Source organism: Methylobacterium sp. R2-1 (assembly GCF_014191355.1).
Lineage (GTDB): Bacteria > Pseudomonadota > Alphaproteobacteria > Rhizobiales > Beijerinckiaceae > Methylobacterium.
On the sequence record NZ_JACHWM010000006.1, the window covers coordinates 1 to 227,229 of the forward strand.

Annotated in this window: 204 protein-coding genes, 2 tRNA genes and 4 pseudogenes; 100 read left to right on the plus strand and 110 right to left on the minus strand. The window is 67.2% G+C overall.

Going from position 1 to position 227,229, the window contains the following annotated elements:
• Positions 1-401, minus strand: a pseudogene (locus FHU13_RS09980) (porin family protein); the annotation flags it as partial.
• 354 nt (positions 402-755) lie between these two features.
• Here FHU13_RS09980 and FHU13_RS09985 point away from each other — a divergent pair.
• The 3 genes from FHU13_RS09985 to FHU13_RS09995 all read left to right on the plus strand — a co-directional run bounded on the left by FHU13_RS09985 (position 756) and on the right by FHU13_RS09995 (position 4,036).
• Positions 756-983, plus strand: a complete 228-nt coding sequence (locus FHU13_RS09985) for a hypothetical protein (RefSeq protein ID WP_183435711.1) — start codon at positions 756-758, stop codon at positions 981-983.
• Between the two features lie 301 nt (positions 984-1,284).
• On the plus strand, positions 1,285-2,826 hold the full coding sequence (locus tag FHU13_RS09990) for a DEAD/DEAH box helicase (RefSeq protein ID WP_183435712.1): 1,542 nt from the start codon (positions 1,285-1,287) through the stop codon (positions 2,824-2,826).
• Between the two features lie 145 nt (positions 2,827-2,971).
• A complete protein-coding gene (locus FHU13_RS09995) occupies positions 2,972-4,036 on the plus strand; it encodes a GGDEF domain-containing protein (protein WP_183435713.1) in 1,065 nt (354 codons plus the stop codon).
• A gap of 70 nt (positions 4,037-4,106) precedes the next feature.
• On the opposite strand, the gene sufA is transcribed toward FHU13_RS09995, so the two are convergent.
• Positions 4,107-4,487 (minus strand): Fe-S cluster assembly scaffold SufA, encoded by a 381-nt coding sequence (gene sufA, locus FHU13_RS10000; RefSeq protein WP_183435714.1) that lies wholly within the window; start codon positions 4,485-4,487, stop codon positions 4,107-4,109.
• A gap of 175 nt (positions 4,488-4,662) precedes the next feature.
• On the opposite strand from sufA, the gene FHU13_RS10005 reads away from it, so the two are divergent.
• Positions 4,663-4,908 (plus strand): hypothetical protein, encoded by a 246-nt coding sequence (locus FHU13_RS10005; protein WP_246714594.1) that lies wholly within the window; start codon positions 4,663-4,665, stop codon positions 4,906-4,908.
• A gap of 49 nt (positions 4,909-4,957) precedes the next feature.
• Here FHU13_RS10005 and FHU13_RS10010 read toward each other — a convergent pair whose 3' ends face one another.
• From FHU13_RS10010 to FHU13_RS10040, 7 genes are all read right to left on the minus strand, one after another.
• Positions 4,958-5,341, minus strand: coding sequence for an SUF system Fe-S cluster assembly protein (locus FHU13_RS10010; RefSeq protein WP_183435715.1), 384 nt, complete (start codon positions 5,339-5,341; stop codon positions 4,958-4,960).
• A gap of 51 nt (positions 5,342-5,392) precedes the next feature.
• Positions 5,393-6,637, minus strand: coding sequence for a cysteine desulfurase (locus FHU13_RS10015; protein WP_183435716.1), 1,245 nt, complete (start codon positions 6,635-6,637; stop codon positions 5,393-5,395).
• Positions 6,638-6,743: 106 nt separating this feature from the next.
• Positions 6,744-8,066, minus strand: coding sequence for a SufD family Fe-S cluster assembly protein (locus FHU13_RS10020; protein WP_183435717.1), 1,323 nt, complete (start codon positions 8,064-8,066; stop codon positions 6,744-6,746).
• Complete coding sequence (gene sufC / locus FHU13_RS10025) at positions 8,066-8,818, minus strand: Fe-S cluster assembly ATPase SufC (protein ID WP_183435718.1); 753 nt, start codon at positions 8,816-8,818, stop codon at positions 8,066-8,068. The genes FHU13_RS10020 and sufC overlap by 1 nt, the downstream gene beginning before the upstream one ends.
• A 15-nt stretch (positions 8,819-8,833) precedes the next feature.
• Positions 8,834-9,028, minus strand: coding sequence for a cytoplasmic protein (locus tag FHU13_RS10030; protein ID WP_312889575.1), 195 nt, complete (start codon positions 9,026-9,028; stop codon positions 8,834-8,836).
• Between the two features lie 62 nt (positions 9,029-9,090).
• Positions 9,091-10,560, minus strand: coding sequence for a Fe-S cluster assembly protein SufB (sufB, locus tag FHU13_RS10035; RefSeq protein ID WP_183435719.1), 1,470 nt, complete (start codon positions 10,558-10,560; stop codon positions 9,091-9,093).
• 93 nt (positions 10,561-10,653) lie between these two features.
• A complete protein-coding gene (locus FHU13_RS10040) occupies positions 10,654-11,826 on the minus strand; it encodes a cysteine desulfurase family protein (RefSeq protein ID WP_183435720.1) in 1,173 nt (390 codons plus the stop codon).
• Between the two features lie 260 nt (positions 11,827-12,086).
• Here FHU13_RS10040 and FHU13_RS10045 point away from each other — a divergent pair, with 260 nt between their 5' ends.
• A complete protein-coding gene (locus FHU13_RS10045; protein WP_017484188.1) occupies positions 12,087-12,743 on the plus strand; it encodes an alpha/beta hydrolase in 657 nt (218 codons plus the stop codon).
• A gap of 117 nt (positions 12,744-12,860) precedes the next feature.
• Here FHU13_RS10045 and FHU13_RS10050 read toward each other — a convergent pair whose 3' ends face one another.
• The 4 genes from FHU13_RS10050 to FHU13_RS10065 all read right to left on the minus strand — a co-directional run bounded on the left by FHU13_RS10050 (position 12,861) and on the right by FHU13_RS10065 (position 19,866).
• The gene (locus tag FHU13_RS10050) at positions 12,861-16,922 is read right to left on the minus strand and encodes a Pls/PosA family non-ribosomal peptide synthetase (protein WP_183435721.1); all 4,062 of its coding nucleotides are present in this window, start codon (positions 16,920-16,922) and stop codon (positions 12,861-12,863) included.
• 256 nt (positions 16,923-17,178) lie between these two features.
• Positions 17,179-18,105, minus strand: a complete 927-nt coding sequence (locus tag FHU13_RS10055; RefSeq protein WP_183435722.1) for an NAD(+)/NADH kinase — start codon at positions 18,103-18,105, stop codon at positions 17,179-17,181.
• Between the two features lie 11 nt (positions 18,106-18,116).
• Positions 18,117-19,097, minus strand: coding sequence for an SPFH domain-containing protein (locus FHU13_RS10060; protein ID WP_183435723.1), 981 nt, complete (start codon positions 19,095-19,097; stop codon positions 18,117-18,119).
• A 1-nt stretch (position 19,098) separates the two neighbouring features.
• Entirely contained in the window at positions 19,099-19,866 is a 768-nt protein-coding gene (locus tag FHU13_RS10065; protein ID WP_183435724.1) for an NUDIX hydrolase, read from the minus strand.
• 232 nt (positions 19,867-20,098) lie between these two features.
• Here FHU13_RS10065 and FHU13_RS10070 point away from each other — a divergent pair, with 232 nt between their 5' ends.
• The gene (locus tag FHU13_RS10070) at positions 20,099-20,710 is read left to right on the plus strand and encodes a PepSY domain-containing protein (protein ID WP_183435725.1); all 612 of its coding nucleotides are present in this window, start codon (positions 20,099-20,101) and stop codon (positions 20,708-20,710) included.
• 303 nt (positions 20,711-21,013) lie between these two features.
• Here FHU13_RS10070 and FHU13_RS10075 read toward each other — a convergent pair whose 3' ends face one another.
• The 6 genes from FHU13_RS10075 to FHU13_RS10100 all read right to left on the minus strand — a co-directional run bounded on the left by FHU13_RS10075 (position 21,014) and on the right by FHU13_RS10100 (position 26,046).
• Positions 21,014-21,280 carry a hypothetical protein gene (locus FHU13_RS10075; protein ID WP_183435726.1) on the minus strand — a complete coding sequence of 89 codons (267 nt, stop codon included), beginning with the start codon at positions 21,278-21,280 and terminating at the stop codon, positions 21,014-21,016.
• Between the two features lie 1,123 nt (positions 21,281-22,403).
• A complete protein-coding gene (locus FHU13_RS10080) occupies positions 22,404-22,634 on the minus strand; it encodes a DUF6894 family protein (RefSeq protein WP_183435727.1) in 231 nt (76 codons plus the stop codon).
• 203 nt (positions 22,635-22,837) lie between these two features.
• Entirely contained in the window at positions 22,838-23,566 is a 729-nt protein-coding gene (locus FHU13_RS10085) for an amino acid ABC transporter ATP-binding protein (protein WP_183435951.1), read from the minus strand.
• A gap of 95 nt (positions 23,567-23,661) precedes the next feature.
• Entirely contained in the window at positions 23,662-24,354 is a 693-nt protein-coding gene (locus FHU13_RS10090) for an amino acid ABC transporter permease (protein WP_183435728.1), read from the minus strand.
• Positions 24,354-25,076: an amino acid ABC transporter permease gene (locus FHU13_RS10095; protein WP_183435729.1), complete on the minus strand. Its 723-nt coding sequence runs from the start codon at positions 25,074-25,076 to the stop codon at positions 24,354-24,356. The genes FHU13_RS10090 and FHU13_RS10095 overlap by 1 nt, the downstream gene beginning before the upstream one ends.
• A 61-nt stretch (positions 25,077-25,137) precedes the next feature.
• On the minus strand, positions 25,138-26,046 hold the full coding sequence (locus FHU13_RS10100) for an amino acid ABC transporter substrate-binding protein (RefSeq protein WP_183435730.1): 909 nt from the start codon (positions 26,044-26,046) through the stop codon (positions 25,138-25,140).
• Between the two features lie 451 nt (positions 26,047-26,497).
• On the opposite strand from FHU13_RS10100, the gene FHU13_RS10105 reads away from it, so the two are divergent.
• Positions 26,498-28,012: an alginate export family protein gene (locus tag FHU13_RS10105; RefSeq protein WP_183435731.1), complete on the plus strand. Its 1,515-nt coding sequence runs from the start codon at positions 26,498-26,500 to the stop codon at positions 28,010-28,012.
• 179 nt (positions 28,013-28,191) lie between these two features.
• Complete coding sequence (locus tag FHU13_RS10110; protein ID WP_183435732.1) at positions 28,192-29,901, plus strand: aspartate ammonia-lyase; 1,710 nt, start codon at positions 28,192-28,194, stop codon at positions 29,899-29,901.
• Positions 29,902-29,927: 26 nt separating this feature from the next.
• Here FHU13_RS10110 and FHU13_RS10115 read toward each other — a convergent pair whose 3' ends face one another.
• From FHU13_RS10115 to FHU13_RS10125, 3 genes are all read right to left on the minus strand, one after another.
• On the minus strand, positions 29,928-30,989 hold the full coding sequence (locus FHU13_RS10115; RefSeq protein ID WP_183435733.1) for an SDR family oxidoreductase: 1,062 nt from the start codon (positions 30,987-30,989) through the stop codon (positions 29,928-29,930).
• A gap of 144 nt (positions 30,990-31,133) precedes the next feature.
• A complete protein-coding gene (locus FHU13_RS10120; RefSeq protein ID WP_183435952.1) occupies positions 31,134-32,525 on the minus strand; it encodes a GntP family permease in 1,392 nt (463 codons plus the stop codon).
• Positions 32,526-32,611: 86 nt separating this feature from the next.
• Positions 32,612-33,103, minus strand: a complete 492-nt coding sequence (locus FHU13_RS10125; RefSeq protein WP_183435734.1) for a GNAT family N-acetyltransferase — start codon at positions 33,101-33,103, stop codon at positions 32,612-32,614.
• Positions 33,104-33,422: 319 nt separating this feature from the next.
• Between FHU13_RS10125 and FHU13_RS10130 the strand changes: the two genes are divergently transcribed.
• Positions 33,423-33,899, plus strand: coding sequence for a hypothetical protein (locus FHU13_RS10130; protein WP_183435735.1), 477 nt, complete (start codon positions 33,423-33,425; stop codon positions 33,897-33,899).
• Between the two features lie 23 nt (positions 33,900-33,922).
• Positions 33,923-34,321, plus strand: coding sequence for a hypothetical protein (locus FHU13_RS10135; protein ID WP_183435953.1), 399 nt, complete (start codon positions 33,923-33,925; stop codon positions 34,319-34,321).
• A gap of 19 nt (positions 34,322-34,340) precedes the next feature.
• Here the strand turns inward: FHU13_RS10135 and FHU13_RS10140 are convergent, their stop codons facing one another.
• The gene (locus FHU13_RS10140; RefSeq protein WP_183435736.1) at positions 34,341-35,186 is read right to left on the minus strand and encodes a DUF3750 domain-containing protein; all 846 of its coding nucleotides are present in this window, start codon (positions 35,184-35,186) and stop codon (positions 34,341-34,343) included.
• A 290-nt stretch (positions 35,187-35,476) separates the two neighbouring features.
• On the opposite strand from FHU13_RS10140, the gene FHU13_RS10145 reads away from it, so the two are divergent.
• Positions 35,477-37,624 carry a TonB-dependent receptor gene (locus tag FHU13_RS10145; RefSeq protein WP_183435954.1) on the plus strand — a complete coding sequence of 716 codons (2,148 nt, stop codon included), beginning with the start codon at positions 35,477-35,479 and terminating at the stop codon, positions 37,622-37,624.
• Positions 37,625-37,645: 21 nt separating this feature from the next.
• Here FHU13_RS10145 and FHU13_RS10150 read toward each other — a convergent pair whose 3' ends face one another.
• Positions 37,646-38,086 (minus strand): hypothetical protein, encoded by a 441-nt coding sequence (locus tag FHU13_RS10150; RefSeq protein ID WP_183435737.1) that lies wholly within the window; start codon positions 38,084-38,086, stop codon positions 37,646-37,648.
• A 75-nt stretch (positions 38,087-38,161) separates the two neighbouring features.
• Positions 38,162-38,677, minus strand: a complete 516-nt coding sequence (locus FHU13_RS10155) for a peptide deformylase (protein WP_183435738.1) — start codon at positions 38,675-38,677, stop codon at positions 38,162-38,164.
• A gap of 394 nt (positions 38,678-39,071) precedes the next feature.
• Here FHU13_RS10155 and FHU13_RS10160 point away from each other — a divergent pair, with 394 nt between their 5' ends.
• The 21 genes from FHU13_RS10160 to FHU13_RS10260 all read left to right on the plus strand — a co-directional run bounded on the left by FHU13_RS10160 (position 39,072) and on the right by FHU13_RS10260 (position 58,379).
• On the plus strand, positions 39,072-39,341 hold the full coding sequence (locus FHU13_RS10160) for a hypothetical protein (protein WP_183435955.1): 270 nt from the start codon (positions 39,072-39,074) through the stop codon (positions 39,339-39,341).
• Between the two features lie 640 nt (positions 39,342-39,981).
• Positions 39,982-40,191 carry a cold-shock protein gene (locus tag FHU13_RS10165; protein WP_108941692.1) on the plus strand — a complete coding sequence of 70 codons (210 nt, stop codon included), beginning with the start codon at positions 39,982-39,984 and terminating at the stop codon, positions 40,189-40,191.
• Between the two features lie 219 nt (positions 40,192-40,410).
• Complete coding sequence (locus FHU13_RS10170) at positions 40,411-40,791, plus strand: DUF6481 family protein (protein ID WP_183435739.1); 381 nt, start codon at positions 40,411-40,413, stop codon at positions 40,789-40,791.
• Positions 40,792-41,188: 397 nt separating this feature from the next.
• Positions 41,189-41,518 (plus strand): hypothetical protein, encoded by a 330-nt coding sequence (locus tag FHU13_RS10175; RefSeq protein WP_183435740.1) that lies wholly within the window; start codon positions 41,189-41,191, stop codon positions 41,516-41,518.
• A 69-nt stretch (positions 41,519-41,587) separates the two neighbouring features.
• A complete protein-coding gene (locus FHU13_RS10180) occupies positions 41,588-41,962 on the plus strand; it encodes a PH domain-containing protein (RefSeq protein WP_012456125.1) in 375 nt (124 codons plus the stop codon).
• 413 nt (positions 41,963-42,375) lie between these two features.
• Entirely contained in the window at positions 42,376-42,831 is a 456-nt protein-coding gene (rpsF, locus tag FHU13_RS10185; RefSeq protein WP_012255117.1) for a 30S ribosomal protein S6, read from the plus strand.
• 2 nt (positions 42,832-42,833) lie between these two features.
• The gene (rpsR, locus tag FHU13_RS10190; RefSeq protein WP_004446294.1) at positions 42,834-43,088 is read left to right on the plus strand and encodes a 30S ribosomal protein S18; all 255 of its coding nucleotides are present in this window, start codon (positions 42,834-42,836) and stop codon (positions 43,086-43,088) included.
• 136 nt (positions 43,089-43,224) lie between these two features.
• Entirely contained in the window at positions 43,225-44,319 is a 1,095-nt protein-coding gene (locus FHU13_RS10195; protein ID WP_183435741.1) for a DUF2232 domain-containing protein, read from the plus strand.
• A gap of 37 nt (positions 44,320-44,356) precedes the next feature.
• Positions 44,357-44,929, plus strand: coding sequence for a 50S ribosomal protein L9 (rplI, locus tag FHU13_RS10200; protein ID WP_004446280.1), 573 nt, complete (start codon positions 44,357-44,359; stop codon positions 44,927-44,929).
• 368 nt (positions 44,930-45,297) lie between these two features.
• Entirely contained in the window at positions 45,298-46,785 is a 1,488-nt protein-coding gene (locus tag FHU13_RS10205) for a replicative DNA helicase (RefSeq protein WP_183435742.1), read from the plus strand.
• 35 nt (positions 46,786-46,820) lie between these two features.
• Positions 46,821-47,633 (plus strand): DUF29 family protein, encoded by an 813-nt coding sequence (locus tag FHU13_RS10210; protein WP_210287573.1) that lies wholly within the window; start codon positions 46,821-46,823, stop codon positions 47,631-47,633.
• Positions 47,630-48,721 (plus strand): alanine racemase, encoded by a 1,092-nt coding sequence (gene alr / locus FHU13_RS10215; protein ID WP_210287574.1) that lies wholly within the window; start codon positions 47,630-47,632, stop codon positions 48,719-48,721. Before FHU13_RS10210 ends, alr begins: the two co-directional genes overlap by 4 nt.
• 47 nt (positions 48,722-48,768) lie before the next feature.
• Positions 48,769-50,214, plus strand: a complete 1,446-nt coding sequence (gene radA, locus FHU13_RS10220; RefSeq protein ID WP_183435743.1) for a DNA repair protein RadA — start codon at positions 48,769-48,771, stop codon at positions 50,212-50,214.
• A gap of 206 nt (positions 50,215-50,420) precedes the next feature.
• Entirely contained in the window at positions 50,421-51,014 is a 594-nt protein-coding gene (locus FHU13_RS10225) for a CvpA family protein (protein ID WP_183435744.1), read from the plus strand.
• Positions 51,015-51,254: 240 nt separating this feature from the next.
• The gene (gene purF, locus FHU13_RS10230) at positions 51,255-52,730 is read left to right on the plus strand and encodes an amidophosphoribosyltransferase (RefSeq protein ID WP_183435745.1); all 1,476 of its coding nucleotides are present in this window, start codon (positions 51,255-51,257) and stop codon (positions 52,728-52,730) included.
• A 5-nt stretch (positions 52,731-52,735) separates the two neighbouring features.
• The gene (locus FHU13_RS10235) at positions 52,736-53,479 is read left to right on the plus strand and encodes an SDR family NAD(P)-dependent oxidoreductase (protein ID WP_183435746.1); all 744 of its coding nucleotides are present in this window, start codon (positions 52,736-52,738) and stop codon (positions 53,477-53,479) included.
• 71 nt (positions 53,480-53,550) lie between these two features.
• Positions 53,551-53,958, plus strand: coding sequence for a dihydrofolate reductase (locus tag FHU13_RS10240; RefSeq protein WP_183435747.1), 408 nt, complete (start codon positions 53,551-53,553; stop codon positions 53,956-53,958).
• Between the two features lie 133 nt (positions 53,959-54,091).
• Positions 54,092-54,871 carry a bifunctional demethylmenaquinone methyltransferase/2-methoxy-6-polyprenyl-1,4-benzoquinol methylase UbiE gene (gene ubiE / locus FHU13_RS10245; RefSeq protein ID WP_183435748.1) on the plus strand — a complete coding sequence of 260 codons (780 nt, stop codon included), beginning with the start codon at positions 54,092-54,094 and terminating at the stop codon, positions 54,869-54,871.
• Positions 54,872-54,995: 124 nt separating this feature from the next.
• Complete coding sequence (ubiB, locus tag FHU13_RS10250; protein WP_183435749.1) at positions 54,996-56,558, plus strand: 2-polyprenylphenol 6-hydroxylase; 1,563 nt, start codon at positions 54,996-54,998, stop codon at positions 56,556-56,558.
• 52 nt (positions 56,559-56,610) lie between these two features.
• Positions 56,611-57,891: a bifunctional phosphopantothenoylcysteine decarboxylase/phosphopantothenate--cysteine ligase CoaBC gene (coaBC, locus tag FHU13_RS10255; RefSeq protein WP_183435750.1), complete on the plus strand. Its 1,281-nt coding sequence runs from the start codon at positions 56,611-56,613 to the stop codon at positions 57,889-57,891.
• 173 nt (positions 57,892-58,064) lie between these two features.
• Positions 58,065-58,379 carry a hypothetical protein gene (locus FHU13_RS10260; RefSeq protein ID WP_183435751.1) on the plus strand — a complete coding sequence of 105 codons (315 nt, stop codon included), beginning with the start codon at positions 58,065-58,067 and terminating at the stop codon, positions 58,377-58,379.
• Between the two features lie 52 nt (positions 58,380-58,431).
• Here FHU13_RS10260 and FHU13_RS10265 read toward each other — a convergent pair whose 3' ends face one another.
• Positions 58,432-59,436 (minus strand): lipid II:glycine glycyltransferase FemX, encoded by a 1,005-nt coding sequence (locus FHU13_RS10265; RefSeq protein ID WP_183435752.1) that lies wholly within the window; start codon positions 59,434-59,436, stop codon positions 58,432-58,434.
• Between the two features lie 305 nt (positions 59,437-59,741).
• Between FHU13_RS10265 and speB the strand changes: the two genes are divergently transcribed.
• The gene (speB, locus tag FHU13_RS10270) at positions 59,742-60,788 is read left to right on the plus strand and encodes an agmatinase (RefSeq protein ID WP_183435753.1); all 1,047 of its coding nucleotides are present in this window, start codon (positions 59,742-59,744) and stop codon (positions 60,786-60,788) included.
• 140 nt (positions 60,789-60,928) lie between these two features.
• Here speB and FHU13_RS10275 read toward each other — a convergent pair whose 3' ends face one another.
• From FHU13_RS10275 to FHU13_RS10285, 3 genes are all read right to left on the minus strand, one after another.
• On the minus strand, positions 60,929-62,116 hold the full coding sequence (locus FHU13_RS10275) for an HD-GYP domain-containing protein (RefSeq protein WP_183435754.1): 1,188 nt from the start codon (positions 62,114-62,116) through the stop codon (positions 60,929-60,931).
• 387 nt (positions 62,117-62,503) lie between these two features.
• A complete protein-coding gene (locus FHU13_RS10280; RefSeq protein ID WP_183435755.1) occupies positions 62,504-65,662 on the minus strand; it encodes an efflux RND transporter permease subunit in 3,159 nt (1,052 codons plus the stop codon).
• Positions 65,663-65,672: 10 nt separating this feature from the next.
• Entirely contained in the window at positions 65,673-66,890 is a 1,218-nt protein-coding gene (locus FHU13_RS10285; RefSeq protein WP_183435756.1) for an efflux RND transporter periplasmic adaptor subunit, read from the minus strand.
• A 292-nt stretch (positions 66,891-67,182) separates the two neighbouring features.
• On the opposite strand from FHU13_RS10285, the gene FHU13_RS10290 reads away from it, so the two are divergent.
• On the plus strand, positions 67,183-67,365 hold the full coding sequence (locus FHU13_RS10290; RefSeq protein ID WP_183435757.1) for a hypothetical protein: 183 nt from the start codon (positions 67,183-67,185) through the stop codon (positions 67,363-67,365).
• 118 nt (positions 67,366-67,483) lie between these two features.
• On the opposite strand, the gene FHU13_RS10295 is transcribed toward FHU13_RS10290, so the two are convergent.
• From FHU13_RS10295 to FHU13_RS10305, 3 genes are all read right to left on the minus strand, one after another.
• Positions 67,484-68,710 (minus strand): diguanylate cyclase, encoded by a 1,227-nt coding sequence (locus tag FHU13_RS10295; protein ID WP_183435758.1) that lies wholly within the window; start codon positions 68,708-68,710, stop codon positions 67,484-67,486.
• Between the two features lie 211 nt (positions 68,711-68,921).
• The gene (hspQ, locus tag FHU13_RS10300; protein ID WP_183435759.1) at positions 68,922-69,260 is read right to left on the minus strand and encodes a heat shock protein HspQ; all 339 of its coding nucleotides are present in this window, start codon (positions 69,258-69,260) and stop codon (positions 68,922-68,924) included.
• Positions 69,261-69,319: 59 nt separating this feature from the next.
• Positions 69,320-70,369 (minus strand): CoA ester lyase, encoded by a 1,050-nt coding sequence (locus FHU13_RS10305; RefSeq protein WP_183435760.1) that lies wholly within the window; start codon positions 70,367-70,369, stop codon positions 69,320-69,322.
• A 488-nt stretch (positions 70,370-70,857) separates the two neighbouring features.
• Between FHU13_RS10305 and FHU13_RS10310 the strand changes: the two genes are divergently transcribed.
• The gene (locus FHU13_RS10310; RefSeq protein ID WP_183435761.1) at positions 70,858-72,180 is read left to right on the plus strand and encodes a patatin-like phospholipase family protein; all 1,323 of its coding nucleotides are present in this window, start codon (positions 70,858-70,860) and stop codon (positions 72,178-72,180) included.
• Positions 72,181-72,281: 101 nt separating this feature from the next.
• Here FHU13_RS10310 and FHU13_RS10315 read toward each other — a convergent pair whose 3' ends face one another.
• Together FHU13_RS10315 and FHU13_RS10320 are read right to left on the minus strand one after the other, a co-directional pair.
• Positions 72,282-72,839 carry a winged helix-turn-helix domain-containing protein gene (locus tag FHU13_RS10315; RefSeq protein WP_183435762.1) on the minus strand — a complete coding sequence of 186 codons (558 nt, stop codon included), beginning with the start codon at positions 72,837-72,839 and terminating at the stop codon, positions 72,282-72,284.
• Positions 72,840-73,183: 344 nt separating this feature from the next.
• Positions 73,184-74,278: a replication protein RepA gene (locus FHU13_RS10320; RefSeq protein WP_183435763.1), complete on the minus strand. Its 1,095-nt coding sequence runs from the start codon at positions 74,276-74,278 to the stop codon at positions 73,184-73,186.
• A gap of 750 nt (positions 74,279-75,028) precedes the next feature.
• Between FHU13_RS10320 and mazG the strand changes: the two genes are divergently transcribed.
• Positions 75,029-75,871, plus strand: coding sequence for a nucleoside triphosphate pyrophosphohydrolase (mazG, locus tag FHU13_RS10325; protein ID WP_183435764.1), 843 nt, complete (start codon positions 75,029-75,031; stop codon positions 75,869-75,871).
• Between the two features lie 146 nt (positions 75,872-76,017).
• On the opposite strand, the gene FHU13_RS10330 is transcribed toward mazG, so the two are convergent.
• From FHU13_RS10330 to rimO, 4 genes are all read right to left on the minus strand, one after another.
• Positions 76,018-76,185: a hypothetical protein gene (locus FHU13_RS10330; protein WP_183435765.1), complete on the minus strand. Its 168-nt coding sequence runs from the start codon at positions 76,183-76,185 to the stop codon at positions 76,018-76,020.
• Between the two features lie 112 nt (positions 76,186-76,297).
• Positions 76,298-76,720 (minus strand): DoxX family protein, encoded by a 423-nt coding sequence (locus FHU13_RS10335; RefSeq protein WP_183435766.1) that lies wholly within the window; start codon positions 76,718-76,720, stop codon positions 76,298-76,300.
• A gap of 11 nt (positions 76,721-76,731) precedes the next feature.
• Positions 76,732-76,917 carry a hypothetical protein gene (locus tag FHU13_RS10340; protein WP_183435767.1) on the minus strand — a complete coding sequence of 62 codons (186 nt, stop codon included), beginning with the start codon at positions 76,915-76,917 and terminating at the stop codon, positions 76,732-76,734.
• 144 nt (positions 76,918-77,061) lie between these two features.
• Entirely contained in the window at positions 77,062-78,408 is a 1,347-nt protein-coding gene (gene rimO, locus FHU13_RS10345; protein WP_183435768.1) for a 30S ribosomal protein S12 methylthiotransferase RimO, read from the minus strand.
• 467 nt (positions 78,409-78,875) lie between these two features.
• Between rimO and pabB the strand changes: the two genes are divergently transcribed.
• Genes pabB through FHU13_RS10360 form a run of 3 tightly spaced genes read left to right on the plus strand, consistent with a single transcriptional unit; the run spans position 78,876 to position 81,734 of the window.
• Entirely contained in the window at positions 78,876-80,264 is a 1,389-nt protein-coding gene (gene pabB / locus FHU13_RS10350) for an aminodeoxychorismate synthase component I (RefSeq protein WP_183435769.1), read from the plus strand.
• Positions 80,261-80,890, plus strand: a complete 630-nt coding sequence (locus tag FHU13_RS10355) for an anthranilate synthase component II (protein ID WP_183435770.1) — start codon at positions 80,261-80,263, stop codon at positions 80,888-80,890. The genes pabB and FHU13_RS10355 overlap by 4 nt, the downstream gene beginning before the upstream one ends.
• Positions 80,877-81,734: an aminotransferase class IV gene (locus FHU13_RS10360; RefSeq protein WP_183435771.1), complete on the plus strand. Its 858-nt coding sequence runs from the start codon at positions 80,877-80,879 to the stop codon at positions 81,732-81,734. The genes FHU13_RS10355 and FHU13_RS10360 overlap by 14 nt, the downstream gene beginning before the upstream one ends.
• 10 nt (positions 81,735-81,744) lie before the next feature.
• On the opposite strand, the gene pncA is transcribed toward FHU13_RS10360, so the two are convergent.
• From pncA to FHU13_RS10380, 4 genes are all read right to left on the minus strand, one after another.
• Positions 81,745-82,371 carry a bifunctional nicotinamidase/pyrazinamidase gene (pncA, locus tag FHU13_RS10365; protein ID WP_183435772.1) on the minus strand — a complete coding sequence of 209 codons (627 nt, stop codon included), beginning with the start codon at positions 82,369-82,371 and terminating at the stop codon, positions 81,745-81,747.
• A gap of 82 nt (positions 82,372-82,453) precedes the next feature.
• Positions 82,454-83,425 carry a quinone oxidoreductase family protein gene (locus FHU13_RS10370; RefSeq protein ID WP_183435773.1) on the minus strand — a complete coding sequence of 324 codons (972 nt, stop codon included), beginning with the start codon at positions 83,423-83,425 and terminating at the stop codon, positions 82,454-82,456.
• A gap of 174 nt (positions 83,426-83,599) precedes the next feature.
• Entirely contained in the window at positions 83,600-83,827 is a 228-nt protein-coding gene (locus tag FHU13_RS10375) for a hypothetical protein (protein ID WP_183435774.1), read from the minus strand.
• Positions 83,824-84,027 (minus strand): hypothetical protein, encoded by a 204-nt coding sequence (locus FHU13_RS10380; RefSeq protein ID WP_183435775.1) that lies wholly within the window; start codon positions 84,025-84,027, stop codon positions 83,824-83,826. The genes FHU13_RS10375 and FHU13_RS10380 overlap by 4 nt, the downstream gene beginning before the upstream one ends.
• A gap of 261 nt (positions 84,028-84,288) precedes the next feature.
• Here FHU13_RS10380 and FHU13_RS10385 point away from each other — a divergent pair, with 261 nt between their 5' ends.
• Positions 84,289-85,542 (plus strand): FAD-dependent monooxygenase, encoded by a 1,254-nt coding sequence (locus tag FHU13_RS10385; protein ID WP_183435776.1) that lies wholly within the window; start codon positions 84,289-84,291, stop codon positions 85,540-85,542.
• A gap of 54 nt (positions 85,543-85,596) precedes the next feature.
• On the opposite strand, the gene FHU13_RS10390 is transcribed toward FHU13_RS10385, so the two are convergent.
• Complete coding sequence (locus FHU13_RS10390) at positions 85,597-86,049, minus strand: DUF488 family protein (protein ID WP_183435777.1); 453 nt, start codon at positions 86,047-86,049, stop codon at positions 85,597-85,599.
• A gap of 197 nt (positions 86,050-86,246) precedes the next feature.
• Here FHU13_RS10390 and FHU13_RS10395 point away from each other — a divergent pair, with 197 nt between their 5' ends.
• The 4 genes from FHU13_RS10395 to FHU13_RS10410 all read left to right on the plus strand — a co-directional run bounded on the left by FHU13_RS10395 (position 86,247) and on the right by FHU13_RS10410 (position 91,711).
• Positions 86,247-87,098 carry a GH25 family lysozyme gene (locus FHU13_RS10395; RefSeq protein ID WP_183435778.1) on the plus strand — a complete coding sequence of 284 codons (852 nt, stop codon included), beginning with the start codon at positions 86,247-86,249 and terminating at the stop codon, positions 87,096-87,098.
• 229 nt (positions 87,099-87,327) lie between these two features.
• Complete coding sequence (locus tag FHU13_RS10400) at positions 87,328-88,089, plus strand: Crp/Fnr family transcriptional regulator (protein WP_183435779.1); 762 nt, start codon at positions 87,328-87,330, stop codon at positions 88,087-88,089.
• Positions 88,090-88,382: 293 nt separating this feature from the next.
• Positions 88,383-91,226 (plus strand): PAS domain S-box protein, encoded by a 2,844-nt coding sequence (locus tag FHU13_RS10405; protein WP_183435780.1) that lies wholly within the window; start codon positions 88,383-88,385, stop codon positions 91,224-91,226.
• A 92-nt stretch (positions 91,227-91,318) separates the two neighbouring features.
• On the plus strand, positions 91,319-91,711 hold the full coding sequence (locus tag FHU13_RS10410) for a response regulator (protein ID WP_183435781.1): 393 nt from the start codon (positions 91,319-91,321) through the stop codon (positions 91,709-91,711).
• Here FHU13_RS10410 and FHU13_RS10415 read toward each other — a convergent pair.
• From FHU13_RS10415 to FHU13_RS10425, 3 genes are all read right to left on the minus strand, one after another.
• Positions 91,665-92,852, minus strand: coding sequence for an MFS transporter (locus FHU13_RS10415; RefSeq protein WP_183435782.1), 1,188 nt, complete (start codon positions 92,850-92,852; stop codon positions 91,665-91,667). The two genes, FHU13_RS10410 and FHU13_RS10415, sit on opposite strands and share 47 nt — an antisense overlap.
• Entirely contained in the window at positions 92,849-93,397 is a 549-nt protein-coding gene (locus FHU13_RS10420; RefSeq protein WP_183435783.1) for a TetR/AcrR family transcriptional regulator, read from the minus strand. Before FHU13_RS10420 ends, FHU13_RS10415 begins: the two co-directional genes overlap by 4 nt.
• A gap of 103 nt (positions 93,398-93,500) precedes the next feature.
• The gene (locus FHU13_RS10425) at positions 93,501-96,650 is read right to left on the minus strand and encodes an efflux RND transporter permease subunit (protein WP_183435784.1); all 3,150 of its coding nucleotides are present in this window, start codon (positions 96,648-96,650) and stop codon (positions 93,501-93,503) included.
• Positions 96,651-96,790: 140 nt separating this feature from the next.
• Here FHU13_RS10425 and FHU13_RS10430 point away from each other — a divergent pair, with 140 nt between their 5' ends.
• Positions 96,791-97,999, plus strand: a complete 1,209-nt coding sequence (locus FHU13_RS10430; protein ID WP_183435785.1) for an efflux RND transporter periplasmic adaptor subunit — start codon at positions 96,791-96,793, stop codon at positions 97,997-97,999.
• 120 nt (positions 98,000-98,119) lie between these two features.
• Here the strand turns inward: FHU13_RS10430 and FHU13_RS10435 are convergent, their stop codons facing one another.
• Together FHU13_RS10435 and FHU13_RS10440 are read right to left on the minus strand one after the other, a co-directional pair.
• On the minus strand, positions 98,120-100,171 hold the full coding sequence (locus tag FHU13_RS10435; RefSeq protein ID WP_183435786.1) for a methyl-accepting chemotaxis protein: 2,052 nt from the start codon (positions 100,169-100,171) through the stop codon (positions 98,120-98,122).
• A gap of 162 nt (positions 100,172-100,333) precedes the next feature.
• The gene (locus FHU13_RS10440) at positions 100,334-101,395 is read right to left on the minus strand and encodes a methyl-accepting chemotaxis protein (protein ID WP_183435787.1); all 1,062 of its coding nucleotides are present in this window, start codon (positions 101,393-101,395) and stop codon (positions 100,334-100,336) included.
• Positions 101,396-101,815: 420 nt separating this feature from the next.
• Here FHU13_RS10440 and uvrA point away from each other — a divergent pair, with 420 nt between their 5' ends.
• The 3 genes from uvrA (at position 101,816) to FHU13_RS10455 (ending at position 107,743) form a co-directional block, all read left to right on the plus strand.
• On the plus strand, positions 101,816-104,899 hold the full coding sequence (gene uvrA / locus FHU13_RS10445) for an excinuclease ABC subunit UvrA (protein ID WP_183435788.1): 3,084 nt from the start codon (positions 101,816-101,818) through the stop codon (positions 104,897-104,899).
• A 501-nt stretch (positions 104,900-105,400) separates the two neighbouring features.
• Positions 105,401-106,342, plus strand: coding sequence for a transporter (locus FHU13_RS10450; protein ID WP_183435789.1), 942 nt, complete (start codon positions 105,401-105,403; stop codon positions 106,340-106,342).
• Positions 106,343-106,768: 426 nt separating this feature from the next.
• The gene (locus tag FHU13_RS10455) at positions 106,769-107,743 is read left to right on the plus strand and encodes a S1C family serine protease (protein ID WP_183435790.1); all 975 of its coding nucleotides are present in this window, start codon (positions 106,769-106,771) and stop codon (positions 107,741-107,743) included.
• A gap of 111 nt (positions 107,744-107,854) precedes the next feature.
• Here FHU13_RS10455 and FHU13_RS10460 read toward each other — a convergent pair whose 3' ends face one another.
• Entirely contained in the window at positions 107,855-109,468 is a 1,614-nt protein-coding gene (locus FHU13_RS10460; RefSeq protein ID WP_183435791.1) for a calcium-binding protein, read from the minus strand.
• 576 nt (positions 109,469-110,044) lie between these two features.
• Between FHU13_RS10460 and FHU13_RS10465 the strand changes: the two genes are divergently transcribed.
• Positions 110,045-112,195, plus strand: coding sequence for a methyl-accepting chemotaxis protein (locus FHU13_RS10465; RefSeq protein WP_183435792.1), 2,151 nt, complete (start codon positions 110,045-110,047; stop codon positions 112,193-112,195).
• 265 nt (positions 112,196-112,460) lie between these two features.
• Entirely contained in the window at positions 112,461-113,888 is a 1,428-nt protein-coding gene (trmFO, locus tag FHU13_RS10470) for a methylenetetrahydrofolate--tRNA-(uracil(54)-C(5))-methyltransferase (FADH(2)-oxidizing) TrmFO (RefSeq protein ID WP_183435793.1), read from the plus strand.
• Positions 113,889-113,969: 81 nt separating this feature from the next.
• Here trmFO and wecB read toward each other — a convergent pair whose 3' ends face one another.
• The 4 genes from wecB to FHU13_RS10490 are packed head-to-tail and all read right to left on the minus strand — an operon-like array spanning position 113,970 to position 117,736.
• Positions 113,970-115,106, minus strand: a complete 1,137-nt coding sequence (gene wecB / locus FHU13_RS10475; protein WP_183435958.1) for a non-hydrolyzing UDP-N-acetylglucosamine 2-epimerase — start codon at positions 115,104-115,106, stop codon at positions 113,970-113,972.
• Positions 115,107-115,141: 35 nt separating this feature from the next.
• On the minus strand, positions 115,142-116,176 hold the full coding sequence (locus FHU13_RS10480) for a polysaccharide biosynthesis protein (protein ID WP_183435794.1): 1,035 nt from the start codon (positions 116,174-116,176) through the stop codon (positions 115,142-115,144).
• The gene (locus FHU13_RS10485; RefSeq protein ID WP_183435795.1) at positions 116,176-117,051 is read right to left on the minus strand and encodes an SDR family oxidoreductase; all 876 of its coding nucleotides are present in this window, start codon (positions 117,049-117,051) and stop codon (positions 116,176-116,178) included. The genes FHU13_RS10480 and FHU13_RS10485 overlap by 1 nt, the downstream gene beginning before the upstream one ends.
• A 4-nt stretch (positions 117,052-117,055) precedes the next feature.
• Positions 117,056-117,736 carry a glutathione S-transferase N-terminal domain-containing protein gene (locus FHU13_RS10490; RefSeq protein WP_183435796.1) on the minus strand — a complete coding sequence of 227 codons (681 nt, stop codon included), beginning with the start codon at positions 117,734-117,736 and terminating at the stop codon, positions 117,056-117,058.
• A 574-nt stretch (positions 117,737-118,310) separates the two neighbouring features.
• Between FHU13_RS10490 and FHU13_RS10495 the strand changes: the two genes are divergently transcribed.
• Positions 118,311-119,306 carry an SDR family NAD(P)-dependent oxidoreductase gene (locus FHU13_RS10495; RefSeq protein WP_183435797.1) on the plus strand — a complete coding sequence of 332 codons (996 nt, stop codon included), beginning with the start codon at positions 118,311-118,313 and terminating at the stop codon, positions 119,304-119,306.
• Positions 119,307-119,316: 10 nt separating this feature from the next.
• Positions 119,317-120,033, plus strand: coding sequence for a sugar phosphate nucleotidyltransferase (locus FHU13_RS10500; RefSeq protein WP_183435798.1), 717 nt, complete (start codon positions 119,317-119,319; stop codon positions 120,031-120,033).
• A gap of 74 nt (positions 120,034-120,107) precedes the next feature.
• Here the strand turns inward: FHU13_RS10500 and FHU13_RS10505 are convergent, their stop codons facing one another.
• The 7 genes from FHU13_RS10505 to FHU13_RS10535 all read right to left on the minus strand — a co-directional run bounded on the left by FHU13_RS10505 (position 120,108) and on the right by FHU13_RS10535 (position 128,539).
• Positions 120,108-121,076, minus strand: a complete 969-nt coding sequence (locus FHU13_RS10505) for an NAD(P)-dependent oxidoreductase (RefSeq protein WP_183435799.1) — start codon at positions 121,074-121,076, stop codon at positions 120,108-120,110.
• Between the two features lie 8 nt (positions 121,077-121,084).
• On the minus strand, positions 121,085-123,121 hold the full coding sequence (locus FHU13_RS10510; protein ID WP_183435800.1) for a glycosyltransferase: 2,037 nt from the start codon (positions 123,119-123,121) through the stop codon (positions 121,085-121,087).
• A complete protein-coding gene (locus FHU13_RS10515; RefSeq protein WP_183435801.1) occupies positions 123,103-124,710 on the minus strand; it encodes a hypothetical protein in 1,608 nt (535 codons plus the stop codon). The genes FHU13_RS10510 and FHU13_RS10515 overlap by 19 nt, the downstream gene beginning before the upstream one ends.
• Positions 124,694-126,016, minus strand: a complete 1,323-nt coding sequence (locus tag FHU13_RS10520; protein ID WP_183435802.1) for a glycosyltransferase — start codon at positions 126,014-126,016, stop codon at positions 124,694-124,696. The genes FHU13_RS10515 and FHU13_RS10520 overlap by 17 nt, the downstream gene beginning before the upstream one ends.
• Before the next feature lie 15 nt (positions 126,017-126,031).
• Positions 126,032-127,297 carry a glycosyltransferase gene (locus FHU13_RS10525; protein ID WP_183435803.1) on the minus strand — a complete coding sequence of 422 codons (1,266 nt, stop codon included), beginning with the start codon at positions 127,295-127,297 and terminating at the stop codon, positions 126,032-126,034.
• The gene (locus FHU13_RS10530) at positions 127,294-127,728 is read right to left on the minus strand and encodes a hypothetical protein (RefSeq protein ID WP_183435804.1); all 435 of its coding nucleotides are present in this window, start codon (positions 127,726-127,728) and stop codon (positions 127,294-127,296) included. The genes FHU13_RS10525 and FHU13_RS10530 overlap by 4 nt, the downstream gene beginning before the upstream one ends.
• Positions 127,729-128,347: 619 nt before the next feature.
• The gene (locus FHU13_RS10535) at positions 128,348-128,539 is read right to left on the minus strand and encodes a hypothetical protein (RefSeq protein WP_183435805.1); all 192 of its coding nucleotides are present in this window, start codon (positions 128,537-128,539) and stop codon (positions 128,348-128,350) included.
• A 485-nt stretch (positions 128,540-129,024) separates the two neighbouring features.
• Here FHU13_RS10535 and FHU13_RS10540 point away from each other — a divergent pair, with 485 nt between their 5' ends.
• Positions 129,025-130,998, plus strand: coding sequence for a hypothetical protein (locus FHU13_RS10540; RefSeq protein ID WP_183435806.1), 1,974 nt, complete (start codon positions 129,025-129,027; stop codon positions 130,996-130,998).
• 462 nt (positions 130,999-131,460) lie between these two features.
• Here the strand turns inward: FHU13_RS10540 and FHU13_RS10545 are convergent, their stop codons facing one another.
• Positions 131,461-132,378, minus strand: a complete 918-nt coding sequence (locus tag FHU13_RS10545; RefSeq protein ID WP_183435807.1) for a sulfotransferase family 2 domain-containing protein — start codon at positions 132,376-132,378, stop codon at positions 131,461-131,463.
• Between the two features lie 98 nt (positions 132,379-132,476).
• Here FHU13_RS10545 and FHU13_RS10550 point away from each other — a divergent pair, with 98 nt between their 5' ends.
• The 5 genes from FHU13_RS10550 (at position 132,477) to FHU13_RS10565 (ending at position 136,176) form a co-directional block, all read left to right on the plus strand.
• A complete protein-coding gene (locus tag FHU13_RS10550; RefSeq protein ID WP_183435808.1) occupies positions 132,477-133,226 on the plus strand; it encodes a bifunctional DNA primase/polymerase in 750 nt (249 codons plus the stop codon).
• A 401-nt stretch (positions 133,227-133,627) separates the two neighbouring features.
• Positions 133,628-134,173 (plus strand): hypothetical protein, encoded by a 546-nt coding sequence (locus tag FHU13_RS10555; RefSeq protein WP_183435809.1) that lies wholly within the window; start codon positions 133,628-133,630, stop codon positions 134,171-134,173.
• Between the two features lie 209 nt (positions 134,174-134,382).
• Positions 134,383-134,730 (plus strand): VOC family protein, encoded by a 348-nt coding sequence (locus tag FHU13_RS27365; RefSeq protein ID WP_210287575.1) that lies wholly within the window; start codon positions 134,383-134,385, stop codon positions 134,728-134,730.
• A 510-nt stretch (positions 134,731-135,240) separates the two neighbouring features.
• Positions 135,241-135,480: a hypothetical protein gene (locus FHU13_RS10560; RefSeq protein WP_183435810.1), complete on the plus strand. Its 240-nt coding sequence runs from the start codon at positions 135,241-135,243 to the stop codon at positions 135,478-135,480.
• 282 nt (positions 135,481-135,762) lie between these two features.
• A complete protein-coding gene (locus tag FHU13_RS10565) occupies positions 135,763-136,176 on the plus strand; it encodes a DUF1236 domain-containing protein (protein ID WP_183435811.1) in 414 nt (137 codons plus the stop codon).
• 243 nt (positions 136,177-136,419) lie between these two features.
• Here FHU13_RS10565 and FHU13_RS10570 read toward each other — a convergent pair whose 3' ends face one another.
• On the minus strand, positions 136,420-136,722 hold the full coding sequence (locus FHU13_RS10570; RefSeq protein WP_183435812.1) for a hypothetical protein: 303 nt from the start codon (positions 136,720-136,722) through the stop codon (positions 136,420-136,422).
• 95 nt (positions 136,723-136,817) lie between these two features.
• Between FHU13_RS10570 and FHU13_RS10575 the strand changes: the two genes are divergently transcribed.
• Positions 136,818-137,468 carry a phasin family protein gene (locus FHU13_RS10575; RefSeq protein ID WP_246714598.1) on the plus strand — a complete coding sequence of 217 codons (651 nt, stop codon included), beginning with the start codon at positions 136,818-136,820 and terminating at the stop codon, positions 137,466-137,468.
• Between the two features lie 101 nt (positions 137,469-137,569).
• Entirely contained in the window at positions 137,570-137,818 is a 249-nt protein-coding gene (locus FHU13_RS10580; RefSeq protein WP_183435813.1) for a hypothetical protein, read from the plus strand.
• Positions 137,819-138,148: 330 nt separating this feature from the next.
• On the opposite strand, the gene FHU13_RS10585 is transcribed toward FHU13_RS10580, so the two are convergent.
• Positions 138,149-138,577, minus strand: a complete 429-nt coding sequence (locus FHU13_RS10585) for a hypothetical protein (RefSeq protein WP_183435814.1) — start codon at positions 138,575-138,577, stop codon at positions 138,149-138,151.
• A gap of 634 nt (positions 138,578-139,211) precedes the next feature.
• On the opposite strand from FHU13_RS10585, the gene FHU13_RS10590 reads away from it, so the two are divergent.
• Entirely contained in the window at positions 139,212-139,460 is a 249-nt protein-coding gene (locus FHU13_RS10590) for a hypothetical protein (protein WP_183435815.1), read from the plus strand.
• A 51-nt stretch (positions 139,461-139,511) separates the two neighbouring features.
• Positions 139,512-139,640 (plus strand): hypothetical protein, encoded by a 129-nt coding sequence (locus FHU13_RS28220; RefSeq protein WP_281411602.1) that lies wholly within the window; start codon positions 139,512-139,514, stop codon positions 139,638-139,640.
• Positions 139,641-140,658: 1,018 nt separating this feature from the next.
• On the opposite strand, the gene FHU13_RS10595 is transcribed toward FHU13_RS28220, so the two are convergent.
• From FHU13_RS10595 to FHU13_RS28555, 3 genes are all read right to left on the minus strand, one after another.
• Positions 140,659-140,967, minus strand: a complete 309-nt coding sequence (locus FHU13_RS10595) for a hypothetical protein (RefSeq protein WP_183435816.1) — start codon at positions 140,965-140,967, stop codon at positions 140,659-140,661.
• A gap of 65 nt (positions 140,968-141,032) precedes the next feature.
• Complete coding sequence (locus FHU13_RS10600; RefSeq protein ID WP_183435817.1) at positions 141,033-141,401, minus strand: hypothetical protein; 369 nt, start codon at positions 141,399-141,401, stop codon at positions 141,033-141,035.
• Positions 141,402-141,474: 73 nt separating this feature from the next.
• On the minus strand, positions 141,475-141,675 hold the full coding sequence (locus tag FHU13_RS28555) for a DUF2735 domain-containing protein (RefSeq protein ID WP_409518495.1): 201 nt from the start codon (positions 141,673-141,675) through the stop codon (positions 141,475-141,477).
• A 1,064-nt stretch (positions 141,676-142,739) separates the two neighbouring features.
• On the opposite strand from FHU13_RS28555, the gene FHU13_RS27675 reads away from it, so the two are divergent.
• Both FHU13_RS27675 and FHU13_RS27680 read left to right on the plus strand, forming a co-directional pair.
• Positions 142,740-143,036: a sensor histidine kinase gene (locus FHU13_RS27675; RefSeq protein ID WP_246714599.1), complete on the plus strand. Its 297-nt coding sequence runs from the start codon at positions 142,740-142,742 to the stop codon at positions 143,034-143,036.
• 20 nt (positions 143,037-143,056) lie between these two features.
• A complete protein-coding gene (locus FHU13_RS27680; protein WP_246714600.1) occupies positions 143,057-143,206 on the plus strand; it encodes a hypothetical protein in 150 nt (49 codons plus the stop codon).
• A gap of 75 nt (positions 143,207-143,281) precedes the next feature.
• Here the strand turns inward: FHU13_RS27680 and FHU13_RS10615 are convergent, their stop codons facing one another.
• The 5 genes from FHU13_RS10615 to FHU13_RS10635 form a co-directional block, all read right to left on the minus strand.
• Positions 143,282-144,142 (minus strand): transglutaminase N-terminal domain-containing protein, encoded by an 861-nt coding sequence (locus FHU13_RS10615; RefSeq protein ID WP_183435819.1) that lies wholly within the window; start codon positions 144,140-144,142, stop codon positions 143,282-143,284.
• A 54-nt stretch (positions 144,143-144,196) separates the two neighbouring features.
• On the minus strand, positions 144,197-145,105 hold the full coding sequence (locus tag FHU13_RS10620; protein WP_183435820.1) for a PHB depolymerase family esterase: 909 nt from the start codon (positions 145,103-145,105) through the stop codon (positions 144,197-144,199).
• Between the two features lie 45 nt (positions 145,106-145,150).
• On the minus strand, positions 145,151-145,504 hold the full coding sequence (locus FHU13_RS10625) for a hypothetical protein (protein ID WP_183435821.1): 354 nt from the start codon (positions 145,502-145,504) through the stop codon (positions 145,151-145,153).
• Between the two features lie 783 nt (positions 145,505-146,287).
• Entirely contained in the window at positions 146,288-146,491 is a 204-nt protein-coding gene (locus FHU13_RS10630) for a hypothetical protein (RefSeq protein ID WP_183435822.1), read from the minus strand.
• A 64-nt stretch (positions 146,492-146,555) separates the two neighbouring features.
• Positions 146,556-146,873, minus strand: a complete 318-nt coding sequence (locus tag FHU13_RS10635) for a hypothetical protein (protein ID WP_183435823.1) — start codon at positions 146,871-146,873, stop codon at positions 146,556-146,558.
• 534 nt (positions 146,874-147,407) lie between these two features.
• On the opposite strand from FHU13_RS10635, the pseudogene FHU13_RS10640 reads away from it, so the two are divergent.
• Positions 147,408-147,515 (plus strand): annotated as a pseudogene (locus FHU13_RS10640) (DUF4113 domain-containing protein); the annotation flags it as partial.
• A 449-nt stretch (positions 147,516-147,964) separates the two neighbouring features.
• Here FHU13_RS10640 and FHU13_RS10645 read toward each other — a convergent pair.
• Positions 147,965-148,273 (minus strand): hypothetical protein, encoded by a 309-nt coding sequence (locus tag FHU13_RS10645; RefSeq protein WP_183435824.1) that lies wholly within the window; start codon positions 148,271-148,273, stop codon positions 147,965-147,967.
• Positions 148,270-148,488 (minus strand): hypothetical protein, encoded by a 219-nt coding sequence (locus FHU13_RS10650; protein ID WP_183435825.1) that lies wholly within the window; start codon positions 148,486-148,488, stop codon positions 148,270-148,272. The genes FHU13_RS10645 and FHU13_RS10650 overlap by 4 nt, the downstream gene beginning before the upstream one ends.
• A gap of 336 nt (positions 148,489-148,824) precedes the next feature.
• Here FHU13_RS10650 and FHU13_RS10655 point away from each other — a divergent pair, with 336 nt between their 5' ends.
• On the plus strand, positions 148,825-149,070 hold the full coding sequence (locus FHU13_RS10655) for a hypothetical protein (RefSeq protein WP_183435826.1): 246 nt from the start codon (positions 148,825-148,827) through the stop codon (positions 149,068-149,070).
• Here the strand turns inward: FHU13_RS10655 and FHU13_RS10660 are convergent.
• The 5 genes from FHU13_RS10660 to FHU13_RS10680 form a co-directional block, all read right to left on the minus strand.
• Complete coding sequence (locus tag FHU13_RS10660) at positions 149,067-151,709, minus strand: cell wall hydrolase (protein ID WP_183435827.1); 2,643 nt, start codon at positions 151,707-151,709, stop codon at positions 149,067-149,069. The two genes, FHU13_RS10655 and FHU13_RS10660, sit on opposite strands and share 4 nt — an antisense overlap.
• Complete coding sequence (locus tag FHU13_RS10665; RefSeq protein WP_183435828.1) at positions 151,696-152,994, minus strand: hypothetical protein; 1,299 nt, start codon at positions 152,992-152,994, stop codon at positions 151,696-151,698. The genes FHU13_RS10660 and FHU13_RS10665 overlap by 14 nt, the downstream gene beginning before the upstream one ends.
• Positions 152,995-153,147: 153 nt before the next feature.
• A complete protein-coding gene (locus FHU13_RS10670) occupies positions 153,148-153,492 on the minus strand; it encodes a hypothetical protein (protein ID WP_183435829.1) in 345 nt (114 codons plus the stop codon).
• Positions 153,493-153,501: 9 nt separating this feature from the next.
• The gene (locus tag FHU13_RS10675; RefSeq protein WP_183435830.1) at positions 153,502-155,118 is read right to left on the minus strand and encodes a hypothetical protein; all 1,617 of its coding nucleotides are present in this window, start codon (positions 155,116-155,118) and stop codon (positions 153,502-153,504) included.
• A gap of 14 nt (positions 155,119-155,132) precedes the next feature.
• Positions 155,133-155,315, minus strand: coding sequence for a hypothetical protein (locus FHU13_RS10680; protein ID WP_183435831.1), 183 nt, complete (start codon positions 155,313-155,315; stop codon positions 155,133-155,135).
• 665 nt (positions 155,316-155,980) lie between these two features.
• On the opposite strand from FHU13_RS10680, the gene FHU13_RS10685 reads away from it, so the two are divergent.
• Both FHU13_RS10685 and FHU13_RS10690 read left to right on the plus strand, forming a co-directional pair.
• Positions 155,981-157,327 (plus strand): tyrosine-type recombinase/integrase, encoded by a 1,347-nt coding sequence (locus FHU13_RS10685; protein ID WP_183435832.1) that lies wholly within the window; start codon positions 155,981-155,983, stop codon positions 157,325-157,327.
• A gap of 556 nt (positions 157,328-157,883) precedes the next feature.
• Positions 157,884-159,104 carry a phospholipase D family protein gene (locus FHU13_RS10690; RefSeq protein ID WP_183435833.1) on the plus strand — a complete coding sequence of 407 codons (1,221 nt, stop codon included), beginning with the start codon at positions 157,884-157,886 and terminating at the stop codon, positions 159,102-159,104.
• Between the two features lie 76 nt (positions 159,105-159,180).
• On the opposite strand, the gene FHU13_RS10695 is transcribed toward FHU13_RS10690, so the two are convergent.
• The 7 genes from FHU13_RS10695 to FHU13_RS10725 form a co-directional block, all read right to left on the minus strand.
• Entirely contained in the window at positions 159,181-160,779 is a 1,599-nt protein-coding gene (locus FHU13_RS10695; RefSeq protein WP_183435834.1) for a TRM11 family methyltransferase, read from the minus strand.
• Position 160,780: 1 nt separating this feature from the next.
• Positions 160,781-162,169, minus strand: coding sequence for a helix-turn-helix domain-containing protein (locus FHU13_RS10700; protein WP_183435835.1), 1,389 nt, complete (start codon positions 162,167-162,169; stop codon positions 160,781-160,783).
• Positions 162,170-162,938: 769 nt separating this feature from the next.
• Positions 162,939-165,695 (minus strand): bifunctional DNA primase/polymerase, encoded by a 2,757-nt coding sequence (locus FHU13_RS10705; RefSeq protein WP_246714601.1) that lies wholly within the window; start codon positions 165,693-165,695, stop codon positions 162,939-162,941.
• Positions 165,696-165,855: 160 nt separating this feature from the next.
• Positions 165,856-166,689 (minus strand): hypothetical protein, encoded by an 834-nt coding sequence (locus FHU13_RS10710; RefSeq protein WP_183435837.1) that lies wholly within the window; start codon positions 166,687-166,689, stop codon positions 165,856-165,858.
• A complete protein-coding gene (locus FHU13_RS10715; protein ID WP_183435838.1) occupies positions 166,682-166,942 on the minus strand; it encodes an AlpA family transcriptional regulator in 261 nt (86 codons plus the stop codon). Before FHU13_RS10715 ends, FHU13_RS10710 begins: the two co-directional genes overlap by 8 nt.
• 1,087 nt (positions 166,943-168,029) lie before the next feature.
• Positions 168,030-168,106 (minus strand) — tRNA-Arg (locus tag FHU13_RS10720).
• 46 nt (positions 168,107-168,152) lie between these two features.
• Positions 168,153-168,229, minus strand: a tRNA-Pro gene (locus FHU13_RS10725).
• A 583-nt stretch (positions 168,230-168,812) separates the two neighbouring features.
• On the opposite strand from FHU13_RS10725, the gene FHU13_RS10730 reads away from it, so the two are divergent.
• Positions 168,813-169,844, plus strand: a complete 1,032-nt coding sequence (locus FHU13_RS10730) for a LysR family transcriptional regulator (protein ID WP_312889580.1) — start codon at positions 168,813-168,815, stop codon at positions 169,842-169,844.
• Between the two features lie 64 nt (positions 169,845-169,908).
• On the opposite strand, the gene FHU13_RS10735 is transcribed toward FHU13_RS10730, so the two are convergent.
• The 3 genes from FHU13_RS10735 to fdxA all read right to left on the minus strand — a co-directional run bounded on the left by FHU13_RS10735 (position 169,909) and on the right by fdxA (position 172,499).
• Complete coding sequence (locus FHU13_RS10735; RefSeq protein ID WP_183435840.1) at positions 169,909-170,781, minus strand: RNA polymerase factor sigma-32; 873 nt, start codon at positions 170,779-170,781, stop codon at positions 169,909-169,911.
• Between the two features lie 283 nt (positions 170,782-171,064).
• A complete protein-coding gene (locus FHU13_RS10740) occupies positions 171,065-171,655 on the minus strand; it encodes a CarD family transcriptional regulator (RefSeq protein WP_183435841.1) in 591 nt (196 codons plus the stop codon).
• 505 nt (positions 171,656-172,160) lie between these two features.
• Positions 172,161-172,499: a ferredoxin FdxA gene (fdxA, locus tag FHU13_RS10745; RefSeq protein WP_017484287.1), complete on the minus strand. Its 339-nt coding sequence runs from the start codon at positions 172,497-172,499 to the stop codon at positions 172,161-172,163.
• Positions 172,500-172,979: 480 nt separating this feature from the next.
• Here fdxA and FHU13_RS10750 point away from each other — a divergent pair, with 480 nt between their 5' ends.
• The 3 genes from FHU13_RS10750 to greA all read left to right on the plus strand — a co-directional run bounded on the left by FHU13_RS10750 (position 172,980) and on the right by greA (position 175,187).
• Complete coding sequence (locus FHU13_RS10750; protein WP_183435842.1) at positions 172,980-173,591, plus strand: hypothetical protein; 612 nt, start codon at positions 172,980-172,982, stop codon at positions 173,589-173,591.
• Positions 173,592-173,682: 91 nt separating this feature from the next.
• Positions 173,683-174,669, plus strand: coding sequence for an MDR family oxidoreductase (locus FHU13_RS10755; protein WP_183435843.1), 987 nt, complete (start codon positions 173,683-173,685; stop codon positions 174,667-174,669).
• A gap of 53 nt (positions 174,670-174,722) precedes the next feature.
• Positions 174,723-175,187, plus strand: a complete 465-nt coding sequence (gene greA, locus FHU13_RS10760) for a transcription elongation factor GreA (RefSeq protein WP_183435844.1) — start codon at positions 174,723-174,725, stop codon at positions 175,185-175,187.
• A gap of 189 nt (positions 175,188-175,376) precedes the next feature.
• Here the strand turns inward: greA and FHU13_RS10765 are convergent, their stop codons facing one another.
• Entirely contained in the window at positions 175,377-177,176 is a 1,800-nt protein-coding gene (locus tag FHU13_RS10765; RefSeq protein WP_183435845.1) for a methanol/ethanol family PQQ-dependent dehydrogenase, read from the minus strand.
• Positions 177,177-177,401: 225 nt separating this feature from the next.
• On the opposite strand from FHU13_RS10765, the gene FHU13_RS10770 reads away from it, so the two are divergent.
• The gene (locus FHU13_RS10770) at positions 177,402-178,826 is read left to right on the plus strand and encodes a sensor histidine kinase (RefSeq protein ID WP_183435846.1); all 1,425 of its coding nucleotides are present in this window, start codon (positions 177,402-177,404) and stop codon (positions 178,824-178,826) included.
• Positions 178,823-179,479, plus strand: a complete 657-nt coding sequence (locus tag FHU13_RS10775; protein WP_183435847.1) for a response regulator transcription factor — start codon at positions 178,823-178,825, stop codon at positions 179,477-179,479. The genes FHU13_RS10770 and FHU13_RS10775 overlap by 4 nt, the downstream gene beginning before the upstream one ends.
• A 12-nt stretch (positions 179,480-179,491) precedes the next feature.
• Here the strand turns inward: FHU13_RS10775 and FHU13_RS10780 are convergent, their stop codons facing one another.
• The 3 genes from FHU13_RS10780 to xseA all read right to left on the minus strand — a co-directional run bounded on the left by FHU13_RS10780 (position 179,492) and on the right by xseA (position 182,542).
• On the minus strand, positions 179,492-180,436 hold the full coding sequence (locus FHU13_RS10780) for a ribose-phosphate pyrophosphokinase (protein ID WP_017484291.1): 945 nt from the start codon (positions 180,434-180,436) through the stop codon (positions 179,492-179,494).
• Between the two features lie 168 nt (positions 180,437-180,604).
• Positions 180,605-180,832: a DUF4170 domain-containing protein gene (locus FHU13_RS10785; RefSeq protein ID WP_183435848.1), complete on the minus strand. Its 228-nt coding sequence runs from the start codon at positions 180,830-180,832 to the stop codon at positions 180,605-180,607.
• 150 nt (positions 180,833-180,982) lie between these two features.
• Positions 180,983-182,542 (minus strand): exodeoxyribonuclease VII large subunit, encoded by a 1,560-nt coding sequence (xseA, locus tag FHU13_RS10790; RefSeq protein ID WP_183435849.1) that lies wholly within the window; start codon positions 182,540-182,542, stop codon positions 180,983-180,985.
• A 547-nt stretch (positions 182,543-183,089) separates the two neighbouring features.
• Between xseA and FHU13_RS10795 the strand changes: the two genes are divergently transcribed.
• Complete coding sequence (locus FHU13_RS10795) at positions 183,090-183,278, plus strand: hypothetical protein (RefSeq protein ID WP_183435850.1); 189 nt, start codon at positions 183,090-183,092, stop codon at positions 183,276-183,278.
• Positions 183,279-183,286: 8 nt separating this feature from the next.
• On the opposite strand, the gene FHU13_RS10800 is transcribed toward FHU13_RS10795, so the two are convergent.
• A complete protein-coding gene (locus FHU13_RS10800) occupies positions 183,287-183,502 on the minus strand; it encodes a hypothetical protein (RefSeq protein ID WP_246714603.1) in 216 nt (71 codons plus the stop codon).
• A 97-nt stretch (positions 183,503-183,599) separates the two neighbouring features.
• A complete protein-coding gene (locus FHU13_RS10805; RefSeq protein ID WP_183435852.1) occupies positions 183,600-184,346 on the minus strand; it encodes a hypothetical protein in 747 nt (248 codons plus the stop codon).
• A 106-nt stretch (positions 184,347-184,452) separates the two neighbouring features.
• Between FHU13_RS10805 and purD the strand changes: the two genes are divergently transcribed.
• The 3 genes from purD to FHU13_RS10820 all read left to right on the plus strand — a co-directional run bounded on the left by purD (position 184,453) and on the right by FHU13_RS10820 (position 187,016).
• Positions 184,453-185,763: a phosphoribosylamine--glycine ligase gene (gene purD / locus FHU13_RS10810; protein ID WP_183435853.1), complete on the plus strand. Its 1,311-nt coding sequence runs from the start codon at positions 184,453-184,455 to the stop codon at positions 185,761-185,763.
• Complete coding sequence (locus FHU13_RS10815; RefSeq protein WP_183435854.1) at positions 185,763-186,206, plus strand: nucleoside deaminase; 444 nt, start codon at positions 185,763-185,765, stop codon at positions 186,204-186,206. Before purD ends, FHU13_RS10815 begins: the two co-directional genes overlap by 1 nt.
• Positions 186,207-186,314: 108 nt before the next feature.
• Positions 186,315-187,016: an SDR family NAD(P)-dependent oxidoreductase gene (locus tag FHU13_RS10820; protein WP_183435855.1), complete on the plus strand. Its 702-nt coding sequence runs from the start codon at positions 186,315-186,317 to the stop codon at positions 187,014-187,016.
• A 4-nt stretch (positions 187,017-187,020) separates the two neighbouring features.
• Here FHU13_RS10820 and FHU13_RS10825 read toward each other — a convergent pair whose 3' ends face one another.
• A complete protein-coding gene (locus FHU13_RS10825; protein WP_183435856.1) occupies positions 187,021-187,938 on the minus strand; it encodes an alpha/beta fold hydrolase in 918 nt (305 codons plus the stop codon).
• Positions 187,939-188,247: 309 nt separating this feature from the next.
• Between FHU13_RS10825 and FHU13_RS10830 the strand changes: the two genes are divergently transcribed.
• The 10 genes from FHU13_RS10830 (at position 188,248) to FHU13_RS10875 (ending at position 202,163) form a co-directional block, all read left to right on the plus strand.
• Positions 188,248-190,347 (plus strand): putative bifunctional diguanylate cyclase/phosphodiesterase, encoded by a 2,100-nt coding sequence (locus FHU13_RS10830; RefSeq protein WP_183435857.1) that lies wholly within the window; start codon positions 188,248-188,250, stop codon positions 190,345-190,347.
• A 299-nt stretch (positions 190,348-190,646) separates the two neighbouring features.
• A complete protein-coding gene (locus tag FHU13_RS10835; protein ID WP_183435858.1) occupies positions 190,647-190,823 on the plus strand; it encodes a DUF1328 domain-containing protein in 177 nt (58 codons plus the stop codon).
• Positions 190,824-190,915: 92 nt separating this feature from the next.
• On the plus strand, positions 190,916-192,925 hold the full coding sequence (locus FHU13_RS10840; protein WP_183435859.1) for a pseudouridine synthase: 2,010 nt from the start codon (positions 190,916-190,918) through the stop codon (positions 192,923-192,925).
• A gap of 9 nt (positions 192,926-192,934) precedes the next feature.
• On the plus strand, positions 192,935-193,486 hold the full coding sequence (rsmD, locus tag FHU13_RS10845; RefSeq protein ID WP_183435860.1) for a 16S rRNA (guanine(966)-N(2))-methyltransferase RsmD: 552 nt from the start codon (positions 192,935-192,937) through the stop codon (positions 193,484-193,486).
• 72 nt (positions 193,487-193,558) lie between these two features.
• Entirely contained in the window at positions 193,559-194,512 is a 954-nt protein-coding gene (locus tag FHU13_RS10850; RefSeq protein ID WP_246714604.1) for an aldo/keto reductase, read from the plus strand.
• Positions 194,502-195,239, plus strand: a complete 738-nt coding sequence (locus FHU13_RS10855) for an NADPH-dependent F420 reductase (protein ID WP_183435861.1) — start codon at positions 194,502-194,504, stop codon at positions 195,237-195,239. The genes FHU13_RS10850 and FHU13_RS10855 overlap by 11 nt, the downstream gene beginning before the upstream one ends.
• Positions 195,236-196,603, plus strand: coding sequence for an NTP/NDP exchange transporter (locus FHU13_RS10860; protein ID WP_183435862.1), 1,368 nt, complete (start codon positions 195,236-195,238; stop codon positions 196,601-196,603). The genes FHU13_RS10855 and FHU13_RS10860 overlap by 4 nt, the downstream gene beginning before the upstream one ends.
• A gap of 219 nt (positions 196,604-196,822) precedes the next feature.
• Positions 196,823-200,056, plus strand: coding sequence for an efflux RND transporter permease subunit (locus FHU13_RS10865; protein WP_183435863.1), 3,234 nt, complete (start codon positions 196,823-196,825; stop codon positions 200,054-200,056).
• 31 nt (positions 200,057-200,087) lie between these two features.
• Positions 200,088-201,371: an efflux RND transporter periplasmic adaptor subunit gene (locus tag FHU13_RS10870; RefSeq protein ID WP_183435864.1), complete on the plus strand. Its 1,284-nt coding sequence runs from the start codon at positions 200,088-200,090 to the stop codon at positions 201,369-201,371.
• Between the two features lie 180 nt (positions 201,372-201,551).
• Entirely contained in the window at positions 201,552-202,163 is a 612-nt protein-coding gene (locus FHU13_RS10875) for a cysteine hydrolase family protein (protein WP_183435865.1), read from the plus strand.
• A gap of 107 nt (positions 202,164-202,270) precedes the next feature.
• Here the strand turns inward: FHU13_RS10875 and FHU13_RS10880 are convergent, their stop codons facing one another.
• The gene (locus FHU13_RS10880) at positions 202,271-202,498 is read right to left on the minus strand and encodes a hypothetical protein (RefSeq protein WP_183435866.1); all 228 of its coding nucleotides are present in this window, start codon (positions 202,496-202,498) and stop codon (positions 202,271-202,273) included.
• 315 nt (positions 202,499-202,813) lie between these two features.
• On the opposite strand from FHU13_RS10880, the gene FHU13_RS10885 reads away from it, so the two are divergent.
• Positions 202,814-203,848 (plus strand): aldo/keto reductase, encoded by a 1,035-nt coding sequence (locus FHU13_RS10885; RefSeq protein ID WP_183435867.1) that lies wholly within the window; start codon positions 202,814-202,816, stop codon positions 203,846-203,848.
• A gap of 84 nt (positions 203,849-203,932) precedes the next feature.
• Here FHU13_RS10885 and FHU13_RS10890 read toward each other — a convergent pair whose 3' ends face one another.
• Genes FHU13_RS10890 through FHU13_RS10900 form a run of 3 tightly spaced genes read right to left on the minus strand, consistent with a single transcriptional unit; the run spans position 203,933 to position 204,697 of the window.
• On the minus strand, positions 203,933-204,151 hold the full coding sequence (locus FHU13_RS10890) for a hypothetical protein (RefSeq protein WP_183435868.1): 219 nt from the start codon (positions 204,149-204,151) through the stop codon (positions 203,933-203,935).
• Positions 204,152-204,153: 2 nt separating this feature from the next.
• Positions 204,154-204,390 carry a hypothetical protein gene (locus FHU13_RS10895; protein WP_183435869.1) on the minus strand — a complete coding sequence of 79 codons (237 nt, stop codon included), beginning with the start codon at positions 204,388-204,390 and terminating at the stop codon, positions 204,154-204,156.
• Positions 204,391-204,409: 19 nt separating this feature from the next.
• Positions 204,410-204,697: a hypothetical protein gene (locus tag FHU13_RS10900; RefSeq protein WP_183435870.1), complete on the minus strand. Its 288-nt coding sequence runs from the start codon at positions 204,695-204,697 to the stop codon at positions 204,410-204,412.
• Positions 204,698-205,121: 424 nt separating this feature from the next.
• Between FHU13_RS10900 and FHU13_RS10905 the strand changes: the two are divergent.
• Positions 205,122-205,315 (plus strand): annotated as a pseudogene (locus FHU13_RS10905) (molybdopterin-dependent oxidoreductase); the annotation flags it as partial.
• A gap of 77 nt (positions 205,316-205,392) precedes the next feature.
• Here FHU13_RS10905 and FHU13_RS10910 read toward each other — a convergent pair.
• Genes FHU13_RS10910 through FHU13_RS10920 form a run of 3 tightly spaced genes read right to left on the minus strand, consistent with a single transcriptional unit; the run spans position 205,393 to position 208,261 of the window.
• Entirely contained in the window at positions 205,393-206,166 is a 774-nt protein-coding gene (locus tag FHU13_RS10910; protein WP_183435871.1) for an ABC transporter ATP-binding protein, read from the minus strand.
• Positions 206,163-207,215 carry an iron ABC transporter permease gene (locus FHU13_RS10915; RefSeq protein ID WP_183435872.1) on the minus strand — a complete coding sequence of 351 codons (1,053 nt, stop codon included), beginning with the start codon at positions 207,213-207,215 and terminating at the stop codon, positions 206,163-206,165. The genes FHU13_RS10910 and FHU13_RS10915 overlap by 4 nt, the downstream gene beginning before the upstream one ends.
• A complete protein-coding gene (locus tag FHU13_RS10920) occupies positions 207,212-208,261 on the minus strand; it encodes an iron ABC transporter substrate-binding protein (protein WP_183435873.1) in 1,050 nt (349 codons plus the stop codon). The genes FHU13_RS10915 and FHU13_RS10920 overlap by 4 nt, the downstream gene beginning before the upstream one ends.
• Before the next feature lie 195 nt (positions 208,262-208,456).
• On the opposite strand from FHU13_RS10920, the gene FHU13_RS10925 reads away from it, so the two are divergent.
• Positions 208,457-209,323: an alpha/beta fold hydrolase gene (locus FHU13_RS10925; protein WP_183435874.1), complete on the plus strand. Its 867-nt coding sequence runs from the start codon at positions 208,457-208,459 to the stop codon at positions 209,321-209,323.
• A 90-nt stretch (positions 209,324-209,413) separates the two neighbouring features.
• Here the strand turns inward: FHU13_RS10925 and FHU13_RS10930 are convergent, their stop codons facing one another.
• On the minus strand, positions 209,414-210,514 hold the full coding sequence (locus tag FHU13_RS10930; RefSeq protein ID WP_183435875.1) for a hypothetical protein: 1,101 nt from the start codon (positions 210,512-210,514) through the stop codon (positions 209,414-209,416).
• 621 nt (positions 210,515-211,135) lie between these two features.
• Between FHU13_RS10930 and FHU13_RS10935 the strand changes: the two genes are divergently transcribed.
• From FHU13_RS10935 to FHU13_RS27695, 4 genes and pseudogenes are all read left to right on the plus strand, one after another.
• On the plus strand, positions 211,136-212,548 hold the full coding sequence (locus tag FHU13_RS10935; RefSeq protein WP_183435876.1) for a tyrosine-type recombinase/integrase: 1,413 nt from the start codon (positions 211,136-211,138) through the stop codon (positions 212,546-212,548).
• A 410-nt stretch (positions 212,549-212,958) separates the two neighbouring features.
• Positions 212,959-213,246: a PAS domain-containing protein gene (locus FHU13_RS27685; protein WP_246714605.1), complete on the plus strand. Its 288-nt coding sequence runs from the start codon at positions 212,959-212,961 to the stop codon at positions 213,244-213,246.
• Between the two features lie 75 nt (positions 213,247-213,321).
• Positions 213,322-213,450: pseudogene (locus FHU13_RS28225) on the plus strand (PAS domain-containing protein); the annotation flags it as partial.
• 16 nt (positions 213,451-213,466) lie between these two features.
• Positions 213,467-213,850: a hypothetical protein gene (locus tag FHU13_RS27695; protein ID WP_246714620.1), complete on the plus strand. Its 384-nt coding sequence runs from the start codon at positions 213,467-213,469 to the stop codon at positions 213,848-213,850.
• Here the strand turns inward: FHU13_RS27695 and FHU13_RS10945 are convergent.
• The 3 genes from FHU13_RS10945 to FHU13_RS10955 form a co-directional block, all read right to left on the minus strand.
• On the minus strand, positions 213,802-214,020 hold the full coding sequence (locus tag FHU13_RS10945; protein WP_183435877.1) for a hypothetical protein: 219 nt from the start codon (positions 214,018-214,020) through the stop codon (positions 213,802-213,804). The two genes, FHU13_RS27695 and FHU13_RS10945, sit on opposite strands and share 49 nt — an antisense overlap.
• A gap of 21 nt (positions 214,021-214,041) precedes the next feature.
• On the minus strand, positions 214,042-214,788 hold the full coding sequence (locus FHU13_RS10950) for a toll/interleukin-1 receptor domain-containing protein (RefSeq protein ID WP_183435878.1): 747 nt from the start codon (positions 214,786-214,788) through the stop codon (positions 214,042-214,044).
• 177 nt (positions 214,789-214,965) lie between these two features.
• Complete coding sequence (locus FHU13_RS10955) at positions 214,966-215,202, minus strand: DUF2188 domain-containing protein (protein WP_183435879.1); 237 nt, start codon at positions 215,200-215,202, stop codon at positions 214,966-214,968.
• 743 nt (positions 215,203-215,945) lie between these two features.
• Between FHU13_RS10955 and FHU13_RS10960 the strand changes: the two genes are divergently transcribed.
• The gene (locus FHU13_RS10960) at positions 215,946-216,866 is read left to right on the plus strand and encodes a hypothetical protein (RefSeq protein ID WP_183435880.1); all 921 of its coding nucleotides are present in this window, start codon (positions 215,946-215,948) and stop codon (positions 216,864-216,866) included.
• Between the two features lie 142 nt (positions 216,867-217,008).
• Here the strand turns inward: FHU13_RS10960 and FHU13_RS10965 are convergent, their stop codons facing one another.
• Positions 217,009-219,024 (minus strand): ATP-binding protein, encoded by a 2,016-nt coding sequence (locus FHU13_RS10965; protein WP_183435881.1) that lies wholly within the window; start codon positions 219,022-219,024, stop codon positions 217,009-217,011.
• 758 nt (positions 219,025-219,782) lie between these two features.
• Complete coding sequence (locus FHU13_RS10970) at positions 219,783-221,588, minus strand: alpha-amylase family glycosyl hydrolase (protein ID WP_183435882.1); 1,806 nt, start codon at positions 221,586-221,588, stop codon at positions 219,783-219,785.
• A gap of 472 nt (positions 221,589-222,060) precedes the next feature.
• Here FHU13_RS10970 and FHU13_RS10975 point away from each other — a divergent pair, with 472 nt between their 5' ends.
• On the plus strand, positions 222,061-222,315 hold the full coding sequence (locus FHU13_RS10975; protein WP_183435883.1) for a hypothetical protein: 255 nt from the start codon (positions 222,061-222,063) through the stop codon (positions 222,313-222,315).
• 153 nt (positions 222,316-222,468) lie between these two features.
• Here FHU13_RS10975 and FHU13_RS10980 read toward each other — a convergent pair whose 3' ends face one another.
• On the minus strand, positions 222,469-223,230 hold the full coding sequence (locus tag FHU13_RS10980; protein ID WP_183435884.1) for a response regulator: 762 nt from the start codon (positions 223,228-223,230) through the stop codon (positions 222,469-222,471).
• Between the two features lie 134 nt (positions 223,231-223,364).
• Here FHU13_RS10980 and FHU13_RS10985 point away from each other — a divergent pair, with 134 nt between their 5' ends.
• The 3 genes from FHU13_RS10985 to FHU13_RS28560 all read left to right on the plus strand — a co-directional run bounded on the left by FHU13_RS10985 (position 223,365) and on the right by FHU13_RS28560 (position 226,290).
• Positions 223,365-223,979, plus strand: coding sequence for a hypothetical protein (locus FHU13_RS10985; protein ID WP_183435885.1), 615 nt, complete (start codon positions 223,365-223,367; stop codon positions 223,977-223,979).
• Positions 223,980-225,007: 1,028 nt separating this feature from the next.
• A protein-coding gene (locus FHU13_RS10990) for an IS3 family transposase (RefSeq protein WP_183435886.1) occupies positions 225,008-226,119 on the plus strand; the annotation gives its coding sequence in 2 pieces (ribosomal slippage) (positions 225,008-225,257 and positions 225,257-226,119; 1,113 coding nt in all).
• A gap of 36 nt (positions 226,120-226,155) precedes the next feature.
• On the plus strand, positions 226,156-226,290 hold the full coding sequence (locus tag FHU13_RS28560; RefSeq protein ID WP_183435961.1) for an HNH endonuclease: 135 nt from the start codon (positions 226,156-226,158) through the stop codon (positions 226,288-226,290).
• Positions 226,291-226,321: 31 nt separating this feature from the next.
• Here FHU13_RS28560 and FHU13_RS11000 read toward each other — a convergent pair whose 3' ends face one another.
• A complete protein-coding gene (locus FHU13_RS11000; protein ID WP_246714606.1) occupies positions 226,322-226,603 on the minus strand; it encodes a hypothetical protein in 282 nt (93 codons plus the stop codon).
• Between the last annotated feature and the right edge of the window lie 626 nt (positions 226,604-227,229).

Below are 227,229 nucleotides of genomic sequence, written 5' to 3' on the forward strand. Positions count from 1 at the left end.
ACCGAGAAGCGGTTCCGGTCACGGCCGAAGTCGACGTACTGGGCGTCGGCCTCGATACCGATCACGACGCCGGAGCCCGGGGTGAACTGGTAGTTGTAGCCGATCTGACCACCGCCGACGAAGCCTTCGTCGCTGCGACGGTTGTTAAAGGCGATGGCAGCGATGCCGCCCGGAGCGACGAGGCCGCTGGCGGGGCCGACGCCGATCACGGTCGCGGCGTTGTTGTCGTCACCGGTGCCGAAGCCGTAACCGGCGTTGAAACCGGCGTAGAAGCCCGTCCAGGTGAAGACCGGCACCGGCTGGAACACCGGCGGCGGCGCGGCGCGGCGCGGCAGGTCGGCGGCCGAGGCGGCCACGGTGGCGGCAACGAGCGCGCTCGAAGCGAGAAGCAGGCTTTTCATCGTATCGTGTCCTGGTTTGGCGGGAGCCGGTGTTGGTGTGAAGTGGTCCGGGGGTCCTCCCCGGTATCCGTCGCCCTCCTGCGATGAAGCGATGAATGCACCGGAACCCGTCAACGAAAGGTGAAGCTTACCTGGTGATGAGCACTCGATCAGGCTCGATGTGTCATTGCGCACATCGACGGCTCGTCTTGTCGAAAACCAGCAACAGTCAAATCCCCGAGAGAAATTGGCTGGCAATACGGTTAATAACCTGTTACGCCGTCCTCGTAAGCACCCATTAACCTTGTTCGGGCGATCCTCCGGCGTGCCGGCGTCCGATTCCGGAGCCGGCCGGCCCGATGGATTGCGCTGTTCATGTCCCTTGATTCCGGCTCGCCCAGACCGCGCGGTCCCCTTGGCTGGTCGATCAAGATGGCGCTGATCGCTGGGCTCGGCGCCACGGCCCTCGCCCACCACATCGCCAAACCGGGCCAGCCCATGATCGACCCCGAGGTCACCGGCTCGATCGGGATCAGGGCTCAGGCGACACGGCTCGATCCCTGCACGCTTCGCGGAAGCCTCGGTCAGACCGCGCGAAACTGACGCTCACGATCGCAGCCGGGCCGGCGCCCCGGACGGCATCCAGTCCATCCACGGGACGAAAACGGCGGTTCGGACGCGCTCGGGACGATCTCGGGATGCTTTGAGCGCAACCGTACCCGGCCCGTGCGGGAGGCGGATGCGCCAGCGCAGTCGATTGACAAGCAGGCAGAGCGGTCTAAGTGTCGCGCGCGTTCGGACGCGTGACGGCGTACCGCGCACGGCTCTCGCGATCATCCGCCGGGCGCGAGCTCTGAGCCCCTGATCGGCCCACTCCACGCGCGCAAATGGTTTCCCACACCCGATGTCTTTCGCCGATCTTGGACTGAGTGACAAGGTACTCCAAGCCGTCTCCGCGGCCGGCTACACCGAGCCGACGCCGATCCAGGCCCAGGCGATCCCGCATGTGCTCGCCCGCCGCGACGTGCTCGGCATCGCCCAGACCGGCACCGGCAAGACCGCCGCCTTCACCCTGCCGATGCTGACCATGCTGGAGACCGGCCGCGCCCGGGCTCGCATGCCGCGTACGCTGATCCTGGAGCCGACCCGCGAGCTCGCGGCGCAGGTCGAGGAGAATTTCGAGCGCTACGGCACCAACCACAAGCTCAACGTGGCGCTGATCATCGGCGGCGTCTCCTTCGCCGACCAGGACGCCAAGCTCACCCGCGGCACCGACGTGCTGATCGCGACGCCGGGACGGCTTCTCGACCATTTCGAGCGCGGCAAGCTGCTGCTCACCGGCGTCGAACTCCTCGTCATCGACGAGGCCGACCGGATGCTCGACATGGGCTTCATTCCCGATATCGAGCGCATCGTGAAGATGGTGCCCTTCACGCGCCAGACGCTGTTCTTCTCCGCCACCATGCCGCCGGAGATCGAGCGGCTGGCGGACATGTTCCTGCACAACCCGCAGCGGGTCGAGGTGGCACGGCCCGCCTCCACCGCCACGACCATCGAGCAGCGCCTGGTGGCGACGGGGCCGGAGGGGCATGAGAAGCGCAAGGTGCTGCGCCATCTCATCCGCTCGGCGAGCGAGCTGCAGAACGGCCTCATCTTCTGCAACCGCAAGCGCGACGTGGCGCTGCTGCAAAAGTCCCTGGCGAGTCACGGCTTCAACGTCGCCGCGCTCCACGGCGACATGGACCAGCGCGCCCGCACGGCCGCGCTCGACGGGTTCCGCAGTGGCGAGGTTCCTCTGCTCGTGGCCTCAGACGTCGCCGCCCGCGGCCTCGACATCCCCGCCGTCAGCCACGTCTTCAACTTCGACGTTCCGCATCATCCGGAGGACTACGTCCACCGGATCGGCCGCACCGGCCGCGCCGGGCGCTCCGGCCAAGCCTTCACCCTGGCGAGCCGCGCCGACGAGCGCTCGCTCGCGGCGATCGAGAGCCTGATCGGCCGGCCGATCGAGTGGCTCGACGGCAACCTCACCTCCGTGCCCGACGATGCGGAGAGCGATGAGCCCCGCCGCCGTCGCGGAACCCGCCGGGCCAAGGGAAGCGAGAGGGGAAGCGAGAGGGGAAGCGAGAGGGGAAGCGAGAGGGGAACCGAGAGGAGCCCCGAGAAGGGAAGCGAGCGGGTGGCGGAGCGGCCGAGCGAGAGCCGTTCGCGCGGTGGTCGCCGCGCGGTCTCCGACCGCGGGCGCGGCGAGGATGCCCGCCGCGAGCCGATCCGCGAGCCGGAGCCGGTTTCCCCGGCCCGCGAGCCCGCCCGGAGCGCCCCCGAGCGCTCACGTTCCGAGCGCCGTCCCCCGCGCCGCGACGAGGACGACGATACGCCGGTCGGTCTCGGCTCGCACGTGCCGGCCTTCCTGCTGAAGCCGACCGGCTTCGGGAAGAGCAAGTAGCCGTCCCCGAACGTCACCGGTGAGAACGGCAGCGGCGGGCGTATTCTGTGCTCGCCTTAACGTCCTGGCGAGGTTCTGAAGCGACACTCCGGTGAAGCGGGCGACACGGGCGGTGGGCCCCGTCCGCAGGAGCCTACGTCACCGGATGAGCCACGGCCCCGATCTCGACCGTGATCGCAGTTTCGTGCTCGCGCAGCGCAGCTTCGAGCTGATGCGCGACTACTGCGCCTGCGCCACCCCGCGGGCCTACGCCGTGTGGTACCTCTACGTGTCCGGCACCCAGCCGCTGATGAACGACGCAATCAAGCGGCTCACCACGCAGAACGGCACGCTGACGAGCGCTGACATCGAAGGATTGCACGACGCCTACATCGACGGGCGCCGCCTCGCCGTGGAGGTGGATCGGATGAATTCGAGCCTCATCGCCGAGGTCGAGGGCATCATGGAGATGATCGAAGTCTCGATCCGCTCCACGACCCAGTACGGCGAGTCGCTCCAGGCCCTGTCGCAGGATATCGCCAACACGGCGACGACGCGGGCGCGCCTGCGTGAGGTCGTCACCACGATCATCGCCAATACCCGCGACGTGACCGCCAATAACCGCACGCTCGAAGCGCGGATGCGCGAGAGCCGCAGCGAGATCGAATCGCTGCGCGAGACGCTGGAGGCGGCCCGCCTGGAGAGCCTGACCGACGCCCTGACCGGCCTGGGCAACCGCAAGAGCTTCGAGACGGCGCTGCACCGGGCCTGCGGTGCGCCGGATGCCGGACGCCGGCCGACGAGCCTGATCGTCCTCGACATCGACTATTTCAAGCGCTTCAACGACCTCTACGGCCACCTGACCGGGGATCAGGTGCTGCGCCTCGTCGCCGTCGTCATGCGCGAGCATGTGGGGCAGCCGGGTGCGACGCTCGCCCGCTTCGGCGGCGAGGAATTCGGCATCGTCCTTCCGGAGACGGACCTGCCGGAGGCGCGCGCCGTCGCGGAACGGGTGCGCACCAGCGTGACCGGCCGCGAACTCGTGAAGCGGTCGACGGGAGAGTCGCTCGGCAAGGTTACCGTCTCGCTCGGCGTCGCGACCCGGCTTGAGGATGACAATGCCGTCTCGCTCCTGGAGCGGGCGGATGCCTGCCTGTTTGCCGCCAAGCGCGCCGGCCGCAACCGCACCCTCGACGAGACAGAGGCAGCGGCCCTGCGCGACGTAGCCTGAGCCACAGGCAGGGACGGCGCCCGTCAACTGTGTCGCACCGATTGCCGCGACGGGCAGCCGCCCTCCCCGATTAAGCCGGGGCGCCGGCCGCCAGGCGCTCCGGATTCGCGGGGGTGATCGCCACCGACTCACCGCAGCCGCAGGCCGAGGTCTGGTTCGGATTGTTGAACACGAACTGCGACGACAGCTTGGTCGTCTGGAAGTCCATCTCGGTGCCAAGCAGGAACAGCACCGCCTTGGGGTCGATGAACACGGTCACGCCCCGATCCTCGATCACGTCCTCGCCGGCCTTGCGCTCCTCGGCATATTCCATCGTGTAGGACATGCCGGCACAGCCGCCGTTCTTCACACCGACGCGAAGCCCCGCGATGGGGCGATCGGCATCGGCCATGATCGCTTTGATCCGATCCGCCGCGCGGTCGGTCAGCGTGATCACCTTGAAACCTGACATCGTGGTCTCTCTCCTGCGGCCGGGTTCAAGGCCCGGGCGGGTGAGTCTTTCGTGGGTCTTCAAGAGATAAGCACTCCTCCACCGCTGGTCCACCGGGACCCTCGACGCACGGGTCGATTGCCGCGCGCTATGCTGAATCGGTGACGGAGGATGCGATGGCCGAGCAAGGCGGCGGATGACGCCGGAAGAGTTCTTCGCGTGGCAGCTTCATCAAGAGGAATGCTACGAACTCGTCGGCGGCGTGCCAGTCCTGCGCCGCCGTGATGCCCGGCAGCAGCACGACCCGGCCACCGTCAACATCATCGTTTCGCTGCACACGCAACTGCGCGGCTCGGGCTGCCGGCCGATGACGGCAGACATCTATGACGGATTGACGTTCGGACCGCGATGGGATCCTGCCGGCACCCCGCCGGAGGGCTGAAGCGCGCCGACCTTGCAGAGGCCGCAAGGCCGACCGATTGGACGGTCCCTTACCACATATCCAGCGCGACGCGGGCCTCGTCGGACATCCGGCTCTGGTCCCACGGCGGGTCGAACACCATCGTGACGGAGCAGGACTGCACGCCGGGTACGGCCGAGACCGCGTTCTCGACCCAGCCCGGCATCTCGCCGGCCACGGGACAGCCCGGAGCGGTCAGGGTCATGTCGATCAGAACGCGCCGGTCGTCCTCGATCTGCACCCGGTAGATCAGGCCGAGCTCGTAGATGTCGGCGGGAATCTCGGGATCGTAGACGGATTTCAGCGCGGCGACGATGTCGTCGGTGAGGCGGTCGATCTCTTCCGCGGGAATCGCGGAGGCCGCCGCGAGGGCGGGGGTGTTGGTGCCCCCGGTGATGGTGGCGTCGGTGCTCATCGGATCACTCCTTCCGGCCTCCGTCCACGGCGGCCGAAACTCCTAAAAGAATCAGGCGAACAGCATCTCGGCCTTGGCCAGCGCCTCGGCGAGGGCGTCAATCTCTGCGGTCGTATTATACAGACCGAACGAGGCGCGACAGGTCGAGGTCACGCCGAAGCGCGTGAGCAGGGGCATGGCGCAGTGGGTGCCCGCCCGCACCGCCACACCCTGGCGGTCGATCACGGTGGCGATGTCGTGGGCGTGCGCGCCCTTCACCTCGAAGGCGATGACGCCGCCCTTGTCGCGGGAATTGCCGATCTGGCGGATCGAATTCATCGCGCCGAGACGCTCCTGCGCGTAGGCGGTCAGCATCGCCTCGTGCGCGGCGATGTTTTCGCGGCCGAGATCCATCATGAATTCCAGCGCCGCGCCGAGGCCGACCGCCTCGATGATCGCCGGCGTGCCCGCCTCGAAGCGGTGCGGCGGGTCGTTGTAGCTGATCGCGTCCTGCGTCACCGTGCGGATCATCTCGCCGCCGCCCTGATAGGGCGGCAGCCGGTCCAACCACTCCTTCTTGCCGTAGAGCACGCCGATGCCGGTCGGCCCGTAGACCTTGTGGCCGGTGAAGACGAAGAAGTCGCAGTCGAGTGCGCGCACGTCGATCGGGCGATGCACCGCGCTCTGCGCGCCGTCGAGCAGCACCGGCACGCCGTGGGCATGGGCGATGCGCACGATCTCCTCCGCCGGCGTCACCGTGCCGAGCACGTTCGACATGTGGGTGATCGCCACCATCTTGGTGCGCGGCGTGAAGAGCTTCTCGTACTCCTCGACCAGGAAGTTGCCGTCGTCATCGACCGGCGCCCACTTGATGACGGCGCCGCGCCGCTCGCGCAGAAAATGCCAGGGCACGATGTTGGAGTGGTGCTCCATGATCGAGAGGATGATCTCGTCCCCCTCCCCGATCAGGCCCGCCCAGCCCATGGAGGAGGCCACGAGGTTGTAGGCCTCGGTGGCGTTGCGGGTGAAGATGATCTCGTCGGTCGAGGCGGCGTTGAGGAACTGGCGCGTGGTCTCGCGCGCACCCTCGAAACCCTCGGTCGCGGCATTGGCCATGTAGTGCAAGCCGCGATGGACGTTGGCGTAGCCGGTCTCCATGCAGGAAACCATCGCGTCGATGACCCGCTTGGGCTTTTGCGACGAGGCGGCGTTGTCGAGATAGACCAGCGGCTTACCGTAGACTTTTTCCGAGAGGATCGGGAATTGCCTCCGGATCGCCTCGACGTCGTAGGGAGTGGCGGGGACGGGTGCGTTCATGTTCGCGACCTTGGATCCTGTGCTGTCCGGGTCCATCGCCGCCCGCCGGAACAGGTTCGGCGCCAATGAGCTTGGCCGGTTCCTCGGGAGGAACCGGCCAGCAGGGTCAGCCGCGCGCCGCCAGCCAAGCCTCGATCCCACCGATCAGCGCGTCGCGCGCGCCCTCGTGCGTGACCGTCTCCACCGCCTCGCCGACGAAGGCCTGAACCAGCAGGCTCTCGGCGGTGGCGCGCGGCAAGCCGCGGGCCATGAGGTAGAACAGCAGGTCCTCGTCCGGCGCGCCGCAGGTGGCGCCGTGGCCGCAGGCGACGTCGTCGGCGAAGATCTCCAGCTCCGGCTTGTTCATCATCTGACCATCATCGGTCAGGAGCAGGCAGTCGGACTTCATCTTGCCGTCGGTCTGCTGCGCGACCTGACGGACGATGATCTTGCCCTGGAACACGCCGGTGGAATCGCCGTCGATCACCGTCTTGAACATCTCGCGGCCAACGCCGCCCGTCGCCGCGTGGTCGGCGAGCAGGGTCGAATCCGCGAGTTGGCCGTGGCCGAGCAGCGTCGCGCCGTTGACCACGGCGTTGGCGTCCTCGCCCGCGACGTGCAGGTAGATCTGGTGACGCGAGAGCTTGGCGCCGGTGACGAGATTGACGGTTTCGAGCTGCGCCCGAGCGTCGAGCCGCACCGACAGCGTCGAGAGAGCGATGGCCGCGTCGCCTTCCCGGTTGAGACGGGTGTGGCGGAAGGCGGCCTCGGCGCCGATATGCACGTCGAGCGCGTCGTTGGGCTGGTAGGTCAGCCCGGACGGTCCCTCGTGGCTCTCCAGCAGGAAGAACTCCGCGCCGGCGCCGATATCGACCAGCACGCGGGTCGCGGTCGAGAAGGCGGCCTCACCCATGCCGACGAAGCGCAGGTGCAGCGGCGTCGCCGGCTTGGCGCCGGGGACGACCGAGATCAGTGCGCCATCGGCCAGGAAGGCGGTGTTGAGCTGATAGATCGGGTTCTCGCGCACCTGCTCGACGGGGGCCAGAAGCTTGAGGCGCGCATCGCCCTTTCCCATCGCCTCGTTGAGCGGCGTGACCGTCACGCCCTCGGGCACCCGATCGAGATCCGACAGGGCGGCGACGAGGTGGCCGTTGACGAAGGTGAGGCGGACGGCCTCGACCCCGTTGAAGCCCGTGGCCCCGGCGACGGCGGCCCGGGCCGCGTCCTCGCTCGGCGCCTCGGCGGGCGGCGCGGCCTCGGTGATGGCGGCGCGCAGGTCGGTGTACTTGAACGCCTCGACCCGGCGGCTCGGCAGGCCGGTCGCCTCGAAGAAGCGGAACGCCTCCTCGCGGCTGATCGCCTGCTCGCTGGCGAAGCCTTTCCGCGCGGACTCGAAGAGTTTGGAGAGGCCGGCCTCGGCGGGGGAGCGGAGATTGGTGACGTCGGCCATCACGCAGCCTCGCTCGTGCGGTATTCGGCGTAGCCGGAGGCTTCGAGTTCCAGCGCCAGCTCCTTGCCGCCGGTCTTCACGATCTGGCCCTTCGACATGACGTGCACGGTGTCGGGCACGATGTGGTTGAGGAGCCGCTGATAGTGGGTGATGACGAGGAAGGAGCGTCCTTCGGCGCGCAGCGCGTTCACACCCTCGGAGACGATGCGCAGCGCGTCGATGTCGAGGCCGGAATCGGTCTCGTCGAGCACGCAGAACTTCGGCTGCAAGAGCGCCATCTGGAGGATCTCCATGCGCTTCTTCTCGCCGCCGGAGAAGCCGACGTTGAGTGCGCGCTTGAGCATCTCCTTGTTGATCTCGAGCTTGTCGGCCGCCGCGTTCACCGCGCGGATGAAGTCGGGAGTCGAGAGCTCGTCCTCGCCGCGGGCCTTGCGCTGCGCGTTGAGGCAGGCCTTGAGGAAGGTCATGGTGCCGACGCCGGGGATCTCCAACGGGTACTGGAAGGCCAGAAAGATGCCGGCGGCGGCGCGCTCGTCGGCCGCCATCTCCAGCACGTTCTGGCCGTCGAGCAGGATCTCGCCGTCGAGAACCTCGTAGTCCTCCTTACCGGCGATGACGTAGGAGAGCGTCGACTTGCCTGACCCGTTCGGGCCCATGATCGCGGCGACTTCGCCGTCGTTCACGGTGAGGTTCAGGCCGTTGAGGATGCGGTTGTCCTCGATCTGCACGACGAGGTTCTTGATCTCAAGCATGTTCGTCCAAGTCCTTCAAAACCATTCCTGATGCATCGCCCGCAGGAAGGTGACACTCCCGGCCGGATAGCCGGACAGGTCACCGATCACTGCGTCGATGCCGCACCGGGGGCACAGAGCGGTCGCGTCCTCGTCGATCCACTCCGCGATCTCATCCGGGGCGAAGACTTCCAGGCAGTAGAAGCAGCCGCACGCGGCGCTGCTTCTCACCTCTCCGGCGTGCCGCGCACTGTGCCGGTGGGCGGCACGCAGTACGTCCGTGTCGAAGCTCGTCAGCCCACCGAGCCTTCGAGGCTGATCGAGATCAGCTTCTGGGCTTCCACCGCGAACTCCATCGGCAGCTGCTGCAGCACGTCGCGGACGAAGCCGTTGACGATGAGCGCGGTCGCCTCCTCCTCGGAGAGGCCGCGCTGCTGGCAGTAGAACTTCTGGTCCTCGGAGATCTTCGAGGTGGTGGCCTCGTGCTCGAACACCGCACTCGCGTTCTTCGACTCGATGTAGGGCACGGTGTGCGCGCCGCACTGATCGCCGATCAGGAGCGAATCGCAGTTGGTGAAGTTGCGCGCGCCCTTGGCCTTCTTGTGGGCCGAGACGAGACCCCGGTAGGTGTTCTGCGAGCGGCCCGCGGAGATACCCTTCGAGATGATCCGGCTGGTGGTGTTCTTGCCGAGGTGAATCATCTTGGTGCCGGAATCGACCTGCTGCATGCCGTTCGACACCGCGATCGAGTAGAATTCGCCGCGCGAGTCATCGCCGCGGAGGATGCAGGACGGATACTTCCAGGTGATCGCCGAGCCGGTCTCGACCTGCGTCCATGAGATCTTCGAGCGGGCGCCGCGGCAATCGCCGCGCTTCGTCACGAAGTTGTAGATGCCGCCCTTGCCCTCGTTGTCGCCGGGGTACCAGTTCTGGACGGTCGAGTACTTGATCTCGGCATCCTCCAGGGCGACGAGCTCGACCACCGCGGCGTGGAGCTGGTTGTCGTCGCGCTTCGGGGCGGTGCAGCCCTCGAGATACGAGACGTAAGAGCCCTTGTCGGCGATGATGAGCGTGCGCTCGAACTGGCCGGTGTCGCGCTCGTTGATGCGGAAATAGGTCGACAGCTCCATCGGGCAGCGCACGCCCGGCGGGATGTAGACGAACGAGCCGTCGGAGAAGACCGCCGAGTTCAGCGTCGCGAAGAAGTTGTCGGTCACGGGCACGACCGAGCCGAGGTACTTCTTCACGAGATCCGGGTACTCGCGGATGGCCTCGGAGATCGGCATGAAGATCACGCCGGCCTTCTCGAGCTCCTTCTTGAAGGTGGTCGCCACCGAGACCGAGTCGAACACCGCATCGACCGCCACGCGACGCTCGGGTGCGATGCCTTCCAGCACCTCGACCTCGCGCAGCGGGATGCCGAGCTTCTCGTAGGTCTTCAGGATCTCGGGATCGATTTCGTCGAGCGATTCTGGGCCCTTACGCTTCGGCGCAGCGTAGTAGTAGATGTTGTTGTAATCGACCCGGTCGTACTCGACCCGGGCCCATTCCGGCTCCTTCATCGTGAGCCAACGCTTGTAGGCGTCGAGGCGCCATTCGAGCATCCATTCCGGCTCGTTCTTCTTGGCCGAGATGAAGCGAACGACGTCCTCGGAGAGGCCCTTCTCGGACTTCTCCATCTCGATCACGGTCTCGAAGCCGTACTTGTACTGGTCGAGGTCGATCGAACGAACCCGATCAATGGTCTCCTGCACTGCAGGCATTCAACGTCTCCTACCGACTCCGGCGTCAAGGACCGGGGGTTTCCAACGAACCGGCGGGTGTCCCACCGAAAAAATAGCTTGGGCGGGCGGCGCTCAGGCTGCCTGCCCTCGCCGCTGATATAGGGACGAAACGACCCGTTCGAACCCCGCAACGAAGCGTTCGAGGTCCGCAGCGCGCGAATTCCAACCGAAACTGACGCGCAGCGCCCCCGCGGCGAGCGCAGGGCTCACCCCCATCGCCGCGAGCACGGGGGAACGAGCCACCTTGCCCGAGGCGCAGGCCGAGCCCGACGAGACGGACAGGCCGGCGAGATCGAGGGCGATCAGCGCCGTGGAGGCCGCGAGCCCCGGCACGGCGAAGCTCAGCGTATTGGGCAGGCGCGGCGCGCCCTTTCCGAACACGACCGTATCCGGGGCGAGGACTCGCAGACGCGCTTCCAGGGCATCACGCAGGCCAGACAGCCGCGCTGCCTCGGTCTCCAGGGCGGCACGGGCGATCTCGGCCGCCTCACCCATCCCGGCGATGCCGGGAAGGTTCTCGGTGCCGCAGCGCTGGCGTGCCTCCTGGCCGCCGCCGCGCAGGAAGGCCGTCTCCAGGCTCACGCCCTCGGCCAGCATCATCGCGCCGGTACCTTTCGGCGCGGCGAACTTGTGGCCCGACAGGGTCAGGGCGTCGAGGCCGAGCGCGGCAAAGTCGAGCGGGATTTTTCCAACTGCCTGTACCGCGTCGCTGTGAACCAGGGCCTGCCCGTGGGCGCGGGCGAGCCGCACGATCTCGGTCAGCGGCTGCACAACCCCCGTCTCGTTGTTGGCCGCATGGACCGAGATCAGCACGGCCTCGTCCCGGCAGGCTTCGAGCCGGGCCGCGAGAGCATCGAGCCGCAGCAGGCCGGTTCCGTCCACCGGCAGCACCTCGACCACGTCCGGCGCGAAGCGGTGGCCCGCCGTGACGCAGGGATGCTCGGTGGCCGAGATCATCAGCCGGGTGGGCGCGGGAAGACCGGTTTTCCGAAGCGCGCCGGAGAGCACGGTGTTGGCGGCTTCCGTGCCACCGCTGGTGAAGGTGATGCGCTCAGGTGCCCCCCCGAGCAGGGCGGCGAGCCGCGCCCGCGCCGCCTGCAGCATCTGGCGCGCCGCGCGGCCCTCTTCATGGATCGAGGACGGATTGCCGGGCAGTGCCAGGGCGCGCGCGACCGCCACCGCAACCTCCGGACGCACCGGGGAGGTCGCATTGTGATCGAGATAGCTGCGCCCGCCTGACGTCATCCTGCCGATCCGCTCCGTATCGTCCTGCCAATCCTGATTTTCTTGATTTCGCCCCCCTCCCCCGTGCTAAGCCGCGCGAAACGCGCCTTATGCATCGCAGTTCGAGGCCCGACGAACAGTTTAGAATAGTTCTAATCGACTAGAATTATTCTAAGAGCGCTTGTAGGTGGCGCGCGCAACGAGTCAAGCCGTGACCGACTCGCCTCCCCCTGCCTTCGCGGGGGCATCAGGGGTGAGGGTCGGATCATCTCGAGGACACCATGCCCGAAGTCATTTTCTCCGGCCCCGCCGGCCGCCTGGAAGGCCGCTACCAAGCCCCCAAGAAGAAGGGGGCGCCGATCGCGATCGTGCTCCACCCGCACCCCCAGTTCGGGGGCACGATGAACAATCAAATTGTGTACAATCTTTTCTACACCTTCGCCAATCGCGGCTTCGCGGCCCTGCGCTTCAATTTCCGCGGGGTCGGTCGCAGCCAGGGTGCGTTCGATCACGGCTCGGGTGAACTCTCCGACGCCGCCGCTGCCCTCGACTGGGTGCAGTCGGTCAACCCGGAGGCGAAGTCCTGCTGGATCGCGGGCGTGTCGTTCGGCTCCTGGATCGGCATGCAACTCCTGATGCGCCGCCCGGAGATCGAGGGCTTCATCTCGATTGCCGCCATGGCCAACCGCTATGACTTCACCTTCCTGGCACCGTGCCCCTCCTCCGGCCTGTTCGTGCACGGCTCCGAAGACCGGGTGGCACCGGCCCGTGAGGTGATCCCGGTGATCGAGAAGGTGAAGACGCAGAAGGGCGTCATCATCGAGCACCAGATGGTCGAGGGCGCCAACCACTTCTTCGACGGCAAGGTCGACGAGCTGACGCAGACCGTGGACACCTACCTCGACAAGCGCCTCGGGGCGAAGACCGAGGCGGCCTGAGAGTTTTCCCTCTCCCTGAAGCGGGAGAGGGTGGGTCTCGCGTCAGCGGGGGTCGGGTGAGGGGAGCGCATTTCCGGAAGAACCTGAGCCGGCTCCTCTCCCGCAGAGGGGCGAGGGTTATCCCGCCCCATGCACCACCGGCACGGCGGGCGCCCCCTCCCATTCCGAGTGCGCCGGAATCGACTCGCCCTTCATCACGATGGTGAGCGGGCGCAGCCGCGCGTAATCGCCAACCCTCGTGTCGTAGAGGACGGTCGAGAAGGCTCCGACCGAGACGCCGCGCCCGACCATGACGCGGCCGACCTTCATGATGCGGTCCTCGTAGAGGTGGGTCTGGAGCGCGGCCGAGCGGTTGATCGCCGCGAAGTCGCCGATCTCCACGCAGTCGAACTCGGTGATGTCGGTCATCAGGAGGCAGGCGCCCTTCCCCACCTTCACACCGAAGAGCCGCAGCACCCAGGGCAGGAACGGCGTGCCCATCAGGTGCTCCAGCAGCACCTTGCCGGCCAAGCCCCAGTAGGCGACGGCGATGGCCTCGGTCCGCATCGCCCACCACGACCACATCGGCCGCATGCCGGGGCGGTAGACGCCCATCAGCAGCCATTTGAGGGCGATGACGCTGCTCGTCTGGATCAGAGCGATGACGACGCTCGCCGCGACGAAGGCCACCGCCAAGCCGACCCAGTCACCTTCGAGGATCTCGGGGTAGAACACCCAATCGATCGCGCAGATGGCGAGCGAGATGTAGAGCATCGGCGAGAACGAGGTGGCGAAGGCCTCGAACAGGCCGCGCCGGAGCTTGGCCCGGACGCTCGGCTCGAAGGTCTGTGCGCTTGATCCGAGATCGACCTTCTGCCGCACGGGCAGGCGGATCGGCGGCGAGCCGAACCACGTCTCGCCCGGACCCATCGCGGCATTGGCCGGAGGCTTCGACTTAATGCCGATCAGCACGTCGTCGGGCAGCCGCGTGCCCGGCGGCAACACGCCGTCATTGCCGACGAAGACGCGGGCGCCGGTTTCGACCGGATGGAGGTGCATCCAGCCGCGGCGGATCTCTTCTTCACCGACCACCACCTCGTCGGCGATGAAGTTGTTGGCGCCGACCGAGACGAGGTCGTGGCGCGAGCCGAGATTGGTCGAGATCTCGGCGCCCCGGCCCATCCGCGCGCCCATCAGACGGTACCACGCCCGCATGTAGACGGTGGCGAAGAGCGAGGAGAGCGTCTCCAGGGTCACCTCGGAGGCGAGCGCCACCAGCCACTTGCGCAAGTAGAAGCCCGACCAGATCGAGTAGGTGCCGCCTGTCACCCGCGGCAGCACCACCCAGCGGATGGCCGCGATGAGCAGCACCGTGCCCGCCGTCATCAGCATGGCCGTGGGCCAGGTCAGCAGCGGCAGGTAGAGGTGGTAGTCGAGATCGGTGACCTCCGAGAGATTGTCCGAGATCTGGTCGAAGATGTAGAAGGCCGGAAAGATCGGCAGCAGCCCGACCGCCGGCACCGCCGCGAGCAGGAAGGCGTAGACCGCGCCGAAGGCCGCCCGGCGGGCGGGCGAGGCCGTGGCGGGTTCGGGCAAGGCGGAAAAGTCGACCGTGCCGACCCGGCGTCCCGGCGAGCCGTCCCAGGCCTCGGCCGGGCCGATCTCGGTGCCGGCGGGCACGGTGGTGAGGTCGGCGACCTCGGCATGATCCCCGATCACCGTGCCGGGGCCGATGACGCAGGAGGTGCCGATGGCGACGTCCTCGCCGATCTCGACCCGGCCGATGACGAGTTCGTTGCCGACGACCTCGGCATTGGCGATGACGAGGCGCCCGCCGAGCGACGCGCCGCGGCCGATGGTGAGGAGGTCGGCGGCCCCGACATCGAGGTCGGAGATCAGCACGTCCTCGCCGATCCGCGCGCCGAGCAGACGCAGATAGGTGACGATGACGGGCGAGCCCTGAAGCCACTTGATGTGCACCAGCGGCGTCAGGCGTTGCGCCAGCCACCAGCGGTAATAGTAGACGCCCCAGAGCGGATAGCGGCCTGCCTTAGTCCGCCCGAGGATCAGCCACTTGGCGGCGATCGCGATCGTCGCGGTCACGGCGTTGATGCCGATATAGACGAGCAAGAGGACGCCGAGTTCGCCCCAGAAGCCGAGCCCGCCGCCGGTGAGCAGCAGGTAGGTGACGAAGATGCCGAGCCACTGCGCGGTGGCGAGCGCGATCACGAACGGGAGTGCAACGGCCTGCGCCAGCCCACACAAGGCCCGGCGCAGGAGCGAGGGCGGGGCGAAGCTCAGGTCCCGCACGGCCGTCTGCGCGCCGGCCCCGCCGGTTCGCTCGATCAGACTCGCGGCCATCGCCCGCAGCGTGCGGCCGGCATAGACGTCCTGCAGGGTGATGCCGGCGAGGGCCGGGGTCTCGCGCACCGCGCCGACGAAGCGGGCGGCGAGCAGCGAGTGGCCGCCGAGTTCGGAGAAGAAGTCGGCCTCGAGCCCGATCGGCCCGTCGCCGAACACCTTCTTGGCGGCAGCCAGCAAGGCGGCCTCGGTCTCGTTGTCGGGGGCCTCTTGCTCGCCCTCCGCCACCGCGACCGTGAGCGGGGCGATCCGCAACGCCTTGCGGTCGACCTTGCCGGAGGTCAGGCGGGGCAGGGTCTCCACCGTCTCGAAATGGCCGGGCACCATGTAAGGCGGCATCTGCGCCGCCAGACTCTTTCGGAGCGCCGCGCGGTCGAGATCGGCGTCGCGCTCTGGGACAAGGAAGGCGACGAGGCGATCGACCTCGTTGTCCCGGCGCAGCACCACCGCCGCTTGATTGACGCCCCCTTCTCCCCGGATACGGGCCTCGATCTCGCCGAGCTCCACGCGAAAGCCGCGGATCTTGACCTGATCGTCGATGCGGCCGTGGAAGACGATGTCGCCCTCCGGCGTCATCGAGACCGCGTCGCCCGAGCGGTAGAGCACCGGGTCGGTCCCGTCGGACGGGTAGGGGTTGGCGACGAATTTTTCGGCCGTCAATTCGGGCCGCTTGAGGTAGCCCGCGGCGACGCCGGGACCGCCGATGAGCAGTTCGCCTTGCTCGCCGGGCTTCAGGAGAGTCAGCGCCTCGTCGGCGACGTAGACCGAATAATTCGGGATCGGACCGCCGATGGTGACGGGCTGGCCCGGTCGCATCTCGGCGGCGGTCGCCACCACGGTGGCCTCGGTCGGACCGTAGGTGTTGAACAGGCGCCGCTGATCGGTCGCCCAGCGCGCCACCAGCGGCTCGGGCAGAGCCTCGCCGCCCAGAAGCACGAGGCGGACGCTGGGCAGGTCGCCGGGGATCATGGCGAGCAGGGTCGGCACCGTGTCGAGCACGGTGACGCCCGCTCCCGCGATGATCGCGGGCAGGGACTCGACATCTCCCATCATGGCCGGGCTCGCCACGAACAGGCAGGCGCCGACGAGATAGGGGACCCAGATCTCCTCCATCGAGAGATCGAAGGCGACGGAGGCGCCCTGGAACACCACATCGTCGGCGCGCATGCCGTAGACGGCGTTGCCCGAGCGCAGGAAGTGGCAGATGTTGGCGTGGCTGATGACGATGCCCTTCGGCACGCCGGTCGAGCCCGACGTGTAGATCAGGTAGGCCGGGTGCTCGGGCGTGAGGCCGGCGGCGGCGAGATCGGGCGCACAGGCCCCCTGCCCCGCCGTCAGCACCTCTTGCGTCGTCAGCGCGGGCGTGCCCTCCGGCGCCTGGAGCCGCAGGGCCTCCGAGACGAGGAGCGCCTTGGCCTCCGCGTCGCCCAGGCAGACCGCGACCCGGTCGGCGGGCGCCTCGGCATCGAAGGGGAGCCAGGCGGCGCCCGACTTGGTGATGCCGATCTGCGCGATCAGCAGTTCGGTGCCGCGGGCCATCCACAATCCCACCACATCCCCCGGGCCGATGCCGCGGGCGAGAAGCCCGGCGGCGATGGCGTCGGAGCGGGCATCGACCTGTCCGTAGGTCAGGACCGGACGGCGCCCGCCCGACGCGGGCGCGGCGGCGTCGATCAGGCAGGGGGCGTCGGCGCGCTCCGCCGCGCTCGCCCGGAACAGGTCGGCCAGGGTCTCCCGACGGATCAGGTCGGGGCGCGCCAGCCCCCGCAGGACGGCGCGGCCGACGAGGCTCCCGCCCGGCCCCTCGTCGGGCCGCGCCACCTCGGCGAGACCGCTCATCCGATGCTCTGCTGCCGATTCCACGTGCTGTCCATTCCCGGATCGGTCGAACCTCGCGCCGACGCTCACGGCGCGCGATCACCCGCCCCATGATCGGCACCCTTGGCGGTTTTACGACAGGATCGCGCCATACAAATGATTGTGGTCCGGCAATCCGCCCGGACGTCCCGCACGCGTTCCATATACGGGATGGACGGCCAGGAAACCGGTGCTCCTGAACACCCCGCCGCCGCGGCATCCGTCATGACCGCGTAGCTCACCCGGTCACGAGGTGAAGAGTCCGGTCGGCCGGCGCGATCCGCACCCGCCGCCCCCAGCCGAACCCCAAAAAATCCTGCTCGATGCCGTCGGCGAAGACGACGCCGCCCTCGTTCATCCGCGAGGTGACGAGGAGAGGCGCGTCGGTCAGCTTGCCGGCCCGCAGCCGCGTGGCGGTGGCGACGCTCGGGAACGGCTCGCGCACCCAGTAGCCCACCGCCCGCTCATCGGGCGCGAGGCGGAAGGACAGACCGGTCGCCTCGGCGATCGAGCGGGCCCAGCCGCTGGCCCCGGTGCCGGAGGCGACGATGAGGCCGCTGGAGGAATGCTCCTCCGCCTCGATCGCCTCCCCTTGCGTCCGAGGTGATGCCGGCGCGGGCATCTCGATCCGGTAGCGGGCCGATTGATGGCTGCGATGGCCGACAAAGATCTCGTTGAGGGCAAACAGGCGCTCGGTCCCGTCGATCACCGCCTCGACCATGGTGCGCTGCTCGATCGCGGCCGCCCCGGCGGCACTCGCCGGCAGCAGCCGGGGGAGCCGCTCGACAGGGTTGCGCGCCAGCACGCCGTCGTAGAGGTCGGGCGCCGGATTTACCCCGATCACCGGCTGCGCGCCCAGATACTTCGCGACGTTGGCGATCAGACCATCCTGCCCGACGGCGACGACCACGTCGTCTTGCCCGAACAGGAAGCGGTCGAGGTCGGCCCGCCGCACCAGGGTCTGGCGCCACTCGCCCGGCACCGCGGCCCGCGCCTGGGCCAGCACCGCGTGGAAGCGCTCGTGGCGTGCCTCGATTGCGGCGAGCCCCTGGCCGCGGCTCTCCAGGAAGAAGCGGGCCTGTCCCCGCGTGGCGTGCCGGGCAATCAGCAGCTCGTAATCGGTCTCGCGGGTGACGAAGACCGCCCGAGGGGTGAGCGCGGCCATGGGATCCTCCCTCAGCGGGCCGGAAGGCCGCTCGGTCGGCGGACCTCGCCGAGCAGGGTGGCGAGCAGGTCCGGCGTGACGTTGACGTGCTCGATCGTGTCGAGCTTGCCCGCCAGCGCCTGGGCGGCGAGCCCGAGCAGGGTGCCCGGCGCCACGTCGCGGTAGATCGCGACCCGCGCCCGCTCGGCCTCGGCCCGCGCCCCCTCGACCATGCGGATGCGCTCGGCCTCCGCGCCGGCCTCGATGGCTTCCGCCTCGGCCCGCCCCTGCGCCCGGTTGCGGGCGTTCTGCGCCTCCTCCGCGATCAGCAGGCTCTCGCGCCGGGCCAGCTCGGTCCTGGTGGCGAGTTCGTTCTCGGCGATCGCCCGCTCCTTCTCCACCGCCAGCGCCCGGCGGGCGAAGGTGGCCTCGTCCGCCTTCTGCTGCAGCGCCTCGTAGGTCGGCGTCTGCAGGGCACGTTCCAACTCGCTTGACGGGGCGAGGTTGGTGAGCCGCACCGAGACCACCGCCACGCCGATCTCGGCGAGCGAGGGCTCGGCGCCGAGGGTCGCCTGTAACTGCCCGCGCAGGGCTTCCGGCCCGGCATCGAGCAGCGCACGCACCGGCGCCTGTCCCAAAAACTGCAGCACGGTCTGGTTGGCCAGCCCGGCGATGCGCGCCTCGATCCGCTCGATCGGCTCACCCTGAGGACGGCCGGTGCGCAGGTCGACGGAAAAGTCGACGCGGGCGGCGAGCCGCTCGGGATCGGCGACGTGCCAGCCGATGCTGCCCTGCACTGCGACCGCCTGGAAATCCGCGCTGCGGCCGCGGACGAACAGCGTCATCTCGCGGTCATCCATCGGCAGTTCGCTGATGCTCGCGGTCTCCGGGCGGAACCAGAAGACGAGGCCGCGCCCGCTCTGGCGCGGGCGGCCGTTGCGGTAGCGGATCACGTAGTGGCTGGCCTCGCTCCGAAGCTGGGAGAGAACGCCGAAGCGGCGGATCGTGGCCATGTCATTCTCCTTGCGAAAGGGTTGGCGAGGGGGGGTGCGAGGGATTTGGACGGAAGCGGTACAGTTCGGCGGGACGGTAGGACGTCCCCGTCTCGAACCGGCCGGTGGGTTCGAGCCAGCCGCGGTCGAGCATGCGGCGGCGGAAGGCGGGCTTGTTGAGGCGCGTGCCGAGGATCGCCTCGTGCACGTCCTGGAGCTGGCGCAGGGTGAAGAGCTCCGGCAACAGACTGAAGCCGACCGCCGAAGTGTCGAGCTTGCCCCGGAGCCGCCGCAGGGCGAGGGCGACGATCTCGGCATGGTCGAAGGCGAGCGGCAGCGCCGCGCCGTCGATCGCGTGGACCGTCACCGGCCCCTCACCCGCCGACGACGCCGCAATCGTGCCGGGATGCAGGGCCGGGGCACGCGCCAGCGCCTCGGCGAAGGCAGCCTCGGTCAGGAGCGCGAGATAGGCGACCGTGATGATGCGCATGCGCGGATCGCGCTCCACGGCGCCGAAGGTGTAGAGCTGTTCCAGATGCGCCCGCGCCCCGCCCGCCTTCTCGTGCAGGACCCGCGCGGCGGCCGCATCGAGCGCCTCGTCGATCCCGACGAAGCCGCCGGGCAGCGCGTGGCGCCCCGCATGCGGGTGGCGGTCGCGTTGCAGCAGCAGGATGGTGGGGCGGCCGCCGGGGAGCCCCAGCAGCATCAGATCGACGGCCACCGCGGGCCGGGCGTAATCGGCGGGATCATAGCGCGCCAGGAAGGCGGCCTCGGATTCGGTTCGGCTCACGGAAGCCCTCTCGAACAAGCATATATCCGCTATGCGTATTAGTTATTATCATGCTGGATATATGTCAATGCGGACGAGGGAGGCGAGGGGCTTCGTTCCGGCTCCGTCGGGCTCCGAAGCGCGCTCCGACGGCGCGCACCCGCACGCTTCGAACGTCATGACGCGCCGCAACCAAGCGGCGGTCCGGACCGTTCAGAGGACCGCAACCAACCCCGAAAACGGGAAACCCGCCATGAAGACGAACGTCCTGCGCCTCACCGCGGCCACTGGCCTCCTCGCCCTGATGACGGGCATCAGTGCGGCCCAGAATCCCGACCTGACCAAGAACCCGGAAAACACCGGTCGGGCGACCAGCGCAACGGAGGCCACCAAGTCCAACAGCGATCTCAAGGAGTGGCAGGTCGCCAAGTCGGCCAAGGTCGGCCTCGCCCAGGCCATCGCCACGGCCGAGGGGAAGGGCGAGGAGAAGGGTGGCCGGGCCATCGACGCCGATTTCGAGAAGGCCGACAGCAAGAACCCGGCGCGCTACGCGATCAAGGTCGTGTACCCGAGCGGCAAGCTCGTCGAGCACGGCGTCAACGCCGACACGGGCGAGCTCTACAAGAGCGAGAATCAGCCGATCGAGCGCTACTTCACCCGCCTGAAGGCGAGCGACTTCCAGAACGCCAAGGTCTCCCTGAAGGACGCGATCGCGCTGGCCGAGCAGAAAGCCCCCGGCAGCAAGGCCTACGAGGCCGAAGTCGAGCGCGAGGGCAACGCGGTCGAGTACGAGATCAAGCTGGCGCTCACCGACCGCGAGCAGGAGGTCAAGGTCGGCCCGGACGGCACGGTGAAGAACGACTGATCCGGCTCAAGCCCCCTCTTCCCGAGGAGAGGGATCGAGCGGATGCCGCGAAGGATCGTGCGGGAACCGTCCGGAACCCGGATGATCCTTCGCTGACGCACCCCTCAGAGATGGGCGGCGGAGCAACAATCTTCGCTGACAGCGGCCCCGTCGGAGCCTCGGCATCGACGAATGCCGGATCGTATCGGACTCTCGCTTGATCCCGAGAAGTGGCGACCGGCTTGCCTGAAAGGCGATGCGAGATCGAAAACCGAGCGAAGCGCCCTGGATCAGATGTCCGGGGCGCCGCGCCCTGGCCCCACGCTAACGGGCGTCGTGGCCCTTACCCTTGGCGCCGGGGGACGAACCAGAGCCGGCATCGTTCGGACCCGTGCTGTTGGCCGTACCGGATCGGCTCTTGTCACCGGAGGTCGGGCCGCTGCCGGCCGCCCCGGGCGAGGCTCCGGAACCGGCATCGTTCGGCCCCGTGCTGTCGGCGGTGCCGGAGCGGCTGGTGCCCGAACCTTCGGCAGCGAAGGCGGCGGGCGTGAACAGGAGGGTGCTCGCGAGAGCGAGGGTCAGGGCCTTCATGGCGTGTCTCCCTGTTGCTGGCATGATGGGCCCTCGGGAAACCGACGCTCCGGGATGCTGTTCCGTCCCGGCCCTCTTCACCCTGCCTCATCGGCACTCCGCCCCGTTAGACAGCGCGTCCGGTGCGGTGGCGGCGTTCGGTGGCCCCGTCCTTCGACGAGGCCGGCGCGCCTTCGACGACCGGCTGACACCGCCAACCCGCCGCCCTCGGAGGCGCCGGATCATTTCGGCCGGCTCAGCATGAAGGGGGTGCGGGCCGGCGCCTTGCCGGGTTGGACCACCCTGACAGTGGCCGCATTCTCCTCGTCTCGCGGTTCCGACGCTCTGGGAAACCGTCCCGATCGGACAGGACACCCGGTCCCCGGCGGCGCAACGATCGGGATCGTGCGTCACCCTGCCTTTTCAAGCGGGCGGCCTCACGCGCCTTCCGAGCCTGGGCAGATCGAGAGCACTTGCCCCGCCGCGCGTCAGGACCCGAGCCGTTAGACTTGCAGCACCGCGCGACAAGGCTCTGCTCGGAAGCGGGCATGTCTTGCGAAAGATTCGGTACGCGTCCTTGATCTTCTGCCACGAGCGCATCCCCGCGCTGCGATGGGCCTAGAGACGCCATCGTCAAGCCTTTCGCGGGCGAACGCACGATAATTTGATCAATAGAACCAGCCAGATCTGGCGGCCATCAACGCTTCATTATTGAGAAAATGTTCTTTCGAGCACATCTACACCCTACGCTGCCACATTGAATAGTTTTGTCCGTTGCATTAGCCTCAAAGGACCCACGAATACGTTCCGGTCAGGGAAGGGCGATGCCGACGAACGACGCTGATGCCATCGCTGAGGTTGCCGCCTTGTGTGCGGCCGCCCGCGCGAAGCTTCCGGCATCGGGCTTCCGTCGGCTCCGCGTCCTGCTCGACATGCTCCTGATCGACCTCGGCCACGCGGCTCCGCCCGCTGACGAGCCTGTACCGGATCTCCGGCCGGATGCGACGGCTTCCACGGACCACCCTTGATCCCCCGACCGCCCTGGCAGACGGGGCCGCGATCGCGGCCGCGTCGTCAGGTCGGCCGTCATGTCGAGGAAGGAGGCCGTCTCCATACGGTGCTCTGCGCGACCGCCCCAGCGATCTCAGCCGTCATCGATCTGGCAGACGAGGCGGATCGTCATGACGCCGTCGCCGTCGCTGTTGCGGACCGTCAGAACCAGCGTGCAATCCTGGCTGTCCTCGGCCTCCGCAGCCATCAGGGTCGTCATCACCCGCAGGGCCTCGCGGCGCAGGGCGAGCGGGTCGCGGATCTCGCGACCCACCTCGTCCTTCAGATCCGTGCCGTCGTTGATGTCGAAATAGTAACGCGGCATCCAAGAAAAGCAGTGTAAAAAAAAACCGTCCCGTCTTGATCAAGCTCGGAACCGCCCCACGGGACGGTGTGTTCCGAACTCGACTCGGACAGAGCCCCCACGTCGTCGCAACGTTAAGAAAACAGGGCTGGTTTCAGCGGCACAAGCGGCCAACATACAGCCGGAACGTGCCTTCGGGGAGGGCCAGGGGCCACAAATCCGCGTTAATGAGCGAGGATCTTCGACAAGAATTGCTGAGCCCGCTCGCTGCGGGGCCGATCGAAGAAGGTGTCCTTCGGGACATCCTCGACGATCTCGCCGCGATCCATGAACACCACCCGGTCGGCCACCTTGCGGGCGAACCCCATCTCGTGGGTCACGACCATCATGGTCATGCCGTCGCGGGCCAGTTCCACCATCACATCCAGCACCTCGCCGACCATCTCGGGGTCGAGCGCCGAGGTCGGCTCGTCGAACAGCATCACCACCGGGTCCATGGCGAGCGCTCGGGCGATCGCCACCCGCTGCTGCTGCCCGCCCGAGAGCTGGCCCGGATGTTTTTGCGCGTGAGCCGAGAGGCCGACGCGGGCCAGCAGGTCGAGCCCGCGCCGGACCGCCGCCTCCCGCGAACGCCCGAGCACCTTGCGCGGAGCGAGCGTGAGGTTGTCGATGACGCTGAGATGCGGGAACAGCTCGAAATGCTGGAACACCATGCCGACCCGCGCCCGCAGCCGCGGCAGGTTGGTGGCCCTGTCCCGCACCCGCGTGCCATCGACGGTGATCTGCCCCTCCTGGAACGGCTCCAGGGCGTTGACGCATTTCAGCAGCGTCGACTTGCCCGAACCGGAGGGGCCGCAGACCACCACCACCTCGCCGCGCGTCACCGCGGTGGAGCAGCCGGACAGGACGCGGACCTCGCCGTACCACTTCGACACCGCCTCGATGGCGATCATCGGGCCACCCGCGGCGGCCGGTTGCGGGGCTGAGGTCCCAGGGTCTGAAGTCATGGGAGCTGAGGTCATGGGCCCATCCTCATCGCGCTTCCCCCTCACCGGACGATCGCCGTGCGGGCCTGGAGCCGGCGCACCAGCAGCGAGGCCGCGAAGCAGACGGCGAAGTAGACGAGTGCGGCGAACAGGTACATCTCCACGAGCCGCCCGTCGCGCTGCGCGACCTTGGAGGCGGCGCCGAGGAAATCGGTCAGCGAGAGCACGTAGACGAGCGAGGTGTCCTGGAACAGCACGATCGTCTGGGTCAGCAGCAGCGGCAGCATGTTGCGGAAGGCCTGCGGCAGCACCACGAGCCGCATCGTCTGTGCGTAGCTCATGCCGAGCGCCCGGGCCGCCGCGCTCTGCCCCTTCGGGATCGACTGGATGCCCGCCCGAACGATCTCGGAGAAGTAGGCCGCCTCGAACAGGGTGAAGGTGACGAGCGCGCTGGCAAACGCCCCGACCTGGATCGGCGTCGCCGAGCCGATCGCCCAGGCGCCGAGATAGGGCACGAGGAAGTAGAACCAGAATATCACCAGCACGAGCGGCAGGGCCCGCATCAGCTCGACATAGAACTTGGCCGCGTGCGTCAGGCCCGGCACGCCCGAGAGCCGCAGCAGCGCCAGCCCGGTGCCGAGCACGATGCCGCCGCTCGCCGCGAGCGCGGTCAGCGTCAGCGTGAACACCATGCCCTCGGCAAACAGGTAGGGCAGCGCGTCGACGATGACGGAGAGGTCGAAATGCCCGAACATCAGCGCCCTCCCGGCACGGCCACGCGCCGCTCCAGCAGGGTCGCGCCCGCGATCACCACGAGGTTGAGGGCGACGTAGAGCAGGGTCGCCGCGGTGAAGGCCTCGAACACGTGGAACGAGAATTCCTGCATCGAGCGGGCCCGCGCCGTGAGCTCCAGGAGGCCGATGGTGAGCGCCACCGAAGTGTTCTTGAGGTTGTTGAGGAATTCCGAGGTGAGCGGCGGCAGGAGGATCCGGTAGGCGTTGGGCAGAAGCACGGCGCGGTAGGTCTGCCCCCAGGTGAGGCCGAGCGCGAGGCCCGCCTGCGCCTGTCCCCGCGGCAGGGCGCGGATGCCCGCCCGCACCTGCTCGGCCACCCGCGCGGCGGTGAAGAAGCCCAGGCACAAAACCGCGGTGTAGAACGGCGCGTCCGGCATCTGCTTGATGGCCGAGCCCAGGCGCGCGGGCAGGAGTTCCGGCAGCACGAAGTACCACAGGAACATCTGCACCAGCAGCGGGACGTTGCGGAACCCCTCGACATAGGCGGCGCCGACCGCGTTGGCGGTGCGCGAGGGCAGCGTGCGCATCACGCCGACCACCGAGCCGAGGGTGAAGGCGATCACCCAGGAGCACAGGGCCGTGAGCACCGTCCAGGCCAACCCCGAGAGCAGCATGTCGGCATAGGTGCCGGCGCCCTCGGGGGACGGCTCCAGGAAGATGCCCCAGTTCCAGGTGTAGTTCATCGGACGCAAGTCATTGGGGGCCAGTCATCGGAGGTCGGTCACCGCATGCGGTCCGGGGCGGTCAGTAGGCCGCCGGGTCCGGGCTGTCGCTGGGACTGCCGCAGGCCTTCCGCATCGCCTCGCTCATCGGGAGCTTCAGGTTGATGCCCCGCGGCGGGATCGGTTGAGTGAACCACTTGTCGTAGAGCGCCCTGCCCTCAGGGCTCTTGTAGAGGGCGGCGGTCGCCGCATCGATCACGGCCTTGAAGGCCGCGTCGTCCTTGCGCAGCATGATGCCGTAGGGCTCCGGCCGCGACTGGGCCTCCGACGAGATCGTGTAGGCCTCGGGCGTCTTCGATCCGGCGACGAGGGCGGCGAGCAGCACGTCGTCCATCACGAAGGCATCGGCACGCCCGGTCTCGACCATCAGGAAGGCCTCGGCATGGTCCTTGGCCGGCAGGATCCGCATCCCGAGACCCCGGGCCGCGTTGATCTCGTTGATCTGGCGGATGTTGGTCGTGCCCGAGGTCGAGACCACGGTGCGGCCCTTGAGGTCGTCGGTCTTGTCGAGCCCCTTTTCGCGCTTGGCGACGAAGCGCGTCGCGGTGAGGAAGTGGGTGTTGGTGAAGGCCGCCTGCCGCTGCCGATCGGCGTTGTTGGTGGTCGAGCCGCATTCGAGGTCGATCGTCCCGTTGGCGATCAGGGGGATGCGGGTCGCGGAGGTGACGGGATTGAGCCGCACATCCAGTTTGTCGAGTCCGAGATGCGCTTTGACCGCGTCGGCGACCTTCAGGCAGATCTCAAAGGCGTAGCCCACCGGCTTCTGGCTACCGTCGAGATAGGAGAAAGGCACCGAGGCGTCGCGGTAGCCGATGGTGAGGGCGCCGGCTTCCTTTACCTTCTTCAGCGTCCCGGTGAGATCCTGCGCCGAGGCCGGTGCGGAAGCCGCAACGGTGAGAGCGACGAGCAGGAGCGCGTCCGTGAGGCGCATCGGCGACCCTTCCGATCTTTGGAGCCGCCCGGCGGGCGGCAGAGGCGGTCATAGTGGGCCCGGTGGCCGCACTTGTCATCCGTCGAGACCGACAGAAGGCACAGCCTCGCACGGAGCGGTTGCGCGGCGGGCGCCGCTCCGTCGGTCCCGGGCATATCACGGTTTTAATCCCGTAAGAGGCGGCAATACTGGACATTTCATGGTGACGTTGCTTCGGAGGGACAAGGCTCCAGCGAGCGGAGTTGACGCACACACTAGTCATAAATGACTGATTTGAATGATATTTATGGGCTGATTACCGCGTGGAAAACCGGCTCTCACCGGACGCGCGGCCTCGCGGCTCACCAAGAAAATGCGCGAGTAAACGCAAGGCTTCTTGCGCTGTTATACGTGATTGGGTGATTTTTAGCTTCGTTCGAAGAGATTTTCCATAAAATCAGGAGGCAACGCCGTGAAGCGGTCGGCTCTGTACGCGTCTTTGCTTTCCGGCATTTTCATCGTCCCTCTCGCGGGACCCGTCCATGCTGAGGGAGCGCCCGTGCTCCCGGTCCTGACGGAGCCAGAAACCGCCGCGGCGCAGGCCGCGAAGGCGCGTGAGGGGCAGGCCGGCCCGTACTTCGCGGCCGCGCCGGCCCAACCGCCGAACGTCCTCTACAGGGCGCTCGGCGAGCCCGAGAACTGGCGCATCAGCGGCTCGTTCCGGCCGCGGGTGGAGGGTATCGCCAACCAGTTCCGCCCGGTGCCGACCTTCCCCGCCAACGACATCCTGAACTCGTATCTCACCACGCTGCACGTGGAGTACGGCATCAAGGGGCCGGTGCGGCTCGGCGTCGAACTGTTCGACAGCCGCGGCTATTTCCAGCAGCGCAACTCCTCCGCCTTCACCACGGAGATCAACGCCCTCGAACCGGGCCAGGCCTATCTCAACATCGATACGGGCGATGTCGGCGGCGAGGGCTCGAAGAGCAGCCTGACGATGGGCCGCTTCACCAAGAACATCGGCTCGCGCCGTCTCGTCTCGCGCCAGCAGTTCCGCAACACCATTAACGCCTATACCGGCCTCAGCTTCGACTGGCAGGGCGCGGACAAGGATAAGTTCACCGCCCTGTGGGTGATGCCGCACACCCGGCTGCCCGACGACGTCAACGGCATCCTCGACAACGGCATCGCGTTCGACCGCGAGAGCCTCGACCTGCAACTGTTCGGCGCCTCCTACACCTTCGCCGGGATCTTCGGCGGCTCGTTCGAGCTCTACGGCTACGGTCTCTACGAGCAGGATTCGGGCACCGGCCTGCGCTCGGTCCAGACCCGCGACCGGCGCCTGTTCACCCCCGGCATGCGGCTCGCGCGCCCGCCGCGGGTCGGCGCGTTCGACTACGATTTCGAGGCGATCTACCAGACCGGGCTTGCCCGCGAGACCGCCGCGGCCACCGACCTGCGCGACCTCACGGTCTCGGCCTACTTCGTCCATGCCGAGGTCGGCTACACCCTCGATCACGCGTGGAAGCCGAGGCTGTCGCTGCACTACGACCATGCCAGCGGTGACCGGGCCAACGACGGCAAGTTCAGCCGCTTCGACACCCTGTTCGGCGCCCGGCGCTTCGAGTATGGCCCGACCGGCCTCTACGGCCCGGTGCAGCGCGCCAACCTGATCTCGCCGGCGATCCGCGCCGAGATCACCCCGAGCAAGGTGTGGGACGCCTTCATCGCCTACCGGCCGCTCTGGCTGGAGAGCGCCACCGACACCTTCGCCGCGACCCTGATCCGCGACCGAACCGGCCGCTCCGGCACCTTTGCCGGCCACCAGATCGAGGGCCGCCTGCGCTATTGGATCATCCCCAACGAGATGATCCTCGATACGGGCCTGGCCTATCTCGCCAAGGGCGACTTCCTGCGCAAGGCCCCGAACGCCCCCGATACCGGCGATACGTTCTACGGATACCTCAACACGACGCTGTTCTTCTGAACCCTCCCGCCGGCCCTGCGTCGTCCATGCGAATGCTGACGGCGTGGCGCTCCTGACACGTCAACCAGACCACGAACCGTTGACAGTCCGGCACGCGAGGATCTGAACACCGACACGACGGTCACCGGCCGCTGGAACCGAAGATTCGGCCGCTCATCCGACGCATCGGGGAGACTTCCGTGGCGAAGACGGGATCCGACACCAAGGCCAGGCGCTCCGCCAAGGATCGAGCCGGCGGCAAGGATGCGGCCAAGAGGGTCAAGGACACGAACGGCACGGGGAAGAAGGCGGCCAAAGGCGCAGCCAAGACCACCGCCAAGACCACTGCCAAGGCCGCAGCCATCGCGGCAGCCGAGAGAGCCGCCCGCCCGGAGACGCCCGGGACGGCGGCGAGCGCCGCCGTCGAGAATCCGCCCCAGGAGGAGGATCTCGCCGTCGCCACCGTGCGCAAGGTGGCGATGGAGGCGGAAAAGACCCGCTCGGAGCACGACCTGCTCGGGGACGGCGAGGTGCCGGCGGACGCCCTGTGGGGCATCCACACCAAGCGGGCGGTGGCGAATTTTCCGATCACCGGCGTACCGGTGGGCCATTACCCGGAACTGGTGCGGGCGCTGGCTCTGGTGAAGCAGGCCGCCGCGCGGGCCAACCACCGGCTCGGCTACCTGCCCAAGGGGAAGGCGGCCGTGATCGACGAGGCCTGCACCCTCGTCGCGAACGACCCCGTTTACGCCGAATCCTTCGTCGTCGACGCGATCCAGGGTGGGGCCGGCACCTCGACCAACATGAACGCCAACGAGGTCATCGCCAATGTCGGCTTAAGGCTGATGGGCAGGGCGCCCGGCGACTACGCCGCGCTGCACCCCAACGACGACGTCAACATGGCCCAATCGACCAACGACGCCTATCCGACGGCGCTGCGGCTCGCGGTGATCTTCGCCACGCAACCGCTGGTGAAGGCGCTCGACGACCTCGCCTACGCCTTCAAGAGCAAGGCGGTGGAGTTCGCCGACGTGCTCAAGATGGGCCGCACCCAGCTCCAGGACGCGGTGCCGATGACGCTCGGCCAGGAATTCGACGGCTTCCACGCCACCATCAAGGAGGATGTGGCCCGGCTCACCGAGATCGTCGGCCTGTTCCGCGAGGTGAATCTCGGCGCCACCGCGATCGGCACCGGCCTCAACGCCGACCCGCGCTACGCCGCGCTTGCCGTGGAGGAACTGTCGCGGCTCGCCGGCCAGCCGATGGTGCTCGCCTCCAACCTGATCGAGGCGACCTCGGATCTCGGCGCCTTCGTGCTGTTCTCCGGCACCCTCAAGCGCGTCGCCGTCAAGCTCTCGAAGATCTGCAACGACCTGCGCCTGCTCTCCTCGGGCCCCCGCACCGGCTTCGGCGAGATCCGGCTGCCCGCGGTGCAGGCGGGCTCCTCGATCATGCCGGGCAAGGTCAACCCGGTGATCCCGGAGGTGGTCAACCAAGTGGCCTACATGGTGATCGGCCACGACCTCACGGTGACGCTCTGCGCCGAGGGCGGCCAGCTCCAGCTCAATGCCTTCGAGCCCACCCTCGGCTACTGCGTGCTGAGTTCCTTGCGGATGCTGACCGCGGCCATCGACACCCTGACCAAGCGCTGCGTCGAGGGCATCGAGGCGGATCGCGAGCGCTGCCGCAGCCTCGTCCAGGGCTCGATCGGCCTCGTCACGGCGCTGGCGCCGACGCTCGGCTACGAGACCAGCTCCCGCATCGCCCGCCGCGCGCTCAAGGAGAATCGCGCGGTAGCGGATCTGGTGCTCGAGGAGGGCCTGCTGACGGAGGCCCAGCTCAACAGTCTGCTCGAACTGGAGGCCATGACCCATCCGACCCGGCGGCAGAAGGCCGGAACGGTGGGGTGAATCTCTGGAGGTGAGGCCCATGACGGTCACGGGATGACCCGGTCCGCCCGCAGGCGCGTGAACAGGTCGAAGAACGCATCGTCCGAGGGCTGGTAGTCGAGGAAGCCGAGACGCCGGCTCTTGCTCATGTCGGTGACGACCTCGATCGGGCGGCCGAGGTCGGCATCGGTGTGCCATGCGGAGGCGAGGCGGTTCAGGTCGGGCTCGATCAGCCCGTGGCGCTCGGCCAACTCGGCCCAGAGCGGGGCGGCGCCCGCCAGTTGGTGTTCGAGCGGGTTGACCGCGCCGTCGAAGGGTGCCGGCTCGACCCCGAACCATTGGGCGAGCCGCCCCCACATCCATTGCCAGCGGAAGACGTCGCCGTTGACGACGTTGAAGGCCTCGTTGTGCGCCGCCTCCGTCAGCGCCGCCCATTCGAGGTGGCGGGCGAGCAGCCGCGCGTCGGTCACGTCGGTGAGCCCGTTCCACTGCGCCGCCGAGCCGGGGAAGCGGAAGGGACGCCCGGTCTCGCGGCAGAGGGTGGCGTAGACGGCGAGCGTCACGCCCATGTTCATGGCGTTGCCGAGCGCGTAGCCGATGATCGTGTGGGGCCGGTGCACGCTCCAGGTGAAGTTTTGGCGCGCGGATGCCTCGAACACCGCATCCTCCTGCGCGTAATAGAAGTTTTCGACCGGGAGGCGCGGCAGGTCTTCGCGAAACGGCGTCGGCGGCAGGCTGCCCTTCCCGTAGGCCTCGAACGGCCCGAGATAGTGCTTGAGCCCCGTCACCAGCGCGACGTGGCGGACGCTTGCCGTAGGGCGTAGCGCTTCGAGGAGGTTTGCGACCATCGCCGCGTTGACGCGGATGTTCTCCGCCTCCGTCGCCTGGCGCAGCCAGGTCGCGAGGAAGACGTGGCTCGGCGCGCGGCCCGCCAATGCCCGGGCCAGCGCCGCCGGGTCGAGCAGGTCGGCGGCGACCGGCGTGACCCCGGCGATGTCCGGCGGGCGGCGGGCCAGCCCCTCGACGCGCCAGCCCCGCGCCACGAGGTGCCGCGCGAGGTTGTTGCCGACGATGCCGCCGACGCCCGCGATCAGTGCTGTTTTCGCCATGCCAGTCCCCGGTCCCGCTGCTCCGGGCCGCCCGACGAGCGAGGCCGGGGCCGCCCCTTCCGCTGGCAATCCGGCGGCTGCATGCCTTTGTTCCGAGACCTCGGGTGGGCACGCTCCCTTCTGAAAACCGCCCGTCGGGCAGCGTCAGACCAAACCGGTCAGGTAATAGACCCCGATCACGACGAACACGGCCACGGTCTTGATGATCGTGATGGCGAAGATGTCGCCGTAGGACTGACGGTGGGTGAGCCCGGTGACGGCCAGAAGCGTGATCACCGCGCCGTTATGGGGCAGGGTGTCCATGCCGCCGCTCGCCATGGAGGCGACCCGATGCATCACCTCCAGCGGGATGCCCGCCGCCTGCGCCGCCTCGACGAAGCGGCCTGACAGGGCGCCGAGCGCGATCGAGAGGCCGCCCGAGGCCGAGCCGGTGACGCCGGCCAGCACGTTGACCGTCACCGCCTCGTTGATCAGCGGGTTCGGGATCGCCGAGAGCGCGTCCGAGATCACCTTGAAGCCGGGGAGCGCGGCGATGACCGCGCCGAAGCCGTACTCGGTGGCGGTGTTCATGCCGGCGAGCAGCGAGCCCGCGACCGCCGCCTTCGAGCCCTCGGAAAACCGTTCGGCGAGGTTGCGGTAGCCGAGGATCACCGTGGCGAGGACGCCGAGGAGCAGCGCGCCCTGCACCGCCCAGATCGCCGCCACGGTCTTGACCTGTACGGTGACGGGGTTAGCCGCCATCTCCGGCGTCAGCGCCGCGCTCGCCTGCTCGCCGTAAGAGGCCGTAATCCAGGCCAGAAGCAGCTTGTTGCCGATCCCGACGATGAGGAGCGGCAGGATCGCCACCGCCGGATGGATGACCACCTTGTCCTCGACCGCCTGCGGCTCGTTGGTGTGGCCCTCGCCGTAGCCCTCCTCCCCGGCCCGGCGACGGCGCCATTCGAGGTAGGCGACGCCGACGGCGAACACGAAGAGCGCGCCGATCACCCCGAGCCACGGGGCGGCATAAGCGTCCGTCTTGAAGAAGGAGGCCGGGATGATGTTCTGGATCTGCGGAGTACCGGGCAGGGTGTCCATGGTGAAGGTGAAGGCGCCGAGCGCGATCGTCCCCGGGATCAGGCGCTTCGGAATATTCGAGCGGCGAAAAAGCTCGGCGGCGAAGGGGTAGACCGCGAACACCGCCACGAACAGCGAGACGCCGCCATAGGTGAGGATCGCGCCCACCAGCACGATGGCGACGATCGCCCTGCCCTCGCCCAGAAGCCCCGTCACGGCACCGACGATGGAGCGGGCAAACCCCGAGATCTCGATGAGCTTGCCGAACACGGCGCCGAGCAGGAAGACGGGAAAGTACAGCTTCAGGAAGCCGACGAGCTTCTCCATGAACAGCCCGGAGAAGAGGGTCGGCACGGCCGACGGGTCGGTGAGCAGCACCGCGCCCATGGCGGCGACGGGGGCGAACAGGATCACCGAGAAGCCGCGATAGGCGATCCCCATCAGGAAGAAGAGCGCCGCGAGGCAGATCAGGAAGCTCAAGGCAGGTGCCCTCCCCTGCATCGCCTCTCCCGCGATGCGCGGTGATCAATCTGTCCCAAGCACGGCCGTGTTCAATGGATGCGGGGTTACAGGCTCCGGTGCATCACCAGCGCGTCGACCGGCCCGTGCTCGGGGTGGCGGAACACGCCGGGCAGGCGGCCGACCTCCCTGAGGCCGAGGCTCGTCCAGAGGGCGACGGCGTGGCTGTTGGTGGCGACGACGAGGTTGAACTGCATCGCGGAAAAGCCCAGCGCTCGGGCGGCCTCGAAGGAGTGCAGTCCCATGGCGCGAGCCACGCCCCGGCCCCGCGCGGCCGGGTGCGTGGCGTAGGTGCCGTTGGCGACATGGTCGCCGGCCCCGAGCTGGTTGGCACGGATGTAGTAGCTGCCCAGGATCACACCTGCGGCTTCCGCGACGAAGACATGGTGGGCCGGAGAGAACCAGTAGGCGAGCGCCCGCTCCCGGTTCCAGTCCCGCGGCAGGGCGTAGGTCTCACCCTCACGCAGGATCGGCTCCAGGGTCGACCAGATCGCGTCGTGATCGTGACGTTGCGCCGGGCGGATCAGGAGGTCGGTCATCGCATTCGGGACGGGTCCGGTGGGTAGTGTCTCAGTTTAGAGTCTCCTGACGGATTGACGCGACTCGCGCTCCCGTCCCCTCGCAACCCCCCTCCCTCTGGCATATGCTTGGCGCCAAGCTGAAGGTCGCCTCCGATGTCAGACAGACGGGAATTGTATCGAAGTCCTAACGGGGATGCTTGGTTTCTCGGACGGCAGCCTGAGGATGGAAGGGTGTTCATCATCCACCAGCCCAACACCCCTTCCGGTGGGCGGCTCAGCCACAAGAGGCAGGGCAGTGCGACCGTCACAGGAGTACTCTCTTATTCGGGAGCGACCGATGAGCATGGCTTCAGACTTTGTAGAACTGTACAAGGCGCTTTTAGAAACCATCGAAAAGCTTGCGTATTGGACAGATAGGGACAGGCGGCATGCCGTCGCCCTCATTAATAAAATTGTTGATAAGCTGGAAATATCCCGCGATCATTTAATGGCCAACTCGATCCCAACAGAGGAGTCGCATCATCTCGATAGCTTGCTCAATATTCTAAAAACAGACCTTCAACAATTCGAGGAGGTTCCAAGCCTAAGGGGTGCATTTTCAAAATATCTTCCAAAAGCCAGGGCGCTCATGAGGAAGGCCGACCGAATAATTGTTGGACAGAAAATTGAGTTCCCGGGATCGGACCACCGATACGTCAAAGAAGCCTGCCGCGAAATTGACAGGGCAATCGGTGAGCTTAAGGGTGCGGTCGATGCGCTCTCACGGCCCGGAGCGCTGGTCCGCCCCCTGGCCCCGCCCAGAAATTCAAACTGAGACACTACTGTCCGGTGGACGGAATGGTCCCCGGCGCTGGTAGCACGAATCAACGGAACGAGGTCAAGCTCCAGCAGACCGCCTCCGGGCTCAATACCGGCCCCGGCACCCCGCTCGACGGCGCCCGGGTGCAGTGGGTGGAGACCGTCACGCTCAAGAACGGCCAGGGGCCGGTGGAAGGCACCATCACCTTCACGACTCCCGGCGGCTCGACCTCGAGCCTCTACCGGGGCACGGTCAGCACCGACGCCCAGGGCCGCGTCACGGCGACGGGGACCTACCGGGACAGCGCAGCCACCGGCGAGTTCGCCGGCGCGAAGGGCAAGGGCAGCTTCTCCCTCGCCTACACTTCGAAGACCGAGTTCTCCGGCCAGTGGCAGGGCGAGGTGACGCTGCCGGGCCGGACATCGTCGAAGCGCTGAGTCCCACCGCGAAGCCGGCTCAGCCGGAGACCGAATCGGTTGCCGGGCGGCGCTCCGGTCTCGCGACCGTCGGCGCCGCCTTGTCCGCGTCGCCGGGGATCAGCGCGATCCGGCCCCAGCCCGGCAGCTTCAGGGCCGGGCGGCGCCAGTCGAGGCCCGCTACCGCCCCGAGCAGGTTGAGCTCGAGCCCGTCGACCCAGCCAACCGTGAGGCCGACATAGCCGCGCCAGGACAGGCGCAGGCCGGTGCCACTCGGGGTGCGCTCGGCGGTGCGGCCCGGCGGCGTCCAGTCCTTGCCGAGCGCCGTGGGCGGCAACGGCACGTCGTTGTCGGGGATACGCGCGACGACGTGGGCGGCGAACGTGTTCGAGTTCGGTCCCGGCCACGCCTGGTACGAGCCCTGGCTGCGGTAGGGATAGTCCGCCACCGCCGCGCGGATCTGGGGAATCGCGCGCCGCGCGGCTTCGCCGTCGAGCCCGAGTACGATCTCGGGCGCGTTGCCGAACCAGCGCCCATCCGGGGCGTAGGCATCGGTGCGCACGGGTGTTCCCCAGCCGACCACGTCGTAGCGGGTGTAGCGGGGGGCACCTGCCTCCTTGATCACCACCCAGCTGTGATGGGCGAAGATGCCCCGCCAGCGCCCAACCCGGGCGGCGTAGACCCGCACCATCGCCCCCGGCACGGCGGCGGCCGGCGGCAGCAGGCCGGCGCTCGACCAGTCCGCCGTCGACCAACTCTGCGCGCGCCCACCCTTCGCGGTCCACCACAGGGCATGGGCCGCGAGCGGAACGAGGAAGAGAAGGACGAGGAGGGCGAGACCGAGGAGGAAGAAGCGGAGGGCAGGCAGAAGCACGTCGGCAGGCATCGGGTTCCGAAAGACAGCAGATCCCGACAAGGCGGCAGGCTCCTCCGGGAGCCCCAATGTCACGTTCGGCCCCGCTCGGCACAAGCGCCCGCGACGCCGTGAACCGGGGCACGGCGCGCGCACCGTGCAGCAGCGCACCGGACCAATCCCTGATGCAGGCCGGTCACACACCGGTTTCGCGACGGCGGGCGCGGCGGATAAGGCTTGCAACATTGTAACATTCCGATGATGAAACGTTGTAACGTGATCAGTCTGGATCGATGGGAATGCGGCGCGGGCGCTCGAAACGGATGCTGCTGGCGGCGGGGGCGTTGCTGACGGCCGCGCCCGGACTCGCCCCCGTGGTGCGGGCACAGGAGGCGGCCACGCTGGAGGAGATCAGCGTGACCTCGGTGAGCCCGATCCAGGGCCGGTCTGCCGCTCCCTCGCCCGTCCCATCCCCTGCCCCATCCCCTGCCTCGGTCCCTCTGGCGGCACGAGCGGCCGAGGTGCTGCCGGTGGTGGCGACCACCTTCTCGCCGGTCACCGTGATCCCGCAGGACCGGATCGCTCGCGACCAGCCGCGCACGCTCGGCGATGCGCTGTTCGACCGGCCCGGCATCTCGTCCTCGACCTACGCGCCGGGGGCGGCCTCGCGGCCGATCATCCGCGGTCTCGACAACGCTCGGGTGCGCATTCAGGAGAACGGCATCGTCAACGGCGGCGTGTCGGATCTCGGCGAGGACCACGCGGTTCCGGTCAACCCGCTGAACGCCAGCCGGATCGAGGTGATCCGCGGCCCCGCGACGCTCCGCTACGGCTCCGGCGCGATCGGCGGCGTGGTCTCGGCCGAGAACAACCAGGTGCCGACCTTCATCCCGGCCCGCGGGGTCACCGGACAGGTCACGACCGGCTACACCACGGTCGACAACGGCCGGCTCGGGGCGGCCAGCGTCGATGCCGGCGCCGATGGCATCGCGGTCCACGCCGACGGCTTCAAGACCGCGACCGATTCCTATGCCATTCCCGGCGGCATTCAGCGCAACTCGGCCACGGAATCGCAGGGCGGAGCGTTCGGCATCTCGGCGATCGGCGACCGCGGCTTCGTCGGCGTCGCCTACAGCCACTACGACGCGATCTACCAGATCCCCGGCGGCGAGGCCGAGGAGTCGCGCACCCGGCTGACCCCGAACCAGGACCGCCTGCTCGCCCGCGGCGAGTATCGGCCGCTGAGCGGACCGTTCGAGGTGCTGCGCTTCTGGGCCGGCGGCTCCGTCTACCGTCACGAGGAGATCGGCATCGGCGAGGACGGGGTCGACGGCGTCCAGGCGATCTTCAAGAACCGCGAGGTCGAGGCGCGCTTCGAGGCGCAGCACGTCCCGGTCTTCACCGCGCTCGGCACGCTCACCGGCGCGATCGGCGTCCAGGCGGGCCGGCGCGTGCTGAACTCGCAGCTCGAGAGCTTCCTGCCGCCGACCGAGTCGCGCGTGCTGGCCGGCTACCTGTTCGAGGAACTCGCCGTCGGCAACGGCCTGCGGTTCCAGGCCGCGGGCCGGATCGAGGGCGATCGGCTCAACAGCACCGCGACGCAGTTCCCCGACAGCTACCTGCCGACGGACGGTGATCCGTTCAGCTACGCCCTGACCCGCCGCTTCGCCCCGAAGAGCGCCAGCATCGGTGCCCTGCAGGAGCTGCCCTACGGCTTCGTGGCGAGCCTCAACGGTTCCTATGTCGAGCGCGCACCCACCGGCTACGAGCTGTTCTCGCAAGGGCCGCACGACGCGACCGCGACCTTCGAGATCGGCGACCCGACCCTGCGGCTTGAGCGCGCCCGCACGGTCGAGATCTCGTTGCGCCGGGCGGAGGGGCCGCTGCGCCTGGACGCCACCGGCTACTACACGCGCTATACCGGCTTCATCTACAAGCGCGACACCGGCAATCGCTGCGACGACGACTTTGCCTCCTGCGGCAGTGGCGACGAATTGCGCCAAGTGGTCTACTCGCAGGCCAACGCCACCTTCTACGGCGCCGAGATCGGGGCGCAGCTCGACCTCCTGCCCGTCGGCGACGGCTGGGCGGGCCTGGAGGCGCAGTACGATTTCGTTCGCGCCCAGTTCGACGACGGCTCCTACGTCCCGCGCATCCCGCCGCACCGGCTCGGTGGCGGCGCCTTCGTGCGGGCGGGCGGCTGGTTCGCGCGGATCAACCTGCTGCACGCCTTCGACCACACCGAGATCGCCCCGTTCGAGACGACGACGCCGGGCTGGAACGATCTGCGGGCCGAACTCGCCTACACCCAGGCCCTCGACCCGGCGGTCTACGGCGCCACCGAGGTGACGCTCGGCCTCCAGGGCCGCAACCTGCTCGACGACGACATCCGCAACTCGGCCTCGTTCAAGAAGGACGAGATCCTGCTGCCGGGCCGCAACCTCCGCCTGTTCCTGACGGCACGGTTCTGAAGAAGCCCCTCGCTTCCGAAGCTACTTGCTGCGGGCCGGCTTCGCCGCCGGCCGCTCGGGCGGCGTGACGGCGCCCGCTACCGTCCAGTGGCACACTGCCGTGCCCTTGAGGATGAGGCAGTCGTAGGCGCGACCGTTGAGGGCGACGTGGTCGGCGAGCCCCATGACCGCGGCGCGGTCCACGGGGCTGCAGCCGAGATCGGATTTCGGATCGGTCGCGGCCGCGAGTGCGGCGGCCCGGTCCTCCCCCGTGTTGCGCAGAAGACTGCGCAGATTGGCCAGCGAGGTGCATCCGATCACGGAAGCGGGCCGGGCCGGGCCCTTCTGATCGCCCGGACGATTCCCGGTGCCGGACGCTGTGCCCTGTGCCGCGGCGGACTCGGCAAGGCCGGAGGCGCAGAGGCCCGCGACCGCGAGGATCAGGGCGGCGGGCAAGGAAAGGCGAAACAGCGGGCGGGGCATCGGCGGCTCACGGGCAAGGAGCGCAGTCGGATGGGCGCAGCCATAGCACGAAGCCCATCGCATGACGGCCCGCCCTCACGTTTCCGTTCGCGCCCGCTGCGCCCGCAGCTTGCCGTAGCGCTTGAGGACCCGGTCGCGGCGCAGCCGGCTCAGCCGGTCGATCCAGAAGATGCCGTCGAGCTGATCGATCTCGTGCTGCAGGCAGGCGGCGCGCAGGCCCTCGGCCTCCTCCTCCTGCTCGGCGCCGTCGAGGTCGCGGTAGCGCACCCGGACCCGGGCCGGCCGCTCCACCGGCTCGACCACGCCCGGCATCGAGACGCTGCCCTCCGGATGCGAGGCCCGTTCAGGTGAGGCCCAGGCGACGACGGGATCGACGTAGACCGCGTGCGGCTCGTCCGGCTGGAGGCGGATCACCACCACCCGCTCCGGCTGCCCAATATGGATCGCGGTCAGCCCCATCGCCGAGACGGCGCCGAGGGTGTCGAGCACGTCCCCCGCAAGTGCACGCACCGTCTCGCCGGGAGCGGAGATCGGACCGGCGGCCTGATGCAGGCGCGCATCGGGATAGAGGATCAGTGGGCGGACGGGCATGCGAACGGCTTCCGGGGCCTGAACCAGGAGGGACTGAACGATGTTCGCCTCGGGCAGAGCTTCCGGAGCGGGACATGCGCCGGCTCACCCATATCACCCATACCAGAAGGCGGCAGGTCCGAAGCCTCGTCCTCGGCGAACGCCCGACCATCCGTGACAGACCGAGGATGGCCTGCGGCACGAGCCATCCCTCCGCTCAAGCCAGCCGCTGCCAAGCCTCTACGTTGTCCGCAACACCTGCCCGACTTCGAAAATCGAGAAAATCCGCTTCGATGGGAAGCGTCCGTGGTCGAGATCCAGTCTATCTCCACGGATCGATCGGACCCTGCAAATGCTGGAACCTGGACAACATCGGCGCATGAGGCCCGAATTCCAGACGGAGCACGCTATCATGATGAAGACCATGACGACCCTGCTCGCTGGCACTGTCGTGGCCGCGACGATGATCGCCGCGGCGCCGGCCACCGCACAGTCGATCACGATCGGCCCGGACGGCCCAGGCATCGACCTGCGGTCTCAAGGTCAGCCTCAAGGTCAGCGTGAGCGCGGTTATCGCCGCGAGATGCGCATGCGCGACCGGGATGATCATTACCGTGAACAGCGCTTCCGGGATCGCGACCCGTTCGACCGACGCGGCTATAACCGCCGCGGCCACGATTATTGACGGGCGCGCAGTCCGCGCCGTCAGGAGTACGCCTCGACCGAGTGCGGTGACGGCGCGGCCGCCATGGCCTGAGTGGCAAAGAGGGCCGGGGGACCGGCCCTTTATTCGTGGCTGCGAATGCGCGGCACGCGAAGTCGTCCGCGAGCGAGTGCCTCGCTGAAGCCGCGACCGTGCACTCGAAACCAGGGTTGCCGACGCGATTGCCATGTCCGCCGCGGCTCCTTCGAGGCGCCGATTACTCCGATTACTCCGAGCTCGGAGGCATGACTCGACCGAGTCGTGAGAAGACCTCACCCTACAACAAATGTTGTTCTCACGACAATGTTAGACAGAAGCAGTCGGGCCAAGATCCTCACCATCCCAACGTACTCGTCCCAAATGGCCAAGTTTCTGCCACGAATTTCCGACTTGAATGGCGAGCCCTATTGGAGGGAAACCTTTGCGCCGGTTGTGGGTTTGCCTCACCGAACATAACTATGCCTCGTCGATTGGTGGCCGCCTCTGACAAGGCCTTCGATGCTCCCGGAAGGGACGCGGCACCGGCTTATTTCCTCGGTCGCTTTGACGAACGGGACGGCCTTTTCGGCCGATGACGGGACGCATTTCACACGGGGTGCCGCGGCGCGCAGGAGGAATCCGGATGCATACTGGTACCGTGAAATGGTTCGATGAGATCAAGGGCTACGGGTTCATCCAGCCCGATACCGGCGGCAAGGATGTGTTCGTCCATATCTCCGCCGTCCAGCAGGCGGGTCTGCGCGGCCTCGTCGAGGGGCAGAAGGTGACCTTCGACGTCGAGAACGACCGCCGCAGCGGCAAGCCGGCCGCGGTCAACCTGCAGGCCTCCTGAAGCTGGATCCTCGGGATTCCCGCCCCAAATCTGCTTCCGTATCGCAACAGGCCCAAAAATGTTATCGGAGCCGCCCCGAACAGGGGCGACATCTGTTGCGTGTTGCGGCGCACTCGTGCATCGACTGCGCCGGTCTATCTTAACCCAGCGCCGAATTCCGACCGTCCGGAAGCAGGATCGATCCGGCCGTCGGTCGTGTCACCGCATGAGAAAGGTCATATGAGCGCATTCGACTTCAGGAACTTCGAAGACCGCCGTCAGAACTCTCAGGCCGCCAAGGCGGCATTGCTCGAGAAGTTCAAGGCCCGTCCGGCTCTGGACGATCCGGAGGTGCGCGCCAAGGCCCAGGCCCGTGCCGAGGTCGCTCGCGCCCGCGATGAGCGCGCCCGCGAGCGTGAGCGCATCCGGATCGAGACCGAGCGCAAGGCGGCTGAGGAGAAGCGCCTGCGTGAGGAAGCGGAACTCGCCGCTCAGCTCGCCCGCGAGGCGGCCGAGGCTGCTGCCCTCGCCGAGCGCAAGGCTGCCGAAGCCGCGGAGAAGAAGGCGGCTCGCGACGCGCGCTACGCCGCCCGCAAGGCCAATGTGAAGATCCGCCGCTAAGTCTCCAGCGCTGCTCCCAGCTCCTGGGAGCTTCGCGGAACCCTCTGCCAAGAGGTCCCCATTCAGGACGATCCCACGCGCCGGACGCTTCGAGCCCGGCGCGTTTTCTTTTGCAGGAAGCTTCGCCGAAGCCTCACCCGGGCTCGCCCCGATGCAGCACAAGGCGCCCCGCGAGCCGCGGCTCACGCTGCAGCGCAACAACGCCGTGCAAGGCCCTGTTCGAGGCCCCGTACAAGGTCACCTCGGCGGCCCTGCCGACGGCATTCCTTGTGGGCAGACTACGCAGTTCCGGGCCGGGATCGCCCGGCAACGCTTGGCAAATCCGCTTCCCCCGACATTAGAGTGCCGGACGCTTCGATGGTGCGCCCCGCCCGGGGTGAACAGGGAGGGCCAAACCTTGCGTATCCTGAGCCACCATCTCCGCTCGCCAGCGCGACGGCGGCGCGGCCTGATCGCGGCCGGCCTGTATCTCGGCGCAATTTTGGGACTGGGCCTCGGGGTCGGCCTCGGATCGTCGCCGGCCGCTGCGCAGGGCGAACCCCCGATCCGCAGCGCGGAGGATGCGTTCTGCCGCAGCGAAGCGCGGGCGCAGGTCTTCTCCGCCCCGGACCCGCTCAATCTGGGCTTACGCGAGATCGGCCGCCGCATCTGGGCAAGCTGCATGGAGCGGACTCAGCGGAAGGGACAGAGCAAGGGACAGAAGCCCCGTAAGCGCCGTCACCGCTGAAGCGGCCGAAGGTCCCTCGCGCGGGAGCGGGACCGGCCCCACATCCTCACCGGATACTGGAGGCGAACGATGGGCTTTCTCGACGGGCTGCTCGGGCACGGCAGCGACCTCTCGGCGGACGAGGTGGACCGGCAGCTCGCCGGGGTGCTGGCACCGGGCGAAAGCGTGCGCGTCGCCTTCAAGGTGATCCGCGACCTGATGGTCTTCACCGACCGGCGGCTGATCCTGGTAGACCGCCAGGGCATGACCGGCCGCAAGGTCGAGTACCTGACCGTGCCATACCGGGCGATCACCTCGTTCTCGGTCGAGACCGCAGGCAGCTTCGACATGGATTCGGAGCTCAAGATCTGGATTTCGGGCCGGCCCGAGCCGATCCAGCGCACCCTGAAGCGAGGCGCCGACATCCTGGGAATCCAGCAGGCCATCGCCGGCTCGCTGAAATAGGTTTTCCGCGTGGTGCCGAAGGACAGGGCCGAGCCCGCCTTCGCAGTCCGGCGCCTCGGATCCAGCGAAGGCCCGGCGAAGGCTAGGTGCTCTCGCTCGACGACCGGCGCTGCACTCGCGAAGCCGTGCTGCATTTCGACCTGCTCGTCGACACGTCACCCTTGCCTTGAGGCGAAAATCCCTCTAAGGCGCGGCCTTCGCGTTCGCTCCGGCCGGGGGCTGAACGGACGGTGCCGTTTGTGTACGGCACAGGGTTCTTCAAAAACCCGTCGTCCGGTGTCTCCGCCTTCGATCAACCGCTCGGGCCATCATCACGGCTCGAAGGGCTTGGCGCCGAGAGAATGCGAGACGAACCGGCCCGACACACCCGCGACGCGCGGTCGGGCTTCCTTATGGCAAGGAAAGGCCCAAAAATGCCTCTCTACGAGCACGTCTTCCTGGCGCGCCAGGACGTGACGGCCCAGCAGGTCGAGACCATGGTCGAGACCTACAAGGGCGTCATCGAGACGGGCGGCGGCACGATCGAGAAGATCGAGTCCTGGGGCGTCAAGTCCCTCGCCTACCGTATCAAGAAGAACCGCAAGGCGCATTTCACGCTCCTCAACATCTCCGCCCCCCCGGCTGCCGTGGCCGAGATGGAGCGCCAGATGCAGATCTCCGAGGACGTACTGCGCTTCATGACCGTTCGTGTCGAGCAGTTGGAGGCCGAGCCCTCCGCGATGATGCAGAAGCGCGACCGCGACGACCGCAAGGACCGCGACCGCGGTGACCGTCCGCGCCGCCGCGACGACGACTTCGGTGGCGGAGACCGTGGTGATCGCGGCGACCGCGGTGACCGTCCCGAGCGCAACTTCGGCGGGGAGAACTGATCATGGCATTCGGTGCTGGTGGTGGCGGCGGTGGCCGTCGTCCGTTCTTCCGTCGTCGCAAGAGCTGCCCGTTCTCGGGCGAGAACGCTCCCAAGATCGACTACAAGGACGTGAAGCTGCTCTCCCGCTACGTCTCGGAGCGCGGCAAGATCGTTCCCTCGCGCATCACCGCGGTCTCGGCCAAGAAGCAGCGCGAACTCGCCCAGGCAATCAAGCGCTCGCGCTTCCTCGGCCTGCTGCCCTACGTCATCAAGTAGAGCGTTTCCCGGCCCGCTTCCTGCGGGCCGATCGACACCGTGAGGGCGGCCCTCCGAAAAGGGGCCGTCCGATCGTTGGGGCATCGTTTCCCGCCCCTAACCCTGCCCATCACGGGACAGCGGGACAGCGGACTTCATGACCAAGGACATTCCTGTCGGCGCCGGTGCCGGACTCGTGGCTGCGCTCCTGTTCGGAGTGCTGCTCAAGGCCACGACGCTCTCCATTCTCCTCTACCTGCTCGCCCCGCTGCCGATCCTGATCGTCGGTTTGGGCTGGAGTCACCGCGCGGCGCTCGCCGCTGTGGTCTCGGGCGCTCTGGCGCTCGCGCTCTTCGTCTCGCCCTATCTCGGCCTCGCCTTCGCGGCCTACCTCGCCATCCCCGCGTGGTGGCTCGCCTACCTCGCTCTGCTCGGGCGGCCAAAAGCGGACGGCACGGCGGACGGCACGATCGAGTGGTATCCCACGGGGCGCCTGCTCGCCTGGGTCGCGGGCACCGCGGCGCTCGCCTTCATCGCGATCGCCGTCATCGCTTCGCCCGACTACGACACCTTCCGCGCGCAGCTCACCGCGATGAGCCGCCGGGTCGTGCAGGTCCAGGTTCAGCGCGGCCGGATCCCCGCCCCTCCGCCGAGCGGCACCACGAACGAGATTCCGGCCGGCAGCGCCGAAAAACCCGCCGAGTCCGCCGCTCCGCAGCCGAAGCCGCAGGGCGATGAACCTGCCAAGGATGCGTCGGCCGAGGCGGATACGAAGACGGATCCGAAGACCGACGACCTCGCCAGCGAGGTGGCCGATGCGCTGGCGACCGTTGCACCCGCGATCGCCGCCCAGGGTCTCACGATCCTGTTCACCTTCTACCTCTGGGCCGCCGCCCGCATCGTGCAGATCTCGGGGCGCCTGCTCCGGCCCTGGCCCGACCTCCCCTCCACGATGATGCCGCGCTCCACGCTGCTGGTCTTCGCCGCCGCCCTGACGCTGGCGATGGTGCCCGGCTATCCGGGCGCGCTCGGCATCGCCCTGATCGGCGCCTTCAGCGCGGCCTTCGCGCTCCAGGGGCTCGCCGCCTTCCATGACCGCAGCCGCGGCCGGCCGGGGCGCTTCGCCCTGCTCGCCGGCCTCTACGTGCTGCTGTTCCTCACCCAGGGCGTGGCCATGCTCGCCCTGATCCTGTTCGGCATTGCCGATACCGCCCTCGACCGGCGCCGTCCGAAAACTCGCGGCGACGCCTGATCGCACCCGCTTCCAAGCAACCTCAAGGAGAAGCCCCATGGAAGTCATCCTGCTCGAACGCGTCGCCAAGCTCGGCCAGATGGGCGAGACCGTGAACGTGCGTCCCGGCTACGCCCGCAACTTCCTGCTCGCCCGCGGCAAGGCCCTGCGCGCCACCGAGAACAACAAGAAGCATTTCGAGGCCCAGCGCGCCCAGCTCGAAGCCCGCAACCTCGAGCGCCGCAACGAGGCCCAGACGGTGGCCGAGAAGCTCGACGGCCAGAGCTTCGTGCTGATCCGCCAGTCCGGTGAGACCGGCGTGCTCTACGGCTCGGTCTCGACCCGCGACCTCGCCGAGGTCGTGACCAAGGAAGGCTTCAGCGTCGAGCGCGGGCAGTTCGTGCTCAACCAGCCGATCAAGACGCTCGGCCTGCACACCGTGCCGGTGACCCTGCACCCCGAGGTCGAGGTCAAGGTAACCGTCAACATCGCCCGCTCGCCGGAAGAGGCCGAGCGTCAGGCCCGCGGCGAGTCCGTGACCGAGCGCGAGCAGTTCAACCTCGACGACCTCGGCCTCGAAGTCGGCCAGGCCCTGGCCGATGCCGGCGAGGGCGCCGACGACCGCGGCTGATCCTGGGCTGCAAAGGGATCATCCCTTTGGCGGGGTCTCGGGGCAGCGCCCCGAGCTCCCTTCACCAGGGCTCCGCCCTGGACCCGCGAAAGGACTTGTCCTTTCGAAACCCATGACTTCGCGGTGGAGAACGGGGACACGCCGGCCTCCGGCGTTGACTTGTTCTCAATCCGTTCCAGCATGACGCCCGCGATTCCCGCGCCACGGGAGCCGCGGGCGTCTCGCGTTCCGGGGCCCGTGGCGTGCGTGTCGCAGCCGGCTCAGGTTGGGTCGGCTAAGGAAGGCTTCACCATCCCGAGGCAAGGTCCGGCGGGCATGAAACGGGGCGGCCGACCGGGCCGCCCGCACTGGAGCGACGGACAAGCGCCATGGCCCTGCCCAACGCCCTCACGGCCAATCTCGAGACGGTGCAACCCGAGTATCGGGTGCCGCCGCACAACATCGACGCGGAGCAGGCCCTGCTCGGCGCGATCATGGTCAACAACGACGCCTATTACCGCGTCTCGGACTTCCTTCTCCCTGAGCACTTCATGGAGGCGGTCCACCGCCAGATCTTCGAGGTCGCGGTCTCGCTGATCAAGGCGGGCAAGCTCGCCACACCGATCACGCTCAAGACCTATCTCGGCGATATCGATCTCGGCGGCGTCACGCCGATGCAATACCTCGCCCGGCTGGCGGCGGAGGCGACCACCGTCATCAACGCGGGCGAGTACGGCCGCACCATCTACGACCTGGCAATCCGCCGTCGCCTCATCACCATCGGCGAGGATCTGGTCAACGGCGCCTACGAGGCGCCGGTCGAGTCCAGGCCCCGCGACCAGATCGAGGCGACCGAGCGCCGGCTCTACGAACTCGCCGAATCCGGCAAGTACGACGGCGGCTTCCAGAAGTTCTCCGACGCGCTGACCGCGGCCATCGATATGGCGGCGAAAGCCTACCAGCGCGACGGCAAGCTCTCGGGCATCTCCACGGGGCTCACCGACCTCGACGCCAAGATGGGCGGACTGCAGCCCTCCGACCTCATTATCCTCGCGGGGCGCCCGGCCATGGGCAAGACTTCGCTCGTGACCAACATCGCCTTCAACATCGCCAAGGCCTATCGCGGCGAGAAGCAGCCCGACGGCACCATGCAGACCGTCAACGGCGGCATCGTCGGCTTCTTCTCGCTGGAAATGTCGGCCGAGCAATTGGCGACCCGTATCATCGCCGAGCAATCCGGCGTGCCCTCCTACAAGATCCGCCGCGGCGACATCCGCCCGGAGGACTTCTACAAGATCACCGATGCCGCCCGGGACATGCAGACGATCCCGTTCTACATCGACCAGACCGGCGGCATCTCGATCGCCCAGCTCGCCGCCCGCGCGCGCCGCCTCAAGCGCCAGAAGGGCCTCGACCTCCTCATCATCGACTACCTCCAGCTCCTGTCAGGAAGCGGCAAGAAGAGCGACAACCGCGTGCAGGAGATGACCGAGATCACCACCGGGATGAAGGCTTTGGCCAAGGAGCTGGCGGTGCCGATCATCGGCCTGTCGCAGCTCTCGCGTCAGGTCGAGAACCGCGACGACAAGCGGCCCCAGCTCTCGGACCTGCGCGAATCCGGCTCGATCGAGCAGGATGCCGACGTGGTGATGTTCGTGTTCCGCGAGGAGTACTACGTCGGCAACAAGAAGCCGCGCGAGGGCACGGAGGAGTTCTTCGCCTGGGAAGCGGAGATGCAGCGCGTTCACGGCAAGGCCGAGGTCATCCTGGGCAAGCAGCGTCACGGCCCGACCGGCACGGTGGAGCTGCAGTTCGACGCCAACATCACCCGGTTCTCGAACCTGGCGCAGAGCGACCGGATGCCCGAGCAGATGTGATAAGATCAATCGAGATGGATTGATCGGAGCTTCCCTTGGCTCTCGCACCGAAGGCGCGACCGCCCGCGCCACCGACGCTGAACGAGGTCTTCGAGGCCGAGCAGCAGCTCGTCGGCCTCATCCTGGTCGAGCCCGCCGCCTATGCCCGGATCGCTGCGATCCTACGCGCCGAGGACTGGACACAGAACCTTCATCGCGGCGTGTTCGAGGTTGTAGGCCGCCTCATTGAGGAGGGGCGACCCGTCTCGCCTGCGTCGGTCTTGCCAAAGGTCAGTGACGTGGCGCCGGACGGTGGGCCAGCCGATCGCTATCTCATCGCACTCGTCGCGGGCGCCCCCTCTTCGGCGTTCGCCGAACCCCTCGCGCGTCGGCTCGCCGAGGCCGCCCACGCACGCTCGGGTCCCGATCACCTCGACCGGGACCTCTACGCCTGGGCCTACGAGCAAGCCCTCGCCCTCCGGCGTGGGCAGTTCGACGCCCTCGACGCACTCAATCTGGCCGAGGAGATCGAGGACTTGGGCGGCGCGATCTACAACCAAATGGAGAGCGCGCTGCGGCTCACGCTGATGCATCTTTTGAAGTGGAATCATCAGCCGGAGAAACGGACGCGAAGCTGGCATCTCTCGATCCGCAATGGCCGCCTTGATGTCGAGGAACTGCTGGAGCGCCATCCGAGCCTGAAGCACAGGCTTCCCGGCGCCATCGCCCGCGCCTATCGCCGCGCCCGCATCGATGCCGCGGGCGAGACCGACCTCGACGAAGACGTGTTTCCCGCTGAGTGCCCCTATGCGTTCGAAGAGATCATGACCCGGCCCGTCTCCTGGCCGTCCGCGGGCAGGAAGTCTTGATCATCGCCGCGGATGCTTCCCCCGGCCACGGCGCACGCCTGACGATCGATCTCGCGGCCATCGTTGCCAACTGGCGGTCTCTCGCGGCGCACGCGCCGCAGACCGAGTGCGGCGCCGTGGTGAAGGCTGACGCCTATGGCTGCGGCCTCGCTGCAGTCGCCCCGGCCCTGTGGCGGGCGGGCTGCCGGACGTTCTTCGTGGCGCATCTCTCAGAGGGCATCGCCGCCCGCGCCGCGCTGCCGGAGGCCGCGCTCTACGTGCTCAACGGCCTGCCGCCCGGCAGCGCGGAGACGTTCTGCGCCCACCGCCTGCGCCCGGTCCTGGGAGACGCGCAGGAACTCGCCGAGTGGGCCGACGCCACGCAGGGCGCGTGGCCGGCCGCGCTCCATGTCGATACCGGCATGAACCGGCTCGGCCTCTCCGTGGCGGAGGCTCTGGCGCTGGCCGGCGATCCGGTGATCGCGCGGGCCGGCATCGATCTCGTGATGAGCCATCTCGTCAGCGCGGAACTGCCCGGCGATCCGCTCAACGCGCGCCAAGCCGCCGATTTCGCCCGGGTGAGGGCGGCCTTTCCGCATATGCGCGCCTCGCTCGCCAATTCCGCGGGGACCTGCCTCGCGAGCGGCGCCCGCCACGACCTGCTGCGGCCGGGCTACTCGCTCTTCGGCGGCAACCCGGAGCCGGGCAAACCCAACCCGATGCGGCCGGTGGTGCGGTTGGAGGCGACGATCCTGCAGGTCCGTGACGTCGAGGCCGGCGCGACCTGCGGCTACAACGCCCGCTGGCAGGCCCCCGCCCCGCGCCGGCTGGCCACGCTCTCGCTCGGCTACGCCGACGGCTATCCCCGCTCCGCGAGCAATTCCGGCCACGCGCTGGTCGGCGGCATGCCCTGCCCGATCGTCGGCCTGATCTCGATGGACCTCATCATCCTCGACGTCACCGGCGCACCGCAGGCCCGGCGCGGCGGCAAAGCCACGCTGATCGGCGATGCCCTCGACATCGACACGGTGGGGCAAGCCGCCGGCACCATCGGCTACGAGATCCTGACGGGGCTGGGTTCCCGTTATGTTCGCTCTTATGTAGAGTGATCAACGGCCGCCCCGCCGGTCTCCTTCACAGACGCCCTCCTCCCCGAATGGCCAAGATCCAACAGACCTTCGTCTGCCAGTCCTGCGGGGCGGTCTACAACCGCTGGCGCGGGCGCTGCGAGGCCTGCAACGGCTGGAACACGATTCAGGAGGAAGTCGCCTCCGCCGGCCCCCAATCCGGCCCGGCGGCGACCCGGCCCTCGCGGGCGCGGGGCCGCGTCTTCCCCCTCGAAGGCCTGACCGGCGAAGCCAAGGAGGCGCCGCGCACGCCTTCCGGCATCAACGAGCTCGACCGCGTCACCGGTGGCGGCTTCGTGCGCGGCTCGGTGATTCTGCTCGGCGGCGATCCCGGCATCGGCAAGTCGACCCTGCTGATGCAGGCCTCCGCCGCCATGGCCAAGAGCGGGGAGCGCGTCGCCTACATCTCCGGCGAGGAGGCGGTGGGGCAGGTGCGCCTGCGCGCCGAGCGGCTGGGGCTCGCCAAGTACCCGGTGGAGTTGGCGGCGCAGACCAATGTCGAGGACATCGTCGAGACGCTGTCGCAGGGTCAGCCGCCGGCGCTCGTCATCATCGACTCGATCCAGACCATGTGGACCGAGACGGTGGAATCGGCGCCGGGCACGGTCACCCAGGTGCGGAGTTCGGCCCAGGCCCTGATCCGCTTTGCCAAGACCACCGGCACGGCCGTCATCCTCGTCGGCCACGTCACCAAGGACGGGCAGATCGCGGGGCCGCGCGTGGTCGAGCACATGGTCGATGCGGTCGCCTCGTTCGAGGGCGACCAGGGCCATCACTTCCGCATCCTGCGGGCGGTCAAGAACCGGTTCGGGCCGACCGACGAGATCGGCGTCTTCGAGATGACCGATGCCGGGCTCGCCGAGGTGCCGAACCCCTCCGCCCTGTTCCTGGCCGGGCGCGATCACGCCGCGCCGGGCACCGCGGTCTTCGCCGGGATGGAGGGCACGCGACCGCTTCTCGTCGAGATCCAGGCACTGGTCGCCCCCTCCTCCCTCGGCATGCCGCGCCGCGCCGTGGTGGGGTGGGATCCCAACCGTCTCTCGATGGTGCTCGCCGTGCTGGAGGCCCATGGCGGCATCCGGCTCGGTGGCCACGACGTCTACCTCAACGTCGCCGGAGGCCTGCGCATCTCCGAGCCCGCCGCGGATCTCGCGGTCGCGGCCGCGCTCGTCTCCTCGCTCTCGGGAGCGGCACTCCCCTCCGACTCGGTCTATTTCGGCGAACTCGGCCTGTCGGGGGCGGTGCGGCCGGTCTCGCAGGCGCCCGCTCGGCTGAAGGAGGCGCTGAAGCTCGGTTTCGGCAAGGCGATCACCCCGCAGGGGCGCGGCGAGACCGGCGAGCGGGCCCTGCCGACGGAGGCGCTGCGCCACATCGCCGATCTCGTCGCCGGCATCGCCTCGGGCGCCCCGCGGCGGGTCGGGGGCAGGCGCGAGCGCGGGCGCGACGAGTATGCGGTGCCGGACGATCCGTTCTGAGGCGGCCGCCGTCCGCACCCCGCACCGATCCCTGCCCGCCGGGCGGCCGGCGAAATCGGCCGTCCGACAAACCCGCCGGTCCCGAAGGTGACGGCCGAGGTTCGCCAGGGTATATGGTTAAGGACCAGAGCGGACGCGCGGCCCGGGGGAGCCGGCGTCGTCCGGGCAAGGCTGCCCCGTCCCGCCCCAGCGAACCATATCCTGCGATGCCGTTTTCCGTCCTCGACCTCGTGGTGCTCGGCATCGTGCTCGTCTCGGCGCTCCTCGCCGCCGTGCGCGGCGTGACCCGCGAGGTGCTCGCGATCATTGCCTGGGTGGCCGCTGCCGCGGTGGCGTGGTCGCTCCACCCGCTGCTCCTGCCCACCGTCAAGCAGCACGTCTCCAGCGACACCGTGGCGCTCGTCGCCTCCATCGCCGCGATCTTCCTCGCCACCCTGATCGTGGTCTCGCTGGTGACGGTGAAGATCTCCGACCTCGTGCTCGATTCGCGCATCGGCGCCGTCGACCGTTCGCTCGGCTTCCTGTTCGGGGCGGGCCGCGGCTTCCTGATCTGCGTGATCGGCTGGGTGTTCCTGGCCTGGCTCGTTCAGGGCAAGGTTCCGGACTGGGCGGCGCAGGCCAAGAGCCGATCGCTGCTCGAGAGCTCGGGCGAAGCGCTGGTGGCGCAACTGCCCGACAATCCGGAGGGCTTCCTCAAGCAGTTCCGCAAGCCTAAGGGCGACGGGCCGGAGGAGCCGCCGCCGGAGACCGACCTCCCCGCCCAGCGCCGCAGCGAGGCTGGGCCTGAGCCGAAGCGCTGAGACCCACCGAAAGGACCCATCCCGAATATCCGTGGTGCGCAAGCAATGCGCGCGGACGACGAAGGATATGCTGGAATCGGTCTTGGTTGCGACGCGATCCGCGCCTAGGTAACGGTTTCACGACGGTCCCGGTGTCATCCCTCGCGGCAGAGGCTGCAGGCGGAGACGCCTTCGGCCGTTTCCTGCCGTGCCGGATGCGAGGCCCGCGAGACCCGCGCGCCTCCAGGATTCGAGATCGACATGTCAGCTGTCAGCGCGAGCGCCGATGTCCGCGACCTGGACATCGACGGGGATACGCTTCGCGAGGAATGCGGCGTCTTCGGCATCTACGGGCACGACGATGCCTCGGCCATCACGGCGCTCGGCCTCCACGCCCTGCAGCATCGCGGCCAGGAGGCGGCGGGCATCGTCTCCTACGACGACGGCGTGTTCCACTCCGAGCGCCGCCAAGGGCTCGTCGGCGATTCCTTCTCCGACCGCGCCACGATCGAGCGGCTGGCCGGCCGCTCGGCCATCGGCCACGTGCGCTACTCGACCACCGGCGGCACCATCCTGCGCAACGTCCAGCCGCTGTTCGCCGAACTCGCCAGCGGCGGGCTGGCGGTCGCCCATAACGGCAACCTGACCAACGCGCTCTCGATCCGCCGCGACCTCGTGCGCGACGGCGCCATCACGCAATCGACCTCGGACACCGAGGTGATCCTGCACTTGGCCGCCCGCTCGCGCAAACCGCGCATCGTCGAGCGCTTCATCGACGCGCTGCAGCAGATCCAGGGCGCCTATGCCATCGTCGCGCTGACCAACAAGAAGCTCATCGGCGCCCGCGACCCCCTCGGCATCCGCCCGCTGGTGCTCGGCGAGCTCGACGGGCGCTACATCCTCGCCTCCGAATCCTGCGCCCTCGACATCATCGGCGCGCGCTTCATCCGCGACGTCGAGAACGGCGAGGTGGTCGTGATCTCGGAAGAGGGGGTCGAGTCGATCCGCTTCGCCGAGAAGCAGCCGATGCGGCCCTGCATCTTCGAGTACATCTACTTCGCCCGCCCCGACTCGGTGGTGAACGGCAAGAGCGTCTACGGCGTGCGCAAGGCCATCGGTCAGGAACTCGCCCGCGAGGCTCTGCCGGAGGCCGACGTCGTGATCCCGGTGCCGGATTCCGGCGTGCCGGCGGCGCTCGGCTTCGCGCAGGAGGCCGGCCTGCCGTTCGAGATGGGCATCATCCGCAACCACTATGTCGGGCGCACCTTCATCCAGCCGACCCAGACCGTGCGCGAACTGGGCGTGCGGATGAAGCACTCGGCCAACCGCGCCGCGGTCGAGGGCAAGCGCATCGTGCTCGTCGACGACAGCCTCGTGCGCGGCACCACCTCGGTGAAGATCGTGCGGATGATGCGCGACGCCGGCGCCCGCGAGGTGCATTTTCGCATCGCCTCGCCGCCGATCACCTATCCCGATTTCTACGGCATCGACACGCCCGAGCGCGAGAAGCTGCTCGCCGCTACCCACGATCTCGAGGGCATGCGGAAATACATCGGTGCCGATTCGCTGGCCTTCCTGTCAATCCCCGGCCTCTACCGGGCGATGGGCGAGGAGGCGCGCAACGCCGCCTGCCCGCAATACACCGACCACTGCTTCACCGGTGACTACCCGACCGGCTTGACCGACTTGGCGATTGCCGGGCCCAAGCGCTTCGCGATGCTGGCCGAAGCGGACTGAGCGCCATGGCCGACAAGATCCTCGACGGCCGCATCGCCGTCGTCACCGGCGCCTCCCGCGGCATCGGCCGGGCCGCTGCGCTGGCTCTGGCGCAGGCTGGAGCCCATGTCGTCGCAGTCGCCCGCACGCAGGGTGGGTTGGAGGAACTCGACGACGCGATCCGGCAGGCCGGCGGCCACGCGACGCTGGTGCCCCTCGACCTCACCGATTACGACGCGATCGACCGTCTCGGCGCGGCGCTCAATGAGCGCTGGGGCCGGCTCGACGCGGTGGTCGGCAATGCCGGCATCCTCGGCAACCTGATGCCGGTGAGCCACGTCACGCCGAAGGTGTGGGATCAGGTGATGGCGATCAACGTCACCGCCAACTGGCGCCTGATCCGCTCGTTCGACCCGCTCTTGCAGCGCTCCGATGGCGGACGCGCGATCTTCGTCTCCTCCGGGGCGGCTTCGAAATGCCGGGCCTATTGGGGTCCCTACTCCGTCTCGAAGGCGGCGTTGGAGGCGATGGTGCGCACCTACGCCGCCGAGAACGCGAGCACGCGGGTGCGCGCCATGCTGCTCAACCCGGGTCCGCTCCGCACGAGCATGCGCGCGGCGGCGATGCCGGGCGAAGATCCGGCCACGCTGAAGACCCCGGAGGCGCTGGCACCGCATTTCGTGCGGTTGGCTTCCTCCGATTGGAACGAGACGGGCAAACTCTACGATTTCCCCAGCGACCGGGTTCTGGATTTCCAGGCTCCCCAGTAAGGGGGTCCGGGGCCAAGGCCCCGGCGGGGTTGCGGGCAGAGCCCGCTTTCTATGTTTTTCGGGTTTCAGCCATGATCGACGTCCGCTGCATCTGCGCCATCGGCCAGCGGGGCCAGCTCGGCCTCAATGGGCATCTCCCCTGGGAGGGCAACACCGATCCGCTCTTCGTGGAGGACGTGACGCGCTTCTTTGCGCTCACCATGGGCCACGTGCTGATCGCCGGCCCGAAGACCGTGGCTTCGGTGCCGGACTTCGCGTTCAAGGACCGCACCATCGACGTGATCCGCTCGCACGAGGATCCGGAGGCGGTGCTGAAGCGCTATCCCGGCCGGCGCATCTTCGTCGGCGGCGGCATCGCGGTCTGGAACGTCTACGCGAAATACATCCAGCATTGGGACATCACCCGCCTGCCCTACGACGGCGAGGCCGACCGCTGGTTCGACCCGGCTTGGCTCGTCGGTGGGACTCTGAGGAGCTGAGATCCTTTCGCCCGCGCGACGGACGCCCCTGCCTCTCCGCATCCCCGCTGCCGCATGGCGGTTCCATCCGGCATTCGCTAAGGAGGCTCGGCCAAGCCGGCGGCGTCGGCGGGCAAGCGCAGGATGTGATCGGATGAGCGGAACGGACGCGAGAGCCGGCGACACGGAAGCCACCGCCGATTTCGGCTACGAGCGCGTGCGCCTCTCCGAGAAGCAGGCCCGCGTCGACGACGTGTTCCGCTCGGTCGCGCGCCGCTACGACCTGATGAACGACCTGATGTCGGGCGGGCTGCACCGGGCCTGGAAGTCGCACCTGATCTCGATGCTGCGCCCGTCGCGCACCCGCCCCTACCACCATCTCGATGTGGCCGGCGGCACCGGCGACATCGCCTTCCGGACGCTCGCTGCGGGCGGACCCGACACCCACGTCACCGTGCTCGACATCAACGAGGCGATGCTGCGGGTCGGCGCCGAGCGGGCCGGGCACAAATACGACGGCCGCATCGATTTCGTGACCGGCAATGCCGAGACGCTGCCCCTGCCGTCGAACCATTTCGACAGCTACACCATCGCCTTCGGCATCCGGAACGTGCCGCGCATCGACGTGGCGCTGCGCGAGGCGCACCGGGTGCTCAAGCCCGGCGGGCGCTTCCTGTGCCTGGAATTCTCACGGGTCGACCTGCCGGTTCTCGAAAAGATCTACGACGCCTACTCCTTCCACGTGATCCCGCGCATCGGCGAGCGGGTGGCAGGCGACCGCGAGTCCTACCAATACCTCGTCGAGTCGATCCGCAAGTTCCCCTCCCCCGACAGCTTCGCCCGGATGATCGAGGCGGCGGGCTTCGGCCATGTCAGCCACCGCCGGCTCTCGGGCGGCATCGTCGCGATCCATTCCGGCTGGAAGATTTCTTGATCGATTTCCGGTCCCGAACATCGGCTGCCGTCTCGGCGCGGCCGAGGCCCGCTGCGCGGGAGCCTCTTCGCGCCCGCCATCCGGTGCGATCTCTCTTCGGCGACACACCTGACAGGGTTCGCGGATGCTAGGCGCCGTCTTCCACCTCGCCCGCGGCGCCCATGTCGGATTCGTGCTCGCCCGCGAGGGCGGGCTGGCGCTGATCGATCCGGCGCAACTGCCGCCGCACTTACGGCTCGCGCTGAAACTCGGCCGCTCCCTGGAGCGGCGCGGCATCGCCGAAGTGCCCGGTGCGAGCCCGCTGGAGCGGGCGCTGACCCGGCTCGGCCCCTCCTACGTCAAGTTCGGCCAGTTCCTGGCGACGCGGCCCGACATCGTCGGCATGGCTGCGGCGCGCGACCTCGAACGGCTTCAGGACCGGGTGCCGCCCTTCCCGCAGGGGGTGGCGCTGCGGGTCGTCGAGCAGGAACTCGGCAAACCGGTCTCGGCGCTGTTCACCGCCTTCAGCGAGCCGGTGGCCGCGGCCTCGATCGCCCAGGTGCACAAGGCGACCGTGCTCGACGCCGACGGCACGCAGCGCACCGTAGCCGTCAAAGTGATGCGGCCCGGCGTGCGCGAGCGCTTCGCCAAGGATCTGCAGGCGATGCGGTTCATGGCCCGCATCGTCAACGCGCTGCTACCGGACGCCGAGCGCCTGCGCCCCCGCGAAGTCGTCGAGATTCTGGCCCGCTCCGTCACCATGGAGATGGATTTCCGGCTCGAAGCGGCGGCGATGTCGGAACTCGCACAGAACACCAAGGGCGACGAGGATTTCCGCACGCCGCGCCCCGAATGGGCGCTGACGGCGCGCGACGTGCTGACCTCCGAGTGGATCGACGGCGTGCGCCTCAACGACCGCGCCGGCATCGTCGCGGCGGGCCATGACCCGAAGGCGCTGGGCCGGGTGGTGATTCAGTCTTTCCTCAGGCAGGCGATCCGCGACGGCTTCTTCCACGCCGACATGCATCCGGGAAACCTGTTCGTCGATCCGCAGAGCCGGCTCGTCGCGGTCGATTTCGGCATCATGGGCCGGCTCGGCCACGCCGAGCGGCGCTTCCTCGCCGAGATTCTTCTGGGCTTCATCACCCGCGATTATCGCCGGGTGGCGCAGGTGCATTTCGAGGCCGGCTACGTGCCGCGCCACCACTCGGTGGACGATTTCGCGCAGGCGATCCGGGCGATCGGCGAGCCGATCCATCAGCGCCGGGCCGACGAGATCTCCATGGCCAAGGTGCTCACGCTCCTGTTCGACGTGACCGCCCTGTTCGACATGAGCACCCGCACCGAACTGGTGATGCTGCAGAAGACCATGGTGGTGGTGGAGGGCGTCGCCCGCTCGCTCGATCCGCAGCTCGACATGTGGACCGGCGCCGAGCCGGTGGTGCGCTCGTGGATCACCCGCCATCTCGGCCCTGTTGGCAGGCTCGAAGGCGGCGCCCGTGCCGCGATGACGCTCGCCGAGGTCGTCTCCGACATCCCCGACATCGCCCAGCGCATCCGCCGCATCATGATCCGCCTCGACGAGGAGGGCTCGCGCGATACCAAGGCGATCGAGCGGCTGGTCAAGCTGGAGCGCCGCCACGCGCTCCTGACCACCCTGGCCCTGTGGGGAATCGCGGTGGGCGCGCTGGTGCTGGCGTTCCGGTGAGAGGCCTTCCTCGCCCCTTGACGCGCGGGCCGCAAATCCCCGTTCTGCGCTCATGTCCTCTTCATCCGCAAAACCCCTCGCCGGCCGCCGCGTCCTGCTGATCGTCGGCGGCGGGATCGCGGCCTACAAGGCGCTCGACCTGATCCGGCGCCTGCGCGAGCGCGGAGCGCAGGTACGCCCGCTGCTGACCGATTCGGCCCAGGAATTCGTCACGCCGCTGGCGGCCGCCGCGCTCGCCGGGGAGCGGGCCCATACCGACCTGTTCGACCGGGAGAGTGAGGCCGATATCGGCCATATCCGACTCGCCCGAGACGCCGATGCGATCGTGGTGGCGCCGGCCACGGCCAATTTGATGGCGCGGATGGCGACCGGCCACGCGCCGGACCTCGCCTCGACGGTGCTGCTCGCCACCACCCTGCCGATCCTGATCGCACCGGCGATGAACGTGCGGATGTGGCAACATCCCGCGACGCAGCGCAACCTCGCGACGCTGAAAGCCGACGGCGTCGCGGTGGTCGGGCCCAACGAGGGCGCCATGGCCGAGGCCGAGTTCGGTCCCGGGCGGCTGGCCGAGCCGCACGAGATCGCAGATGCCCTCGAAACCCTGCTGGCGCAGCGCGCCGAGAGCCCCGGCTTCGGCTTCCTGGCCGGCCGCGACACCCCGAAGAAACCGCTGACGGGACGCCACGTGCTGGTGACCTCCGGCCCGACCCACGAGGCGATCGACCCCGTGCGCTATCTCGCCAACCGCTCTTCGGGGCGGCAGGGTCACGCGGTCGCCGCAGCCGCAGCCGAGGCCGGCGCCCGGGTCACCCTGGTCTCGGGGCCGGTGGCGGTTCCCGATCCGGCGGGCGTCACCGTCGTGCGGGTGGAGAGCGCCCGCGAGATGCTCGCCGCGGTCGAGGCGGTCCTGCCGGCCGATCTCGCGATCTTCGCCGCCGCGGTCGGCGACTGGCGCCCGGCGGAGACGCGAGCGGGCAAGATCAAGAAGGACGGCAGCACCCCCGCGCCGCTGCAACTGGTCGAGAACCCAGACATCCTCGCCACCATCGCCGGCCGAAGCGAGGGGCGCCCGGCCCTCGTCGTGGGCTTCGCCGCCGAGACCGACGACGTGATCGTCAACGCGCAGAAGAAGATCGCGCGCAAGGGCTGCGACCTGATCGTGGCCAACGACGTCTCGGCGGAAGGCGGCGTGATGGGTGGCACCGAGAACACGGTGCACCTCGTGGCGCGCGAGGGCGGTATCGAGACCTGGCCGAAGCTCGGCAAGGAGGAGGTCGGACGGCGGCTGGTGGCGCGGTTCGCGGAATTGCTGACAGCGAAGTCGCGCTGAGCATCCCCTGTCGGCAACAAGGCAAGACCACGCCGATCGCCTGGGCCGATCGCCTGGAACGCGAAAATGTTCCTCGGCAAAAGACCTTTAAGTTTTCTTCTGCTCAGCTTGCTCTCTTCGCTCCCGAGCCCAGATCGTTCCTCCACGCTATCGACAGCGACAGGAGCGACATCATGGCCAAGGCCGACCGGCACAGCATGGGTCCCGGTGCGCAGGGCAAAGGCGACGGCACCGGCGCCATGACCGAGCTGCCCGAGGGCATGCTCGGCGAGAACGAGGTGCTGAGCAACCGCGACAAGTCCCAGCACTCCGACGCGCGCGGCCTCGACAGCCGCCACGTCCAGACCGAGCAGTACCACGACCATGTCGGCGCCCGCCAAAGCGACGACCGCGCGGGCGAGGAGGAAGCCAATTCCAGCGGCCCCGCCGGACCGATGACGAACACATCGGGCGATACCAGCAGCCTGCGCTCGCAGCAGCGGGGCTGAGCCGCGACGTCGAGAGGTGGGGAGCCTCCTCACCCCTCGAACCCCCTTGCGGTCAGATCTGGCGCAGGAACAGGGCGGTCGCGGCGGCGCGGCGGACGAAGGTGTTGCGCGCGTAGATCCAGGTCGGTCCGCCCTGGACCACGTTGCGGCTCAGGGCCCGCTTGAAGTCGAAGACGCCGCGGTTGCCGGCCGGGTCGACGCCGCCGAAATCGAAGCGGCGGGCGCCCTCCTGCCGGGCGCGCTCGACGATCTGCCACACGGCGAAGCTGGCCGCGCCGGTCGCCCGGGCCCGCTCGTTCGAGGCGGTGAAGAAATCGGTCCAGCGCTCCCGCGCGGTGTGGACGATGCGCACCAGGATCGGCGCCCCGCCCTCGCGGATCTCGAGGAAGAGCAGGTGCGGGTCGGACGCCGCGAGATCGCGATAGGCGGCCGTGTCGAGGTCGCTCGAGAAGCCCTTGCGCTGCTGCAGGGCGGCATACATCCGCACGAAGGTGTCGAAGGCCCGCAGGCGCTCGTCCGGATCCGTCAGGAAGACGGCGGTGAGATCGGGCTGGCCCTTCGCCTTGTTAACCTCCCGCCGCCAGCGTCGGTCGGAAGCGGCCAGGATCGCGTCGGTGCCGGGCGTCAGGTCGAGCTCGATCGTGTGGTCCTTAGCCGTAACGACGGGCACGAAGCCGTGCGACAGGAGGGCGGTGATGCCCTCCGGATCGTGCGGCCGGTAGCTCTTCACCGCGAGCAGGTCCGCCGGGCGCAGGGCGAGATGGTCGAGGAAGGCGGCGAGCACCGCTTCCGCCCGGGACTGCCCGCGGGCGGTGAGGACCGGCCCGCCCTGCACGAAGATCCGGCGCAGGGGACCGGATCGGCGCTCCTGGTACTGGATGTAGGCGAGATCCTCACCGTTGTCGCACAAGGCCACCCGCCGGACGGTCCAGCCGAGCCGCCCCTTGTAATCGCCCCAGCTCCGCGCCGCGTAGATGGCGGCGGCAGGCTGCTGCCAGAGAACCTCGTCCCAATCCGCAGCCTCCGAACGATCGATGACCGCGATCTGAGCTGCCATGAACCGTCATCCTCCATCTGCCGTCTGGTCCCGGCTCGGCTTCGAACGCCGATCCGCCCCTCGATCAGGCTTGCCGAGAAAGCTTGCCGAGAAGGCTTGGCCATATCACGAGCCCGGCCCCCCAACGCCATCGGGAGCCAATGTATCCGCTCTCCGGGCTTCCTCTGCGTAGTCTGCGCCGGCCGGAATCTGGCGCCGGGGCATGGCACCGGGGCATGGCGATGCGGGCGGGAAGAGGCTTGCGGGCGGGCGATCCGGACGGCTTGATGCGGATCGCGAGAGGCGCCGCGCTGGGGAGGATCGTCATGGCGGATGACAGGGAGGACGACAGGGCGGAGATGCGGGCGCAGCGCTTGGCGCGGTTCCAGCCGGCTTCGGGGATGGTGACGCCGCGCTTCTCGGGGCTCGCGAGCTTCATGCGGCTTCCGGTGCTCGATCCGGCCGAGGCGGCGGGTGAAGGAGCCGGCAAAGGGACGGGGCGAGTCGAGATCGGCCTGATCGGCATCCCCTTCGACGGCACCACCACCAACCGGCCCGGCGCACGGCTCGGGCCCCGGGCCGTGCGCGAGGCCTCCACCGGCACGCGGGCGCTCAACCCCGCCACGGGCGTGGCGCCCTATGCCCTGGCGGCCTGCGCCGATCTCGGCGACGTGCCGGTCAACCCGGTGGACGCCGCCGAGACGGCCCGGCGCATCGAGACCTTCTATCGGCCGCTCGCCGAGGCGGGCATCGTGCCGCTGTCGGTCGGCGGCGACCACTTCATCACCTATCCCGTGCTGCGGGCGCTCGGGGCGGCCCGGCCGCTCGGACTGATCCACATCGACGCCCACAGCGACACCGATGACGCGCAGTATGGCGGCGCGCAGTCCGACGGGTCGCGGCTGACCCACGGCACGCCGTTCCGGCGCGCGGTCGAGGACGGTGTGCTCGACCCGCGCCGCTGCATCCAGATCGGCCTGCGCGGCAGCATGGACGCGGCCGACGAGCGCGATTGGGCGCTGGCGCAGGGCATGCGCATCCTCGCGATGGAGGAGGTCTGCGCCCGCGGCCTGCCGGAGGTGGCCGCGGAAGCCCGGACCGTGGTGGGCGACGGCCCGACCTATCTCAGCTTCGACATCGACGCCCTCGATCCCGCCTTCGCCCCCGGCACCGGCACGGCGGAGATCGGCGGCTTCACCACGCGGGAGGCGCTGCACCTGCTGCGGGGCCTGCGCGGTCTCGATCTCGTTGGGGCGGATGTGGTGGAGGTCGCCCCCTCTCTCGATTCCGCCGGCATCACGGCGCTGGCTGGCGCGGGCATCGCCTTCGAGATCCTGTGCCTGCTGGCCGAGCGGGTGGCGGCCCGCGGCTGATCGCGCCGCGAAGGAGCGGGTTTCGAAGAACCGGGTTTCGAAGGGCAAGCCGTTTCGCGGGTCCAGGGCCGAGCCCTGGAAAGAGATCGGGGCGCCGCCCCGGTGCCCTGCCAAAGGGATGACCCTTTGGGCTCCCGGGATCAGCCCAGCACGGACGGTCCGCTGGCGGCGGCGCCGGCGCGGGCGATGATCGGACGATAGGCCCGGAGCAGATCGGAATCGAGCTGGCCGGCCTGGGCCTCCATGATCGCGACGGCCTCCGCGGCGGAGAGGGGCGGGCGGTAGACCCGGCGCTCGGTCAGGGCCGAATGCACATCGCAGATCGCCACGAGCCGCACGAGATCACCGATCTGCGCGCCCTTCAGGCCCTCCGGATAGCCGGACCCGTCGAGGCGCTCGTGATGGTAGCGCACCACGTCGAGGATATCGGGTCCGAAGTCGCCCTCCTTGGCCAGCAGGTCGGCGCCGAGCGCGGCATGGGTGCGCATCACCGCCATCTCGTCCGGCGTGAGGGGGCCCGGCTTGTTGAGGATGGCGTGGGGGATCAGAGCCTTGCCGACGTCGTGCAGGAGCGCGGCCTTGGCGAGACGCTGCCGGTCATCCCGGGAGAAGCCGAGTTCGGCGGCGAAGGCGGCGGCGAAGCCCGCCACGCTCAGGGAATGCTGGTAGACTTGAATGTCGTGGCGCCAGACGAGGTCGAGCCAGGCGCGGATGCCGACCTCGGACACCGTATCGAGCACGATCTGCGTGCCTTCCTCAGCCTCCTCCGGGCTCGGCGGCTGGCCGGAAGCGGCGCTGTCGAACAGGTGAATGACGAGGGTCGTGGCCCGCTCGACCTGCACCTCGGGCGGTCCGCCAGCCGCTCCCTGCATGCCACCGCGCGTCGCCCTCGCCTTCCCAGCCGCGACGAGGCGTCGAAGCGTCGGGACGATGCCGGCGGACTGGCGCGGATCGATCACGGTCGGCGTGCCGAGCAAGGTCACGGCCGCCGCGTCATGGATTGCGTTGCCGCGGGCGAGATAGAGGCAGGGCAGTCCGCTCTCGCGGATATTCGTGGCGAGCCACGCGATCCAGGCATGCCCCCGGTCGCCGTTTCGGTCCGCGGCCAGGTCCGTGGCGAGATCGACGACGAAGGCGATGGGCCGGCCGGCCGGCAAGCCCGCGCCGGGCTCGATCACGCGGCAGGGCAGGACGAGCGCGATGCCGCGGGCCAGACGCTCCGCCCGTTCGCGGCGATCCGAGACGAGGACGACGACATCCTCGGAGCGCCTGTCCCGGCGTCGCTCGTGGGCGTTTTGGCGTTCCTGTCGGTCTCGAGGTTCCCGCATCGATCATCCATCGGCCGCAAGGCCCGTGGTGGACGCGAAGCGGTATTCTGTCCCGGATACATCAAAAGTGTTGCGAAAAACTTCGCGCCGCCTCGATGATGCAACCCTGACGTACTCGCGCAATGCAGAGCCCGGCGGCCGATGTGGCTGCAGCCTTGCCGAAAGACGCTCCGCGCATCGTCCTGGCGACGGCTCGTGGGGCGCTACACGAGGCCCTTGAGCTGTCACCCATTTTCGAGACGATCCGCGAGCCGCCGCCTGCGCCGGGCAGGGGCATCCGTCCCATTCCCGGTTGGGAAATGATAACCGGCCCGCGCGGCCGTTAGTACAATCTGTTCGATTTGTTCGGGAGAACAGATTTCGCGTTTTGTTCGAGCGAGAGCCGGTTCACTCGGCGGCGGTCGGTCGACGGGCGAGACCGCCGGCGTTGGCGGGCAAACCCGGGCGATACGCATCGTCCAAATGTCTGACTTCTTGCCCTGCCTCCGGCTCGTCCGCCCCGCCGACGAAGCGGCCGAACAGGCGCACGAACAGCCGCGACAGGTCGTCGACCAAGAGGAAGATCGCCGGCACGAAGACGAGCGAGAGCCCGGTCGAGACGATCAGCCCGCCGATCACCGCCACCGCCATCGGCGCGCGGAACTCGCCGCCGATGCCGAGCGCCATGGCAGACGGCACCATGCCGGCGGCCATGGCGATGGTGGTCATCACGATGGGGCGCGCCCGCTTGCGCCCGGCATCGACGATGGCAGTGACGCGATCGACGCCGCGGGCCATCTCTTCGATGGCGAAGTCGACCAGCATGATCGCGTTCTTCGTCACCACGCCCATCAGCATCAGGATGCCGATGACGACCGGCATCGAGATCGGCATGTGGAAGACGAGCAGCCCGAGGATCGCCCCGCCGATCGAGAGCGGAAGCGAGAACAGGATGGTGAGCGGCTGGAGGAAGTTGCCGAACAGCAGCACGAGGACGCCGAACACCATCATCAGCCCGGCACCCATGGCGAGCGCGAAGCCCTCGAACACCTCGCCCATGATCTCGGCATCGCCCGTCTGCCGGATGGTCACGCCCTCGGGAAGCAGGGTCGCGGCGGGCAGCGCCATCACCTGCTCGATAATCGAGCCCAGCGCGTCCGAGCCCTGAAGGTCGCCCTCGACGGCGACGCGGACGGTGCGGTCGTAGCGGTCGATGGCCGTGGGGCCGCGCCCGAGCGTCAGGTCGGCCACGGTCGCGAGCGGCACCGCCGCGCCCGTCTTCACCGGCACCTTCAAGCTGGCGATCTCGGGCAGTTGCCCGCGCAAGCGTTCGGGCAGCATCACCCGGATCGGGATCTGGCGATCCTTGGCGTTGAACTTGGCGAGATTGGCCGCGATGTCGCCGATGGTGCCGACCCGCACCGTCTCGGCGATGACGTCGGTCGAGACGCCGAGATCGGCGGCCACGCCCGGTTTGGGGGTGATGCGGAGCTCGGTGCGGTCGAGGGGTGCGGTCGAGATCACGTTGACGAGGTGGGGCACGCCCATGGCCTCGCGCTGGAGGCGGGCGGCCACATCGGCGACCACCGCCTTGTCGGGGCCCGAGACGATCAGCGCAAATTCCCGCTGCCCGCCCTCCTGCAGTGACCAGAAGCGGATGTCGGGCACCTGCCGCAGGATGTTCGCGATCTTGAGATCGACCTGCTTCTGGGTCAGCGCCCGCTCGCTCTTCGGGGTGAGGTTGACGGTGAGGCTTGCCAGCCGCACCTCCTTCTTGCCCGGAAGCTGGCGCCCCCCATCGACGAAGACGCTTCTGACTTCCGGCATCGCCCGGATCGTCTCGACGATGCCGTCGGAGACGCGGCTCGTGTCGTCGAGCCGGGCCCCGGGGGGCAGCTCGACCACGAACATCGTGCGCGCGGCGTCCTCCGCCGGGATGAAACCCGCGGGCAGGAGCCGGGTCGAGGCGATCGAGCCGGCAAAGCAGGCCAGCCCGAGGATCAGCGTCAGGTATTTGTGCCGCACCGACCACGCCACGAGGCGGGTATAGGCGCGCATCACCCTACCCTCGCGCTCGTGGTCCGGGCCGTGATCGCGCAGGAAGTAGGCGGCCAAGAGCGGCGTGATCAGGCGGGCGACGAGGAGCGACACGAACACGGCGGCCGCGATGGTGAGCCCGAACTGCTTGAAGTACTGGCCGGCGATGCCCGGCATGAAGGAGACGGGCGCGAAGATCGCGATGATGGTCGCGGTGATGGCGATGACCGCGAGCCCGATCTCATCGGCAGCCTCCAGAGCGGCACGGTAGGCGGATTTGCCCATCCGCATGTGGCGGACGATGTTCTCGATCTCGACGATGGCGTCGTCGACGAGGATGCCGGTCACCAGGGTGATGGCGAGCAGGCTGACCGCGTTGAGCGAGAAGCCGAGCGCGCTCATCACCCAGAAGGTCGGCAGCACCGAGAGCGGCAGCGCCACCGCCGCGATCAGGGTGGCGCGCCAGTCCCTCAAGAAAAGGAACACCACGATCACGGCGAGCGCGGCGCCCTCCAGCAGGCCCATCATCGCCGAGTGGTAGTTGCCGATGGTGTTGACGACGCTGGTGTCGATCAGGTCGAAGCGCAGGCCCGGATTCTCGGCGTGCAGCGCCTCGATGCGCTTCGCCACCGCGACCGCGACCTCGGCGTCGCTCGCCCCCATCGCCCGGGAAATGGCGAAGCCCACCACCGGCTCGCCGTTGAAGCGGGCGAAGGTACGCGGCTCCTCGGCCGCGTCCATCAGGCTCGCCAGCTCGTCGAGGCGCACCTTGCGCCCCCCCGGCACGACGATGGAGGTGGCCCCCAGCGTCTCCAGGCTCGACGAGGCGCCGAGCGTGCGGATCGACTGCTCGCCGCCGGCGAGCTCGCCGCGCCCGCCGGCCATGTCGGCGGAGGTGAGGCGCAACTGCCGGTTCACGTCGGCCGCGGTGATGCCCAGCGCGAGCAGCCGGTCGGGCTTGAGGGTGACGCGGATCTCGCGGGCGACACCGCCGAGCCGCTCGACGCCGCCCACTCCCTTCACCCCCTGGAGCTGGCGGGCGACCACGTCGTCGACGAACCACGACAGGTCCTCCGGCGTCATGGCAGGCGCCGAGGCGCCGTAGATCATGATCGGCAGGCCGGCGATCTCGACGCGGCTGATGATCGGCTCGTCGATGGTGCGCGGCAGGTTGATGCGGATCTTCGAGATCGCGTCCTTCACGTCGTTGACGGCGCGGTCCTGGTTCACCTCCAGGCGGAACTCGATCGTGGTGATCGAGGCCCCTTCCGAGATGGTCGACAGGATGTGCTTGACCCCCTTCACCCCAGCCACCGAATCCTCGACCCATTTCGTGACCTGGGTCTGCAACTCGGACGGGGCGGCGCCGGACTGCGTGATCGTCACCGAGACGATCGGGATGTCGATGTTGGGAAAGCGGGTGATCGGCAGGCTCCGGAAGCTGACGAGGCCGAGCACCATCAGCACGAGGAACAGCACGAGAGAGGGTATCGGCTTGCGGATCGCCCAGGCCGAGACGTTGAGGCGCATGGTGTGATCCTCAGCGGCTCGAGGCGCCGGCCTGGGCCGCGGCGGGAAGCACCGGACGCACCCGGTCGCCGTCGCGCAGGAACGAGCCGGCGCGGGCGACCACGGTCTCCCCCGCCGCGACGCCGGAGCGAACTTCCGTAAAACCTTCGGCCGAGAGGCCGGTTTCGACCCGGCGGGCGGAGACGCGGCCGTCCGCGACCGCGAGCACGCTGGCCGAGCCGTCGGCGGCGTAGAGCACGGCGGCGAGCGGCACCGCCACGCCCTCGCGCCGGGCGACCTCGACCCGACCGCGGGCGAAGGCGCCGATATGCAGCGCCGGGTCGGCGTCCAGGCGGATGCGCACCCGGCCGAGGCGGGTCGCCCGCTCGACCTCCGGATAGACCCGGCGCACGGCGCCGGGCGTCACGCGCCCGTCCTCCCATTCGAGGCGCGCCGGGGCATCGACCTTCAGCCGGGGCAGGGCGAATTCGGGCACCTCGCCCTCCAGCTCGATTTCGCCGCGCGCGATCAGGCGGAACAGCGGCTCGCCGACCGCGCTCGCGGTGGCGCCGACCCGGGCCGTGCGGCGGCTGACGATACCGGCTTCCGGCGCGCGGATCTCGGTGCGGGCCCGGCGCAGGCCGATCTCGCGCGCCTGCGCCCGTGCCGCGGCCAGATCCGCCTCGGCGAGCGCCAGCCCGGCCCGCGCCGCGTCGAGCCGGCCGTCGGCGGCTTGAGCCGCGGAAACCCGCTGCTCCAGGGTGACCGCAGTGGCATTGCCGGTCTTCACCAGCGCCTGCGCCCGCTCCAGGGCTTGGCGCGCCTCGGTCTGAACCGCCTGCGCCTGGATGATCTGGCTCTTCGCCTGGACGATGGCGGCCTCAGCCTTCGCGGTGGCGGCGAGGTTGGCCGCCTCCTGCGTCTCGATCATCTCCAGCGAGAGCCGCGCCAGTACCGCGCCGCGCTCGACCCGATCGCCCTCCTCGACGAGCAGCGCGACGATGCGCAGGCCTTCGACCTCGGGGGCGACGAGGATCTCGTCGCGGGGCACCAGCGTCCCGGTCACGACCGCCCGCTCGACGATCTCCCGGCGCTCGGCCGGGACCACACTCACGGCGGGCAGGAGCGCGGCGGGATCAGGCACCCCGGCCGCGGGCGGTTCCTCGGCGGCGCGGGCCGGTGGACTCGGGGAAAGGAGGAGGGCCGCGAGTCCCGCCGCGGTGGGACGTAGAAACAAGCGGGCCAGCATCACGAATCGCCTCACGGGGCGCGCCGATGCGCCGCAGCCTGCTTCCGCGCGGGAGCCGGCGATTTCGTGGCGGGGTCCCTCCCCGGCCGCAGCCGGCCCGAGCCGTTGCGGACAGGCAACATCGGCCCCCTCCCGCGCTGTGGTCATCGAGGCCGGGCCTCGAAATCGGACGATCTGGAGCTGCGCGAACACCCATCGCAACTCTCAAGATTTCGCCCGAGGTTTCGTGTGCAACCGGGTCAGCCTCGCAGGGTTGTTCCGTCAAGAGCTTCCCGACGACGGACGGTTCACAATGAGCATCTTCCAGATCCGGCAGAAGACCAGCGGCGCGATCCTCTGGACCGGCAGCGCCGACGACGAGCGCACCGCCCTCGACGCCATGGCCCGCGAGGCCGGCTATCCCGACTCCTCCGCCCTCCCCGACAGCGTGCGGGCGGCGGGCTTCGAAACGGCCAAGCTCGACCTGATCTCCTGAGATCGATCGAGCCTCCTCGGCGAGGGGTTCTCCGGTACAGGCATCTTCAACCGGGAGGCGTCCGCCATGCGGGCGCCTCGTGGTCGTTCGAACCTCTTGATCCGAACGTCACGCGCCCTCAGGCGCAGCAGCCGCCCTCTGCCGACATCCGGGCCTTCGCCTCGGGCACGGATCGTTCCGAAGCGCGCTCGGCAGGCTGCTCCAGCCGGCGGGCCTGCAGCCGGTCGCGGCCATGGGCCTTGGCCTCATAGAGCGCCGTATCGGCGAGTGCCATCAGCACATCGAGCCCGGCCGGGCCGCCGGTGAACAGGGCGGCACCGAGGCTGATCGTGGCGCCGGTGGGCAGGCCACGGCCGCTCTCGCGGGCCATGCGGTCGCGGATCGCCGCGCCGAGATCAGGAACCGCCGCCTCGTCGAGACCCGGTACGAGGATCACGAACTCGTCCCCGCCGAGCCGCGCCAGGATCGCGTCGCGCGGCAGGCAGGCCTCCAACACGCCGGTGAGCGCCACGAGGATGCGGTCGCCGACGGCGTGGCCGAAGCTGTCGTTGACCGTCTTGAACCGGTCGACGTCGAGCAGCAGCAGGGCACCGGACTGGCGCCCGGCGGCCATGTCACGCAACGCCTCCGCGGCGCGGCTCTCGAAGGCGCGGCGATTGAAGGCGCCGGTGAGGGGATCGCGCTCGGCGAGCACCGCCATCGCCTCCTCCCGGCGGCGGCGCACCGCGGCGGCCATCGCCAGGGCGAGCAGCATCTCGACGAGAATGCCCTCGAACAGCGAGACTTGGATCAGTACGCCCTTGAAGCCGACGAGGCTGACGAAGGCGCCCGGCACGGGCACGAGCAGCGCCTTGACGGCGTAGAATGCGCCGTGGGCGAGGAAGACGGCGCCCAGCGCATCGGAGGCGGCGGTGCGTTCCGGGAAGGGCGTCCCGGCCCGCGACAGCAGGAGATGGGCGGCCCGCAGGGAGGCGAGGGCGACGAGACCGGAATTGGTCATCGCGAAGGCCGGAGTCGGGTCGGTCCCTGCCGGCAGGAGCAGGAGTCCGGCCCAGGCCAGCAGCAGGCCCCACCAGAGCCGTGCGATCCGGCGTCCGGTGAAGCGGGCCGTGCCGAACAGGAACAGGAGGTGGGCGAGGACGAGCAGGCCGTTGGCGAACCAGACCCCGACGAGGAAGGAGGCGGCGCGGACCGGCGAGAGCGAGCAGCCGAGGACGATCGTGGCGAAGCCCGCGCTCCACAGCAGCAGCGCGGGGTTGCGCAGGATCCGCCACTCGACGGCCAGGAAGCCCGCCGCGGCAGCGGCCGCGGCGAGGCTCATGACCAGCATGGTGACCACATCCATGGCTATCTCGGACCCGCGCAACGGTGACGTGTCACGGTCCGATAGCAGCCGCCGTTGAACAAAGCGTTCCGCAGCTTGACGTTTGAGCCCGCCGCCCCAGCCACACCCTTCCGGGCGATGCGAGGCTGTTGTTTTTGCATCGTCTTATTCCGAAAGCCGGCGGCCACCTTTCGGGGCGACGCCCCGCATCTTTCGCAGAAGGCGCGGCCGGTCAGTTCGCGTGGCCGATCCGCATGCGGTAGGCGCCGTCGGCGCTGCGCTCGAACACCTCACTGATACCGGCATGGCGCAGGGCCTCGCCGGATGTATCGGGCACGAGGTTCTGCTCCGAGACGTAGGCGACGTACTCGCTGTCCGCGTTCTCGGCGAGCAGGTGGTAGAAGGGCTGGTCCTTGCGCGGCCGGACCTCCTCGGGAATGGCGAGCCACCATTCCTCGGTGTTGGCGAATTCCGGGTCCACGTCGAAGACCACGCCCCGGAACGGGTAGATCCGGTGCCGGACCACCGCCCCGAGGCCGAATTTAGCGGTTCTCATGCTGGTCTGGGTCATGACCGATAGATAGGCCTCGCGCCCCTTCCGTTCCAACGCGAGGCCAACATCCGCGACGATCAGGGCAGATTGTAGACCTTGGCCAGATCCGGATCCTTCTCGGCCACCAGCCGGGCGAGGTCGACGATGACCTTGGCCTGTTTCCAGGTGGCGTCATCCTGCATCTTGCCGTCGATCATCACCGCGCCGGTGCCGTCAGGCATCGCCTCGACGATCCGGACCGCGAAATTCACCTCGGCCGGATCGGGAGCGAACACGGTCTTGGCCAGAGCCACCTGGCTCGGATGCAGGGTCCAGGCGCCGGCGCAACCCATCAGGAAGGCGTTGCGGAACTGGACTTCGCAGGCCGCCGAATCGGAGAAGTCGCCGAAGGGCCCGTAGAACGCCTTGATGCCGTTGGCCATGCAGGCATCGACCATCTTGGCGATGGTGTAGTGCCACAGATCCTGCTGGGCGCTCGACCGCTCGGCATCTCCCTTGGGATCGGAGAGCACGCGATAGTCCGGGTGGCCGCCGCCGACGCGGGTGGTCTTCATGCCGCGGGACGCCGCCAGATCGGCCGGCCCCAGGCTCATGCCGTGCATGCGGGGCGAGGCGGACGCGATGGCGTCCACATTGGCCACACCTTCCGCCGTCTCGAGGATGGCGTGGACGAGGATCGGCTTCGTCACACCGTGGCGCGCCTCGAGCTGGGCCAGCAACTGGTCGATGTAGTGGATGTCCCAGGGGCCCTCGACCTTCGGCACCATCACCACGTCGAGCTTCGAGCCGACCTCGGCGACGATGGTGAACAGGTCGTCGAGGATCCAGGGTGAGTTCAGGGCATTGATGCGGGTCCATAGGCCGGTGCCGGAGGCCGCGAAATCGGTGGCCCGCGCCATCTCGACGAAGCCCTTGCGCGCCGCCTCCTTCTGGTCGGCGGGCACCGCGTCCTCCAGGTTGCCGAGCACGACGTCGACCGTCTTGGCGAGATCGGGCACGCGGGCGCGGACCTTCTCGTTGTGGGGCGGCACGAAGTGGATCATCCGCTCGAGCTTGATCGGCAGGTCGCGGAACGGCTCGGGCGCACCCGCGGCGAGCGGCTGGAAGAAGCGGCGCGGCAGTTTCATCGGCTCTCGGTCTCCGGCTTCGCGAGGGGCTCGGCGTCCGCCCTTCGCTTCTGTTCTGGGCGTCAGTGTTCTGGGCGTCAGTGTTCCTGGCGTTAGAGCACGGCGCCCCCCGACGTAAAGCCGACCTTGGTCGTCCCTCCGGCTCCTTGGACTCGCGCCCCCGGTTCGACGGAGTGTGCCCCTTGTGCTCCCGCGCACGGGCCGAACGGCCTATCCGTCGGTGGAGTATCCGAAAGCGAAGATTGCGCGGCGAGCCGAATGGTCCGACACTCTTCAAGAGTTCGGAAGTCTTCATCGAGACTGTCTTCGTCTTCGATGCTCATGACCGGATGCCGGGGCACGCCGCGGTGAGGACCGCGGGATGAGCGAAATGGCAAAGCTTGCCCGGCGAAGCATTCGGCGCGGGGCAGACAGGCTGGAACACACCGCCGCGGCCCGTGTTTTCCGGCCGAGGCGGGCTGTCGAACACCGTCGGGAGACGTGCGTCGATGCCGAAACTGTTCAACGAACCGACCCTGCGAGATTTGTCCACCGGCCCGCGCAGGGTCGGAGCCTTGGGTCGATCGAGAGCCGGGTCTCTCGGCCGGCCCCTCGCCGTCGCGCTGCTCGCGCTCTCGCTGCCGCAGGCAGTGCTGGCCGGGCCGGCCGCAAAAAAACCCGCCGACGCGCGGCCGGACTACACCGCCGCCCAGGCCGCGACCGCGCGTCCCGAGGGCCTGCCGGCCTCGGTGCGGATCGCGGGCGACGATACGAGCGCGTTCCAGGCCCTGATCGACGGGGCACCCCGCGCCTCCGACCCCTGGCTGGTGCTCTCCGGCGGCGGCGAGAACGGCGCGTTTGCCGCCGGCCTGCTGGCGGGCTGGTCGGAGCGCGGCGACCGTCCCGAATTCGGCGTCATCACCGGCGTCTCGACCGGCGCGCTGATCGCCCCCTTCGCCTTCGTGGCGCCGACGCTCGGAGCGAAGGCCGACGCGGCCCTTCGCGAGAACTACACCGAGATCTCGGCGGCCGACGTGTTCGAGTTCGGCGGGACACCGGACTCACTGACCGACACGTGGCCGCTCAAGGAGCGGATCGGGCGCGCGGTGACGCCGGCCCTGCTCAAAGCAGTGGCGGCCGAGCACGCCAAAGGCCGCCGCCTGCTGATCGCCACGACGCAGGTCGATAGCGAGCGGCCGGTGCTCTGGGACATGGGCGCGATCGCCCAGCGCAGCGCCGAGACCGGTGACCCACGGGCGCTGAGCCTGTTCCGCTCGATCGTGCTCGCCTCGACGGCGGTGCCCGGCGTCTTCCCGCCGGTGGCGATCCCCGCCGAAGCGAGGGACGGGAACAAGGCCAAGCCCTTCGCGGAGCTGCACGACGACGGCGGGGCGATGGCCCCGTTCTACCTCGCGCCGGCGGCTGCCCTGGAAGGGGAGGCGCGGCTGCACCTGCCGACGAACCGGGTCTACCTCGTCATCAACAACCGGCTCGAGCCGGAATTCCAGATGGCCTCGCGCACCACGCTCTCGGTGCTCGGCCGCACCATGTCGGCGGCCATCAAGGCGCAGACCCGCGCGGCGCTCGCCCTCACCAAAGCTTACGCCGGACGCACCGGCCTGGATCTCCGGATCGCCCTGATCGACGGGCGCTTCGCCAAGACCTCGGAGAAGCCGTTCGATCAGCCTTACATGAAGGCGCTGTTCGCTCACGGCGAGGCGCTGGCGCGCGACGGCAGCGCCTTCACTCAGGCCCATCCACCCGCCACGGCCCTCGACCTGGATCGGCGCGAGGTGACGGAATCGACCGGCTCCGTCACGGCCTCGCGCTGAGGGCGCGGCCGCTTCGCTGAAGAGGCAGATACGGTTGAGAGGCGGCTCCTCGCGGGCCGCCTCTTCGTGTTTTGAGAGCTGCAGCGGTCGAGACCGCCCGGCTACCCCTCCTCCGCCTCGGCCGGGGCGTAGACGGCCTCGCCCAGGCGCTTCAGCGGCCCGCCGGGGCCGGAGCGCTTCCAGAGCCGGGTGTTGAGCGCCGCCACCGGATCCTGCCCCGGTAGGGTAAACCCCTGCTCGGTGAGCCGCGCCAGGATCTCGCTGGCATGCAGCGGGCGGCCCGCCTCCTCGAGGACGGCGAGCGCCGCCTCGATCACCGCCCGGCCGTAGCGGCGGGCGAGGACCGTCTCCGACAGGCTGACCTCCCCTTCCTCCGGGGCGGCGAAGGCCGGTGCCGGAGATCTCTCGCGCCCTGCGGAGGGCGGAGCCGGAGGGGCGGCCGGCGCCTGAACCGGTTGCGGAACGGGAATGGGGGCGGGTGCTTCCGCTCGCCCATCCTCGCTCGGCGCGGCCGGAACTGCAGCCGGTGCGGCCGCGCCGCCGAGGCGGCGACCGAGATCGAGGTAGAGGAGGAGATCGGCGATCTGCCGCTCGATCGCGTCACGCTGCCGACGCAGCGCCTCGAGCCTCGCCACGGCCTCGGATTCCGACAGGACCATGCTGGCATTCCCGTTCGATCATTCCCAACGAGGGAAGACATTCGGAACGGAGGATGGCACGGAAGGAAGGAGAACGCGAGATCCTTTTATTCCTTCCAGGTTTTCCCTGGTTGTCACGGAAAGGAATGCCGTGAGGAGACAGCGCTGAGGGAACCGAGCGAGGTTTACGGAACGGGCCATGGCTCCTCATGCTGAGATGCCTTCAGGAAGCAGGACAGACGAGGTCAACCGACCTCTGAAACGGAATGAACCATTCCCTGTTCCACGGACTGAAGGTTCTTCTCTCTTCGAGGGAAATATTCCGTCTCTGCCAACCAGCCGGAATTGCCGTATGGAATATTCCGTCAGACGCGGGCAGCCGCGGCCGCGCGCGCGGTGCGGGCGGCTTTGGGCGGCACCAGCAGGCTGCCGGGATCGGCCGGGTGTAGCAGCATGCCGCCCTCGTCGAGGTCGATCCGCAGCCGCGGAAACACCTCCAGCAGGCCGGCGAGATCCGCCTTGAAGGCCTGGCGGAAGCTGCGCAGGCTCGCGTTCTCGGCCCCGAACTGGCGGTGCAGGTTGTCCCAGGTCAGCCGCAGGGGGCGCTGCAGGGCACGCAGGCGGTAGCCGGTCCAGAACAGGAGGTCGAGCTTGCGCGCCGAGCCGGAGAAGGCCCGCGCGGCGCGGATATCGACCGGCAGGGCATGCCGGATCAGGCTGTCGTAGAAATCCTGATGGAACGAGACGGTGCGCTGCCAGACGAGGCCGTCATCGCCGCGCCGCCATAATTCGAGCTGGCGGAAGGGAGGCACGTTGAGGGTCGAGGCCTGCCCCTCCCCGTCCCACAGGCCGAGCTGCATCGAGCAGGCGGCCAGCCGGTTGAGCTGTTCCTTGAAGGCGCCGATGGTCCCGCGCTCGCCGCCGGTGACGGCGAATCCCATCGCCTTCATGAAACCCGAGAGGCTGTCGGCGACCTCGATGGTGGGGCTGCGCTGGCGCACCGCCTCGGTGCAGAGATGCAGCAGCACCAGCCGGGCCTTGGGGCCGTAGGGCAGGCCCTGCAGTTCCATCTCGCCGGTGATCGGGTTCTTGAGGCGGCCCGCCGAGAGACTGAGCGAGTTGCGGCCGTATTCCCGCACGAAGTCGCGGGCGTCGCCGGGATCGCGGTAGGGCAAGCCGCACAGCGCCAGCACCGAGTGCAGGTGCTGGAGGTTTTCCGGGCCCGTGGGCTCGCTCTCGATCACCTCGCGCACGGCGTCGCGACGGCGGCGGTCGCGGCCCATGGCCTCGCGGGCCTCGGCCTGCGCCCCCTCCTGGGCCCGGGCGGCGTCGCGCTCGCGCTGGCGAAAGAACAGGTGCTCGACGATCGGCGCGAACAGGAACCCGCCCCGCGCCGCCTCCAGCTCCGCCTGCAGATCCGGGTCGCGGATCGCGGCGATCTTGGCCTCCAGCCCCGACATGGCGCGCCCTCAAGGCCTCCCGCTGCGTGTCACGTCGTGTTCGCCTTCATCCAAGCCTCGGGCTCCGGACGGAGTCGTCGGAGGACCCTCAGGGCCGCAACCGATCTGTCACGATTCGGCTCCGCGGAGTCCCGTGACCTTTCGGAGTTTTCCCGGGAATCCACGTTTGGCGCCGCGAGTCCTGCACAGCTGCGTGGCTCGCGGCCGGAGGCGGGGCCGATTCCAGGCACGCAGAGTTCCATACGTCCGCCGACCGGCCCGAATCCGACCGCGCAGAGTTCAATACGCCCCCTGCCCCGGACTTGTCCCCGCTCTTCCCCGGCCAAACCGGTTTTGCACGCTGAATCCGGTACGGGCCTGCGCAGAATCCGATGCGGGAGGCCCCGCCACAAGCGCAGAATCCGATGCGGGGCGGCGCAGAGTTCAATGCGGTTCCGCGCAGAGTTCAATGCGCAAAGACCCCTTAAACCCTGAAACTGAAACGGCTTTTTCGCCCACCCTATAACCTGCTGAACTGACTCCCTAAGAATCCTTAACAGATAGCTTTCCTAGGGAAGGTAGAGCTGCGTTCGCCAAACCGAACGACGTCTTTCTCCCTTCTTTTCAAAAGGAATAAAGGGAATTTTGCACAGGCTGTACCCCTCTCCTCCCCGGTCGGGAGCACCTGAACCGGCGCTGCGCCGCGGCAGCGGACGGGTTATGAGCGGGGGCTTGGCCGAGACCGAGCGACCGATGCGGGATGGAAGAGCGATGGACGAGGCGCCGATCGGCAGGCTGCTGGCGCTGATGGCGCGACTGCGCGATCCGGAACGGGGCTGCGCCTGGGACGCGGCGCAGACCTACGAGACCATCGTCCCCTACACGATCGAGGAGGCCTACGAGGTTGCCGACGCAGTCGAGCGCGGCGACCGAGCGGATCTGCGCGACGAACTCGGTGATCTCCTGCTCCAGGTCGTGTTCCAGGCGCGGATCGCCGAGGAGGAGGGCGCCTTCCACTTCGACGACGTGGCCGAGGCGATCTGCGCCAAGCTGATCCGGCGCCACCCGCACGTCTTCGACACGTCCGGGGCGTTCCTGTCGCCCGAGCAGCGCCCGACCGACCCGGCGGCGATCAAGGCGGCCTGGGAGACGATCAAGGCACGGGAGCGCGCGGAGAAGGCGGCGGCCGGCAAGGAAACCGGCAAGGCCGAGGCGGCCGGCCCGCTGGCCGGAGTCTCCCGGGCCCTCCCTGCCCTCGCCCGGGCCGACCGGATCTCGAAGCGGGCGGCCGGCGTCGGCTTCGACTGGCCGGACGCGGCCCAGGTGCTGGCGAAGGTGCGCGAGGAGACCGACGAGGTCGAGGAGAGCCTGGGCAAGGGCGAGCCGGAGGCGGTGTTCGAGGAGATCGGCGACCTGCTGTTCTCGGTCGCCAACCTCGCGCGTCACGCCGGCGTCGATCCGGAGGAGGCGCTGCGCCGCGGCACCGCCAAGTTCGAGCGCCGCTTCACCGCCATGGCCGCCCGGCTCGCCAGCGAGGGCCACGCCCTGGAGGACACCGCCCTCCCCGCCATGGAAGCGGCTTGGCAGGCGGTGAAGCGCGACGAGAAGAAATGAGGCTCAGGTTCGGGGGATCCCAAAGGCCTCAGATCCTTTGGCGGGTGTTCGGGGTAGCGCCCTGAAGCCGGCGAAGCCGCTTCGCGGGCTTTCGCCCTGCACTCGCGAAAAGGACCTGTCCTTTCGAAACCGCGACGAGGGGACGCTCAGCCCTTCGTCCGCGGTCCATCCTTCCGCGGCGGCTTCGGGGCCGGCGCCTTCGGCTTCAGGCGCTCCACGATCTGCTCCAGGGCGCGCTCGACCGCCGCCTGCTCCGGCGGTGCGACACCGTCTTGCGGGCGATTCGTCGGGTTCGAGTCGCGGCTCTTCGGCATGGGGGCGAGCCTAGACAGGGTTGCGGGGCGAAGACCACCGGTTGAGCCCGCCCGGATACGCTGCCAGCGCCGTTTTCCTCAGCGAAAAGCCTTTTGTTCTGTCGGGTTAATCTTAACGAGATACTCCGACATCGCCGGTTCTTCGCGCCGTGAAGGGCCGGTCGACGGCGTGGACGGCGTAGAGCGCCCACCACACCATCACCGGCTGAAGCGCGAGCCGGGGGCCGTGATACCACCACGTGTTGGGGATCGGCGGCACGGCGATGCCCTCCACCGCCTGCTTGATGTTGGCAGGGAACACGCAGACCGCGTAGAGGGCCAGCATGATTCCGGCCAGCCGCCGCAGCCGCGGCACGAACAGCGCCAGGGCGCCCGCGATCTCGCACAGGCCGGTGCCGATCACCACGTGGCGGGGTGCGGGCACCCAGCCCGGCATGATCGGCAGGAACCGGTCTGTGGCGGCGAGATGGACGACGCCGATGAAGCCGTAGAGGCCGATCAAGCCGAGGCGCATCCACCGGCGCTCGTCGCGCATTCCGAGGATGCTCAGGCGGATCGGTCGTCCTCGGCCTTCCGCTTGTTCTCGCCCGAGGGCGAGTTGCCGCGCGCGGCTTCCTCGGCCTCGGTGCCGGCCCGCTCCATCGGTCCCTGTTGCGGCTTCAGCTTGCCCGTTGCCGGGTCCTTGGGCGAGACCGCGGCCCCGTTGGTCTGGTCGCGCTGTTCGTCCGCCATCGGTTCCTCGTACGCTTCGTTGCCGTGACTTCGTTGCCGTGACGGGGCAACGTGCAGCGCGCGGGGCGGTTCGCCTCATCCCAAATCCGGTTGATCCCTTCGGGATGGCGGAATTGGGCTCCGCTCAGCCCGCCCTCCCCGGCCCTAAACCGCGATGCCGTGCAGGTCGTAGGCGTCGGCCCGCTCGATCTTCACGGTGACGATGTCGCCGGGCCGCAACGGGCGGCGCGAGGCGACGTGGACGCTGCCGTCGATCTCCGGCGCATCGGCCTTGGAGCGGCCCCGCGCCACGCTCGGACCCGCCTCGTCGATAATGACTTGGAGGCGCTTGCCCACCTTCGCCCGCTGGAGTTTGAGCGAGACGAGGCCCTGCGCTTCCATGAAGCGGCGCTTGCGCTCGGCCTTCACCTCCGGCGGCACCAGAGCCGCGAGATCGTTGGCGGTCGCGCCCTTGACCGGCTCGTACTCGAAGCAGCCGACACGCTCGAGCCGGGCCTCGCGGATCCAGTCGAGCAGTTCCTCGAACTCCGCATCGGTCTCGCCGGGGAATCCGACGATGAAGGTCGAGCGGATGGCGAGATCCGGGCAGATCTCGCGCCAGCGCCGGATCCGATCCAGTTGCTTCTCCTGGTTACCCGGCCGGCGCATGCGCTTCAGCACCGAGGGGCTCGCGTGCTGGAGCGGCATGTCGAGATAGGGAAGGATCTTGCCCTCGGCCATCAGGGGGATGACCTCGTCGACATGCGGGTAGGGGTAGACGTAGTGCAGCCGCACCCAGGCCCCGAGCTCGCCGAGTTCTTTCGCCAGATCGTAGAACCGGGCGCGCACCTCCCGGTCTCGCCACGGGCTCGTGGCGTAGCGGGTGTCGATGCCGTAGGCCGAGGTGTCCTGCGAGACGACGAGCAACTCCTTCACGCCGGCCTTGACGAGCTTTTCCGCCTCGCGCAGCACGTCGCCCGCCGGGCGGCTGACGAGATCGCCGCGCAACGACGGGATGATGCAGAAGGTGCAGCGGTTGTTGCAGCCCTCGGAAATCTTCAGATAGGCGTAGTGGCGCGGGGTGAGCTTGACCCCCTGCGGCGGGATCAGGTCGAGGAACGGATCGTGGGCGGGCGGCACCGCCTCGTGCACGGCGGCCACCACCGACTCGTAGGCCTGGGGGCCGGTGACGGCCAAGAGGTTCGGATACTTCTCGCGGATCTCCTCCGGCTGTGCGCCCATGCAGCCGGTCACGATCACCCGGCCGTTCTCGGCCATGGCCTCGCCGATCGCCTGGAGCGATTCCGCCTTCGCCGAATCGAGAAAGCCGCAGGTGTTGACGATCACCACGTCCGCTCCGTCGTGGCGGCGCGACAACTCGTAGCCCTCGGCCCGCAGGTGGGTGAGGATGCGCTCGGAATCGACGAGCGCTTTGGGGCAGCCCAGCGACACGAAGGAGATCCGCGGCGCGGCGGCGCCCTTGGTGTCCGAGGGAGAGGCGGTTGCGGTCATGACGGCCCGTTGGGGCGGCCCTCCCGAACGGAGGCCCGCGCGTCCTGCATCGATGGCGGTGGATGCGCCGATATAACCGCATCGTGGCGCTGTTGCGAGCGTGGCCGGTGGCTTCCCGTTTTGAGGCAGCGCGCGGCTGGTCGCTGTCGCGAGGCCCGGATTGCTTCGCCGACCCTCGCGATCACGAAGCTGGCGGCCCAGGCCGTCCTGGCGCAGCGTCAGCCGGAGCGATTCAGCGTCACGGCCCGCACCGGAATGGTCGGATAGCGGTCATCCTCGATTTTCACGGATAAGCGTTTTGAGACAGTGGCTTGAAATGCTTTGTTGAAAAATCGGATTAGCTCTGCGCGCGGCCCTGGCGCATACCCCTCCCGCGAGGCCGGAACGCAGGGGCGATTGACGGGAGGGTGCGGCGCGCCCTTGGGTGAATCCGAACGAGCGCCGCACGAGGCACGACGGCCGAGCCCATGGTCTGGACCCGCGAGATTCCCTTCATCGACCCGGTCGCGGCCGCGGCGCGGCTCGCCCGGCTGCCCGGACTCGCCTTCCTCGACAGCGCCATGCGGCACGATACGCTGGGCCGCGTCTCGGTGCTGGCCGCCGACCCGTTCGGGCGGTTCCGCTATCGCGACGGCCGTGCGACCCTGGATGGGCGCGCGGTGCCCGGCTCGCCCATCGAGGCGCTGCGGGCCTGCCTCGCGCCCTACCGTCTGGCGCCCCGGCCCGACCTGCCGGCTTTTCCAGGAGCCGCGATCGGCTACTTCGCCTACGATCTCGGCGCGAGCCTGGAGCGGGTCGCGTCCCCGGCGCGCCGGGCGGGGCTCACCGACGACATCGCCTTCAACCTCTACGACACCCTGGTGGCGGTCGATCATGGCCGGGGGACCTGCCTGCTGATCGCCACCGGCTTTCCCGAGGCCGACGGACCGGCCCGCGCGGCACGGGCGCGGGCGCGGCTCGACGCCTTCGCCGATTGGCTCGCCGCACCGTCCGAGCCATTGCCGAAATGGACCGGCGCCCAGCTCACATGGCGCACGAATTTCTCGCGGCAAAGCTATGAGAGAGCAGTCGAAAAGGTGCGTGATTATATCCGCGCCGGCGACATCTATCAGGCCAATATCGCCCAGCGCTTCGCCGCCGACCTACCGCCCGACTTCGACCCGTTCGCCTTCTACCGGCGGCTTCGCGAGACCAACCCCGCGACCTTCGGCGCCTATCTCGATTTCGAGGGGCTCACCGTCGCGTCCTCCTCGCCCGAGCGCTTCCTCAAGTTGGAGGGGCGGGCGGTCGAGACGCGGCCGATCAAGGGCACCGTGGCCCGCGATCCCGATCCCGCCCGCGATGCCGAGATCGCCGCCGCGCTTGCACGCAATCCGAAGGAGCGGGCCGAGAACATCATGATCGTGGATCTGCTGCGCAACGACCTGTCGCGGGTGTGCGAGCCCGGCAGCGTGCGGGTGCCGACCCTGTGCGGGCTGGAATCCTATGCCGGCATCCACCATCTCGTCTCGGTGGTGACGGGCACGCTCCGCGAGGGTTCGGATGCTCTCGACCTCATCCAAAAAACCTTTCCCGGGGGCTCGATCACCGGCGCGCCGAAGCTCAGGGCCATGGACATCATCACCGAGATCGAGACTGACGCGCGCGAGCTCTATTGCGGGGCGATCGGCGCGCTCGGCTTCGACGGATCGCTCGATACCTCGATCGCGATCCGCACCGTGTTCATGGACAAGGGACAGGCCGTGCTCCAGGCCGGCGGCGGCGTGACGCTGCTCTCCGAGCCCGGCCCCGAATACGAGGAGACGCTGACCAAGGCGGCCCGCGTCTTCGCGGCCTTCGAGGAGGAGGCGCCATGATCCTCGTCGTCGACAACTACGATTCCTTCGTCTTCAACGTGGTGCGCTACTTCGAGGAGTTGGGCGAGACCGTCGAGGTCGTGCGCAACGACGCGCTCGATGTAGCCGGCATCCGCGCGCGGAACCCTGAGGCGGTGGTGATCTCGCCCGGCCCCTGCACCCCGGCGGAGGCCGGCGTGAGCCTGCCGGCCATCCGCGAATTGTCCGGCGAGGTGCCGATCCTCGGCGTCTGCCTCGGCCATCAGGCGATCGGCGCGGCCTTCGGCGGCCGGGTCGAGCGGGCGGGCCGCCCACTCCACGGCCACGCCACGCCGATCCGGCACGGGGGCGAGCGGCTGTTCGCAGGGCTGCCGCAGCCGATGCAGGTCGGGCGCTATCACTCGCTGATCGTGGCGCCGACGCCGGAGATGGAGCGGCATCTCACGGTCGATGCCGCCTCCGGGGAGGGCGAGGTGATGGCGCTGTCGCACCGCAGCCACCCGACCTGGGGCATCCAGTTCCACCCGGAATCGGTGCTGACCGAGAACGGCCACGCGCTGTTCGCCAACTTCCTGAAGGGCGCCCGCGCGTGGCGGGAGGCGGACGCGTCGGAGCGGACGGACAGGCTCGCCGATGCTGTGGTCTAACGGGCGGCTGGTCGAGGGCGGCACCCTCCCCTTCGCCATGGGGGACCGGGGCCTGCTGCTCGGCGACGGTGTGTTCGACACCGCCCTCGCGATTCAGGGGCAGGTCGCCTTCGAGGCCGCCCATGTCGCCCGCCTCGCCGCCGCCGCGGAGGTGCTCGGCTTCGCGAGCGCGCGGGAGCGGATCGTCGAGGCGATGCGCGCGCTGGCTAGCACCGCGCCGCTCGCGGCGATCCGCACCACGCTGACCCGCGGCCCCGGTCCGCGCGGTCTGGCGCCCCCACCCGAGCCGAACCCGTTCCTGTTCGGCAGCGCTGCGCCGGCCCGCGCCGCCCTGTTCTTCGCCCCCCTGCGGCTCACGCTCACGGAGATCGCCCGCAACGAGACCTCGCCGGCCGCGCGCCTCAAGACCCTCGGCTATCTCGATGCGGTGCTCGCCGCCCGCGCGGCGCAGGCGCAAGGCTTCGACGAGGCTCTGTTCCTGAACACGAAGGGCCGCGTGGCCTGCGCCGGCACCGGCAATTTTTTCGGGATTTTCGGAGGGACGCTGGTCACGCCGCCGCTGGAGGATGGCGTCCTACCGGGTATCGTTCGGGCCGAACTTTTGTCGAAGCTCGCGCCGAGCCTCGGCATCGCGGTCGAAGAGCGCCCTCTCCTGCCCTCGGAGTTGGAGGCCGCGGAGGCCCTGTTCGTCACCAACTCGCTGCGCCTGCTCGCGCCCGTGACGGCGCTCGGTGCGCAACCCTATGACAGCGCCCGGCATGGGACGGTTCGCAGACTCTGCGCGGCTTTGCGGGAGACGGTGGCGGGAGAGTGCGGCGTCGAGGCGGACGCCCTCGACCCCTGATCCCGAGATCTCAGCCGAACGCCGCGCTGGCGATGCGCCCGATACCGGCCTGCTCCATCGCTGCCCAGGCGCGCGCCAGCGAGCCGTCGAGATCGATGCCGCGCACGGCATCCTCGATCACGAAGACGTCGAACCCGGCGGCGCGTGCATCCAGCGCGGTCCAGAGCACGCAGAAATCGGTGGCGAGGCCGGCGAGGAACAGGCGGGTCAGGCCACGCTCGGCGAGGTAGCCGGCCAGCCCGGTGCGGGTCCGCCGGTCGGCTTCCATGAAGGCCGAGTAGCTGTCGATGCCGGGGTGGTAGCCCTTGCGGATCACCAGTTCGGCCCGCTCCGTCCTGAGGCCCGCGGCCAGCTCGGCGCCGTGGGTGCCCTGCACGCAGTGCTCCGGCCAGAGCACCTGTTCACCGTAGGGCAGCTCCGTCGTGTCGAAGGGTGCCTTGCCCGGATGGCTGCCGTGGAACGAGGCATGGCCGGGCGGGTGCCAGTCCTGGGTGAGGATGACGTGAGGAACGCACGCGCTCAGCCGGTTGAGCGGGGCGATGACGGCGTCGCCGTCGGGCACGGCGAGCGCCCCGCCGGGCAGAAAATCGTTCTGCACATCAATGACGAGCAGAACATCGTGTTCGGTCAGTCTCATCGCCAAGTCCAGGGTTCCGAGGGACAAGTCCCTCGGCGGGTCCGGGCAGAGCCCGGAATCCCTTCGTCCTAGGATACGGGGATCACGGCGTCATCACCGTCGTCCCGGTCGTCTGCCGCCCCGCGAGATCGCGGTGAACCTGCGCCGCGTCGGCGAGCTTGGCGCGGGCGTGGATCGGGATTTTCACCGCGCCGCTCGCCACCACCTCGAACAGCTCGGCCGCGTTGGCGTCGAGGCTTTCGCGGGTGGCGATGTGGGTGAAGAGCGTCGGGCGGGTGGCGTAGAGCGAGCCCTTGGCGGCGAGGATGCCGATGTCGAAGGCCTCGATCGCCCCTGAGGACGAACCGAAGCTCGCGAAGATGCCGAAGGGGGAAAGGCAATCGAGCGAGGCGGGGAAGGTCGCTTTGCCGACGCCGTCATAGACCACCGACACGCCCTTGCCCCCGGTGATCTCTTTTACCCGAGCGGCGAAATCCTCGTCGCGGTAGAGGATGACGTGGTCGCAGCCGTGCGCGCGTGCCAGCTCCGCCTTCTCGGCCGAGCCGACGGTGCCGATCACGGTGGCGCCGAGATGCTTGGCCCATTGCGTGGCGATGAGCCCGACACCGCCGGCGGCGGCGTGGAACAGGATCGTGTCGCCGGGCTGCACCCGGTAGGTCCGGCGCAGCAGGTACTGCGCGGTGAGACCCTTCAGCATCATCGCCGCGGCGGTCTCGTCGGAGATCGCGTCGGGCACGTGGACGACGCCTTGTGCTGCGACCACGACCTCCTCGGCATAGGTGCCGGTGGCGCCGGCATAGGCGACGCGCTCGCCGAGGCGGAAATCGGTGACGCCCTCGCCGAGCGCATCGACCACGCCCGCGCCCTCCTTGCCGAGGGTGAAGGGAAGCGAGGGCGCCTTGTAGGCGCCGGAGCGGAAGTAGATGTCGATGAAGTTGACGCCGATGGCGGTCTGGCGGACGCGGATCTGGCCCGGCCCCGGCTCGGGCGAGGGCACGTCCTCGTAGACCATCGCCTCCGGCCCGCCGTAGGCGTGCACTCGGATCGCCTTCATCGCGTTCTCCCGCGTTCTTGAGTCTCGAACTCCGGGCGAGATATCGGTCCGGCGGAGCGAAGCAAGGGTCGCGCGCCACTGCCTTGCGCTTATGCCCGAAGCACACCGGCCAGGCGCAGGGGCAAAGGCTTGGAAACAGCTCGGAGCGGTGGCCCTGCCGGGCGCTGGTGTCCGCTATCCTTCCCGAATCGCGACCTGCATGCCCATGCCCGACAGACACCGCTCGATGCGCTCCGTGAGTTCGGGCGTCAGCTCGCGCACCTGGACGTGCAGCGTGCCGGTATCCTCCGGGCGCACGGTGACCCGGTAGCGCAGACCCTCATCCTCCATCTGGCGCAGCAGGTTGCCGCTCGCCGTGGTCATCGCGGTGATATGCTGCTCGACCAGTTCGGGCTTCATCATCCGCGATCGCCCTGCCCGCCGCCCGTGCCCGCCCGCTGGGGCGTGGCGGCACCGTCGCCCTTCTCGCGCGGCGGCTGAACGTTCTGGACCGGCGGAAACAGCCGTGCGAGCCCGCGCGCGACCCCCGAGAGGATGGGATCGAAGGAGGATTCGAGCCGTGTCCGTCCGGTGTCCGGCTGCGAGGTGATGAATGGCTTCATGGAACGCCCCCCTCGGACGTCAATGATCGTTCTGGACCCCAGAGAGTGCGGCCAGAGCGCGCAGTTCTCTCAACATAGGTTGGCAATGCAGCGCACGGGATTTGGTTTCATTTCCGTTCGATCGCGCTGTGCGCGAGCGCCCGTTCGCGCTCGGACCCTTCCGCCGCACTTGACCCCGCGCCGGCCGCACCTCTGTAGAAAGTCGGCCTTCGATCTCCGCCCTGAGGGCACTTCAATGGGCACTTCAAGGAGTCTCCCGTCGTGACGGTCCCGGTGCAGACCTCCCTCGCCCGCCCCTCCCCGACCATCTCTCCCGTCTCCTCGCCGCCGCGCTTCGCCGTGGCCGTGGTGGGGGCCGGGGCCGCGGGGCTCGCCGCCGCCCTGGCGCTGGCCCGTGACGGGGTGGAGACCGCCCTCGTCGGACGTCACGCCCCGGTGGCGGACGGGCGCACCGTGGCTTTGCTCGACGGTTCGGTGCGCTTCCTCACCGTGCTCGGCGCCTGGACCGAGATCGCGTCGCACGCGAGCCCGCTCGCCGAACTCCAGATCGTCGACGATACGGGTAGCCTGTTCCGGCCGCCGCCCGCCCGCTTCTCGGCCTCCGAGATCGGCCTCGACGCCTTCGGCTGGAACGTCGAGAGCGCCCGCCTCGTCCAGACCCTGCGGAATCAGGTCCGCACCACGCCGGGTCTGACCCTGTTCGAGGCGGATTCGGCCGGGATGCGCCTTGAGGACGGCTTCGCCGTGCTGGACCTGGAGGACGGGCGCAGCCTCGCGGCGCAGCTCGTCGTCGGCGCCGACGGGGGCCGCTCGCCGCTGCGGGCGTCGTCATCCTTGCGCACCCGCGAATGGTCCTATCCGCAGGCGGCGCTCACCACCCTGCTCGCCCATGACCGGCCCCACCGCGACATCTCCACCGAGTTCCACACCCGCAACGGACCCTTCACCCTGGTGCCGCTCCCCGGCGGCCACCGCTCCAGCCTCGTCTGGGTCACGGCGGAGCGGGCGGCCAAGCGGCTCTCGGGCCTCGACGATGCCGACCTCGCCGCGGCGGTGGAGCATCAGGCCCGCTCGATGCTGGGCGCCATGCGGATCGACGGCCCGCGCGGGCTCGTGCCGATGCGCGGCCTCTCGGTGGAGCGGCCGGTCGCCGACCGGCTCGCCCTGATCGGCGAGGCCGCCCACGTCTTCCCGCCGATCGGGGCGCAGGGCCTCAATCTCGGCCTGCGCGACGCGGCGGCCCTGCGGGACGCGGTGTTCTCCGCCCGCGAGGCGAACCGGGATCCGGGGGCGCCGGCCTCGCTCGCGGGGTTCGGGCGGGCACGGGGTGTGGATGCGCGCCTGCGCGGGGCGGCGGTGGACATGCTCAACCGCTCGCTGCTCACCGATTTCCTGCCCGTCGATGCCCTGCGGGGCCTCGGCCTCGTCGCGCTGAGCGCGATCCCACCCCTGCGGCGCATGGTGATGCGCGAGGGCGTACAGCCGCGCCTCGGCGCGCCGAGCCTGATGCGCTGATTCTTTCGGAGTTTCAGGCGCGTCCGCCGCGGACGCGCCTGAAACTCCGAAAAGTCACAGAAATGCGCCGTAGAGGTCGACCGTGTCGAAGCCGCGCGGGGCCAACCGCTCGGCAAGCACGCGGCGGTGGCAGCGGGCGGGGTCGCGCTCGAAGCAGAGCAGGCAGACCGGCCGCTCGGCGGCCAGCTCCGCCAGGGCGTCGAGAGCCAGTCCCCCGTCGGCGGTATCGAGCACCTCCTCGCAATAGATTCGGCGCATCAGCCCGGCATCGTGGGCGCGGGCCGCCTCGCGGCCGGATTTCGGTGTGCCGAGGCTGCGAAAGTGCTCGTAGCCCAGCCCGGCTTCGAGCAGTCCCGCCTTCAGGGCGCCCTTCGAGAAGCCGCGCTTGCGCGAGTTGGCCACGGCCCGCACGTCGGCGAGCACGGACACGTTCGCCTCCTTCAGGGCGGCGTGCAGGCGGTCCGGCGACAGGCCTTCGTATCCGATGGTGAACAGAGTCTTGCGCATCGAGGGCTCAGGGAAAATTCAGGGCCGGCAGGGTTTTAGATGGGAGCGCCTCGGCCGTTGGACAGCTCCGGCGGCGCCTATGTGCCTGGGGTGCAACGCCTTCCGAAAATCCGCCGCAATGCCAGCAAAGTTCTGTTAACCGGATCAAGGGCATCGAATACCCATTGAAGTCGCACGCGAGAAGTGGCGGGCCGTCGATGTCGCTGGACACCGAAATTTCCTTGAGGCGCGCACCGGCTCCGCGCGGATGGATCAAGCGCGGGCTCGCCGCCCTGCTGCTCTCCGGTCTCGCGGCCTGCGCCGCGCAGAACGACTTCTACCCCACCAAGGGTGACGCCAAGCCCCATCCCGGCGTGGCGCGGGCGAAGAGCCACCCGGTCCAGGGCATCGACATCTCGAAATGGCAGGGCCCCATCAACTGGGCCTCGGTCAAGGCGGCCGGCACGCAGTTCGCCTTCATCAAGGCGACGGAGGGCGGCGACCACGTCGACGAGCGCTTCCGTGAGAACTGGGACGGGGCTGGCCGCGCCGGCGTGCCGCGGGGCGCCTACCACTTCGTGTTCTGGTGCCGGTCGGCCGAGGACCAGATGGCGTGGTTCAAGCGCAACGTGCCGAACGATCCGACCGCCCTCCCCCCTGTGCTCGACGTGGAGTGGAACGGCCACTCGGCCAAGTGCCCGAAGAAGCTGCCCAAGGCCCAGGCGCTGTCGATGATCCGCTACATGCTGGACGAGATGGAGGCCTATACCGGCAAGCGGCCGATCATCTACACGGACATCACCTTCCACAAGGACGTTCTCGAGGACGAGCTGCCCGACTACCCCCACTGGGTCCGCTCCACGGCGGCCGAGCCGGAGCAGCGCTACGCCAACCGCAAGTGGATGCTCTGGCAGTTCACCTCGACGGGCCGTGTGCCCGGCGTGCGTGGCGATGTCGATCGCAACGCCTTCTACGGCAGCCCGACCGAGTGGGCCTCCTTCCTCGCCACCGACTGCGATCCGCGCGAGCATCGGCGCCTGTCGAGCCAGGGCCTCTGCACCGGCAAATAGGGTGAAGCGAGGAACCGTCGGCGGTGCCGGTCGCACGGCCGGTCTCCCAGGTTGCTGTATCTTTTGCCGTGTTGCGCGTCTGCCCGCTTCGATAGAGGCGGGCCGTTCGCCTCCGCCCTGACCTGAATTTTTTCGTGTTCAACGCCGTCTTTGTCTACTTGTAGACAGACTGCACGGCAACCTTTGCGCTAGGAGCCGGCTCGGCGACAGGACGGACTTCGAGTTGTACATGCCTTCGGCCCCAGAGCGCTGCTTCGAAGGCAACCTGCTCCTGAACTGCCTGAGCCGCGAGGATCGCGGCCTTCTTCTGCCCGATATGGTGCGGCTGGAGTACCAGCGTGGCGAAACCCTGTTCGCCGCCGGCCGCGAGGTCGATTTCATCACCTTTCCCCTCGAACAGACCGTGGTCACCCTGCTGATCTCGATGATCGATGGGCGCAGCGCCGAGACCGCCACGATCGGCCGCGAGGGGGCGGTGGGGGGTGTCGTCAGCAACGGCGGCCTGCCGGCCTCGACCCATGCCCTGATCCAGATCGCCGGTCCGGTCCTGCGGATGGAGTCGGCGCGACTCCAGGAAGTGAAACGGCACTCGGAATCCCTGCGCAACCTGTTCACCCGCTACTCCGACTGCCTGCTCGCGCAGGTGCTGCAATCGGTAGCCTGCAATGCCCTCCACCCGATCGAGGAGCGCTGCCTGCGTTGGCTCCTGACGCTTCAGGATCGGCTGGACAGCAACGTTCTGCCGATCACCCAGGAATCGCTCGCCGCGATGCTGGGCGTGCAGCGCACCTATCTCACCCGCATCCTGCGGATGCTGCAGCAGCAGGGACTGATCGAGGTCGGGCGCGGGCGCATCACCATCGTCAACCGGGCGGCGATCGAGGAGGTCGCCTGCGAGTGTCATGCCTGCGTCAAGCGCCATTACGAGACTGTGCTCGGCGCGGTCTACAGCCCGAGTGGGCGGCTCGTCGCGATCGAGCCACCCGAGTAGAGCATCGTCCGGAAAGGTGGCTTCCGGCTTTCGGAAAAAACGATGCAAAAAAAGGAACCGAGAGCGTCGTCCTGGAACTTCGATCCAGGACGACGCTCTCGGTTGCGCTTGGGCCCGGATGGACATCTCGGATTCTTCATTAGGAGGCACGACGATGTCGGCGGTCGTCTTGTGCAGGGTCCGTCACCGATGCACCATCGTCGCCGTCCGGACGGCGGGGCGCCGCAGGCGCCTCCGGAGGAAGGGCGCCGCGATCATCCGGCTTGCCGGTTCCGTCCTTGCCGGGTCCGTCCATGAGCCGACCGCCCGACGATTTCGCAGCATCCGGTGAGGCCGGGCGGCTGGCCGCGCTGGCCCGCTACGGCATTCTCGACACGCCCGCCGAGGACGCGTTCGACGACGCCGTGTCGTTGGCCGCGCAGCTCTGTGCCGCGCCGATCGCCCTCATCGGCCTGCTGACGAGCGACCGGCAATGGTTCAAGGCGCGGCTCGGCTTCACGCCGGCTGAGATCGGGCTCGACCGCTCGTTCTGCGTCCACACGCTGGCCAGGCGCGATCTCCTGATCATCGCCGACCTCGCCGCCGACCCGCGCACCCGCACCAACCCGCTCGTCGCGGACGAGCCCCGAATGCGCTTCTATGCCGGTGCGCCTCTGGTAACCCCGGAGGGTCTGGCGATCGGCACCCTGTGCGTGCTCGACACGGTGCCCCGGCCAGAGGGCCTGAGCGCCGCGCAGGCGGCGGGCCTCGAGGCGCTGGCCCGAACGGCGATGACGCAACTCGAACTGCGCCGGGGCATCGCCGAGCGGAGGACCGAGGCCGCGATCCTGGCCGACAGCGAGCTGCGCCTGCGGCTCGCGGTCGAGGCGGCCGGTGCCGGCATCTTCGACTACGATGTCGTGGCGGGCACCCTGGCCTGGGACGGACGCACCCGCGCCCTGTTCGGGGTCGGGCCGAACGAGGCCGTGAGCTACGCCGGCACCTTCCTCGCTCGCCTCCACCCCGAGGACCGAGCGCGCACCGACGCCGCCGTGCAGGCGGCCCTCGACCCCGCCGGGCCCGGCCTGTTCGAGGCCACCTACCGCACGATCGCCGGTGACGGTCCGGGCGACGGCACGGTGATCGCCTGGGTCGCGGCCCGCGGTACCCTCGTCGTCGAAAGCGACGGTGGAGTTAAAAGGGCGCGGCGCCTCGTCGGCACGGTGCGCGACGTGACCGCCGAATGCACGGCGCAGGCCGCCATCGCCGCAACCGAGGAGCGCTACCGCCTCGTCACCCGCGCCACCAACGACGCGATCTGGGATTGGGACCTCGCCGCCGACCACGTGCTGTGGAACGAGGCTCTGCAGGCCGCCTATGGCTGGGCGCCGGAGGTGGTCGAGCCGACCGGCCGGTGGTGGCTCGACCATGTCCACCCCGAGGACCGCGCCGGTGTCGAGGCGGATATTCGTCGCGTCATCGCCGGCGAAGGGCACGACTGGCGCCACGAGTACCGCTTCCGCCGCGCCGACGGCTCCTACGCCGACGTGCTCGACCGCGGCTCGATGGTGCGCCGGCCCGACGGCACGCCGCTGCGTATGATCGGTGCCATGCTCGACTTGACCGAGCGCAACCGCGTCGCCGCCCAGCTTCGGGCGGTGGTCGAGGGCGCCAATATCGGCATCGTGCAGATCGATCCGCGCACCATGGTCGCGCTGGAGGCCAACGCCAAGCTCTGCGCGATCTGGGCGGCAGAGGAATCCGACATCGTCGGGCATTCCGTCGTCAAGTGGGCGCCGGAGGCGGATGCGGCGGAGCGTGACCATCTGCACCGCCGGCTCGCCGCGGGCGAGATCGTGCGCGAGACGCTGGAGAAACGCTTCCGCCGCAAGGACGGGCGCCTGATCTGGTGCCGGGTCAACCTCGTCTCGCAGGTGCGCGGCGAGGCGATCCAGGCCACGGCGATGATCGAGGACATCACCGCGGAGAAGGCGGCCGAGGCGCGCCAGACGGCGCTGATCGAACTCGGCGACGGATTGCGCGACGCCGCCGGCCTCGCCGAGATCCGCGGGATCGCGGTCCGGATCCTCGGGCGCACCCTCGATCTTTCGGATGCGGGCTGCACGTTCATCGATGCCGTCGCTGGCGGCTTGGCGATCGGGCGCGAGGCGCCCGGCGCGGGGACGGGCTCCGCGGCGTTTCCGGCCAGCCTCGCGCGGCTGCGCCGCGGCGAGATCGTGGCTGTGCCCGATCTTGCCGCCGATCCGGACCTCGCGCCGGATGCGGGCGGCGAGGCGGCCGCCGGCGCCCTGCTCGGCGTGCCGCTGATGCGGCGGGGCGACCTCGTCGGCCTCGTCTATGCCCATGCCCCCGAACCCCGGGCTTGGGAGCCGGGCGAGGTCGATTTCGTCCGCGAGGTGGCCGGGCGGGTCTCCGTGGCGCTCGCCCGCATCCAGGCCGAGGAGCAGCAGCGCTTCCTCAACCGCGAACTGAGCCATCGGCTGAAGAACACGCTGACCATGGCCCAGGCCATCGCCTCGCAGACCCTGCGCAACGTCTCCGACATCGCCGCGGTGAAGGAGGCGCTGGTGGCCCGGCTGGTGGCGCTCGGCAAGGCGCACGACATCCTGCTCTCGGGGGAGGGCGAAGGGGCGGCGCTGGAGGCGGTGATCGCCGGCGCGCTCGCGATCCACGACGACGGCGAGCCGGGCCGCATCCACCTGTCCGGACCGGCCCTTGAAGTCGGGCCGAAGGCCGCCCTGTCGCTCGCCCTGATGATCCACGAACTCGCCACCAACGCCGCCAAGTACGGCGCCTTCTCGGTTCCAGGCGGGCGTGTCGGCGTGGACTGGACCGTCTCGCAACTGCGCTGGCGGGAGCAGGGGTATCGGCGGGAGGATGTGCAGGATGACCCGCAGGACGATTTGGAGGATGACTTGGAGGACGAGGCGCGGGAGGTCGAGCCGGTCGTGACGCTGACCTGGGCCGAGAGCGGCGGGCCGCCGGTCGCCGTCCCGACGCGCAAGGGCTTCGGTTCGCGCCTGATCGAGCGCGGATTCTCGGGCGCGGTCGGCGGCGAGACGCAGATGATCTACGCGCGAGAGGGCGTGACCTGCCGGATCCGGGCGCCCCTGAAAGGTCTTCTCGAAAAAGAATAGGGCGAAAAGCGACGCCGCGGGGCAACGAACCGGCCGCTCGCCGCTTGTCGGCAGGACGCCCAGGCACGCGCCGAGGACATCCGGGACGCTTCATGGATCTGCCCGCTCCTCCTGCCCCGCACGGCGACGCGCGGCCGCTGGCTCTCGTCGTGGAGAGCGAGACGGGCCCGCGCATCGAAACGGCGGATCGTCTGGCCGGAGCGGGCTTCGAGGTGCTGGAAGCCTGGAGTGCACTGAGCGCGCTCCTCCAGATCGAGCGCCACGCGACGCTGCGCCTCGTCGTCGTCGATGCCGGCCTGCCTGGGGCCGAGACCCGCTTTGCCCTGATCCACGAGATCGCTCGGCATCGGCCGGACCTGTTCCTCATCGCCCTCTCGGCCGGTCCCTCCCCCGAGCCCGGCACGCTGCCCGAAGGCGTTCGCTTCGCCGCGAAGCCGCTCACTCCGGCGCTCGCCCGGGAGGCGCTGGGGCAACTCGCGGACTGATCGGCGTCGCTTGCCCCCGCCAGACCGTCGCGCTGCCGGCGATCATCGCGAACGCCACGAGGGCGCTCCCTGAGCCCGCCTTCTCCACGAGGCTTCCGAACAAGGGTGCACCGACGGTCTGGCCGACGGCGAGCGTCAGGAAGGGGATGCCGAGGCCGAGGTCGGGGCGATCGGGCAGCAGATGGATGCCCTGGATCAGAAACGTCCCGCTGGCGACGATGTAGGCGGTGCCGAACAGGCTCATGGCGGCAAAGCCCGGCACGGGGCTGGATGGGCTTGCAGCCGACCCGACCGCCAGCCCGATCTCGCCGAGGACCGTGCCGAGCAGGGCGAGGCGATGAACCCGGCCGACGCCGAAACGCGCGGTGAGGAGGCCCGTCGCCGCGCCGAGGGTGCCAGCGCTTCCCAGGGCGATCCAGGCCAGCGCGACCTGGGTTCCGGAGAAGGCGAGGTCGCCGCGCAGGATGTCCGCGCCGAACGTCCAGATGGCGGTGCTGGACAGACCCATCAGGAAGGCGCCCGCCGCCAGACCGGCCAGACCCGGACGCTTCAGGACCGTGAGCTGAAGCCCTGCGGAGCCCGACTCGGCCGGGCCGGCGGGCAGGGCGAACCGGAGCCAGAGCGTGACGATGCCGCCGAGCCCGGCGAACACGGCGTAGAGTTCGCGCCACGCCCCGTCGGTTGCGAGGGTCGCGAGCCCCGAGAACACGATTCCCGCCGCCGTGCCGGCATTGATCGTCCCGTTCGCCCTCGGGCGATCCCTCTCGCCGAAGGCCTGAGTCACGGCCGCGGCGAGCGGTGGCGAGGTCAGCCCCGTGCTCAGGCCCGTGAGCGTGATCGCCAGGCCGAGAACCCAGCCGGACGAGGCGACGGACACGAGCGCCATACCGATCGTGGCGGTGAGCCCCGCGAGCATCGCCACCCGGCGCGGGCCGAGCCGTCCGCCGAGGAGGAAGGCGAGGACGATGCCGATGCAGTAGGCCGCGAAGGCGCTGCCGCCGATCCAGCCGGCGGTGCTCGGGCTCAGTCCGAGGTCGTCGCGAATCCGGGGCAGGAGCAGGCCGTAGGCGAAGCGGGCCAGGCCGTAGGCGAGCGCGGTCAGGGCGAAGGCGGCCGCGACCAGATTGAGGCGGGCGCTCACGGGCCGCGACCGCTCGCGACTGCGGCCAGCGCCCGCGCGGCCCGCTTGGCCTCCTCGATCACCGCGACGTCGCTGACGCTCGCCGCTGCGGTAGCGCCCTCGAACAGGAGCCAGACCTGAGTGGCCAAGCCCGTGTCGGCGCGCCCGAGCCCGATTTCGACGCGGCGGGCGACCGCCTCGCGAAATTCGCGCTTCTGTTGCTCGACGAGGGCCACGATCTCGGCATTGGCCGACGCGTACTCGCTGCGGGCGCGCAGGAGCATGCAGCCCCACGCCCCGTGCGTCTCCAGCCAGCGGCGCAGCGTGTCGAACAGCGAGCCGATGGGATCGATCTCGTCGGCCTCGGCTCCGAGCCGGTCCATGAACGCGCGGTGCCGCGCCTCCAGGACCGCGACCACCAGCCCGTCACGGGAGCCGAAATGCTTGTAGAGGGTGCGGGTGGAGGAGCCGGAGGGCGCCAGCAGTCGGTCGACGCCGACACCCCGGAAGCCTTCGGTCTCGAAGGTGCGGGCGGCGCCCTTGATCATCTCGGTGCGCGTGTCCATGCGCGGACATGTAAAGCGATCGTTTTACATGGCAAGCCTGGGACGCCCCGGGGTACGGACCGCCCTCCCCGTCCGTGACGCACGGACGGGGTCTCGGCGGAGCCTATGCCGCCGGCACCGCCTCCTCCTGCCTCTTCTCGCCTTGCCCGCCCTCCTTGGTCTCCTCTCCGCGCAGCCGCTCGGCGGCGACGTAGAAGACCGGGGTGACGAACAGGGTCAGGATCGTGGCGACCAGCAGGCCGCCGATCACCACCGTGCCCATGGAGAGACGGGCATTCGCCCCCGCGCCGCTGGCGATGGCGAGCGGCACCGAGCCGAGGATGAAGGCGAACGAGGTCATCAGGATCGGGCGCATGCGCATCCGCGTGGCGTGCTTGGCCGCCTCCAGCGCGTCCTCGCCCTGCCGGCGCAGGTCCTCGGCGAAGGAGACGAGCAGGATCGAGTTCTTAGCCGCCAAGCCGACGAGGAGCAGCAGGCCGATCTGTCCGAACACATCGAGCGGCATGCCGCGCAGGGCCAGGAATCCGACCGCCCCGAAGATGGCGAGCGGGGTGGCGAGCAGAATCACCAGCGGCAGGCGCAACGACTCGTACTGCCCGGCCAGGAAGCAGAAGATCATGAACACGCCGAGGGCGAAGATCAGCGGCGCGACGTTGCCGGCGATCTTCTCCTGATAGGCGACCTCGGACCATTCGATGGAGGTGTTGCGCGGCAGGTCGTCGGCCAACTCCTCGACCGCCTCGATCACCGTGCCGGAACTGGAGCCGGGGGCGACCGTCACCGCGACCTCGATCGCCGGATAGGTGTTGTAGGACAGGACCGCCGTCGGACCCGTCGTGAACTTCGCCTGGACGAGCGACCCGAGGCGCACGGGCTCGCCTTGCGCGTTGAGGACGGTGAGCGCCTCCAGATCCTGAAACAGGCGCCGCCCGGAGGCGTCGCTCTGGACATACACTTGGTAGACGAAGCCGAACCGATTGAAGAGGTTGACGAAGCTCGACCCGACATAGGTGCCGAGCGCCTCGAACAGCCGCGCCAGCGGCACGCCGAGCTGCTCCGCCTTGGCCCGGTCGATGTCGAGGCGGATCTGCGGCACGCCCCAATCGGTGGTCGGCGTCGCGCTCGCCACCCCGGGCAGGTCCCGGATCTTCTCGATGAACGCGTTCGCCGTCTGCGCCAGCCCGAGACCGCCATTGCCGGAGCGGTCCTGGATCTCGAGCGTCAGGCCGCCGCGGGAGCCGAGCCCCGGCAGCGGCGACGGGTTGGCGATGCGCACCTGCCCGTCGGGATCGTGCTTGAAGCGCTCCTCCATGTCGCGGATCAGGTCGTCGACGGTGGTCGTGCGCTCGTCCCAGGGCTTCATGACCGGGATGTTGAAGCCGTAGAACGGAGCCACCGTGTCGGCGAGGAAGCTGCGCCCGCTGACCCCGATGGTGTGGTCGACGTCGTCGCGGGCGCGCAAAGCCGCGCCGAAGCGGGCGTTCATCGCCTCGGTGCGCTGCACCGAGGCGCCGAGTGGCATCGCGACCTCGGCATAGAGGTAGCCCTGGTCCTCGTCCGGTACGAAGCCGGTGGGACGCTGCATCAGGAGCAGCAGGGTGGCGCCGGCAAACAGCGCGAAGACCACGAGCGTCAGGACGACGTGGCGGGCGAGCCCGCCGATCGTGCGGGCAACGAAGTCGGCCGAGCGGTCCAGGGCGCGGTTGAACCAGTCGAGCGGCTTGCGCCACCAGCGCGTCTTCTGTGGTCCGTGCGACCTCAGGAGTAGGCCGCACAGGGCCGGCGTCAGGGTCAGCGACACGATCGCCGAGATCAGCACCGAGATGGCAATGGTGAGCGCGAACTGGTTGTAGAGCTGGCCCGTCAGGCCGGGGATGAAGGCCACCGGCACGAACAGGGCGGCGAGCACCAGGGTCGTGGCGATGACGGGCCCGCCGATCTCGTTGACCGCCTCGCGGGAGGCGGGCTTCGGCTCCATCCCCTCGGCCATCAGCCGCTCGGTGTTCTCCACGACGATGATCGCGTCGTCCACCACGAGGCCGACCGCGAGGACGAGGCCGAGCAGGCTCAAGGTGTTGAAGGAGAAGCCGAGCAGTGCCATCGGCCCGAAGGTGCCGATCAGCGCGATCGGCACGGCGATGGTCGGGATCAGCGTGGCGCGCCAGTTCTGCAGGAACAGGTAGGTGACGACCGTGACGATCAGGATCGCCTCGAACAGGGTCCGCACCACCTCGTAGATCGCCTCCTTGACGAACTCGGTGGAGTCGAGGGCGATGGTGTAGTGCAGGCCGGGGGGAAAGCGCTTGGCGAGATCCGCCATGGTCTCGCGCGTCCCGTTCATCACCTCGACCGCGTTGGCGTCCGGGTTCTGGAAGATGCCGAGCGTCGCCGAGGGCTTGCCGTCGAAGTTCGAGGTGACGCCGTACTGCTCCGAGCCGAGCTCCACCCGCGCCACGTCCGAGACGCGCACCACCGAGCCGTCGGGGTTGGCCCGCAGGACGATGTTGCCGAACTCCTCCGGCTTCATCAGCCGGCCCTTGGTGACGAGCTGCAGCTCGAACGGCGTGGCGCGGTCCATCGGCAGCTTGCCGAGCGAGCCCGTCGTCACCTGCGCGTTCTGAGCCTGGACCGCCTGGAGCACCGTCTCGGTCGAGAGGGACAGCGCCTCCATCTTGGCCGGATTGAGCCAGATGCGCATGGCGTAGCGCATGTTGGAGAAGTTCAGGATGCGGCCCATGCCGGTGACGCGGCGCAGGGGCTTGATGACCTGGGTCTCGGCGTAGTTGGCCAGGAACAGCTCGTCGAAACCGGTGCTCTCGTCGGCGTAGAGCACGACGTTGCCGAGCCGCTGGCGCGACGATTTCTGGATCTCCAGCCCCTGCGCCCGCACCGCTTCCGGAAGCTTGGCCTCGGCGCGGCTCGAACGTGTCAGCACTTCCGCCGCGGCGGCGTCGAGGTTCGAGCCGACCTCGAAGGTGGCGTCGATCGAGACGCTGCCGTCGGTCGAACTCGTCGATTGGATGTAGATGAGGTGGGGGGCGCCGTTGATCTCCTGCTCCAGCGGGATCGCGATCGACTCGTAGGCCTGCTGGGCGGAGGCGCCGGGATAGGTCGCCTGGACGTTGATGATGGGAGGGGCGATCTCGGGATACTGCGCCACCGGCAGCGTCAGCCCGGCGACGAGGCCGATCACCGTGATGAGGACGGAAATCACGCCCGCGAGGATCGGCCGGTCGACGAACGTGGCGAACATTCGAGGGGCCGTCTCCGAAAATTCAACGTGGCCGTGAAGGACCCGCGTGCAACGTCTTCGGACTCCGCGTGTTCCCTCCCGTGCCGCGCCCGGGACAAGCCGGGCGGTTGCCCCCGTCCTGCTGTTGGAGATTGGACCTCGTGCGCTCAGGCGTCGGCTTCGTCATCACCGGTCTCGTCGTCGGCGCGCTCGGGATCGCCGCAGGCGCGTGGTGGGGGGCGGGGCACCCGATCCCCGGCTTCCTTGCCCATCACCTCAAGGTGGCGAGCCGTGCCGAGACCAAGCGCGGCAGGGAGGAGGCGCGGCTGGCGGTGCGGGCGGTGCGCGCCAGCGCCCAGGAGGTGCCGGTCGCCTTTGAATATACCGGCACCATCGTTTCGCCCCGCGACGCCGCGCTCCAGGCCCGGGTGACCGGCTTCGTGGTGGAGCGCCCGTTCGAGCCCGGCGGCCACGTGAAGAAGGGGCAGGTGCTGTTCCGCATCGACCCGCGCCCGTTCGAGGTCGCGCTCAAATCGGCCGAGGCCCTGCGCGACCAGGCCAAGGCCACCCTCGACTTCGCCCGTGCCGAGGTGAACCGCACCGAGCAACTCGCCGACAAGGGCTTCGCCACCGAGCAGCGCGCCCAGCAGAACCAGTCGAACCTCGCCACGGCAACCGCCAAGCTCAACGAGGCGGAGGCCACCATCGCCCGGGAGCGGCTGAACCTCGAATACGCGGTGATCCGCGCACCCTTCGACGGGCGCTCCAGCCTGTCCATGACCAATATCGGCGACATGGTGATCGAGAATCAGACCAACCTCGTCTCCGTGGTGCAGGTGAACCCGATCGACGTGCAGATGGCGCTCTCCTCCGAGGACGCGGAGGCCGTCCGGGTCGCCCAGGCCGAGGGACGGGTGAAGGTCCAGCTCCTCGACGTGGGGCGCGAGCCCGTGCGCGAGGCCACGATCTACCGGCTCGACAACCGATTCGATCCCCGCACCGGCCGCCGCCTGATCCAGGCGTGGCTCGACAACGCGGACGAGCGCTACCTGCCCGGCCGTTTCGTACGCTCGCGCATCGAGGTGGGCCGGCAGGAGCGCCTGCTGGTGCCGACGATCGCGCTCTCGGCCCAGCTCGACCAGCAGGTGATCTGGACGGTGGACGAGGCCGGCACCGTCCACATGACCGCGATCGAGGTCGGCGACGTCTACGGCGACAACACCGCCGTGCTCAAAGGTCTCAAGCCCGGCACGCTGGTGGTCACCGACCATCTCCAGAGCATGCGCCAGAACCTCAAGGTCGAGCCGCGGGTCGGCGAGGAGGTCAGCGCCGTGGGCAACATGCCCGCCCAGGGCGAAGCGCGGCACTGAGTCCGGGGTTTCGAAAGGGTGAGCCCTTCTCATAGGGTCCAGGGCGGAGCCCTGGTGGAGGGAAGCCGGGGCGCTGCCCCGGCGCCCCGGCAAAGGGATGATCCCCTTGGAATCCCTGACTCAGGCCGCCCGCACCTGGGCGAGGAAGCCACCGACCTCCGTGCGCAGAGCCGTCGCCTGCCGGGCGAGGTCGCTCGCCGCGTCGAGCACCTGGCCCGAGCCGGTGCTGGCATCGTCGGCGGTGCGGGCCACGCCCGCCACGTCGTCCGAGGCGCGGCGCGCGCCCCCCGAGGTCTCGACCGTGGTGCGGGCGATCTCGGCGGTGGCCGCGCCCTGTTCCTCGACCGCGGCGGCGATGTCGCTGGAAATCCGCGACAGGTCGCGGATCGTGCGGGCGATGCCGGTGATGCCGGAGACCGAGGCGCCGGTGGCGGCCTCGATCTCCGCCATCCGCCCGGCGATCTCGTCGGTGGCCCGCGCCGTCTGTGCGGCCAGTCCCTTCACCTCCGCCGCGACCACGGCGAAGCCGCGCCCCGCCTCGCCGGCCCGCGCCGCCTCGATGGTGGCGTTGAGCGCCAGCAGGTTGGTCTGACCGGCGATCTGCGAGATCAGCCCGACGATCTGGCCGATGCTGCTCGCGGCCGAGGCGAGGCGCTCGACCTCCCCGGCGGTGCGGGCCGCCTCCTCCTCGGCGGCGCTCGCCGCCAGCGCCGACGAGCCGACCTGGGCGGAGATCTCGCGGATCGAGGCCGACAGCTCTTCCGTCGCCGCGGCGATGCCGTCGGAGGAGCGCGCCGCCTGCGCCGAGGCCTGCGCGGCCGAGGCGCTCAGGGCGGAGGTCTGGCCCGCCGCGCTGCTCATCGCCCGGGCGGCGCCCTCCAATTGCTGCGCGGCGGCCGAGACCGCCTCGACGATGCCGCCGACCCGCGCCTCGAAGCCGTCCGCCACCGCCATCATCGCCACGTGGCGGCGGGCGGCCTCCTCCTCGGCGCTGCGCTCCTGCGCCGCGCGGATGCGGGCGCGCTCGGCCACGCTGTCGCGGAAGGCAAGGGCCGCGGCGGCAATGCTGCGCAGCTCACCCGGACCCTTCACCGGGATCTCGATCTCGGTCTCCCCCCCTGTATCCCCCTGCCCGATCGCGGTCAGCGCTCGCGCCATCCGGCTCAGAGGGCGCGCGATCGCCGAGCCGAGGCCGAAGGCCAGCGCTACCGAGAGCAGCAGGGTGGCGAGCGCCCCCCCGGCCCAGAGCAGGACGGTGCGTTCCGCCTGCGCCCGGGCCGCCCCCGCCTCCCGTGCCAGGGCCGCGGTCAGCCGGTCCTCGATCCCCTTCAGCCCGTCGATGCGCTGCGTGGCGAGCCGGAACCAGCCCTTGGCGTCGGTGAAGGCGGGCGTCTGTCCGGGCGTCGTGTCGAGGGCGAGGCTCCGGATCCGGGCGACCTCTCGGGCGCCCTCCGCCGCGTTCGCCGCATCGAGCGCGGCGATCTCCTCCGCGGAGCCCACGGCGCGGAAGAGTCCCTCAAAGGTCGTTTGGTTCGAAGCGAGCCCGGCGAGCCGGCGCAGGCCCGCGAGGTCGATCGTGCCCGCGGCGAAGACGGCCGAGGCCGCCGCCCGCTCCTGGCCGGCGAATTCCTTGAGCGAGAGGAAGGCGGACAGGGCGGAGACGCGGGCGCCGATGGCCGGGTCCGCAGCGATCTGCGCCACTCCGCGCACGGTCCCGAGAGCGTTCGCGATGACGCCGGTATAGACCGCGAGGTTGGCCGGCACGCTGGTTTCCAGCCGATCCACCGCGGCGCGGTGGCGCTCGATCCCGTCGAGCCCCTCGCGCAGAAACGCCGCCTTGCGCGCGAACTCCGCGTCCGCTCCGGCGGCATCGAGATCCGCGATCAGGGCGGCGCGTGCCGCATCCGTCAGCCGGCGCTGGGCGGCGAGTTCCGGGGCGAACTGGCTGCCCTTCGAGCCGAGATAGAGGCTGGAGGCGCCGCGCTCCTTCTGTGCCTCGTGGACGAAGGCGCCGATCCGGACCGAGAGGCCGGCCAACGCCTCCATCCGCGCCATCGCCCTGCCGTGCCCCGCGCGCTCCACGACCCCCACCCCCGCGACGGCGCCGAAGGCGAGGCAGGGGATCAGCGCCACCGCGACGATGCGGGCGCGCAGGGAAGAGGGCAGCTTCATGACGGGACGGTCCGGACGGGTTGCGGTCGGACCATGAAAGGCGAGCGTAAAGTAAAGATTTAACCGGAGAGAAATTGCTTAAATTTGGGGCATGTACGCTAAGTTTTCACCATAGCAGCCGCGGTTGGAACAAATCCTGTGGGCCTGACAGCTTCTATACCGTCACGGAAGGCTATTCGTGCTGCCTTCGACGCTCTGCTGCTCGATCACGCCGCGCCAGCCCAGGCCCTGATAGGTTTCGTAGCCGGGGCTGCCGTGGAAGGCCACGAGGCGGCCCCTGCCATCCCGGTAGTGCCCCTGGAACCGGCCGTCCGTGCGGAGCCGGTATGTCTCGCTCAGAACCCCCTCGTCCCGCGAGCAGGCGATCACGCGGTTCCGGGCATCGAGCAGCATCACGCGGGTGCGCTCCCGCTCGCCCGCGCCGAGCCGGACGCCCTGGACGATGGCGCGGGCCTGCGGCTGCCAGTCGAAATGGATGGCGAGGATGCCCAGCGGCGCCCCCTCCGGGCGACCGCCCTCCCGCACGCTCGCGCAGTAGGTGGCGACCTGTGCGCCGCGAAGGCGCGCCTCGGTCCGCACGTCGACCGCCGTGTAGTCGTTGCCGCTCCGCAGGGCGCGTGCGTCCCGGAACCAGGTCTCGGCATCGACCTGGGCGCCGAGGATGTCCGGATAAGTATCCGGGCGGCCATGGGCGACCACCCGGCCCTGAAGATCGCACAGCCAGAGATCGAGATAGACCGTGTAGGCCGACAGGATCACCCCCAGCCGCTCGCCGGCATAAGCCACGGTCTCCGGTGAAGGATCCCGGCCGCAGGCGACCAGGGCGGCGTCGGTCGCCCACCAGCGCACGTCGCAGGTGCGCTCGTAGAGGTTCCGGTCGATCAATTCGACGGCGTTCAGGGCGAGGTCCACGCAGCGGGTCGCACGCGCCTCGCCCGTGAGCCGCGCGACGGCCTCCGTGAGGTCGTCCACGCCGGTGCTGAGGCCCGCCCTCAGGGCTGCGGCCAGCGTCTCGACCTCGGTCGAGACGGTTCGGACTTCCTGCGCGACGATCGAGAATCCCGCTCCCTTCTCGCCGGCATGAGCCGCCTCGATGAGCGCGTTCAGGGCCAGCAGCTTCATGCGGTTGGCGATCAACTGGATGGCGCCAAGGTTGGAAGAGGCCCTGGACTTCAGGGCCTGCGCCGACGCACCGACGACCTCGGCAAGGGACAAGTCTTTCATGCAACCACCAGGGGCACTTTACGGGCGGGATTCTTCGCTTTGATCAGGATGTGCTGAACTATAGCGATACTCACCTTAAATTGATCCTAACGTATCGGCCGCGTTGCTTGATGCTTATTTCGGCTGATGGCGCGCTTTTGGGCGCCGATGGGATCGGGATGCACGCAGCCGAACCCGCCCTTCGACGGCCCTCGGACGGGAGGCCGTCCAAGCCATTCGGGATGGAGGTTGCGGTCGCAAACCGGCCGCGACAGGCCGGCATTGCCGTCGTACCCGTTCCGTTCTAGTGGTTTCGCGCCGCTCGGAACCCATCTCCGTCCCCGGATACTGTTCCCGCGCGGCACACCCGTTGCCCGCCCGAGCAGAGAGCGAGGGCGCCGCATCCGGGTCGCCCGGATCGTCGCAGAGAATTTGTCGTCCATGGCCAAAGCCAAAGCCCGCAAGCCTGAGACCGCGGCCAAGACCGAGGAACAGACCGACGCACGGCTCTCCGCCCTGTTCGACGCGGCCGCCCCGGCGGCGCGTGACACCCGCGTCATCTCCGTGCGCGGCGCCCGCGAGCACAATCTCAAGAACGTCGACCTGACGATCCCCCGCGACAAGTTCGTGGTGTTCACCGGCCTGTCGGGGTCGGGCAAGTCGTCGCTCGCCTTCGATACGATCTACGCGGAGGGCCAGCGCCGCTACGTCGAGTCGCTCTCTGCCTATGCCCGCCAGTTCCTGGAGATGATGTCGAAGCCCGACGTCGATCAGATCGACGGGCTCTCGCCGGCGATCTCCATCGAGCAGAAGACCACCTCGAAGAACCCGCGCTCCACCGTCGGCACGGTGACCGAGATCTACGACTACATGCGCCTGCTCTGGGCGCGGGTCGGCATTCCCTACTCGCCCGCCACCGGCGAGCCGATCGAGAGCCAGACCGTCAGCCAGATGGTCGACCGGGTGCTGGAGCTGCCGGAAAAAACTCGGCTCTACCTGCTCGCGCCCGTGGTGCGCGGCCGCAAGGGCGAGTACCGCAAGGAGATCGCCGAGTTCCAGAAGAAGGGCTTCCAGCGCCTTCGCATCGACGGCGAGTACTACCCGATCGACGACGTGCCGAAGCTCGACAAGAAGCTCAAGCACGACATCGACGTGGTGGTGGACCGCATCGTCGTGCGCGACGACATCGCCGCGCGGCTGGCCGATTCCTTCGAGACAGCGCTCGAACTCGCCGACGGCATCGCCGACATCGAGTTCGCCGATGCGCCGGAGGGCGAGGCTCCCAAAAAGATCACGTTCTCGTCGCGCTTCGCCTGCCCGGTCTCCGGCTTCACCATCCCCGAGATCGAGCCGCGGCTGTTCTCGTTCAACAACCCGTTCGGCGCCTGCCCGACCTGCGGCGGCATCGGCCACGAGATGCGGATCGACCCCGAACTCGTGATCTCCGATCCCGCGCTCACGCTGAAGCGCGGCGCGGTGGGCCCCTGGGCGAAATCGACCTCGCCCTATTACGATCAGACGCTCGACGCGCTCGCCAAGCATTTCGACTTCAAGACATCCGTGGCGTGGTCGGCGCTGACGGAGCAGGCCCGCTCGGTGATCCTGTTCGGCACCGGCAAGGAGTCGGTGCGCTTCGACTACAACGACGGCCTGCGCTCCTACTCGGTCAACAAGCCGTTCGAGGGCGTGATCCCGAATCTGGAGCGGCGCTACAAGGAGACCGAGAGCGACGCCTCTCGCGAAGAAATCGGCCGCTTCATGAGCGCCACCCCTTGCGCCGCCTGCGACGGCAAGAGGCTCAAGCCCGAGGCGCTTGCGGTCAAGATCGACCGGCAGGATATCGGCGAGGTCACCGCCCTCTCCGTCCGCGAGGCCCATCGCTGGTTCTCGGAGATCTCTTCGAAGCTGACCGACAAGCAGAACGAGATCGCGGTTCGAATCTTGAAAGAAATCCGCGACCGGCTGACCTTCCTCGTCGATGTCGGCCTCGAATACCTGACGCTGGCCCGCGGCTCGGGCTCGCTCTCGGGCGGCGAGAGCCAGCGCATCCGGCTCGCCTCGCAGATCGGTTCGGGTCTCACGGGCGTGCTCTACGTGCTCGACGAGCCGTCGATCGGCCTGCACCAGCGCGACAACGAGCGCCTGCTCGGCACGCTCAAGCGCCTGCGCGACCTCGGCAACTCGGTCATCGTGGTCGAGCACGACGAGGACGCGATCCTTCAGGCCGACTACGTGGTCGATGTGGGCCCGGGCGCCGGCATCCATGGCGGCGAGATCGTCGCCCAGGGCACGCCGGAGGAGCTGCTCAAGGATCCGGCTTCGCTCACCGCGAAGTACCTCACCGGCGAACTCTCGGTGCGGACGCCGAAAGCACGGCGAAAGCCCGGGCGCGGGATGCTGCGGCTGGCGGGCGCGCGCGGCCACAACCTGAAGAACGTGACGGCGGAGATCCCGCTCGGCACCTTCACCTGCATCAGCGGAGTCTCCGGCGGCGGCAAGTCCACGCTGATCATCGACACGCTCTATAAGGCGGCGGCCAAGCGCCTCAACGGTGCCCTGGAGCACCCGGCCCCGTTCGAGCGGATCGACGGATTGGAGCATCTCGACAAGGTCATCGACATCGACCAGTCGCCGATCGGTCGCACTCCGCGCTCGAACCCGGCGACCTATACCGGCGCCTTCACCCCGATCCGCGACTGGTTCGCCGGCCTGCCCGAGGCCAAGGCCCGCGGCTACCAGGCCGGGCGCTTCTCCTTCAACGTGAAGGGCGGGCGCTGCGAGGCCTGCTCGGGCGACGGCGTCATCAAGATCGAGATGCACTTCCTGCCCGATGTCTACGTCACTTGCGACGTGTGCAAGGGCAAGCGCTACGACCGCGAGACGCTGGAGGTGCGCTACCGCAACAAGTCCATCGCCGACGTGCTCGACATGACGGTCGAGGAGGCGGCCGACCTGTTCAAGGCGGTGCCGTCCATCCGCGAAAAGATGGAAACGCTGGCCCGCGTCGGCCTGCACTACGTCCGCGTCGGCCAACAGGCGACCACGCTCTCGGGCGGCGAGGCGCAGCGGGTGAAGCTGTCCAAGGAGCTGTCGAAGCGGGCCACGGGCCGGACCCTCTACATCCTCGACGAGCCAACCACCGGCCTGCACTTCCACGACGTGGCCAAGCTCATGGAGGTGCTGCACGAGCTGGTCGATCAGGGCAACACCGTGGTGGTGATCGAGCACAATCTGGAGGTCATCAAGACCGCCGATTGGGTGATCGACATGGGCCCCGAGGGCGGCGACGGCGGCGGCCGCGTCGTGGCGCAGGGCACGCCGGAGGAGATCGCCGCGAGCACGGCGAGCCATACCGGGCGCTTCCTGCGCGAGGTGCTGGCACGTCGCCCGGCCGGAAAGGCGCCGAAGGACGCGGGCAAAGGGGCGGGCAAAGGGGCGGGCAAGGACGCCGACAAGGCCCAGCCGAAGGCGAGTGCTGCACCGCGCCGCCGCGGGGCGGCCGCGGGGCGGCAAGCCGCCGAGTAGGAGGCAGGTTCCGGCCGGATCCTGCCCGGCCATGGCACCGGGCCGAGGTGGCGATTCGGAGGGCCGCACCGCTCCGTTCGTCTCATCCTGGCGCGGGGCACGCGTTCGCACTTGCGCAATTGCCTGCCTCGCCCTGCCGGACCATCCCAGCCAAGTGACGCGGTCAATCGCTTGATGACAATGTACTATTTCGCTTGAATCCGGCTCTCTGCACGGCGCCTTTCCAAGATGGACTGCGTTAACGGATCATTAAGGACCTGGTTGCTCCGCAGCGAAAATGCGGCTTTTGCGCAACGGTGAGATCCGAACTGCCGAGATTGAAGGCAATCCCCTGTCTTTCGCAGCCGGTCTGTAGAATAGTTCCCGACGTCGAGACTTGAGGTGCGGCCGTAGGGGGCACCAGCATCACACCAGCCAACCCGCTCTGGGGAGAGAGGGAGGCGAGAGGGGTGCGGGCGCTACGGGGCGGACGCCTGAAATCCTTGGGAAGGAACGAGAAAAATGATGAAGAACTGGCTCGCCGCGGGCGCCATCGCGCTCACGGCCGGAATGACGACGACCGTCGCCCAGGCGCAGACGACCACGGTTCCCGGTGAGCAGGTCGGTCTGGCCGTTGGCGCGCCGCTCCCCGAGGGCATCTACGCCATCAACACCTTCACCTACCGCAGCCCGGATGGCCCGAACGCGACCGCGGTCGACACCGCCGTCAACATTCCGATCCTGGTGTGGGCGACCCCCTACGTGCCGTTCGGCGGCCGCCTCGAGTTCGTCGTGGCTCCCCCGACCGTGTTCACCTTCAGCCGCGCCGCGGGCGGCCGTGACACCTCGATCAACGTCGGCACCTTCGTCGGCGCGATCTGGGCGTTCGATCTCGGCGGCAACATCGGCGTCAGCCTGCTCGGCGGTTCGTACCTCAACGAGCTCAACGCCGGTCGTGGCGGCGGCCTGAACATCCTGGCCTCCAACACCTACCGCGTCGGCGGCGCCATCAGCTACACCGGCGACGGCTGGAACCTGACCGCCAACCTGACCTACAACTTCTACGACTCCCCGAGCCGCTTCAACGGCCCGAACGGCATCCCGGCCTTCTTCGGCCCGGTGCAGATCTCGGACGCGTTCAACCTCGACCTGACCGCGACCAAGAAGTTCGGCAAGTTCGAGATCGGCGCGATCGGCTACGGCACGGTCAACCTCGACCCGAACCTGCTCGCCTTCGTGAACGATCCGACCAGCCGCATCGGTCGCGGTGGCCGGTTCGCCCTCGGCGGCCTCATCGGCTACGACTTCGGACCGTTCACGGTTCAGGCCTACGTCGCCCGCGACGTCGTGACCTCGGCCGGCGTCCGCGAGAGCACCGACGGCTGGTTCCGCATCGTCGCCCCGCTCTACACCCCGGCGGTCTCCGCGGCCCCGGCTCCGGCTCCGCTGGTTCGCAAGTACTGATCACTCGGACCGGGGACGCACCGCGTTCCCGATCTCCCGAGTTACGAAGCCGTCCGGCCGCTAGGCCGGGCGGCTTCATTCGTTTTCAAGGGATTGCAGCCTGAGGGGCGTCGCCGTCCGCGCCCGTGGTGCGGCGCGGGCGAGGATCCCGGGTCGCGCGGCATAGTCCGGCCCCGGCGATCCGGCCCTGGTTGGACCGGGAGGCGCGCAGCCTTCGCCCGTACCGGCGCACCACCGCCATCGGCCGCCGGGTCACGACGACCCGACCCCGACGCGGGCGCCATTCGACGCGGTGCCGGACGGGTGTCGGGGTGATGTGCGCCGCCTATCTGTGTCGGGAGCGCCGCCTGTCAGCCCGGATAGAAGCCGCTTTGCGGAGGCCTTTCACGGACGGCAGCAGGGCGGGGCGCAGGGAAATCGCAGAACATGTCCGCGCACGGCGAATTCAGGATCCCGGCCGCCCTGCAGCCCAAGGCCGGCGATTACGCCTACGACCTGGAGCGGGCGCTGACCTCGGTCGTCTCCCTCTCGACCCGGGTACCAGCGGAAGCCTTCACGGCGGAGACGCTCGGCACCGAGCGGGCCGGCAACGGCGTGGTGATCCGCGAGGATGGGCTGGTGCTCACCATCGGATACCTCGTGCTGGAGGCCGAGAGCGTCTGGCTCACCACGCAGGACGGGCGCTCGGTGCCGGCCTATGTGGTCGGCTACGACGGGGAGACGGGCTTCGGCCTTGTCCAGGCACTTGGCCGCCTCGACCTGCCCGCCCTGAGGCTCGGGCGCTCGGACGCGCTCCAGATCGGTGAGCGGGCGGTGATCGCCGGGGCGGGCGGGCGTTCGCACAGCCTCGCGGTCGAACTCGTCGCCCGGCAGGAATTCGCCGGATACTGGGAATACGTCCTCGACGAGGCCCTGTTCACGGCGCCCGCCCACCCGCACTGGGGCGGCACCGCCCTGATCGGACCCGACGGCGATCTGATCGGCATCGGCTCGCTGCAGCTGCAGCAGGGCGGCTCGGGGGCGGGCCGGGCGATCAACATGGTCGTGCCGATCGACCTCCTGCCGCCGATTCTCACCGATCTCGAGACCCGCGGCCGGGCCGCCCGCCCGCCCCGCCCCTGGCTCGGCCTCTACGCCACGGAGACCGAGGACGGCGTCGTGGTGATGGGGGCTGCCGACAAGGGCCCGGCGGAAGCCGCCGACCTGCGCGCGGGCGACGTGCTGGCCGAGGTGGCGGGCGAGCCGGTGGCCGACCTCGCCGGCTTCTTCCGGCAGGTCTGGGCGCTCGGCGAGGCGGGGGTGCGCGTGCCGCTCACGGTCAACCGCGACGGGCGCCTGACGCGGCTCGCGCTGGTCTCGGTCGACCGAGACCGGTTCCTGATCGGGCCGAAGCTGCACTGAGTGTCTCTCACAAGACGCCCGCCGCACTTTCGTCGCCGGAGCGAGAACGGTCCGTGACCGGGCGTTTTGTGACGCCCTTCGAATGCCCGCGGCATCGCGCCCAACGGAGGATCACACGATGAGGAAATCGGTGTGGTCGAGGGTGGCGTGGTTGTCCAACACCGCGACTAGAACGGCCTCTTTCCTGCCGCTGCCATCGGCGTCGTAGAACAGCTCACCCGACTTCTGCTTGTAGAGGATGCGGTCGTCGGCATCCGCCTTGGCCAGGCCGAGGGTTTTGAACTGCTCGGGCGCCAGTGCCCCGATCGCGAGGCGCGAGAAGACCGCGTGGTCGAGCCGGAACACGTCGTCCGGTGATGCGAAGTCCGTGACGTGATCGACGTTGCCGTGGCCGAGGCGGGTGTCGAACACGAAGCTGTCTGCCCCCGATCCGCCCGTGAGCCGATCGCCGCCGAGCCCGCCCGCGAGCCTGTCGTCGCCGCCGCCGCCGTCGAGCTGGTTGTCGCCGGCATTGCCGATCAGCGTCTGGCCGAAGGCGTTTCCGCTGAGGGACAGATTTGCGCAGCCGGTGCTCTTGGCGAGTTGCAGGATCTCGACCTCCTGATCGGCGGCGAGCCGGTACGCGCTCGTCGCCACGACCCTGTCGTTGCCCTGCCCCGTGCCCTCGAACACGCGGTCGCCGGGCCTGTCGACGAAGTAGGTGTCGTCGCCGGCTCCGCCCACGAGCTGATCGCGGCCGCCTCCGCCGCGCAGGACGTCGTCGCCGGCATCGCCGAACAGCCGGTCGGCTCCGGCCGTCCCGATCAGCGTGTCGTCGCCGCCGAAGCCCAGGACCGGATTGCCGCTCCCGTCGGCCTCGAGCCGGTCGGCGTCCCGGCCGCCGACGATGTAGGCGACCCCCTCGCCCTTGTTCAGGAAGCCGTAGTCGATCCCGGTCGCCTGGCTCGCCGCGGCGACCAGATTGCCGAAGACTTCGGCCGGTATGTCCGCGGCAGGACGGCCGGCGAGCGCCTGATAGAAACGCCCGTAAGCGTCGAGGCCGAAATCCTCGTAGACTTGGTAGAGCAGGGAGGCGGCAAGGTCCGCTGCCCCCCAGTTGTTGGCGTTCGGCACACCGGTCGCCGTGCCCAACGTGTTGGCGAGCGTGAAGCCGGCCCCCTGGAAGAAGGTCTGCGCCAGGTCTTCGAGGATGGACTGCTTGAATTCACCGAAGGGCAGCGCGCCGAATGCACTGCCGGGAATGCCGGCCTCCTGCATCGACACGAACCGGTTGGCGATCGCGAACCCCGTGACGAAGGCATCCACGTCCCCGAGCTGTGGCCCATAGAACCAGAAATTCCGCCCCAGTTCGTAGAAGACGGTCTGATCGAAGGTGCCGTCCTCGGCCGCGCCGGCGTAGAGCTGATCGAAGGCGGCGGTCGTGAGTTCGATGCCGGAGGCTCCGAGAAAGCCGATCGCGTTCGCCGCGCCGCCGAGCGCGGTGGGCACCTCGGCGATCGTGAGCAGGCCGTTATAGAGCTTGTACGGCGCCGGAGCTTGCCCGGTGATGCCGAGATAGACGTCGTAGGCGGCATCGATCCTGGTCAGGATGTCCTGCATGACATCGCCGTCGAGATCGTTGGCCGATGTCAGGAGCGCGACGCGCTGTCCCTGCCACGGATAGAGTGAGACGAGGTAGCCGTCATACACGAAGTAGGGCAGCGCCCCGTCGGGAGAGATCGCCATTGCCGTCCGCTCCGCTTGTCCGGCCCGGATATCGGGGACGAGGGGCAACGGTAGCGCGGGCGCGGTTTCCTTGGACCCGCTGCGATGTGGCACGGGCCGGCAATTGCGGCTTAAGTCTTCCGGAGCGCTTGTGCCATGCCGGCAACGATAGGCCGATGCCGCCGATCCACCGCGGAATGGTCTCCCCGCCCGAGGCGACGGCCGACGCGATCAGGCGCGGGGCACCCGCGAGCTGCACTGGCTGCCTGCACGGGCTGCGGGGCACCAATCTTCGCCGTTCAGGCTCCCGAGTGCCCGGTCCTCACCGCCGCCGCAGCCATGGCGGCTGGGCTGCGTCCCGGCACGGCAATGCGGGACCGGAGCGCCTCGTAGGAACGCCACCGTGAGGAGGCTTAAACCCGCGATGGTCGGGCTTGCGGCCTCCGTCGAGCGCGGCCGGCACAGTGATGTCGCGAAAATAGCAGTCGAAGGGATCATTCGTCGCTTTTGGGCGGGCAGAACGCGCAAGATTCGCCTGTCGTTAATGTTCGAGATTTTACAAAGCCGTCGTTTCTTCATCCGAGCCGATAAGACGACATGCCGAGTCTGCAACGCATCAGCACCCGTTTGCCCGCGGCAACGATCGGCCTCGCGCTGCTCAGCGCGACGGCGATGGGCGGCCTGAGCTGGTCGTCGGCCAAATCCGGCCTCGTCCAGGCCGCGGGCGAGCGCCTGCAACTCGCCGCGGAGGCGCGGCGCGACGCGATCGAACTCGTCGCCGACCGGATGCAGGCCGACTTCCTGTCGGTCGCCGGGCATCCGCAGGTCGCCTCGAATGCCCCCGACCTGATCGAGGCGCTCGACCCCGCCAAGCCCGACTACGCCGCCATCACGGCGGCCCTGCGCGATCTCGCGACGCCCGAGGCGCGCCTCGCCTTCGATGCTCCCGGTACGATGTACGGCCGCCGCCACGGCAAGGTGCAGGAGGTGGCGCGCCGCCTCATCGCCGATCCGGGCTACGGCGACCTCATCGTCGTCGATGAACAGGGCCGCGTCGCCTACACCACGACCAAGGGCGCGGATTTCGCCAAGTCGCTCGACGACCCCGCGCTCGCCGGCAGCGGCCTCGCCCGCCTCGCCGCGCGGCTGAAGACGCAGGATGCGGACGCGACCGTGTTCGAGGATTTCGCCGCCTATCCGGTCGGCGAGGGTCCCTCCGCCTTCATCGGCCGGGCGCTGACCAAGCGGGCGAACGTCGCCATGGGCACCGGGCAGGCGGCGGAGCGGTTCGGCTTTATCGCCCTGCGCGTGACGCCGGCGCTGTTCGACCGGACGTTGGCCAAGCGCGTGGGCTTGGGGGAAACCGGGCAGATCGTGGCGGCGGGCGCCGACGGGCGCCTGCGCTCCAACCCGCCCCTGGACCGGACGGTGCGGGCCGGCGCCCCGCTCGCCGAGCTCGGCGTCCCGGCCGAACGCGCACGGGCTGGCGGCAGCTTCGACTACGCGACGCCGTCCGGCGGCCAGATGGCGGCGAGCGCGCCGGTCTCGGTGCTCGGCGCACCCTGGGCCGTGATCGCGCAGCAGAGCGAGGCGGAGGCCGTCAGCGCGGCGAGTGCCCTGTCGCGCACGCTCGCCCTGATCGGTCTGTGCGTGCTCGCCGGCACCGGACTTGCCGGCCTGCTGCTGACCCGCTCCATCGTCGTGCCCCTCGGCGCGCTGACCCGAGCGCTCCAGGCGCTTGCCGCCCGCCAGCCCCTGGCCGAGGTGCCGGGCCACCGTCGCCGCGACGAGATCGGCGACATCGCCCGCGCCGTGGTGACGATCCGCGACCTGTCGCTTGAGGAGGCGGCGCAGCAGCTCAAGACCACCGAGGCAGCGCGGATGCGCGAGGAGCAGAGCCGCCGTGCCCTCCTGCGCGACCTCGCCGACCGCTTCGAGCAATCGGTCGGCGCCATCGTCGCGCGGGTCTCGGAGGCGGTCGGCGGGCTCCAGGCCTCGTCGGGCCGGATGCGCCACTCCGTCGAGAGCACGGCGGTCCGCTCCACCAGCGTCGCGGGTGCCGCGCAGCAGACGGCCGGCAACGTCAACGCCGTGGCGGCGGCGGCCGAGGAACTCGGCGCCACCGTCGAAGAGATCGGCCGTCAGGTCGAGCAGGCGGCCGGCATGTCGGCCCAGGCCGTGGAGGCGGCAAGCCGCACCGAGGAGACCATGGCCGCCCTCGCCGCGGCGGCGAACCGCATCGGCGACGTTGTCGGCCTCGTCTCGACCATCGCCGGGCAGACCAACCTGCTGGCGCTCAACGCCACCATCGAGGCGGCGCGGGCCGGCGAGGCTGGGAGGGGCTTCGCCGTCGTCGCGGCGGAAGTGAAGGAACTGGCCTCCCAGACTGCCCGGGCGACCGAGGAGATCGGCCAGCAGGTCGGCGCGATCCAGGCCGCCGCGGGCGGCGTCTCCCAGGCGATCCACGACATCGCCGCGCAGATTCAGACCATGAGTGGGGTGACCACCGGCATCGCCACGGCGGTTGAGGAGCAGGGCGCGACGACGCAGGAGATCGTGCGCAGCATGGCCCAGGCCTCGGCCGGCACCGGCGAGGTGACGGCGAGCATCGCCGCGGTGGCCGCTGAGGCGGACGATGCCGGCCGCGCGGCCGGGGCCGTCGCCGCTGCGGCGGATGCGCTGGCCGAGCAGTCGAGTGCGCTCCGCATGGAGATGGAACAGTTCCTCTCCAACGTCCGGGTGGCCTGAGCGCTCAGCTTTTCTTGAGCCTCATGTGCCGGCGGCGGCCTCCGGGCCTGAGAGCATCGTCCCGAGGGGTGGCTTCCGGCTTTCGGAACAGGACGATGCAAAGGCAGGAGCGGAGACCTTCGCTTCGCTCGACGCCTCGGCCAAGCCGAGGCCCGCTCCGCGGGGCGCTCTTCGCCCTCGATAGACGGCGCCATCGCTGTTTCAGCAATGGCCTGCTGCACTCGCCCGCATTGATCGCGGGCCGGCGTGGTTCTATCCCGTCGCGATGACCAACCCGATCCATATCGTCGGCGGCGGCCTCGCCGGTTCCGAGGCCGCATGGCAGGTCGCCCAGGGCGGCCGCTCGGTCGTGCTGCACGAGATGCGGCCCCTGCGCGGCACCGACGCCCACCAGACCGACGGGCTGGCCGAACTGGTCTGCTCCAACTCCTTCCGCTCGGACGACGCCAACGGCAATGCCGTCGGCCTGCTGCATCAGGAGATGCGCAGCCTCGACTCGCTGATCATGCGCGCGGCCGACGCGAACCAAGTGCCCGCGGGCGGAGCGCTCGCCGTCGATCGCGAGGGGTTTTCGCGGGCCGTCACCGCGGCGCTCGAAGAGCACCCCAACGTGACGATCATGCGCGAGGAGGTCGCGGGCCTGCCCCCGGAGGAGTGGGGATCGACCATCCTCGCCACCGGCCCCCTCACCTCCCCCACCCTCGCCGAGGCCGTCGCCGCGCTGACGGGCCGGGAATCGCTCGCCTTCTTCGACGCCATCGCTCCGATCGTCCACCGCGACTCGATCGACATGGGCAAGGCGTGGTTCCAGTCCCGCTACGACAAGGCCGGGCCCGGCGGTACGGGGGCGGACTACCTCAACTGCCCGATGGACCGGGAGCAGTACGAGGCCTTCGTCGCCGCCCTGATCGCGGGCGAGAAGACGGCGTTCAAGGAATGGGAGGCCACGACCCCCTATTTCGACGGTTGCCTGCCGATCGAGGTGATGGCCGAGCGCGGACCCGAAACCCTGCGCCACGGACCGATGAAGCCGGTCGGGCTCACCAACCCGCACAATCCGACGGTGAAGGCCTACGCCATCGTCCAGTTGCGCCAGGACAACGCGCTCGGCACTCTGTTCAATATGGTGGGCTTCCAGACGAAGCTCCGCCACGCCGAGCAGGTCCGCGTCTTCCGCACGATTCCCGGCCTGGAGAACGCCGAGTTCGCCCGCCTCGGCGGCCTGCACCGCAACACCTATCTCGACAGCCCGCGCCTGCTCGACGCGACCCTGCGGCTGAAGGCGCGACCGCAACTCCGCTTCGCCGGTCAGATCACCGGCTGCGAGGGCTATGTCGAGAGCGCCGCCGTCGGGCTGATGGCCGGCCGCTACGCGCTTGCTGAAGCGGAGGGAAGCGCACTGGAGCCCCTGCCCCCGACAACGGCGCTCGGCGCTCTGATCGGCCACATCACCGGTGGCCATGTCGAGGCGAGCGAAGATGCGCAGGCGAACGCGCCGCGCTCGTTCCAGCCGATGAATGTGAATTTCGGGCTGTTCCCGCCGCTCGAGCGGATGCCGCGCAACGAGACGGGCAAGCGCCTGCGCGGGCCCGAGAAGGCGGCCCTCAAGAAGCGCGCGCTGACCGACCGGGCACGGGAAGACCTCGCCGCCTGGATCGCGGGCGAGGGGCTTTCAAACGCGGCGGCGGAATAGAGCGGCTTCGCCGGCTTCAGGGTGCTGCCCTGAACACCCGCCAAAGGGCCGGCCAAAAGGCCCTTTGGAAGCCCGGGGACCTCAGAACGGGCCGGGCTTCGACCAGACAGTGTGGTTGACCTGATCGATGTAGGACAGGACGATCCGCACCACCTTGGTCGAGACCGCGCCACCCTGGTAGTCCGGCACGGCGCCGGCGAAGCGGCGACCCTCACCGTGGCCGTCGCGCACTGCCCGAACTGCCTCGACGAGGGAGACCTTGCCGAGCGGCGCCACGATCAGCGTGCCGGCATCCATGCCCTCGGGCCGCTCATGCGCGTCGCGGAAGGTGACCGCCGGCAGGTCGAGCAGCGCCGCCTCCTCGGCGATGGTGCCGCTGTCGGACAGAACGCAATGGGCGCTCGTCTGAAGCTTCACGTAGTCGATGAAGCCGAACGGCGGCAGGAAGCGCACGCTGTCGGGCAGAGCGAGGTCGCCGACTGCCTCCAGCCTGGCGCGGGTGCGTGGGTGAGTCGAGACGACGATGGGCAGGCCGAAGGCCGCGTGAAGGCGGCCCAGCTCTTCCAGGAAGACCCGCAGCCGCGCCGGCGAATCGACGTTTTCCTCTCGGTGAGCCGAGACGATGAAGAACCTGTCCGGTTCGAGCCCGAGGCGGGCCAGCACGTCGGAGGCCTCGATCTTCGGGCGGAATTCGGTCAGCACCTCTTCCATGTGCGAGCCGACCTTGAAGATGCGCTGCGCCGGCAATCCCTCCGCCAGGAGATAGCGGCGGGCATGCTCGGTCAGTACGAGATTGACGTCGCTGAGGTGGTCGATGACCTTGCGGTTGATCTCCTCCGGCACCCGCTGGTCGAAGCAGCGGTTGCCCGCCTCCATGTGGAAGATCGGGATCTTGCGGCGCTTGGCTGGGATCACGGCGAGACCTGAATTGGTGTCGCCGTAGATCAGCACCGCGTCGGGCTGTTCCTGTTCGAGCACGGCGTCGGCGCGCTCGATCACCCGGGCGATCGTCGCCGCCGCGTTCGGGCCGGCCGCGTCGAGGAAGTGGTCGGGTTTGCGGATACCGAGGTCGTCGAAGAAGACCTGATTCAGCTCGTAGTCATAGTTCTGGCCGGTATGGACGAGCACGTGGTTCGTCAGCCGGTCCAGCGCCCGGATCACCAGCGACATCTTGACGAGCTCGGGCCGGGTCCCGACCAGGGTGAGGATCTTGCGCAAGGGGCTCTTCAAGGGTCTCGTCCCGCGGGCGGAATCTACGAAGCGGCCCTGGCCCGCGAGGCGGGCTTCAAGGCTTCCTGGATGTAGTCGAGCTTCAGCAACAGATCGATCACCTGCTGCTGATTCATTCGCTGAGTATTGTGCGAGGTGTAGTCTTCGGCAGCCGAGATTGCGGTCTCGCCGGAGGTGAAGAACTTCGAGTAACTCAGGTCGCGGTCGTCGGCGGGGATGCGGTAGAACCCGTCCATGTCCTCGGCCCGCGCCATCTCCTCGCGGGAGACCAGGGATTCGTACAGCTTCTCGCCGTGGCGCGTGCCGATGATCCGGATCTCGTTCTTGGCCTCGAAGATCGTCAGCAGGGCCGCGGCCAGATCCTGCACCGTACAGGCGGGCGCCTTCTGCACGAAGATGTCGCCCTGCCGCCCGCGCTGGTAGGCGAACAGCACCAGATCGACCGAATCCTCCAGCGACATCAGGAAGCGGGTCATCGTCGGATCGGTGATGGTGAGGTCGCGCCCGTCCTTGATCTGGTTCACGAAGAGCGGGATGACCGAGCCGCGCGAGGCCATGACGTTGCCGTAGCGCGTGGCGCAAAGGATCGTGTCGCCCTTCTGCAGGATGCGCGACTTGGCGATCGTCAGCTTCTCCATCATCGCCTTGGACAGCCCCATGGCGTTGATCGGGTAGACCGCCTTGTCGGTTGAGAGCACGACCATCCGCTCGACGCCGTTGTCCACCGCCGCGTTCAGCGTGTTCTCGGCACCGAGGATGTTCGTGCGCACGGCCTCCATCGGGTAGAACTCGCAGGAGGGCACCTGCTTCAGCGCCGCCGCGTGGAAGATGTAATCGACGCCTTTCACGGCCTGCGCGATCGAGTTGTACTCGCGCACGTCGCCGATGAAGAAGCGAACCCGCGGATCGCGCAGCAGGATGCGCATGTCCTCCTGCTTCTTCTCGTCCCGGCTGAAGACGCGAATCTGACCGATATCCGTAGCCAGGAAGCGCTGGATCACCGCGTTGCCGAACGATCCGGTGCCGCCGGTGATGAGAAGTGTCTTGCCCGAGAACATCAGCGGACCTGTGAGAAGGATTCTTCGTCGAAGCGACGCATGTTGCGGATCAGGTCCGGCCAGGAGGGTGGCACATAGCCAGTGGCCGCCCGGAACCGGTCCGAATTGAGGGAGCGGTCGATCGCCACCGCGTCGTCGGGCTCGATCTCGATCCCGACACCATAGACATCCCTGACGATCCCGAGCAGGTCGAACTTACTGATCGGGTCCACGCTCACGTGGTAGACGCCGCGTAGGTCAGGGTTCGGCAGAACGCGGTCGGCGATCACCCGCACCAGTTCGTCCGTGGTGAGGCCTGAGAAGATCGCCCGCCGATAGCCACGCACCGATCCGCTTTGTGAGAGGAACCACTCGACGAGGCCGTTTCGGCTGCCGATCTCGCGGCCGATAATGGAGGTGCGCAGCGTCACGGCGTTCGGGTAATCGACCTCGCCCAGCAGCTTCGAGCGCCCGTAGAGATCCTCTGCATCCGGCGCGTCGCTCTCGCGGTAGCCGCCCTTGCGGCCGGTGAAGACGCAGTCCGTGCTGACATGGATGAGGCGCGCGCCGACGAGATCAGCCAGCCGCGCGAGCCGGTGCGGCAGGATGGCGTTGATTGGGATCGCGACCAGCGGATCCTCGGCGGAGGCGAGCTGCTTGACGACCCCGACGCAGTTCAGGATCACGTCGGGACGCACGTCGCGCAGGAAGCCGGCCAGCGCGTCCGTATTTTCGACGTCGATCCCGATGGTGATGTTGGCGGCGCTTGCCGGAAAGATCTTCTTCACTGCCGACGAGCGTGCCGTCGCATAAACCGATCCAGGAAAGCGATCGGATAAATATTTGAATGCGGCACTTCCGAGCATGCCGGATGAGCCTAAGACTGCGATCTTCAAGTTTTCAGACCTCTGCCAGCGGATGCGATTGATTTACGATGCGGAAAGCGCCTTTTTCCGGATCCGCGGCGATCTTCATTGATGAATTGCCACGGAAATCATAGAACCAAGCCGCGAGCAAGTGTCTTTGTGCACCCCAGGCGAGTTCAGGGGACCGTCCGTCGAGATAGTCGAGGGCGCAGGCAATCGCGAGATGCCCGAGATCAGTGGGGGCCCGCATCCAGTCGGCTGCAGCCTCCAGCCGGTCGAGGATCGCGGTGATAGCCACTTCTTGCCGTGCGACCACGCGGTCGAGGCGATCGTCGCGACGGCTCAGCTGATCGACGAACCGGCGGATCACCGCTTCGGCCAGTGCATCGCCCAGTGCCTCACGCCGGAGCGCGTCCCAGACCTGCGGCCCGGGCGGGATCAGGGTATTTTCGGAGAGCGAATCCAAGTAGCGCGCGATGACGGGAGAATCGAACAGGGCCGAGCCGTCGGCGAGGAGGAGCGTCGGGACCTTGCAGGCGGGATTGTATCGGCGGAGCGTCTCGTGGGTCCAGGGATCGACCCGCACCAGGCTGACCTGCGCCGTAAGACCGAGTTCGACGATCGCTGCGAGGATCTTGCGCGAGAACGGCGATCGCGGCGCATAGAACAACTGCATCAGGTCGGTCCCGCCTCGCTTCGCTCCGATCGCGGCCATGCCATCCTAATCGTCTCGATGTTTGTCGGCGGAGATCAGGTTCGCGGGCGCCGCTCACGCCGATGACGAACCCCGACTTCTTCCAGCACGACGAACCGAACTGCGGAGATCACGCCAGTGCGCCGAAGCACCGCTCAGGGGCATCACGCGTGTGCGTGAGAACGTCCATTTCTGTCTTCTATCGGCGCAAAATCACCGCGCCAAGCACCAAACATATCGGAGCCGCGATTACCTCAGCTCCGAAAAATAACCTAAGGCGCATTTCGCGAGTATATTTTATTTTAGATTGCTAGGATCGAATTATTACAACCTTGAGTAAAGAGAGTTTAGCCGCTCTGTACCAATCTCCGACGGCCTCTTTTCAAAGGCTCAGTATTAAGCGAGGCGCGGCGGCCCACCACTTGGCGGCCGCTTGTCGGTATATGGGAACTAGGCTAATGGCCCGAAGCCAACCGCCGGGGTTCGTGTTCCGCGCCTCGCACGTTCGATCTGGGCCCAGTCTGTGGCCGGAGTCGGTCGGGCGGCCGGTGTCGATGGAACGGCCATCTCGCCCGCAAACGATGGGAAGCATCAATTGACCCTTTCCGGAAAACGGGTGCTCATTACGGGTGCGGGCGGCTTCATCGGAAGCCACCTCGCCGAGGAAGCTGTCCGGCAGGGCGCGACGGTGCGGGCGTTGCTTCACTACAACGCCATGCGGGATCGCGGGAATCTGTCCCACGTCGCCCCTGAGATCGATCGCGAGATCGACTACGTCTTCGGCGATATCATCGACCCGGAATACGTTCAGGCAATCACCGAGGGCGTCGATGTCATCTTCCATCTCGCCGCCCTGATCGCGATTCCGTACTCGTATCTGGCGCCGCGCAACTATGTGAAGGTCAATGTCGAGGGCACGCTCAACGTGCTCGAAGCGGCGCGTCGGCACGGGGTTCAGCGGGTCGTCCATACCAGCACGTCGGAAGTCTACGGGACAGCGCAGTACGTCCCGATCGACGAGCTGCATCCGCTCCAGGGGCAATCGCCCTACTCCGCCTCGAAGATCGGTGCTGACAAGATCGCCGAGTCCTATCACCGGTCCTTCGACGTTCCGGTGGTGACCGTTCGCCCGTTCAACACCTACGGGCCGCGCCAGTCGGCCCGCGCCTTCATCCCGACCGTGATCATGCAGGCGCTGGAGCCGGAGCGGACGGCGATCAAGCTCGGCTCGACCACGCCGGTTCGGGACCTGACCTTCGCCACCGATACCGCGAACGGCTTCCTGACCGCGGCGGTGACCCCGGGCCTTGAGGGCGGCACCTTCAACCTCGGCGTCGGCTCCGGCCAAACGGTCGGTGAGGTGGCGGCCATGATCCTCGAGATCGTCGGCTCGAAGGCCGTGATCGAGACGGACGAGCAGCGCATCCGCCCGAGCAAGAGCGAGGTCGAGCGGCTGATCTCGGACAACCGCCTCTTCCAGGCGCAGTCCGGTTGGACGCCGAAGGTTGGCCTGCGCGAGGGATTGGAGCGGACGATCGAGCACTTCCGGTCCCATCACGACCGGCGCGACGTCGATCGCTACGTCGTCTGAGAGCAGAGCGATGAAAGCCATCATTCTCGCGGGCGGCAAGGGCACGCGCCTGATGCCCTACACCGCCGTCATGCCCAAACCGCTGATGCCGATCGGCGAGATGCCGATCCTCGAACTGTTGCTGCGCCAGTTGCGCCAGCACGGGGTGACGGACGTCATCCTGGCCGTGAACCATCTCCATCATCTCATCCGGAGCTTCTTCACGGACGGATCGAATCTCGGTCTCAACATCACCTACAAGGTCGAGGACAAGCCGCTGGGCACGAGCGGGCCGATCGCCGCCAATCTTGAGCAACTGCCCGACCACTTCATCGTGACGAACGGAGACCTTCTGACGACACTGAACTTCTCGGCGATGGTGCGCGAGCACCTAGAGCGCGGCGCCGCCGCCACGATCGCGACGCATCGCCGGACCCTGCAGGCCGATTTCGGGGCGCTGACCGTGGCGCCGGACCTGACGGTGTCGGAGTATCGCGAGAAGCCGTCGATGCATTTTGAGGCCTCGATGGGCCTCTACGTCCTCTCGAAGAAGGCCGTGGCGCCCCTCATTCCGGCCGATACCTTCTTCGATATGCCCGATCTCGTGCGCGCGCTTCTGGCGTCGTCGCAGAAGGTCGTGAGTTATGTCGAGGATTGCGACTGGATCGATATCGGTCGGCCGGACGATTATGCCCGTGCTCAGGAGCAGTTCACGGCTCGGCCCGAACATTTCCTCGCACCGGCCTGAAAACCCGGCTGCCGGTCCCTCCTCCATCCGGCCGGCAGGCTGGTTGCCTGGGGAACGGCCGGACGCAATAGGGATCAAGAGCGCCCGATCCGCAAAGCGTAGCTCGCCTCCAGGCCATCGACGAGGTCGATGCGCGGCGCCCAGTCGAGTGCGATGCGGGCGGCGTTGTTGTCGCAGACGAGGTGATCGGACGCCGCGCCGGATGGCTCTTCGACCGGCCGAACCGTGACACGGCGGTCCGGTTCGCTGCGCCGTACGGCAGCGACCGCGGCCTCCGCGAGTTGTCGAACTGAATATCCGGCACCGGAACTGACGTTCAGTGTGCGGCCTGGCGGCAGGTCTGGCCGGAGAGCCGCAGCGAGCAGCGCGTCGACCGCGTCTTGGACGTAGATGTAGTCGCGGACCGGATGCAGAGCGCGAAGCACGATCTCGTCCGATCTGCCCAGCTGACGCAGCAGGGTAGTCACCACCGTGTCCGTCATCTGGTCGGGGCCGTAGATGTTGGACGGGCGGAGGGTCACGGCCCATCGCCCGGTCGCGACATAGGCGGCGACCAGGGCTTCCGCCGCGATCTTCGAGGCGGCGTAGATGCTGCGACCGCGCGGTGGGTGGCTCTCATCAAGCGCAATCTGCAATCCCGTTCCATAGACGGCGGCGGAGCTGACGAAGACGAGGCGGGCGACCGTCTGCGCCGCACAGGCGGTCAGGACATTGCAGGTGCCGGTGACGTTCGCATCTGTGAAGTCCCGGAACGATCCGCCGCCGCCGCCGCGTCCAGCGAGATGGAAGACGATGTCCGCGCCCGTTGCTGCCCGGACGACGGCCACTTCGTCCAGGAGATCGCCGCGTAGGAGGGTGATGCGGCCGGCACGCTCCAACTCGCCGCCTCGGACATCGGACCTCCTGTCCGCCTCCGGATCGCGCTTAAGGACCACGATCTCGGCTCCGAGCGGAATCAGGGCCCGGACCAGATGCTGGCCGAGGAACCCCGAGCCTCCCGTGATGAGCACCCGGACGCCGTTGAACGAAAGTGGGGCGGCCATCCCGGTCCTCAAGCGGCGTCCTGGGCATTGGCGCGGGGAGGAGCGAGCAGCCATTTCAGGAGCAGCGGCGACAGGTCGGCCGGGCGGCGTGACGACGCATTGTCTTTGGCCGTGGGCCAGGACCAGCCGATCCGCTCGGCGCTGCGCACGACGGGAGCAGTGGAGAGGCGGCCATACAGGTCGAGAAGGCCGCATTCCCCCATCGATTCGTCGATCATGAGGCGGTCGCTCCGACGCATCAAGATCCCGCCGGGGCGGGCCACCGGACCGATTAGGGCACGACGGTCGAAGGCGTCGGCCGGGTAGTCCCGCAGGATCGCCCCGAACGCGTCGAGTTCCGACCAGAGGCCGACCGCGAGGTCAGCTTCTGGCGTCGCCTGCAACATCAGGAAGAGGCGGCGCAGGGCCGCGCCCTCGACACTGTCACCTTCGCTGATCAGCATGAGCGCTGCCGCACGCGACCGGTCCAGCGCTTCGTTGATCGCCGCAGCCGTATCCGTGCTCCCTGCGCGGAGCGTGGTCGCGCCGGGGTGGAAACTGCGCAGAAGCTGCGGCAGGTCTTCGAGCTCCCGACCGGGCTCGACCAGGATCGTCACGGCAAGCCCATCTGCATCCGGCGTGCGCAAAGCCGTCAGGCTCCGTTCGAGCGCACCCCGATCCCGCCCGGCCCACACGACGATCTCGATATCGTTTTCGGCAGGTGGTGGCGCCACCGAGCGCCAGATCCGGGCCGGGGCCAAGTTCAGCGGATCGGCCGCGTGTGCGCGCTCGAGGTGGTCCGGATTGGCGCGGCCCGATCCGGCCGGAGCGGAAGCGATCACGTCCGCGAAGAAGTCGTTGCGGGGCGCCGGCCATCCGCCCGTTAGGATGTTCTTGCGCAGGTGGCGGCTGCGCGTCTCGTACTCACTGAGCAGACGCTTCAGTTTGGCAGCGGCGTCGGCGAGATCTTCGGGGTCGATGATCGGCGGCGCGATGCTGGCATGCCGTGCCTGGAGGAAGGCCGCGGCGCCTGCTTGCTTCGACAACAGAACGGGCGCCCCCGACATGGTCGCCTCGACCGCGACGTAGTTGAAAGCGTCGGAGCGGGATGGGATGACGATGACCGACCGGCCGCGGAAGGCCCGCGACCACAGTTCCTCATGGCCGATCTCGCCGAGATACTCGGCGGGGACCTGCCGTTCGCGAGCGAGATCGAGGACCGTCTCGGACCAGCGCGGGCCCGAGGCAGCCCAGGGATTGTCCGGACCGCAGAGATAGCAGTTCCGGTAGAGTGATCGGGGAATCCGAGAGGCGATCTCGATGAAGAGGTCAGGCCCCTTATTCCGGTCGAGACGTCCGACGAACCAGAGATCGGGCGGTCCCTCACCCGGAGGGCGGGCTGCGGGTGGCGCTACCTTGTCGAGCGCGTCGTGCATGTCGATGACCGCCGAGGGCCTCGTTCGGTCGTTCTCGGCGGCATGAAGATCCGAGATTGTATAGCTCACGTCGGCTCCGGCGATGCAGCGCCGCTCCAGATCCTCGAGCCGCTCGACCACCGCGTCCGGGACCTCGGAGGCGTAGGCGTTCCGGTTACTGACGCTCAGCCAGCCCAGCATACCCAGCGAGACCGTTCCGACCCCGATGCCGAAGGCGGCGAAGATCGGGCGGATGAGATGGGCCACTGGGAAGAACGAGGGCACCTCGACGACGTCGAGGAACCGGCCCTGGAGCGGTACGGCGATCTGACAGACAATGAGCGCGTAGAATTGCTCCTCGGAGCCCTCGATCTTCAGCGCACCGAGGAGATCCCAGGGAGTCAGGAAGCGGTCGAAACCGTAGGGATGCGCGTTGGCGGGAAGCCGGGACCGGACGTCGCCCGCGAGGTCACGGCCTCGCGAGGGATAGATGAAGGTCCAATCCGGATGCCGCTCGATCACGCGGCGATAGAACGTCTGCCCGCCGCCGAGCGCCGAGTAGAAGTCGAAGTCGCAGATCAGCGCGCGGATCGGCCGGCGCCCGGCCGGCGATCCGGCTGCGGCCGGTATGTTCATCTGAAGAGCCGCCATTTTTTCTTCGCAGGGATCGAGGCTGGCGCTGCCAGGACAGAGAACGGCGCCGGTGCGGAGGGAGCCGCTTCGCCGGACGCCGGCTCGGCCTGGGGCGGCGCATCCGATCTGACCCAGGCGAGATAGGCGCCCGGATAGAAGCTTGGCGCGGCTTCGGTTCGGCGCAGGCGGTTGTATTCGGAAGCCCACCGCGTCCGGATCGACGCGATTTCGGCCCGCACGGTCGACGCCGTCGCGTCCGCGGGCAGAATCCAGGTATAGGGCCGGTCCGCTAGGCGCAGACCGAGTCCGCATGCGGCGCTGGCCAGGATCGGCAAACCCTGCGCCATGGCGGCCGAGACCCGGAAGTCGAACGCCTCCGGCGCTGGACCCGGGAACCAGACGAGGTGCGGGCGCAGGATGCAAACCAGCCGGTTGAGATCAAGGCGATTGGCCGGGCCGAGATTCCGCAGACCAACGGGAGGCGCCGCCAGCGTCCCGTCGAGGCCGAAGAAGCGCGCCGCAAGATTCCCGTCGCGGCCTGCGGCGGCGGTCTCCGCCACGAGCTGCTTCTCCGGCTCCGAGGCTCCATCCCAGATCAGGATGCGCAGATCCTCGTCCGCGTCGAGGCGAGCCGGGTGCACACGGAACAGGCTGGGCCTACGCGCCTCGGGATCAAGGCCGGTCGTGATGTGCTGTCCCGGCAGCCCGGCGCGCAATGCGGCCAGCATCGTGTCGCCACAGGCAACGACGCGGGCAGCCTGCTGGGCGAGGGCCTGCATCGTCTCGTCCGTAGCCCTGTCGCTATCCTTTTGTGCAGAAGGGACTGTCATCGGGGTCAGATCGAAGGGACAGCCGAGCGCTGCGAGGGCCGCCCGAGTGGCGGGCAGGAACCGGGTCGCGAGCAGATCGATCCGGCCGATCCGAAGGGTCTGCGCGATCGAGGACAAAGCCGAATCGGGCGGCCGGATCGTCACGGCTCCCGCTGCGTCCAGCGGGCCGGAGGAGATGGAGAACTGTCCGTCCTCGATCCAGCCGAGCAGGACATGAACCCGGCGGCGGGCACTTTCCTGGAGGCGGGCGGCGAACTGCTCCGCGAACCCGTTCCTCTCTTCCAGCAGCAGGAGCAGGGTCGGCCGGCTCGGATGCAGCCCCTCCACCAGCCGTTCGAGGTTCTCGCGCTCGGTCAGGGCGGAAGCGGTGGCGAGCGGCCCGAGCGGCAGGCCGACCGGGATGCTTCGCAGAGTCTCCTGCGAGATCTCGATGACCTTCTTCGGATCGAAGCCGTAGCGTTCGAATTGCGCCGCATCGATGACGAGATGCCGGGTCTCCTGCCCGGGCTCCGCGCTGACCACGAGGTGGACCGACGTGCCTCCCTTTGCGCGGACCAGCCGGCTGCCCGGACCTAGCACGCTTCCCTCCGGCAGCCGCGCGCAGGCGGCATCGATCAGGAAGGCATCGTCGCGGAAGAGCGCCCGCAGGACGTCGATCCCAGTGATGTAGTGGCGCTCGTCACCAAAGACGAGCCAGATTTGGTGCTCGCCGGGAATCTGGACACGCACCCCGTCGAAATCGGGCGTGTCGACGAGCGGATCAGGCTGCGACGACATCAAGCCGGCTCGACATGCCGAGAGAGGAGATGACGTCACTGTGAGTCTCGACGGCTCGGGTCAAGGCGATGGAGAGGGCTTCTCGGCGTACGACGAGGCCGGAGAGCGGCCCGAGCGGATCTGCGCCGGGTTCGGCCGCGGTCTGCGGGATCGCTGTGCCGTCGAGATTGGGATCGCGCAGGAGGCGGGCGATCGCCGTCCAGAAGGTGGCGACGGGCACGCTCTGCGGGAGGAACGCGAGGATCGGGGCGTCGAGCCCGGCGAGAGTCCGGGCGAGCAGATCCTTCAGGGCGATCGGGCTGCCGATAACCTCGTCGGGCGACTCGTTCACAAGCGAGTCGGCGAGGAGCAGGAGGTGTTGGTCGGGCGAGGCGTCCACGATAAGGAAGGCGAGGTCGAGGCCGCTGCTCGCGAGCTCTGCCTTCGCGACGGCCGCCTCACGCACTCCGCGACTGCTCAAAACAATCCCAACCGGGAACTTCGCCGCCCGTCGGCGGATCAGTGCATCGGCGCCCTGCTTAGCGCTGTCATAGCCGGTGGCCTGGAGGAAGTCTCTGGCACGCAGGAGGAATGCCATCTCTGAGCCGGAATGCGAGCGCGCCTTCTCCTCCGGCACCTGCTCCAGCATCTCCATCCAGAGAAGGTTCGCCTCCTCGATATGGCGGCGCCCGAGTGACCCCTGCCCCGCATGGACCCGGTGCCGAACCAGGGTTCCGGGCACGTAGACGAAGGGGTAATGCATCGCGAGCCGCCACCACAGCTCGTAGTCCTGGGTCGTCGGCATTCCAATGTCGAAGCCGCCGTGGCGCTCCAAGAGGGCGCGTTCGAGCAGAACGGTGCAGCCGTTGATGCGGCCCTCGAGGATCGCCCAGAGCGGCTGATCACTGCGATAGCCCGTGTTGGTTTCGATTTCGGTGAGGACGGTGCCGTTCTCGGTCATCGTGGCATAGCCGCCGAAGATCACGCAGGGACCAGGCTGGGCCGCGAGGGCCTTCATCTGTACCTCGACCTTGCGCGGATCGTAGAGGTCGTCGTGGCTGAGCCACGTCAGATACCGGCCGGTCATCGCGGCGATGCCGGTGTTGAGGGCCGCGGCGACCCCGCCGTTCTCCCGACGCAGGTAGCGGATCCGGTCGCCAAAGGAGCGACAGACCCGCTCGGTATGGCCGTCGTCATCCGAGCCGTCGTCGATCACGAGCACCTCGATCGCCGGCCACGTCTGCGCGAGCGCGCTCTCGATGGCCTGGGTCAGGAAGTAGCCGCCGTTGTAGACGGGGATGAGGATCGTCACGATCTCGGTGGACATGGCTTACAACATGGCTCAGGCAGCGGTCATGGCGGCTCGGCGAGCATCGCCGAGCATGTGGCGATAGATCGATTGCCCTGTCGCTTTGTTACGGCCGACGTCCCACCGCCCCTCCACGCAGGCCCGGTTGCGGGGAGCGGCGGCGTCGACCAGCGCGTCGTCCAACGCGGCCTGCACGATGGCCTCTGCAAGGCTCTTCACGTCGTGGGGGTCGACGATGATGCCGTCGCGGCCATTTCGGATCCACTCGCAAGCGCAGGAGGTCGTCGCCTTGATTGGGAAGGCGCCGTAACACATCGCCTCAAGAAGGGTCGTGCCGATCCCGTCCGAGATGCCGATGCCGACGACGATGCGCGCGTCGGCGATCCGGCTCAGGGCCTCCTCGTGGGTGGGTGCGTAGGGTACGGGCGCGATGTCGAGCCCATCCGACTCCGCCATGGCCCGCATCATCTCCAGCATCGCCGCCGAGCAGAACTGCACGCGGATGCGATGGCTGCGTAGGGCCGGGGCGGCCAGATGAAGGGCGGACAGGATGTGCATCCCGCGGCCCGACCAGCCATGATAGCCCTTCACCAGGATGGTATCGCGCCGTGACGGAGGCGTGAGCCGGTCGAGCGCAGGAACGGTGCTGAAATCGATGCCGCCGGAAGCTGGCATCGGGTCGAAGACGTGTCCTTTCAGGCCGAGGCGTCGCACCAGCTGCACGTCGCGTCGGCACTCTGCCAGGTAGCCGTCAACCGCCTGCACTAGTTCGAGCACGATAGGCCGGTGCTCGGGCAGCCGGTGATAGAGATAGATGTCGCTCCCCCAGTTCGACAGGAGCCAGGGCGGCATCGCATTTCCCAGGTACCGCTTGGCGCCGAGGGCGAGGTAACCCGCAAGCTGAACCTCCATCGTGTGCACGATATCCGGCCGCAGCGCCCGGATGGCGGTGATCAGTTCGTCGGGCAGGGTCAGGCTCGGATTTGTCTCTATTCCCAGGGAGGGGGGAAACAGACGACCGGCCTCGCGCTCCGTTTTCCACGTAGCGTAACGCTCGCCATCGGATTTGCTGAGATGGACGACACCCACTTCGCCGGGAGCCAGAGCCTCAACGTCGCCGAGGCTGCTGACAGGCAACCAAGGGCGAAGTTCGGGCGCCGGTTGCTCGGTATGGACTGGAAAGACGACGATGCGCGCGAAGCCGCCGCGCAGCATGCTGATCCAGCGCGCCACATGCACGCTGTTCTGCATCCCGACGATCAGGATAGTAGGGATGGCTTCCCTTGCGCGCTCGGTCATCGCATGCGCTCGATCAGATGGTGGGCGAATAACGCCGGATCGTGCGCGGGCTGCAGGAGCGCCAAGTGCTCGCTCGTCGCCGATTCAGGCAAGAACTGGAGAGCGTGGAGGAGCGGGACGTTGAAGAACTTCGCTTCTGCCACGTGCAGTCCGTCCAAACTGTTGAGGCGAATGGCAGCGTACAGGCTGGCGCCTGCGAAGATAGAGCCGCCGCCATACTCGCTAAGATCGACCGGGATACGGACGTCGAGACCTGTTTCCCAACGCAGGAGATCGACCGCCCCGCGCACCGCTCCGCTGTCTACATCGATGAACCGGATCTTGGCGTCGGAAAGCTGAGAGTGGCAATGATAAAGTGCAGATATGACAAGCAGGGAGCGGCCCTGTTTGTCTTCTAGCCCATCAATGATGATCCGCCTTTTTCGGTGCATGCGTTGGATCTATTTCTTGACGGCGGGAGAGCAATTGTTTATGCTTGCCTTTAACAGGAAGATTACGGCTTGGCAAGTCGTGCGGGTCTCGTCGTCGGCTGAGGATTTGGGTATCTTGGCTTCCGTGAAGCGCAGCACGTCTCCGTCGACTGCGGGATCGCCATGCATCACCGCGCCTCGGGGGGCTGCAAAGATGGGTGAGCTGCCGTGAGACGATACGGAGCCGTCTTCCTGACCAGCGTGAGGGGTGAGAGTCGGTCTTCCTGGTGCCTCTGGTCGAGGGTGCTGGAGTTTTTGTGTAGGGCTACGTTCTCCGGACGATTTCGACGTGACTGTCGCTGGAGCCGGACGACAAGTTGACGATCGAGTTGGAATCCACAGCATCGTCCGAACTGTAAAGCAGTGCATCGATATTAGCCGACCTCCTTCGAGCCGTGGCCGGAAAGTTCGGGGACATGTCCGGGCATGCGTTCAGCCGGGCTACTCGGATATCATCCTTGGACCTGCCGCAGGGATACGCATCTGCGGCAGGATTGCCCAGCGCCCGGCTTGCGGTGCAGCAGCGTTCAGATGGGAAAGCGCCCATGACGTCTCGCTGGGGTTCCTCTTCCGCGTCATCTCAGATCGAGAAGGAGCCGAAACCTTCAAACACATTCGTCGGCAACACGCTTGCCTTCTGAGGATGGTCTGCGGTGTCTTGTTCGTCGGCAACGGGTTGACCGGACGTATGGTCGAGATTTTCTGGGCAGTTCCGGTCAGAGACAAAGGCGAGCGACGCGGCAGTGCGATCAGGCTGCTTGTCTATGGTCATCCAAACTCCTCGAAGAATCGGCCGCCGATATGGCCGAGGTTGGGATAAACCCTAAGGTCTGATTTGCAAAGCATGCTCTAAGCCGCCCGTGCGCCACAAGCATTCCAGTCGGCGGCGGGCTGAGCCAACCTCTCCGCCAGTCGGAGGATGAGGAGGCATATCTTGCAATGAGAAGAGATGAGGGACGTGTTTGGTGATGAGGGCTCCACCGAATGAAATCCGGCCTCGAAGCCGATGCTGTGGAGCCTCGCAGATGATGCGCGTTGTATGACCGTGTGACCTGACCTACCAAGGCAGGCCTGTTGTACACTTTCCGGTTCAGTTTGCCCAAGGATTCGCTCGCGCGAAGCGTGTGTCCGTGCCGAGCGAGTCCACGGGATCTTTCTTCGGTTAGACGCAAGGCTGGCCTCCCATTCGGACCGAAAGCCAACGGCGCCTGGCCGTCGCCTTCATGGCGCATCGAGACGCCCGGTGGTCACACCCCGGTGCAAGACGCCAACTATCAGTGCTCGCAGAGCGACGCGCAGGTCGGCATGGTGACGCTGACTGCGCCGCGGGTCATCTCCCAGCCTGACGTGGATAGCTTTCTGCTCGGGCAGGATCCGGTCATCGCCGACGAGAGCGGCACCTGCTCTGAGACGCTGACGATCACGATCCGGTCCGGGTACCGGCGACTTGATCGGGACGCCGGAGGGCAACACCAACCTGTTCAGCCCATACTAGGCCGTCCGCTTTCGCCGCGGGGCCGCCAATCTGTGGATCCGCCTGTGATGAAGCTCTCCCTTCTCATTCTTGCCGCTCTGATCGGCCTTTCGGCGCCCGCGTTCGCGCAGCGCGCCATGCCGCCCGGCGAGATCCGCGCCAACGGCGACATCACCTTCGGCAACGCTCTGAAGTTCGACAAGCGCGAAGGCAACAAGACCATTATCACGCCCGACACGCTCCAGATCCTCAACTCCGGCTCGACGGGTGACGCTTCAACTCTGAGCGTGACTCCCAATGCCGGCACGGGCGTCGTTGCCCGCTCGCTCAAGGATCTCCTGTCGAATGAGATCTATGGGGCCAACTACGGCGTCGTGGCTGACGACGGCGTGGACGACGGGCCGGCGATCCGTGAGGCCATCAAGGTGGCGCAGCAGCGGCGTGCCCGCCTCCGGTTGCCGGGCGGCATCCTCAACGTCTGCACGGACCCGAGTGACCCGGATGCGCTCCTGCGCCTTACGAGTGTCATGGAGATGGTCGGAGCGTCTCGCGGCACGATAATTTCGCCGTGCGCCACGGCAGGGGATCGGGCCATCATCCTCGTGAAGCCGCTCGCTAATGCGGGCGGTATCCGCGGCATGATCCTGCGAGATTTTCAGATCGGCGCCTCCCTCGGCGCAATGCGCACGGGCGGCGATGGCATCTTAGTCGATACCACGAACCGCTTCGGCTTCGTCGCTAAGCTCCTCGTGGAGAATGTAAGCGTCGCCAACGCGGGCGTTGGAAAGTACTCATTCCGGCACGTCAATAACTATGCGGAAGATACCTCGACCAACCCGCCGACTGTGTTGACCGGCAACCCGACCGGCGGCATGTTCGCCTCGACTGTCCGAGACTGTGACTTCTTTGGGGGAATGAAATTCGAGCTTACCGGCGACAGCAACAACATCGAGCGCAACGTCATCTCTGGGCCGAACGAGGGCGTTTACTATTGGGCGATCAATCGAGGCGCCGCCACACACCGCATCGTCGGCAATAACATCACGGCTACGGGCGATACGATCTACGTGAAGGGCAGCCTTCAAGTTAAAATCGAACAGAATCAGCTTGAGGCAGTCGGAGCCTACACGGGCACGCAGACAAATCCTGCGGTCATTACATTTGACGGGACGGTCGATTGGGAGGTTCGCGGCAACAATATTAACGCATACACACGTTCCGACGCGGTTGCTGCAATCAACGGCGCGCGAGGTGGCAGGCTGTGGCCAAACTCTGCCAACTATGGAGCCGACAAGGTTCTGTTCCGTGCGGTTGCTTCTCCCGGCAACGTCGTGGATCGGCAGTTCGTTGATGTCTCCGGGGGCGTAAGCGTTCTCGGTGCGAGCAAGGTGTCGCTTGACGCTGCGTCCTACACCTTCGGCGTCTGGCAGCAGCTCGACCTCGCGAACGGATGGGTCGCCGGCACAGACGCGAATTACCGGCAGGGTCTTTGGTGGATGCCTCTGCCTGACGGAACGATCAGGCTGGCGGGCACGATCCAAGGCGGCACGACGACGATCGGCACCAACGTCGCGAGGTTCCCCGCCGGCTTCCGCACGTCGCAGGCGCAGCGCATCCCCGTTTCGTCCTTCTCGGGCACGAACCCTTGGCAGCTCGGCATGCTCATCGTTGCGGTGAATGGTGCCCTGAACATTCAAAACATGCCCGGCAGCAACGTCGTCCAGTTCGACGGGACGAGCTTCAACATCCGCCCTTAAGCCCTGACCTAGTTGATGAGCCACCAGCGCGCCCTTGCCGACCTCCTGCCGGACGGCTCGCTTCTCCACGGTAGGCGCCCTCGCGCAGCAAATCGTCACCACGCCTGAAGGTACCCCGACGCGCATCGTAAAGTGGTGGTCTGATGACCAGATAGAGTGAAGCGGGTGACAATTGAAGTCAGTTCGCCGAGGCCGCCGGCATCCAGGACGCGGCGAACATGCATACCTTCGAGGACTTCGTGGCGCACGCGAACACAGTGACCGAGGAGCGGCGTCGTGAGTTGCCGATCACGCCGCCTTGAGCGAGGCTTGGTGCTGAAAAGCTATTATTTCACTCAGCAGGCACTTGCAGACGCGCGATTTGTTGGCGCTCTGAAGCGCAGTGGTGCGATTGAGGCGGCGCTCAAGATTCTCAATGCATGAGGGTCGCCGTTGAAAAATGGGCGGCTGCCGGCAAGCTACTCAGCCAGCGTCATCTTGCGTAGCGGGCTCTTCCTGTGTGTCCTCCACCTTGTCGGCGCTGTAATTTGACCTGAAGAGGCCATCGTGATCACGAAGCAGGTGCTCGCGCAGAACCAGATCCTCTGTATTGTCGTTTTCCATCTTGCGACGTAGCGCGGGCCCAACGAACTGCTGCAACACGTCGGGATCGCTGGCGGAGTCGGCGTTGCTATTCAGCTTAGGCGCCGGTGCGGTTATCTCGCCTCCAGAGAGCTTCGCGACGTAACTAACCAAATCGTTGATGCGGCTGAGATCAGCGACAGCATCAAATGCAGTTTCAATCGCCATCCGCGCTGCGACGAAGCCTCCGCCAGACAGGTAACGGCATTGAGAATTCATAACCATTGACGAGTGTTTTTCGGCCATATACGAATAGAAGTACGCAAACCCTCTTCCAGTCGTTGCGGCATGGACCGGGCCCAAAGCCCCTGGCACCCTCAGATTAAATTTATATAGCGACACAATCCGCTCAATTGGATCTCTAATACACGAAAAAACGATCATATTTTCTCTTTGCGACCCCTCCATGAGGCCTCTAAAATCCAGCAAGGGGACGTGGCCGGCAATGTAGTAAGGCTCATCCGAAAGCGCAGCAACGATTCGACCCTTTTTTTCGCAAAACTCTTTCGGACTATTCAACAGAATTATTCTGCCGTGATAGATTGACCCGATCGCCTGATGGATCGAATTTCCTCCTGTCCTCTCATTATGAACAAGTATTGCTGACTTATTTGGATTTGCCATTTGTTCCATCTTCGAGGCCCGGATCGCCAGCCAGCATGGGCGAAACTGTTCGTTCCGGCAAGCCGGGCGGGCGGGGCTGGCGGAGGTGCATGGAGGACCTGACAGTGAGATGATTGCGCCGAGGCTCAATGGCAACGCCGGCTCCGCCGGTGATCCTAAGGTGCTGCAGCGGTTCGTCGGTCCCGCCCTGCGCGGCAAGATGGAGAACGACAACACGGAAGACTTGCTCCTGCATGAGCATCTGCTTCGCGACCACGATGGCTGGCTACTCGGCAATCCCGATCGCGCCGGCCAACAAGATGCCGGGCTACTACTCCGGCGGCGAGTGGTGGCCGATGAAGGACTGGAGCCGGTATTGCGCCGCGCTCCCGCCCGCCTTCAACGTCACGCTTTGGTCGAAGTGGCCCGAGCCGAACGTCGGTGTTGCCTGCGGTCGCGGACTCGTCGCCTTCGATATCGACCAAGACTTTTTGATTGAGCCGATCAAGATTGTCCTCCCGCCCTGTATCGTGTCGAAGAGCGGTCGCAAGGGCGAGACCCTGTTCTTCCGCGGTGACACGAGCGCCATCCGCTCGCGCGGCTTCAAGCGGCAGCGGCCGGGCTCGGCCGATCCGCGTGACCGCGAAGGGATGATGGACCTCATCGCCGACGGCAAGCAAACCGTCGTGCCGCCCTCGATCCATCCCGATACGGCCGCGCCTTACGTCTGGACGACCGAGCGCACGCTTCTCGACACGCCGCCCGCGGACCTGACCGAGATCACGGTCGAGCACGTCGAGGCCGTGATCGAGGTCCTTCGCGCGCACGGCTACGAGGCGCCCGAGACGATCCTTCCGGTCGAGGCTCGCGGGATCGAGGTCGCGGACGCGGCCACGTCCACCGCCGAGTGGTTCCGCAAGCTCAACGAAGACGCGCTCGCCGATCTTCACGCGTGGGTGCCGCGGCTCAACCTCACCCGACTGCAGCGTTCCGGCGACGGCTAGCGCTCCGTTGCCGAGTGGCGCCCGTCGACCACGGGCAAGCCCCTCCACAAGCGCAACCTGTATCTGTCGATCGACCCGAAGGGGATCGTCGATTGCGGCGACTGCGAGAAGGGCTATACGGCCGTCAACCTCGTGAAGGCGGCGCTCCAAATTCCCGAGTCGGACCTGACGCGCGCAGCCGTCTGGCTGGGCGAAGCGATCGGCTACGACTTCACACCGAAGATGGTGCTCAATCGCAGGTGTTCGAGACTATGGCGCACTCGTTGCAGCCTTGGTGATAGCCGCTCATAGGGCCGCAAAAAGGTCACGGGCAGTAAACTTTTCACCTGCTCGCAGGTGTATCATCACAGCAGGCGAATAAGTGGCGACGTCCGGAGATTAATGTGATGAGCACGCACTAAATGGCAGCAACGGATCGAACGGTCTTGCTGAGAAAAGTCAGAAGCGACACTGTGAGGTTCACTCTGTTCGGATGCTCTGCGGGTCTGGGCTTCATGATCACTCATGAGCCTGGATCAAGCGAATTCGTGCTCCGATGGGATGCCGACAAGCTCGTCTGCGCCCTCGCAGGATCGGCCTTCCTCGCAGTAATGGTGGGCCTCATTCGCTGGCGCATGTTGAGACGCTCGCACCCTGAGGCTTTGGATCGAGTGGGCGACGCTGTTCCAGTCCGCAGTGGGTCGGAAGCTGCCGTTCGCACCTATGCGGTCGAGCTAGTCGATGATGTGCTCCATCGGGTCATCGCCATGATGCCATTGGAGACCGGCTTTTCCGAGCGTCGCTGGCAAGTCGATGCAACACAGGCAAAGGTCGAGGTTGTGCCGGTCCTTCCCCTGCGGCCAGCGCACAAAAGGGTTCTGGCTCCGCCAGATGAGCTTGTCGTCACCCCCGACAAGCTCCGCGAGCTGACGTGGAGTGTCATACTCACGTCCGTGCGCGAGGACTGAGTTGCACATGGAGCATCCTCTATGAGGTGCCGCATCTTCCACACACATGCGGGGTCCGCAACGGGTGGAGAGCGGACCCTGGCCCTTCGGCTTGAAGCGGACGCACCGCATCCGACCCTTCTCATACAGCGAACAATCCGCAACAGACCCCTTGGCAAAAAAAATTGCAGATGGCTGGCTTACAGTGACCAACGGCATGGGGGCCTTTCGTGCATTTAGAAATCCAACGCGTCATATTCTTTACAGAGAATATCGAAGCGATGAGCCACTTTTATCATAAGGTAATAGGCTTGGAGCTAATTCCCGGCGGAAATGGAGCATGGCAAGAATTCAGATCAGGCAGCTGCAATATCGCCATCCACCGTGGCAAGCCTAGCCCAGGCGCTCGCGGCCCAAAAATCGTGTTCTATAGTGCTGATGTTGCGGCTATTCGCGCCGAACTTATCAAGCGAGGCGTGTCCGACATAGGAAAAGTGGTTTCAGGCGATGGTCTAACGCTGTGCGATGGCAAAGACCCAGATGGAAACCCGTTTCAGATATCAACACGCAGAAGATAGTTGGCATGGCCCTATCGTTTGACCAATGATAGCTTAACATCCAGTCTGCTCCTTGGCCGCCGCCCGTCAAACCATCGCGAAGCGGAACTTCCGAGGGTCCGCGAAGGGTCGCAAGCAGCCCCTCGCACGGTCAAGCTGATTGGGTTTTGATCCTAACCCAAAGCCGGCCTCCAGATCTGGAGCCGCGTTGCGTACTGGTTCTCCGTCGTGTGGACACGGCACGACATGCCCCGCCAGCCCGGAGCAGATCGGGCAGCTCATCGAGTCAGGCTACCGTATCGGTTGGGACAGGCTGGTTCAGCGACACTCTGAAACTATCCTCATCGTCCTGCCGTACAAGCCTCCGACATGGCGGAAAGAACCAACGCAGGGAGATATCCCGAGCGATAGAGCAGCCATGTCCGATGCCCATACGGTCCGAAATTTGCTTATATTTTCAGGAACTTAAGGAGACTTTTCTTCTTTCCTTCCGGTCAGACTGGCGACGCTGGTCTCCGCAGGAGAGAGTTCATGAGCAACCGCACCCTAGCCCTCGCAGCAGCGGCCCTGCTGGGCGGCCTTGCCCTGAGTGCAGGCTCCGTGTCTGCCGCACCGTTGTCGGTCAGCAGCGCTCAGGCTGATTCAGCCATCGTTACTCACGTCCAGATGGCGCGGATGGAGCGACGCATGATGCAGCGGCGGATGGACCGCCGGATGGACAGGCGCATGATGGAACGGCGGATGGATCGCCGGATGATGAACCGCATGTAAGGCGTCCCGGGGAGGGCTTCGACAGGAGCCCTCTTCAAGCGACAGGCTAGTCGACCGCTGGCTGCTCTCGGCCGATCTTCGCCTTCAACCTTGGTGCTCAGCTCTATCGCAAGTGCATGGGGCGGCTCGGCGCCGAAGGAATTGAAGCTAAACCGAGGAGCTGATCGGAGCCGGCGTCTCTCAGGGGACCTCTGACCGATGTCACGGTTCGTTAACCCTGCCTCGCCGATCCTGCAGCCTCGACCGCATGGATGTGCGGATTGTGCTGCCAGGTATCAGCTGATGTACACCAAAGTCGCTGCGATCCTCATGACGCTCGTGGCCGGCATGAGCGTCTCCGCTCACGCGCAGGGGCTTCAGCGCGGCGCGCAGGAAGGAGCCTCGCGCGGGGAGGAGATGGCTGGCCCCCTGGGGGCCGTAGTCGGCGGAGCGATTGGTGCGGCTGTCGGGACTGCTAACGGCATTCTGGGCATCGACCGCCGCGAGCGCTTCCGCATCTACGCTCGGGCCGAGCGCCGCCCATCCTTCGTCTTTCGTGGTCCGGTTCGCGTGGGCACTGTCCTGCCGGACGAAGGGCCGGTCTACTACGACGTGCCCCGTGAGTTCGAACTGGCCGGCTATAACTACACCATCGTGAACCAGCATCCTGTACTCGTCGAACCGGGCACTCGCCGCATCGTCGAAGTGATCAACTGATACGACGTTACTCACTCACGTTCCGGGCGCTGAACGAAATCGGAGCGTGCCCGGTCCTTGCATAGGGTGGTGGGAGCAGATCGCCCGGCGGGGCTGCTCATTGATTGTTAACCATGCTGCCCCCAACTGGCGGACATGCCGATCACGATCTTGTCGCTTGATCGGACACGGCCGCGAAGCCGGGATTAGGGTGACGCCGGATGTACGCGCACCTTCGTTCCGGCTTCCGTGGCCGTTTTCTTTTCAGTCATTGAAGTTCTTCAAGCGCAGGTAGGTGGGATCGAACTCGCCCGCGTCGCAGAGGCGCGCCCAGTCTCGGATCACCAACTGGCGACTTTCGAAAGTGGTGAGAACGTGGGGGCGCAGCGCCTCCATCACCCGGCTGGCATGCACCGTTGTTAGGCCCGTCGCGTCGGCCGACCAGTCAGGCCACAAGTGCAAAGATATGAAAGCAGCCCGCAGATGATTTCGCAGCGCATCCAGCGGCTTAAAGCCTAAGTGTAATTTCTGAGGAATTTCGCCATTCTTCAGCCTGGCTGAAATCATTCAGCCGGGGCTTGAAATATCCTTGAGGATGACGACTTAGGTGTAGTGCGGCAATAAATATCTATTGTTTTGCCAACGACGCGAGCTGCTAGCATATGAATGCTCGCTCTGTAAAAAATCTTCATAAATACTGGAAGGAAGCCCGCATGGCCATCGAACAGAACGTCAGCAACGCCAAGCAGAACGGCCAGGACGCGCGCATCGCTGAGGCCGCGAAGGCCAATTTCGACAAGGCTGCCGACAAGACCAACGAGCAGAACAAGCAGTTCTCCGACGCAACTCGTGAGGGCATCAACAAGATCGTTGACTTGCACGAGAAGGCGGCCGAGACCACCAAGCAGGTGATGCAGAACAGCATCGAGACAGCCTCCCAGCACACTCGTGAGGCCGCTGATCGCTTTTCGAAGACCCTGGGCTTCTCAGGCCAAGACAGCGAGCGTCTGGCTCAGCAGTCCAAGCAGAACATCGAGGCGGTCACCCGCTGCGGCACGGTCCTAAGCCAAGCCTTCCAGGATGCCTCGCGCAGCATGTTCGAACTCGGGCAGAAGCAATTTCAGCGCAACCTGGACGGCCTCACCAAGCTGACTCGCGCCAAGACGGTTCAGGAGTTCGCCACCATCCAGAGCGATCTGATGCGTGAGAGCCTGCAGCACATGGTTCAGGACAGCAAGGCGATCACCGAAATCTCCGCCCGTGCCGTCAACGAAGCCAGCCAGACCTTCTCCAGCGTTGCTCAGGCTCGCTGAGATCGGCTGCCGTCACTAGACCCGGCAGTAGGTCTCTGAACGGCGCCAACCTGAGGGCGGTCCTTTGGGCCGCCCTTTCTCGTTCCGACACGGAGTGCTCCATGTACAATCCCTTTGCCGTCGCGATGCTGGCCTTCGAGGCACAGAGGGTGGTCGAGCTTCGCCTCGTGAAGATGTCTTGGGGTGGAGCTGCGGCGCAGGCCGAGGCATCTCAGATGGTCAGCGAGAAGATCAGCGCCTTGATCGAGGCGACCGGCAGCCTGATGCTGGGCGGCTCACTGGATGCGGTCGTCGCGCGGTACCGCGAGCACGTTGCCGAGAACACAAAGCGCCTGACGAGCGCTGCTTAGGGATCTCTGCGCATCCGGGAATTCGCCTGGATCCTTCTCCTGGCTCCCGTCTGCGAGCGCGCCGGCTGCCGCGTTCACCCCGTTCGCGTGCGGCTGGTGCGTCCCCCCCTCGTTCCGCTCATTCTGGGGGAAAGGGGGATCTCGTCTATCTCAGGCGCAGCTTGTGCTAGTAGATCGCGGCGGCGGTCAGAAGGCAGAGCAACCCATGGAACGTGCCAAGAGGACCTTCGCTGTAGGCGGCAAACCCCGCATGCAGTAAGGCACCGCCAGCCGAGGCCAGCACGACCGCGAGCACTCACAAGCCGACACGCCGCATAGTGTAGCTTCCTCTCAGCCGTAGGGACCGCGAAACAGGTTGCCGATCGCCTTCCGCCGGAACAGCGTCCGCCAGCGTCGCCGCCGATGCTCCGGTCGATCATGGAGCATGTGGCAGCGCTGACAGAACGCTGCGAGGTTGGCCGGGCTGTTGTCGGCCGTGTCGTGGTTCCGATGCGCGGTGGCGAGCACCACCCGCGTCGTTCGGCTCTCGCTGAGCACGTCGGCCGCGCCGGTCTCGATGCAGACGAGCCCGGCGGCTCCGTCGCGCCAGGATGCCGCCTCCTCGTCCCACCACCGTCCGTCGCCCAAGTGGAACACCGTTCGCCCGTGCCGGCGCCCGCAGCCTTCGCACCGGCCTTTCGCACGGCCGAAGCGGATCGCCGCCGAGAGCTGCGGCCAGTCGATCGGGTAGAAGAAGCGGTGCTCGCGCCGGATTGGCATGGCGGCCTGCCGCTTCCGATTGCGCGGGCTTATGCCCCTGCCCAGACGAGAACCAGTAGCCCACTGAGGAGCCTGGCATAGGTCGCGAGGAGCGCAAAAAAATCTCACGGTGCTTCGAAACGACGGCGCGGGAACGGGCAGCATGACGGCGATCAATCACGAGATGACCGGATCAGCCTGATAGCCAAACCTTGACAAGTTTCGACAGCACGGTGCCCCTCAATGCGAGAAATACGGAGGTGTTGCCCACTGGCGGCTCATCCGAGTGTGGCGAGCCTGACTCAGGTCTGCCTATGTTGGCATCCATAAGGCGGCTCCGGCTCGAACCAGGCCGGCCGCACATCCACATGATCAACGATGTGCAGGCGTAGATCACAGCCCGGCGCGGGGAGAAGTTCGACCAAGAGCTGACCGGCCCTCATTAGAGACGAGCCTTCGCGCGTATGTACGCCCAAGCAGTGGGGCCGGCCGTTAGAGACGCACAGTTCACCCCTCAGGATTTGCGGCGTATCTCAACGGGCTATCTTTATCCGTTTGAAGAGCGCAGGATGCTTTCACCACCGGAAGAGCGACCCTCAGGCTCCGGTGGCTGAGGGCACATGATGCCCCCGCCTGGATTGAGCAGGCGGAGAACATGGCAGACGTCATCCACTTGAGCGAACGCGGCGGCTTGTCGTCTTCGTACCGTCTTTATGATGTCGGATGTGCTGGCCGTGAAGGACCTGGACGCTTTGTCCAAGCAAAGACCGACGTTGAAGCCAAGGTTTACGCCTTAGCGCTCCTCAGCGATCACCCAATCGAGCTTTGGGATAGGAAGCGCTTCATCGCTCGCTTCTGGCCCGGCAGCATTCCGCTGGCGGTCTCGGTAAGGGTCTTAAACTAGCCGATCTCAACGTGCCTTCCTGCAACACATCGCGCCGAAGGAACCAGCTACATGGCTAGTGAGAAGAAACGCGGCAATCGCGAGACGAAAAAGCCGAAGAAGTCCGCTGCAAAAGTGATAGCGGCTGCGCCTTCTACAAAGAACTTGGCTGCTGCAATCGTGAAATCTTCAGCACGTTAAACGAGCTGGGAATTTCTGATCCGCACGCGACGCTGACTGCACACAAGTCAAATGCGTGTGGCTAGGCTGCTCGACACTGGACCCCGGCGATCGCACTTGTTGTCGTTGAGGGCGGAGATGAGCATCCGCCTCATCCGGTCCGAGCAGCCGCACTATTGGGGTGCGCTCTCTCCATACCAACCTGACTGTCCGGATTCGACGGATCGGTCGAACCATGCATCCCTCGCCCGGTGCCGATCACCAAGCCTCAGCTAGTCGCCCTGCTTTCCGGCACACTCTATGTCCCGGAGCGTGGGCGTGTCGTGGGGTTTCTCCACAATCCCGCTACTCAGCTCATCGACAATCCATTCTCGGCTGCCCGAGCCGCCGCTGCGCGCAATCAGCCCCCTGCGTGCACCTCTCCAGCCCCGCCCGGCTCAGCCGCAGCGGGGTTTTTCGTGCAAGCAAACCGCCTCAGAGGTGGTGCGAGCGCCGTGCATCGAGCGCGGGACGAGGAGTCCGTGATCGAGGCTGGCGAAGGGACCGCTTCCGACTCCTTCCGGACTTTTGCTGCAGTCGCCTCGGACGTCGGCTACGGAGGAGGAAGCGGAGCTGTAAACGTCAGCCACATCATCAACAGGTCGTAGCCGATTAACGGCCTTGCCAGCTAAAATGGAAAGAACCGACAATCGCGGAACATAACTGGAAGTTTGCCACTGATGTGGCCAACTTCCCGCAACGCGGAACTGCGTTCAGCAGCCAATGCAGACGCTCTCACTGACGGCCTTCATCTTACGATCCCAGCGGCGTTCGCGGGCCTCCGCCAAGCGTTGAGCATGTTCACCCCGCGCCTTCATATCGGTGATCCGCTTGGCTTCAGACCGATCAGCCTCGACCTTTGGTGCGAGCAGTTCCGCGCGAGCCCTGCAGCTGGTTGCCAAAGATACTGATAGAAGGCATGCGACAAGCAAGGCTGTCGGTCGCACTGACTTTCGGAACATAGTGGTCGCCTTTTAAGGAAGCCCAAGTTCAGGTAAGATCAAAGCGGAAGACGGCCTTGAATCACAACCTCGACCGCTGAACTGCCGTCCGGGTCAGCGAGTACAACCTCGACAGATCGATCTCTAGACAAGAAAATCCGTGCGGCGCCGGCTTCGAAGGCTCGCATCAAATGCGCAGTATTGCCCTCGATTTGGCCGTCTGCAGAATATAACTCTCGGTCGAGATAGCTGTCGATCTCATAACTGACGATGCCGAGATTGATCTGGCCATTCCCAATTGTCAGATTCCCTCGCCCACGTATCGTACCGAGATATTTGAGCAGTTGGCGCTTACCAAAGTTGGTCATCACATCCAATTTCACAAATGCGCTAAAGCGCGACTACCGTGGCGATGGACAGGATAGACCCCGCATCAAATCACAAGCTGCTCTTTCGCCGCCTGAAGTTCATCGGCCGCGGTGAGAAAACGGGTTGAAAGACAGCGCATCGCCTCCACGCGACGGCTAGCTTCTACATGCTTCCCGTCGTCAAGCGCTGACAGGGCTTCCATGAACGTAGCGTCAGCAGCTTCGTTATCTAAGCGCTCAGCGAGCCGCCGTAACGATTGAGGACCTGTATAGCAGGACTTTGCATCATTTTTTATCGCAAGAATTACATCTGCGACAGCTGGGTCGATTTCCATGTGTCGATGGTGTGCGTAAATCGAAACGATTGATTGGTTTTTTCCGAACCAGTAGTATTCTAGGCCGTTTAACCTTGGGAGTGTCATGATCTGCTCCATGGCTTTAAGATTTTCTCAGCTATGTCCTCAACAGCAATACAAGTATATAATTGCTGGCACCGCACATGTAACGTTACCGCTTCTTGCTGAGATTTCGGCCGAGTTCTTCTCGAATAGCCGCCTCATGGTACCAGGCCGAACTTGAAACTCCCGGCTGGGTTGATTTAGACTCAGCTTTTTTCTCCGGCTGTTCTCTATCGGAGCGCGAAATCATCTGATTTTGATTTGCCGGTTTGAATTTGCCAGCTAGGCGCGAAAGCCTGAACGCAGTCATGCTCACAGATTGATCCTCGGACTCTATGATCGGACATTTTTCAATTCACTATTTAGTGATCGAAATACCGTATTCAAGCCGTTGCAAAATTTTATCTTCGAAAATCGGCGGACTTTGAGTCTCGAAATCCGAAGTATTTATTACAGGTTTGTCACTTGGAACTCAGATATCGGCTGTTGCGCTATATCAAATTGAAGAGACCCTGAGTGATAGAATGTTTTTGTTCCTATGAAAATCATCTATTAACAATATAAATTTATGCTACTTCAGCTCTGCGAGTCGTGTTTTTAAATTTGACTGCCTGATGAGATGGTTAGACGCGAGCCTGTGTCGCGCATACACGCCCACTGGCTCCCTTCGAAGTCACAGCCAGAAAGTGTCATGCATTGTCAGACCTCCGACGGTTGCTCCCTCTTGATAAAAACCGGCATGTTTTATGAGACATTTACGGCTGGATGCAGGAACGGAAAATATCCCGGAACGTTGTCTATTAGAGATAATAGGTGTAATCTATTTTTTTCTTATATCGACTATGAGCGACAAAATATCTAATAGAAGGTCTGCGACCATGTCCACAATGCTACGCTTCGGACGAAAAATGCGACTTCCTTCAACTATCGAGATAAAGCACGATCTCACGATGATGGCTACGGCGGACACTCTTGCTGCCGCGTTGAAGGGTCACGAATGTAGTGCAAGTAATCTTGTAGAAATAATGGAAGAAATAAACAAAAGATACTACATTTCTCAAGACACAGCGAACATGCTTCTCAGTCGCTTCGGTCCAGGCCAGTCTGAGGTGATGGAGGCCGCAAAAAGCCTTAATGAGCGGAAAGATCAGTAAGGTTTTCGGAATCCTGTGCCCAAGGATCTTGCCTAGCGGCCCCAAGCCCCCGAAGCAGCGAACGTCGCTTGCCGGCAACACTCTTCATCCAGGGGGCGGGGCAGCCGCGCGGTCTGCCCACCTGAGACGACAGGATCCGCGCTCTGCGTGAGCGAGGCCCGGACGCGCCGGTGGTGGTGTCAAAGCGCTGTTCGCCGAGACCCAGGAGCGGCTCAACGCGATGGCACGAGCACACGACCTGCTGAGTAGGTTGGACCATGTGCAGCAGGTTGATGCCGGAAGCTACGTAGCCGATCTCTGCGCTGCGTTGGAAGCAATCGCGCCCAGCGACGATCGCATCCACTTGGAGGCCCAGGTCGAGGAGGAGATCTTTGTTAGAACCAGCCGGGCTATTTCGCTGGGCTTGGCGGTGACCGAGCTTGTGACCAATGCGGTCAAGTACGCGTTCCCGTCCCCACGCTCCGGCACGATCCGCGCCCAGGTTCGCCGGCGCAGCCCGGTCGGATCGAACTGGTGATCCAGGACAATGGAGTTGGCATGGCGGGTGTGCGAGAGGGGTCCCTCGGCTATGGACTGGTGCGCTCGCTGGTGCAGCAGATCGACGGCGACATCGACATCCGCAACGATGCCGGTGTCACCGTGACAATCTCGTTCCCGGATTTGCCGACGCGCGAGGCGGCGAGCTAGGCGGCGAAGGGATTGGCTGCCTCAACTCGCTCAAGCTAGAGCTTGCTACCAGCCATGTGCCGCTTCAGCGGCACGCTAGTCGTGAACTTCGACGGCCACGGACATATCCAGGAGGGCATCAGCAGGCCCGATGAAGCTGCCCGTCACCGGCATGGCCTGGCGAATGTCGCGCGCCACAGCGGCCGGGATCAGGTTCGCGCCGCCCACCCTGCCGTTCGTCGGGTCGAAGGTGACCCAGCCTGCGCCGGGTAGGTACACCTCGCCCCAAGCATGAGTGGACCCGGCATCGGCCGACCCGAGCAGGCGACGTGTGGGGTCGTACAGATAGCCCGACACAGCCCTCGCACCGAAGCCAAGGCTACGGACCGCCTCGACGAAGAGCGTGGCCAGATCCCGGCATGAGCCCAGACCTGATGACAGGGTTTGGCTCGGCGACTGCGTGCCCTCGTCTTCCCGAGCCTGGTAGGTGATCCCGGCACCCGCTCCGGCATTGATGTCCTTGAGCAGCGACAGAGTGTCGGTTGGGTAGCCCGCAACGAACCCCTGCGCCCAATTCTGTAGGCAGTCTCCATCAGGGTACTGCCGAACCGTCAGGGCTCCGAGGTCCGTCCACTCGTCGTCGGAGTACCGGAAGGGAAACGAGATGGCCGAGGCGGCGATGTCGAAGACCGGATAGGTAGCCGCGGAAAGCTCAACCTGAGCTGCGCTATCGATGACGAGCGTGCTGGACGGTGCTGCAAAGGTAACGGTCGCGACCGCGTTCCCGGCAACGTCGTTGGCCCAGGTCACTGTCGCATCCGGCGTCACTGTGATGTCGCTCGAACGGAGCCTCAGGTCCCAGGCCTCCCGCGGGCGCAACATCAGCCGATGCGGTCCAAGCTCCACAGGCTGCCTGTAACGGTAGGTCGTCCGGTGGTGGATGCGTAGATCGACCAAGGGACGCTCCTCAGGAACCATTTCGGGCTGTTTCATCCGGACGGGCAGTCAGTGTCAGTACGCTCCGCCGTCCTTCGCGTGGGTCATGAAGAACCGTAACATCTCACGGCTCGCGTCGGGACCGATCGGATCGGTGTGAGAGCCGGCCGGGTGGCCGCCGGCCCAAGCATGACCGCCGCCATGCAGGACCCACTGTTCCGACGACCACATGCCATCCGGCTCGGTTAGGATCGTTCGCGTATACGCCATTCCGCCGTCGGAACGCCCCTCGACGGTGGTGATGTTCAGTTCCCCGTCAGGCTGCGCCTGGGCGATGGCCTGGTCGCCGTTGACCGGTGAGACGGTCGTGTCGCGGTCTCCGTGGAAGACGATAGTCGGCACCGGGTGCGTTGCCTGCTGCGGCCGGAGCGAGGCGCCTCGGCGCATCGTGGAGAAGGCCACGGACATCGAGCCTGCCGAACCACTCGCTAATCCAGAGTGGATGCCCACGGCAGCGTAGATGTCCGGATACGTCATCGCCATGACCGCGGCGGCAGCCCCACCTGAGGACAGGCCAGCGACGTAGACTCTGGCTGGATCGACGTTGAATTCACTCATGATCTCACGCGTCAGGCCGGCGAGGATGGAGGGCTCGCCCTCGTCGCGATTCTGGTCCTTGTCCCTGAACCAGTTCCAACTCTTGGCGATGTTGGCCGACCTCGGCTGGTCAGGATAGGCAACGAGGAAGCCCTGCTCCTCCGCCAACCGGTCCATCCCCGTGCCGATGGCGAAGTCGCGCGACGACTGCGAGCAGCCATGCAGCATCACCACCAGCGGAAGGGGAGCCCCCTCATATCCGGAGGGAACGAACAAGTCGTAGGCTCGGCTGCCGGCAGCGTTGCCGAACCGCCGTGTCAACGCGCGCGGCCGGTCAATGGATTGTCCCAGCGAACGTGTCGGGGCAATCCCCAGATGTCCGGTCATCAGGGTGCTTTCGTGGTGGGCTCTGCCTGCTGCGACGGGGTCAGGCTACGGCAGCGCGCCGATCATGCCCTTGGCCTCGGTCATGGTGTTCTCGCAGGCTCGCTTGTCGCCCCGATGGTCCTCGTCCGCCGCACGGATGATAAGGGCCCTGGCCGCTGCCACACCGTCCGCCGTCGAGACCATGTTAGGGTCGCTCGGCGCGTTGAGCCGAGCGCCCTGCACGCTCCGGGGCGAGCCGGTCTGAAGCGAATGACCCGGCTGTAGGCCCGTGATCTCCACGGCACCCGCACTGTCGAGGCGGCGCTCGATCGTCCCGATCTGCTCGGCGCAAGAGGAGGCCAGCGCCGGCAGTGGCGCAAATGCGAGTGCGAGGATCGTGAATGTGGCTGCGAAGCGCATCGGGATAGGACTTTCGATGAGGTGGCAGCATCCTGGCTTCACTCGACGAGCGAAGGCCCCGATGCCGTCCCTCACCGGTCGATGCGAGGGTAGCCCCTATACAACGGCCCTCGCTCCCATCTGTTGCACCGCAACATGAAACGCAGGTCAGGTGCGCGCCAGCGTGCCAGCTACGACATCCTAGGTCTCGGCCGAGGCTTGGTTCGGTCTCGCTCCAAGAGCGGAACTTCAACCGCCCACAAGCGAAGGTCCGTTTGTGGCGCGAAGATCGTGATGTTGTTGTTGATCTGGTATGCTGTCGTAGGTGGGGTGTTGACGAGTCTCAGCCTAATGGGGCTCTCGCCGAGGATTGCTCCGAATGAGGGAGTGATCCTCATGGGAAAGCACCGAGACAGCGCATCAAAGGCGGCATCCTCGAAGCGTTTCCGCGCAACCTGGTCGCCCTTGAGCTGACGTGAGGTGACAAGCGGTGGGCCCCGCATACCCCCTGTCTTGTTCAGGCCGAAACGGAAGGCGATCTGCGAGCCTTCCGTGTCTGCCGGCACCGTCCAGCAGGATGCCAGCGCGGTTCGGAACTCGGCCCAATTGTTGACTGCGGGCGAGGGGGCCGTTTGAGCCCAAGCCAGAGTCGAGGGCGCTGCCGAAGCGCCACCTAAAATCACCGCAAGCGCTATGAGGCGGGCCCGAGCCGGTTTCATTGTGGTGCTCCGGTCTTGCGCAATCTCATACCTAGCCCACCGTTATTCTACTCCCTGAAGATGGCACCGGCGGCATCGCAGCCGATCAAACGTCGGCCGGCATATATGGCTGCCCCGCATCTACCAGCGCACGATCAACGACTTCGATCGCTAGCAGAATGCGTGTGAGGTCCTCGGCCATAGAGACCGGCGCCAACTCGATCGCACCCATCCGCTTGGCAATTGTGTTTCGCTGCCGCACGAGCGCCAGACGCGCGGCATTGAGATCCTCCAGCTCGGTCGCGGACATATCAACTTCGTTCCTTTTGCGGTTGCACGTGGGACTGTCACCGCTCCTCAAGACGCACGCCGCGCTAGCTACGTCGAAAGCCACTGAAGAACCGCGTGAGGCTGCCGACAACGCCGTCGCCTTCAGGCTCTCGGTCTGTTGCTTCACGCGCAGCATCAGCTTCCCTGAAGCGCTTGCCGGCCTCGTATAGAACCTGCTCTACCAGCGGCGCCCAAGGTGCGTTGTGATCTTCGAGGAGCTGAGCAGCGCACACAAGAGCTTTGAAGAGGTCCCGAGACAGCGGACGGTCGGTGATTTGCGCCTCAAGAATGCGCTCGGCAGCCAAGGTAGCCAAGCGCGACAGCTCGCCAATCTTCTCCAGCTGTGCGCTGGCGCCTTCCATATCGGCTAGTTCCTGGCCTTCGGTGATCGCTGATGGCTCGTGCCCTTATGAGGTGCGATCTGCCTCCATTCCCACCGAACCGTCGGCACGATCGAGAACGCTGACGCGTGGGCCGCGGACTCCGCCGCTCTGCTGCTCCCACGCATCTAGAGCCTCATTGGCTGCATCGATGATGTCGCGCGGTGTGCCGCCCGGGACCTCAGGCCGAATTGCCTCCACGAGACGAGTTAGAAGTGTCTGCTCCGTTTGAGGATGCAACTCGCCCGAAGCTTGGCGCATGTAGGCGGAGTAGACACTTTCAGCGATCGTCCGAGCCGTCCGATCGAGCGGTGGGGTATCCTGCTCCATCTCTCGCCTTCCTCCCGTACGGGCTTGCGCGAACCGCCGTTTCAGCCCCACTCGTTCTCAGCGACTCCGCCAACACGGCGGGAGTTCCCGCCTTCCCCGGAGATCCCATCGCAATTTGCCGAGCACAACTTCAAAGGCGGGGAATGCAGCGACTGTGCTGATGGGTGTCGTAGGGGCGAACAACATGCTGGCGCTGGCCTGGAGCGGCAGCGACGCGCCTGGCTGACAAAGTTCGAGATGCGCACGCCGCGCTACACGACGCAGGTGGATGAGCTGCCGGTCGCACAATCGTAAATTATTGGGTATATCCAGAATTGCCTCGGAGCATGCCATAGGAATAATTAGTAGCACAGTGCTCGAAAAGCATACACGCTCGTGTCATACTAGACTGATGTCGTTTCGTATCATCATTGCGACTTCTGTGTGTGCGCTAGCCGTCTGCTGCCCCACTCTGGCAGAGGAGGATCCTCACTATAACGAGTCGAGCGGAAGTGATGAAGTCTATGATGCGAGTAAGCTAAGCTCGCACTGCGGGATAAATCAGATCAAGGGCGTAAACTGCCAAAGATCTGGAGAGATTATTAAGTTTAAATTTGGGACTAACGCAGACGGCGTGGCAGTCGCAATGTGGTCCGTTCGCGGTTCGAAAAGCGGACAAATCATTGCCGAGCACTGCAGTTGCGAAGTTGATGAATGAATTTCCGGCAAAATAAAAAGCGGCAATGCGCTGTATGTAGCAGGGATCATCGTCCTGCTTCGATAATCTCCAGTGCGCGCAGGACCGCCATGGCAGCCATGTCGGCGTCGACACGGCCCTCGTCCGTGGGCGGCAGTACCGCCACCGCCTCGATCGTGTTTTTGCTGGCGGCGCCAACCACGACCTTGAGGCATGGCTCCTCGGGCCCACGGGCATCCTGCACCAGAGCCACGAGATAGCCCGCTGCGGTCCCGTAGACGTGCAGCGGTTGATACTCCTCGTGCGGGTCCGGTGCCTCGAACGCCTCGGTTTCGCGGGTGCAGCCGCCAAAGTGGGGGCGGATGATGTTCGTCATAGCCATCGCTCGTCGATGTCGGTCGCGTTGTATTCCGCGAGCGGCTGGTGCTCATCTCCTTCCGCGAAGATGGCCACATCGTCGGGTCCAATGTCGTGCTTGGCGACGCGATCCCAGCGCCGATGGATCATCACCGGTCCGCCCCAGATCCGGAAGGCGTTCCAGTAGCGATCGTCCTTGAATCCGATGTAGTGCACGCAGCGGGGAGGAAGCATTCCGCAGCCTAGGGGCGGGTCTCGGGCTGCGCGAGAGGTTCTTGCTGCCGCCGCTCGCCCTGCGACCATGAAGACGCGCCCTGGGTCGCGGTAGCGCCTCAACTTCGCTCCAGACGTACCCCGCCCATGCCGGGCAGGGGGAAAGCATGTTCGGGGCAGAGGTTTTTGTGGCGCTCGCGGGAATCGTCGGAGCCATCGCATTCATGCTGGCGGGACGGCCCGCTTCCGACCGCTTCCTACCATGGTGAGGCGGATGCGCTTCAGCCGAAGAGAGTCCGATGGGGCACGGCTGGATTGAGACTTGCCCGAGCGGGATGCGCAGGCCACGTTGAAGGGATGCAGCCGATCCAAGGGCCGACGAACGACAACCGGGAGGGGCCAGCGCCGAAGTGGGAAGACACCCCGCTCGGCAAGCGGGTGATGCTGTGCGTTTCGTTGGTCGTGATTGCCGCGTGGGCGATCGCCGCCGCGCTGCTCCTCACGGCCTCGCACTGGTGGCTGATCGGCATCACGGTCGCCGTCTCCTTCGTCGGGATGCTGATCGCGGGCATCTATCGCCTGATCGTCCACGGCCGGGCCTAGTTGACCCGCGCGCCTTGGCGCTGCGGACGGTTCGCCAGGAATTCCATCAGACGCGCGGCGTCGCTGTTGTCGTTGCTGGGACCGCTCGGCGCCGTGGTGCGGTTGTAGGTTGCCGCGGCAGGGGCGTAGGAGCCTTCGCCCGCAATAGCCGCGAGACGGTTGAGCGGCCCTGCCTGTCCGGTGCCGAGCGCCCGATCGATCAGACGGTTTGAGACCGCCGGAGAGCGGAGGATCTGGCTTGCCACACGGCCGCCCGCCAAGGCGCCCACCGCAGGCAGGGCGGCAGCCGAGGCGTAGGGGGCGAGGACGGGGGCGAACTGATTGATGCCTATGGCCGCGCCGCCTGCCGCTCCGGCAAGCTGCCCCACCTTTACGACCTTGCCGAACGTCGTATCCGGAGCCGCGCCGCCGCCCCTCTGCGGCCCGAAAGTGCCGGCGATCCGCGCAAGCTCCGCGAGATCCCCGCCGCGCCCGTAGGCCATCCCGTCCGTTGCCCGGCCGACAGCCGAGCGCAGAGCCGTCGCGTCGATGTTGCCCGACGTATCGTCAATCAGCGGCTCAATGACCTTCAGAGCGCGATACTGCGTGCGGGCCTGCCGCAGCTCGCCGGCAAGCTCCGGCCCGACCGAGCGCTCTAGAGCATCGTCCAAGGCGCTCCGAACCTGCCGGGCGAAGTGCGCGAGGGTCGGATCGCCGCCGTCCTGCATCAGGCTCAGTGTCGAGCCCTTGCGCGTGAGCACCTGATAGGCCGAGCCCTCCATCTCGCCGAGGGTGCCGAACTTCGGAAGAATGCCGTCGCGCACGAGCTTCTGAAACTGCGCAAGTTTGTCTCGCGGCAGGGCTTCCGCAGCCTGCCCCATGATGTTGCCGAGCGCCCCGGAAAGCTCGTCGTCGGCCCGCACCCACGAGTCCTTGGCGACGTGATCGAACACCTTGCCTATGCGGTCACGAGCGGTCTGCATGACGGTGGGCGTGATGCGCGCGGCATCCTCGCCGATGACCTGTGCCACTCCGCGGTTGAGCGCACCTTGCTTGGCTGCGTCGATGCCGCCGTAACCCATGCCGGGGATCTTAGAGAGAGCGGCATCAGCGCCGCGGACAAGCGGGCTGTTCGAGATTTCGGCCGCCCGCACCGGGAAGCCCCGATCCTGCGCCGCGCGGGCGAGCTGCGCCAATTCAGGGGAGGTTGCGCCGGTCAGGCGGTTAGTCACGCCTCCGATAGCCGCGCCGGCAGCGGGCAGGCCGCCGCCGATGCCGCCCCCAACCATTGCTCCCATCAGCGCGTTGTCGCCTATGTCACCGCCGGTCAGCCCCGTATTGATCGCGCCGCCGAAGCCGCCCGCCGCAGCGCCCGCCACCGCGCGAGAGGCGATGCGAGTTGCCAGTGCCGCCGCACCCGTGCCCTGCCCCGCCGCACCCGTCACGAACTGCCCCGCCGCTGCGAGAGGCGCCGCAGCGCGCGTGCCGCCCACGGCGTTCAGGAGCGCGTTGCCGCCCGCGCCAAGCGCCGCACCGCCGAGGGCCGTCGCCGCGATCGTCGTCGGGATCGAGCCGCCCAGCTCCGTCGCGAGCGCTGTGCCGGGGTTCTCCTGCCGGAAGCGATCCTGTGCCCCGCCGAAAGCCGCCCGCGCCTGAGTGTAGAGGTTGCCGAGATCCCCGCCGTTCGTCAGCTTCTCTTTCAGCGCCGCCGCACCGGCCGCGAGAGGGATGCCGGCGCCGAGCAGGGCGCCGTTGGCGAGATTGTTGAACCCCGACCACAGCCCCGACGTGTTGTCCGTGAGCGGCTTGCCGGCGACGACGAGGGCGCCCGTATTGCCATCCACGATCCCGTCAGGGCTTTGCAGCGGCATTGCAGGGGCGCCAGAGGCCGGCGCGGGCTGAGCGGTGCGCGTGGCCGGCTCGGCGGCTTTGCCGGTCCCAGGTGCCATGTAGAGGCCGAGCAAGGCATCGTCGGACAGGCCGCCGCCCCCGGCCGGGAGCGCGGACACCGTAACCGACGGCTTCGCGCCTGTTGCCTTCGCGGTGCCGCTCGCCTTGGCTGGCTTGCCGACGCCGTAGAGCGCCAGAAGATCATCATCCGACGTGTCGGGCATCCCAGAGGCTTTCGATGTCGAGGGCGAGGCCGGGCCGCGCGGCATGATGCCGGCCTCCTCCAAGGTCGCAGGCACGCCCGGCTCCGGCGGGGCGAGTAGGGCCGGGCGCCTCGATGCCGCGCCGTTCGGCTTGAGGAAGGTGTGCGCGCCGATGTCCTGTCCTTCGCCCTGCGCCCACCGCGGCAGGCGGCCGGATCGATTGAGCACGGTGCGCTTGTTGAGGAAGTGCGTCGCGCCGTCGGTCGGATCTGGGACAGCGCCCGCGAGCACGTCATCGACGGTCTGCGCCGCCTCGCGGTACTGCCGCGAGTTCGGAGACAGGCCCATCAGCTCGCCGCGGCGCGTGCTCCACGGCTCGAACTGGCTTGGAGCGAACACCACTCCGGAAACGTCGCTCGGGTAGCCGTCGGCTGCCATCCGGTTGAGGATGACGTGCGCAACCGCGGCCTGCCCGCGTGGGATCTGACCGTTTGCCTCGCCGTAAACGGTGCGGATCAGCAAATCGCGGTCGCGCTCGGAAATGCCCTGCGCGCTACTGTCCGCCATTGGTCAGCCCCAGGTCGTGCGCCGAGCGCAGGGAGCGGATGAATTTCTTGTAGGCAGGCCCGTCCTTCGGCCCGAGGCTGTCGAGCAGTTTTTGCTTCTCGGCCGGGGTGCGGAGATCGAAGCTGTAGGCGCGCGGGTCTTGCTCGCCCGCGAAGGTCGCGGCGTGCTGCGCGTAGCCGGCGCCGTTGTCCTGGCCGCGATAGGACCGGGCCTGTGCCTGCTGAAGCCGCTTCTGACCGATCTGCGCCCGCACGAGGTTGATGGCCGCCGGCTGCGAGATCTCGCCGATGTCGGGCGTGGTGGGAGCACCAGCGCCGGGAGCCTGCCCCGGAACCGGGTTGAGCGTGCCCGCCTTGGCCGCGCTGTTGAGGTAGGCGGTCGCCTCGTCCAGATCCTCGATTTTCTTCAGGTCCACGCCCGGCAGGCGCCCGAGCCCGGCCGAGTTGAGGAACGATGCGATCCGCTTCCGTCCGGCGGTGCCGGGGCCAGTGCCCTCGCTGCCGAGGCCCTGAAGGCTGCCGAGCGCGGCCGACAGGTTCGCCAGTTCGGGGGCTGAGTTCGTCGCCGCCTGAAGGTCGCGCACGTACTGATCCGCGCCGCCCTCCGCGACACGGGCCTGCCCCAGGCCGGGGGCCGTCGGCGTGAAGCCGGCCGGAGCCATACCGCCCGCCCCGCCACCAGCGCCGGCTTGTGCCCCGCCAAGGGGCACCGTGCGAGCGTTGCCGTACCGATCGGTCAGGCCGCTGTTCTGCACGGTGCCGGGCTGGCCGTTCTGGAAGATCGGCACGCGGGCCGCCTTGTCCTGCGGCGTGAGGGTCTTTGGCGAAACCGCCATAGGACGAACACCCATCGTCGGCGAGACGGTGCGGGTCAGCACGTTGTCGCCGAGGTCTTGCACGTCGGGCGTGCCATAGGCTGCTGAGAAGTTGGTCCGCGCGTCCTGCAAGTTGCCCAAATGGGTATTGAGGTAGCTCCGGAAGCCGGTCGGATTGGCACGCAGTCCTTCAAGCTGTTGCGTGAAATGCTGCGCCTGATCCTTGGGGATTGCGCCGATGGCGACGAGATCGCCGAGAGCACGGTGCGCATCGTCAACCGTTGAGTTCGGGTTTGCCGCGAGGGAGCCGACAGACTGATGCAGCCTGTCGAGGCGGCGCATTTCAAGGGCGAATTGGTCCGCCTCTACGGCCGTAGCCAAACGGCTAGCACCCCCTAATGCCAACAGTCGGTTTTCAACCGACTCCTGCTGGGGCAGCTTGTAAATGGAGGTATCAAAGCCTGCCGACACGGGAGCCTCCATTGTCAACCGCTGCGTTGATGCGGGTCGCGTCGGTTTCGCGGACGACAGGCGGGAGCGGCACCGCCGCGCCCTCGACCTCGCGCGCAGCATCCATGGCCGGGCGTTGCTCAGTGCCGGCGGACAAGGGCGCGGCGCCGCTCTTCATTTCTTCCCCGCCTTGCCGCTCTTATCGAACTCGTCGTTGAACTGGGGGGAGAATGCTGCCCCCGAAGACTGGCCTGCCGGCTTGTCGGCCGAGCCCTTGTCCTTGCCATCATCCGGCTTGGTCCGGGACTCCCGCAACTTCGCCTCGGCTGCATCAGCGCGCTTGCGCTCGGCATCGAGTTGGGAGCGGAAAGTATAGGCTTGCGCGAGATTGTTTGCCTCGCGAGCCTGCGCCTCTTGCAACATCTGAGAGAGCGCGGCTTGCGCAGGGTCGGGCTGCTGCTGAGCTGCGGCCGGGAAACAAACCGCGACGACAAACACCGAGATAATGATGCGCTTCATTTTGACCTCTCAACAGCGCGTGACGATGCCGCCGACGACCTGGATATTGCTGGAGAACGAACCCGTGCAGGACACGCCCTGCACACCGCTGGCGAAGTAAGATCCCGTCGAGACGTTGCCGCTCGCTGTCAGCGTGCCGTTCATGGTCAGGTTGCCGCCCGCATCGACACGGAAGGTCTGCGCCGCCGGGTCTGTCGTCGGTGAAAGCAGGATGGAGTTAAGCCCAGCGCTGTAGCTCATGCACATGGCCGCGCCGTTATAGCAGACCTGCTGGCCGCCCTTGAAGTATGCGGCAATGGGCATGGCGTCCTGCGAGAAGTCTAAGCCGACTCGGTGGTTGCCCGTTGCCTTGATAAGCGTATGGGCTGAATTTGCCATGTAGAAGTCAATATCTTGATTGTACGTTCCTCCGGGTCCGTCCTGAAAGAACAGGCCGTAATGGGCCATTGCTCCGCGGCCCGTCCACGCGCCGGGAGTGGTGACAGTGCCGATATCGCGGTCTGCTTCGCACGTCGGCCCATCTGTACAGGTCACGCGAAATCTCTGGCCCGCGAAATCAATAAACGCAATCTTGTGGTCGAAACGCCCCCTGCCATCTAAGTCGCTCACCCATGTGAACTTCTTTCCAGATGACGTCAGAGTACCGCCATAATGGTAGGTCTCAGGGTTTCCGAAGTAATGCACAGCAAGATTCGGAAAAGGGTTGATGCCACTATAAAACACCCACGCCGAGGTGCAGTTGTATTGCTGCCCTGGTGCCGGATCACCTCCGACAACGCATTCGGTGTTGAAGTTGCTGTGATCCAGCTCTATGCCATACGTCTGGATCTGCTTAGAATTTGGTGAAATCACTGTATCAATGTTGAGCCCCCAGTAGGTCGGGGGCTGCTCGCCATTAGGTCCGGGGCGCTGGTGACCGGAAATCAGAATGCCTGTCGTGTTGGGGGACAGCGCATTGGACGGGTTGGCCTGCGAAACCGGACCGCCGACGACATCCATATTGATGAAGGAGCCGCTGACCTGCTGCTGAATGGCGCCGTCACCCCGGCCGTTGATGAGGTGGTACGAGCCGCCCCGCGTGAAGGGGACGCCTTCCGTGTTGGACGGGGGGTATCTGTCGTTGCTCGAAGCCGTTCCGCGCGTCGCGTGAACGGGGATCGCGGAGGAGGAGGTCGCAGAAAACACGCCGAGGCAGCTCGGAACCCACGTCGCGGTGTTGTCGCCCGTCCACTTGCCGCTGGTGGAAAGGCAGGCGACAGGATCGGTCTGCCGCAATAGGCCGGTGATGATGGGGCTTTCGCGGGTGATGCGATCAGCGAACAGCTTCGCCAGAGTTCCCGACGCGGCCGAGCTATTTGGCACGACCGTCTGGGACGACAAGTCCGGCGCCTGCGAGGGAGCGAGTTTGCCGTCCGGGCCGAGTTCAGCGAACCCGCCTGCCCGCCCCCGCGCGTCGTTGAACGTCAGGAGCACGTCGCGAATGTTCGCGGCCGTGATCTGCCCGCGATTGTTGGTTGGCAGCAGCGCGTTGATCTTGGAAGTAAGATCGCCTTGCGACTGAGCCAGGGCCGGTGCGGCCGAGAAGCAGGCAGCCGCGATTGCAGCGGCGCGGGCGGTGCCGAACATCGAGCCGCGCCCCATCACGCGACTGCCGGAAGCGAGATAGGCGACGGCGGGGCACTGTCATTCGCGGCAACCGCGGAGCGGATCGCGTCACGCAGATAAGCGCTGGCCGTGAGTCCCTTACCGGCCATCACGGCGTGAAAGGTCTCGGCGGTCTCGCGCTCGACGCGGACAGTGACGTGGCGATGAAGCTTGCGCATTGGCGAGGCTCCGAATGAGCTATTCGCCTGTTAAATCACGGAAAAGCAGGAAGTGTTACGTGCAAATTGATCAGTGACACAGCGGGCTGTAATGGATTCGGCAATGTAATCGCGCCGATTGCCTCGCATGGCTCTAGGTGTCTGCTAGTGGCGATTCATGCAAGTGCAAAGGTACGGCGGTCTGCCGCAGCAAGCTCATGCCCGAGGATGAGCCCATCACCCGTGGGGAGCCTTCCGACGAATTTCGCATGTGCGCAGCTGACCGGCATCAAGCACCATAGCTATGAAGCGCTATCGCGGAGCTGAAGCGCGTACCGCCCAGATCTGAAATTCGAGGGAAAAGTCGCCCGCGACAGATATGTCGGACCTGGGCAACGAACTTTCGCAGGCAGGTCCGCATGGGGTCCGCAAAAGCTGCGGGAGTGAAGCTAGGGACCGGTAAGTCCTTGTGGTAAATGGCGCGCCCGAAAGGATTCGAACCTCTGACCCCCAGATTCGTAGTAAGAGCCTGTTCGTGTTCTGTGGTTGCCTCCCGTGCTCAAGGCGGACGAAAAACTCGTTCCCTGCCTTGTAGTTAGAGAGATGCGTGGCTAAACGACGTTCGTGGTCGTTCGCACAGGTTCGGCCCACTCAAGTCGTCATCTAGTCGTTTCGAGCGCCCCCACATGGCCCCCGTCAAACTCACTGAAGCGTTCCTGAAGAAGCTCACATCCGTGGACCCTGATAACCCGGAGGCAGGCCCTAAGCCGTCGCGTTTCGTGGCTGACACCGAGCGACGCGGATTGATGGTCAATGTGACGAAGGCGGGCACCAAGACTTTCCACGTGCGGTGGACCGACGAAAGCGGAAAGAGCCAACGAATTGCAATTCCCGGCGGTACGTGGCCTGACATGCGGGTGGAAGTGGCGCGGGAGCGTGCCTCTGACCTCCTGCACGATGTTCGGAGTAAGGGGCGTAACCTGAAGGCAGAGAAGCAGGCGAAGCGAGCAGGAGTGGCGCATGATGGCTCGCTCACCGTCAGCGACCTCATAGATGCGTGGGACCGGCTCCACCTCGCGATGAAGCGCCCCGACTACCGGCGAAACGCCACCACGACTCTGAGGAGTGACTTGGCAGCCTACCTTGCGGCCCCGGCAACCGATCTGACACGAAAGGCGGTCGTGAGCTTGTCAGAGCAACTGCAGACTGCCGGCAAGCGAGGCGCCGCCCGCAATATGATCGCTTACGGCTCGGCCATGTACGGGTGGGCGCTGAAAACCGGGCGCGTTGAGGCCAATCCGTTCCTCGGCGTTCCGCGTCCGGCCGCAGCCATGCCGGACCGGGTGTTAACAGACGACGAGATTGGAGCTGTGTACGCTGCCGCTGCTCTCCGCCCATATCCTTCCGGCCCATTCGCGCAGTTGCTCATGCTTACGGGCATGCGGCGGGACGAGGTTGCGGAAATGGAATGGAGCGAGCTCGACGCCGAGTTGATAGTTTGGACAGTGCCCGGCAGCCGCATGAAGAACCATAAGCGGCATGTGGTGCACCTGAGCGAACCCGCTCGCACCTTACTTCGTAAAATCCGCGACGGGGCAGCTCGATACCCGGGGAGCAAATTCGTCTTCACGACCACCGGAAAGACGGCGTTCTCGGGCTTTAGCAATGCGAAGGAGGCGGTTGATGCAATTAGCGGCGTGTCCGCATGGCGGTGGCACGACCTGAGGCATACGATCGCCACCCGCATGGTTGGTCTTGGCGTGCATCCTCACGTCGCCGACAAAGTGTTAGCTCACACGATGCCGGGCATTATGGGGCGGTACCAACATGCTGAGTATGAAGCTGAGCGTAGGTCTGCGTTGGATATATGGGCTGCTCACGTCCTGACATGCGCTGACAATGCCGTTCAGGCTGTCGCTGAAAGGACCGAGTCCGCCAAGCAGAATAGGAGTGCGCGTTGGTCAAAACGGTTGAAGGAAGCGCGGGCTGTCCAAAGGAATCGGGGCCATCACAATCGGTCTGTATCCGCTTGAATCCTATGTCATGCGGAGTCCATCAGGCCGTGGATAAGCCGCGGCCGGTGAGAACACTCGTCGGCAGGCCGATCTGAGGGCCGTCGACCCAATCCAACTCGGCCGAGGTCGAGAGCAACCCGGCCGCCACGCCTCGCATGCGCTCGCGCGAGAATGCTGAGCTGACGGGTGGCGATGATCCGCTACCTCGTCCAGGGAGCCTCACTGACCTACTCAGCGAATCCTACCCGCAGGGTGAGTTCATGGAGGGCTACGACGGTCAAATGATAGCTGACGCCGCCCATCTCGCTGTTTCACGCATCGGACCCTGCTCAACCCGCCGACTACCGCATCGGTAGACATACGTAGGAAGGATAATCGTCTCGAACGCGAATCGCCTCGGCTCCCTGCCAACTCGTACTTGCTGAAGCAGGTCGACTGCGCCGTATCGAGATTGAAGCGATCAAAGTATGCCCGTACCACGCGAAGCCACCTCAATGGCGACGGGGGCGAGTCTAGACCGCGCAACGCGAATCAGATTGCTAGCAGAGAGGAGCGCAACGAAAGGGCCAACAGCGTGGATTTTCTTCATCAACCTGCAGGCAACCAAAGGCTTGGCGATTTCTTGAAGGAAAATTTCGCTGCAAAGTGGCCAATTTTCAGAGCTGCTGTCGCCTTTGTGAAGCATTCAGGCACAAAGCACATCGTAGATGATCTAAAAGAATTCGCGAAAGACAGCAATTTTCAAATAATTGCCGGCATCGACCATCTTGGAACATCGCGCGAGGGGCTTGCCGACTTACTAGGTTCAGTAGAGGATAACTGCGAAGTTGTAATATTTCATAATAGGGCCTTTTCCACATTCCACCCGAAGCTGTATCTGTTCCGCTCCGACACGGCGGCGGAGGTGCTCGTCGGCTCGGGCAATCTGACAGAGGGTGGGCTGTTCACAAACTATGAGGCCGCTCTCCGAATTAGCTTGGATTTAAAAGTCGATAGTGACAACACAATCCTGCGTGAGATCGAATCTCGACTCGACACGTGGGCAGATACATCTGAAAGAACGGCCTTCCGGCTCGACGAACCGCTTCTCGACCGGCTCTGTGCACTCGGGATGGTTCCAACCGAGTCTTTCTCAGCCGCTGAAGATGCAGACGATGCACAAGATGGGGAGGTCGCCCGTGCCGGCCGGACGCGAGAAAATGGTCGAGAAGGCCCTACGGAGAATCCGTTCGCCTTCGTACCCGTTCAGCCTCCCCCTAGGAAAGCCAAGGTAATCGGAAGGGAGATTGATGAGCAGGATGAATCTCCGCGTCAATCAGCACCAGTAACAGCCGCCCCTGAGCCGGCACTTGCCGTTCGAGGATTCTGTTTAACGCTACAGCAAACAGATGTGGGAGTCGGGCAAACAACTACCGGGACGTCGAGGCGTTCGCCAGAGATATTCATCCCGCTGAAAGCGCGAGATGAGCAGCCAGATTTTTGGGGGTGGGATGGCCGCTTCGTCGAAACACCGACAACTTACCGGCGAGAAGGCATCCGCGTCAGGTTAGGGTCAGAAATATTAACCGTCTCGTTGTTGGGGTGGAAGGCAAAGCGTGATCTGCGGCTCGGGAGTGAGGCAATCAGAAGCGCGGCTAACGTTGGGGACATACTGCGCCTTGAGCTAGTCGATCCAAGTGCCGGCTACGAATACTATGTCGAGATAATACCTCAGGGAACGACACAGTTTTCTACTTTCGATCGAGTCTGCAAAACGGCTGTTCGGAACTCAAAAAAACGCTACGGCTATTACTAGAAACATCTAGGCGTCCGCCCCGCCATTTGACCTGAGTCGTGGCGGACGCCATGCATGAGTAAAGCGAAAATGCTAACTAGCTCTTTCTCAGTGATATGACGAATTCTGACGGGGTGGCGTTGGCGCGGAATATATCGCGTGAGCTGAGCATTTCCATTGAAAGCATTTCGGTGAGCGAAAATCCCGCCCCCATAGCAAGCTCGGCGAGGTGCTTAGCTGTCTCGATTAGAACCTCCTGCCCGCCGGCGACTGTACGATTGTTACCGACGATCATAAACATTTGGCCGCCCGATCTTAGTAGGCCGTAGTTTTGCGTGATTGCTTCCCTCATATCGAAGAAGTAGTTGGCGAGCAAAGCGGCCGTATTTCGTCTTCTAAACCCGGTGTCGGGCCCATCGTTCAAACGGCTAACTCTGTCAATTAGATCCTGAATGGACGCGGGTAGGAAAGATTTATTTCCTTTATAGTGTTCCCACATTCCTCTGCGTGTTTTTTCTGTGATTTCGCGATTGCCGATCATCAACTTATCCCGGCTTCGATGTTCAGGGCGACTCAATAGGCCGAGGTAGATCAGGCTGAGACGATCTGTATCGAGATAAGGCAGCGCGGTTGCATAAGGTGGAGATGTGATGATGGCGTCGACGCCCCCATAGTGATCAGGCAGAAGTGCGCAGGCAGTCCGAGCGTCGCCTTCTATCACTTTGTGTCGCCCAGGCACTCCTGCGCTGCTTTCCGTCAGAAAGGCTACAACGCTCTTTGCAGACCGGAGCGCCTCGTCAAGAAACCGCTTTATCACAAAGCCTGCGGGGATCGTCGTCTGTTCCTTGCGGACACGTAGATCAGCATCTTTCTGCCATGAAACTTCCCTCAGAATGTTGCTCAGGGATATGGTAAACAAATCCTGTGAGTGCATATGCGGAAGTGTGCGGATACAACTCTCCACAAAATCGAGTTCTTTCAAAACAGAGATGTCGAACCACTGAGATAAGTATTCTTGATCTTTCGTCGGCAGAGAGTTGTAGTGCCCGCGAGCACTCAAGTCGGGAACCTTGCGGCGAAGGCCCTGTGTCAATATTTCAAAGTCTGTGATTAGTATCCGCGGATCCGCGTGTAGAAGGTCGCATTTTACTTTGGATACATAGACGGATAGCGGATTCATATCCAAGCCGATAGCCGTCCGGCCCGAAGAAGCTGCTTCCACGATTGTGGTGCCGCTCCCGCACATCGGATCGACAACGGTACCATCTGATGGGACCCGCGCAATATTTATTAGAGATCGAACGAGCTGCGGAAAGAACTTACCTCGATATTCATGCAGGCCATGCGTTCCGTAGCGGAGGCACCGCTTGTTAGGCGCTTTGTGTTCCCGGATCGAGGAGATATGTGCCGGCATTTCATTGAGGGAGACGCCGTTCCGCGCTATCGCGTAAGTAGCTTCTCTCCTCAGCTGCTGTGTCTGTTCCGGGCGGCCTCCGTCCACTATCTCCCAATACGCGAGATGAGATTGCAGTACCTCAACTCCAGAGTTCAGCGGAACATAGAACTTCGAAGCCCGATCTGCGGACCCGTCGATTGGATGGGGATCTGTGCCGGTGAGAGAACGAAGCTCAGCAAGAGCAAGTTTGCGTTCAAAGGGTTGGATGTAAGGCTTGATGTCGCAGTTTATTTTTTGCATTTCATCGTGCTTTCTGCAGGATAAGAATGTTTTCTTTTCGTATTTTGCCGATCTTCGGATTGAAAGACTTCTTGGTTGCCTGCAGCTCCCGTGAGATCCGCGCGCATTCTTGAAAGCCCACTTGTGAAGCCGCCTCAGCCAATAAGGCCGCATTGTCTATGCGCTCACCGTTGATGGTAGAGTCGCCTATGACGAAGCAAGCATACTTGCGGTCTTTGAGATACGTGCGCAGCCACGTGAATATAAATCGGAACTCTCGTTTGAATGTTTCTGCAGTAGCTCTGTTCGAGCCTTTAGCGCTGTATTTTCTGTGACTTCCTATTTCTTCCTTCTTGAACTTTTCAGGGTCGTATCCGAGCCAGAGCATGCGGGTGCGGTGGTATAGATGATAGCTGTAAGCATTGGGATATGGCGGCGAGCAAACGACCAAATCACATGGGCCTATTTTAGGGGCGTCGAGCAAGCTTTCGTTGTATATTCGGCAAGAAAATCTGTCTTCTACAATGTCGGACAATTCAACCGCTGCCGGTATCGCACTATCTAGTTGGCTGATATAACGCCTTATAGTGTCCCCAGGCTGAATTTGCTTGTCTCTCCTGACATAGCGTGTGTCTGAGTCCTGCTTCGAAACAGCGACAATTATAGCTGATAATAAGGCTGAGCAGAATATGCGTAATTTTTCGTCGCTGATTAGACTCATCCGCAGCCTAATTTCGGCTAGCTCTTCGACCACATGGGGCTCGAACCAGAACTCACACATGTCGGCATCGGGACGCCAAGCCGCCGATAGAAATGGCTTTCCATCATAGAAGAGATTGCCCTCTCGCGGCCTGATGGTTCTCGATATATGTAGGCATTCATCGCGATGGCGAAGCGCCATTTCGATTTGACGATTCGATAAAGTTGTTGTTTTTGCTTTAGAGATGAGGGCGGCTAGTGGGTTGGCATCAACGCCAACAGCATTCCGCTTCAGCTGAAGGGCTTCCAGAAGGGTTGTCCCGCTTCCGCAAAAAATATCTGCGATTGTGTCGCCGACTGATGAAAGCTCCTGAATAAGAGCGTTCGGAATTTGCGGGATAAACTTCGCAGGGTAAGGGTGCAGACCGTGTGTTAGGTAGTTAGTTTTCGCGGCGTGGAAGTCCCAATCCAATCCGTTGAGTTTTTCTATCGTCAGGTCGGCCGCTTCAGTGCTTGCGGCGACGTCGGCGCAAGCCCGCTCCTTTGCGAAACGGGTGATCGCTCCGGCCTCAGCTACCGAGAAGCTCCGCCAACCGCGACCGTCACGGGCGGGCTCGGAAACGGCTCCGTCGCGGAGCCATCGCAGCAGGGTATCTTTGTGAACCCCCGCGAGATCGGCTACTTCTTGGGTGGAGAGCTGCTCGGCTTGCATATACCTGCATATACTCGGTGTTCGCAGGAGGGGGAGTATGCTGTGGCGCTTTTCCCGTTAAAAATCCGCTCGATCTCGGCGGCATTGAGCGGCGGCACTCCTCAGGCTCCAGCGAAGAGGATGAAAGGTACGGCCCACGGCTCATGCGCCGGGGCCGTAACCGTTTCAAACCGGTGGTCTGCGGTGGATTCGTGGTGGCCGCTATGCCGATAGGGCTGCCGAAGGGAGGTGGCGTAGCGCCTTAGCCTCAATCTGCCACTTAGCTACTTTTGGGCGGCATCCGCTACGATTGTGAGACAGCGTCCACCTATTCGGGTTGCGTCCTTGCCGTAGGGTTGAGGGAAAGCTCTTTGAGTGCGGCAAGGTGCATTGCACCTAGATCCACGTTTGCGACCTTGGCTTGAAGATTTGCCATCGGCTTTCCGTGGCCGCGATCAAGTACGGCGTTCGCCGCAGCAACTCGTGCAGCCGGGGGCGCAGCGCCGTCCATGGCGACTTCCACTAAGACTGCGAGCATCGCTGTTGTGTGCACGCGCGCTGCTTCCTTCACCTCCGGCGCGATTGGTGCCCTACCGCTCGGGTTCGGCGACGGGGCGCCGCGTCGGAAGCGCCCGTTGGACTCGCGCACGGGAATCGGCACGGGGGGCAGCTCGGCCCTGATCCCGCCTGATAGCAGGGGGCGGTTTGCTTCGCCGGTAATTTGGAGATGGGGGAGTTGGGGGATTCGGGGGGATTTTTTCGTCGTTCCCATATTATTATCACCTTCTCTTCAGAGTTCGACTTCTCGGGAGGGGTTGAAAAGTCCCCCATTATCCCCCTGATCCCCCACCCCCGGCTGCAGATTGACCTCGGTCGCGCGGCTGACGCGGTAGAGGTGCCCGCGCTTGGCATCGTTGCGGGCGCGGTCGAGACGCAAGCCGTCCACCACGCGCCCCTCATGCTTGCCGAGGTAGCGCCCGACCGCGGCGGCATCCGCGACGCCGCGCCCGATCCGCTCCTCCGCAAGCGCCTCACGCAGCGCCATCGTGAGCATCGGCCGCGGTGCTAAGGCGCCCTCACCGGTCGGCACTTCGAATTCGCTGCTCGCGGGACTCGGCAGGATGTCCCGAGCGCCGAACGGTGCCCCATATCCGACTGCACCTGCGAGGGCGCTGAGCACGGCGCCGAGGCGTGTCAGCACCGGATCGGCCTCACGCAAGCTCGCGGTCACGTCGAGTGGGTCGGCCTCGCCGAGCCACACGAGCGCCGCGCGAACGTAGCGCGACCACTCCTCGAAGCTGCCGTAGGCGGATGGCAGTTTCAGCACGCCAGGAAAGCCGCAGTGCGCGTGAGCCGCGAGCACCGTCAACGCGGCCCGCACGAGTGCCGAACGCTCGGCTGCTGCTCTCTCGGCCGGGTCAAAGGGGAATGTCCGCAATTCGGGACGCTCCACCCCCGGATCGATCCGGCAGGTCAGCACCCGCCGCGCCATGTCCCCACGGACCACGAGGTTGTTGCCCGTGGCGCAGAGCGTCAGCCGATGCTCGACCGTGACCGTACGCGACGTGCCGAGCGGCCGGATCGAGAGCCGCTCCTGCGTCAGCACCGCGTTCAGTGTGTCGCCCTCAAGCGGCTGCTCCACATTGTCGATGTTCAGCAGCGGAGCCCCCTCGAGGACCTTGCCAAACAGGTGCTTCTCGAACTCAGCGGCCGAGACCCCCTGCGTCATGGACTGCGCCCGCGCCCCGGTCAGCAACACGGCGATGGCGTCAACGAGCTTGCTCTTGCCGACGCCCGGCCCGGTGCCGTTGAAGGCGAACAACGGTCCCCTCACGCCGGCGTGAACGGCGAAGGGCGTCAGCAGGGCCGCGAGCGCCACACTGCGATCCGCCGGGGTAGCGAAGCGGTAGTGCGAGAACAGCGCAGCGATCATATCGAGCGCGGCCCTCGCTGCCCGGCGCGCGTCCGCCTCGTTCAGCCACTTCGTCGAATCCGGCGCCACGAAGCCGGGCAGCGTTTCGGCGAGGTAGACGCCGCTCTCCGGGTCGAAGCCCGGTGCTGACACGATGCGACCCGACCGCGCTAAGGTCGGCGCCTGCACGAGCGCGCCGATCGTCGGCAAGTCCCACTGCCCGCGATCGAGATAGGCTGATGCGATCTGATTTGCGAGAACGGCAGGCACCTCGGCCCCCTTCCGCCCCGGTCGGCGCACGTCGAAGTGCCGGGAAGCGAACTCCGTCAGGTTTGCCACCGTCATAATGTGCAGGCCGCTCGCGCTCGCCTCACGGCCGCACCTGTCGCGATAGCGGCTTCGGGCCACTGTGACCGGTCCGCCGCGCTGATAGAGCGGCAGGTGGCGCTCAACCACCGATGCCTCAAAGGCGTCGAGCACCGCTGCAATATCTGCATCCTGTAGGAGCACCGGTCGCGGGCACCTGTCGGTGCTGCCCGGCATGTCGTTGTCGTTGATCGGCATGCCCGTGAAGTCGAGCTTGGCGAGGAAGGTCGCCCCGTCCGCCCACCCGTGCTTACGCATCAGGTGCACGGCCTCCTGCAGCCCGAGATAGGCGGGCGGCTCGCTTTCCACGAGAACCCGCTGCAGGGCCTCCGGGTCGGCGGTGCCGGGGCGAGATTCCTCTCGGTCCTGAAACTCCTGCAGGGCGTCAAAGACGGCTTCGTCGCCTACAGCCTCGCGGCAGCAGCGGGCGATGGTCTTGCTGAAGTTCGCCCACGTCCCGCGGTCGAGGTCGTTTCGCACCTGTCCGAGGGCACGCAGCAGCGCGCGAGCCGCCCATTCCGGCAGCGATGGGTGCTCGGCAGTGGTCTCACTCATTAGATTGCGGCCGGTCATGCGCGCAGCCGACTGAGCCTGCTGCGCCGGAGCACCTCCTGCGACTACCATCGCAGCGTCAACTTCTGCGATCATCGCTTCGAGCTGCGCCACGGTTAGGTGCGGGAGTTCGGTCGGCTCCATCTCCACGATGCTGCGCCCCCGCTCCCACTCGTAGGGCACCCCCGAGGGATGCATGCCGTGGATCACTGCCTGACGGCCGGCGCCGAGCACTTCCACCATCTCCGCCTTGCCGTCAGGCGTGTCAGTGAACCGAAACTTGCTCCCCTGCCGCAACGACACTGCCTCGCCTTCCTCAGTGCGGACGCGGACGAAGACGGCTCCCGCTTTTGCCCGGTTCCCGTGCCGCAGGGGCGCTCCCGGGGCGTAGCGCCGCACGATCGCGAGTACGGCGCGTTGGGCCGCGCGGTTCATCACGTCCAAGTCGAGAGCGACCACGTGCTCGTTCTCGGGAAGTCGGGCATGACGGCCGAGGATGAGCCCCATGCTAGCTGTAGCGCGGTCTGCCCACGCCCTGATCTCGGCAGAGTGCGGAACGTTGCGGAGCTGCCATCCTTTCAAGCGCGGTCCTTTCTGACCGGCTTCAATCAAGACAACCCGCCATCCCCCGGCCGCAGCCACCACTCCGTACTGCGGCCACGGATTGCAGCCAAAGGTATTTCCAAGAGTATTTTCCTTTGCCTTTTGAGCGCCCATCGCCTAAATTTACTCCGCTTAGATACATCCGATCAGGCTGACTTCCGCAGGGCGAGGACAGAACCTCGCCCTGCTCTTTGTCTGCCGGTGATTTTGTTTGAGAAGACGGAATTTCGAGGTGTCGGAAAAAACGGAATATTGGGTTAGTATCATTTTGTTGTCAGGCGGCGGCCCTCCTCGGCGGCACGGCCTTGATCCGTTCAAGCACAGCCTCCAAATCCTCGAACCGGGCTCCATAGGACTGCTGCACGCCGCGCACGCCGTGAGCTGATAGGTCCAAAACCTTGTTCGGCACGTGGGTGAAGCTCCCGCCTCCGTGAAGGCGAACGTCGCAGGCACCGGGGAGCGGCAGCGTTGTGAGGAGCGGTTCGGGCGCGGCTGTACCGCTCACAGCCTCCGCGAAGGCGCGAGTGAGCCTGTTATAGGCCCGGGCCCGCTTCACGTCTCCGTGGAGGAAATCGGGCAAGTCGGTGAACCACACCGCCCAACACTCGGCCGGGCTGTAGCCGAAGACGTAGAGTGGGACGGCGTTCGCGCGGCTGAAGCGCAAGTTAACCTCAGCCCAAGGCAGTTCATCCTCGTACGCGTACCCTTCCGGGAAGCCGTTGTGATGGGCGACCGGGAGAAAGGGCAGCTTCACCGGAATGCCGCGCACCGACCGGATATCGGCATGCGTGGGCATGTCGAGAACGCCCGTGCTGACCGTATTAAACAGCGCACGCATGTCTGCTGCGTCCACACGGCCGGCGAGGATGTAGGCTTGCTCCGCCGCGCTGTTGTCCGCGGCGCGGAGATGCACCCCGCAGACGGGACCGAATTGGCCGAAGCTGCCGAACTTGTCTCGCCAAACGGGCGGCACGTTGAGCGCGTCCCCGAGCCGATCACGCTTGGTCAGTGCGGCGAGGCCAAATTGCAACTCGTCATGCCGGAAGACGCCCGTGGGCACGCCGTGCGACGGCACCGGCACGGGTGGGAATGCGGACGGCTCAACCATGACGCAACTCCGCGGCGGGCTCGACGCGGTTCGTCTCGACGTAGCATGTTAGGTCGCTCTGCCTATAGCCGATGCGCTTCTCGCCGAGCGCGATCCACGCCGGACCGACCCCATCGGCCCGCCATCTCCCCAAGGTACGGGAAGACACGCCGAGGTACGTGGCCGTCTCGTTTTCGCTGACAATGCGATCCCGCAGTGGGCTACTCAGCAGAGACGTAAAATCGCGCTGCTGCTTATTTTCAAATGCTTCCATACTCTATCCTCATCAATCGCCATTAGCAGCGATAGAGGCCATACCCTGACAGATGGTCTTGCTCGCTGTAAGATCAGCGGGCTCGATTAGACGAAGGGCCGCCTGTGCGGCCTGTCTGTATGACCTCCCGCCATGCGCTCCGCGATGAGACGGCAAACTTCTGAGGCCGGATAGGCGATGCGGCGTGATGTGATCCGTACGTATCGGACCTCGCCGTCGCGCCGCATCTGCCAAGCTTTGGTGCGACCGATCCCGCCCAACCGGCGACGAAATTCCGGGTCCGACAGCAGCCTGTCAGCATCATCGGGGTAGCATTCTTTGTTCATCGGTAACCTCGCGTCGTCAGGCGCACGCCGTATTCCCGCCTGCGATTCAGAATGTGCACCGATGTTCGCTCTCACGTAAAGTACAAAACATGAACGACCGCGGATGAGTCGGCTGCATTACTTTACACATTGGGGTATGGATTGAGATTGTCAGAAAATTTCTATATTTTTTATGGTGTTGCTTGGTTTGGACCTCGCCCGGGTACGGGGTATAAAGTGAGGTCGGGCGGACGCAGCCTGTGCGCCCATAGACATGCGTAGCGGTAGAGACACTCCGCGTGCGAGGCGCCCCAAGGGGGCCCCAACCGGCGGGGGGGGCATGGGGAGGGGTGTCAGGAGTGTGAGGGGGGCTACATCGCGTGGACGGCCACGTCCCGTGCAGTAGCAGACAGTGTGCGGCGGCTATGTGCCGGTATCAGGGGCGCTTGGGCCTGCCCGAGACGGCAAGGTGCGGCGCTCCACGCAATCCATGGCGCCAGGCGCACCAGCAGCCACCAAACCATGCAAGGCTGCTGACTGCGCTACGACGATTGATGGCCGCTTATCTCCACAGCCCCGAAGGACCAACAGCGAAGCCGGCCAACGCCCGGGATGAGCGGCTCCGGCGGAGGCTGCCTGTAAAGGCCGGCTCAACTCTGCGGGCAGCCCTCAAACCACCAACTGCCGAATTTCAGTCGTTTGCTAGTCGTCGGCCTGCAAAGGCACTCCGATCGCGTCTGACCAGCACCTTGCTAACTGATTGATATCACTCGAGAAGAGAGTGGCGCGCCCGAAAGGATTCGAACCTCTGACCCCCAGATTCGTAGTCTGGTGCTCTATCCAGCTGAGCTACGGGCGCCCTATTTTCATCTCTCGACGCCTTTTCAGGCGCTTCTCTTCTTGCTTGGTCGGAGTGGCAGGATTTGAACCTGCGACCCCCACGTCCCGAACGTGGTGCGCTACCAGACTGCGCTACACTCCGATGCCGCCCCCCGAGGGCCGGCGAGCGGGCTTATAGCCGGCACTTTTCATGGTCGCAAGCGGGTCGCCGCCTTTCGTGGCGGTTCTTTCGGAAAAGGATAGCCATTTGAGCCCTGAAGGCGCGATCAAACTATGCCTAAGATGATGTAAAATAAGGATATTCAAAAAATTTCATGCCTTGGGCGATGGCGGTGCGGCGCGGGGGGCGATGCGAGCCTACCGGCCGTCCTCCGCACCGCCCATCTCACCTCTCGGCCCTGATCGCATGCTCCGATGCCTGTCGGCTCGAGCGCAGCTCCCCGCGCGGCCGCCTTGTTGGGCAAGTTGGGCAAGGAGCAAATCGTGCCGCACCAGGGGTGATTCAGGCCGGGACTGGATCGCGTTCGCCCCGGAGGGGTGAGCAGCCTCGCATCGCCGCAGCTCACTCCTTGATGCGGCCTCCCTCGATATCGAGTGGCGGATCGTGTTTTGCAATTAAGGATTGCAGAAGCATTTTTCCATCAGGCGAAACAATTTTTCCGCGCGAACTCCGCGATGCTCGCTGTGGTTATAAGCGGATGTGATAGACGCGAGGAGGGTTGCGCGTGGCTTCCGTTCAGCGGCCGGGTGCGCAGTCACGTAATGACTGGGTGGACCGCGCAAAGATGCCGCATCCTCAACTGCTGCGCGACATGGCTCTCTTCGTCGAAGTCGCCCGAAGAAAAAGCTTTAGTCAGGCTGCCGCGGCGCTCGGAATGCCGATTTCCTCCCTGTCGCGCCGAATTACGATGTTTGAGTCGACGGTAGGGCTGCGGCTTCTGGATCGCACCACCCGCAAGCTGGCGTTGACCTCCTACGGCGAAGCCTACCTCGCGCAGGTCTCCCGCCTCGTCGATGAGGCGCAGCGGACCTTCGACGACATGATGGCCGTGGCCAAGGGGCCAAGCGGCTTTCTCAAGATCGCGGCGCCGCCGGATTTCTGGGTGCTGCGCCATCTGTCGGGGGTGATCACGGAGTTCTCCGCTCTCCACGAGCACATCCACGTCCATGTCGACCTGAAGCCGGCGCCCGTCGATCTGGTGAGCGACAATTATGATCTTGCCGTTGCCATCGAGGAGCCTCGTGAGACGTCGCTGATCGTGCGCAAGGTCGCCGAGGTCGAGAACGGCATCTTCGGTTCACCCGCCTACCTCGCCGAGCGCGGCGCGCCGATGACGCCGTTCGATCTCGAGAAGCATCAGGTCATCTTGCCGATGCAGGGCACCTCCGCGACCTGGACGCTCAGCCGCGGTGGCGAGTCCGTCGCGATCACCGTGGGCGGTCCTCTGTCCTGCAACTCGCTGAGCCTCGCCCGGCGCTTCGCCGTGGCCGGACAGGGGCTGACCCGGGCCAACGTCATCAACGTCGACAACGACCTCTCCACGGCCCGCCTTCAGCGCGTGCTGCCGGATTGGAATCTGCCGGCGACGCCCGTCTACTTCGTGACCACCTCGCGTCTCCTGCCGGCGAAGGCACGAAGCTTCATCGATTTCGCCACGAAACGGCTTGCGGCCGTGCTTGCCAATGCCTCGGGTGATACGCGCCGCGGCAGCGCGCGCGCGCCGGATCGTTCCGTCGAGCGCGCCGCCCTCTCCTGAAGACACTCCGAACGGCAAGAGGACGCCGCTGCGGCGTCCTCCTTCCATCGAACCGATCCGGAATTCAGGCGTAGACGCTGCTCGGCGCCTGCGGGAACTTCTCGGCGAGGGCCCGGCGCAGCTTCTCCAGGGCCCTGTTCTCGATCTGCCGGACGCGCTCCTTCGAGATGCCGAGACGGTGGCCCAGCGCTTCGAGGGTCGCCTGATCCTCGGCGAGACGCCGTTCCCGCAAGATGCGCAGCTCGCGCTCGGAGAGCACGGTCAGCGCCTGTCGCAGCCAGACGAGGCGCCGCTCGCCATCGACCAGCGCCGAGACCGTCTCATCGGGCAGGGCAGCGCTATCGACCAGGAAGTCCATCCGCTCGGAGGACGCCTCGCTCTCCTCGCCCACGGGGGCGTTCAACGACATGTCCGGGCCGGACAGGCGCGCATCCATCAGCGCCACGTCCTCGCGGGAGACGCCGATCGCGCTGGCGATCCGGCCGTGGATCTCCGAGCCGACCTGCTCCTCGGTCGACTGCATCAGTCGGGCGCGCAGGCGGCGCAGGTTGAAGAACAGCGCCTTCTGCGCGGAACTGGTTCCGCCGCGCACGATCGACCAGTTGCGCAGGATGTAGTCCTGGATCGAGGCGCGGATCCACCACGTGGCGTAGGTGGAGAAACGAACATCCCGCTCCGGCTCGAACCGGGCGGCCGCCTCCATCAGGCCGACATGCCCCTCCTGGACGAGGTCGGCCATCGGCAGGCCGTAATGGCGGAAGCGGCCGGCGAGGGCGATCACGAGGCGCATATGTGCGGAGATCAGGCGGTGCAGGGCGCGCTCGTCGCGCGCCTCCTTCCAGGCCACTGCCAACCCGCGTTCTTCTTCCCTCGCAAGGAACGGCGCCTCCATCGCTGTCCGAATGAACTGACGCCGCATCCCCGCGATCTCTGCCATCCCCGCCTCTCTCGTTCGAGCATTCTTGGTTCGAGCGTTTCGGATCAGCCCGCTTGAGCCCTTTGGTCGGCGACACGCCGAGCCGGGCATAGGGGCAAGCCATCCGTGGCAGAGGCACAACACATCCGTGCGACGCTTGTTCCCTGCGGGCGCGTGGCGCCGAAGGCGAAATGATCAAGAGCTCTACGGGCGGCGCATGAAAAAAGGGCCCGGCGTGATGCCGGACCCTCTGGATGAACAAATGCAAATCGTGCAGCGGCGCGATTCGCGGAGTGGCGCCGTCTCAGGCAGCCTCCTCCTGCACGTCGTCGTCGCCCTCGGCATCGGCTTCCGCGTCGGCCTTGGCGCGGCGCGGCGACTTGGCGAGGCTCTGCTCAATCAGCTTGAGCGCCTCCGTCTCGGTGATCTTGTTCACCGAGGAGATCTCGCGCACGACTCGGTCGAGGGCGGCTTCGTAGAGCTGGCGCTCGCTGTAGGACTGCTCGGGCTGAGCTTCGGAGCGATAGAGGTCACGCACCACTTCCGTCACCGAGATCAGGTCGCCGGAATTGATCTTGGCTTCGTATTCCTGCGCCCGGCGCGACCACATCGTCCGCTTGATGCGAGCGCGTCCGGTCAGCACGTCGAGGGCCTTCTTGACGAGCTCGGGCTCCGCGAGCTTGCGCATGCCGACGCTGTTGGCCTTCGCGGTGGGCACGCGCAGAACCATCTTGTCCTTCTCGAACGAGACGACGAACAATTCGAGCTTGTAGCCCGCGATCTCCTGTTCCTCGATCGCAGTGATCCGCCCGACGCCATGCGCCGGATACACGACCGCCTCGCCGGTCTTGAAGCCTTGGCGGCCTGCTACCGTCGTCTTCTTGGCTGTGGTCATGCGGAATGAGCCTCCACTGTCATCCACGCGGGGCGCGTCCACGCCCGCACGCTCGTCACCTCCGGGGCGGGACACCCGGCGCCTGCCCCTGTCCGGCAGCGCGCCATCAAGGCGCTGGCCGGTTCCCGGGCTCTCGCGTTGCTCCCACCACACGAAAGAACGCGCCGGGAGCGAAATGCTTCCGGCGGTCGATCGCAGCCAACCTCTTTTCCAGGAAGATGGAACTCGCCTCGTGAGCGAGAGGAGGGGGGCGCATCGGGCGTGAGCGACGGCAAGCCCTCATATAGCACGAACGGGCCGGCGAATCAAAGGATTGCCGGCGCGCGAACGCGTCTCCGCCTGGGAGGATCGAAGGTTTTGCACGGCTCGGAAAGAGCGTCGCCGGCGCATCCGGCGGATCTTTCGGGGGAGGCCGTGGCGCGTTCGAATATCCTATCCGGAGTGGCGGCCTGCGGCGAGAGGCCGCTTCGCTCCGGAGGGCATCTCCGCCGCGGAGCCGAGGCGGTCAGTCGCCCGAGCCGGGATTGGGCGAGAAATGTGCCTCCAGCTTGCCGCTCACACCGTCCCACTGCTTGGCGTCGGCGGGCGCATCCTTCTTCTGGGTGATGTTCGGCCAGGTCTTGGCGTAGTCGGCGTTCAGCTTCAGCCAGCTCTCAAGGTTGCCCTCGGTGTCGGGCTTGATCGCCTCGGCGGGGCATTCCGGCTCGCAGACGCCGCAATCGATGCATTCGTCGGGATGGATGACGAGCATGTTCTCGCCCTCGTAGAAGCAATCCACGGGGCACACCTCGACGCAGTCCATGTACTTGCACTTGATGCAGTTGTCGGTGACGACGTAGGTCATGGGCCGTTCGGTCCTCAAAATCCGCTTGTCTGCCGCTTACCTCGGCGGGGTCGGGCGCGCTCCTCGCCGGCCCGCCACCCGCTCGCGGATGGGATCCCCTGATGCGGCGGTTTCAAGCGTTCCGGGCGCCGCCGCCGCCCGATTTGGAAGCGCTCTAGCCCCTGGCCGGTGGGCTGACAAGCGCGCCCTACCGCCCGCCCTCCCCTGCGCGGCGCGGAGGGCTTTTCGGCAACGCCCTCGCTCCTGCCCCGGTCTCTGTCCGAACCCGCCTGTCAGCATGAATTCGAAGTCGAGCCGCCGTGTTCAGATCTGCGTAGTCTTAGCCGTTGGTTAATTTTACTGTCTTCGACAATTGAGCTTGTCCGACAGGCAGCCTTGGCCGCTTTCTGCACGTCGAATGGCATGCCATGCAAGTCCCGGTCGGGGCTCGCGGTGGCGCCAAGGTCATTCTGACGTCGCGTCGTGTTCCGAGGTTGTTCCATGGCCGCCCCCCTGCTCCGCCCGAGCCTCTTCCCCTCCCTTGCCCTTGCTGCTGCCTCGGTGGCCGCCTTTGCCGTGCCCGCGCAGGCCGGAGGAGGCTGCGTCAGCGCCGAGTGCTATCGCCGCGTCGTGACGCCGCCGATCTACGACACCGTTGCGGAACGGGTACTGGTCCAGCCGCCGCGCACCGTCTACCGCACGACGCCGCCGGTCTACGATACGGTGACCGAGCGGGTGCTGGTTGCGCCCGGCGGTCGCCGCTGGGAGACGCGCACGGACGCCTATGGCCAACTCGTCGGCTGCTGGGTCACCACGCCGCCGCGCTACGCGGTGCAGACCCGCCGCGTGCTCGTGCGCCCGCCGGAGGCGATCCCGCAGACCCTGCCGCCGGTCTACGCGACCACGCAGCGCCGCATTCTGGTGCAGCCCGCTCGCGCCGCCTGGGTGCCGGCCGCCGCGCCCGCTGCCGGGCCGGATTTCGGCTCCGGTCCCGGCTACGGCCCCCTCGGAGTCGGCTCGATCCCGGACGCCTTCGGCCTTGCCGGCGCTTCCTCCGCGGACATCGCGGTGGGCCTGGGCTTCTCGCAAGGCAGCATCTACGACGGGTATTGAGGGCGCGCTCTCGGCCGCCTTCGGCGGCGGCCTTGATTCGAGGCGGGCTTGCCGTAGCTCTCTTCCCGGCGCGAGCGGGGGAGGAGTGGATATGGCGGCGTTCAGGGCCTGGGTGATCGAGAAAGGCGAGGCCGGTCAGAGCCTCGCCTTGCGCGACTTCGACGAGGCCGACCTGATGGACGGCGACGTCACCGTGCAGGTCTCCCATTCGGGCCTGAACTACAAGGACGGGCTCGCCATGACCGGTCGGATGCCGGTGGTGCGCCGCTTCCCCATGATCCCCGGCATCGACTTCGCCGGGACCGTCGAGGACTCGGCCCATCCCGATTACAAGTCGGGCGACGCGGTGGTGCTCACCGGCTGGGGCGTCGGCGAAACCCATCTCGGCGGGCTGGCCGAGCGCGCCCGGCTGCGCGGTGACTGGCTGGTGCCCCTCCCCGCGGGGCTGAGCCCGGCCGAGGCGATGGCGATCGGCACCGCGGGCTACACGGCGATGCTTTCGGTTCTCGCCCTTGAGCGGCACGGGCTCACGCCCGAGGCCGGGCCGGCGCTGGTGACCGGCGCCTCCGGCGGCGTCGGCTCGGTGGCGGTGGCGCTGCTGAAGCGCGCCGGCTGGCACGTGATCGCCGCGACGGGCCGGGCCGGCGAGGCTGACTATCTGAAGAGCCTCGGCGCGGCGGAGATCCTGGAGCGCGAGGCGCTCGCGGGCGAGCCGCGTCCGCTCGGAAGGGAGCGCTGGGCGGCCGGGATCGACGCGGTCGGCGGCCGCGTGCTCGCCAACGCCCTGTCGATGACGCGGGGTGGCGGCGCCATCGCCGCCTGCGGCAATGCCGGCGGCATGGATCTGCCGAGTTCGGTCGCACCTTTCATCCTGCGGGGCGTCTCGCTTCTCGGCATCAACAGCGTGACGACCCCCCAGAAATCCCGCCGAGAGGCGTGGGACCGCCTCTCGCGCGACCTCGACCGGGATCTCCTGCAGCGGATGACGCGGACGGTCTCCCTGGAAGAGGCCGGCGGCCTCGCCGAGACTTTGCTCGACGGTCAGGTGCGGGGGCGCACGGTCGTCGCGATCGGCTGAGCCGCGTCCCGGCGCACGGGAACCGCGGCGCAGGCTTGAGCATTGCGTATCTTATGAGCAGAGCATTCGTCCGTGAGCCGGAAGGCGGCGAGGCCTTCGAGGATCTTCCCGACCGCCCCATCTCCTCCCATCCCAACTACGTCACGCCGGAGGGCCTCGCACGGATCGAGGCCGAGGTGGCGCGGTTAGAGGCGGAGCTGTCCGGCCTCTCGCCCCAGCAGGACAAGGCGGACCATGCCCGCCTCTCGCGCGACCTGCGCTACTGGAGCGCGCGGAAAAACTCGGCCGAACTCGTCGATGCGTTCGAGGGCGATACCGTGCGCTTCGGCGCGACGGTGACCGTGCTGCGCGAGGACGACACGCGCCAGACCTTCCGCATCGTCGGTGAGGACGAGGCCGACCCCTCGGCCGGCTCGATCTCCTACGTCGCGCCGCTCGCCCGCGCGCTGACCGGCAAGAGCGTCGGCGACACCGTGACGGTGAACGACCACGAGTTCGAGATCGCCGAGATACGCTGAGCCAGATCTGCTGAGGTTGAGAAAAGAAACGGCGCCTCCCATGGAAGGGAGTGCGCCGTGTTCCCGTCCGCCCGGCCGAGGGGCCGGAGGATGTCGCCGCCGGGCGGGGCGGGAACCAGTTCCTGTCGCAAACATGCCCCTCGCGTTGGGTGGGAGGCGCGGATCGAAGGCCCGCGCCCCGTATCGGGTTCAGTTCGGCAGGGCGAAGACCGTGAGCTGTCCGCCGAGATTGGTGTAGCTCGACAGGCCCGCATAGCCGCCCACGGCGCCAAGGCCGGCATTCGGATCGGTCAGGCCGGCCGCGAGGCCGATACCGGCCCAGCCGCCGACGCCCGACAGGACGCCCACGTACTGCTTGCCCTTGTGCTCGTAGGTCATCACGTTGCCGATGATGCCGGAGGCGGTCTTGAACTTGTAGAGTTCCTTGCCCGACTTGGCGTCTACCGCCTTCAGGTAGCCCTCGAGCGTGCCGTAGAAGACCACGTCACCGGCGGTGGCGAGCGCGCCCGACCAGACCGAGAACTGCTCGGGGTTCGACCACTTGATCTTACCCTGGATGTTGTCCCAGGCGATGAAGTTACCCATGCCACCGTGCGAGCCCGGAGCCGGGTACATCGAGAGGGTGGCGCCGACATAGGGCTGGCCGGGCGTGTAGGTGACGCGGAACGGCTCGTAATCCATGCAGACGTGATTGGTCGGCACGTAGAACAGGTTGGTCTTCGGCGAGAAGGCCGCCGGCTGCTGGTCCTTGGAGCCGAGGGCTGCCGGGCAGATCCCCTTGGTGTTGACGTCCTCGCCGCTCTGGTCGGTCGAGTACTTGGCCACCACCTGCGGGCGCCCGGTCTTGAGATCGACCTTGGTGGCCCAGTTCACCACCGGATCGAATTTCTCCGCCACTAGAAGCTCACCGGTGGCGCGGTCGAGGGTGTAGGCGAAGCCGTTGCGGTCGAAGTGCGTCAGGAGCGGGCGCTCCTTCCCATCGACCTTCTGGTCCGTGAGGATCATCTCATTGATGCCGTCGTAGTCCCACTCGTCGTGGGGCGTCATCTGATAGATCCACCGAGCCATGCCGGTATCGGGATCGCGGGCGAAGATCGCCATCGTCCACTTGTTGTCGCCCGGGCGCTGCTTCGGGTTCCAGGTCGAGGGGTTGGCGGTGCCGTAATAGACGAGGTTCAGCTTCGGATCGTAGGAATACCAGCCCCAGGTGGCGCCGCCGCCGGTCTTCCACTGATCGCCTTCCCAGGTCTTCAGCGAGGAATCCTTGCCGATCGGCTTGCCGAGTTCGGTGGTCTTCTGCGGATCGACCAGCATCTCGTCGTCGGGCCCGACCGAGTAACCGCGCCAGACCCGCTTGCCGGTCTTGGCGTCGTAGGCGGTGATGTGGCCGCGGATGCCGTACTCAGCCCCTGAGATGCCGACGATGATCTTGTCCTTCACCGGCAGCACGGTGGCGGTGTTGGTCTCGCCGATCTTCGAGTCGCCGTTCTTGACCGACCAGTTGACCTTGCCGGTCTTGGCATCGAGCGAGACCAGCGTGGTGTCGGCTTGGTGCAGGATGATCGCCCCGTCGGCGTAGGCGAGCCCGCGATAGACCGTGTCGCAGCACATCACCGGGATCACCGCCGGGTCCTGCTTCGGCTCATATTTCCAGACGATCTTACCGCCCTGATCGAGGTCGAGCGCGTAGACGAGGTTCGGAAACGGCGTGTGCAGGTACATCATGTTGCCGATGACGAGAGGGGAGCCCTCGTGGCCGCGCAGCACGCCGGTCGAGAAGCTCCAGGCCACCTGCAGATTCTTGACGTTGGACGCGTTGATCTGGTCGAGCTTGGAATAGCGGGTGTTGGCGTAGTCGACCGTCTGGAGCACCTGCTCCGCCGGGTTGGCAATCCGCTTCGCCACGTCCTCGTTGGCAAGGATGGGCGAGAGGGAGGCCGGCGACAGGCCGGCGGCCAGGGTGAGCGCCAGCAGCGAGACGCGTTTCATCGGGGTTCCTCCACAGGCATCTGTTGTCGTTGAGCCCGGTCGTGCGAGCGGCGGAGGGCCGGGTTCCGTTGCCGCCGGGCGCTCTCAAGAAGATCTCAAGATCCGTTCGCGGTGGAGGGACGGCGTCCCGATCGGCGTTGGGAGATCTTCCCGATCTTGCGGGGGGCGCCTTGCCAAGGGGCCGGGCCTGCGGCTCCTTTCCCGTCAGGGTGGAGGAAGCCGGCTATGCGCCTGTTGACGGGACTGATCCTGCGCGTGGTCGCCGTGGTGGCGCTCTGCCTCGCGGCGGCCTCGGCCTGGGTGATGTGGGACGTGAACCGGACAATCCGGGCGGAAGCCGCGGCGTCCGCGGACCGCGTGGTGCGCGAGGCGCGCGAACTCGCGTGGCGCGAGCTGACCTGGCGCGGCAGTTCGGGGCGGGACGCCAAATACGCCTTCCCCGATTGGCGCAGCTCCGAGACCCTCAGGGTCATCGCGCCCGGCTACTGCGTCAGCCTCGCCTGGACCGACGAGGCGCCGCGCCGGCTCTGCGGCGGCTGGTCGGGGGTGGGGGCGGCCCCGCCCGCTTGGTTCGACGCGGCCTACGCTGCCCTGTTCGGTCCGAGCCTTCCGGTAACCCGCACGGTCACACTTAACCGCCGCGACGCCGGTCAGGTGATCGCGGTGGCCGATCACGGGGCAGCCGCGCGGCAGGCGTGGCGCATCGTCAGCGTGGTCGTCGGCGTCGCCGCCGCGATGGCGGCCGGCATCGGCTTGCTCGCGACCCTGGCGATCGGCCATGCCCTGATGCCCGCCGAGCGGATCGTGCGGTGTCTGCGCAAGATGGAAGGAGGGGCCTACGACCTGCGCCTGCCCGCCTTCCGGGCGCGGGAATTTGCGCTGATCGCCCGAGCCGTCAACGACCTGACGCAGCGTCTCGCCGAGACCACGGCCCAGCGCGCGGCGCTGACTCGGCGCCTGTTCCAAGTGCAGGAGGAGGAGCGCCGCGCCCTGGCGCGCGACCTGCACGACGAGTTCGGCCAATGCCTCACGGCGGCTTCCGCGCTCGCCGCCGCCGTCGCCGCGGGCACGGATGGCGACCGCCCCGACATCGCCGAGGACGCCCGCGCGATCTCCAGCATCACGGAGCGGATGATGGGCACCCTGCGCAGCACGCTCGCCCGCCTTCGGCCGCCGGATCTCGACACAGTGGGGCTGGAGCGCTCCCTCGGCCACTTGGTCGCGACCTGGAACGCCCGCGGGGCGGCGCTCGCCGCTGCCCGCACCGGAGCGGTGCCCGAGACGATCCCCACCTTCCGCCTCGACATCGTTGGCAGCCTGAGCCACGTGCCGGCACAGGCGGGGTTGAGCCTCTACCGCATCGCCCAGGAATGCCTCACCAACGCCGCCCGCCACGGCCGCCCGAGCGAGGTGCGCCTGCGGGTCGAGGGCGACGACCCCATCCGCGGCCTCGCCCTATCGGTCGAGGACGATGGCGGCGGCGCGCCCGAGCGGCTGGAGGCTAAGGCTGGCTACGGGCTCATCGGCATCCGCGAGCGGGTCGCCGCGCTCGGCGGCTCGCTGTCGATCGAGCGGCCAGCCGGCGGGATCGGGGTGCGGATCGCTGCGATCATCCCCTTCGCGGACCCGGCCGGAGCCCGCTTCGCGTGAGCGGCACCACGATCCTGCTCGTCGACGACCATCCCGTGGTGCGGGCGGGCTACCGCAAGCTGCTGGAGCGACAGCCGGGCTACCGGGTCATCGCCGAGGCCGAGAGCGCGGCCGCCGCCTACCGCGACTACCGCCGCTTGAAGCCCGACATCGTCATCCTCGATCTCAGCCTGCCCGGCGCCAGCGGCCTGGAGGCGATCCGGCGCATCCGCGCCTACGACCGGGCGGCGCGCATCCTCGTCTTCTCGATGCACCAGGGCACGCCGTTCGCCCTCAAGGCATTCGAGGCCGGGGCCTGCGGCTACGTCACCAAGAGCAGCCCACCCCAAGAGCTCGTCGCGGCCATGGGGACGGTGATGCGCGGCGGGCAGGCGGTCAGCGAGGACATCGCCCGCGAGATCGCCGCCGAGCGCCTCTCCGGCCGCCGCTCGCCGATCGAGGACCTGGGACCGCGCGAGGTGGAGATCTTAGGGTTGATCGCCTCGGGGCTGACGACCGAGGCCATCGCCGACGCTCTCGCGCTGAGCCCCAAGACGGTCCAGAACTACCATTCGAGCATCAAGGCGAAGCTGCGCGTCCAGACCGACGCCGACCTTGTCTGGCTGTCGATCTCCGCCGGGCTGATGCTGCGTCGGACCGGTCCGGAGGCGTGAGCCGGGATCGGCTCAGGTGAATAGGCTCGATACGCTCGATTCCGTCGCCGTGCGCCCGATCGCTTCGCCCAGCAGCGGCGCGATCGAGATCACGCGGATGTTGCGGGCGAGCTTCACGGCCTGCGTCGGCAGGATCGAGTCGGTGATGACGAGTTCCTTCATCCGCGAGGCGGCGATGCGCGAGACCGCGCCGCCCGACAGCACCCCGTGGGTGATGTAGGCCGACACGTCTCGGGCGCCGGCATTGAGCAGCGCCTCGGCCGCGTTCACCAGGGTGCCGCCGGAATCGACGATGTCGTCGACGAGGATGCAGGACTGGCCTTCGACGTCGCCGATGATGTTCATCACCTCCGACTCGCCCGCCCGCTCGCGGCGCTTGTCGACGATGGCGAGCGACGCGTCGATGCGCTTGGCGAGCGCGCGGGCGCGCACCACGCCGCCGACGTCGGGCGAGACCACCATGCGCTCGCCGGGCGCGAGGCGCTCCTTGATGTCGCGCACCATCACGGGAGCGGCGAACAGGTTGTCGGTGGGGATGTCGAAGAAGCCCTGGATCTGACCGGCATGGAGATCGAGCGTCAGCACGCGGTCGGCGCCGGCCTCGGTGATGAGGTTGGCCACGAGCTTGGCGGAGATCGGCGTGCGGCCCGAGGTGCGCCGGTCCTGCCGGGCATAGCCGAAATAGGGGATCACCGCCGTGATGCGCCGCGCCGACGACCGACGCGCAGCGTCGATCATGATCAGCAGCTCCATCAGGTGGTCGTTGGCCGGGAACGAGGTCGACTGGACGATGAACACGTCCTCGCCGCGCACGTTCTCCTGCAGCTCGACAAAGATCTCCATGTCGGCGAAACGCCGGACCATGCAGCTCGCGAGCGGCAATTCGAGGTAGGCGGCGATCGCTTCCGCGAGCGGGCGGCTCGCATTGCCAGCGATGATCTTGATGGACGACGTCATGCCGGGCGTCTCTCGGCTCGCTTTTTCAGTCACTCGCGGGACGCGCGCGAAACGATTACGTCCGAGACCGCACAAGCATCCGGCCGCGCGGCTCATACCAGCGGGGCCGAGCCCTCACAATGGTTTCGTCACAAAGGTTTCAAAGAGCGGAACCCTGCTGCGCCCCGATCACGGCTCGAGCAGACGGTGCAGGTGGACGATGAAGTAGCGGGTCTGGGCGCTGTCGACGGTCGCCTGCGCTTTGGCCCGCCATGCGGTCTGGGCCGAGGCGTAGTCGGGAAAGACGCCGACGATGTCGAGATCCTTGATGTCCCGGAAGCGCACGCCCGAGACGTCCTCCAGCTCGCCGCCGAAGACGAGGTGGAGCTTCTGGTCCGAGTCGATCGTCGTGGTCACGCGTCTCTCCTGCGGGATGCCGGGGCCCGCCGCCGGTCAGGCAGGAGCCGTGCCGCTCGGTCGCAGAGGTGGCCGGGTCGGTCAAGCCGCCTTGCGTGCAAGGAGGGGGTGATACGGGGGCGGGACGGACATGATCCGCCGTCTCGCGCTTCAGAACAGCGAGCCTTGCCGCGCCGGCGGCTCGGTCGTCGCCTCCTTGAGCTTCGGCGACGGCTCGGGTGCAGGCCGGCGGGGGGCGCGCTTCGGGCGTGGCGGCGACGGCGGGGCGTCGGCAAGGGGAGCGGCCGGAGCGTCCTCCGGGCGCGCAAAGATTGCGTCGTCGGCGAACTGCAGCTGGAGCCGAGCGGCCTTCGCGGCGGTCTCGGCCGAGCGGACCGGCAGCCCGTCGGCGTCGCGCACGAGGGCGTAGCCGCGGGCGAGCACCGCCTTGTAGCTGAGCGCCCCGAGCAGGCCGGACTGCGCCCCGAGGCGGTCGCGGCGGCGCTCGATGATGCGGGAAATGGCGGTGCGCGGGCGGTGGTCGATACCGGCGAGCCGTGCCCGCGCCTCGGCCAAGGCGATCGCCGGCGATCGCCGTGTCAGCCGGTCGGCGAGGCGGTTCAGGCGCTCGCGGGAATCGCGGGCGTTGGCGGCGAGCGCCGGCCGCAGCCGCGCGTCGGCCAGGTCGAGGCGCTGGCGCTTGGCGGCCAGGAAGGCGTCGGCGCCGGGAATCGCCCGCACCAGCGCGCGGAAATCGGCCCGCTCGCGCTCGATCCGCCGCAGCATCGTGCCCGCCTGCCGGGCGCCGAGGTCGTGGATCTGGGCAGCGAGTTCGGCGCGCACCGGCACCGCCATCTCGGCCGCGCCCGTGGGCGTCGGGGCGCGGCGGTCGGAGGCGAAGTCGATCAGCGTCGTGTCGGTCTCGTGGCCGACGGCGGAGATCAGGGGAATGTCGGATTCGGCGGCGGCGCGCACCACCGCCTCCTCGTTGAAGGCCCAGAGATCCTCGATCGAGCCGCCGCCGCGGGCGACGATCAGCACGTCCGGCCGCGGGATGGCTCCGTCGGGGGCGAGCGCGTTGAAGCCCCGGATCGCTGCGGCGATTTCCTCGGCCGCCCCCTCCCCCTGCACCCGCACCGGCCAGACCAACACGGGACGGGGAAAGCGGTCCTCGAGCCGGTGGAGGATGTCGCGGATCACCGCGCCGGTCGGCGAGGTGACGACGCCGATCACCCGCGGCAGGAACGGGATCGGCTGCTTTCGCTCCGCTTCGAACAGCCCCTCGGCCGCGAGCTGGCGCTTGCGCTCCTCCAGCAGCGCCATCCAGGCGCCGATGCCGGCGGGCTCCATCGAGTCGATGACGATCTGGTACGAGGATTTTCCGGCGAATGTCGTGATCTTGCCGGTGGCGACGACCTCGAGCCCCTCCTTGGGCTTCTGGCGCAGACGCCCGAGCACACCCTTCCACACCACCGCGTCGATCTTCGCCGTGCCGTCCTTCAGCGAGAAATAGGCGTGGCCTGAGCCATGCGGCCCGCGATAGCCCGAGATCTCGCCGCGCAGGCGCACATGGCCGAAGGCGTCCTCCAGGGTGCGCTTGAGAGCGGCGGCGAGGTCGCCGACCGACCATTCGGGGGCATTGGCCTGGAGCAACGCCGAGGGGGCCGGCTCTCCCGGCGGCGGCACGGCAGCGGCAGAGGTCGCAGGACGTGGCGGGGGCACGAGCGGCATGGGGCCGGACGCTAGGGAACGGGCCGGGTGAGGTAAAGGCCGCCGGATCGATCGGCTGGGGAAGGGCGTGCGAGTGTGGCGCCGGGGCCGCGTCCGCGCCCCCCATCGTTCCTCGTTCGACACAGGACTTGCCCGACTGCCGGCGCCGTCAGCGGCCATGTCGGAGCGTAAAGATCAGGCAGAATCGGTTATATAAGGGATTTTCGGTCGGCGCAGGCGGCAGAGAGCCCTTTTCGAAGGCCACCATTGCTTTGATTGCGCGCGATCGAGGTCGCCCATTTCCTTGAGATGATACTGGGACGAGAAATAATCTCGAAAGGCACGCCTCCGATACGCTTGTCGGCTGGCAATCAGCGGCCTCGATGAAAGGACAGGCCGTGAAGGCTCAATCGGAGACGGGCGCGCAGCGGCGCCATCCGATCATCGCCGGATCGGGCCGGGTCGGTTTCGGCCGGGCCCTCGTCAGCGTGGCGGATGCGGAGAAGATCCGGGTAAGCCGCAACCTTGGCCGGGGGAGCGATCCGGTGGCCTGCCCTCCCTGGAGAAGGTGGAGCGCATCGCCCTGAAGCGGCAGGTCGCGTCCCTGCGTCAGCGACTGGAGCAAGTCGAGCGGTTGTCGCGGCCGTTCCGGCTCGGCGGCCGGGCCTGGATGAAGAGCGCGCACGCCCTGGACGAGACGGCGTTCCGGATGCGGCGTGTGCTCAAGGGGGAGCGGACGACGGGGGAGAGAAAATAGCCCGGAATTCAGATCAGGCGCGTGAGGACCAGCGCCGCCGTCACGGCCGGAGCGGCCGCCGCCACCATAGCCCAGGGCCAGACCGGTGCGAGCCGCGAGCGGCGGTTGTCGTTGGCGGCCCGTTGCGCCGGGCGGCGATGGATCACGTAGTGCGACAGCAGAACGATCGGGCGCTCGCGGGGCGGGCGGGAGGGGGAGGCGATCGAGTGGCGACAGATCGGCATGGCCCTCATCAACAGGCGAGCCCGGCCAACCGTTCCGTCCGGCGTACGGGATAAAACGGTCCCGAACGGAGGCGGACGAGCGGCCGCGCCGGCCGCCTCACCACAGCGAGAATTCGGTCGCGAAATCCGTCGTCCGCAGCGGGCATTTCGGCGTGGGGCAGGGCTCGGCCGGGACGGCCGCGAGCACCCCGTCCGCCCCCTCCTCGAAGCGCAGGCGCACCGGCGGGCCGTCCTCCTTGGCGTAGGCGAGCCGAACCTCGAAGCGCACCGCGTCGAAGGCCTTGCGGTCGACGTAGACGATCACGTCGCGGGAGACGGATTCGCCCGGGTTGAGGTCGGAGGGCTCGGTCGGGAGCGTCGTCGCGCCGGAAAACAGCACTCCCTGGCGCAGGATCGGTGCGCCGCTCTCGCGTACGTAGTCGCGAGCGGAATCGACGGTCGCCATGCCGGAGAGCGAGGCTCGGAAGGCGGCCTCCCGCGATGCCATCTCTGCCTCCCCTTGCGCGCCCGGCTCGGCGAAGCGGGTGCGGATGCCGACCACGGTGTAGGTGAGCCCGAGCACGCGCACGCCCGCCTGACCGACATTGGTTCGAGTCACGGTCGAGCGGATCGCCACCCGGTCGCCGCGCTCGCCGACCCGGGCGAGGTCGGTCTTCACCGAGACCGAGGGTGGGGCGAGCCCCGGCTTGATCCGCGCCTCGTAGACGAAGGTGTAGACGCCCCAGGCTCCCGCCCCGAGGATCGCCAGCGTCTGCACCAGGGTGTTGGCGCCCTCCAGGCCAAGCCGGCCCCGCTTCTGACCCGGTCGCTCATGACTGTCGTGATGACGGTCTTGCGGCGCCATGCGGCGGGTTCTCCCTGGTGTCGCCGGGTGTGTTGTCGGGGGCGTCGCCGGGGCAAACGCGAAACGCCCTTTCCCCGGCCCAAATTTTTTTGGATAGGGTCTCGTCATGACCGAGCCTTTCTCCATCCTGCTCATCGGCTCCGGCGGGCGCGAGCACGCGCTGGCCTGGGCCATCGCCCAATCGCCGCTCTGCGCGAAACTGTTCGTCGCGCCGGGCAATCCCGGCACGGCGCAGCACGGCGAGAACCGGCCGGACCTCGCGGTGTCCGATCACGCCGCTGTCGTCGCCTTCTGCCGGACGGAAAAGATCGGGCTGGTGGTGGTGGGGCCGGAGGCGCCGCTGGTCGCCGGGCTCGTCGACGATCTGCAAGCCGCCGGCATCCCCGCCTTCGGGCCGACGAAGGCCGCAGCGCAGCTCGAAGGCTCGAAGGGCTTCACCAAGGATCTGTGCGCTGAGCACGACATCCCGACTGCCGCCTTCGCCCGCTTCACGGAATTGGAGCCGGCGCTGGCCTATCTCCGCGAGCATGGTGCGCCGATCGTGGTCAAGGCCGACGGGCTCGCCGCCGGCAAGGGCGTGACCGTGGCCGAGACGCTGCCCGAGGCCGAGGCCGCCGTGCGGGCGATCCTCGACGGAACGGAGGGCGGGGCGCTCGTCATCGAGGAATGCCTGTTCGGCGAGGAGGCGAGTTTCTTCGCGCTCTGCGACGGCACCCGCGCGATCCCGATCGGGACGGCGCAGGACCACAAGCGCGTCCATGACGGCGACCGAGGCCCGAATACGGGAGGCATGGGGGCCTATTCCCCCGCCTCCATCGTCACGCCGGAGATTGCGGAGACGGTGATGAACCGGATCATCGCGCCGACGCTGGCCGGCATGGCCGCCCGCGGCACGCCGTTCGCCGGCATCCTCTATGCCGGGCTGATGCTGACGGCGGAGGGCCCGAAGCTCATCGAGTACAACACCCGCTTCGGCGACCCGGAGGCGCAGGTGCTGATGCCGCGCCTGTCGGGTGATCTCGTGCCGGCGCTGCTGGCCGCTGCCCAGGGTGACCTGTCCGGCATCGCGATCGGTTTCGATGCCTCCCGCGCCGCGCTCACCGTGGTGATGGCGGCGCAGGGCTATCCCGGCGCTGTGACCCGCGGCACGGAGATCCGCGGCGCCGAGACGGCGGGAGAGGAGACGGTCGTGGTGTTCCAGGCCGGCACCCGCCGGGACGGCGACCGGCTGCTCGCCGATGGCGGCCGGGTGCTTGCGGTCACCGCGCTCGGTGCCAGCGTGCGGGAGGCGCAAAGCCGCGCCTACGCGGCGGTGAAGCGGATCGACTGGCCGGACGGGTTTTACCGCAGCGACATCGGCGGCCGGGAGGTCGCCCGCGAAGCGGCCGCCGGAGAGGCCGGCTCCCACGGCGCGTGATGCCCGATTTCCTCGACCTCGCCTTCGCCGCCGCTCGTGAGGCCGCGGCGCTGGGCGAGGTGCCGGTCGGCGCGGCCGTGGTGCGGGACGGAACCGTGCTCGCGGTGGCCGGCAACCGGCCCCGCACGCTGTCCGACCCCACCGCTCATGCTGAGATCCTGGCGATCCGCGCCGCCTGCGCCGCGCTCCGCGACGAGCGCCTTACCGGCTGCGACCTCTACGTGACCCTTGAGCCATGTCCGATGTGCGCGGGCGCGATTTCCTTCGCCCGCATCCGCCGGCTCTACTACGCCGCCTCCGACCCCAAGGGCGGGGGCGTCGAGCACGGCCCCCGCGTGTTCAATCAGCCGACCTGCCACCACGCGCCGGAGGTCTATTCGGGGTTTCGCGAGGGCGAGGCGGCAGGCCTCCTCAGGGACTTTTTCGCCGAGCGGCGGGGGTGAGCCGGGAAAGCCGCCCGTCGTGACGGTGGAGGACTTCGGAGCGTCGAACCAGGGCTGCGCGCGGCGCGTTCGACCCTTCGTCCTCCCACCTCACCGGAGCCCCCTCCCATGGTCCCGACCTACCAGCGCGCCCTGATCGTCGGTGCCGGTCCCGGCCTGAGCGCCTCGCTGGCGCGCCTGTTCGCGGCCGAGGGGCTGAAGGTCGGGCTCGCTGCACGCAACACCGAAAAGCTCAACGACCTCGCCGCAGAGACGGGGGCTGTGGTCCATGCCTGCGATGCCACCGATCCGAGCGCGGTCGAGGCCCTGTTCCCCCGGCTCGAACCGGCGCTGGGCGGTCCGCCGGACGTGGTGGTCTACAACGCCAGCGGCCGGCTGCGTGGCGCCACAATCGATCTCGATCCGGAGGCCGTGGCCCGCGCGCTCTCGGTCTCGGCCTATGGCGGCTTTCTCGTGGCACAGGCGGCCGCCCGGCGGATGCTGCCGCATCGCCACGGGGCGATCCTGTTCACCGGCGCTTCGGCGAGCGTGAAGGGATTTGCGGGCTCGGCCCCCTTCGCCATGGGCAAGTTCGCCCTGCGGGGCCTCGCGCAGAGCCTCGCCCGCGAGTGGCAGCCCAAGGGCATCCATGTGGCCCATGTCGTGATCGACGGCGCCATCCGCTCCGCCGCGCGGCCCGATCCGGAGGGGCGCCCCGACGCGACCCTCGACCCGGACGCCATCGCGAAAAACTACCTCGCCCTCCTGCACCAGGACCGAAGCGCCTGGACCGACGAGATCGCCCTGCGGCCGTGGGTGGAAACGTTTTGAGGTTTCACTCCGTCAGAAACCCCTCCAACGCCCGTAGCGTCGGCTCCGGCGCCTCCTCGGCCATGAAGTGACCGGAGGCGATTGTTGCGCCCTGCGCCTTCGGTGCAAAGGTCCGCTGCCAGGCCGCCAGCGCGGTCTCGGGTTTGTCCTTGTCGAGATAGGCCTCGCTCGCGAGCACGAGCACCGGCATCGCTAAGGTCCGGCCCGCGGCGAGGTCGTTGCGGTCGGCGGCACGGTCGGACCCGTCGGCGCCGCCCGCCCGATAATCCTCGCACATCGCGTGAATGCGCTCGGGCACGTTCCAGGCCTGACGGTAGAGGGTGAGCGCGTGGCGGTCGAAGGCGGCGAGGTCGTGCCCCGCGGTCCAGTCGCGCAGCAGCCCCCCGAAATAGCGGTCCGGGTCGCGGCGGATCGCCTCCTCCGGCTCCGGGGCGGGGCGCGAAAGGAACGACCAGTGCGGGTTCGCGGCGGGGTTCGCCTCGATGCGGGCCCACTGCACGTCGGTCGGAACGATGTCGAGCAGCGCGAGGCGCTCGATCCGGCCCGGTTCGTCGAGGGCGAGCCGGTAGCCGACGCGGGCGCCGCGATCGTGGCCGGCCAGCGCGAAGCGGACATGGCCGAGCCGCTCCATTACCGCGACGATCTCCGCCCCGAGCCGCCGCTTGGTGTAGGCGTTCTCTCCACTGCTCGAGTCGGGAGCGGCCGACCAGCCGTAGCCCTTCAGGTCGAGGGCGATGACACGGTGCGTCTCGGCGAGCGCGGGCGCCAGCCGGTGCCACATCGCGTGGCTCTGCGGGAAGCCGTGCAGCAGAAGGAGCGGCGGCGCCGTTTCCAGACCGCCGGCTCGGCCGAACCAGCGGCCCGCCGGCCCCTCGATCCAGAGCGCCTCGAAGCCGGGAAACAGGTCGTCGCCCTCCGCCATCCGCCGTCCTTCCCACTCCGCCGCTTCCGCTTCCGTGCGCTTTCCGTGCGCTTGCCTGACGCGGATAACGGTTCGGCGAAGCGGAGGCTCCGGCGGGCCCGACCGGCGGGCCGCTCGGAATCCTCAGGTTGGGTCGTTACAACCTTGTGGAAGTTTTTCGAGCTTGTGCAATTCAGGCGACAGTCATTGGCTTCTTCTGCACTTAGGCCGACTGCGATCAGGCAGGAATTTGGGCAGAATGACCAAGTCGTGATCATGAGGAAATATTTACATTTAGGCTTGAAAGTCCGGCTCGCTTACGGTGGTGCCATGCCCCTGAACGACCTCGAAGAACTCGCACGAATCGCTTTCGACTGGCTCTGGGCCACCGATGCCAAGGACCGCTTCAGTTACCTCTCCCCGGGTGCCGAGCGCCTGCTGGGCCGCACGCCGGAGAGCCTGATCGGCTGCGCGCGCGAGACCTTGGCCTGCGAGGGGGAGGAGGCCAACTTTGCGCACTATCGCGAGACGATCGCTGCCCGACGTCCCTTCCGTGACCTGACCTACGTCTACCGCCATCCCGACGGCACGCCGCGCTGGTTCGAGATCAGCGGCCGCCCTCATTTCTCGCCCGAGGGCGACTTCCTCGGCTATCGGGGCGTCGGCAGCGACGTCACCGAGCAGCACCGGACCCGACGCGCCCTGGTCGAGACTCATGCCCAGCTCAGTGAGCAGAACCGGCGCTTCGATGCGGCCCTGGAGAACATGACGCACGGCCTGTGCATGTTCGATGCGGAGCAGCGGCTCCTGGTGTGGAACCGGCGCTACCTGGAGATCTTCGGCCTGCCCGACGACGCAGTCCATGTCGGCATGGGCCAGCGCGCCATCATCGAGACGCTGGTGGCGCTCGGGCGCTACAAGCGCGGCGCCACCGTCGATGCGATCAGCGAGGGCACCCGCACCTCGCTCACCGGGGACGGGTCGAAAGCGGTGCTGCGCGAACTCGCCGACGGGCGGGTCATCGCCGTGACCCACCGGCCCATGGTCGGCGGCGGCTGGGTGGCGACCTTCGAGGACGTCACCGAGCGGCGGCGCAACGAGGCCCGCATCATCCACATGGCCCGCCACGACGGCCTCACCGATCTGCCCAACCGCACCCGCCTGCGGGAGATCGGCGCCGAATTGATCGCGGCTTTGCGCACCGACGCGGAAGCGCCGCTCGCGGTGCTGATGCTCGACCTCGACCGGTTCAAGCCGGTCAATGATAGCTTCGGCCACGCGGTGGGTGATGCCCTGCTGCGGGCGGTGGCCGAGCGGCTGCGGGGACATGTGCGCGGCCGCGACGTGGTGGCCCGGCTCGGGGGCGACGAGTTCGCGGTGCTCTCCCGCGTCGAGGATGCGGCCGGGGCCGCGGTACTGGCCGAGCGCCTGATCGAGACCGTCGCTGCGCCCTACGCCCTCGACGGGATCACCGTCGAGATCGGAATGAGCGTTGGCATTGCCCTGGCCGAGGGCGACGTTCCGCACGACATCGAGCGCCTCCTCAAGGAGGCCGATCTCGCTCTCTACGAGGCGAAGACCGAGGGGCGCGGCACCGTCCGCCTGTTCGAGCCGCAGATGGACGAGACCCTGCGCGAGCGGCTCGGTCTCGAACGCGAGTTGCGGGAGGCGCTCGCGCAGAACCGCTTCGAGCTGCATTATCAGCCGCTCGTGGACCTGTCCGGCAACCGCATCACCGGGATGGAGGCGCTGGTCCGCTGGCGTCATCCCGAGCGCGGGCTCGTGAGCCCGGCGCTGTTCATCCCGCTCGCCGAGGAGACCGGCCTGATCGTGCCGATCGGCGAGTGGGTGCTGCACCAAGCCTGTCGGGATGCCGCCGCTTGGCCCGATACGATCAGCGTGGCGGTCAACGTCTCGCCGCTGCAACTGCGCCACCGCGGCTTCGTCCAGAGCGTGCTCGGCGCGCTCGCGGCCAGCGGCCTCAAGGCGAGCCGGCTCGAACTGGAGATCACCGAAAGCGTGCTGCTCGACGACACCGAGGCGAACCTCGAGACGCTCCATACCCTGCGCAAGCTCGGCGTGCGCATCTCCATGGATGATTTCGGCACCGGCTACTCCTCGATCAGCTACCTGCGCCGCTTCCCCTTCGACAAGATCAAGATCGACCGCTCCTTCGTACGCGACTGTGCCGCTCAGTCGGAGGCCGGCGCGATCATCCGCGCCATCGTGAGCCTGGGAGCGAGCCTCGGCATCACGACGCTGGTCGAGGGCGTCGAGACCGAACCGCAACTCGCAACCATCCGAGCGGAGGGCGCACAGGAGGTGCAGGGCTATCTGTTCAGCCCGCCCCGGCCGGTCCATGAGATCGCCGTCCTGCTCGAAGCCGGACTGGGATCCGAGGAGCGGTCGGCACCGACGCTGGCGGCCTGACGCATTCCCGGCAGACGTTTCTTCGATTGTCTCGCGCGGCCCGGAGATGTCTCCGGGTGCGCCCGCGCGTCCGGTCCATTCCCCTCCATTCCGCTCCATTCCTCCTGGCGGAACAGGGCCTCCGCAGCCGCCGTTGCTCCTCCGTGAGGGATGTATGCGAGGTCCGAACGCTTTCCGGAACGCTTCGCTGAGGCAACCGTTTTCAGCGCCATCGACGGAACGAATCCGGCAGCTTGGCAATTTTCAAGGCCAGGACAGACTTTCAAGACACCGTCCAAGACGGACGTCAGGAGGATACCATGATCGGTTGGGCTGTTACCTTTCTCGTCGTCGCTCTGATCGCCGCTCTGCTCGGCTTCGGCGGCATCGCCGGCACCGCCATGGAGGCGGCCAAGATCGTGTTCTTCGTCGCGATCGCGCTGTTCCTGATCTCGGCGGTGCTGGGCGCAGTGCGCGGTCGCTCCCCGCGGTTGTGACGACCGCAGAACCTTCGCGGTTCGATGAAAGGGCGGCCCTCGCGGGCCGCCTTTTCCTTTTGCGCGAACCGCCGCTCTGGTAAGGGGCGCGGATGACCGACATTCCAGACCCCTCCCCGGCCGCGCCCGCGGACCAGCCCGCGGACCAGCCTGCTGCGCCCGAGGGCGAGCGCATCGCCAAGGCCATCGCCCGCGCCGGCATCGCCTCCCGCCGCGACGCGGAGGCGATGATCGAGGCCGGCCGCGTCAGCCTCAATGGCAAGATCCTGACCTCGCCGGCGATCAACGTCACTGAATCCGACCGCATCGCGATCGACGGCGAGCCCCTGCCTGCCCGCGAGCGCACCCGGCTGTGGCTGCTGCACAAGCCGCGGGGCGTCGTGACCACCGCCCGCGACCCGGAAGGGCGTCAGACCGTGTTCGACGGCCTGCCCGACGATCTGCCCCGGGTCGTCGCCATCGGCCGGCTCGACATCAACACGGAGGGGCTCCTGCTCCTCACCAACGACGGCGGCCTCGCCAAGGTGATCGCCCACCCCGACACCGGCTGGCTGCGCCGCTACAGGGTGCGCGCCTTCGGCGACATCACCCAGGCGGATCTCGACCGGCTCAAGAAGGGCGTCACCGTCGACGGCATGGAGTACGGGCCGGTCGAGGCGACCCTCGACCGGGTCCAGGGCGACAACCTCTGGCTCACGCTCGGCCTGCGCGAGGGCAAGAACCGCGAGGTCAAGCGCATCCTCGAACATCTCGGCCTGTCGGTGAACCGGCTGATCCGGCTCTCGTTCGGGCCGTTCCAACTCGGCGACCTCGAAGTCGGTCTTGTCGAAGAGATCCGCACCAAGGTTCTGAAAGAGCAGCTCGGAAAAAACCTCGCCGAGCAGGCGGGCGTCGATTTCGAGAGCCCGGTGCGCGAGACCATCGCCCCGTTCGGCAGCCCGAAGAAGGAGACGCGTGCCACGCAGGCCGCGGCGCCCGCGGGGCGGGGCCGTCAAGGGGGGCGCGACGAGGGCGCCTCGGAAGCCCGCTCCGGGTCTCGCGGCGGGTCGGCCGGCCGTCCCCCGCGCGATCCCGCCCGCCCTGCCGCTCCCCGCGCCGGTGCACGCCCGGCGCAGCGGCCCCCCTCGCCCACCGTGTGGCGCGCCGACGAGGAGACGCGGCCCCGCGCCTCCAAGGTGCCGCGCCGGGGCCTGGACCCCAAGACCGCCCGCGCGGCGTCGGCCGAGCGCGGCCGCGAGCGGGTCGGCGCGATCCAGGCGGCCGGCGAGCGCCGGGTGCTGGTCGAGCGGCTTCAGCCTTCGCCGGAGACGCCCGCGCCCGAGCCGCACCGCCGGGTCCGCTTTCGCAACGAGGAGGAGCGCTCCGCGCCCCGGGACAGGCCGCGCGAGGACAGAGCGCGCGAGGACCGGCCGCGTGACGAGCGACCGCGCGAGAGCCGCTCCCGCGACGACCGGCCGGGCCGGGACGAGTTCCGCCGCGCCGTGCCGGGGGGCGATGCCCGTCCCCGCCGCCGCGAATCCGGGGAGGCCGCGCCCGCCGAGCGGCGCGGCCCGCCGCGCGAGCGCTCGTCCGATTTCGAGGCCCGTCCCCCGCGCGAGCGGAGCGAGGGGCGGCCTCAGCGTGAATCGTACGACCGCGGCGAGGGTGCACCCCGCCGCGAGCGCCCGGCCGAGGGGCGCCCGCCCGAGCGTCGCGGCCCGCCGCGCGACCGGCCCCGTACCGCCGAGGGCGAGCGTCCGGCCCGTCCCCCGCGGGGCGCGGATGCCTCCGATCGTCCGAGCTTCCGCAGCGGGCCGAGCCAAGGGCCCAGCAAGGGGCCGAGCAAAGGACCCGGCGGCGCTCCGGGCAGGGGATTCGGCGGCAAGCCCGGCTTCAAGGGCGGTGACCGCGACGGCGCCCGAGGCGATTTCAAGGGTGGCGGCAAGGGCGGCGGGAAGGGAGCCCCGCGGGGCGACTTCAAGCCCGGCGGCGGCGGTCGGCCCGGCGGCCGCCCGGGCGGCCGTCCCGGTGGAAAGCCCGGCGGTGCCCCCGGTGGTCGTCCCGGCGGCGGCAAGCCGGGGCCCCGCAGCGGCGGGGGCGGGCGCCCGCCGCGCGGCGCCTGAGGCGCACGCGTGCGGATCGTCGGCGGTGAGTGGCGCGGGCGCAGGCTGATCGGACCGAAGGCGGAGGGCATCCGCCCGACCTCCGACCGCCTGCGCGAAGCCCTGTTCAACGTGCTGGCCCACGCCTACGACGATGCGGTCGAGGACGCGGTGGTGCTCGACCTGTTCGCGGGCACCGGTGCACTCGGCTTCGAGGCGCTCTCCCGCGGCGCGGCCCGGGCCATCTTCGTGGACGAGGGGCGCCAAGCCGGCGCGCTGATCCGCGAGGGCATCGCCGCGCTCGGCTGCGGGAGCCGCGCCCGGCTGATCCAGCGCGACGCGACCCGGCTCGGGCCCGCCTCTGACGTCGCATCGCTCGTCTTCTGCGACCCGCCCTACCGGAAGAATCTCGCGCCCGCGGCACTCACCGCCGCGGCAGCCGGCGGCTGGCTGAGCGCCGGCGCGCTGGTCCTGGTCGAGGAGGCCGCCGAGGCTGGTCCGGTCCTGCCGCCCGGCTTCTTGGAGCTGGAACGGCGCAGCTACGGCGAGACGGCGGTGACGTTCGGTCGCTTCAACGGCTGATCTCTTCGCCGTTGCGGTGAGGTTGCCCTATCTCGCTCGGGCCATGCCCGTCCGCGAAGGAGGCCCGCGCCCATGCCGCCTGTCTTGCCGCCTGTCCTGTTGCCCTTGCCGCCGCTCTCCCGCCGAACCCTGTTGCAGGGAACCGCCGCCCTCGCCGGACTCGGCCTCGCCCCAGCGCCGCTGCGCCCGGCCCGCGCCGCGGATACTCTGATCACGAGGCCGATCCCCTCCTCCGGCGAGAGGCTTCCGGCCATGGGCATCGGCACCTCGCGCCGCTACGAGGTGGCGGCGACGTCCGAGGCCACGGCTCCTTTGCGCGAGGCGGTGGAGCGCTTCGTGGCGCTCGGCGGGCGGGTGATCGACACCGCCCCGAGCTACGGCACGGCGGAGGAGGTCCTCGGCATCGTCCTTCAGGGCCTGCGCGAAAAGATCTTTCTCGCCACCAAGGTCGCGGCTCGCGGGCGCGAGGCGTCGGAGGCCGAGACCGAGCGCTCGTTCCAGCGTCTGCGCACGGACAGGATCGACCTGATCGCCGTACACAACCTGATCGATACGGAAACCAACCTCGCCGTCCTGCGCGCGCTCAAGGAGAAGGGCCGCATCCGCTATGTCGGCGTCACCGTCTGGCGCGACGAGCAGTTCCCCGATCTCGAAGCGGTGATGAAGCGGGACAAACTCGACTTCGTGCAGGTGAACTACGCCCTCGACAGCCGGCTCGCGGCGGAGCGCATCCTGCCGCTCGCCGCCGAGCGCGGCGTGGCGGTGATGGTCAACGTGCCCTTCGGCCGTGACCGCCTGTTCAAGGCCGTGAAGGACAAGCCCCTGCCCGACTTTGCCGCCGACTTCGGCTGCAAGAGCTGGGCGCAGTTCTTCCTCAAATACGTGCTCGCCAACGAAGCCGTCACCTGCCCGATCCCGGGCATGGCGAAGGCGGCTTACGTCGAGGACAACCTCGCCGCCGCGACCGGCCGGCTGCCGGATGCCGCCGAGCGGCGCAAGATGGAGGCCTTCATCGATGCGGTCTGATGTTTTTGGAATTTCTCTGGGTCGGCGCGCGGCGCTGGCGCTCCTGGCCGGCTCGTTCCTGCTCCCCGCGCTGCCCGCCCTCGCACAGTCCGAAACGACCAAAAGAATCGGGATCATCGGGGCGGGCAATATCGGCGGCACGCTCGGCCGGCTCTGGATCAAGGCGGGCTACGAGGTCTTCTTCTCCTCCCGCCACCCGGAGGAACTGAAGGCCCTGGTGGAGGAACTCGGGCCCAAGGCGCGAGCCGGCACCCCGGCGGAGGCGATTGCCTTCGGCAATGCCGTGCTGATCGCGGTGCCCTACAAGGCCTATCCGGAACTCGGGCGTGAGAACGCCGCGGCGCTCAAGAACAAGGTGGTGATCGATGCCGGCAACGCGGTGAAGGCCCGCGACGGGGCGGTCGCCGACGAGGTCGAGCGCGACGGCATCGGTGCGGTCTCGGCCAAGTATCTGGCCGGCGCTCGCGTGGTGCGCGCCTTCAATGCAGCCAACTACAAGATCTTCCAGAAGAACGCCGGCCGGCCCGAGCCGCGCATGGCGGTGCCGATCGCCGGCAACGACCCGAAGGCGCTGGAGACCGCCCGCACCCTGGTCTCGGATGCGGGCTTCGACCCCGTGGTGGTCGGCGAATTGAAGGCGGCGGACACCTTCGCCATGGGCTCGCCCGGTTTCGGGCACGACCTCTCGGCGCCGGAGCTGAAGCAGAAGCTCGGAGTGAAGCCTTGAGCGAGGCTCGAGGCTCTTCGTCGGGCTCCTCGCTCTCCGACCGCCTCGCCCGCCTCATCGATGTGCGGTCGGGCGAGGGCCCGGCGCTCGCGTGGTCCTGGGCCTATATCTTCGCCCTGCTCGCGAGCTACTACGTGCTGCGCCCGATCCGCGACCAGATGGGCGTGGCGGGCGGTCTTGAGAACCTGCCCTGGCTGTTCCTGGCGACCCTCGTCGGCATGCTGGCGCTGAACCTGCCCTTCGCGTGGCTGGTCAAGCGCCTGCCGCGGGCGCGGTTCGTGCCCCTCACCTACCGCTTCTTCATCCTCAACATCCTGATCTTTGCCGGCCTCATCGCGGTGGCCGAGGGCGAGACCGCGGTCTGGGTCGGGCGAGCCTTCTTCGTCTGGCTCTCGATCTTCAACCTGTTCGTGGTCTCGATCTTCTGGGCCACGGTGGTGGACGTGTTCTCGACCGAGCAGGGCAAGCGCCTGTTCGGCTTCATCGCCGCGGGCGCGACGCTGGGCGCCATCTGCGGCTCGTCGGTGACCGCGACGCTGGCCCGCGACGTGCCGACCTGGGCGCTGCTCATCGCCGCCGCCGTACTCCTGGAGGCGGCGGTCTTCGCCATGCGGGGCCTCGCCCGCCTGATCGGGCGCCTCCACGAGGTGCCGGAAGAATCGCGGGCGGGCGAAGTCATCGGCGGCGATGTGTGGGCCGGCATCCGGCGCACCGTCGCCTCGCCCTACCTCCTCAACATCGCAGGGTTCCTGGCGCTGTTCTCGATCACCGCGACCTTCCTGTATTTCGAGCAGGCCGGGATCGCCAAGCGCAGCTTCCCCGATCGGGGCGCGCAGACCGCCTTCTTCGCCAGCGTCGACCTCGCCGTGAACGTCCTGACGCTCGGCGTGCAGCTCTTCCTGACCGGCCGCATCACGCGCTGGCTCGGCGTTGGCGTGACGTTGGCGCTGCTGCCGGCGGCGAGCATCGTCGGTTTCGCGGCGCTGGCGCTCTCGCCGAGCGTCGCCTCGGTGGTGGTGATCTACGTGCTGCGCCGGGCCGGCAACTTCGCCATTGCCCGGCCGGTGCGCGAGGTGCTGTTCACGGTGGTGCCGCGCGAGGATCGCTACAAGGCCAAGAGCTTCATCGACACGGTGGTCTACCGCCTCGGCGATCAGGTCGGCGCGTGGTCCTATACCGGCCTCGCCGCGCTCGGCTTCGGCGGCCACGCTGCGGCCGTGGTGGCCGTGCCGCTCTCGGCCGCTTGGCTCCTCAACGCGCTCTGGCTCGGTCGGGCGCAGGTGCGGCGGCAAGAAGCGGCACAAGCGCAAGAAGCGGCACAAGCGGACGACAATTCGGCGCCGGTGCCGACAAGCGCGGGCTGAGGCACCGTGTTGCAGAGGTTGATTCCAGGCTAGCCTTATTTTTCGTCGGGCGGACCGAGTACCCTCGACGGCCGGGGACAGGCGGCGATGCGGCATCGCAGCACGCGTGTGTTTCCGGGGGTAATCGGACATAGAACAGAAACAGTGATCGTGCGGTATCCGTAAGGAAACGCCCGTGCCGTTCTCCGGAAGGCTCGCCGGAAAGAACCCCGGAGACCCATGGGACTCGTCCAGTACGCCCTCAAGTTCCGCATCACGACCTACGTCCTCGCCGTGCTGATGATGCTCGGTGGGGCCGGCGCCATCGTCGTGACCCCGAAGGACGTGCTGCCCGCCGTCGACATCCCCGTCGTCGTCGTGGTCTGGACCTATACGGGCCTGTCCGCGCCGGAGATGGAAAAGCGGATCACGACCTATTCCGAGTTCGGAATCTCCAACAACGTTAACAACATCGCCCGGATGGAATCGACGAGCCTGCAGGGCACGTCGGTGATGAAGATCTATTTCGACCAGAGCGTCAGCATCGATCTGGCCATCGCCCAGGTCGTCTCCTCCACGAACTCGATCCGCGCGCTGATGCCGCCGGGCGTGCAGCCGCCGGTCATCGTGCGCTTCTCGGCCTCCTCGGTGCCGGTGATCCAGCTCGCGCTGACCTCGGCCAAGGACAGCCTCAACAAGGTCTACGACTACGCCCAGTACCGCATCCGCCAGCGCCTGACCCAGGTGCCGGGCTCGACGCTCCCCTCCCCCTTCGGCGGCGCTCCGCGCCAGGTCATGGTCGATCTCGACCTGCACGCGCTCCAGGCGCTCGGGATGACACCGCTGGAGGTCACCAACGCGGTCACCTCGCAGAACCTGACGATTCCCTCGGGGCTGACCAAGATCGGCGAGCAGCAATACCCGGTGCAGATGAACGCGACGCCGGACGCGATTGCGGCCTTGAACGAGATCCCGATCAAGGTGGTCAACGGCCAGCCGGTGCTGGTGCGCGATGTCGCCTATGTCCGCGACGGCGGCCCGCCGCAGGTCAACGTGGTGAGGGCCGACGGACAGGCCTCAGTGCTGATGCGGGTTCTGAAGAACGGCACCGCCTCGACGCTGGATGTGGTCAACAACGTCAAGGCGGCGCTCCCCGACATCCGCGCGGCGGCGCCCGAGGGCATGGAGATCAAGCCGCTCTTCGACCAGTCGGTCTTCGTCTCGAACGCGATCGAGGGGGTGTGGCACGAGGCCGTCATCGCCGCCGCACTGACGGGCCTCACGATCCTGCTGTTCCTCGGCTCGTGGCGCTCGACCCTGATCGTGCTCGTCTCGATCCCGCTCTGCCTCATGACCTCGTTGGCGCTGCTCGCCGCGCTCGGCCACACCATCAACGTGATGACGCTGGGCGGGCTGGCGCTCGCGGTCGGCATCCTCGTCGACGACGTGACGGTGGCGATCGAGAACACCTATCGCCTGTTCGAGGAGGGCAAACCGTTCCGCAACGCCGTGGTCGAGGGCGCGGCGGGCATCGCCAAGCCGGCGCTGATCTCGACGCTCTCGATCTGCGCCGCCTTCGTCTCGGTCTTCGCGCTCACGGACACCCCGAAATTCCTGTTCACGCCGCAGGCGCTCGCGGTCGTGTTCGCGATGCTGACCTCATACCTCCTCACCCGCACCCTGGTGCCGGTGCTGATCGACGTGCTGGTGGCCCGCGAATACCTCCAGCACCACGGCGGTGAGGGCGAGGCCCCGCGCCGGGGCCGGATCGAGCGGGCCCTGGCTTGGCCGCTTTCCCCCGTCTTCCGGCTGGCCGGCGCCTTCCGCCGGGGCTTCGAGGCGCGGTTCGAGCGCTTCCACCGCGGCTATGTCGGGCTGCTGCACGCGGTTCTGCGCCACCCGATCGCGACGGTCAGCGTGGTCGCCCTGCTGTTTGCCGGCACCGGCGGGCTCTTCGTCTTCACGGGCCAGGACTACTTCCCGCAGGTCGAATCGAGCCAGATGACCCTGCATCTGCGCACCCGCCCCGGCATGCGCATCGAGACCGCCGAGCAGGTCTTCGCCGAGGCCGAGACCGTGGTGCGCGAGGTGATCCCCGAGGGCGAGATCGACCAGATCCTCGACAACATCGGCATCCCGTCGAACAACTACAACTTCGCCTTCTCCGACGGCTCCTTCGTTTCCTACAACGACGGGCAGATGCTGATCGATCTGAAGGACGAGCACGGTCCGGTCGCCGAGTATCAGCGGCGCCTGCGCGAACGCCTGCGCGAGCGCTTTCCCGACATGATCGTTTATTTCCAGCCCTCCGACATCATCACGCAGATCCTCAATTTCGGCGTCATCGCCCAGATCGACGTGCAGGTCTCGGGGCGCAACACGGTGAAGGATCTCGAGGTCGCCCGGCGCATCGAGGCACGGCTGAAGGAGACGCCGGGTCTCGTCGACGTGCACCTGCACCAGATCGTCGACACGCCGCAATTCTTCGTCGATGTCGACCGGCGGCTGGCCTCCGAACTCGGCCTGACGCAGCAGCAGGTGGCGCAGAGCCTCAACGTGTCCCTGTCGGGCTCCTTCCAAGTGAACCCGAACTTCTGGACCGACCCGAAGACCGGCATTCCCTATCAGCTCTGGGTCCAGACGCCGGAATACCGCAACGCCTCGCTCACCGCGCTGCAGAACACCCCGCTCTTCGCTCGCGCCAGCGCCACCGGCAACGGCCCCGGCGCGCTGACGCTGCTGTCGAGCGTCGCGACGATCACCCGCCAGCCGACGCAGACGGTGATCAACCACGTCAACACGCAGCCGACCTTCAACGTCTACGCCGCCGTGCAGGATCGCGACCTGGGCTCGATCGCCCGCGACATCGACCGGATCGTCCAGGAGGAGCAGCAGGCCCTGCCGGCACCCGACAAGATCAGCGTGCGCGGGCAGATCGAGAACATGCGGGCCGCCTTCTTCCGGCTGGAGGTGGGTCTCGGCATCGCGCTGATCGCGGTCTACCTCCTGATGGCGGTGAACTATCAGAGCTGGGGCGATCCCTTCGTGGTGCTGGCAGCCCTCCCCGTCGCCTTCTGCGGCATCGTCGCGAGCCTGTTCATCACGAACACCGCCTTCTCGATTCCCTCTCTGTTCGGGGCCATCATGTCGGTGGGCATCGCGAGCGCCAACTCGATCCTGCTCGTCACCTTTGCCAAGGAGCACCGGGAGGCCACCGGCTGCTCGGCGCGTGAGGCGGCGATCGCCGCGGGCGAGACGCGTTTGCGGCCGGTGCTGATGACCGCGAGCGCGATGTTCCTCGGCCTCGTGCCGATGGCGCTCGGCACCGGCGAGGGCGGCGAGCAGAATGCGGCGCTCGCCCGCGCGGTGATGGGCGGCATCGCACTCGGCACGCCCTCGACGCTGCTGTTCGTACCGTTCCTCTACAGCCTGCTGCGGCGGGGCGAGGCCAAGCCGCTCGAGGATTACGTCTGATGCCAGTCCGCAATGTGCGAAGGATTGTCCCGTGAGCCAGCCCAACCGGACAGGGGACGATCGGGAAATCCCGCCGCCGGGCAAGGGCGGCTTCGTGCTGGCCGGGCTGATCGCACTGGGCCTCCTGGCTTACGGCGGCTACGGCCACTGGCAGCGGGCAGCCCGGGCCGAGGCGGTGCGCGCCCGGCAGATCGAGTTCGTGCCCAAGGTCCGCACCGAGGAGGCCAAACGCCTCGACGGTCCGATCGAGCTGACCCTGCCGGGCCAGACCGAACCCTTCGCCACCGCACGGATCTACGCCCGCGCTACCGGCTACATCGCCGAGCGGCACGTCGATCTCGGCTCGCGGGTGAAGAAGGGCGACGTGCTCCTGCGCATCGCCGCCCCCGATCTCGACCAGCAGCTCGTCCAGGCCGAGGCGCAGCTCGGTCAGCTCGAGGCGCAGCTCCTGCGGGCCAAGGCCATGGTCGATCAGGCCAAAGCCAATGTGAGCCTCGCCCAGGTCACGAACTCGCGCACCTCGACGCTGGCCGGCCAGGGCTGGGCCTCGAAGCAGACTGCCGACAACACCCAGGCCGGCGTGCTCTCGCAAGCCGCCAATCTTGCCTCGGCGGAGGCCGACGTGAAGGTGGCGCAGGCCAATATCAAGGCGCAGCAGGCGACCGTAGGCCGCCTCAAGGCGCTGACCGGCTTCGAGATCGTCACCGCGCCCTTCGACGGAGTCGTGACGACCCGCAACGTCGATGTCGGCGACCTCGTCCAGGCCGATGCGGGCTCGGGCACGCCGCTCCTGTCGATGGACCGGGACGACGTGCTGCGCATCTCGGTCAACGTGCCGCAGAACGCGGCGGTCGGTGTGCGGCCGGGCATCTCCGCCCAGATCAAGGTGCCGCAGATGCCCGACCGCAGCTTCTCCGGCGAGGTCGAGCGCAGTTCGGTCGCGCTCCTCGCCTCCTCGCGCACGCTCACGACGCAGGTCGATGTGCCCAATCCCGACCGTACCCTGCGGCCCGGCCTTTACGTCTACGTGACGCTGGCGATCCCGCGCACCGGCGGAACCACGGTGGCGGTGCCGGCCGAAGCCCTGGTGTTCAACCAATCCGGCACCCGCGTCGCGGTCGCCCGCGAGGACGACCGCGTCACCTGGACGGATGTCCATATCGCCCGCGACAAGGGCACGGTGGTCGAGGTCGACAAGGGTCTCTCGGGCGGCGAGCGCCTCGTGCTGAGCCCCCCGGCGGATCTCAAGGATGGTGGACGCATCGCCCCCCAGCAGCCGAAATCCGACAAGCCGATGCAGGCCGCGCAGCGATAGGGCTTTCGCGCAGCGCTGATCCCATCCCCGTCCTCATCCTTCGAGGCCCGCTGGCGCGGGCACCTCAGGATGAGGGGGATCGGTGGCTTCACGTCCGTTGGCCTTATCGACAGGTTGCGCGGACGGCCCCGCCCGGCTCACATCCCGTCCGGAAACGCGTCCCACGAGAAGGCTTCAGCCATGAGCGACCTCAAGACCGATCTCAAAACGCTTCGCAGCCTGTCCGGCCTGCCGCCGGAGCCCGCCGCCCTCTCGGGCTCGGCGCTGGTGATGATCGACCTGCAGAACACCTACCGCGAGGGCGTGATGCGACTGGAGGGCGTCGAGCCGGCGATCCGCGAGGCGCAGGCGCTTCTGGAGCGGGCGCGCAAAGCCGGGATCCCGGTCTTCCACGTGCGCCACGATGCCGGGCCGGGCTCGCCCTACGACGTCACCGCCGCCATCGGCCAGATCAGCGACGAGGTCGCTCCGCGCGACGGCGAGGCGGTCATCACCAAGGCCTATCCGAGTTCCTTCGTCGGCACCGACCTGCAGGCGCAGCTAGAGGCGGCGGGCGTCAAGGACGTGATCCTGGCCGGCTTCATGACGCATATGTGCGTGAATTCGACCGCGCGGAGCGCCTTCAACCTCGGTTTCCGCCCGACCGTGGTGGCCTCGGCCACCGCCACCCGCGCCTTGCCGGGGCCGGACGGCGCGACCGTTCCGGCGGCCGCCGTCCAGGCCGCGAGCCTCGCCGCCTTGGGCGATCTGTTCGCGGTGGTGGCGCCGGATGCGGCGGCGATCCGGGAGTAGAGCATCATCCCGAAAGGTGGATCGCGGCTTTCGGAAAAAGATGATGCAAGAACAAGAGCCGAGCGCATGGTCCTGGATTCGGCTTCCAGGACCATGCGCTCGGCGGTTCAGGCCGCGCGGGCGCGAGGCTGTGCGGCCTCGTCGGTCGGCTGCTGCCCGAACATCCGCTGGTAGAGAGCGGCGGGGCTGTGGCTGCGGCCTTCCGAGTCCACGATGCGGACATCGTTCATGCCGGAGGTGGTCAGCGACAGACCCTGCTCCAGGGCGCTCAGCAGTGAGCCGTGCTGCCAGGAATAGACGCGCGAAGCGGTGCCGGCGCTGACGGTGAAGCTCACGAGGCGACATTCCCAATGTTGAGGCCGGCTGGCAACGGAGCCGCCGGATGCGATGAAAGAAGAGGCAGCCCGGATCCGGGTTCCTAAAACTTGAGCTTTAATAGTGGCTCTTGGTTGACGAAGTCTTTGCGGAACCAGCCCCTTTCAGTGGCGGAACCGCGGGCGCCCGGTGGCGGTATGATGGCAGCGGCGCCATTCGCGCCTCGCAGGGTGCCCGGCCGGTCCGCCGCATTGCCGGGGAGCGCCGGGCTCCTCAAGACGGGGACGAGCGGTCTCTCAGGGCCGTTTCCCGACAGCCACAGCGGAGTGACGGAAATGGAATACCGGCAGTTCGGACGCTCGGGCCTCAAGGTGCCGGTGCTCAGCCTCGGCACCGCCACCTTCGGCGGCACGGACGCGTTCTTCCAGAATTGGGGCAGCACCGGCGTGGCCGAGGCGAGCCGCCTGATCGATCTCTGCCTGGATGCGGGCGTCAACTTCCTCGACACCGCCGACCTCTATTCGAGCGGCGACTCGGAAAAGATCCTCGGCGAGGCCATCAAGGGCCGCCGCGACAGGCTCCTGATCTCCACCAAGGCGTCTTTCCGGGTCGGCGAGGACGTGAACGCGGTGGGCTCGTCGCGCCACCATCTGATCCGCGCCTGCGAGGCCAGCCTGAAGCGGCTCCAGACCGACCACATCGACGTCTACTTCATGCACGGCTTCGACGCGCTGACGCCCGTCGAGGAGACCCTGCGGGCCCTCGACGATCTCACCCGTTCGGGCAAGATCGGCTATATCGGCGCCTCGAACTTTTCCGGCTGGCAGTTGATGAAGGCGCTGGCGACCTCGGAGAAGTACGGGCTCGCCCGCTACGTCGTCTATCAGGGCTACTACTCGCTGATCGGCCGCCACTACGAGTGGGAGCTGATGCCGCTCGGACTCGACCAGGGCGTCGGCCTGATGGTGTGGAGCCCGCTCGGCTGGGGCCGGCTCACCGGCAAGATCCGGCGGGGGCAGGCGGCCTCGGGCGGGCGCCTCGCCACGTCGGGCGGCGCGGAGGGCGGTCCCACGGTCTCCGACGATTACCTCTACGACGTGGTGGACGCCCTCGACGCGGTCGCCGCCGAGACCGGCAAGACCGTGCCGCAGGTGGCGCTGAACTGGCTGCTCAGCCGCCCGCCCGTGTGCAACATCGTCATCGGCGCCCGCAACGAGGAGCAGTTGAAGCAGAACCTCGGCGCTGTCGGGTGGTCGCTGACGTCCGACCAGATCGCCCGCCTCGACGCGGCGAGCCGGGAAAACCCGATCTATCCCTACTGGCACCAGATCGGCTTCGATGAGCGCAACCCGAAGCCGACAGCTTGGTGAGGCGGGACGGCCCTGCAGGTCCCTCTCTCCGCCTGTGGGGAGAGGGGATGCAGGCTCGACCGAGGGGCTCCTTCGGCGACCGTTCTACATGCTGATCTCGGGGCCGTGCTTGTCGCCGTCGTCCGGCACGGGTCCGGCCTCGCCCTCCCAGGGCAGGCTCTGCCAGGGCGGCTGGCCGGCGCGGGCCTCGTACTCCTCCAGGGACAAGGTCGTCTCGCCGCCCTCCCCGTCCTGAACCCGGACATGGCTCGGGCGCGGCCGCTTCGGCGGGCAGAGACAGAGGCCCTTGAACGAGGTCGCCATCGTCAAAGGCCCTCCGGCTTCTCGGCCTGGGGCGAGCTTTGCGCGTAGGCGGGTCGCGCCCGCAGGTACCCCTTGAAGCGCAGATACTCGGCGACGATCTCGCAGATCGCCCGGTCCCGCGGAAGGCGCTCGACCGCGCAATGCTCGTCCAGCGCTGCCACGACCTCCGGCGGGAAGGTCAGGATCCCGGCGAGCTTCGGTTCTGCGGGTGAATCGGTCTCGTGTTCGGTGTCGCTCACGCTGTCTGCCCTCCGCCGCTTACACGCCCGATCCGACCGGCGGCACGCCCTGTTCCGGCGTCGGCACGACGCCGAGCCCGTCCGCGTCGCCGGGGCTGGTGGCGCCGAGACGCCGCAGCAGCGCCTCGTAGGTCTGCACCGCCGGGGAGTCCGACTGAAGCTCGCGGGTGTCGGCCAAGAGCCGCCGCACGTCCTCCACGAACAGGTCGCGCGCCTGCCCTCCCCCCGGGCTCGCCTCGAACAGGCGGCTGAGCGCCAGCTCGAACACGCCCAAGAGGAGGCCGAGCCGCTCGGTGTCGTCCGCCATTGTCTTCTCCGGGGCCTCTCCGGGTGTCGTCCCGATCACGTCCATGATCCGGCTGAAGGCTTGAACGCTGGGGATGCGCCCCGCGGTTCCGCCGCCCGCGCTCGCTGACGAATCCAATCTGCCAGAACCGCGCCGCATCGGAGGTCGCAGTCCGGCGCTCTAATCCATGTTGCAGCGCCCCTCTCGCGAGTAGGCAGCCCCGCCCGCGGACCGACGCGCCCCGCCAGGGCGCCGGTGCCGCCGGACGGAGTCTTTCGATCCGTCTCGAACCCTGAGCCGCTCTTGCTGCCCCACTCGCTCCTCCCCCTCGCGCGGTCTCGTACGGCACCCGGGGACGGGCTGTGCCACGGGGCGGAGGATGCGCATGGCGGCTTTCCCACCCGGGCGATTGCCCGGCCGCGCCGGACCGGGCTGCTGGCCGCCCTACGGCATGAACGGCGGCGACCTGCCCCCTTGGCCCGCGGCGCGCCGTTGCGCCTGCGGGTGGAGCGCCGGCTCGGCTACAAGTCGCTGGAATACCTCGCCAGCATCGAGGCCACCGACCGGGTGGACGGGCTCGGCCAGGGCCGGGGCAGCATGGTCTCGGAGATGGGATTTTCTTGGTACGCAGGGATCTGAGCCGGTCTTCAGGTGATCCGCCTGGAAATGCCCTTTCCCCGTACGTGGGGAGAGGGGACGCGCGACAGAAAAGCCTCTCACCCGATCAGCGGCGTGCAGACCGCCCGGCCCTGCCCCGGCAGCGGCACCACCGCGACCTCGACCCCGTAGAGCAGTTGCAGAGTCTCCGGCGTCACCGTCTCCGCCGGACGGCCCAGCGCGACGAGGCGCCCGCCGTGCAGCAGCGCGACCCGATCGGCGCAGAGGAAGGCGTGGCCGGGATCGTGGGTGGAGAGAACCACGGCGATACCGCTCCGTGAGAGGCGCCGCACCTGGGTCAGCACCCGGGCCTGATTGCCGAAATCGAGGCTCGCGGTCGGCTCGTCCATCACCAGGAGCCGCGGCTCGCCGGCCAAGGCGCGGGCGATCAGCGCGAGCTGGCGCTCGCCGCCGCTGATCTCGGTGTAGACCCGCTCCGCCAGATGGCCGATGCCCAGCGTGGCCAGCGCCTGCTCGGCCGCCGCGCGGTCGGCCGGGCCGGGGCTCGCGAAGGCGGGAAGCCGGCTGGCGCGGCCCATCAGCACCACCTCGCGGACGGTGAAGGGGAAGAAGGCGGCGTGCGCCTGCGGCACGTAGGCGATTGCTTTCGCGACTTCGCGGCGTGGCAGCTCCGACAGGTCGACACCGTCCAAGAGGACGCGACCGGCGAGCGGGCGCAGCAGGCCGAGCAGAGTCTTGAACAGGGTGGTCTTGCCGCCGCCATTCGGCCCCAGCAGGCAGAGCGCCTCGCTGTCCCGAAGCGTCAGGCTGACGCCGGCGCCGACCGTGCGGGCGCCGTAGCCGAAGGCGAGATCCTGGACCTCCAGGATCATGCCCAGCCCCGCTTTCCGGCGGCCAGCAGCCAGAGGAAGAACGGCACGCCGACGAGCGCCGTCAGGATGCCGAGCGGCACCTCGATCGTGGCCATGGTGCGGGCCATCAGATCGACCGCGGTGAGGTAGGCCGCCCCGAGCAGCATCGAGGCCGGCAGCAGACGGCGGAAATCCGGCCCGACCAGCAGGCGGGCGACGTGCGGCACGATCAGCCCGATCCAGCCGATCACCCCCGTCACCGAGACCGCGGCGGCGGTCACCAGCGTCGCGCCCGCCACCAGAACCGGGCGCAGCCGGCGCGTCTCCAGCCCGAGCGCCCTCGCCTCCTCGTCGCCGAGGCTCATCAGGTTCACGCGCCAGCGCAGCAGCACCAGGGGAATGAGCCCGAGCGCCATCGCCGGCAGGATCGCGGCGATGTCGCTCGCCGTGACGGAGGCGAGGCTGCCGAGCAGCCAGAAGGTGATGGCGGGCAATTGGTTGTAGGGGTCGGCGAGCACCTTGAGGAGCGAGATCCCGGCCCCGAGCAGCGCCCCCACGGCGACGCCCGCGAGCACCAGCGTCAGCACCGGATCGTGCCGGCGCACCGCGAGGCCGACGGCGTAGACGGCGCCGACCGCGGCGAGCCCTCCGGCGAAGGCGAGCCCCTGGATCGCCGCCACCGGCAGGGCGAGTACGATGCCGAGCACCGCGCCGAGGCTCGCCCCCGCCGAAACCCCGAGGATGTCCGGCGAGACGAGGGGATTGCGGAGCAGTCCCTGATAGGTTGCCCCCGCCGCCGCGAGCCCCGCCCCGACCACGAGCGCTCCGAACACTCGCGGCAGGCGCACCTGCAGCACGACGGTCTGCGCGGCGGGATCGAGCGAGGGGACCTGGCCGAAGAGCTTGGCGGTGAGCACCCAGAAAACGTCGGCGAGCGGCACGGGGTAGCGGCCGATGCCGAGCGAAACCAGCACGAGGAGGATCAGCGCGATCGGGGCCAGGGCCGCCAGCGGGAGGAGGCGCCGCCTTGCGGACGGCGTGGATGCGACGGGGCTCGCGACCTCGCTCACCGGGTCGGCCCCGGTCCGGCGGCGTCGCGCAGGAGGCGGTCGAGCTGCGCGGGCGTGAGCTCGACCCGGTAGAAGCGCCGGTAGAAGTCGCGCACGGCGTCACCGAGCGTCTGCGAGAACTGTTCGGGGAAGAACAGCCCGGCGAGCCAGCGCAGGCCGATCAGGCGGTTGACCCCCGGCGGCGCATCGACCCAGCCGAAGGGCAGCGTCGGCACCGCGTGGACGCGGCCCTCGCGCACCGCCTTCAGCCCGTTCCAGAGCGGGTCGGCGGCGGCGAGCTTCGGGAAATCGGGATCGAGGGCGATGATCACGTCCGGGTTCCAGACCAGCACCTGCTCGGGCGAGACCGCGGCGAGACCGCCCGCGCCGGCCCCGGCCACGTTGCGCCCGCCCGCCGCCTCGATGATCTCGGTGTTGATCGAACCGGACAGACCCGTCTCCAGCCCGCGGGGGCCGCGACCGTAATAAACGCGTGGGCGCTTCTCCTCCGGCACCGCGGCCACCGCCTCGGCCACCGACTTCAGGATCGTCTCCGACGCCGCGGCGAGCGCTTCGCCCTCCTCCGGCAGGCCGACCAGCGCGCCGAGGGTGCGGTAGGTTTCGGGCGTCGCCTTGAAGCGCCCGTCGAGCAGCAGGTAGGGAATACCGGTCTGCGCCTGAACCCGGTCGGCGAGGGAGGCGTAGGTCGCCGCCGTGCTGCCGACATCGACGATGAGGTCGGGCTTGAGCGCCAGCACTGACTCGACATTGGCGCTGCCGCCCCGCCCCGTCAGCCGCCCGGTGGCGGGCAGGTCGCGGATGGCGGGCGCCAGGAAGTCCCGCTCCTCCGGGCTCGGCGTGCGCGGCCAGCCGATCATCTTGTCGGGTGCCAGGGTGGAGAGCAGGACCGCCGCGGGCGGGCCGGCGGCGAGCACCCGGAGCACCCGATCCGGCACCTCGACCCGGCGCCCGGCGGCGTCGGTGAAGGGCCGGGCCGCCGCGAGAGAGGACCACAGGAGGGCGGGCCACAGGCAGGCGAGCGCGAGAAGGCAGCGGAGCAGCGGCATCGGGGAAGGCGTCTCCCGTGATCGGACGCTACCTATAGAGCATCGTCCCGAAAGGTGGCCGCCGGCTTTCGGAGAAAGACGATGCAGACAGGGAGTATCGTCCGCCCCTGAACCGCGCCGGCCCTCTCGGGTTGGCCAAGCGCCCATATCCGCCCGGCCATCCCCTATCGACCTCACGCGAGCTTGCCCCGAACGATGCCCGATCCGGCCGTCAGCCATCGCCATATCGACCTCCGCGGACTGCGCCTGCACGTCGCCGAGGCGGGGCCGGCGGACGGGCCGCCGACCATCCTGCTGCACGGCTTTCCCGAATTCTGGTTCGGCTGGCGGCATCAGATCGAGCCGCTCGCGCGGAGCGGCCTGCGCCTCTTCATCCCCGATCAGCGCGGCTACGGCCTGAGCGACCGCCCCAACGGCGTCGCCGCCTACCATCTCGACCGACTCGCCCAAGACGTGATCGCGCTCGCCGATGCCTGCGGGCTAGCGCGCTTCAACCTCGTCGGGCACGATTGGGGCGGGCTCGTCGCGTTCTGGGTGGCGAGTTTCCACCCCGAGCGGGTCGAGCGGCTCGCGGCGCTGAACGCCTGCCATCCGGGCGTGTTCGGCCCCTATCTCCGGCGCCATCCGGGGCAGGCCCTGCGCAGCGCCTATGCCGGCTTCTTCCAGCTTCCCCTGCTGCCCGAACGGGTGCTGACAGCGCGGGAGGGTCGCCTCCTGCGGGCACTGATGCGCCGGTCGAGCGCGCCCGGAACCTTCACCGAGGCCGACCTCGACATCTACGCGCGGGAATGGCTGCGCCCCGGCGCGATCACCGCGATGCTGAACTGGTATCGGGCGCTTGCCCGCCTGACCCGCGAGCGGCACCCGCCGAAGGTCACGGCGCCGACGCTGATCCTGTGGGGCGAGCGCGATCAGGCACTCCAGACGGGCCTTGCCGAGGCGAGTCTGGACCTGTGCGAGCGGGGTCGCCTGCAGCGTTTTCCGCAGGCGACCCATTGGGTGCAGCACGACGCACCGGAGGCGGTCAACGCGGCGCTGATCGACTTCCTGCGGCAGCCGTAAGACGGGTTACCTCAGAGGAATGCCGGGGCTCTGCCCCGGCACCCCGCCAAAGGGATGATCCCTTTGGAATCCCGCGATGGCGAGAGCCGATCAGCGGCCGCTCATGCCGGCGCCGCCCTCGGTGCCGCCGCGCGAACCGGACTGCATCCCGCCGCGCTGCTCGCTGCCGCGGTTGCCGCCCGTGTTGCCCATGCCGCCGCCCTGCTCGGAGGCGTTGCGGACGCCGCCGCGCTCGTTGCCCTCACCGCGCATGCCGACATTGCGCGTGCCCTCGCCGCCGCGGCCCTGCTCCATCGAGCGTCCGCCGCGCTCGGCCCCGCGGGCCTGGTCGGAGGCGCGCATCTCGTTGCGCTCGCTGCCACGGGTCTCGCTGCTGCGGCTGCGCAGATCGGTACGGGTCTCCGACCCACGGACTTCGTTGCGCTCGCGGAAGCCCGCATTGACCGTGCCGCCACGCCGCTCGGTGGTCGAGACGGTGGTGGAGAGGCGGCGGTACTCGGGCGAGCCGTACACGACGCGCTGGCCGCGGATCGTCACGGTGCGGCGCGACTCGCCGACGCTGACGAGGCGGCGATATTCCGGCGAGCCGTAGATCACCCGCTGGCCGCGGATGGTGACGTAGCGGCGCGGACCGGTGCTGCGGCGCTCGGTAACGATCAGGCGGCGGTACTCGGGCGAGCCATACACGACGCGTTGGCCGCCGATGAAGACGTAGCGGCCCTCGCGGCGGTAGCCGCCGTCGACGGTGGTGGACCGCACATCGGTGCGGCTGCTGATATGCGTGCGATCATGGCTCCGATCGTGGACCCGGTCGGTCCGCTCGGCGCGCGCGCTGTTGCGGACCGTGTCGCCCCGCTCACCGCGCTCGGCGCTGTCACGGCCGACCTGGCCTTCCATGCCGCGATCCGAACCGCGCTCGCCGCGTGCCATGCCGCCGCGGTTCGCCTCGCCCTGGTCCCGATCGCCCCGAGCGGCGCTGCGCTCGGCGCCCGTGGCGCTTCCGCCCCCGCGGGCCTCGCTCCCCCTGGCCTCCATGCCGCCGCGCGCACCGCCCGACATCCCGGATTGTCCGCCGGACTGCTCGGTGCCGCCCCGCAGACCGCCGCGCTCGGACCCACCGGTTGCCGCGGTCTGAGCGTAGACCGACGTGCTCATCAGCAGCGCGGCAAGACCCATCGCAATCGTCTTCATAGCGTTACCTCCGAAACTTGAGACGCCTCAAAACGTCACAAGTGTCGAAAGGGTTCTGCGGAAAACGCACGAATGGAAAAACTCCAATCCAGCGCATAATCTTTTGACTTATGTAAATAAGCTTGGCTGTGGCAGACCGACTATGGCTAAGCTTACGCTGCTTCGTCTTGCGTCGCAGGCGCTGCCTCGAGAGTGGCTCGCTCCGTCGTTGCGGAGGAACTGCCAAGGTTGACTGACACTTCGGTCCCGCCGCCACCGAGAGACGATCGGATCTGAGATCGCATAGACCGTTCTGCTAGGCTCATCCCCGATACGCGTCTGCGAAGGCTCAAGCCTTGACCGCTGCGGAAAGGTCAGATTGCCAGGCGCAGGCGATATTCGCCTTCAGAACGGGTGTAGCCCGAAGGCTGGTTCATGATATGCTGAACGTATGAAATACCGGCCGGCTGATGCGCCAAGCCTCTGCCACCATTTGGCTTTCCGCGCCGGGAAAACCTGGTGGAGCTGAGGGGATTCGAACTCCCCGTCAGATAAGCCATTGGCAATCAACAATCTCCTTGCCTGATCTGGGTTTAAGGGTATCGTACTGGGGTACGCGGACGGGTACGCAGGAGTGGGGCGATGCCGAAGGGTTCCCGGAACGACACGCGGTGGCTGGAGGCCCATCACGGCAGCTGGCGGGTGACGGTCGCCGTCCCGCGCGAGCTCCAGAAGACCTTGGGCACGCGACTGAAGAGGCCCCTGAACACGGACTCGCTCAGCTTGGCGAACCGTCTGAAGTTCAAGGTCGTCGCCGAGCTGAAGGAGCGGATCGAGCTCGCGCGAGAGGCGGCCCTTGGCAGTCCGCGCGGCGTTATGCGCGAGGCCGCGGGAATCGCCGAGCTTTCCAGGCGGGTGACCTGCGATGAGGAGCGGGACGAGCTCCAGGCCGCGATCCGCGAGCGGGCCGCGGAGATCGTCGGTCCTGAGGCTCGGGAGATCGTCGACCCGCGCACAGGCGAGGTTTTTCCGCTTCCCGACCCCGGACGCGCTGCCTTGGCAGCCGACTTCGTGGCCGTCGCGAACGGTCGCGCCACCCCGCTTGCCACGCACCATGCCGAGTTCATCGAGCAGGGCGGCAACACGATGCGCACCCGTGCGGACGACGTCCGGGCGCTCCAGTATCTCAGCGATTGGTGCCGGCGCGAGCGCCTGCCAGTCACTTTGGAGGCCATCACCCCGACAGTCGCCCTGCGGTTCAAGCGCGCCTTGGGCGAGCTTGCCGGTGGCATCGAGCCCGCGACCCAGAAGAAGTACCTCGGGCGCCTGTCGGTCTACTGGGACTACATGGCAGAGAACGAATACGTCGGGGCGAACGTCTGGGCGGGCCTGAAGGTCAAGCGGAAGAAGGTCGACTCTCGGGAGGAGGAGCGTGCCTTCACGGACGACGAGGTGCGGCGCCTCCTAGAGGGCCCCGCCCCGGCGAAGCTGAAGGACGTGATGATGATCGGCGCGCTCACCGGGGCCCGGCTCGACGCCGTCGTCGACCTGAAGGTCAAGCACTGCATCGATGGGGCCTTCACCTTCAAGCCACAGAAGAAGGAGCGCTCCGAGCGCGATGTGCCGATCCACCCGGCCCTTGTCGAGATCGTCGCAAAGCGGTCGGCGGGCAAGGGGCCGGAAGAGGACCTGTTCCCGGAGTGGCCGAAGCCGCGCAAGGCCGGCTCGCTGCGCGAGCGCTCGTTCAAGACCTCGAACGCGTTCACGGCCTACCGACGAGAGGTCGGGGTCGACCACGTGCTGCCGGGTAAGAGGCGCTCGCTGGTCAATTTCCACAGCTTCCGCCGCTGGTTCATCACCAAGTCGGAGCAGGCCGACGTCCCGGAGCCGCTGATCGCGGCCATCGTCGGCCACAAGCGCACCGGTATCACCCTCGGACGGTACTCCCAGGGACCAGCGATGAGGCAGGCACGCCGGGCGGTCGCGAAGGTCAAGCTCCCGCCGCTCGACGGCGGCCCCGTGCGCGAGATCAGGGGCCTACGGCCGGCGGCCTGATAATGGCCTTCGCCGTGCCCGGTTGGCATGGGCTGGCTTGACCCGCAAGATCGATCCCGGCGGCCTTCGTCGGAGGTAACTTGCCGGCCTTGCCGTTTGGCAAACCCGGGTTGAGCCGGGTGCAACAGATGTCCTCATATGCTGTGGTCCGTCGTCTCCACCTCCTGCCCACCTCATCCCATCACACGGCGAAAGATGCCCGACCGGCGCAGGCATTGTATGGACGCGACCATCCCTGAGATTGTCGAACAGGAAGGCATGGCGCGGGAGATCGTCGAATTGGCGCCCGGTCTCGCGCAGGACGGCCGTCATGCGACCGCAGCGATGCTTGGGACGACGGGTTGCCGCCGGGTCAGAGGCATGGACTTGCGTGGCAAGCCGGTCGACCTAAGACCGAGAGGACGCTGGCGTTGAAGAACGGCAGTGCGCCGGACGAGCGCTGGAACCTGCGCAAGGGTGGGGAGCGGTTCCGGGCCAGTGGCGAGCACATGCCCCTGAGGGCTGATGATGGCTCCGTGCAGAGTGTCGTGAAGATCCTGCGCGACCGCACCCAGCAGCGCACCGAAGCCGCCGAACGCAACGCCAGTGAGCTGCGCTTCCGCTCGCTCGTCGAGGTCAGTCTACAAGTGGTCTGGTTCGGCGATGCCGCCAGCAACATCACCTACTGTAATCCGATCTGGTACGAGTTCCCAGGCTGACGCCGGGCGACACCAGCGGTGCGGGATGGGCCAGCGTGATCCATCCAGGCCACCATAGCGCATGCTAAAGGTTTGGTGGCATGCGGTCGAAACCCGGGGCCCTACGAGGCCGAGATCCCGATCCGCCGCGCCAGCGATGGCCATTTCCGCTGGTTCCTCGCGCGGGGTCGGCCCGTACGCGACACCGCTGGCACAATAGAATGTTGGATCGGCATCACCCTTGACATCTGCGATCGCACCCCGCCTCGCTCAGGTGTTCCGGCAAGTGCTGCTCGACAGCCGAGAGGCGGACGGCGTCCGAGCTTGGCCGCATGGCGCGGAGAACGCCGAGGTGCAGGCCGTGGCGCTCGCCAGCGTGCGCGTCCGCTTCGTAGACCTCTACCCGGCTGAGGGCGACGACGAAGAGAGGCGCACCGACGCCAAGCGCAAGGCTTTCAAGCGCGCCCTCGACAGCGCTACGCGGCACGACCTAATCGGCAGCGTGAGCTTCGCGGCCTCGGCACATCTGGCTCCAGACAGCAGCAGAATAGTGGTTCGCGAGAATGCAAGCCTCGCTCAAGATCTTTCGTCGTCTTCGCCGCCGGCTTCGGCACTTGTCCGATAAGCATCGCGGATGTTTTTAAGTTCTTTGACTATGTCATCTGCGCTCATCGTGCTTGTATTCAATGCAAGTACCTGTCCGAGCGATGGTGCGTGCTTTGAAAGCTCATCTTTTGTTGGTTTGTGCCAGATCGGCAATAGGCGACCATTCCCGCTTGCTACCTTGTCCAGCAATCCATCTAATTCATATTGTGTTCACGGCTTTGAGAAGAACGAGGGTGATAGGACCGCAATGCCGAAATAAGAACTTGCCAAGCCAGCATCGATCTTCTGCCGGATGCTGTCGCCCCATTGCAGAGAAAACTTGTCGTACCAAACCTTGATGCCGGCATCGCGTGCCTTTGTAGCCAAATCTTTGACGAAGTCCTCTTTGTCCTCCCAAGCGTGAGAGATGAACACGTCATATGCCTCTTCCTCGCCGGGTGGGGCAGTAGGCTTGAAGGCCGGTGTGCTTGAGGCTTGCACTTCCAACTGCTCGGCTACCTGCGTTTCGAGGTCGCGAATCCTCTGCTGAAGGTTACTATTGACCCTTGCGGCAGCGGCTTCCCGCCGTTGCTGTTGCTGGTTTTCGGTCTTGCGCCGCGTTTCGTCATCAAGCCGCCGCCTGTCATCAGCCGCAGCGGTCTTCTTGCGCTCAGTCTCTTCGTCCTTGGCGATCTTCGCCTGCAACCGCGCAGCATCCTGTGTTTTCGACGCCGCTTGTGTCGCGTGCTTGGCTTGGTTTGCCTGAACTATCGTAAGGTTTCGCTCCTCGCGCTCTGCCGTGCTGTAGTATGATTTGGCAGAACTTGGCGAGCTCGCTTTTCGGGCAGACGCATTTGCGCTTGCTATTTTCTTCTGCGCATCGGCGGCGTTCTTCGCCTCCTTGGCTTCTTTGGTCCGAAGCTCGGATATCTCTTTGTTCAATCGCGCAAGGTTCGAGCGATCGGCCGCCAGTGACATGCATGCCCTCCGTAGTTCTGGCACATGCTGCGACAGGGATTGCGGTCGGCGCAAGACCCAACCCGCGCGGGAAGCTGGACGCGGATAGACCGGACATCCTTGGGCGGATGGACAGGCCTCTTGTTAGTGTCCGGTCCGTCCGGTGTCCGGTCGGGCTGAGACAGGCGGATCGGGAGGTTAACCCTTCGGCGGGTTCGGGTCGTCGCCGTAGGTGCGCTCGTCCCGTACCTTGCCTTCGCGGTTCTTGATCAAGACCTGAGCTTTTCCGCCGCCGTTCTCGACCTTCTTTGCGGCAGTAACGGCGCGGTCAATGCCGTCCTCCTGCGTCGCAGTGTTAGCTATCACTGCGCCGCCTTTCTTGACGGTCCAGCCCTTGTCTCCGTTCGGATTGACGGTGAAACGCTCGCGAGCCATGCGTGCCTCCTGAGTGCTGCCGAATATTGGAAGCGAAGCTCATCGTTGTCGAGAGCTGTTCGACAGCTTCCTCCTGCTGTTCGACCTGCCCCCACCCCTTCGGGTCATCCACGGAGGGGGACAGGCCGAGGGTAATTCGAACCCCCTCGGTTCTTCCTCCGAGAATTTTCAAAACCCAAGACACCGGCAGCTCCCCGGTCCGCCGCAAGGATTTCGCATCAAGACGGGTAGCCGTAGCGAAGCGGCGGCCCTCATGGGGGGCGGGGCTGGCGCCTTCAACGGCCGGGCCGGACGACGCCGATGCAAAACAGGCTGGCGTTTCCGGTCCGTCGGCCGCGAACGGCCCGGTAGCAAAACCTGATGAAGCGAGTGCACCAAGTGCAGACCGACTGTCCGTCGACAGATGACTTGCGACAGTTTTGGGCGCTCAGGAACGGAGTCCCTGGTCCATCAGGTGTGAGAGGCTAAGGCGGTCTGCACGTGGCTGCCAGCCGGAGGGCCACGGAAAAGCAGGATGTCGTCCGAGGCCCGTGGATCCGAAAGTGGGTCCAGATTACCGACGAGGGTGCCGAGACCTCGCCGGTGCCGTGACGCGCCTGCGTCGTTGACCGACGCCACGATCTCATGCGAACCGCGGATGCCCGGAAGCCGTAGCCGGTCGACGCCTGCATGCGTGCACGATGTCCAACGTCCTGACCTGCATCAACTTCCCGCCCGCCCGCTTCCCGGCCTTGCGCGGCTCCGTGGACATCACGGCCAACCATCTCGATATCACACGAGCGCTGATGATGGTTGGATATCCGAGCCATCGCGCGGCCGTCGCGCGTGTTGGCCGCTGGCGCGCGCGGATGCTGCACGCGCTCGCCCACGGCTATCTCGACGCCAGCCTCAGGACCACGCCCTATTTCAGGAACCTTGAGCAGTCCGAGCGCGCCGCGACCTGCTTCTTGCTCGGGCAGGCCCTGACGCTGTGGTTCGCACAGGAGCACATGCACCTCGACCGCCTCATCCACGTCGACGGGTGCGGGGCCCACTGGAAGCTTACGGGTAAAGGCGCGGTCGGCAAGAGCGGGGCCGGTCCACTCAAGCCCGGTGGCCGGCCAGACTTCCTGGGGATCGGGCTCGGCGAGCACCATGTGTTCGAGACCAAGGGGCGCACACGGCGTGTCTACGGCAAGCTGATGGCGACAGCCCTGGCGCAGGCTTCGATGCTGGCCACGATCAACGGACGTCCGCCTGACACACGCGTCGCAGCATGCTTCGTCTTCCGCGCGGATGGGGTGGAGGGGCAGGTCCAGGACCCTCCGGCCGCACCCGATGCGCTCGACCTGACCTTCGACGAGGCGGCCGCGCTCAGGAAGGCCTATGCCTTCTTCCTGCATCCGGGCTTCAGGAAGGTGGCCACCCTGGACGTCCCCGGCTTCCTGACCACGGACCTCGGCGACGGCATCCGCTTCGGGATCGACGAGGCCTTGTACCAGAAACTGGCCGACGGCCCGGGGGGCGCGGAAAAGGGCGAGGGCATCGAGCCGATCCTCGCGACCTTGGCCGAACGACGAGCGTTCTACCGGCAGCGCCGCACGGAGGATACCTCGGTTGGCAACGACGGGACGCTCCTGCAAGACCCGGCCACTCCTCGTCGGCGTCGCAGGCGACTATTTTGACCGCCAGTCCTCGGTGTCGAGAGCCAAGCCCGTGGGCTCCATCGCGGTGAAGCAGCGCCTTCCGGGCGGCCTGCGTCGGGTTTCATCGCTCGGCAGGAGATCCCGGGCGGTGAGGCAGCCGGGAACATGGGTCCGAGAAAAATCACTCCGGAGCGAAGATGCTAGTTCCGGGGATCCCCACGCGGTCAAAGAATGCTTTGTTGCGGTCGCGCGCATCCTTGATCAGCGAATCCCATTCGATGAGCTCGATCGATCCACGGAAGCTCGCCTGTGGCTGGTAGATGCGCCCGCGGCCGTCCGCGGTGCGGGCCCAGGATTCGGTCCACTCATCGAGGCGACCGACGCAGTCGGCGATGATGAAGCAATGGAAGACAGTTTCCTGCGAGAGCCTGACAGGGCGACCGCGCACGTCCCGTTCACCCTGTGACAGGAGCCGTTTCACGTATCTCTGGACCTGGAGCTGCGGGTTCTCGTCGTCCCGGTATTGCGACCGCCCGGGACGCTTGAACTCGACGAGGAGCACCTTCGACGCCTCGTCGGACTGCTTCAGGCCATGGACGCGATCGAAGATCAGGAGGTCCGGCCGTTCGTCGCTCCGATAGGACTTCGCCATCTCGTCGAACGAGACGTCCGAGCTGAAGTACTGGGCAAACGTCAGGCGCTCGTCGATGACCCAGAGCTCGTGGCTCGCCGCCTCAACCGTCATCGGTCCCTCCCCGAGGGCGTTCACCTTCATGGGGCAAATGAAGGAATGAAGCACGTCCTCGCGCTGGTAGGCGCTGTCGCTGGCGTCGGCGCGCACCTTCTCGACCAACACCTCAAGGAAATCCAGGACCACCTTCCTACGGACCACGTACTCGGCGAGGCTGCGCCGCTCGGTCTCCTCGAGCGCGAGCGAGGCCTCCCGGACTGCCCCGGTAAACGACGCCCCGTCGAGCTTGCCCGCCTTCAGGCGGGCGAGCACGCTCCTCACCTTCTCGGCCTGTTTCTGATCGCGGCGATACCGTTGCTGCGACAGGTGGCCGAAGATGGCGTCGTCTCTGGTCTCCCCAGGGGGCACGTAATCCTGGAGCTCGGGGACTGGGCCAAACGCGACCGAGGGATACGTGTCGACGATCCTCTGAACGATCGCGCCCTGCTCGGAGCGGTGCCGGGCCAGGGGCTGGTCGAGGAAGGCGGAGACGTGCGGCATGCACACCTCGTTGACGATCCTCTCGATGGTGGCGTCCTCGAAGGTGAACGCGGTCCGCTCCTGATTGACGTTCCGATCGAGGAACCTGCCGAAGACGCAAGCGTGGAAGACCCGGTCGTTGCCGTCGCCGAAGAAGCGCAGGCCGAGGCGACCGTCGATCGCCTGCGAGCGGACCGTGCGGTCGTGCGCGATGAAGTGGATGAAGTGCCGTCCTTGAAGGTCGGCGCTGGCGATCTTGTCGCATTCCATGAGGACCAGCCGCAGATCGCCGAAATCCTGCGACGGCACGGCTGGGATGTCCGACTTACGGAAGATGTGCGAGTCGATCTCGGCCGGGTAGGTGCGGGTCTCGTCCTCGCACGTCACCACGATGGTTGGCGCGCGGTTGCCGATGAATGTGGGCAGGAAGTGCGACGTCACGTGCCGGAAGATATGGCCGAGCCGTGTCGGGAACCTCTCGGCGTACCCGTTGTCCCGCAAGCCGCTAAAGGTGATCGTCGCCCCGGTCTCCGTCGCGTCCGCGATCCGGACGTCGTTGTAGCCGCTGATCTGCTCGTCGTTGCCGAGGGTGAAGTCGAACGTGCGACGCCGCCGCTGCTGTCCGCTGTCGTAGACGCTGTCGACATGGATCGACGTGAAGCAGTCGAGCCAGAGCAACCGTCCGACGCCCTTGCCGCCGATCTGGATCTTGTGGGCGGTGTCTGTGGTCGAGAACGCCTCGAAGTTGTCCCGGTCCAGGCCGACCCCGTTGTCAGACACCACGATACGCAGCGGCTGGCGGCCCCTCGCCTTCGTGATCCGGACCTCCACGTGGCCCCGTGCCGTCACCTGTCCGCGGTATCGAGCCTGGACGGAGTGGATAGCGTTGCTGATCGCCTCGAAGAGCGGCAGCAACGCCTCGCTGGTGCGAGACGGCTTCGGGAGGCGATCTATCCGCCGCACAAGGTCCGATTTCAGTGACGGCATAGGCTGTCCTACGCAGGGCCTCGAAGGAGGGAAGGCCGCCGCACCGGGCTGCCCTCTGTGGTTGGATGCCTGGCCCTGGACCGGCCCGTTGACGTTCGGGCCTGCCCGTTCCAGCCTCCGGGGTGGCCTTCTGTCAGGCTGGTCATGGACCGGCTAGCCTGGCGGCCTCTACGCCTGGCCATTCCGGATGGATGAAGCCCACCGCCGCTCTCCCCTGAGAATCCTGGGGCTGGCCCAGACTTGCGCCATGACGGGACGGGTCTGCTATCGCGCCGCCAACTGGCAGGCGCTTGGCAGGCCGCCATGGAGCGGAACGGGGGCCGGTGCGCTACAGGTCGGCCCCGTCCCCGGGCACGTGGCTGATGCAGGCCCGCGCCTCCCGGTCCCATATGCGCGCGAACGCGTCCAGTTGCCCGGTCGGAAAACCTCTGCAGCACGTCCTCAACCGGACCGGGCGCTCCACCGGCTTGGGGTCGGCCGTTTCGGGCCAAACGCGCCTCGTTGGCGAACCGTCGACAAACAGAAGCGCCGCGACGGAGGATGAAAGGTTCTATCGCGGAGGTGGCAGCCGTCCTTGTCGGACGCACGGGTTGTGCCACACGCCCGGCCGTTCTGTCAGTGAGGACGGCGCGGGCATCGCGAGAGGGTCCGAATCGGGTTTCGGCCGCTGGCAGTTTGGCTGCCCGTCGAGATGCCGTCGGCGGCCATCCTAGCCTGAGCAGCCGTCGCGGCGCGCTTGCCGGTGCCCGCACGGCCGCTCACCGCACGGGCCGGACGATCCGCGCCTCGCCGGGTGTGAGCGACATGCGCAGCGATCTCACCGGACCCGCCGGCAGTCCGCTGCCGACCACCGTGGCGAGCGTCTCCTCAACGGCGTGGGTTCCGGCGTGTCCGACGTTGGAGAAGGCCGTCTCGTAGATTGACCCGGCCTCGTTCAAGGTGGCATCGACGAGGATCGAGATATCGGCTGCGCTCGACACGTCGGCGTTCAGGACGAGAACCACCTCCGTCTCGTTCAGGATCCGCGAAACTGCCAGGATGCCGGGGGCCCAGGCCGACAGACCGAACGTCACACGGTCGCCCGAGACCGGCCGGAAGTACTGGCGCCCATAGCGCAGCGCCGGATTCGCGGCGTGCACCAAGGCCAGCTCGCGCACCTTCCGATACAGGGCTGCGTCCTCGTCGAACGCCCCGGGCTTTCCCCAGAGCGCCTCGCGCACCGCTTGGTCGGAACTGCCGGCCCCGCAAAGCCCCTGCTCGGTACCATAATAGAGGCATGGGATGCCTTGAAGGGCGAAAAGGCATGCCAGCCCGGCGACCAACTGGTCGTGGTAACGGTCGGGATTGGCGGGATCGGCGGGGAGGAAGCGGGCGGTCTGGTCATGATTGTCGAGGAAGGTCACGAAGTATCGGCTCGCCTCCCCATGCGAACTGATGATCCCTGCCTCGATCTTTTTTCGCAGCTCGTAGACCGCGGCTATGTCGGTCGGGGGCGCGAACCCCTTGACCACCCAGGGGAGCCGGAAGAAGAGCGGGAAGTCGAGGGCGGCGTCGACGCCCATCATGTCCCCGTCATCGTTCGTCCGCCGGCCGACGAAACCCGCGATCTTCTCTTCGCCGTCATAGACCTCACCGAAGGTGAAGAAGTTGCGCTTGCCGATCTCGAGGGCGAACTCTCGCATCGCGTTCCCGAACGTGAGGGCAAAGTTGGGCTCGACGTACTTCAGGGTGTCGATGCGGAACCCGTCGATGTCCCATTTCGCGACCGCGTGCTGGTAACAGCGGATCAGCGCGGCTCGCACGTCGTGTCGGTCGCTGACGAACTCCTTGAGCGATTCGAAGTCGCCTCCCCCCTCGCCTCCCTTGCCCTTCCGGCGGAAAGCGGCGTTCGCGCGAAGCTCCGAGGGCCATACCGCGGCCTTCTCGCTGAGCCCGGCCTCGCCCGGGGCATCCGACCAGGCGGCCACCGGGCTGTTGTCCGCCCCGCGCCAGCGGATCGCGTAACTGGCGTCCCGCCAAGGCATCGTACTTCTCTCGACACCGTCGTCGCCCACGTAGGCGAAGACGTCGCCGGCGTGGTTCAGTACGATGTCCATGATCACGTGCATGCCACGGGCGTGGGCCTCGTCCACGAAACGGCGCAACTCGCCATCCGGATCTGCCTTGTCGGACGCGAACCGGGGATCGACCTTGAGAAAGTGCTGGATGCCGTAGCCGTGATAGGTCCCGTCCTGGCCCTGGCAGTTCTGCAGGACGGGGCTGATCCAAATCGCGCCAACGCCTAGCCGCTGCAGGTAGCCCAGCCGCGTGCGCAGCCCCTCCAGGGTCCCGCCCTGGAAACGACTACAGGGACTGTTCCAGGGAAGTGCCGTCGGCGGCGAATCCGGATTGCTGAAGCGGTCGACCAGCGCGAAGTAGATCCAGCGGTCCCGCCAGTCTCCGGGCGACGGAAAGGGGCTTGGTACCGGCGTATCAATATCGTCGACCCGGACCATGCGACTTGATGGGTTGTGTGCCGAGTCAAGGGCGGCCCGGACCGATTCAGAGTGGATGGAGGCGGCCATCGAACCCTCCGTTGCCTAGGTAGGCACGTGCGAACATCCGTCGGCTCGCGAAAGCCAGCGAAGCCGACTTTGCTGGCGCCCGCAAGGAGGTTTCGCACCGGAACCGACGTTGTGCGATGTTTCGGCCAGGATTCGTGCTTGGTCCTGGTTGCGGGGTTCCGGACGGGGGACCCCGGCAGGGCGCCGGTCACTTAAGTCGGAGGCGCGGTCCGGACGGGACTGCGCAGATCGGCAATCGGGCCGTCGCCAACCGTCCCCGCGTCGCGGATCCTGGCAAGCTGCCCGAGGTACCATCCAGTCACCCATCCTTTCCGATTGCACGACCGCGCCAGCGCCGTGCCATCCACGGCGCTTCGTCGTTCCCAAAGCAGGAGAGAACCTTGAGCGGCCTTGCCTTGCCCCTCTATGTCGGCCGCCTCAAAGGTCGGCCACTGTGACCCTTCCGGGCGCCGCTAGCTGGCACGCACCTGCCGTGCCGTGGCACGTCTGGGACGATCTTCAGGCATGCCTCGACCTGTCAGACGATCTGCGCACCGCTCTGAAACGCGACCTGATGGCGGATTGGGGCCTGAACGTTCGCACCGGCGCGACAGCGGACGGCATCGTCGCCATCGCCCCGCACTGGATGGCCGCCGGCCTCGTCGGTGCGGCCGCCGCGCCTGGGATGACGACCTCGACCTCACGCTCGCCTATTAGCAGGCGCTGTTCTCGGCCTGGGCCGCGCTGACCGGCGACATGCCCGCGGCCGACTCCCCGGCTCTGCTTTATGCAGCGCTCTGCAACCTGCTCGCCGATCATGGCAGCCGCAGCTCTAAGACCTTAACACCGCGCGAGCCGTCACCGGCGGTCCAGTTCCAGCGCCATAGTCTCTAAGATTGAGCTACCGCGCCTTGATCTTGGCCATATCGACAACAGTATTATAAACTTCTTGCGGGTAGTTGGTAATGAGGGTGACCGGCGGCTGCAAATAATCGGAGCGATGAGAGGCTGACCAGCTTCCTGCATAAATGATTATTTTAACGCTCGGATGGCTTAAGCGAATCTTTTCGACGGTTTTCATGCCGGCCTCAGCATCCGTTTGGCGTGAGCCATTTGCAAGCCCGTCCCTATACATGTCAGTTATAACCACATCGAAGTTCGACGCATCTTCAAAAGCTTGTTCAATTCCGTTATTGCTATCTATGCAGATTACGATAATGCCTAGTGCTTGGAATGCGAACTGCAAATCAATGTTGTTTTCAGGATGGTCATCGACCCATAAGACACTCAGCCGTTTCTGTGGATCGAAAACGTTCGGCGTCAGTGATATTGCGGCTGATGTAGCGCTGGCGGATACCTCTGAGACCTGTGTTTCGCTAAGGGCTCCTGTTGACGATTTCTTGGCTGACTCAATCACTGCATTGGCGGAAGCGCTTGCTATATGCTGAACAACTTCTAGAGTAAACCCGCCACTCGGCGAAACGCCAATTTTTGCAGACTCTTTTCCCCTCATGAACTTTTCGAATTTTTCAGTTATCGTATCAAAGCCGCTGTACATTGCATAAAAAATTATGCCGACAAGTACAGGCCAAGCCAATGCTGATACTAGAGATGCGACGGCGGTTATGATTCCGGCAGTAGTATTGCCTTCGGGTGTCGCCACGACCGGCCTCTTCAATCTAATCTGATGACGTTTCTACCATTCTCAATATGTGGCCCGGCAGTCCAAGTCCAGCGCTACCTCTGTGTGAGAGGTAGAAGGTTGCGCTGGGAGCCACGCAACGGCGGAATCGTCTTATGACTGAAATCGAATGCGAACCGATGCCCGCCATCCTCGACCATGGCGAGGGGCCCGTGCCGGGGCCGTGCCTCGACCGGATGCCGGCGGCGCTCTACCATGCTGATCTCTGCCCGGAGCCGAGCCTGTCGTCGTCGGTCGGCAAGCTCATCGTCGGCCGCAGCCCCAAGCACGCCCGCGCCGCCCATCCCTGGCTCGGCGCCCTGCCCGACGAGGGCGACTCGACCCGGCCGAAGGAGGTCGGCGATGCCGAGGCGCTTCATCGCGACCGGGCCGATCTGTTCGCGGAGGCAGTCCACCTTTACCGGCAGGGCACGCGATGGTGGCCCGATGCCGCGTTTGAGGCCAAGCACATCAAGCCCGAGCAGGAAGCCCGCTTCAAGGTGGACGCCTGGGAAAAGACGATCGCGAACTGGTTCGCGGGCGAGAAGCGGACGACCGTCAGCCGCATAGTGCGGGGCGCACTCGGGCTCGACGATGCGCGCATCGGCACCGCCTACGAACGCCGGATCGCGGACGCGACGGAACGGCTGCGCTGGACCCGCCTGAAGAAGGATTGGCGTGGCGACCTCTGGTGGATCGCGCCCGGCACGGCTGCGAACGAGCCGATCTGACCACCACGGCGCAGATTCCCAACGTGGCAGCATGGGCGCGCGCGCATAGGGCCTCCCTAGGAAATGCGCCGTGGTCTGCCATGATTCGCCAGTCCCTCACCGAAGCAGACGCGGAGCGGAAAAGCCAAGAGCGCGATCGATCGATGGGGTCCGTTCGCGGACAGGATCGAGGCCGGGGAACGGACGGCGCGGCTTCGATGCCTGCAGGCCATGGCGCACATGACCACTGGGCGGCGGGGCGATGTGTTGGCCGAACTGCTTCGGAGAGCGGAGCGTAATCCGATTGGGTTGCCGCCCGCTCTCGACGCACTCAATGCGATGGTCGCGAATGATCGGCGGCACGTTTGGGCGTCGTACGCCGCACTAAATGCACCAACGCTTAAGCAAAATTCTATAGTCTGAGACGATCGAAGTCGTATTTAACAAGAACGCCCCCTATATAGGGGGCGAAGAATTTACAATAGTGTTATCATATTGTATCTACTTGCCGGGGCGGCCGCTTCCGCCTGAAGTGTTGCCGCCAGGAATAGTTCCATTGCCGCTGGTGCCGGGCTGAGTGGTGGTTGTCGGATTACCCATGCCGAGATCTCCAGTTCACACACAAAAAACCCTGGCATTCAGAACGCGTTCCGCGGTTCGCAGTCATATTATTTTTCGGGGCATTCAACATATTTTTAGGTCAGGATGGTAGATATATATATTCCTAAATCCTAATCCAGGTCCTGCGAGCGAACTGTAGACTGAGCGGCTCTTTGAGTTGGCGGAACAATGGCGAAGCTGGATTCTATAAAATCCCGCCTCGCCATGCTCGACAGCCGCACGGCCAAGCCCCCGGCCCGCACCTGGGAGGGGCGGAAGGCCAGCGAGCTCTTCCAAGGGTTCTGCCAGACGCCGGAGTAGCGAGCCCTCCGAGGCCGCGTGACCCGATAGCGAGGGCTACCCTGCGAGGACTGCGGGCGCACGGGGTGACCTTGCCCCCTGGTCTGCCCTCATTCTGAAGCTAGGGTCCGTCGAGCAGGAGACGGACGATGAAGAAGAGCCGGTTCAGCGAAGAGCAGATCATCGGCATCTTGAAGGAGCAGCAAGCCGGGCTGCCGGTGGCTGAGATCTGCCGCCGCCATGGCATCAGCGACGCGACGTTCTACACGTGGCGCTCGCGCTTCGGCGGCATGGAGATCTCGGACGCGCGGCGTCTGAAGGCGCTCGACGAGGAGAACCGCAAGCTCAAGAAACTCCTGGCCGAAGCGATGCTCGACGTGGCGACGCTGCGTGAGGCGCTGGGAAAAAACTTCTGACGCCCGGCGCACGGAGAACGGCCGTGAGCTGGGCCATCGAGGAGAAGGGCTACTCGCAGCGTCGCGCCTGCGGGCTGATCGGGGTGGCCCCGAAGACGTACCGTTACGCCTCGACGCGGGGTGACGATGCGGCCGTGCGGGTACGCCTGCGCAGCCTGGCCGGCGAGCGCCGCCGGTTCGGCTACCGGCGCCTGCTCATTCTGCTGCGGCGGGAGGGCCTCACGCTCAACCACAAGAAGCTGTTCCGGCTCTACCGAGAGGAACGGCTGTCAGTGCGCAGGCGGGGTGGGCGCAAGCGAGCCCTCAGCACGCGAGCGCCGGCCGCCGTGCCCCAGGAGCCGAACCAGCGCTGGAGCCTGGATTTCGTCTCCGACACGCTCGACGACGGACGCCGCTTCCGCATCCTCGTCGTGGTCGATGACTGCACGCGGGAGTGCCTGGCGCTGGTGGTCGACACCTCGCTGTCCGGTCGGCGCGTCGCGCGCGAACTCGACCGGATCATCGTGGGCCGGGGCAAGCCGCTGATGATCGTCTCGGACAACGGCACCGAGCTGACCTCGCACGCCATCCTGCACTGGCAGGAAGAGCGTGCGGTCGAGTGGCACTACATCGCGCCCGGCAAGCCGCAGCAGAACGGTTTTGTCGAGAGCTTGAACGGGCGCTTGCGCGACGAGTGCCTGAACGAGCATCTCTTCCGGAGCCTGCCGGCGGCCCGGACCCTCATCGAGGCGTGGCGGGTCGACTACAACACCTGCCGCCCTCACACGAGCCTCGGCGGGCTCACCCCGAACGCGTTTGCAACCCGGTCCAAACAGGACCAGAACCAGAACAGACTCTGGTTATGAACGGGGGCAAACAGGGGGCAAGGTCAGGGGACATGCATCTACTGCGACCACGTCGTGAAGCTTCGGGATGATGGTGTCGGGCTGGATGAGGCGAACATCCGCCTCCGGTGCGGCTCGTGCCACACCCTAAAGACGGTGGATGCCAGAGCGCGGCGGCTTGGACTGCGGTGAGGTCAGCCTCAGCTGACTGGATCGATATGACTCAACCGCCGTGGAACATCTGCTCGAAGCGAGCGGGATCGCCAGCCAGCAGAACTGGTGCTGTTGGCAGGTCACGACGCGGGCAGGACACGTCACGACGCGGGCAGGACACAAAGCCGTAATAGGGTGTCAGCAGTGCCGGATCAGGAAGGGCAACCCATAAGCGGATCATCGGCCATTCCTCATCGACGCTGATGAGCATCATCTGTCGGCCTGGGTCGAACGAAGCAATTTGTTCGCGGAAGAGGAACGTGACGGAAGGGACATTGGCCCGGTCAATCAACCTCGTTGCCCAAATCATAAGCGTCCGCCCGCTCCGCTGGCGTTCGCTGATTCAGCGACGATAGAACAATCGCACGGTGCGCATCCCTGCCACGAAGCCGCTTCGGAGTCAGTGCTGTTCGGACGCTGCGGCCGACGATGTCGGAACCAACCATCGAAGTAGGGGCCTCCGAACTCTACGAGGCTAGGGGGCCTGCATCGCACAGGGTCCCATTCGCCGATTTTCTCTCGTTTTTTCAAAGGTGGGATTTTGGAGGCGGTTACGCATGATCGAGAGAGCGATCCCGAAGGCCCCGCGGCACCTCGATAAGGCAACCCGTGCATGGTTCGATCACTTCGCCGGGCGCTTCGAGAAGTAGGAGCACCACGTCCGACTGCTCACTCTTGCGGGCGAAGCATGGGATCGGAGAGTGCAGGCGCTCCAGGTACTTAGCGAGTAAGGCCTGACCTTCGTCGACAAGTACGATTGCTCCCGGCCGCGGCCTGAAGTGGCGATCGAGAGCGACAGCCGCATGGCCTTTGCCAAGTTGCTCAAGGAACTCGCCCTTGATGCCGCTCTGACTGTACGAGGCACAGGCCGCCTAGCTCAACCGGCACGGCCTGCTCACGCCCGGAGAGCGGCGGCAC

What these genes read in the sequence shown, in the direction of transcription:
- FHU13_RS09985 (WP_183435711.1), top strand. Translation starts at nt 756, where the DNA reads ATGTCCCTTGATTCCGGCTCGCCCAGACCGCGCGGTCCCCTTGGCTGG.
- FHU13_RS09990 (WP_183435712.1), top strand. Translation starts at nt 1,285, where the DNA reads ATGTCTTTCGCCGATCTTGGACTGAGTGACAAGGTACTCCAAGCCGTC.
- FHU13_RS09995 (WP_183435713.1), top strand. Translation starts at nt 2,972, where the DNA reads ATGAGCCACGGCCCCGATCTCGACCGTGATCGCAGTTTCGTGCTCGCG.
- sufA (WP_183435714.1), bottom strand. Translation starts at nt 4,487, where the DNA reads ATGTCAGGTTTCAAGGTGATCACGCTGACCGACCGCGCGGCGGATCGG.
- FHU13_RS10005 (WP_246714594.1), top strand. Translation starts at nt 4,663, where the DNA reads ATGACGCCGGAAGAGTTCTTCGCGTGGCAGCTTCATCAAGAGGAATGC.
- FHU13_RS10010 (WP_183435715.1), bottom strand. Translation starts at nt 5,341, where the DNA reads ATGAGCACCGACGCCACCATCACCGGGGGCACCAACACCCCCGCCCTC.
- FHU13_RS10015 (WP_183435716.1), bottom strand. Translation starts at nt 6,637, where the DNA reads ATGAACGCACCCGTCCCCGCCACTCCCTACGACGTCGAGGCGATCCGG.
- FHU13_RS10020 (WP_183435717.1), bottom strand. Translation starts at nt 8,066, where the DNA reads ATGGCCGACGTCACCAATCTCCGCTCCCCCGCCGAGGCCGGCCTCTCC.
- sufC (WP_183435718.1), bottom strand. Translation starts at nt 8,818, where the DNA reads ATGCTTGAGATCAAGAACCTCGTCGTGCAGATCGAGGACAACCGCATC.
- sufB (WP_183435719.1), bottom strand. Translation starts at nt 10,560, where the DNA reads ATGCCTGCAGTGCAGGAGACCATTGATCGGGTTCGTTCGATCGACCTC.
- FHU13_RS10040 (WP_183435720.1), bottom strand. Translation starts at nt 11,826, where the DNA reads ATGACGTCAGGCGGGCGCAGCTATCTCGATCACAATGCGACCTCCCCG.
- FHU13_RS10045 (WP_017484188.1), top strand. Translation starts at nt 12,087, where the DNA reads ATGCCCGAAGTCATTTTCTCCGGCCCCGCCGGCCGCCTGGAAGGCCGC.
- FHU13_RS10050 (WP_183435721.1), bottom strand. Translation starts at nt 16,922, where the DNA reads ATGAGCGGTCTCGCCGAGGTGGCGCGGCCCGACGAGGGGCCGGGCGGG.
- FHU13_RS10055 (WP_183435722.1), bottom strand. Translation starts at nt 18,105, where the DNA reads ATGGCCGCGCTCACCCCTCGGGCGGTCTTCGTCACCCGCGAGACCGAT.
- FHU13_RS10060 (WP_183435723.1), bottom strand. Translation starts at nt 19,097, where the DNA reads ATGGCCACGATCCGCCGCTTCGGCGTTCTCTCCCAGCTTCGGAGCGAG.
- FHU13_RS10070 (WP_183435725.1), top strand. Translation starts at nt 20,099, where the DNA reads ATGAAGACGAACGTCCTGCGCCTCACCGCGGCCACTGGCCTCCTCGCC.
- FHU13_RS10075 (WP_183435726.1), bottom strand. Translation starts at nt 21,280, where the DNA reads ATGAAGGCCCTGACCCTCGCTCTCGCGAGCACCCTCCTGTTCACGCCC.
- FHU13_RS10080 (WP_183435727.1), bottom strand. Translation starts at nt 22,634, where the DNA reads ATGCCGCGTTACTATTTCGACATCAACGACGGCACGGATCTGAAGGAC.
- FHU13_RS10085 (WP_183435951.1), bottom strand. Translation starts at nt 23,566, where the DNA reads ATGATCGCCATCGAGGCGGTGTCGAAGTGGTACGGCGAGGTCCGCGTC.
- FHU13_RS10090 (WP_183435728.1), bottom strand. Translation starts at nt 24,354, where the DNA reads ATGTTCGGGCATTTCGACCTCTCCGTCATCGTCGACGCGCTGCCCTAC.
- FHU13_RS10095 (WP_183435729.1), bottom strand. Translation starts at nt 25,076, where the DNA reads ATGAACTACACCTGGAACTGGGGCATCTTCCTGGAGCCGTCCCCCGAG.
- FHU13_RS10100 (WP_183435730.1), bottom strand. Translation starts at nt 26,046, where the DNA reads ATGCGCCTCACGGACGCGCTCCTGCTCGTCGCTCTCACCGTTGCGGCT.
- FHU13_RS10115 (WP_183435733.1), bottom strand. Translation starts at nt 30,989, where the DNA reads ATGGCGAAAACAGCACTGATCGCGGGCGTCGGCGGCATCGTCGGCAAC.
- FHU13_RS10125 (WP_183435734.1), bottom strand. Translation starts at nt 33,103, where the DNA reads ATGACCGACCTCCTGATCCGCCCGGCGCAACGTCACGATCACGACGCG.
- FHU13_RS10130 (WP_183435735.1), top strand. Translation starts at nt 33,423, where the DNA reads ATGAGCATGGCTTCAGACTTTGTAGAACTGTACAAGGCGCTTTTAGAA.
- FHU13_RS10135 (WP_183435953.1), top strand. Translation starts at nt 33,923, where the DNA reads ATGGTCCCCGGCGCTGGTAGCACGAATCAACGGAACGAGGTCAAGCTC.
- FHU13_RS10140 (WP_183435736.1), bottom strand. Translation starts at nt 35,186, where the DNA reads ATGCCTGCCGACGTGCTTCTGCCTGCCCTCCGCTTCTTCCTCCTCGGT.
- FHU13_RS10145 (WP_183435954.1), top strand. Translation starts at nt 35,477, where the DNA reads ATGCTGCTGGCGGCGGGGGCGTTGCTGACGGCCGCGCCCGGACTCGCC.
- FHU13_RS10150 (WP_183435737.1), bottom strand. Translation starts at nt 38,086, where the DNA reads ATGCCCCGCCCGCTGTTTCGCCTTTCCTTGCCCGCCGCCCTGATCCTC.
- FHU13_RS10155 (WP_183435738.1), bottom strand. Translation starts at nt 38,677, where the DNA reads ATGCCCGTCCGCCCACTGATCCTCTATCCCGATGCGCGCCTGCATCAG.
- FHU13_RS10160 (WP_183435955.1), top strand. Translation starts at nt 39,072, where the DNA reads ATGAAGACCATGACGACCCTGCTCGCTGGCACTGTCGTGGCCGCGACG.
- FHU13_RS10165 (WP_108941692.1), top strand. Translation starts at nt 39,982, where the DNA reads ATGCATACTGGTACCGTGAAATGGTTCGATGAGATCAAGGGCTACGGG.
- FHU13_RS10170 (WP_183435739.1), top strand. Translation starts at nt 40,411, where the DNA reads ATGAGCGCATTCGACTTCAGGAACTTCGAAGACCGCCGTCAGAACTCT.
- FHU13_RS10180 (WP_012456125.1), top strand. Translation starts at nt 41,588, where the DNA reads ATGGGCTTTCTCGACGGGCTGCTCGGGCACGGCAGCGACCTCTCGGCG.
- rpsF (WP_012255117.1), top strand. Translation starts at nt 42,376, where the DNA reads ATGCCTCTCTACGAGCACGTCTTCCTGGCGCGCCAGGACGTGACGGCC.
- rpsR (WP_004446294.1), top strand. Translation starts at nt 42,834, where the DNA reads ATGGCATTCGGTGCTGGTGGTGGCGGCGGTGGCCGTCGTCCGTTCTTC.
- FHU13_RS10195 (WP_183435741.1), top strand. Translation starts at nt 43,225, where the DNA reads ATGACCAAGGACATTCCTGTCGGCGCCGGTGCCGGACTCGTGGCTGCG.
- rplI (WP_004446280.1), top strand. Translation starts at nt 44,357, where the DNA reads ATGGAAGTCATCCTGCTCGAACGCGTCGCCAAGCTCGGCCAGATGGGC.
- FHU13_RS10205 (WP_183435742.1), top strand. Translation starts at nt 45,298, where the DNA reads ATGGCCCTGCCCAACGCCCTCACGGCCAATCTCGAGACGGTGCAACCC.
- radA (WP_183435743.1), top strand. Translation starts at nt 48,769, where the DNA reads ATGGCCAAGATCCAACAGACCTTCGTCTGCCAGTCCTGCGGGGCGGTC.
- FHU13_RS10225 (WP_183435744.1), top strand. Translation starts at nt 50,421, where the DNA reads ATGCCGTTTTCCGTCCTCGACCTCGTGGTGCTCGGCATCGTGCTCGTC.
- purF (WP_183435745.1), top strand. Translation starts at nt 51,255, where the DNA reads ATGTCAGCTGTCAGCGCGAGCGCCGATGTCCGCGACCTGGACATCGAC.
- FHU13_RS10235 (WP_183435746.1), top strand. Translation starts at nt 52,736, where the DNA reads ATGGCCGACAAGATCCTCGACGGCCGCATCGCCGTCGTCACCGGCGCC.
- FHU13_RS10240 (WP_183435747.1), top strand. Translation starts at nt 53,551, where the DNA reads ATGATCGACGTCCGCTGCATCTGCGCCATCGGCCAGCGGGGCCAGCTC.
- ubiE (WP_183435748.1), top strand. Translation starts at nt 54,092, where the DNA reads ATGAGCGGAACGGACGCGAGAGCCGGCGACACGGAAGCCACCGCCGAT.
- ubiB (WP_183435749.1), top strand. Translation starts at nt 54,996, where the DNA reads ATGCTAGGCGCCGTCTTCCACCTCGCCCGCGGCGCCCATGTCGGATTC.
- coaBC (WP_183435750.1), top strand. Translation starts at nt 56,611, where the DNA reads ATGTCCTCTTCATCCGCAAAACCCCTCGCCGGCCGCCGCGTCCTGCTG.
- FHU13_RS10260 (WP_183435751.1), top strand. Translation starts at nt 58,065, where the DNA reads ATGGCCAAGGCCGACCGGCACAGCATGGGTCCCGGTGCGCAGGGCAAA.
- FHU13_RS10265 (WP_183435752.1), bottom strand. Translation starts at nt 59,436, where the DNA reads ATGGCAGCTCAGATCGCGGTCATCGATCGTTCGGAGGCTGCGGATTGG.
- speB (WP_183435753.1), top strand. Translation starts at nt 59,742, where the DNA reads ATGGCGGATGACAGGGAGGACGACAGGGCGGAGATGCGGGCGCAGCGC.
- FHU13_RS10275 (WP_183435754.1), bottom strand. Translation starts at nt 62,116, where the DNA reads ATGCGGGAACCTCGAGACCGACAGGAACGCCAAAACGCCCACGAGCGA.
- FHU13_RS10280 (WP_183435755.1), bottom strand. Translation starts at nt 65,662, where the DNA reads ATGCGCCTCAACGTCTCGGCCTGGGCGATCCGCAAGCCGATACCCTCT.
- FHU13_RS10285 (WP_183435756.1), bottom strand. Translation starts at nt 66,890, where the DNA reads ATGCTGGCCCGCTTGTTTCTACGTCCCACCGCGGCGGGACTCGCGGCC.
- FHU13_RS10290 (WP_183435757.1), top strand. Translation starts at nt 67,183, where the DNA reads ATGAGCATCTTCCAGATCCGGCAGAAGACCAGCGGCGCGATCCTCTGG.
- FHU13_RS10295 (WP_183435758.1), bottom strand. Translation starts at nt 68,710, where the DNA reads ATGGATGTGGTCACCATGCTGGTCATGAGCCTCGCCGCGGCCGCTGCC.
- hspQ (WP_183435759.1), bottom strand. Translation starts at nt 69,260, where the DNA reads ATGACCCAGACCAGCATGAGAACCGCTAAATTCGGCCTCGGGGCGGTG.
- FHU13_RS10305 (WP_183435760.1), bottom strand. Translation starts at nt 70,369, where the DNA reads ATGAAACTGCCGCGCCGCTTCTTCCAGCCGCTCGCCGCGGGTGCGCCC.
- FHU13_RS10310 (WP_183435761.1), top strand. Translation starts at nt 70,858, where the DNA reads ATGCCGAAACTGTTCAACGAACCGACCCTGCGAGATTTGTCCACCGGC.
- FHU13_RS10315 (WP_183435762.1), bottom strand. Translation starts at nt 72,839, where the DNA reads ATGGTCCTGTCGGAATCCGAGGCCGTGGCGAGGCTCGAGGCGCTGCGT.
- FHU13_RS10320 (WP_183435763.1), bottom strand. Translation starts at nt 74,278, where the DNA reads ATGTCGGGGCTGGAGGCCAAGATCGCCGCGATCCGCGACCCGGATCTG.
- mazG (WP_183435764.1), top strand. Translation starts at nt 75,029, where the DNA reads ATGGACGAGGCGCCGATCGGCAGGCTGCTGGCGCTGATGGCGCGACTG.
- FHU13_RS10330 (WP_183435765.1), bottom strand. Translation starts at nt 76,185, where the DNA reads ATGCCGAAGAGCCGCGACTCGAACCCGACGAATCGCCCGCAAGACGGT.
- FHU13_RS10335 (WP_183435766.1), bottom strand. Translation starts at nt 76,720, where the DNA reads ATGCGCGACGAGCGCCGGTGGATGCGCCTCGGCTTGATCGGCCTCTAC.
- FHU13_RS10340 (WP_183435767.1), bottom strand. Translation starts at nt 76,917, where the DNA reads ATGGCGGACGAACAGCGCGACCAGACCAACGGGGCCGCGGTCTCGCCC.
- rimO (WP_183435768.1), bottom strand. Translation starts at nt 78,408, where the DNA reads ATGACCGCAACCGCCTCTCCCTCGGACACCAAGGGCGCCGCCGCGCCG.
- pabB (WP_183435769.1), top strand. Translation starts at nt 78,876, where the DNA reads ATGGTCTGGACCCGCGAGATTCCCTTCATCGACCCGGTCGCGGCCGCG.
- FHU13_RS10355 (WP_183435770.1), top strand. Translation starts at nt 80,261, where the DNA reads ATGATCCTCGTCGTCGACAACTACGATTCCTTCGTCTTCAACGTGGTG.
- FHU13_RS10360 (WP_183435771.1), top strand. Translation starts at nt 80,877, where the DNA reads ATGCTGTGGTCTAACGGGCGGCTGGTCGAGGGCGGCACCCTCCCCTTC.
- pncA (WP_183435772.1), bottom strand. Translation starts at nt 82,371, where the DNA reads ATGAGACTGACCGAACACGATGTTCTGCTCGTCATTGATGTGCAGAAC.
- FHU13_RS10370 (WP_183435773.1), bottom strand. Translation starts at nt 83,425, where the DNA reads ATGAAGGCGATCCGAGTGCACGCCTACGGCGGGCCGGAGGCGATGGTC.
- FHU13_RS10375 (WP_183435774.1), bottom strand. Translation starts at nt 83,827, where the DNA reads ATGATGAAGCCCGAACTGGTCGAGCAGCATATCACCGCGATGACCACG.
- FHU13_RS10380 (WP_183435775.1), bottom strand. Translation starts at nt 84,027, where the DNA reads ATGAAGCCATTCATCACCTCGCAGCCGGACACCGGACGGACACGGCTC.
- FHU13_RS10390 (WP_183435777.1), bottom strand. Translation starts at nt 86,049, where the DNA reads ATGCGCAAGACTCTGTTCACCATCGGATACGAAGGCCTGTCGCCGGAC.
- FHU13_RS10395 (WP_183435778.1), top strand. Translation starts at nt 86,247, where the DNA reads ATGTCGCTGGACACCGAAATTTCCTTGAGGCGCGCACCGGCTCCGCGC.
- FHU13_RS10400 (WP_183435779.1), top strand. Translation starts at nt 87,328, where the DNA reads ATGCCTTCGGCCCCAGAGCGCTGCTTCGAAGGCAACCTGCTCCTGAAC.
- FHU13_RS10405 (WP_183435780.1), top strand. Translation starts at nt 88,383, where the DNA reads ATGAGCCGACCGCCCGACGATTTCGCAGCATCCGGTGAGGCCGGGCGG.
- FHU13_RS10410 (WP_183435781.1), top strand. Translation starts at nt 91,319, where the DNA reads ATGGATCTGCCCGCTCCTCCTGCCCCGCACGGCGACGCGCGGCCGCTG.
- FHU13_RS10420 (WP_183435783.1), bottom strand. Translation starts at nt 93,397, where the DNA reads ATGGACACGCGCACCGAGATGATCAAGGGCGCCGCCCGCACCTTCGAG.
- FHU13_RS10425 (WP_183435784.1), bottom strand. Translation starts at nt 96,650, where the DNA reads ATGTTCGCCACGTTCGTCGACCGGCCGATCCTCGCGGGCGTGATTTCC.
- FHU13_RS10435 (WP_183435786.1), bottom strand. Translation starts at nt 100,171, where the DNA reads ATGAAGCTGCCCTCTTCCCTGCGCGCCCGCATCGTCGCGGTGGCGCTG.
- FHU13_RS10440 (WP_183435787.1), bottom strand. Translation starts at nt 101,395, where the DNA reads ATGAAAGACTTGTCCCTTGCCGAGGTCGTCGGTGCGTCGGCGCAGGCC.
- uvrA (WP_183435788.1), top strand. Translation starts at nt 101,816, where the DNA reads ATGGCCAAAGCCAAAGCCCGCAAGCCTGAGACCGCGGCCAAGACCGAG.
- FHU13_RS10450 (WP_183435789.1), top strand. Translation starts at nt 105,401, where the DNA reads ATGATGAAGAACTGGCTCGCCGCGGGCGCCATCGCGCTCACGGCCGGA.
- FHU13_RS10455 (WP_183435790.1), top strand. Translation starts at nt 106,769, where the DNA reads ATGTCCGCGCACGGCGAATTCAGGATCCCGGCCGCCCTGCAGCCCAAG.
- FHU13_RS10460 (WP_183435791.1), bottom strand. Translation starts at nt 109,468, where the DNA reads ATGGCGATCTCTCCCGACGGGGCGCTGCCCTACTTCGTGTATGACGGC.
- FHU13_RS10465 (WP_183435792.1), top strand. Translation starts at nt 110,045, where the DNA reads ATGCCGAGTCTGCAACGCATCAGCACCCGTTTGCCCGCGGCAACGATC.
- trmFO (WP_183435793.1), top strand. Translation starts at nt 112,461, where the DNA reads ATGACCAACCCGATCCATATCGTCGGCGGCGGCCTCGCCGGTTCCGAG.
- FHU13_RS10480 (WP_183435794.1), bottom strand. Translation starts at nt 116,176, where the DNA reads ATGTTCTCGGGCAAGACACTTCTCATCACCGGCGGCACCGGATCGTTC.
- FHU13_RS10490 (WP_183435796.1), bottom strand. Translation starts at nt 117,736, where the DNA reads ATGGCCGCGATCGGAGCGAAGCGAGGCGGGACCGACCTGATGCAGTTG.
- FHU13_RS10500 (WP_183435798.1), top strand. Translation starts at nt 119,317, where the DNA reads ATGAAAGCCATCATTCTCGCGGGCGGCAAGGGCACGCGCCTGATGCCC.
- FHU13_RS10505 (WP_183435799.1), bottom strand. Translation starts at nt 121,076, where the DNA reads ATGGCCGCCCCACTTTCGTTCAACGGCGTCCGGGTGCTCATCACGGGA.
- FHU13_RS10510 (WP_183435800.1), bottom strand. Translation starts at nt 123,121, where the DNA reads ATGGCGGCTCTTCAGATGAACATACCGGCCGCAGCCGGATCGCCGGCC.
- FHU13_RS10515 (WP_183435801.1), bottom strand. Translation starts at nt 124,710, where the DNA reads ATGTCGTCGCAGCCTGATCCGCTCGTCGACACGCCCGATTTCGACGGG.
- FHU13_RS10520 (WP_183435802.1), bottom strand. Translation starts at nt 126,016, where the DNA reads ATGTCCACCGAGATCGTGACGATCCTCATCCCCGTCTACAACGGCGGC.
- FHU13_RS10525 (WP_183435803.1), bottom strand. Translation starts at nt 127,297, where the DNA reads ATGACCGAGCGCGCAAGGGAAGCCATCCCTACTATCCTGATCGTCGGG.
- FHU13_RS10530 (WP_183435804.1), bottom strand. Translation starts at nt 127,728, where the DNA reads ATGCACCGAAAAAGGCGGATCATCATTGATGGGCTAGAAGACAAACAG.
- FHU13_RS10535 (WP_183435805.1), bottom strand. Translation starts at nt 128,539, where the DNA reads ATGACCATAGACAAGCAGCCTGATCGCACTGCCGCGTCGCTCGCCTTT.
- FHU13_RS10550 (WP_183435808.1), top strand. Translation starts at nt 132,477, where the DNA reads ATGAGCATCTGCTTCGCGACCACGATGGCTGGCTACTCGGCAATCCCG.
- FHU13_RS10555 (WP_183435809.1), top strand. Translation starts at nt 133,628, where the DNA reads ATGGCAGCAACGGATCGAACGGTCTTGCTGAGAAAAGTCAGAAGCGAC.
- FHU13_RS10560 (WP_183435810.1), top strand. Translation starts at nt 135,241, where the DNA reads ATGAGCAACCGCACCCTAGCCCTCGCAGCAGCGGCCCTGCTGGGCGGC.
- FHU13_RS10565 (WP_183435811.1), top strand. Translation starts at nt 135,763, where the DNA reads ATGTACACCAAAGTCGCTGCGATCCTCATGACGCTCGTGGCCGGCATG.
- FHU13_RS10570 (WP_183435812.1), bottom strand. Translation starts at nt 136,722, where the DNA reads ATGATTTCAGCCAGGCTGAAGAATGGCGAAATTCCTCAGAAATTACAC.
- FHU13_RS10575 (WP_246714598.1), top strand. Translation starts at nt 136,818, where the DNA reads ATGAATGCTCGCTCTGTAAAAAATCTTCATAAATACTGGAAGGAAGCC.
- FHU13_RS10580 (WP_183435813.1), top strand. Translation starts at nt 137,570, where the DNA reads ATGTACAATCCCTTTGCCGTCGCGATGCTGGCCTTCGAGGCACAGAGG.
- FHU13_RS10585 (WP_183435814.1), bottom strand. Translation starts at nt 138,577, where the DNA reads ATGCCAATCCGGCGCGAGCACCGCTTCTTCTACCCGATCGACTGGCCG.
- FHU13_RS10590 (WP_183435815.1), top strand. Translation starts at nt 139,212, where the DNA reads ATGGCAGACGTCATCCACTTGAGCGAACGCGGCGGCTTGTCGTCTTCG.
- FHU13_RS28220 (WP_281411602.1), top strand. Translation starts at nt 139,512, where the DNA reads ATGGCTAGTGAGAAGAAACGCGGCAATCGCGAGACGAAAAAGCCGAAG.
- FHU13_RS10595 (WP_183435816.1), bottom strand. Translation starts at nt 140,967, where the DNA reads ATGACCAACTTTGGTAAGCGCCAACTGCTCAAATATCTCGGTACGATA.
- FHU13_RS10600 (WP_183435817.1), bottom strand. Translation starts at nt 141,401, where the DNA reads ATGGAGCAGATCATGACACTCCCAAGGTTAAACGGCCTAGAATACTAC.
- FHU13_RS28555 (WP_409518495.1), bottom strand. Translation starts at nt 141,675, where the DNA reads ATGACTGCGTTCAGGCTTTCGCGCCTAGCTGGCAAATTCAAACCGGCA.
- FHU13_RS27675 (WP_246714599.1), top strand. Translation starts at nt 142,740, where the DNA reads ATGGCACGAGCACACGACCTGCTGAGTAGGTTGGACCATGTGCAGCAG.
- FHU13_RS27680 (WP_246714600.1), top strand. Translation starts at nt 143,057, where the DNA reads ATGGCGGGTGTGCGAGAGGGGTCCCTCGGCTATGGACTGGTGCGCTCG.
- FHU13_RS10620 (WP_183435820.1), bottom strand. Translation starts at nt 145,105, where the DNA reads ATGACCGGACATCTGGGGATTGCCCCGACACGTTCGCTGGGACAATCC.
- FHU13_RS10625 (WP_183435821.1), bottom strand. Translation starts at nt 145,504, where the DNA reads ATGCGCTTCGCAGCCACATTCACGATCCTCGCACTCGCATTTGCGCCA.
- FHU13_RS10630 (WP_183435822.1), bottom strand. Translation starts at nt 146,491, where the DNA reads ATGTCCGCGACCGAGCTGGAGGATCTCAATGCCGCGCGTCTGGCGCTC.
- FHU13_RS10635 (WP_183435823.1), bottom strand. Translation starts at nt 146,873, where the DNA reads ATGGAAGGCGCCAGCGCACAGCTGGAGAAGATTGGCGAGCTGTCGCGC.
- FHU13_RS10645 (WP_183435824.1), bottom strand. Translation starts at nt 148,273, where the DNA reads ATGACGAACATCATCCGCCCCCACTTTGGCGGCTGCACCCGCGAAACC.
- FHU13_RS10650 (WP_183435825.1), bottom strand. Translation starts at nt 148,488, where the DNA reads ATGCTTCCTCCCCGCTGCGTGCACTACATCGGATTCAAGGACGATCGC.
- FHU13_RS10655 (WP_183435826.1), top strand. Translation starts at nt 148,825, where the DNA reads ATGCAGCCGATCCAAGGGCCGACGAACGACAACCGGGAGGGGCCAGCG.
- FHU13_RS10660 (WP_183435827.1), bottom strand. Translation starts at nt 151,709, where the DNA reads ATGGCGGACAGTAGCGCGCAGGGCATTTCCGAGCGCGACCGCGATTTG.
- FHU13_RS10670 (WP_183435829.1), bottom strand. Translation starts at nt 153,492, where the DNA reads ATGAAGCGCATCATTATCTCGGTGTTTGTCGTCGCGGTTTGTTTCCCG.
- FHU13_RS10675 (WP_183435830.1), bottom strand. Translation starts at nt 155,118, where the DNA reads ATGTTCGGCACCGCCCGCGCCGCTGCAATCGCGGCTGCCTGCTTCTCG.
- FHU13_RS10680 (WP_183435831.1), bottom strand. Translation starts at nt 155,315, where the DNA reads ATGCGCAAGCTTCATCGCCACGTCACTGTCCGCGTCGAGCGCGAGACC.
- FHU13_RS10685 (WP_183435832.1), top strand. Translation starts at nt 155,981, where the DNA reads ATGGCCCCCGTCAAACTCACTGAAGCGTTCCTGAAGAAGCTCACATCC.
- FHU13_RS10695 (WP_183435834.1), bottom strand. Translation starts at nt 160,779, where the DNA reads ATGCAAAAAATAAACTGCGACATCAAGCCTTACATCCAACCCTTTGAA.
- FHU13_RS10700 (WP_183435835.1), bottom strand. Translation starts at nt 162,169, where the DNA reads ATGCAAGCCGAGCAGCTCTCCACCCAAGAAGTAGCCGATCTCGCGGGG.
- FHU13_RS10705 (WP_246714601.1), bottom strand. Translation starts at nt 165,695, where the DNA reads ATGGGCGCTCAAAAGGCAAAGGAAAATACTCTTGGAAATACCTTTGGC.
- FHU13_RS10710 (WP_183435837.1), bottom strand. Translation starts at nt 166,689, where the DNA reads ATGGTTGAGCCGTCCGCATTCCCACCCGTGCCGGTGCCGTCGCACGGC.
- FHU13_RS10715 (WP_183435838.1), bottom strand. Translation starts at nt 166,942, where the DNA reads ATGGAAGCATTTGAAAATAAGCAGCAGCGCGATTTTACGTCTCTGCTG.
- FHU13_RS10735 (WP_183435840.1), bottom strand. Translation starts at nt 170,781, where the DNA reads ATGGCAGAGATCGCGGGGATGCGGCGTCAGTTCATTCGGACAGCGATG.
- FHU13_RS10740 (WP_183435841.1), bottom strand. Translation starts at nt 171,655, where the DNA reads ATGACCACAGCCAAGAAGACGACGGTAGCAGGCCGCCAAGGCTTCAAG.
- fdxA (WP_017484287.1), bottom strand. Translation starts at nt 172,499, where the DNA reads ATGACCTACGTCGTCACCGACAACTGCATCAAGTGCAAGTACATGGAC.
- FHU13_RS10750 (WP_183435842.1), top strand. Translation starts at nt 172,980, where the DNA reads ATGGCCGCCCCCCTGCTCCGCCCGAGCCTCTTCCCCTCCCTTGCCCTT.
- FHU13_RS10755 (WP_183435843.1), top strand. Translation starts at nt 173,683, where the DNA reads ATGGCGGCGTTCAGGGCCTGGGTGATCGAGAAAGGCGAGGCCGGTCAG.
- greA (WP_183435844.1), top strand. Translation starts at nt 174,723, where the DNA reads ATGAGCAGAGCATTCGTCCGTGAGCCGGAAGGCGGCGAGGCCTTCGAG.
- FHU13_RS10765 (WP_183435845.1), bottom strand. Translation starts at nt 177,176, where the DNA reads ATGAAACGCGTCTCGCTGCTGGCGCTCACCCTGGCCGCCGGCCTGTCG.
- FHU13_RS10770 (WP_183435846.1), top strand. Translation starts at nt 177,402, where the DNA reads ATGCGCCTGTTGACGGGACTGATCCTGCGCGTGGTCGCCGTGGTGGCG.
- FHU13_RS10780 (WP_017484291.1), bottom strand. Translation starts at nt 180,436, where the DNA reads ATGACGTCGTCCATCAAGATCATCGCTGGCAATGCGAGCCGCCCGCTC.
- xseA (WP_183435849.1), bottom strand. Translation starts at nt 182,542, where the DNA reads ATGCCGCTCGTGCCCCCGCCACGTCCTGCGACCTCTGCCGCTGCCGTG.
- FHU13_RS10800 (WP_246714603.1), bottom strand. Translation starts at nt 183,502, where the DNA reads ATGCCGATCTGTCGCCACTCGATCGCCTCCCCCTCCCGCCCGCCCCGC.
- FHU13_RS10805 (WP_183435852.1), bottom strand. Translation starts at nt 184,346, where the DNA reads ATGGCGCCGCAAGACCGTCATCACGACAGTCATGAGCGACCGGGTCAG.
- purD (WP_183435853.1), top strand. Translation starts at nt 184,453, where the DNA reads ATGACCGAGCCTTTCTCCATCCTGCTCATCGGCTCCGGCGGGCGCGAG.
- FHU13_RS10815 (WP_183435854.1), top strand. Translation starts at nt 185,763, where the DNA reads ATGCCCGATTTCCTCGACCTCGCCTTCGCCGCCGCTCGTGAGGCCGCG.
- FHU13_RS10820 (WP_183435855.1), top strand. Translation starts at nt 186,315, where the DNA reads ATGGTCCCGACCTACCAGCGCGCCCTGATCGTCGGTGCCGGTCCCGGC.
- FHU13_RS10825 (WP_183435856.1), bottom strand. Translation starts at nt 187,938, where the DNA reads ATGGCGGAGGGCGACGACCTGTTTCCCGGCTTCGAGGCGCTCTGGATC.
- FHU13_RS10830 (WP_183435857.1), top strand. Translation starts at nt 188,248, where the DNA reads ATGCCCCTGAACGACCTCGAAGAACTCGCACGAATCGCTTTCGACTGG.
- FHU13_RS10835 (WP_183435858.1), top strand. Translation starts at nt 190,647, where the DNA reads ATGATCGGTTGGGCTGTTACCTTTCTCGTCGTCGCTCTGATCGCCGCT.
- FHU13_RS10840 (WP_183435859.1), top strand. Translation starts at nt 190,916, where the DNA reads ATGACCGACATTCCAGACCCCTCCCCGGCCGCGCCCGCGGACCAGCCC.
- FHU13_RS10850 (WP_246714604.1), top strand. Translation starts at nt 193,559, where the DNA reads ATGCCGCCTGTCTTGCCGCCTGTCCTGTTGCCCTTGCCGCCGCTCTCC.
- FHU13_RS10855 (WP_183435861.1), top strand. Translation starts at nt 194,502, where the DNA reads ATGCGGTCTGATGTTTTTGGAATTTCTCTGGGTCGGCGCGCGGCGCTG.
- FHU13_RS10865 (WP_183435863.1), top strand. Translation starts at nt 196,823, where the DNA reads ATGGGACTCGTCCAGTACGCCCTCAAGTTCCGCATCACGACCTACGTC.
- FHU13_RS10875 (WP_183435865.1), top strand. Translation starts at nt 201,552, where the DNA reads ATGAGCGACCTCAAGACCGATCTCAAAACGCTTCGCAGCCTGTCCGGC.
- FHU13_RS10885 (WP_183435867.1), top strand. Translation starts at nt 202,814, where the DNA reads ATGGAATACCGGCAGTTCGGACGCTCGGGCCTCAAGGTGCCGGTGCTC.
- FHU13_RS10890 (WP_183435868.1), bottom strand. Translation starts at nt 204,151, where the DNA reads ATGGCGACCTCGTTCAAGGGCCTCTGTCTCTGCCCGCCGAAGCGGCCG.
- FHU13_RS10900 (WP_183435870.1), bottom strand. Translation starts at nt 204,697, where the DNA reads ATGGCGGACGACACCGAGCGGCTCGGCCTCCTCTTGGGCGTGTTCGAG.
- FHU13_RS10910 (WP_183435871.1), bottom strand. Translation starts at nt 206,166, where the DNA reads ATGATCCTGGAGGTCCAGGATCTCGCCTTCGGCTACGGCGCCCGCACG.
- FHU13_RS10920 (WP_183435873.1), bottom strand. Translation starts at nt 208,261, where the DNA reads ATGCCGCTGCTCCGCTGCCTTCTCGCGCTCGCCTGCCTGTGGCCCGCC.
- FHU13_RS10925 (WP_183435874.1), top strand. Translation starts at nt 208,457, where the DNA reads ATGCCCGATCCGGCCGTCAGCCATCGCCATATCGACCTCCGCGGACTG.
- FHU13_RS10930 (WP_183435875.1), bottom strand. Translation starts at nt 210,514, where the DNA reads ATGAAGACGATTGCGATGGGTCTTGCCGCGCTGCTGATGAGCACGTCG.
- FHU13_RS10935 (WP_183435876.1), top strand. Translation starts at nt 211,136, where the DNA reads ATGCCGAAGGGTTCCCGGAACGACACGCGGTGGCTGGAGGCCCATCAC.
- FHU13_RS10950 (WP_183435878.1), bottom strand. Translation starts at nt 214,788, where the DNA reads ATGTCACTGGCGGCCGATCGCTCGAACCTTGCGCGATTGAACAAAGAG.
- FHU13_RS10955 (WP_183435879.1), bottom strand. Translation starts at nt 215,202, where the DNA reads ATGGCTCGCGAGCGTTTCACCGTCAATCCGAACGGAGACAAGGGCTGG.
- FHU13_RS10965 (WP_183435881.1), bottom strand. Translation starts at nt 219,024, where the DNA reads ATGCCGTCACTGAAATCGGACCTTGTGCGGCGGATAGATCGCCTCCCG.
- FHU13_RS10970 (WP_183435882.1), bottom strand. Translation starts at nt 221,588, where the DNA reads ATGGCCGCCTCCATCCACTCTGAATCGGTCCGGGCCGCCCTTGACTCG.
- FHU13_RS10985 (WP_183435885.1), top strand. Translation starts at nt 223,365, where the DNA reads ATGACTGAAATCGAATGCGAACCGATGCCCGCCATCCTCGACCATGGC.